Source organism: Hymenobacter sp. UYP22 (assembly GCF_040547285.1).
Taxonomy (GTDB): Bacteria; Bacteroidota; Bacteroidia; order Cytophagales; family Hymenobacteraceae; genus Hymenobacter.
This window is the reverse complement of the sequence record NZ_JBEPPK010000006.1, coordinates 1-230,686: the sequence shown is the minus strand read 5'-3', so window position 1 is coordinate 230,686 and position 230,686 is coordinate 1. Positions and strand designations below refer to the sequence as shown.

Here is a 230,686-nt window from a genome sequence, read left to right as displayed (position 1 = left end):
AAACCAGTACCAAACGCGACGCTGAGTTGCTGCTGGTGGGTAAGGCCATCGACCAAAAAGACGAGCCTACCATTGTGTTCGGGGATATGAACGACGTGGCCTGGTCGCACACGTCGGAGCTGTTTCGGCGCATCAGCGGCCTGCTGGATCCGCGCGTGGGCCGGGGCCTGCTGCCCACCTTCCACGCCGATTATTCCCTGCTACGTTGGCCCCTTGACCACGTATTTGTGTCGCCGCACTTCAAGGTAGATGACATGGAGCGGCTGCCCTACGTGGGCTCCGACCATTTTCCCATCTACATCAAGCTTAGCTACGAGCCTCACGATAAGGAGGAGCAGGAGGAAAACTGCGAGGAAGCTGATGCCGGTGACCACGAGGAAGCCGTTGAGAAAATCCAGGAAGGATTTGAGGAAGAAGACGAAGAAGAAACCGACGAAGCAGCCAACCCCGGCGAGAAAAAGGAGCTGACTACGTAAAAACCGGCTCAATCTGCTCTAAACCCGATGCTGCCAAACCGCTTGCCCGTTACCCAGGCAAGCGGTTTGGCAGCATCGGTTTGTACGGGCCGTGGGCCGCGAGCTGGGAAGGAGCTGGCGCCGGCCAAAAAACTACGCACCGCGGGCGGAAAACCCGCCGCTTATGTCCTACTTGCGGTAGTGCCCGGCGTAAACCGCGCCCCTTATCCTGTGTTAGTGGCCCGCTTTGGGTTCGTGACGATGACGTTAGCAGAATTTATCGAGGAAATATGGACGGCGGGCACCTGCACCGTGAGCCCTGCGCCCATGCCGGTTGAGGAGGAAAACGAGTTGGCGGCCCTGGCCTGGCTGCAGCGCTGCTACGCGGAAGATATCCGGCATCAACCGGCGCCCATGCCCGCCTTTGAGGCGGCGGCCGCCCTTTGGGCCGCGCGCTTCCTTTACCGCGCTGTGCAGCTAACGGTGCTGCGCGAATTGGATGATACGGCCGTGCGCGTGTGGCTCCAGGAGTTTCCCGGCCTGGGCACCCCGGAAGCCCAGTATTCCGCCGATTTGCTGCTGCGCCACCTGCCCGATTTGCTGCGGCTCTGCCAGGGTCTGGCTCCGGCCGATGCCCTGGTACTCCATCTGCAGGCAACGCTCGTGCGCTGGCCGCTGTCGGCGGTAGGGGCGAAGCTGCCCGACCTGCCCGACCCCGCCCCCGTGCTCGGCCACCCTGGCCTGCGCCTACTGTACGCCGACCGGCTACTGGCCATCCGCGACCTGCCGCTGGCCCGCCACCCCGCCGCCCGGGAGCTGCTGCGCGAAGTGCTGGGCCAATTTGCCCCCGACCTCTGGCCCGAATTTCATGCTTTACTCAATGAGCCAGTAGAATCAGTAACACGAACTTTGTAGTTCGCGCCCCCGAATGGCTCTCGACAAACAGGCTTCAACATAATTACCTACCCAGACGGCGCGGGGGCGCGAACTACAAAGTTTGCGTTACTGAGCAGCCGCCCTTTCCGAGCCTATCCTGCTCTCCCTTATATGATGAATACAACGCTGACTGAAGAATGGCGGCTGGTTGACAAGCTCAACGACGTGAGTCGTCACCTCAAAAGTACTTTTGTAGGTAAGGAAGACATTGTGGACCTGCTGTGCATTTGTCTGGTAGGCCGCGAGAACCTATTTATGCTGGGGCCTCCCGGTACGGCCAAAAGCGCCCTGGTGCGCGGGTTGGCCCGGCTCATTCACGGCCGCACTTTCGAGTACCTGCTCACCCGCTTCACCGAGCCCAATGAGTTGTTTGGCCCCTTCGATATCCGCCGCCTGCGCGAGGGCGACCTGGTGACCAACACCGAAGGCATGCTCCCCGAGGCTAATTTCATTTTTCTGGATGAGCTGCTGAACGCCAACAGCGCAATTCTCAATAGTCTGCTGATGGTGCTCAACGAGCGGGTATTCCGCCGGGGCCGCGAAACCCGGGCCCTACCCGCCCTGATGGTGGTGGGGGCCAGCAACCACTTACCCGAGGACGAAGCTTTGCAGGCCCTGTTCGACCGGTTTCTGGTGCGGGTGCACTGCGACTACGTGGCCCCTGACCAACTCAGCGACGTGCTGGAAGCCGGCTGGGCCCTGGAGCAGCGGCCCGCGGCTACCGCCGAAGCGCCTACCATCACGGCCGAGGAAATCCTGCACCTGCAGCGGGCCATTCCGCTGGTGGACCTACGGGCCGTGCGCCCGGCTTACGTGGAGCTGATTGGCCAGCTGCGCAATGCCGGCGTGCCCGTGTCGGACCGCCGGGCCGTGAAGCTGCAGCGGCTGCTGGCCGCTAGTGCGTTGCTGTGCCAGCGCACCGTGGCTACGCCCTCCGATATGTGGGTGCTGCGCTACATCTGGGACACTGATGAGCAACGGGAGCTAATTGCCGGTATGGTGGAGCCCGTGGTGGCCGCCGACGAGGAGCCCCGCCGCCACCCCCGGGCCGCCGGTACCGCCCTGCCTGATGCCGACACGCTGTTCCGCGAAGCTACCGAGCTAACTGCCCGCTGGGACGACCCCGCCACCACCCTCGCCGACCGCGCCCAGCTCAAAGACCAGCTCCGCCACCTGCACGGCCGCTGCCAGTGGCTCGGCAATGAGGTGCAGCGGGCCTACGTGCAGCAACCCCTGGACGCCCTCTGGCAGAAAGTGCTGCAGGCATGAGCCCCGAGCTGATTCTGGTGCTGCCCGCTGCCCGCCACGCCGCCCTGGCTACTGTGCGCGACCAGCCTGGCCTGCGATGCGCCCTCGCCCCCGATGGGCGGCTATGGCTGCGCGGGTTGCCCGCCGCTCCGCCGCTGCCGGTGCAGCAGCTGCCCGCCGAGGCCCGCTACCACCTGGGCCCGGCCGGTCAGCTGTTTCCGGTGGGCCGCGCCACGCCCACCAGCCAGCTGCCACTCGACCTGGCGTGGCAGCCCGTGCGCACGTTCGCGCCTCTTACGCTGCCGGTGGCTGCGCTGCCGGGCCAGTTGCCCGCGCCCACCCCGGCAGCGTTGGTGTCCCTGCCTGATTCGCGGCCCGGGGCGGCTATCCTTACCACTCTGGCCGCCTGGCAGCAATACGCCGAAACTGCCCCCGCTATCCGGCTGCAGCCGCTACAGTTTGCGGTGGCTGGCCCCCGGCGGGTGCTGGTGCTAGGCACGCCGCTACCGCCCGTGCCGGGGCTGGAGCTGTGGCAGCACGGCCGCCTGCTGCTGCCCGCCGGCCTAGGCTTTGCAAGCGAACTGGTAACCGCGCTGGTGGTCAGTCGCCTCAGCCCGGATGCCGACTACCTGCTGTTTAACTCTGATGGCGGCTGGGAGCGGGTACCCGAAGCCAACCTGGTGCCTGCTACCCGCAGCGCCGTGCGCCTGACAACTGCTGCTCTGCATGGCTGAATCCGAAACCCTTGATGTTGTGCAGCTGGCAGTGCGCTATTTCAGCACGCCCCAGGGCTACTTCTGGCGCTGGGCCGAGCGGCAGGAGGTGGTGGAATGGGCGGATGGCGCTACCATTGGCTACCGCGCTGAGCTGGCGGAAGTGCTGGAGGAGCTGGCCGCCGCGCACCTGCCTACGCTGGGCAGCGTGCTGCTGGTAGTAGCCGCCTGCAACCCCGGGTGGGAGTCGTCAGGTGGGCCGGGTATATTGAGTGGCTTGGTGCAAAGCTTAACCGCCAGCCCGGAAAATCAGGACCAGGCGGGTGAAATGCAGCACCACCTGCGCCACGTGCTGCAACTGCTTACGATGGTGAGTCAGCTACCCGCCGAGCTGCGCACTGGTTCTCGCAAGCACTATCTGTTGCGGGAGCTGTTTCGTACCGAAGTGCCGGGTTTGTGGCCTGCTACCATGCCGGCCGCCGTGCGCGAGTGGGCCAGCGGCCGGCTTGATGCGGCTATTGCCGCCCGGCAGGTACCCCTGAGCCTGGGCCGCTACAAAGCCGATTTGCTGTACCTGGCCCAGGCCGCCCGCCGCTTTCCCGAGGCCGCTCAGTTGGAACTCCGCCTGCGCACTGGCCTCAACCAACCGCCGGCTCCGCTCCAGCTGCCGGCCACTGTGCCGGAGCCGGCGGCGGAGTCCCTGGATTTGCTGGATGAGTTGGCCGAGGATGCGCGCACGGCGGGCGTGGCCCGGCTGGCCCGGCGGCTGAGCATGGCGCTGCGGATTCCGCGCCACGCTCACGGCCCCGGCGACCAGCCATTGGGCGGGGTGGCCGACGTCACCAACCGCGGCAGCTTCGACCGGCTGCTGCTCAGCGAACTGGCCCACGACGACCTTACGCTCACGGCCCGGCTGGTAAACAACGAGGCCCTGTACCTGCGCCGCGAACAGCCACCCCACCCGGAGCCCCGGCCCCGCGTCATCCTGCTCGATAGTACCCTGCCCATGTGGGGGGTGCCCCGGGTGTTTGCTCTGGCCGCCGCGCTGGCCTGGGCCCGGCATACTCCGCCCGGGCAGCGCCCGGCCCCCGCTTCGGCCTACACGCTGGGTGGGGAAGCTGCCGCGCCGGTTGAGCTGAATACGGCTGCCGGGGTGGTAGCGGCGCTGGAATGCCTGGACGTGGCCCTGCACTGCGCGCCCGCGCTGGCCGCGGCCGTAGCCGCTGCACCGGCTGCTGATCTGCTGCTCGTCACCGAAGCCAACCAGTTGCACGAGCCGGCGCTGCTACGGGAATTGGCCGCCGCGCCGCCGCGCTTTCTGCTCACAGTAGCGCGCAGTGGGGAGATGCAGCTGTTCGAGTTCCGCCAGGGTCACCGCCATCTGCTCAGCACCACCCGCTTTGATTTGGAGGAGCTGCTGTTTGCCCCACTGCCAATGCGGCCCGGCAAGCCGCGGCCGCCGCGTACGCCGGGGGCTGGCTGGTGGCCGGCGTTCATGGAGCTGCAGCCCGCTCCGCTGCGGCTGCCGGCTCCCGCCGTGCGGCCCCGGCCTGCCAACTCGGTGCTGGTGCCCAACCTGGGGGCGTTGGTGATTACCGATACGCATCGGGCGCTGTACTGGCCCCGTAAAGACCGGGGGGCGGTAGAGCTGCTCACCGGCGTGGAAGTGGGAGAATACCGCTTCGGGTCGGATGGGCGCACGGCCTTCTTCCTGCTGGTGAGTCGGCCCAGTGAGCAGCGGCTGTGGTTTTACCGTCTGCCGGTGCATGGTCAGGCGGCCGGGCAGGTAGTGGTGGATTTATCGGCGGAAGTGCGCGGGCTCACGATGACGCCCTACATCACCTGGCGCGACCAAACGGTGGCGTTGTGGGTAAATGGCCGCTTTGTAGTGATGGACTGCCTTACGGGGACTATTACTGAGCGCACTCCGGCCGCCCCGCCCGTTAACGACGGGCAGCCCAACTTCCACCAGGGCGGCTCCATCAAAAAGCACATCAACAATGGCTACAACACGCTCCAGCGCATCGCGCGGCTTGGGATTACGGCGCAGGGTGGGCTGGCTATTGAAGGCTATCTGCTGAAAATTACTGCGGACGGCCACTTGGTGCTGCACCAGCGCGTCAGCAACTGGAAGTCGGCGGAAACCGGGTATGCCACCAGCACCGACGAGGATATTCAGCCCCACCCCGACAACCCGCTGGTAACGCTGCGCCGCTTCCGGTGGGCCGATGGGAGCGAGGCGCTGGTCGACTCGCGCGGGCTGTTGCACCTGCGCAGCGCCGACCCCGCCGTGCCCGAGCTGACGCTGGTGCTGGCCCTCGGCAAGCCCCTGGCCGCCTGGGCCGCCGATGGCAGCGTGAGCGGTGCGCCCTACTTCAGCAACCGCACCGGCACCGAACCCTACGCCGACCCCGTTGCTCCCCGGCTACTTCCACCGGAAGCGTTTGATGCGCAATACCTGCAGCCATTTATTGAGCATATTCGCCGCCAGGAATGAAGGTGATTTTCATCAAAACGAAGTAGAAGCGCATTGTTTTGAGCTTTCCTGGCAGATAACCCGCTCCGCGCATTACAAAAGAACCTCAGTTACACTGAGACGCAACATCTGGCGTCTTCCCATCTTGCTAATCCACTTCACCTTCTATGGCTATGCAACTCTCTCTTCGGCCGGCGGCCGGGCCCCTGCGGCCGGCGTGCGCGGCGTTTCTGCGGGGGGCCGATGCCGGGGCCTGGCTGCGGGAACTGGGCCGCTGGCTGATAGCCCCCGCTGATGTAGTCTGCTACGTGGTGCCCGAATCGGTGCGGAGCCGGCAGCCGGCGGGGTTGCTGGTGGTGCGCCGGGCCGGGGAGGTGCCCGCCGACTGCCTTGAGCCCTATGGCATAGTGGCCGGCCGCCTGTTGGTGCCCGTGAATGCCGAGCTGTGGCCTGCCACTACGCCCGAGGAGCTGGCGGCCACGCTGCTTTGGCCCCGGCAGCTGCTGCACCCCAGCATTGGGTTGGTAGGGTTCAGTGGGGAAGATGAAATTAGCCTGGAGGCCTTGTTGACCTTGCCGACGCCCCACGCTACGGCCTGGAACCTGGCCCGGCCCGGCTCCCCGCCGCCGCCCCGGCTGCGGGCCGTGCGCGTAACCCAGCCGCCCGCCAACGAGCTGCTCAGCCACCTGCGCGACACCATCGGCAGCCAGCCTCTCTCCAATATTCCGAAGCCCGACGAGGCTACTACGCCCACCCAACGCCTGCTCGACAGCCTGGGCCGGGGTGCGCTGAAAGTAGGGCTGAGTCTCACGAAAGGTCTGGCTGGGGCCCTTGGTGGGGTGGGGGCCGGGTTGGGCGCCGGGTTGGGCGCAGCACTTGGCGCGTTTGGTGGTATCGGCAGCGGTAGTAGCGGAGGCGCCCCAGGCAGCCCGGCCGGCCCTGGCCCTCTGGAGCAGCTACAGAACTGGCTGCAGCACAACCTCGACGGTCTAGAGCAGAAACGCCAGAACGAAGTGGAGCGGCTGCTGCGCATGTTCGGGGAAGATATGGAGCTGGCCCTGCAGTACGCCATTCCGCTGGGCGGCCCCTACCTCAACCGGGGCGTGGCCCCACCGTCCGCTTACCTGGGCCCGCGCAGCACCCGCTTCAACCTGAGCCAACTGGGCGGTGGCACCCGCGTGGACAGTTGGGATGTGGGCAACTACGAGCAGCAGCTGCGTCAGCAGTACCGCCAGGCCGCCGAACAGGCCCGCCAGGCCGGCCGCCACGAGCAGGCCGCCTACATCTATGCCCACCTGCTGGCCGACTACCACCAAGCCGCCAAAGTCCTGGAGCAGGGCCAGTATTACCGCGAAGCCGCCGCCCTCTACCGTGACCATCTGGGCAACCTGCCAGGGGCCGCCGAGTGCCTGGAACGGGGTGGACTGCTGCTGGAAGCTGCCGAGCTGCGCGCTCAGCTGCTGCACCACGAAAAAGCCGGCGACCTGTACCAGCAGCTCCAGCAGCCCGAAACGGCAGCGGTGCACTACGAGCGGGCCGCCGCCACCTTCCTGGAGGCCCACAACCACCCCGAAGCCGCCCGCCTGCTGCACCGCAAGCTGGATAGCCCCACCCGGGCTCAGGACGCGCTGCTGACCGGCTGGCTGCAGAATCGCCAGGCTGAAACCTGCCTGCAGCACTACCTAGCCGTAGCCGCCACTCGCCCGGAGGTGGATTTGAGCACCGAAATTCGGATGCTATATCGGCAGCACACCCGGCCGGCGCAGCACGGGGCGTTTCTGCAGGTGCTGGTGAGCGTGCAGCAAACTGCGCCCGAGGTGCAGCCAGTGGCCCGCGAACTGGCCTACCACATCATCAGCACCGAAGCCCAGGCCGGCCAGCCCAAGCACCTGTCCCTGCTGCACCACTTTCAACCCACCGACCGCCTGCTTGCCACCGATGCCAGTCGCTACCTCACCACGGCCCGTACCCGCCCCGTCGCCGCGCCAACTACCGCGCCGCCCGCGTCGGAGCATCAGCTGGATGCCCGCATCAGTTGGTACCAGGCGGTGGCTCACCGCAACCAGTTTCTGGCCCTGGGCCTGCTTGATAACCGCCTGCACCTGGCCCGCAGCAACTGGTACGGCCACGTGGAGTACTTCAGCTGGCCCGATGAGTTATCCGATGATGTGCGCCCACGTATGTTTCTAGATGCCTTCCACTCCACCAACGTGGTGCTGCACGGCCACGACGGACTGGCAACCCAGTATTTGGCTAAAAGCAAGCATTTCGATGAGGCTTTGCTGGTTGTGTGTCCCCGGCTGCCAGCTGATCCTATCGGTATCGGTCTGCTTCCAAATGAAGAATTGGTAGTGCTGAGGCAGGACGGGGAAGGAATTCAGGCACAGTATTTCTCCATTCACGGGGTACCTGGCAAGGAGTGGGTGTGCAAAGAATCACAAGGAATATCACTGGATTTGAACCGTTACGAAGTTGCTCCCGTGTTCCACCGTGAGGACAGTTACTACAGCTATTGGGATGACAACGTATTCCGAGTTGGAAAAGAAACCATTGTCGTTCTGGAGGTATTGCCCAACCCCGTAGAGCAACTGCTATGCGGACCTACCACTGAACTGTTCGTACGAGCAGGCGATGAAATAACGGTATTTGAAAATTGGAATGACGAATCTAGTTCGAGTAAAATGTCAGACGTCAGTGATGTTCATGAGATGAGTCTGGTCGGAGCTGGTCGACTGGCCTTGGCTTCGACAGTTCATGCTATTGTGTATACTCACGACGATAATGAGGAGCAACTATTTCATTCCTACCAAACCGAAACGCCCATCGTCGCCATCTTATCTACCAACAACCGCCGCCAGTTTGCGCTGCTGGAAGCCAACGGCCGCCTCACCCGCTGTGCTATTCCCGCAGAATAGCCGGCCGCGCCAGACTGCTACAGCTCCTCGTACAGCCATGCCATCTGGCGGCGACTGACGGCGGCCGGCAATAGCTGCATCAGGGCATTGCGCAACTTTGCTAGAACTGGATTTTCGAGTTGGCCAACGCGGCCTAGTTGCCAGGAGGTGCGCACGATACGGGCGGTTCGGGCGCGCCGCTGCTGCTCAAACGCGCGGAACGCCGCCGCTATATCCGTGGGAGCAGCACGTAGGCAGTGGGCCAGTACGGCGGCATCCTCTACGGCCATGCCCGCGCCCTGGCCCATGTTGGGCGTGGTGGCGTGGGCTGCGTCACCCAGGAGCAGTACCCTGCCCTGCGCAAAGTGGGCCAATGGAGGCAAATCCTGAATATCGTTCCAGAGCAGCTGGTGGTCTTCCGTGAGGGCCAGCAGCTGCGGTACCGGCTGCGCAAACGCCTGAAACTCGCGCTGCAAATCGGCGGGTAAGTAGGCCTGAAACTGCGGGTTGCGAGGCTGCGGGCTGTTCAGGCAGGCAAACCAATATACCTGTCCGTTACCCACGGGTACGTAGCCAAACCGCCGCCCGGCATCTCCCCACACCTCCGCCGATTCGCCCGCGGGCAAGTTCAACTGCCGGGCATCCACAATGGCCCGCCAGCAAGTATAGCCAGCGTAGCGCGGCTCCGATTTCGGCCAAAGCTGCTTGCGCACTCGGGAGTGAATACCATCGGCCCCAATCAGTGCATCGGCGGAGGCGGTGCTGCCATCGGCAAAATGAGCTGTTACGGTTGTTCCCTCGGTAGTTAGCCGTTCGAAAGAGGTGCCGGTTTGGACTGTGCTGGCCGGCAGGTGTTGTAACAAAACCTGCTGCAGCCTGGCCCGGTGAATTCCCAGGTTATCAAACCCAACTGCCCGAGTAAGCGGGGTAGTATCGGCGCGCTGCAGCACGCGGCCGCGCTGGTCGAGCAGGTTGAGGAGCCTCACCGGCGTACCGTGGGCGTGAACCGCTGCATGCAAGCCCAACTCATTCAGGGCACGCATAGCATTGGCTCCCAGCACCAGCCCAGCGCCCACTTCCCGTATTTGCGGGGCAGCCTCGAACACCTGCACGGTGTGGCTTTGCTGCAACAGGGCATGCGCCGTAGTCAGCCCACCAATACCCGCCCCAATTATCAGAAAATGCGCCATGCATTGCGTGATTATGCCTCCCCGAGTTGCCTGGCGCACAAATGCGTCGCAAGCTACAATAGACCGGCGGTTGAAATTAGATAAAACATTGTTCAGCTGTCGGATTCAAAGGTTTCTTAGTAACTACGTAGCCTTTTTGTCACCCACAGCTCCCGAAGCTGACCCATACTTTTTTGCTCCTTCTATGGCGTTTTCCTCGCACCGTACACGCCTATACTTTGAAAACCCGGTTGGCCGCCTGCTGGAAGTGGAAGCCCCCACTAATTGTGCGGTGGTCCAGTACAAACCGGGCAAGCGCAATTTCGAAGAACTGCAGGCATTTCTCACGCACACCCGCCACTTACTGGTTTCCCGCAACTGGTACAAAATCCTGAACGACCAGCGTGAAATGACGGCTTTCACCGAGCAGGAACACGTCTGGATTGCCGAAAACTGGCTCGACGTCCGGCCTGATGGTGTCCCGCTGTATCACGTGGCCGTGGTCCTCTCGCACGACGTATTCGCGCGCTTGTCCATGACCCTGATTATGAACGAAACGCGCGAGTCGGGGCTGGTGTATCGGCTGTTTGAGGATGAAGCCATGGCCCGGGCGTGGCTGCTGCAACTAGATTAACTCTCGAGGTCGGAACCAGCAGCAACTTTATCTAGGCTGTTTGGACAGTAAGGGAGCCTACATAACGCCACGTCATGCAGAGCCGGAGGCGAAGCATCTCGCGTGCTGAGGTTGTGCTAGTAACTTCGACTTCAGCATGCGAGATGCTCCGCCTCCGGCTCTGCCTGACGTTCCGCTTGGTAGTAAGAAGCGTTACTGTTCACGCAGCCTAATGCAAAAAGGCCCGCAGCAACTTGCTACGGGCCTTTTTGTGGCTGTACTGCATCTGCGTTATCCGCAAAATCAGCACCATCTGTGATTTACTTGCCTACTTCTTCGTAGTCCACGTCGGTCACGTTGTCGTGGCCGGCACCTTGCTGGCCGTTGCCGCCGGGCTGGCCGGCACCGCCGAAGGGGTTGCCACCCTCCGCGCCGGGCTGACCCTCGGGGCCGCTCTGGGCGTACATTTCCTGCGAGGCAGCCTGCCAAGCAGCGTTGATGGCGGCCATAGCCGTATCAATCTGGCCGAGGTCTTTGCTCTCGTGGGCTTTCTTGAGGTCAGCCAGGGCAGTTTCTACGGCCGTTTTGTTGCCGCCGCTCAGCTTTTCGCCGTACTCCTGCAGCTGCTTCTCGGTCTGGAAGATCATCGAGTCGGCGGCGTTCAGCTTCGAGATGCGCTCCACTTCAGCTTTATCGGCTTCGGCGTTGGCAGCAGCCTCCTGGCGCATGCGCTCAATATCAGCATCCGACAGGCCCGAGGAAGCTTCAATACGGATTTTCTGCTCCTTGCCGGTGCCTTTGTCCTTGGCCGTTACGTGCAGGATACCGTTGGCATCAATATCGAAGATTACTTCAATCTGCGGCACGCCGCGAGGTGCGGGCGGAATCGAATCGAGATGGAACTTACCGATGGTGCGGTTCTGCGCAGCCATCGGACGCTCACCCTGCAATACGTGGATTTCCACGCTGGGCTGGTTGTCCGAAGCCGTCGAGAAGGTTTCCGATTTCTTGGTCGGGATGGTGGTGTTGGCTTCGATAAGCTTGGTCATAACGCCGCCCATCGTCTCGATGCCGAGGCTCAGGGGGGTTACGTCGAGCAGCAGCACGTCCTTCACCTCACCGGTCAGTACACCGCCCTGGATGGCAGCGCCCACGGCTACTACTTCGTCGGGGTTAACACCTTTGGAAGGCTTCTTGCCGAAGAACTTCTCTACCTCTTCCTGGATGCGCGGAATACGGGTCGAGCCACCTACCAGAATCACGTCGTTGATGTCCGAAGTGCTCAGGCCAGCGTCTTGCAAGGCTTTTTTCACCGGCTCCATCGAGCGACGGATCAGCGAATCGGCCAGCTGCTCGAACTTAGCACGGCTCAGCTTCACCACCAAGTGCTTGGGGCCCGAAGCCGTAGCCGTCACATACGGCAGGTTAATTTCAGTTTCCGTCGACGAGGACAGCTCCACTTTGGCTTTCTCAGCGGCTTCTTTCAGGCGCTGCAGGGCCATGGCGTCCTTGCGCAGGTCGAGGCCTTCATTCTCGCTGGCGAAAGTCTCGGCCAAGAAGTTGATGATAACCTGGTCGAAGTCGTCGCCGCCGAGGTGGGTGTCACCGTTGGTGCTCAGTACTTCGAATACGCCGTTGTCCAGCTCCAGAATCGAAATATCGAACGTACCACCGCCGAGGTCATACACGGCTACTTTGTGGTTCGAGTGGTCTTTGTCGAGGCCGTAGGCCAAAGCAGCGGCGGTAGGCTCGTTGATAATGCGCTTCACATCGAGGCCGGCAATGGCGCCAGCTTCTTTGGTAGCCTGACGCTGGGCGTCGTTGAAGTAGGCAGGAACCGTAATAACGGCTTCGGTTACGGGCTGGCCGAGGTAGTCTTCGGCCGTCTGCTTCATCTTCTGCAGCACCATAGCCGAAATTTCCTGGGGCGTGTACTGCCGGTCGCCAATTTTCACGCCGACCGTGTTGTTGGAGCCGCTACCCAGGGCGTAGGCTACGTTCTTGGCTTCTTCGTTCACTTCCGAGAAGTTACGGCCCATGAAACGCTTGATGCTCTGGATGGTGTTATGCGGGTTGGTAATGGCCTGACGCTTAGCCGGGTCACCTACCTTACGCTCACCTTTACCGTTGTCGAGGAACGCAACAATCGACGGAGTCGTGCGGCGGCCTTCGCTGTTCGGAATTACCACCGGCTCGTTGCCTTCCATTACGGCCACGCAGGAGTTGGTGGTGCCGAGGTCAATACCAATTATTTTTCCCATGTTCAGGAGTATCGTTAGGGTGTTGAGGTGTCAGATAGAAAGAGCGCCGAAGCACTCACGCCGGGATAGTTACAAGACGCGTACCAGCCCGAAAAACGGCCTCTGTTCGTGACAGATTGTCATTTTGGGCAAAGCTGGGCCGTTCTTTCCGGACGGACTGACTTCTACGGAAAAATTACCGTTGAGATTTCCTGACAGGCGGGCAGGAGCACATTGTACTACTCTCTAGTTATCTTACATGACTAGTATAGACTAGGTCGGTGCTGAACTGGTGTTCCTCAATTGTTACTTCGATTAAATCACCTATTCCCGCAACAGCAACTACTGATTCCAAGGACGTAGCTTCCAGCAAGCTAAACGGCTCGAATCCTCTCTCATCTCCTACACTGTAGGAGCTTGTACTTTCTGGATTAGGGAAATCAATAATGCGAAGCTGACTTTCCGTGACAAGCATAGCATGAGCTAGCCGCCAGATTAGACCTTCGTAACCCTTGAGCGGAATGTAAACCTTGTATTCAAGGGTATCATCTTTCTGTTCTGGTAAAAGAGTATCCAGGAAATAAGATAGTATTTCAGACAAATTCATAGGCCCACCAGATGCCATAAATTTATAATCCTCAATATGCCAAGTTACCCAATTGGTCGGTGAACGTTCTTCTACAGGAATATTAGGGAGCACAGCTTTTTCAAGACAAGTATCCTGTAAATCAATTATCACATACCAACCCGGATTGTCCAGAGTAGCAATGGAAACCCCATGGTCATGCTCCCAATCACCGTCACAGTTGATTGTGTACCAGCATTGAATTCGTTGTAGTATGTCCATAGGCGAATTAACGAGCATAGTTATCAATGAACCCCGCCACCGTGTGCTCCCAAAGCGCCTTATGCTTCCACCAGTACGGCTCGTGGCCGGAGCCGGCAAAATCCAGCCGCTGCTTGGGGCCCTGCAATGCCGCAAAAATGGCATCGGTTTCCGGACGGGTCACGCGCGCGTCGGCGGTGCCCCAGAGTAGCAGGGTAGGGGTAGTGACGCGGGCGGCGTAAGCGGTGGCGTCAAGGTCAAAGGCCCAGAAATTATTTTCCACCCCGCCCCAGAATACCAGCAGGTTGGCCATTGGGAAAGACGGGACGTGCATGGAGCGGAAGCGGCTCTGGGCGGTTTCGAGCATAGAGCCGTAAGGACACTCCAGTACGTTGGCGGTGGGTCGCACGCCCAGTTCGGCTTCGGCCCGCAGTGTGGCCACAGCCCCCATGGAGTTGGCGTAGATGAACACCGGGCCGGGCCGCTGTTGGAGCCAGCGCACCACCGTAGCCACGTCGGTGGCTTCGTGGTGGCCCACGGTGCACACGGTGCCCTCGGAGCCGCCGTTGCCCGCAAAATCGATGAGCAGCACGTTGTAGCCGAGGCGGCGGAAATGGGTGGCTTCGGTCAGGAGCTTGCCTTTGGAGCTGGTGTAGCCGTGGAATAGCGCCACCGTGCCGCGCGGGCGGGCTACCGGGCCGTACCAGCATTCCAGGCGCCCATTGGGACTGCGCAGGTACAGCGTGGCGTACGGGAAATCGGGCCGCTGCTGGTTGACGGGCTTGGGGTTTTTGATGCCAGTAAGCAGCACCCCCAGCTTTTGCAGCGGCGTCAGCTGCTCGGGGTTATTGGTGTGCGCTCCGGCCTCCGTGGTGAAGTGCGTGAAGCGCCAGGCGTGGAACGCGGCTACCACGTTCAGGCCCGCAAACAGCACGGCCGCCAGCACTAATGTGCGGCGGCCGTAGCGTAAGAGTTGTTGGCTACGCATTAGCCGCGCCCAGGGCGTTTGCCACCAGTCGGGCCGGGCTTGCGGCCGGGGCTGCTGGGGCGCCCACCCGGAGCCGCCGGACCCCGCCCGGTAGGCTTAGCACCGGGCTTACGGCCGGGGCCATTGGTGGCCGATGGTTTTCCGCTGCTTTTGCCACCCGTTGGTTTGGGCGTGAAAGAAGCCGAACCTGCTACCCGGCCCGCGCCCCGGCTGCCGGCTGCGCGTTTGCCGCCTTCAGCGGTGGGTTTGGCGGTGTTGCCACTGCGGTTGAAGCCGCCCGTGGGAGCCGGCTTGGCGCTGGCTGGCCGGATGCCGCCGGGCCAGTACTCGGAGCCTTTATTGGGCGTGCGGAAGGTGCCGGCGGCGGCCGTCTGAGCGGCCATATCCTCGGTAAGGGCTTGGACTTCCTTTTCTGTCAATTCGCGCCACTGGCCGGGTTGGAGGTCGGCCACTTTGAGGTCGGCCAGCTGCACGCGCACCAAGCGCAGGGTGGGGAAGCCCACGGCGGCCGTCATCTTGCGCACCTGCCGGTTCATGCCCTGCGAAATCCGGATTTGTACCCAGCTGGTGGGAATAGCAGCCCGGAACCGCACCGGCTTGCTCCGCTCCCATAGCTCAGGGGCTTCGGGCAGCAGTTCGGCCTCGGCGGGGGTGGTGAAGCCGGTTTTCAGGTCTACGCCGCGCCGCAGGGTTTCCAGGGCCTCCTCGGTGGGCACGCCTTCCACCTGCACCCAATAGGTTTTTGGCACCTTGAAGCGGGGCTCGGAGAGGCGGTGCTGGAGCTGCTTATCATCGGTGAGCAGCACCAGGCCTTCGGAGTCGTAATCGAGGCGGCCGACGGGGTAGATATTGGGTACGGATACGAAGTCCTTGAGCGTTTGCCGGCCGTTTTCGTCGGTAAACTGAGTCAGGACTTCGTAGGGCTTGTTGAGCAGAATGTAGCGCATGCGGGGTGTGGGCCTTCCGGCTCACCATCAAATGTAGGCGGCAAAGGTACGGCTACTTCCCGGCCAACCGCTTGCGCCGGAGGCTTTCGGCTACTAAGCTGCGCACGGTGCCGTTGGGCCGGGCCACAAACTCCCCGCTGTCCTGCACCATGATGCCGTTGCGCATCTGGTCCCGGTAGCTGTGGTACACCAGCGTGCCAATGCGTACCGAATCGGCCGGCGTAGGGGCGGGCGGAGCCGGCAGGTTGTTGATGCGGGCCATATCGGCCAGGTACAGCAGCGAATCCCGCTTGGTGTAGGGCCGGAACCGGAATTTCTCGCCGAAGTAGTTACTGGGTTCGGAGGCGCGGGTGCGCACGAAATCCTGCACAGCCAGCTTGGCCTTGTCCTCAGTGGTTTTGGAGCAGCTGGCGAGCAGAGCCGCGGCCGGCAGCAGAAGTAAGCAGAAGCGGTTCATATGCATAGTCAGTGAAATCAAACGAGTATATCCCTCAGGCCGCTACACCCCGCCGGAATATTTGCGAGTGGCCCACTCCACCGTCAGCAGGCCCAGCAGCAGGAAAAACAGCCATTTCAGGTTAATCAGGTCCTGCAAATCCTCCTGCTCGTACAGCACCGGCTTGTAGTTGGCCTTGCGGATATCCTGGGCCAGCTGCTGCAGCTGCTGCGGAAAATACAGCCGCTGCCCGCTGCGCCGGGCCACCTGGGCCAGCAGGTTGTGGTCGGCTTTGGATTGCGTGGCTTCCAACTGCTGGGCCTGCACCAGCACCTCGCCCCGGACCTGCTGGGGCTGACCGCCCAGCGTGGCGCGGGCGGTGTAGCGGTACAGCCCGGCCGGCAGCGGCCCCAGGTGCAGCGGGGCCCCGTCTTCGGTATTGGCAAACGTGAAGGTGCGGTTTTTCTGCTGCTCGTCGGTGAGGGTAAGGGTGATTTGCTGATTATAGATTCGCTCGAAAATGGCGTTGTAGGTTTCCGCCCCAAAAGTCACGTCATCCTGGGTATCGAAGGCATCCTGGGTGGGGTACACGTCGAGGCGCTTCTTGTTGGCGTTCTGGGTGAGTAGCTGCAACGTGCGTAGCACCAGCCGGTCGTAGGCCTCGGGCCGGTCGTCGTGCTCCACGGCTTCCTGCAGCCGCCACTGCCAGCTGCCCTCCGTGAGCAAGGTGGCCTGGCGCTGGGCCGGCGTGCCCCCGAAAACCAGCAGCGGCTTCTGGGTTTTCACCCGGCCCACCTGTTGCCACAGGGCCACCTCGGTACCCCCGCCCACGCGCACATCCCCAAAGGGTACCGCCGCCGGTGGATAAGCCGCAAACCGCCGCAGGGCATCTTCCTCGAAGGAAAACCGCGCGAAGCTGGCATTCGGTACGGGCGTGACGTCGTCGGTCTGGCTGCCTCGGGGCGTGACGGTGAGGCCGGTGCCCAGGGCATTGTAGGCCCCGAAGTTGGTTTGGGAGCCCAGCACGTATAGGGCCGGTACCCGGCGGGCTTTCACCTGGGCCAGCACCTCCGCGCCCACGCCGCTTTGCGCCGGCAGCTGGTGCAGAATGGCCACGTCGAAATCCTGGTTTTTAAGGGGGGTGATGCCGGGCAGGTAGGTAGTCAGGTCGAAGTTGTCGTTCTGCTGAATGGCGGCGCGCAGGGCCTTGAGGTCAGGGTGGGGGGCGGCCCCGGCCAGCAGCACCCGCAGCTTGCCCTTCACCACATCGAGGTAGGCAAATTTCTGGTTGTTGAGGCGAGTGAACTCGCCGGGCAGCTGACTAACGACTACCTCGTAGCGCCGCTTGCCGGGGGCCGGGGCCATGAGTAGGAAGGTGGTTTTCACGCGGCGCTGCCCGGCGGGGAGGCGTACCTGCCGGGTTTGCAGCACCCGGCCGTTTTCGCGCACCTGCACCGTGGCCGTGCTGCCCGCGTACCCATCGTAGCCGATTTCGGCCTCAATGGGGAACTGGTTGCCGCTGAAGGCCACGCGGTTGTAGGTAAGTGCCGGCAGGCTCAGGTCCTTCTTTGGGATGGTGTCGCCCACGCCCACGGCGTAAATTGGGAACGGGTAGTCGGCGAACTGCGGGGCGCGGCCCTGGTTGACCAGCCCATCCGAAAGCAGCACCACGCCCGCCAGATTGCGGCCCTCATAGCCCTCAGCAATACCGCTGAGCAGCCCATCCACATCCGTAGCCGCCACCTGAAACCGCACCGAATCGGGACGGGCCGGTGGGGTAGGACTCAGCGTGCGGGTTTCCACGTTGAAGCCCTGCCCGCGCAGCTCCTGGGCCAGCTGCTGCAAGCCCTGCGTGGCCTGGCGCAGCACCGCCGGGGGCGTAAACAGGCCCACCGACTGGGAGTTATCCAGCGCCAGCACCAGCGTGGGCTCCTGCCGGGTGGTGGTGGTGGATTTCAGGAAGGGGGAAAGCAGCAGGAAGCACAGGAAGCTCACCACCGCGAAGCGTACGGCCGCCAGCGCGTAGTTCACGCTTCGGCTCCACGGAGCTTTGGCCGAGTACAGCAGAGCCGCGTAGCCCAGCCCTGCCAGCAGGCACAGCGCAATAAACCAGGGAGAAGCAGATAACAGCAAAAGCCGACAGAAATCAGGTTAGAATCTAAGAACCCCGGATAGTCCCGCAGAGTTGCGCCCCGCCCCGGGGCCGGGTAGCGAAGGTAGCAGGTTGCGGCAGGAGATGGTAAAACGAAACCCACCGCCGCTTACCTTAGGGCAGAATCAAGCCCACGATATGCTGCAGAAGATAGTTCCCGTTTTGTTTGTACTGGCATGCGCGGCGTTTGTGCTGTTGCCGAAGCTGCTTCCGCCGCCAAGTCATCAAGCGAAGGATACAGTAAGTTCGGAATTACGCATTAGCAACCTAGGCTTCGATACCCTAACCTTATATGCTCATTACTCAGAATGTGGCGAATGGGGAGGACACCGCGAAATAATTCATATTTATATGAGCAAAAAAGCCCGACGTGAATCTCCCGACTTCTCGCGGTGGAAAGGGCCATTAGCTGCAACATGGCTCCTGGACACTATCGGTTGCTCTTACCGGCCTGATAGAAAATATATCGAGCAGGCAACGGTCCAGCTCACAGCCGCACAAGAGGCCGACGTTTTACGCTACGTGCAAGAACTTACTATCCGCAGTTTTAAGTATGTACCACCATCTCATGGAGGAAATGCTTTTTCCCTACAACACAATGACACACACATTCGACTTTGTCCAGCTGATGATTGGAGCAGGTTTAGGCAGCTACGGAACCAACTCTTCATGCCTGCTAAATGACAGGTGTTTTTACTACTGCCCTGTCAACTAATTGACCAGTATTAAGCTATCATTTTCGCACACAGCCGCGCAATTTCCAGCTCCTCGTTGGTGGGCACCACCAGTACCCGTACCCGGCTGCCGGCTGCCGATAAGTCGCGGATGCCGGGGGCGCGGCGGGCGTTTTGCGCTTCATCCAGCGCAATGCCCAGGAAATCCAGGTTGGCGCACACCAGCTGGCGCACCAGCGCGTCGTTTTCGCCCACGCCGCCCGTGAACACCACGGCTTCGGCCCCGTTGAGGACGGCCAGGAAGCTGCCGAGGTACTTCTTGATGCGGTAGGCGTAGAGGTCGTAGGCGAGGCGGGCGCGCGGGTCGCCTTCGTTGAGTTGGCGCGTGATGTCGCGCATGTCGTTGTGGCCGGTGAGGCCGAGCATGCCGCTTTCCTTGTTGAGCAGGTTCTTCACGTCGTCGAGCGAGTAGCCCAGCTGCTCTACCAGGTGGAAAATGACGGCCTGGTCGGTGTCGCCGGCGCGGGTGCCCATCACCAGGCCGTTCATGGGGCCGAAGCCCATGCTGGTATCCACGGCGCGGCCGGCTACGGTGGCGGTCATGCTGCAGCCGTTGCCCAGGTGCACCGTGATAACGCGGGCGTCGGGCTGGCCCAGGTAGCGCAGGGTTTCGCGGCTCACAAACTGGTGGCTGGTGCCGTGGAAACCGTAAGCGCGCAGTCCGTGCTCGGTGTACAGCTCCTCGGGCAAGGCAAAGCGGTAGGCGTGGGGTGGCAGCGTGCTGTGAAACGCCGTGTCGAACACCGCCACTTGCCGGGCCTGCGGAAATAGCTGCTCGGCCACCTCCATGCCCAGCAGGTTGGCCGGGTTGTGCAGCGGAGCCAGCGGAAACAGCTCCCGGATGCGGGCCTTCACCTCCGGCGTCACCAGCGTCGGCTCCCGAAACTCCTCGCCGCCGTGCACGGCCCGGTGGCCCACCAACTGCACATCGGCAGGGTTTTGCAGCACGCCGGTTTCGGGGTCAGTGAGCAGGCGCATGGCTGCCTCTAGGCCGGTGCGGTGGTCGGGGATGGGCAGGGTGTGGCGCTCGGTGTGCTCTTGGCCGTCGGGTTGCAGGGTGGTGTGCGTGAGCTGGCCATCAGGCAGGCCGATGCGCTCCACCAGCCCGCGGGCCAGCGGCTGCTCCTGCGGCCAGCGAAACAGTTGGTACTTCAGCGAGCTGCTGCCGGAGTTGATGACGAAGATGTGCATGGGGAATGACAAGGAGAAATCGGAGCTGATTGGGAGTGCGGCAGAACACCGGGTCGTCATGCTGAGCTTGCCGAAGCATCTCTACCGGCTTCCTCCTACATTTAATCTTCTAAATCAATAATGATGTCAACCTACCTATATCCTGCAGAGCTAAAAGCGCGTGTCCATCTAGGAAAGGAAATTGAGCAATGGCTGTCCTACGTGCAAGAAACTGAGTACAGCTATATAAGGTGGTTATCCATCAGCAAAGATGGAAATCAGTTCACCGTTACCTACTTCGAATCCGTGGATGAAGGTGACGAAGATTTCTATGACGTTTACGAGTTTTCTGCACTGGACTCGGATGAGTTTCCTGATGGAGCACTCAATGAGTTCAATTCAGTGGAAGATGCTGTTGCATTTGCGGTTGAAACCTATGGAGCGTCAGCTGATAAGTTTTTGGCAAGTGGAATGATCCAGGACGAATACTCCAAGCATCGGCGTCAGAACTCTTTGTAAATCCAACGAAGCGGTAGAGATGCTTCGGCAAGCTCAGTATGACGTGCTATAGTAAGATGCGGGGACGCGAACTACAAAGTTCGCGCTACTGTGCCGCCGACTCCTTCTTAGCCGGCAGCATCTTCTTCACCAGCCGTACTACCTGGTCAACCAGGAAACCCAGTCCTATGCCGCCAATGGCGCAGGCCAGCACGCCGGCCAGCCAAGCCAAAGCTGGTACGCCGGCCAGGGAAGCTTTGAGCTGCTCCAGCAGGTGGTGCAGAAACGGGATGCCGTGCGCCACAATCTCGAAGCCTACCCACAGCATGGCGGCGGTGCCCACGTAGCTCAGGATGCTGAGAAACTTCGGCATGAACTTCACGAGGCCGCGGCCGAAGCTTTTGGTGGCGGCGCTGTTGTCGCCCTCGGCCAGATGCAGGCCGATGTCGTCGGCCTTCACAATCAGCCCCACGAAGCCGTACACCGCCACCGTGATGAACACCGCCACGGCCAGCATCACGATAATCTGGTTCACGATGGGCTGGTCGGTTACCTGGCTGTAGGCAATGGCCATGATTTCGGCCGACAGAATGATGTCGGTGCGGACGGCGCCGGCCACGCGCTGCTTTTCCAGCTCCTCGGGCGTAATGGTTTCCAACTGCTCGGTTTCCGCATGGGCCTCGGGGTGCTTGCTGAACATGGAATGCACCTTCTCGTAGCCCTCGTAGCACAGGTAAGCCCCGCCCAGCATCAGGATGGGCGTAATGGCCCAGGGCGCGAAGTAGCCCAGCACCAGCGCCGCCGGCGTCAGAATCAGCAGCTTATTGAACAGCGACTTTTTGGCAATCTGGTAGATGATGGACAGCTCCCGGCTGGGGTCGAGGCCGACCACGTACTTGGGCGTCACGGCCGTGTCGTCAATCACGATGCCCGACACTTTGCCGGTGGTTTTGGCCACCTGCGCCGGCACATCGTCCAGGCTGGCGGCACTGACTTTCACTAAAGCCGAAATATCATCTAGTAAGGCAAAAAGTCCGGAGGCCATGTAGGTTGATTGGGTGAAAAAAGCAGAGTTGTAAGCGTGCAGCCGGCCCGCGTGCCCGGGTTATCGGGCGGCAGGCCGCTGCAAAGGTATCCGGAGCAGCTGTACGTTGACTGCCGGCCCAGCGCCGAAGTTCAGCGGGCCAGCTGGTACTTAACGACTGCGGGGGTACGCCATGCTAGTACGGTTTACCCGCAAAAAGGACGTGTGGCGCAGGTAGTTGGTGGCTGGTACCGATATTCGCATTATTCAGGGCTTACTCAGCCACAGTAGTAAGAGGCTTGTTAAAATAAAATGTTAGTATGGAAAGAATACTTGCAGAATTATCAGATGGGATTCTAAGCACAAACCAAGTTTCTAGTATTCTGGATAACCCGAAAGAATTTCCCACTGCCTTGATTGAGGAACTGTCGATTGAAACTGCTTTAAAATACTGGAAGGGGAAAATTAGCTATGAGGCAGCTGATTGTATTATGAACAACCTTTACTCATTTTGGGTAAATGATGATTATTTCGTTAAGACGTATCCCTTCACAGCTGTGGCGTGGGAATGTTTCGAAGCTTTTGATGCTGGCGAATATCATAGAGCCAATGACGACAAGAGTATTAGCCCTGACATAAAATATACAAGGCCGCTTATTGAAGAATTATTAAAAAGCAGAATGCTGATAGGATAAGCAGTTTACAATGTGTGCTTTACGTCATTCTGATATGCAGATTTGAAGCTGTGTACCCTAATTAAATATCGGCCATTATGCAACTTGATAAATATCAGCTTAAATCGGAAGAAGAGTTAACTCGCTTTGAATTTATTAGTGAAGGGCCGAACGGGGCCATCCGCAAACTCATTGAATTTCAGCGCACCACCGCTCCCGATGTGTACAACCTCGCTTTTGGCGACAAGCATCCCGAAACTGGGGCTATTGATGATCTTGCTGTTTCCGACAACAGCGACACCAGCAAGATTCTGGCAACCGTAGTAGCGGCAGTTTATGCGTTTCTTGAACGTAACCCAACTGCTTTTGTGTATGCTCAGGGAAGCACGATGAACCGGACGCGGCTTTACCGGATGGGCATCAACCGCCACTACGACCAGATGCAGCGCGACTTTTACCTGTACGGTCGTATCGGTGAGGACTTCCTGGACTTTGAGCCGCAGGTAACGTATGAGGGTTTTCTGGCACAGCGCAAACTTTCCTAACTTGTACCTTATGAAAACGACGCAACCGCTAAACCTGAAAAAGTGGAATTTCATCACCATTGACCCCACGCTCAACGCATATCGGGACCAGGTGATGTTTCCTCAAAAGCTGGAGCAGGCCAACCAGGTATTGAAAACGGCCAAATTGCCGCCGAACAAAAACCGCCCTTAACCTGGCCCTGGCGAAGTTAGGCTGAAAAGCAGTTGTCAATGTAGCCATAGCGCAGGCATATGGTCGGCGCAATACGGTTTCCCGTCTGTCTCAAGCCCTGAAACCGTCACTCAAAAAACCAAAAGGTCCCGCTGCTTCGCCTGAAGCAACGGGGCCTTTCTGCGGCTGCCGAAACTAGCCCTGTGCCTGAATGGCCGTCAGCAGTACCGTGTTGTAAATGTCGTCGACGGTGCAGCCGCGGCTCAGGTCGTTGACGGGCTTGTTCAGGCCCTGCAGCATCGGGCCGATGGCCAGGGCCCCGGTTTCGCGCTGCACGGCTTTGTAGGTGTTGTTGCCGGTGTTCAGGTCGGGGAAGATGAGCACGCTGGCCTGGCCGGCTACCGGCGAGCCGGGCAGCTTCTGCTGGCCCACGGCGGGGTCTACGGCGGCATCGTACTGGATGGGGCCTTCCACCAGCAAATTGGGGCGGAGCTGGCGCACAAGCTGGGTGGCCTGGCGCACCTTGTCCACGTCGGCGCCCTCGCCGGAGGTGCCGGAGGAGTAGGACAGCATGGCCACCCGCGGCTCGATGCCGAAGCGCCGGGAGCTGTCGGCCGAGGAAATGGCAATTTCGGCCAACTGCTCGGCGGTTGGGTTGGGGTTCACGGCGCAGTCGCCAAACACCGCCACCCGATCCGGCAGGCACATAAAGAACACCGACGACACCACCGACACGCCCGGCCGCGTCTTGATGAACTGCAGCGCCGGCCGAATGGTGTGCTGCGTGGTGTGCACCGCCCCCGACACCATGCCGTCGGCGAGGCCCTTGTACACTAGCATCGAGCCGAAATACGATACGTCGGTCATCAGGTCGCGGGCCATTTCCAGGGTCACGCCTTTGCTGCGGCGCAGCTCAAACAGCGTTTCGGCGAAGTCCTGAAACAGCGCGGAGCGGGCCGGGTCGAGCAGCTGCACGCGCTGCGGGTCCAGGGGGCGGCCGAGGCGCTTAGCGGCGGCCAGAATCTGGGTTGGGTCGCCGAGGATGGTGAGGCTCACCACGTCCTGCTCCAGCAGGCGGGCCGCCGCGCGCAGCACCCGGTCGTCGTTGCCCTCGGGCAGCACAATGTGCTTGCGTTGGCTGCGCGCCCACTGCAGCAGCTGGTACTGGAACATGTGCGGCGTGAGGCCGCGCGGCGCAAACGTGCTGAGCTGCTCCAACAGGCGCGGCGCATCGAGGTGGCGCTCAAACGTCTGGATAGCCAGCCGTATTTTCTTGGTTTGCTGCGGTCCGATGCGCGCCTGAATGTTGCCGATGCGGGTGGTGGTCTGGAACGTGCCCGACTCCACCAGCAGCATGGGCACGGCCACGGGCAGGCCCTCAATCAGGCGCAGCACCGAGTCCTCGGGCCGGTAGCCGCTGGTGAGCACCAGCCCCGCCACCCGCGGGTAGCTGGCCGACATATTGGCCTGAAGGGCGCTCAGAATAAGGTCGGCCCGGTCGCCGGGCGTGATGATGAGCACGTTTTCCTCCAGGCGCAGCAAAAAGTTAGGCACCTGCATCGAGCCGTTGATGAAGTGGTCGACGGGGTTGGCCAACTGGTCGGCCCCGAATAGCAGCTCCCCGCCCAACTGGTCGTGGATTTCCTGCATGGTGGGGCTGCGCAAAGCCGGGCTTTCCGGAATAAGGGCCAGCTGGGTTTCGGGCGGAAGCTGGTCGCGGAGCAGGGTGCGCACCTCGTCCAGCTGCGCCGGAGCCACGCGGTTGAGCACCAAGGCCAGCACCTGCACCTCACTTTCCAGCGCGTCGCGCCGGATGGAAAGCGCCGCGTTGACGAGCTGCTCCACCGTTTTGCCCAGCCCCGAAATCAGCAGTACCACCGGCACGCTCAGGTTGCGGGCCACCTGCCAGTTGAGGTCCAACTCCAAAGCCAGGCTGCTGCCCACAAAATCGGTGCCTTCCACCACCACAAAATCGTGGGCGGCTTCCAGCTGCTTGAAGCGGTGGATGATGGTATCGAGCAGCTCCCCGGCGCGGCCGCCCTCCACCATGCGCAGGGCTTCCTGGCCGGTGTAAGCGTAGGTTTCGGGGTAGGCGAGGGGCATCTGGAAGTGATGCAATACGGTCTGGATGTGGTAGTCGGGCTGGCCGTCGGCGAGGGGCGTGATGATGGGCTTGAAGTAGCCCACCCGCTGCGCCTGCCCCAGCAGCAGATGCACCAGCCCCAGCGTCACAACGGATTTGCCGCTGTACGGCTCAGCAGTGGCAATGAAAACGGCTTTGCTCATGGAGTAGTCAGAGGTAGTCAGAAGCGCTTACGGATGCGGCGCAAAGTAAGGCGGGATTGTCCCGGTCCGGCGGCTCTTTCAGCCGTCGGGCCGGTTACCGCGTGCACGAAGTGCCGGAACGACTGAGGTAAACAACATCTGCTTGCGACGACCGGTCCGACGGCTGAAAGAGCCGCCGGACCGGTGGGGCCGTATCACCGCTGCAGCACCTTCACCAGCTCCGGACTATCAAACATGGCGACGGGGGAAATGACCGGCTCGTTTAGCGGAAGGCGGTTGCCGTACCGCTCCCGCAGCTTCTGCTGCACGGCGGGGTGGGAGAGGTCGAAGTCGCGCAGCTGTTGGAGCTTTCCGATTTCGCGGCCGGTGGCCTGCTGGTAGGTTTTCCAGAGTAGTTCGGAGCAGTACAGCCGTTCGTTGCTCCAGCCGAAATACAGGTCGTAGGGGCGGCCCTGGTACTGCAGGCCGGTGCGCCGAAGGCGGCGCAGGGTGGCGGGCGTGAGTATCTGGTCGGCGTCGCGCAGGCACTTCACTACAAAGTGGCTGCCCCGGCCGCGACCAATCCACTGTTCCAGCGGGGTGAGGCGCACCGGCTGCACGGCCTCCAGCACCTGCCACTCGCCGCCCTGCCGCAGCAGCATGCCGCAGTGGCTGTACTGGGAGTGGGTAGCTAGCTGAATTGCCTGGCTCTGGGCCGAGCGGGAGGTATGAAAAATCAAATCCCCCTCACGTAGCTGCAGCGAAATGGACAAAATCGTCAGCTCGCCCCGGTGCCGCCGCTGAAACCGACTAAACCGATGCTGCAGGTGCGTGGCGGCCATAGCGGCTACAATCAACAGCAGGGCCAGCGCAATAGATAAGGGACGGCGCATGTGCTTTCAATTATGAGCTGCCGGGGCAAGTGTATCTGCTCTTACCGCCTGTTGGGTTGTTTGCTCCTGATTAAAGAGCTGAATTCTTGCAAGTACGGTTTCCCGCTGCGCATAAGGTCTGTATAGTTACAGCCCAATCCAGAGTAACGTGGATAAAAGAAAAACCAGAATTGCGGTCAGAGACAAAAAGTAGAGAGCCCTCTTCATATTGTACTACTCCAAAAGCATCATGCTGGGCCTGTCGAAGCATCTCTACCGTGCAGCTATTATTCGGTAGAGATGCTTCGACAAGCTCAGCATGACGTTCAATGAAGTATGTTATTAGCCTTAGGTCAGCATGCCGCCATCTACCTGCAGTACCTGGCCGGTGATGTACGACGAATCGTCGGAGGCCAGGAAGGCGGTGGCTTTGGCAATGTCCTCGGGCTTGCCGCCGCGCTTCAGCGGAATGGCCTTGCGCCACTCATCCACCTGCTTAGGGTCGAGGGCGTCGGTCATTTCCGTTTCGATAAAGCCGGGGGCAATGGCGTTGCAGCGGATGTTGCGGGAGCCCAGCTCCAGCGCCACCGATTTGGTGAAGCCGATAATACCCGATTTGGAGGCCGCGTAGTTGGCCTGGCCGGCATTGCCTTTGATGCCGACTACCGAGGTCATGTTGATGATGCTGCCGGCTTTGGCGCGCATCATGGGCTTGGTGGCCGCCTTGGTGAGGTTGAACACCGACTTCAGGTTCACGGCAATAACCTGGTCCCACTGCTGTTCGCTCATGCGCATGAGCAGGCCGTCCTGCGTAATGCCGGCGTTGTTCACCAGAATATCCAGCTTACTGAATTCAGCCACTACGTCGTCCACCAGCTTCTCGGCTTCGGCGTAGATGGAGGCGTCGGAGCGGAAACCTTTCACCTTGGAGCCGTGGGCTGCCAGCTCCAGTTCCAGCTGCTGGCCTTTCTCCACGCTGGAAAGGTAGGTGAAAGCCACCTGAGCGCCCTGTTGGGCGAAATACACCGCAATGGCGCGGCCAATTCCTTTGGAAGCACCCGTAATCAGGGCCACTTTTCCGTCGAGCAGTTGAGTCATGAGGGCGAAGATAGGGGATAGAAGCTGTTAGCTATCTGCTGGTAGCGATTCGCTTTTTCAGTTCACCGAATACTACCCGCTTTGCCGTAGCTTGCGGCCCTATTCTCTTCCATAAGCTAGCAGCCAACAGCCACTAGCTAGTAGCTCAAAATGACCGATATCTGCATTCTGGGGGCGGGGCCAGGCGGGGCCACGGCAGCTCTGCACCTCGCCAACGCCGGCCACCATTGCCTGCTGCTCGACAAGGCCACCTTCCCCCGCGACAAAGTGTGCGGCGACGCGCTCAGTGGTAAAGTCATCAGTGAGCTGCGCCGGATAGGCGAGGAGCTGCCGGCCCGTTTCGCGGCCGAGCCTATGCAGCTGCCCAGCTGGGGCATTGATTTCTACGCCCCCAACGGCCGCCGCCTGGCCGTACCGTTCAAGCCCCGCTACAACCCCGCCCTCGACCAGTCTGCCGGCCACATCAGCAAGCGCATCCACTTCGATAACTTCCTCATCGAAGAAGTGCGCCGCCGCCCCGAAATCGACTTCCGCGAAAACACCGACGTAGCCCGCCACGAGCACCTGCCCGATGGCACCTGGCGCCTACTGGCGGCCGATGGTCAGGAAATTGCCACCTGCCGGCTGCTGTTGGTAGCCAACGGGGCGCAGTCGCACTTTGCCCGCGTGGTGGGCGGCCACGAGCTGGAGCCCGAGCACCATTGCGCCGGCCTGCGCGCTTACTATCGGGGCGTGCAGGGCCTGCACCCGGATAACTTTATCGAGCTGCACTTCATCAAGGACTTTCTGCCCGGCTACCTCTGGGTATTCCCGCTGCCCAACGGCGAGGCTAACGTGGGCGTGGGCATGCTTACCGAGGCCGTATCCAAGAAGAAAGTGAAGCTGCGGGAGCGGCTGGAAGAAATGCTGCACACCCACCCGGCCCTGAAAGACCGATTTGCCACCGCCGAGCGGCTGGGCCCGGTGCGGGGCTTCGGGCTGCCGCTGGGGTCCAAGCGCCGCCCGCTCTCGGGCCCTAGCTACCTGCTGCTCGGCGACGCCGGTTCCCTCATCGACCCGTTCAGCGGGGAAGGCATCAGCCACGGTATGGTATCGGGCCGCCACGCTGCCGACTGGGCCGCCCGGGCCCTGGCCGCGCAGGATTTCTCCCCGGCCTTCCTGAAAGGCTACGATGCGGCCGTGTACAACCGCCTCTGGCAGGAGCTACGCCTGAGCCGGGCCATGCAGCGGCTGTTGAACTACCCCTGGCTGTTTAACTTCATTGCCAATCGCGCCGCCAACAACCCCACCCTGGCCGAAACCATCAGCAACATGTTCCTCGACCTGGACCTGCGCGAGCGGCTCCGCCAGCCCAGCTTTTACATGAAACTGTTGTTGGGCAAGTAGTCGAACGTCATTGCGAGGCGGAGCCGAAGCAATCCTGCCTTTTCGCGGCGTAAAACGCAGAAAAGCAGCAAGCCCCTGACATCCGCGGAGGCGTCAGGGGCTTTTGAGTAGAGGAAGAGTTGGTGCTGCGGAAAAGGAAAGATTGCTTCGCTCCGCTCGCAATGACGGGCATACATTCGGGTGCTTCGTCCTCGCAATGGCCGTTACTTCCCGGCGTAGCGGCGCAGGCTCTTTTCGGCTTCCGGGTTGAGCTGGGTAGCTTTTTCCAAGTCGGCTTTAGCCTCCGCGGGCTTGTTGATGGAGGCGTAGCTAATGCCCCGGTACTCATAGGCGTCAGCATAGTTCGGATCGATGCTGATGGCTTTGGCGAAGTCCGGTACGGCCCCTTTGAAATTGAACAGCTGCATTTTGGCCGCCCCCCGCCCGAAGTAGGCCTCCTTATCAGTAGGATTGTATTTCACCGCTTTGCTGAAATCCACAATGGCGGCGCTGTACTCTTTCATTTTCAGGCGGTTCAGGCCCCGGTTATAGTAGGCCTCAGCACTGGCTGGCTTCAGGCGCAGGGCCGAGTTATAATCGGGCATGGCATCCTTGTAGTCCTTGAGGTGGCTTTTGGCCTTAGCCCGAGCCAGCAGAGCGTCAAAATCCCGGGGCTTTACTTTGAGCTTTTGATCTGCTATCCGGATATCTTCCCGGTAATCAGCGTTGGTTTTGCGGGCGGCTGGCTCTACAGGCAACGGTACGGCTGGGGACGCCGAAGCCGTGGCAGTGGCCAAGGTAGGCCGTGACGCCGAGTCGGCGCGCTGGGCCAGGGCAGTTTCCCGGGCGGCATTGCGGGCTGAGGAAGTGGGGCGTTCCACATCGGCGGTAGTGCCTCGGGCACAAGCCCCCGCCAGGAAAAGGGTAGAACCAGCCAGCAGGGAAAGTAGGGGTAATTTCATGAGTATGAAGAGGAAATCCAGTCGAAAACAGGTAGTTGGCTGGCAGCCAATGGCCCTTGTACGCGCCGGTACCGGCAAAGGCTGAGCTAGGGCACAAAATTTTGTCGTGGTTGGTTGCCCTCTGTTCCGGAGTGCAGCGCGGCGGAGTAGCGCGGCCTGCCTATCTTTGCCCGGCCCTTGCCCCGGCCCAGCCGCTGCGGGTGGTTCTTCTTTCCTCACCTTCAATTGAACACAATATGGCATTGCAATACGACCTGGTCGTTATCGGCAGCGGCCCCGGCGGGTACGTAGCCGCTATCCGGGCTTCGCAGCTGGGCTTGAAAGTAGGCGTGGTGGAGCGCGAGTCGCTCGGCGGAATTTGCCTGAACTGGGGCTGTATTCCTACCAAAGCCCTGCTCAAGAGCGCCCAGGTATTTGAATACCTCAACCACGCCAAAGACTACGGTCTGTCGGCCGAGGGCGTTGGGTACGATTTCGGCGCGGTAATTCAGCGCAGCCGGGGCGTGGCCGATGGCATGAGCAAGGGCATCAACTTCCTGTTCAAAAAGAATAAGATTGATGTGGTTTCCGGCACCGGCAAGGTGCTGGCCGCCGGCAAAGTAGAAGTAACCAAAGCTGACGGCGGCAAGGAAACCGTGGAAGCCAAGAGCATCATTCTGGCTACCGGCGCCCGTTCCCGCGAGCTGCCCGCTCTGCCCATCGACGGCAAGAAAATTATCGGCTACCGCCAGGCCATGGTGCTGCCCGAGCTACCCAAACGGCTGGTAGTAGTGGGTTCCGGCGCCATCGGTGTGGAGTTTGCCTACTTCTACCGCACCATGGGCTCCGAGGTAACGGTGGTGGAATACCTGCCCCGCATCGTGCCCGTGGAGGACGAAGAAATAAGCCGCCAGATGGAGAAATCTTTCAAGAAAATCGGCGTAAACGTGCTGACGTCGGCCGAAGTAACCAAGGTGGATACCAGCGGTGAAGGCTGCAACGTAACCATCAAAACCGCTAAAGGGGAGCAGCAGATTGCCTGCGACGTGGTGCTGTCCGCCGCCGGCGTAGTAACCAACCTCGAAAACATCGGCATCGAGGAGCTGGGTATTAAGGTGGAGAAAGGCCGCGTACTCGTGGACGACTTCTACCAGACCAACGTGCCCGGCGTGTACGCCATTGGCGACATCGTGCCTGGTCCGGCGCTGGCGCACGTAGCTTCCGCTGAGGGTATTATCTGCGTAGAGAAAATTGCCGGCCACCACCCCGAGCCGCTCAACTACCAGAACATTCCCGGTTGCACCTACGCTTCGCCGGAAATTGCCTCGGTAGGCCTCACCGAAGAAGAAGCCAAAAAGCAGGGCTACGATATTCTGGTAGGCAAATTCCCCTTCTCGGCTTCCGGCAAAGCCTCGGCCGGCGGTGTGAAGGACGGCTTCGTGAAGGTTATTTTCGACAAGAAATACGGCGAGTGGCTGGGGGCCCACATGATTGGCTCCAACGTAACCGAAATGATTGCCGAAGTGGTAGTAGCCCGCAAGCTCGAAACCACCGGCCACGAAATCATTAAGGCCGTACACCCGCACCCCACCATGAGCGAGGCTGTAATGGAGGCCGCCGCCGCTGCCTACGGTGAGGTAATTCACCTATAGCTTCACAGTAAACTCTGCATAGCAAAAGCCCCAGCCGATACATCGGTTGGGGCTTTTACTATATTTATGCATCTACTCACGTATCCTCTTTCAGCTATGTTCAAACTCCCTTCCTTTACGGCTCTCTTCCTTTGTGGCATCGTTGGGCTCGTTGCCTACATGGGAGCTACTATTTGGACCCTTGAGCATCTTTATGGTAATACCGGCAAGACGCTAGTTAATATTATGACTTTCGTGCGGCTGCTCGGACTATTCATTACGGTAATAACCCCGCTGCTGATGTTGCTAAAGTTTTTTCGGCGTCTGGACAAACAAGCCTAACGCAGTAATGATATAAAATGCGTACCGCCCCGTTCTGTTACTACAAAACGGGGCGGTGATGCGTTATGCCATATTTCTGGGGGCAGAGCTACACTTGCTGCGCATACTTCTGCTTGATGAAGTCCAGCATACCTTGGCTGTGCGTATCATCAGTTTTGGTAGCTTCCTGTTTCCAGAGGGCTTCTACCAGTAGCAATAGTAGCTCCGTTTCTTTGTCAGGATCAGCGTACCCCAGCTTTTTAAAGGCTTCGCGCAACAGGGCCGGCACAGGTTTCATAAACCGCTCATGCTGCTGCCGGGCCATTTCCGAGTCAGCCAACCGGTACTGCAGCTTCCAAAAGTGCGGTTCGGCCTGCACTAGTTTAAAGGGCAACTCGATTACGCTGTAGATAAACGCCAGCGGATTTGGCTCGGCCAGACCGCCCCGGTTATCCTCAATAATGCGCTTGTAGCCGTTTCGGATTACAAACTCCAGTAGTTGATCTTTGGAGCCGAAGTGTTTGAAAATCAGTGCTTCAGATACTCCGGCGGCTTTGGCAATCAGCTGGGTAGAAGTATTTTCGAAGCCCTTGTCCCCAAAGAGCTGCAATGCTACGTCGGCAATGTGCTGTTTGCGGTTTGTCATATAACGGTTGGTTTAGCGCGGCGAAGGGAGGCAAAAGCAAGAGGCACCATAGTACCAGCGAAGCCGCAAGTTCGGGCTCTATCCGCTAAAAACGCATTTTTTTTCAGAAAAGCAGCATGTTTTCCGCAAGACCCTGGCAAGCAGTCAAACAGAAGCCGGCCGACTCGGGAGTTCCGAATCGGCCGGCTACGTGGTTTCCGAAGACCTGCTGGCGAAAAAGCCGGGGGCAAAATCGCGCGATTTTCGAAAGGGCCGGCTGAGGGTGGGAGTTCAGCCGGATAAATAGAACGTGGGAATTGTTGGTCGGTAACTAGTGGGAGTCGTTACCGTCAGTGGGACAATATTACACAATGATTTTGAAACCAGTAAGTATTGGCTTACTTTTTTATGTGAGTAATCACTCACCAAAACCAAATAATAAATTATTTATTTGATTATCAGTGTTTTGAATACAATGTACATAATTTTGTCATTGTCATGGTAACTGCGTGTAGGCAGGACTAGGAGAGTTGAAGGTGCACTTTGGTAGCGTCTGTGCACAGAGTGCTATAATGCCGGAAACAAGTTGAGTGGCTCTTTCAGTTGGCGCAAACAGCGACGCTATTAGTGGGCACTAATGAGTGGGCTTGCTTGCCGGAACCGCACCACTTTCGCTCTGATTTCCTCTACTCCCACGTTGTGGATGCTGCCCAGATGAGTAGTTTGAAATTCTTTGTGGGGCACGTAACTCCTGTCTTCCACGGCCAGGCCTACCTGCTTGTAAGCTGTGCGGAAAGGGGTGCCCGTCTGGATGAGCTGGTTGATATTTTCTACCGTGAACACGGCATCGTACTTGGGCTGGTTGAGCAAATCCGGCTTGATGCGCAGTTGCGGCAGGGCAAACAGCACGATGTCGAGGATGTCGAGAAACTGCATCATGGGCTCGAACAGAATTTCCTTAAGAATCTGGAAGTCACGGTGGTAGCCGCTGGGTAGGTTACTGGTGGTCAGCATCAGCGTGTTAGGCAGGGCCTGTAACGCATTACACCGCGCCCTGATCAGCTCAAATACGTCGGGGTTTTTCTTGTGGGGCATGATGCTGGAGCCGGTGGTAAACTCCTTGGGTAACTCCACAAAGGCCAAATCCTGGGAGTTATAGAGCACAAGGTCATAGGCCATTTTGGCCAGAGTGGCGGCCATACCGGCTAAAGCGAAAGCCACAGTTTTCTCGGTTTTACCGCGCAGCATTTGTGCCCCTACACTACTTACCGCCAAGTTGCCAAAACCCATTTCCTGGGTAGTCCGCAGCCGGTCGATGGGAAAGGAGCTACCGAAGCCGGCGCCGGAGCCCAAGGGGTTCTGGTCGGCTACGGTATGGGCCGCCTCAAACAGGGCCAAATCCAGCAGCAGGTGCTCGGCGTAGGCTGAAAACCACAAGCCGAAGGAGCTGGGCATGGCGGCTTGGAAGTGGGTGTAGCCAGGCATCAAGTCGGTTTTGTGCGCTTCGGCTTTTTGCAGCAACACCTCTACCAACTCCAGGGTGCGGGCGGCGGTGCGCTGAGTGTAGTCTTTGAGAAAGAGCTGAATGGCCGTGAGTACTTGGTCGTTGCGGGAGCGGGCCGTGTGAATTTTCTTGCCCGCGTCGCCGTAGTACTCAGTCAGGTAGGCTTCGATTTTGGAATGTACGTCCTCAAAATCCTCGTCGATGGTGAAGGTGCCAGCTTCCACTTGCGCCGCCAACTCCGCCAGGCCTTGCTGCAACTGCTGGTTTTCCTCCACGGAAATCAGGCCCGCGCCGGCTAGCATATTGGCTTGGGCCTTGGATGCCTGCACGTCAAACTGCGCCAGGTACATATCCAGCTCCCGGTCCCGGCCCACCGTGAACCGTTCAATTTTCTCATCGACGGCAATGCCTTTATCCCAGATTTTCATGTTCAGTTGTTGCTAGAAAGCTAGTTCCCCTCCTTGGAAAGGAGGGGCTAGGGGTGGATGATGGTGACAGAACGAGTGCTAAAGCTAATTCATAGATTTCCAGAGCTGTTCAACGATTGTTAACCACCCCTAGCCCCTCCTTTCCAAGGAGGGGAACTAGCTTATTTATAGCTCTAGCCCGTCCAATAGCTCGATGTAGCCCCGCACGCCGGCCCGGATTTCGCTGAGCAGGATGTACTCGTCGGGGGTGTGGGAGCGGGCCGAGTCGCCGGGGCCGATTTTCACTGTCGTGAAGGGCATCATGCTTTGGTCGGAGAGGGTAACGGAGCCGAAGGTACGGCGGCCCAGCGCCACCCCACGCTGGACCAGCGGGTGCGTGAGGGCAATACGGGAGGAGTTGAGATGGGTGGAGCGGGGTGCCACATCGGACTGCACGTGTTGGCGTACCAGTTCCACTACTTCCTGGTTGGAGTACAGCTCGTTAGTGCGCACATCCACCACGAACGTGCACTGGTCGGGTACCACGTTGTGCTGGGAGCCGGCCTGAATTTGGGTAACCGTCATTTTCACCGGCCCCAGCAACTCCGAAACTAACGGAAAGCGGAAGTTTTCTATCCACCGGATATCGGCTACGGCTTTGTACAAGGCATTTTCGCCTTCCTCCCGGGCAGCGTGGCCGGTGCGGCCATGGGCTACGCAATCCAGCACCACCAAGCCCTTTTCAGCCACGGCCAAGTCCATCTGCGTCGGCTCGCCTACAATGCCTAAGTCTATTTTCGGCAGCAGTGGGAGTAGCCGCCGGATACCGTTCACGCCGGATACTTCCTCCTCGGCCGTAATAGCGCAGATGAGATTAAAGGGCGGAGCAGTTTTCTGGTTCTCAAAACACAGAAACGTGGCCAGCAGACTCACCGCCGAGGCCCCCGCGTCGTTGCTGCCCAGGCCGGCCAGTCGGTCGCCTTCCACCACAGCTCCAAACGGGTCGTAGATCCAGGTGCTGCCGGGCTTCACGGTGTCATGGTGGGAGTTAAGCAGGATGGTCGGTTTGCTGGGGTTGAAATGCTTCGACACGGCCCACACGTTGTTGGCGTCGCGCTGCACAGCTGCGCCTTGCTGCGTCAGAAACTCCACTAACAAGTCCGCCGTGCGGTCTTCCTCCCGCGAGAAGGACGGCGTGCGGATTAGCTCCCGCAGCAAAGCAATGGCCTCCTCTGCCAACTGTTCGATTAGCTCCGGCATAGAATGGTTTTTACCAGCTCGTTAATGCGCAGCGCGTTTTCAATTACCACCCGCTCCACGCCGGCATCCAGCGCGGTAAAGGCGTTATCCAACTTGGGAATCATGCCGGCGGCAATGATGCCCTCGGCCTTCAGCTGCTGATATTCAGTGGCGGTAATCTGCGGAATTACCGAGCTGTCGTCGTGTACATTGCGCAGCACCCCGTTTTTCTCGAAGCAGAAGTGCAGCTCCACCGCGTAGTGCGGGGCTAAAGCGCGGGCTAGGGTACTAGCAATAGTGTCGGCGTTGGTGTTGAGCAACTGGCCGTGGCCATCATGCGTGATGGCGCAGAACACGGGTGTAAGGCCGCTTTCCAGTAGTTGAGACAGCAGCTGGGTATTGACTGCATCGGCGGGCAAGTCGCCTACGAAGCCGTAGTCGATATCCTTCACCGGTCGTTTTACGGCCCGAATGACGTTGCCATCGGCCCCGGAAAGCCCCAGGGCATTTATGCCGGTGGCCTGCAACAGGCTCACTACCTGTTTATTGGTTTTGCCGGCGTAGAACATTGTCACAATATCCAGGGTAGCTGCATCGGTAATGCGCCGGCCCTGCACCATCTTTGGTTCAATGCCCAAATCTGTAAGCATCTGGCTGGCGCCTTTGCCCCCACCGTGCACCAGCAGCTTGCGGCCCGGCACCTGGGCCAGGGCCGTCAGGAACTGCCGTAGCTGGGTGTCATCATCGATAATACCACCACCAATCTTAAAAATTTTCAGGCCTTCGCGCATACAATCACAGGGGGAGAAAAATGGCCGTAGCAATTCAGCAATGGCCAAATTGAGCACTTGCACTACCGGGGCTTCTACGGGATGCTGCCAACGGCGGAAGTTTTTTTTGCACTTGAGGCCACAAAGTTTCCAAAAAAAAACATCTAGTTTTGCAACGATTTAGCGGTTTAAACGATTTAAACCGTGAAAACACTCCCTCGCCCTTCTGCGGCACCCGTCATGATTCAACTCTCTTCTATTGCACTTCTGCGACGACCTAGACTGGTCGTGCGAATCATGCCAGCTTAACCGCTGGCTGCAATAGTACGTCCGGGTTCTGCCTCTACCGCGAACCGACGCCGGGTCCTCCTACCGGAGCCCACCCCAAGAGAATCTTCACGAATCAACAGACCCTAGTCCGAGTGTAATTTCCAGTGCGACTTCTTCCGGCCCCTGCCGGAACGCCCCACTTCCCAGCCCAACGGGCCCACCTGCCTTCCGGGTTTTGCTGCTTCCGGCCCCACCGCCGCAGCGCACTGCAGCCCCGTCTGCTCCCTTTCTTTTCGTCTTTCCGAGTCTGTAGCCGTATAACAACGGCCACTAACCGAGTCCTGACCATGATTTTACGAGTCGCCAATGCTGCCGATGCGCAGTATGTGGAAACCCTCTGTCAATGGTATGCCGAATCCGCCAAAACGCGCGGGGTGGGCATTGCCAAGCGTGATCCTAACTATCTGGTAAAGAAGATGGAAAAGGGTGACTCTATCATTGCCTTCATCGACGACCAGCTGGCCGGTTTCTGCTACATCGAAACTTTCGAGGATGCCAAGTTTGTGGTGAACTCGGGCTTGATTGTGAATACCGAGCTGCGCAAGGAAGGCCTGGGCCGTGCCATCAAGCACCGGGTGTTTGAGTTGTCACGCACCAAGTACCCGGCCGCCAAAATCTTCGGTATCACCACCTCCGCGGCCGTGATGAAGATCAACAACGAGCTGGGCTACCGCCCCGTGACGTTTCCGGAGCTAACGCAGTCGGACGACTTCTGGAAGGGCTGTTCCAGCTGCAAGAACTACGGCATCCTGATGGAAAATCAGCGCAAAATGTGCCTCTGCACCGGTATGGTGTACGACAACCTGAACGACAAATTCAGCCAGCAAACCATCGAAATACTGAGTCAGGAGCAGTAATATGATGGGTTGCGCTCCGGCGCGCTCTATCTGACTTGCTTCACTTCTCGCTTTCTTCACCTTTCATTTTCTCATGTCTCAGAAAAAGGTAGTTCTCGCCTACAGCGGCGGTTTGGATACGTCCTATTGCGTTGTGTATCTGACGAAAGAGCTGGGCCTGGAAGTCCATACGGTTATCGTTAACTCGGGCGGTTTCTCACAGCAGGAGTTGGCCGAAATCGAAAAGCGCGCCTATGAAATGGGCTCCAAGCGCCATGAGGTAATCGACGTGACTGAGCGGTTTTACCAGGACTGTCTGCGCTACCTGCTGGCGGGAAATATTCTGAAAAACGATACTTACCCGCTGAGCGTGAGTGCGGAGCGCATGTTCCAAAGCCTGGCCCTGGCCGAATATGCCCGCGAAAACAAGGCCGACTACATTGCCCACGGCAGCACCGGTGCCGGCAACGACCAAGTGCGCTTCGACGTGGCTTTCTCGGTGATTTCGCCCAACACGGAAATCATTACGCCCATCCGTGACCTGGGCCTCTCGCGCCAGCAGGAAATTGAGTATCTGCAGGCCAACGGGGTGGAAATGAGCTGGGAAAAGGCCAAATACTCCATCAACAAAGGCATCTGGGGAACCAGCGTGGGCGGCGTTGAAACCCTGACCTCACGTCAGGGTTTGCCGGAATCGGCCTGGCCCACGCAGCTCAGCAAAACCGAGCCCCAGGAAATTAGCATCACCTTTGAGGAAGGCGAGCCGGTAGCCCTGAACGGCGAAACCATGAACCCGGTGGATCTGATTGTGGCCCTGAACGAGCTGGCCGGCCAGTATGCCATCGGCCGCGACACTCACGTGGGCGATACGATTCTGGGCATCAAGGGACGGGTAGGTTTCGAAGCACCCGCGCCGCTGATCCTCATCAAAGGCCACCACTTGCTGGAAAAGCACGTGCTGAGCCGCTGGCAGCTGCTACACAAAGACTACATCGCCAACTGGTACGGCACGCTACTGCACGAGGCCCAGTACCTCGACCCGGTGATGCGCGACATGGAGGCTTTCCTGGAGTCGTCGCAGGCACGGGTATCGGGCACGGTGTACGTGAGTTTGAAGCCCTACCAGTTTGAGTTGCTGGGCATTGAGTCGGACTTTGATATGATGCAGTCGAAGGTGGCCACCTATGGGGAGGAAAACAACGCCTGGGACTCGCGCGACGCGAAAGGCTTCATCAAAATCTTCAGCAACCAGCTGCGGATTCACTCTTCTTTCAATGAATAACCAGGAGCCGTTTAACGAGGGTGGTCCGCAAGGGTCGTTCAACGAGAGTGGTTCTACGACTTTAAGTCGTAGGACCACTTCGGACACGCCCGCTGGGCTGAAAATTAAGGCGGGTATCGTCGGGGGGGGCGGCTACACGGCGGGGGAACTGCTGCGGATTCTGCTGCACCACGAGTTCGTGGAACTGGGCGGCATCGTAAGTTCCTCCAACGCCGGCAACCCCATCTACCAGGTCCACGACGACTTGGTAGGTGAAACCGACCTGGTGTTTGTCTCGGAGCTGGCCGGTGATGAAGACGTAGTTTTCCTGTGCCTGGGCCACGGCAATTCCAAGGCCTGGCTGACGAAGCACGAACTGCCCGAAACCACCCACGTCATCGACCTCAGCAACGACTTCCGCCTGGAAGCCGATGCCGAGTTTGAAGGTCGGGAGTTTGTGTACGGGCTGCCGGAGCTGAACCGGAGCCGCATCCAGCAGGCCCAGAGCATTGCTAACCCTGGCTGCTTCGCCACGGCCATTCAACTGGCGCTGCTGCCGCTGGCCCAAGCCGGCAAGCTCATGGACGACGTGCACGTGTCGGCCATTACGGGCAGCACGGGCGCGGGGCAGAGCCTGTCGGAAACGGTGCATTTCTCCTGGCGCACCAATAACGTGTCTATCTACAAGCCGTTCACGCACCAGCACCTGGGCGAAATAGGGGAGAGCCTGACGCAACTACAGCCGCAGCTGAAAAGCGCCATGCACTTCATCCCGTACCGTGGTAACTTCAGCCGGGGCATCTTCGCCAGCGTCTACACGCCATCGGACCTGACCCAGGACGAAGCCCGCGCGCTGTACCAGCAGTTCTACCAGGATGCGCCGTTCACCACGGTGTCGGATAAGGAAGTGCACCTGAAACAGGTAGTCAACACCAACAAGTGCCTGCTGCACGTGCAGAAACTCGGCAAGCAGCTGCTCATTACCTCCGTTATCGACAATTTGGTGAAAGGCGCTTCCGGCCAAGCCGTGCAGAACATGAACCTCATCTTCGGCCTGCCCGAAACGACGGGGCTGGGGTTGAAGGCCGGGCTGTTTTAACTGATGCCAATGGTGCGGGTGCCCCAGGGCTGAAGCCCTGGGCTACGTAGCGTCCGGCCGCTTTTCCTACTTCGTTTTTTCGCTGACTAGCCCAGGGTTTCAACCCTGGGAACACTGGAATTACCGCAACAACTATGGAGCTTTTCAACGTGTATCCGCTCGTCAACATCACGCCTGTGAAGGCGCTGGGGGCGAAACTTTGGGACGACAAGGGCCAGGAATATCTGGATTTTTACGGTGGGCACGCCGTTATCAGCATCGGCCACAGCCACCCGCACTACGTGCAGCGCCTTACTGAACAGCTTGGCAACATTGGCTTCTACTCCAACTCGGTGCAGATTCCGATTCAGCGGGAGCTGGCCGAAAAGCTGGGGCGGGTGTCGGGCTACGAGGATTACACGCTGTTTCTGTGCAACTCCGGGGCTGAGGCCAACGAGAATGCGCTGAAGCTGGCTTCCTTCCACACCGGCAAAAAGCGCGTGGTAGCTTTCAAAGGTGCTTTCCACGGCCGCACCAGTGGCGCGGTAGCCGCCACCGATAACCCCAAAATTGTAGCGCCCTTCAACGCCGACCACGCCATTTCCTTCGTGGAGTATGACTTGGCCGCAGTAGAGCAAGTGCTGCAGGGCGGCGACGTGTGCGCGGCCATCATCGAGCCCATCCAGGGTGTGGGTGGTATCATCATGCCTTCCGATGAGTTCCTGCAGGCTCTGGCCGCGTTGTGTAAGCAGTACGGTACGCTGCTGATTGCTGACGAGGTGCAAAGCGGCTACGGTCGCAGCGGCAAGTTCTTCGCCCACCAGCACGCCGGCATCCGGCCCGATGTTATTTCGGTGGCTAAAGGCATGGGCAACGGCTTTCCCATCGGTGGCATCCTGATTGCGCCCGAGTTGAAAGCTTCCTACGGCCTGCTGGGCACAACTTTCGGGGGTAACCACTTGGCCTGCGCCGCCGCGCTGGCCGTGCTGGAAGTCATCGAAAACGAGAACCTGCTGGCTCACGCTACCGAAATGGGCGACTACCTGCGCACGGAGCTGGAAGCCCACGCTGGGGCCGAGGAAATCCGGGGCCGGGGCCTGATGGTAGGCATCAAGTACGACTTCCCCATCAAGGACCTGCGCGACCAGCTGCTCTCAGAGCACCATATCTTTGTGGGCAACGCTTCCGACCCCACGGTGCTGCGCCTGCTGCCCCCGCTCAACATCACCAAGGCCGAAGTTGACCGGTTTTTGCAGGCGCTGTACGCATTAATTCCGGCCGAAGTGAAAAAGTAAACGACCTGTGGCCTAACTTGCAGCCCCAATGAGTAGCACCCTGAAGCTCCCGAGCCACGCTCCCCTTCTGATAAGCTGCCCGCTGCCATTGGTGACTCCTGCGCAGCAACCGGCCGGTTCTTTCCCCGAAAGAACAGCCTCCCCCTTTTCCTTCCAGCAGTTGTGCCCGCCCGACTTCCCGATGCCCGACATCTGGAAGTGGCAGGGCGCGGAACCGATTGATTTACCATCCCTCGTTTCCGTTTGGCTCAAGTCCTCATTCGGCTGGAATAGACCTCAACTAGTTGGTTCTGTTCCAGCCGAAATTGTATCCGGGCGGTTACAGCCCCACCCCCGGCCCTCTCTCCTTGATGCGGAGAATCCTCTGGGAGAGGGGTGCGTTCTGACAAACAACGACCTCGTTACTATCGTCTGGCTCCCCCTCTCCCCACGGAGAGGGGGCCGGGGGTGAGGCGCACCGCAGAAAATCAATAACAGAGTAAACCCTTTTTTCGCATAGCAGAGTGGAAAACGCTAAATCGGTAAAACTCGTCCTCGAAGACGGTACTGAAATTCAGGGCCAGTCCTTCGGCGCCTTCACCTCCGCCGCGGGCGAGGTGGTATTCAGCACGGCTATGACCGGCTACCCCGAAAACCTCACCGACCCGTCCTTCGCCGGCCAAATTCTGGTGCTGACCTACCCTATGGTGGGCAACTACGGCGTACCCGGCGAGGAACTGTACGAGTCGATTTCGAAGATTTTCGAATCGGATAAGATTCACATTGCCGGTCTAGTGGTGAACTACTACTCCGAGGAGCACAGCCACTGGAATGCCGCCAAGAGCCTGGGCGACTGGCTGGCGGAGTACAACATCCCCGGCATCTTCGGGGTGGATACCCGCATGCTCACCAAAAAGCTGCGCGAAAAGGGCGCCATGCTCGGCAAAATCGTGGCCGAGGAGGACGTGCCCCTGCACGACCCCAACCTGGAAAACCTGGTGGCCCAGGTGAGCCCCCAGGGCGTGCAGCACTACGGCACGGGCCAGCACAAAATCGTGCTGGTGGACTGCGGCACCAAAACCAACATCATCCGCTGCTTCTTGGAGCGCGACGTGGAGTTGATCCGCGTGCCCTGGGACTACGACTTCACCCAGCTCGACTACGACGGCCTGTTCTTGAGCAACGGTCCCGGCGACCCCAAGATGTGCACCGCCACCATTGGCCATTTGCAAACCGCGCTGGGTCAGGACAAGCCCATCTTCGGCATCTGCCTGGGCTCCCAGCTGATGGGCCTGGCCGCGGGCGGCGACACGTTTAAGCTGAAATACGGCCACCGCAGCCACAACCAGCCCGTGAAGCTCACCGGCACCCAGCGCAGCTACATCACCAGCCAAAACCACGGCTTCGCGGTAGATACCGATACACTGCCGGCCGACTGGACGATGCTGTTCGAAAACCTCAACGACGGTACCTGCGAAGGTATCAAGCACAAGACCAAGCCGTTCTTCTCCACCCAGTTTCACCCCGAAGCCGCCGGTGGCCCCCAGGATACGGAGTTCCTATTTGACCAGTTCCTAGACGAGGTAGAGAAGTACAAGAGTAATGCTGGGAAAAAATAGAACGTCATGCTGAGCGGAGCGCAGCGAAGTCGAAGCATCTCTACTGCTTCGTTGAAAAAGTAATGAATTCTAAACCAAGCTTTTCAAATGCGCCATATTGATTTACCTGAACGCTGGAAGAATAAGGTTCAGGCTTATTTGACTGCGAAAGGCGAAACCAAATACAAGACATTAAGTGCCTCCGATTTCTCGGCATATAGCACTGTCAAAATCACATTTGAGGACGAATCAAAAGTTGAGTTCAAGTATGCTTTCGTTATTAAAGCTCCTGAATTTGATGAAGTAGGCGTATTCACAGAGCATTGCGGCTATCATCTTTTCCCACTTTATGAAGGATTGGAATTGGTTGTGGAAGAAGAGGATTAAGAAGGCTTCGTTTGATTTTCTAAAATCACCAGCATGTACGTCTATATCCTGACAAACCCCACCCAAACCGTCCTCTATATCGGCGTGACGAACGACCTCCCGCGCCGCCTGTACGAGCACAGCAGCGGGCGGGGCGATGCCGGGAAGTTCACCGGTCGGTATCAGGCGGACTTGCTGGTGTACTTTGAAATCTGCCCTGATGCTACGCAGTCCATAGCGCGGGAAAAGCAGCTGAAAGGCTGGACCCGAGCGAAGAAAGACGTGCTGATTGCCGCGTTCAATCCAACTTGGCAAGCCATTGATTTAGAAACATGGGCCGGCTGACCCCAACGAAGTGGTAGAGATGCTTCGGCAAGCTCAGCATGACGTACTGCCCCACATAACCCCATCATCTAACTTCGCCCCCTCAAACGCACTGTTCACATGCCAGAAAAACGTAGCGGCATTCCAACTTGGGGTTACTTGCTTGCAGGGCTGCTGGTCTTTGCCTTGTATTATGGCAGCAAGCGGTTGTCGGGTGAGGAGGTGATGCGGTTTGCGCTTGGGAAGAAGTCGGAGATAATGCTCTCGGCCATGGGACGCAGTAAGGTGTCGCCCCGGATTATGCGCCGTACCGGCAAAATCGTTTCCCGCAAGTTTGATGTGGGCGACCCAGGCCCTAAGGAAGACTCCATCACGTTTCGCCTCGTCCTGAAGGGAGAAAAAGCAACGGCTACCATCCGGACCAGGATGATGAAGCAACCTTCGGGCGAGTGGCAGATGGTGAAGAGTGATACCGCCTTTTCTGAATAGCATGGTGAGCACTGGGTCAGAAAAACGTAGAGGCTTCCCAACCTGGGCCTACCTGCTGGTTGGGGCGCTGGCTTGTGCGGCCTTCTATTTCGTGAAGAACATGGGGCAGCAAACGATTTTGAAAGCTATGCTGGGAGAGCCGGCTACGCTGCTGAACAAATCCATGCAGTCGGCCCGGGTGTCTTCCCGAATAACGGACCGCACGGGCCCGATAACCGCCAAAAACTTCAAAGTGGAGAACCTGAGCGCCACGAAAGACACCTTGCTTTTTCGCTTCCTGCTGGACGGGGAGCGGGCGGATGCTACCGTGCGGCTCTGGATGTCGAACCGGCCTTCCGGCAACTGGAAAATCGTGAAAAGCGACACCACCTTCTCCCAATAAGCCCCACCCCGAACTCCACCACCGGCCCTAATTGGCCTTGCACGACTGCCTTCGAACATAACCGCCTCCGCGGCCTGTTACCCTAACCCCTAGAATGGAAAAACCACAGAAAGTTCTCATCCTCGGTTCCGGCGCGCTAAAAATTGGCGAAGCCGGTGAGTTCGATTACTCCGGCTCCCAGGCCCTCAAGGCGCTGAAAGAGGAAGGCATCCGCACCATCCTCATCAACCCCAACATTGCCACCGTGCAAACGTCGGACAACATTGCTGACGACGTGTACTTCCTGCCCGTGACGCCCTTCTTCGTGGAGGAAGTCATCAAGAAGGAACAGCCCGATGGAATTCTGGTGGCCTTTGGTGGCCAGACGGCCCTGAACTGCGCCGTGGCTCTGTACCGCGCCGGCGTGTTCGAGAAGTATAACGTGCAGGTGCTGGGCACGCCTGTGCAGAGCATCATCGACACCGAGGACCGGGACATTTTCAAGGAGAAGCTCGACCAGATTGGCGTACTCTCGGCCCGCAGTGTGGCCGTAACTACTATGGAAGATGCGCTGGCGGCGGCCGAGAAAATCGGTTTTCCCATCATCGTGCGGGCGGCGTTTGCGCTGGGCGGCCTCGGTAGCGGCTTCGCCAACAACATGGACGAGCTGCGGACCCTAGCCCAGAAATCCTTTACTACGTCCGACCAGATTCTGGTGGAAGAGTCGTTGAAGGGTTGGAAGGAAGTGGAGTACGAAGTGGTACGGGATGCCTATGATAACTGCATCACGGTCTGCAACATGGAGAACTTCGACCCCATCGGTATTCACACCGGGGAGAGTATCGTGGTAGCCCCTTCGCAGACCTTGAGCAACCGGGAGTACCACAAGCTGCGCAGCATCGGCATCAAAACCATCCGCCACCTCGGCATCGTGGGCGAGTGCAACATTCAGTACGCCCTCGACCCCGTATCGGAGGATTACCGCGTAATTGAGGTGAATGCCCGTTTGTCGCGCTCCTCGGCGCTGGCTTCCAAGGCCACGGGCTACCCGCTGGCGTTTGTGGCCGCCAAGCTGAGCCTGGGCTACTCCCTGGCTGAGCTGAAAAATAGCGTGACCCAGACCACTTCGGCCTTCTTTGAGCCGGCCCTGGACTACGTGGTGGTGAAGCTGCCGCGCTGGGACTTGGGCAAGTTTGAGGGCGTGAACCGGCAGATTGGCTCCGCTATGAAAAGCGTGGGCGAGGTTATGGCCATCGGTAAATCCTTCGAGGAAGCCATCCAGAAAGGTTTGCGCATGCTGGACACCGGCAAGCGTGGTTTCGTGGCCAACAAGCCCGAGCAGGTAGACAATGCGACTATCGATAAGCTGCTGAGCGAGCCAAATGAGGAGCGCATCTTCGCCATCAACCTGGCGTTTGAGGCCGGCTATACGCTCAACCAAGTGCACGATCTGACCAAGATTGACCACTGGTTCCTGCAGCGCCTGTATACCATTTTTGAGCTGAGCAACCAGCTGGCCGCCAAGCGTGGCAGTGGGCTGAATGCCCTGGAAACTGACCTGCTGCGCGAGGCCAAAAAATCAGGATTCTCGGACCAGCAAATTGCGGTGAAGATGCTGGGCGAGGGCGACGTGAAAGCCGACGAGCTGTTGGTGCGGGCCCGCCGCAAGGCCCTGGGTGTGTTGCCCGTCATCAAGCAGATTGACACTTTGGCGGCCGAATTTCCGGCCAAAACCAACTACCTCTACAGTACCTACCACGGTACCGAAAACGACCTGCAGCCGGAAACCGACAAGTCCATTGCCGTGCTGGGCTCGGGCGTGTACCGCATTGGTAGCTCCGTGGAGTTTGACTGGTGCGGCGTAAACGCCGTGCAGACGGCCGCCGAAGAGGGGTACAAAACCATCATCATCAACTACAACCCCGAAACCGTATCCACCGACTACGACGTGTCGGACCGGTTGTACTTCGAGGAGCTGAGCTTTGAGCGGGTGATGGACATCCTGGAATTCGAGCAGCCGGAGGGCGTAATTCTGAGCACCGGCGGCCAGATTCCCAACAACCTGGCTACCCGTTTGGCCGACGCCAAAGCCCCCATTCTGGGCACCGCCCCAGCCCGCATTGATGAGGCCGAGAACCGCCACAAGTTCAGCAGCATCATGGACGAGCTGGGCATTGCCCAGCCCCGCTGGAAGGAGTTGACTTCTCTGGAAGCCATGTTTGAGTTTGTGGGCGAAGTTGGCTACCCCGTGCTGATCCGGCCGAGCTACGTGCTGTCGGGCGCGGCGATGAACGTGGTTTCCAACGCGTTTGAGATGGAAGCTTTCCTGCGCGCCGCTTCGGAGGTAAGCGCTGAGTACCCAGTGGTAGTTTCGGAGTTTGTGCAGGATGCCAAGGAAATTGAGCTGGACGCAGTAGCCGATAAGGGCGAAATTGTGAGCTACGCCATTTCCGAGCACGTGGAGTTTGCCGGCGTGCACTCCGGCGACGCCACCATGTACTACCCGCCCCAGAAGGTGTACGTGCGCACCATCCGCCGGCTGAAAACCATTGCCGAGAAGATTGCCAAGCGGTACGAAATCAGCGGGCCGTTTAATATCCAGTTCCTGGAGAAGAGCGGGGAAATTCGGGTAATTGAGTGCAACATCCGCGCCTCGCGCAGCTACCCCTTCGTGTCGAAAGTATCGGGCAATAACCTGATCAAGAAGGCCACGCAGGTACTACTGGGTAAGAAAGTGGCGCGCGACGAGAGTGAGCGGGTATACGACCTGCCCTTCGTGGGCGTAAAGGCCCCGCAGTTCTCCTTCACCCGCCTGCCCGGCGCCGACCCGGTGCTGCGCGTAGACATGGTGAGCACCGGCGAGGTGGGCTGCCTGGGCGACACCGCCGAGGAAGCCCTGCTGAAGTCGATGCTGAGCGTGGGCTACAAGATTCCGCAGAAATCGGTGCTGATTTCTGGCGGGCCTATCAAGTCGAAGGTGGCCCTGCTGGCGGCCACCGAGATGCTCGTGAAGAAGGGGTACACCATCTACGCCACTCAGGGTACGCACCGGTTCTTCGCCGAAAACAACATCCCCAGCTCCCTGCTCTTCTGGCCCGATGACCACGTGGAGCCCAACGTGCTGACTTACCTCAAGGAGAAAAAGATAGACCTGGTCATCAATATCCCCAAGAACCTCTCGAAGGGCGAGCTGGACAACGACTACAAAATCCGCCGCACCGCCATCGACTTCGGTATCCCGCTGCTCACCAACGCCCGCTTAGCAAAAGCCTTTATCCAAGCCTTTTGCAAGCTGGAAATGAAGGACCTGAAGATCAAGAGCTGGAACGAGTATAAGGCGATGTAATCGTTAGAATGAGGAACCCAGACCGTCACGTTGGGACAGACTCAGCGTGACGGTCTTTTTACTTTCTTATGCATATGGAGTGGATAGTTAAAATGACCAAAGCCGCGCAAGGCCATAGCTATGTGCTTAAGACCTCAGAGCTACAGCAGATCCTAGCTGATGCAGGTATACATTGTGCCATTCAACTTACTTACCATTCGTCTCATCAACCTCAGAGTGTGACTCTATTGGACTGTCGTTATTGGTTATCCAATGCCAGAGTTCCTTACGAGCGTTTTTACATCTCTACTACTAGCGTTGCTTTTGAGAAGAGAAAGTTGGCAAGCGAACTGTTGGAAATCCAGGTGTTTCCTGCACTAGTTAAATGGATGCAGGAGATAGTAAAGCAACCTGAAAATTCAACATTCATTCGCCATGATATGGCATTCAGAGCTTCGTTAGTTCACGACCAGTTGTCAATCACACTTCTATGAAGCACTTGCTCGAAGTCCCTAATAGACCTGTTACTTCAGGTATCTCACGCACCTTTCTCAAATGAAAAATTTCACCTCCTTCGCCGATGCGGGCGACTATAAAGCTCTGTTGCAGCAGGCCCTGGAAATCAAAGCCAATCCGTACGGCTACCAGCACGTCGGGCGCAACAAAACTGTTGGGCTCATCTTCTTCAACCCCAGCCTGCGTACCCGGCTCAGCTCGGTGAAGGCGGCCTACAACCTGGGCGCGCAAGCATGGGTGCTCAATGCCGGCGCTGATTCCTGGACGCTGGAAATGGCCGATGGTGCGGTGATGAACGGCGGTACCCAGGAGCACATCAAAGAGGCTATTGCCGTGATGAGCCAGTACTGTGACGTGCTGGGCGTGCGGACTTTCCCCACACTCAAGGACCGCGAGGCCGATTACAGCGAGGAGGTCTTCAACAAGATTCTGAAGTACGCCACCGTGCCGGTTATCAGCCTGGAAAGCGCCACGCTGCACCCGCTGCAGTCGTTTGCTGACTTGATTACGGTGGCCGAGCACAAGAAAAAGGAGCGCGTGAAAGTGGTGCTGACCTGGGCCCCGCACGTGCGGGCCCTGCCCCAGTGCGTACCCAATTCCTTCGCCGATTGGTTTTCGGAAGTGGACTGGGTGGATTTCGTCATTACGCACCCTGAAGGTTACGAGCTGGACTCCAAGTTCACGAAAGGCGCCCGCATTGAGTACGACCAGAAAAAGGCCCTGGAAGGTGCCGACTTCGTGCAGGCCAAGAACTGGAGCAGCTACCAGGACTACGGCCAGGTCATCAGCAACGACCCCGCGTGGATGCTCACGCCCGAGCACATGGCCGGCACTAATGGCGCCAAATTCCTGCACTGCCTGCCCGTGCGCCGCAACGTGGAAGTATCGGATGCCATTCTGGATTCGCCGAACTCCTTAGTGATTCAGGAGGCCGGTAACCGGGTGTTTTCTATGCAAACGGTGCTGCACGAGTTGTTGAAATAATAAGCTGGTAAGTAGTTGGTTGTGTTTGGTATATGCTTGGCAGTCAGCGGGGTTATATAGTGGAGGTACAACCCGATGGCAAAAGCTGCGTTAAAGGCTCTACAAAAGACAGCCGTGCGGTTGACTTTAAGTAGTATCATTCACCCAAATCACCTGCTATGAAAAAGCTACTTGCCATTGCCGCCTTGTTGGTAACCGGAGTTTCGGCCGCTAATGCCCAAACTACCACTACGCAGTCGACTACCACCACGCAGCCCGCGCAAACTACCACTACCACGGTGCCTATGCAGAACCAGACGGTACCTGCTCAAGGCACCATCAACCAAACGGTTACTACGCCTGCTACCACTACTACCACGGTAGAAACGCAGTCGACTACCACCGATACGTATCGTCCGGCCAAACCCACCTCGGATGTGAAAGCCAAGGACAAGCGCAAGAAGTCCAAGATGAAAGCTGACAACTAGTAGCTGCTCAGCTCTGTTGCAACTGCCCCCGGTAACACGTTTGCCGGGGGCAGTTTGCGTTTGGCAGTACCGCTTTGCCAGGTCACAACAGAAATGCCAACTGCTTGCCCAAGGTATCTTCCGGAGTTTCGAGCGAGGATAGGGACACACCCAGCAGCCGTACTCCCTTGGGTAGGGGAAGCAGAGCCGTCAGCAGCGCGTGGGCTACCTGCTGCATCGTCTCCAGGTTTGGCAACAGGCCCAATAGCGTGCGGCTGCGGGTAATCTGCTGAAAGTCGGTGTATTTAACTTTGAGCGTGACGGTACGCCCCCGCAGGCCGGTGCGCTGGCAATGGCCCCACACCGCTGCCAGGCACGGCTGCAGGCCAGTAACAAGCTGCTCGTGGGTAAGCAAATCCTGCTCGAAGGTAGTTTCGGAGCCGATGGACTTGCGCAGGCGGTCGGGCACCACGGGGCGGTTATCCTGGGCACGGGCGATGTGGTAGTAGTGGGAGCCGGCCTTACCGAAGTGCTGACGCAGGAAGGCCTCGGTCTGCTGCCGTAAATCCAGGCCGGTGAAGATGCCCAAGCCGTTGAGGCGGGCGGCCGTAGCGGGGCCGATGCCGTGAAACTGCCCCACGGCCAGGCCCGCCACAAACGCCAGACCCTGGCTGGGTCGGATGACGAACTGTCCGTTGGGCTTGCGGTAATCGGAGGCCAGCTTGGCCAGAAACTTATTGTAGCTGATGCCCGCCGAGGCCGTCAACTGGGTTTTTTGCAGAATCTCGGCCCGGATGGCTTCCGCAATGCGCGTGGCCGAACCCAGGCCCCGTAAGTTTTCGGTTACGTCAAGGTAGGCTTCATCCAGGGAGAGGGGCTCGATGAGGGGTGTATACTCGAGGAAAATGCCGCGAATCTGCCGCGACACTTCCTTGTATACCTCAAAGCGGGGTTTCACGAAAACCAGGCCCGGGCACTTGCGCACCGCCACTGCCGACGACATGGCCGAACGGACGCCGAACTGTCGGGCCTCGTAGGAGGCCGCCGCTACCACGCCCCGTTGCCGGGCCCCACCCACGGCCACGGGTTTCCCGCGCAGCACCGGATTATCGCGCTGCTCCACGGAAGCGTAGAACGCATCCATATCGAGGTGAATGATTTTGCGGGTTTCGGCGAAGTCCACGGAGGGGTGGGGGATGAGGCCCCAAATTTCGGCAGGAAGCGGCGGAAAACCGTGTTTTCAGATCGGAAAACAACGTAGTCCGAGTACCTGCCCTGCGCCGGCTTAACCCTGGGCTGCTTCCAAAGGCTCCGCCGCGGGTGTAGGCCGGGGCTTCCGGCTTACTAAGAACACGCCGGCAAAAATCAGCAGGGCTTGCAGGCCTCGGGTGAGCGTGAGAGTATCCTTACCCAAGGCCACGGCAATGCCCACGGCCAAGGCGGGTTGCAAGTAAATGTAGGCGCCCAGCAGGGCGGGGGAGGCGTATTTCAGGGCCCAGTTATTGAGTAGGTAGGCTAGAATGGTCAGGCAGATAACCATGTAGGCAATGGCCGCCCAGATACCGGGCGGGAAGCTGCCGTAATCGGGCTGCTGTACCTGCTGCCAGCCGGCCGGCACCGCCAGGAAAGCCCCCACCAGAAAAATGCGGGCCAGCACCGTAAATGGGTGATACTTGCGCATCAGGGGCATCACCAGCACCAGGTAGCAGCCGAAGGCCGTGGCATTGAGCAGGATAAACACGTTGCCCAGCAGCCCATCCTGTCCGCCAGCCGCCACCGGCCCCCGGCTCAAAATAATACTGGCCGCCCCCACGCTGGCCAGCCCGATGCCCGCCAGGCGGGGCAGCGTGAGCCGCTCGCCCAGCAGCACCACCGAGGCCACTACCGTGACTACTGGCGCAATAGTCTGGATGAGGGAGGCGTTGATGGGGGAGGTGAGGTTGAGGCCCGCAAAGAACAGCAGCTGATTGAGCCCGATGCCCAGAATCCCACAGGCTACGGCCCGAAGCTGGTCGGCGCGGCCAGTAATGCGGTCCTGCGGAGCTACCAGGCGGCTTAGCACACCAAAAAATACGGTGGCGCCCACCACGCGCAGTAGCACTAACCCGAACGGCCCCATGTAGCGCGGCATCACATCCTTGGAAATGCTGTAGTTGGCGGCGTAAATAAGGGCCACGATAAACAGGGCGCTGTGCACCTTCACGGAATTCTTCATTGCCTGCGAAGGTAGTAGGGCGAACTTTGTGGTTCGCGCGGCTCCGTCGTCCGTACTACCACTTTTGCGCCGCCGCGCTCTGTTTTTCCGCCTACGCAAACCACCCGCTTCGCGCTACTACCGCCTTCTATGTCCACCGGTTCCCTGTTCGATTCCGACCCTACGCCCACTCCGCCGCCCTACGCCCCCCGCCCCGGGGCACCACTGGCGGAGCGCATGCGCCCCCAAACATTAACCGACTATGCCGGCCAGCAGCACCTCATCGGGCCCGAGGGCGTGCTGCGCCGCTACCTCAACGCGGGCCGCCTGCCCAGCCTGATTTTGTGGGGGCCGCCCGGCGTGGGCAAAACTACGTTGGCCAACCTGCTGGCTCAGGAGCTGGGCAAGCCCTTCGCCTCGCTCAGCGCCGTGAATGCGGGCGTGAAAGACGTGCGCGAGGTAATTGAGCGGGCCAAAAAGCAGCGGGGTACCGTGCTCTTTATTGATGAAATTCACCGCTTCAGTAAAAGCCAGCAGGATGCGCTACTGGGGGCCGTGGAGCAGGGCATCGTCACGCTCATTGGGGCTACCACCGAAAATCCCTCGTTCGAAGTAATTCCGGCCGTGCTGAGCCGGGCGCAGGTGTACGTGCTGGAGGCGCTGAGCAAGGAGGTGCTCACCAGCCTCGTAGACAAAGCCCTGGCCGAGGATGAGATTCTCAAGCAGAAAAAAGTGCGGGTGCAGGAGTACGGTGCCTTGCTGACCATTTCGGGCGGGGATGCGCGCAAGCTGCTGAACTTGCTGGATATTGTGGTGGAAGCCAGCCGCCCCGACGCCAAAACCGGCGAAATCATCATCACCGATGAAGCTGTGCAGCAGCTGGCCCAGCAACACCTGGCCCGCTACGACAAGGGCGGCGAAATGCACTACGACGTCATTTCGGCCTTTATCAAGAGCATCCGCGGCTCCGACCCTAACGCGGCCCTCTACTACCTGGCCGTCATGCTGGAAGGTGGCGAAGACGTGAAATTCATTGCCCGCCGCCTGCTCATTCTGGCCTCCGAGGATGTGGGCCTGGCCAATCCCAACGCCCTCATTCTGGCGCAAAGCTGCTTTCAGGCCGTTACGGTCATCGGCCTGCCGGAGTCCGATATTATCCTGGGCCAGACGGTGGTGTACCTGGCCACTTCGCCCAAGAGCAACGCCAGCTACAAGGCCATTCGGGAGGCGCGGGCGCTGGTGCGGCAGCAGGGCGTGCAGCCGGTACCCATTCCGCTGCGCAACGCCCCCACCAAGCTGATGGCCGAGTTGGGCTACGGCAGCCAGTATCAGTACTCCCACGACTACCCCGGCAATTTTGCCTACCAGGAGTTTCTGCCCGAGGCCCTCAGCGGTACCGTGTTCTACCACCCCGGCCACAACCCCGCCGAGGCCAAAGCCCAGGAGCGCCTGCGCCAGCTCTGGGGCGAGAAGTACGGCTACTAATACACACATCGGCCCCGCCTGTATTAGCAGACGGGGCCGATGTGCTTCACGTTCTTTGGCAGCTGCTACTTGCTGAGGGTGTATTCCCAGTGAAAGGTCAGGGTATTGATAATATCTCCTTGGTAAGTGCCCGAGATGCTCATGAGTTTGGCGTTAACCGCATCGTCAGGACCACCCTCAAAGTAAGAATGGTTGCCAAAGAGCCCGCCTTCCACTAATTGGCCGTAATTGGTTTCCAGCATCAGGCTTTCCACCACATCCCACTCGTAGCCGCGCACGTTGGTGATGTACTCGCCGGCCTGTAAGTTGATGCTGTTCTGCCGCCCACCCATTACGCCATATAAGGCAGTGGTGCCACTGCCGGCAAAAGTCAGGTTCAGGCCGCACAAGTAAGGATGGCTGGCGTTTGAGCAGATAGTGATTTTGATCAGATTATCTGCGCTTACATGGAAGGGAGTGCCGCCCGGGCGCCCCCCGAAAGTGCCCACGGCCACCTGAATTCTGTGGTCAGTAGGTTTCGTGGTTTTAGTGTAGTCCAGATACGGCCACAGATAGGATGGGGCCAGTATAGTATCCAGCTCGGCCCCGAACTTAGCCCGTACCTGGGCTTCGCGGGCTTGCTTGGCGTAGGTAATGTTGGCGTGGCTGTTCGGGTCGCCGGTGGTTGGCTTGCGGTTGCTGTATTCTGTTTTGCTCCGGTCCATACGCCAGCCATCAAACTGGTCCACCACCCAGTCTTCCCGGTGAAACTCGGTCAGACTATACCTGTCGAAATCGTAATCCTTGGTATATTCTTTGGCGCCCTGCTGGATGTGACCCAGGCGCCAGGCCATAGCCCGTTCGCGGGCCCGCTCTACGCCAGCGCTATAGTCGCGGATGGCTTCCTGCAGGAACCCCAGTTCTTCTCGTTGGCCATTCTGCTGCTCGGCCAGCGGCTTATTGGGGTGCAACTGTGCGTAGCCCTGTACCATTTCGGCCCGCAACACCATAACCAGCGTCCCCCAGGTAGGCAGCATCGACAATACCGTGACGCCTTCGTAGTCGCGAAGAAAATCGTCTTCGTCGCCCGTTGCTTCCGAAATGGCCGCAATCAGCTTGCTTACCTTGTCATCGGGCTGGGTGGTATTCATAAACTCTTTCGTCTTCTTGCGCAGCCCGTTCAGGTGTCCGTGCAGCCGCTTCAGGTTGTCCGCCTGCAACAGGGCTTTCACCCGCTGCTCCACGTACTGGGTCATCTGGTTCCAGAAGTCCTGGTCGTGGCCATCGGGCCACACAACGCCCAAAGCTGCCTTGGCCCCACCCCCCACTGTAGGAATTAATCCGGTGAGTCCTAGCAGCACATCACGCATCATGTCGCTGTACTTCCGAAAGGTGAGCGACTGGTCGGACATATACTCGAGTGAAGCGGGTACTATCCGGAACAACTGATGGTCGCGGTTGGAGGCAGGGGCCAGCTTGCCCAGTTTCAGGGTTTCTTGCCCGTGGCCGGCGCCGGGTACTTCCAGTACCAGCCCCCCGGCGTGCACCGGCCGCAGGTAGTAGTAGCCGTTGCCGGCGTGCAGAAAGCGGAAGCGCTGGTTGGTGGTGTCCTGGTTTAGCCACTGAATCAGGGCTGCACCTTCGCCACTGGTGGGGCCGCCGGCAGTGGCCCAGTACAGGCCGCTGTAGGGCAGGTACACGAGATATTCACCGGTACCATTTTTTTTCAGCTGAAACTGCTGGGCCGGATTATTCACGTAAGCTTCTTGCTGCTGAATGGTGTTGCCTTTTTCCTTACGATGGTGCGTAGGCGCCAAAGGCAGGGTGCTGTGCTTGGGAATGATAATAAAAGAACGATCGGTAGGGACGGTGAGCGGCATACAGCTGATGGATAAGTGAAACGTGCCGCATGTTAGGTAAATAGTATAAGAAAAAAGCACTACGGACCAGGTTTGAGAGGTGGCGCAAGCTCGGCTATATATTCTGCCCACTCCACAATTTCACCCTTGCTACCTCCCGTTCCCGCTCCAAAGGGGGGCGTTGGTTGAATACCCGGTGCAGAGGGCGGAAAGGGGGTACTTTTGTTTCAGATACTTAATCTGCTACTTCCATGAGACAATTTTTTAAGTACGTGCTGGCCACCTTCACCGGCCTCGTGCTATTTTCCTTGCTAGGTGTAGTGCTGCTGGTGGGCTTCATTGTAGCTGCTGCTTCTTCCGATAAAGAAGTAACCGTGGCCCGTAACTCGGTGCTGGAATTGACGCTGGACAAGCCCATCGGGGAGCGGGAATTCAATAACCCGTTCTCGGGCTTCACGGGCGGGCAGAGCAGTTCCATCGGCCTCGATGAGCTGAAAGCCGCCATTCGTCGGGCCAAGAAGGACGACGATATCAAGGGCATCTTCCTGAACCTGGAGCTGGTGCAGGGCGGTATGGCCTCGCTGGAAGAAGTGCGCCAAGAACTGGTTGACTTCAAAAAAGGCGGCAAGTTCATTGTCAGCTACACCGATGCCCAGTCGGAAAAAAGCTACTACCTGGCTTCCGTGGCCGATAAGCTCTACCTCAACCCCCAGGGTACGCTGGAGTTCAACGGCCTCTCCTCGGAGACGATGTACTACAAGAACCTGTTCGATAAGCTTGGCGTGCAGGCTCAGATTTTCCGCGTGGGCTCATTCAAGAGTGCCGTGGAGCCCTACTTCCGTACCAGCATGTCGGACTCGGCCCGCCTGCAGACGGCTTCTTTCCTGAACTCGCTCAACGGCTCCATGCTGAGCGAGGTAGCCGCCGCCCGCAAAATAACGCCGGCCCGCCTCAAGGTCATTTCTGACTCCATGCTGGTGCACAACGCCGACGACGCCAAGCGCCTCGGGCTGGTAACCGACCTGGGCTACTATGACCAAGCCACCGACTATATGAAGGGCAAGCTGGGCGTGGAAAAGGACGACAAGCTGAGCCTGATTGACTTGTCGGACTACAAGAAGTCGGCCGATGAGGACGAGGGCAGCACCAGCGGCAGCCGTATTGCCGTGGTATACGCCGAGGGCGACATTGTAACCGGCAAGGGCGGCAACGAGAGCATCGGCAGCACCCGCTTCGCCGAGTCCATCCGCAAAGCCCGCCTCGACAAGAACGTGAAGGCCGTGGTGCTGCGCATCAACTCGCCCGGCGGCTCGTCCCTGGCCTCCGATATCATTTATCGGGAGGTGATGCTGACCAAGAAAGTGAAGCCCGTTATTGCCAGCATGTCGGACGTGGCGGCTTCGGGCGGCTACTTTATTGCCATGGGCTGCGACACCATTGTGGCCCACCCGACCACCATCACGGGCAGCATTGGCGTGTTTGGTGTACTGCCCAACATCGAGCCCTTCCTGCGCGCCAAAATAGGGGTGACGACGGACCGCGTAACTACCGGCAAATTCTCCGACTTCCCCACCATCACGCGGGCCCTCACGCCGTTTGAGCAGCAGCAGTTCCAGGAAGAAATCAACCGCATTTACGCCGACTTCACCAGCAAAGCCGCCCAGGGCCGCAAAATGCCCGTGGAGCGCCTGCGCCGCCTGGCCTCGGGCCGGGTATGGTCGGGCACTGAAGCCAAAGCCCGCGGGCTGGTAGATGTGCTGGGCTCCATGGATGATGCCCTGCGCATTGCCGCCCGCCGCGCCAATCTCAAAGAAGGCGACTACCGCATTCAGAAGCTGCCCCGCCAGAAAAGCTTTGCGGAAAACCTGTTCAGCTCGTTCTCAGAGGAGGCCAAGCTGCGCATGGTGAAGGACGAAATGGGCCCTATGTACCCCATGTACCAGCAGTACAAGAAGCTCTCGGAAATGAAGGGCGCTCAAATGCGCATGCCATTCGAGGTGCAGGTGCAATAAACAGCTGATTAGCAAGAGGCTGTCATTCTGAGTAGCGCGCAGGACCTTACCACAGTTGAACAAGTCGTAACTACGGCCGTTGTTTAGTTGGGGTAAGGTCCTGTGCGCTGCTCAGGATGACAGCTTTTTTGACCTTGCCGCTTTAAAAAACCACCACTCGACAACTGACACTACTCAATGAAAGAACTTCAGGAAGCCGCCACCTACCTTCGCCGTAGCTTACAGGGGTTTACTCCGCAGGCGGGCATTATTTTGGGCACTGGGTTGGGTGCGCTGGCCAGGGAAGTACAGGTGCAGCACCGCTTCAGCTACTCTGATATTCCGCACTTTCCGGTGTCTACGGTGGAAAGTCACGCCGGCGAGCTGCTGGCCGGTACGCTGGCCGGTAAGCGGGTGCTGGTAATGCGCGGCCGGTTCCACTACTACGAAGGCTACACTATGGAGCAGGTAGTGTTTCCGGTGCGGGTGATGAAGCTTCTGGGTATTCAGCACCTGTTTGTGAGCAACGCCAGCGGCGGCCTCAACCCCGACTACAACTACTCCGACTTGATGCTGCTGGACGACCACATCAACCTGCAGCCTACCAACCCGCTTATCGGCCGAAACCTGGACGAGCTGGGCCCGCGCTTCCCCGATATGATGGAGCCCTACAGCCCCCGGCTGTTGCAACTAGCCCAGGAAGCGGCCCAGGAGCTCAACCTTGGCCAGTACCTGCGCCAGGGCGTGTATGCCTCCTTACCCGGCCCCATGCTGGAAACGCCCGCCGAGTACCGCTACCTGCGCACCATTGGGGCCGATGCCGTGGGTATGAGCACCGTGCCGGAGGTTATTGCCGCCGTGCACATGGCCCTGCCGGTGCTGGCCGTGTCCGTCATTACCGATTTATGCGCCCCCGGCAAACTCAAGAAAGTTGACATTGCCGACATCCTGCGCACGGCGGCCGTAGCCGAACCCCGCCTCACAGCGCTGTTGCAGCGGGTGCTGGAAAAGCTGTAAACTGGTTTGCAGAAACGCATACAAAAAGGCTCACTACCACCTAGTAGTGAGCCTTTTTGTATGCACGGTTATCTAGAATCATCTACGGGTGGAGCCCAAACCGAATGCGCCCGGTTGTATTGTTCTTCCGACCTAGTGATAAACCACACCTTTCCGCACTTGTGCCTCTTGTGAGGGTTGCTAGCTGCTAAGTGCTATTGTATGATGATGCGCCGCCGCTGATAGTTGAGTACGGTAAATACGCCAATGCCACCTTCTACGGTGCTTTTGATGGCGGCAGGCTGCCCAAATGGGTTGCCATTTGCACTGCGTGCATCCTGCACCGACTGCAGAAACCGGTAGTAAGGCTGGTCGAGGTGGTACAGGCTTACAAAGATGGTGTCGTCCGCGGCAAAGTCGTAGCTGGTACCCAAGGTGAACTCCTGCCCGTTATTGAGGCGGTCATCGGGGGTATAGTCGACTTCGGGGGAGGTAGCCAGCCGGCCCTTGTGTATCTGCAGGCGGTAGTAGTCGGTGGTGGCAGCGGGGTCGCGGAAACGGGTGAGCACGTAAGCCTTGCGGAACTCGCCCTGCTTATCGTTGAACTTCCACTCCACCGTATCAATGGGCACGGTAGCGGGCATGGTGGCTTGGCCGGTTACCCGCCGGCCTTTCGAGTCGCTCACTTCCAGCTCAAACGTTTGGCCGGGCTGGGCCGTGAGGCGGCGCGTGCCGGTGTGGGTGTATGCCTTGCCAGTGCGGCGGTCGGCCCCCGGAGCAAATAGCAATTCCTGGCGCTGGCCGCCTGGCAACACCACAAATGCCTTCACATCGGTGGGCACCTGTAGCTCAGGCGCTGCCAAGTAGGGGCCCGACTCCGAGACAGTTATGCGCGGAACCTGGCCGTTTTCCAGGTAGGCTTCCACTACCAACTGCGGCGGGTAGGCGGGCAGCTCCACATCAATGTCTTTCTGCAGCCCGCATCCACCAAGCAAGCCCGCCAGTAACCAAGAGCCAATGAGCAGCCCACAGCGCCATTTTATGGCCGAAAGCCGGGAAATAAGAGAAGTACGCATTAGCTCAAGCTTAGAATTTGAAGTTATACGTAACCGACGGAATTACTGGGAACAGGGACACCTGCCGGGCCCGGTAGTTCAGCACTTCGTCCGTTTCCTCATTCTTCACTTGGTCGAAATACACGAAGTAGGGGTTACGGCGGTTATAGGCGTTATAGATGCTAAACGTAAGGTCCGACTCCGGAATCCACCGGTTTGGGCGCAGTTTCCAGACCACCCCAATATCCAGGCGGTTGTAGGGCGCCAGCCGGAAAGTGTTGCGCTGGGGGTAAATAGGCACGGCGGATACTTTCTCCCCGTACATATCCTGGAAGGCAAAGCGGCCCAACGGCAGCGTGGTGGCCTGCCCCGAGGTAAATACGAAGGAACCCGTTAGCTGCACCCGCTCCGAGAGGTTATGAATAACCACGGCCGTCAGGTTATGGCGTCGGTCGTAGGTGGGGTAGAAGGTGTTGCCGTTGTTGATGCCGGTGGTGCCGCGCTGGGGCGGAAACCGCCGCTTGGTCCAGGCCAGGGTGTAGCCAATCCAGCCGGTGGTGCGGCCCTGCTTTTTCTCCAGGTAGATTTCGTTGCCGTAGGCCCAGCCCTTGCCAAACAGAAACTCGTTGTCCAGGTCGGGATTCACGAATAGCTGAGCCCCATCCTTGAAGTCGATCTGCCGTTGCGCCCACTTGTAGTACACCTCGTTGGTGATGAGGTAGCGCCCGTCACCCAGCAGCCAGCTAATGCCGGCCGCTACCTGCTGGCTCCGCTGCGGCTGCACCGATTTGCGCGAAGGATACCAGATATCCGTGGGCAGTGAGGCACCCGAGTTGGTAACCAAATGCACGTACTGGTACATGAGGGCGTAACTGCTTTTTAACGACACGTTGGGGGTGAGGGAGTAGCGTGCCGCCGCCCGGGGCTCCAGGCCGCCGTACTGGTCGGAGCCCGACTGAAAGCCCGACAGGCGCAAACCGTACTCCAACTGCCATTTCTCGGAGGGCTTGTAGGTGTCGGAGGCGTACAGGGCTGCTTCTGCGCCGGGGTAAGTGGTACTGGAGCCCAGGGCCAGGCGGCCATCAGTGGAGCCGGCCTGCAGGCTGCCGGTACCAAAACGGTGCGTGGTGGCCGTTACCCCAAACTTCAGCGCGTGCCGGTCGTTGGGCAAGTAGTCCAAATCGGAGCGGAGCGTAAAGTCCCGGATGTTGGACGACAGGTTGAAGGCAAACTGATCCAGCTGGTTGCTGATCTGGTACTCGTAGCGCGTCACGGAAGCGGTGGTGTTCAGAAACAGGCGCGGCCTGAACACGTGGTTCCAGCGCAGCGCCCCGATGGCATTGCCCCAGTTGAAGCTGAAATCGAAACCGTTTTGGGAGTTGAAACCAAATACGTCGTTGCCCAGATAGCCCGATAAAAACAGCTCGTCTTTGTCGCCTAGCTTGTAATTGGCCTTGGCGTTGAGGTCGTAGAAATAGTAATCCGGGATGGGGTTGTAGTCGTCCTGGCCCTCGTTGAGCTTATTAATCTGGCGCGTAAACACATCAAAGTACGTGCGCCGCCCCGATACCAGAAAAGCACCTTTGCCCTTTTTGATGGGGCCTTCCACCGTTAGGCGCGAAGAAATCAGGCCAATGCCCCCGCTAACGCCCAACTTCTCGGGGTTGCCGGGCCGCAGCTTCACATCCACCACCGAGGAAAGCCGACCCCCGTACTGTGCCGGAAAACCACCTTTGTAGAGGTCCACCGACTGCACCGCATCGGGGTTGAACACCGAAAACAGCCCAAACAAATGGCTGGGATTATACACCAGAGCATCGTCCACCAGCACCAGATTCTGGTCGGCGGAGCCGCCGCGCACAAACAAGCCCGAGGTACCCTCGCCGCCGTTCTGTACGCCCGGCTTCAGCTGCAGGGTTTTCAGAATATCTACTTCCCCAAACAGGGCCGGTAGCAGCTTGGCTTCCTTGGCCGTGAGGCGGTCTACGCTCATTTGCGTAGTCTGCAGCTTCTGCTCCAGGGAGCCCCGGCCTTCCACTACCACCTCGCCCAGCTCATTGCCAGCACTGGTTAGCTGAAACGCTTGGCGTTGGTTGCGCGTCAGGTTGAGGGTGAGGGTCTGGGCATTGTAACCGATAAAGGACACCACTACCTGATGGCGGCCCTCGGGCAGCGTAAGCAAGTAAGCTCCCTGCTCGTCGGCGGTAGTACCTACGCTGAGGGCGGGCACTGCCACGGTAGCCCCAGGCAACGCCTCGGAGGTGCCCGTTGCCCGAATGGTACCACTGAGCGTGTATTGCACCTGGGCCCAGCTATAGCTGGGGCATGCTACCGACGCCACGCAAAAAACAACAAGCAAAAACCAGAACCTCATTCGACCCTCTCTATCCATGAGCCCGAAAGTACGGACGCCCAGCGTAAACGACTGAAAGAGCCGGGGAAGATAAGGGAGGTTGCATGGCGGCCAGCTCAACCAAGGCCTAGCGCAACACTCCTTGCAGCACCTGGCTGATTTGGGCCGCCGGCACTACCCCTGCCTGCCGCCATACGGGTTGTCCCTGGTGGAACAGGATCAGGGTAGGAATACTTTGAACTCGGAACTGCTGGGCTACAGCCTGGTTCTTATCCACGTCAATCTTGATGACTTTGAGCTTGCCCTGGTGCTGGTTGGCCACTTGCTCCAGAATTGGAGCCATGGTTTTGCAAGGGCCGCACCAATCGGCGTAAAAATCAACCAATACCGGCATGCCGGGGCTGCTGATCAACTCGGAAAACGACTTTTTAGGCATTGTAGCGCAGGCTGATAGTCCGGCAGTACCATTCTACCGGGTGATGGGTATACGGGTAGGCAGACAGATGGGTGCGGCCACCAGAACCGTTTAAACGCAGAAAAGCCCAGTGCTGCAACACTGGGCTCTCGTGAGCGGGTGAGTGTGGGTGAAAGAGGAGGGTTATTTTTTCCCCACCAAGGTAACATCATTTGCGACTTCAGAAAAGCCAAAGCGGCCTCCCACTACTTTTTTTCCGCCCACCTGGCACTCCCAGGTGTAGCGGCCCGGAGTGGCTTTGCCAGACTCGCCGCGTTCCGTTTTGAAGTATTCAGCCTCCGAGGCCTCTGAAGGGAAGATTACGTCAATGCCGTTCTGGCCTTTGGCGACCTGCTTAACCAGCGTGTATTCCTTGCCGGTATCCTGGTGAATCACCACAAATTTTGCGGTGTAGCCACCCAACTGGCCAAACTTATCCATTACCCCAATTTTTACATAGGCATCAGTGGATACCAGCCAGGTTTGGGCCTGGGCCTGCTTGGGCGAAAACACTACCAGGGCCAGCACTAAGCCAGCAGCTTGTAGCAAGCGGCGCAGAGAAAGAACAGGAGTAGAAACGCGCATAGAAAAACAGTAAGAATGTGAAAAATGCAGGATGAGAGAAACGCCCGTGAGAGTTGTTGTATTTTCTGTTTCATTGCAATTCACAGGTGCATACAGCTGAGGCGCAACCAAATATAAATGTTATCCGGTAACTACAATAAAATTTTGTTGTGGTTTTATGAATTTTCATCGTTGGGTGCAAAACCACAACTCCGCAGTGTGTCGTACATGATGGGCTGTAGCCATGCGTAAGAAACGAGCAGCGCCGTCCGATACTCCCTCGCCCAGTCCGGTTGTGGGGCAGTGCGGCTTATGCGAGCGGCAGGTGCAACAAACTTCCCGCCACCACCTGGTGCCCCGCGAGGAGGGCGGCCGCTACGGGCCCGTGGTGGAGCTGTGCCAACCCTGCCACAGTACCGTGCATTTGCTGCTGGATAATAAAGAACTGGCCCGCCACTACAATACCATAGAGCGCCTACGCGAAGCAGAGGAGCTGCAGAAATACCTGCACTGGGTGCGCCGCAGCCGGGTGGAGCGCATCAGCAACCGCCGGGCCCGGCGCTGAGCCGCCAAGGGTGCCCGGGCTGCTACCTTTGGCCACCCGTATCCGAATCATCCTCCCGTGAAAAAATTTGTGCCTTTCCAGCGGCTGCGTCGGCAGCCCACCATTGTAGTTGACAGCACCGGCCTGGGGGCCAGCCTCACGCTGGCGCACTGGCGCGGGGCCGCCACGCCCGATCTGCTGCGCGACGATACCAGCGCCGGCTCGGTGCTGCGGGGCCTGCACCAGCCTGCCACTTCGGGGATGGAGGCCGAAGCCGTAACGGCCAATCATTTTGATATTGACGGATTTGTGGGCGTGTGGGCGCTGCTGAACCCGGAACTGGCCCTGCGCCATGAACACCTGCTGCGCCTGGTGGCTACGCTCGGTGATTTTCGGGAGGTAGATTGGCAGGACCCGTTGGCCAACCACGCCCTGCAACTGGTGTGCTGGCTGAATGCCGAGGAAAAAGCCCGCTTCTATGAGCCCTTTGGAGCTCCTGCCCGGCGCCGGCGGGAGGATGAAGCCTCGGCCGAGAAGTTCGCCTGGTTTCTGCCCCGGTTTGCGCCGGTGCTGGCTGATCCGGAACTAGGGCGGGCTGCCTGGGAGCCGGAATACACGCGTGTGCAACAGGGGGTGGCCGTTATGCAGAGTACAGCCACCACCGTGCGGCGCTACCCGGAAATCGGGCTAACGGTAATACGCACGCCGGAGCCGCTGCCGTACTATGCGCTGTTCGGGGCCACGGCGGGTACTGATATGGTGCTGAGCCTGTATGATGAGCAGCGCTACGAGTTTGAGTACAAGTACACCACCTGGATTGACCTGGAAAGTCGCCCCACGCTGCCGCGCCTGCCGCTGGATGCGCTAACGGCCCGCCTGAACGCATTAGAAACTACCGCCCGCCGCTGGACTTTTGATGGCATTACGGATACCGGCCCGCTGCTGCGCCTGAGCGGCAAAAGTCTCACGAAAGTGCAGCGCTACGCCGACCCCGACCAGCGGCCCATCTATGCTTCATCTATCATACCGGAGCAGCTGGAAGCGGAAGTAGTGGCGTTTTTCCGGGCTGGTTACGCCGGTATTGAGCCGAAACGATATTGGAGCTGGGCTGAAATTCGAGAGGCAGGTCGAGTAGGAGAGGTTTAGAAACTAATGAACTGTCATTCCGAGCGAAGCGAGGAATCTGGGTTACCTGCTGTAAGATCAACCCAGATTCCTCGCTTCGCTCGGAATGACAGTTCTTTTTCAAACGACTAATTATACTTCTTGCCCGAACCCGAGTACCTGCAATGAGCTGACGCCTCCGGCACCCTTTTGCACGCTGATTTGAGTGCTGATGCGTTCTTTCAAACCTTCGACATGGGAGATGATGCCGATGGTTTTGCCCGTGCCCTGTAGTAGCTCCAGAGCCGAGAGGGCCACGTCCAGCGTGTCGGGGTCGAGGGTGCCGAAGCCCTCATCAATAAACAGCGTGTCAATCTGGGTGCGGCGACCGGCCAGCTCCGAGAGGCCCAGGGCCAGCGCCAGGCTCACCAGAAAACTTTCCCCGCCAGATAGCGAATTCATCGTGCGCACGGCCCCAGCCTGGTATTCATCCTGAATCAGCAGATCCAGGTGCTGCTCGGCGTTGCGCAGGATGCGGTACCGGTCGGTGAAGCGGTGCAGGTGGCGGTTGGCCAAATCCGTGAGGCGGGCCAGGGTGAGGCCCTGGGCAAACTCGCTGAACTTCTTACCATCGGCCGAGCCGATGACCTCGGCCAGCTGCCGCCAGCGGCGGGCTTCCTGCTGCTGTTTTTCCAGCTGAGTGACCAGCGCGGCATGGCGCTGCTGCCCGGCCTGGTGGGCGTTCAGGCGCTGCTGCCGCTGCCCCACCTGCTGGTGCAAAGCCGCGAGCTGTTCTCCGGCCGCCGTAAGGTAGTGGCTCACGGCTTCCAGGGGCTCAGGGGTGAGGCGGCGGTTTTCCTCAGCAGCCAACTGCTGGTCGGTTTCTTCGGCGGTTTGGGTGGCCAGATGTATGGCCTGTTCGTGGCGCTGCAGCTGGGATTGTACGGTAATGGCTTCTGCGTGCGGCAATAACAGGGCTGGTAGGGTAGTGGGGTCGGCGCTGAGGCCAGCTGCCGTGAGGGCCTGAGCTAGCGAAGTACGTCGGTCTTGCAACTCCTGTTGCTGCTGGGTGAGGGCCTGTTCGCGCTGCTGCAGCTTATCGGTGGCCACCGACAAAGCCGTGCGGTGCTGCTGCACTTGCTGGTCGAGGCGCTGGCGGTGCTGGTCGGCATGGAGTAGGGCGGTTTCCAGTTGCTGCCGGGCCAGGGCCACGTTGGGTTCAGCCAACAGCTCCTGGCGCTGCTGCTGCTGCCCCTGAATGGCAGTGTGCTGATCCACCAAGCCTTGCTTACGAGTTTTCAGCCAGGCATGTAGCTCCTGCTGGTCGGCTTCCGCTTTGGCCGCCTCCACGCTCACGCCCCCCAGCTCCAGCTGGGCGGTGTTGAGTTGGCGGGTCTTCTGATCATATTCCGTGATGCGCTGACGGGCCAATTCCATCAGGGCCTGTCCGTTCTCGTTGCCGAACGGCAGACCGAAGTACTGTGCTTGGCTTTGAATGGTGGCCCGCACGGGCAGCACCTGGTCTTCGGCATCGGCCAGCTCCCGGGCCAGCTTGGTGGCTTCCTCCGTGTAAGCGAGTTGCTGCTGAGCGGCGGCTTCGTGCCGGGTCTGGGCCTGCTGTACGCGCTGGTTGGCGGCGGTGAGTTGGTCCCGCAGCTCCCGTAGCGTGTACACCAACTGCTTCACCTCCTCGGCGGCGCTTTTCTCGGCAGTTTCGGGTAGTAGGTGAATAGTGGCAGTGGGGACAGCAGTGGGCTCCGGGCCCGTCTGCTCCAGCATGGTCACGTAGGTATTAAGCCGGTTGAACCGCGTGCCCAGGGCCCGAACTTGTTGGCTGAGTGCCTCTTCCCGCTGCAAGTCACGCTGAAACGAGTCTTCGCTCACGCCCAGCACGCCGGCCACGTAGGGGTGCTCAGTGGCACCGCAGACGGGGCAGGGCTTGCCGGCTTCCAGCAACTGGCGGGTGTCGGTGTGCGATAATATCAACTGCTGCATCTGCAGGCTGCGCCGCAGGTCATCCCAGTGCTGCTGCTCCCGCTCCTGCTCCTGGTGCAGGCTGTTTACGTGGTAGCGCAGGCGCTGCAGCCATTCATTGCGGGTCAGGCTGGCTTCCTCAAAGCGGGCAGTGTGCGCCTGAAGCTGCTGCCGCGCCGCCGCCGCCGCCTGCTGCTGGGTAGCGGCTTCGGTGGCGGCTTGCTGCTGGCGCTGCCGGGCTTCGTGCAGGCGTTGGCCCAGCTGGCCCAGGGTTGTTTTGAGACTAGCCCATTGCTGCAGATTAGCTGAAAGCTCGGGCAAATCGGTGGCCAGCTCGCCTACCACGGCGTTGAGTAGCAGCCACTTTTCCGCTTCCTTCACTTGCTCCCGTAAGGTGCCCGCCCGTTGGCCCGCTTGCTCAGCCGTTGCTTTCAGGCGCTTGCACTGCTCGTTTTTCTCTTCGTATTCGGCTTTGCCCTGCGTGAGTTGGCGCTGGCCCTCAGCCATCAGCAAATCCAGCTGCTCCGCCTCACGCAATTTAGGGTCCTGCACCTTGTAAGTAGCGCTGGCAGCTTGGTAGGCCTGTACCGCGGCCGTGTGGGCAGCTTCGGCGGCGGCGGCGGTTTGCTGCAGCTGCGGCAGCTGCGTCCGGAGCGTAGCAGTTTCCTGTTGCAGCTGGGTTAGCTGCCGCTCGGTTTGCAGCAGCAGGGCGTGGTCGGTGGCGAAGGGGGCGGCTTGCTGATGCAGAACTAGGCGCTGGCGCAGCGGGGCCAGGGTTTCGGCCTGCGTGGCTAGTTCCTGCTGACGCAGGCGGGTGGTGCGCAGCTTCTCGCGCAGCTCCTGCTGGCGCAGGTGCCACTGCCGGGCCTCGCGCCACTGCTCCTGGGTGGCGGTGGCTTGGGTAAGCTGCGCGTTGAGGTCCTGCAACTCGGCTTCCAGGTGCGCCACTTCCTCCGGCGACAACAACGTAACGCCCTCCAGGCCCTGGCGCAACTGGTCTACTAGCTGGGTTTCCTGCTTGGCCCGCTCAAAGGCCGCCCTCGAAATATCGGAGTACTTGCGGGTATCGGTAATCTTTTCCAGCAGCTGAGCCCGCTCCCCGGCCGGTGCTTTCAGAAAGCGGGTGAAGTCGCCCTGGGCCAGCAGCACGCTGCGCAGAAACTGCTTGTACTCCAGCCCGCTCAGCTCAGCAATGCGCGGCGGTACCTTCGACTTGTAGGTTTCCAGAAACGGCCAGGTTTCGGTGCCATCCTCGGCCGTTTTTCGCTCACTCAGCTCCATTCTGGGGTCCTGGAGCTTACCGCCGGGCTGCTTGCGGGCCCGGTACTGGCCCCACTTGCTACGGTACTGCTGCCCATTCACCTCAAACTCCACTTCGGCCCAACTCTCCCCGGTGCCGTGGCTCATCACGTGCTCGGGGCCGCTGCTTTCGTGGCGGGGCACCTGCCCGTAGAGGGCCAGCGTAATGGCGTCCAGAATGGTGGTTTTGCCCGCGCCGGTGGGGCCGGTTATGGCAAACAGGCCGGCGTCGGAGAGGGGGCTCAGGCTGAAATCAACCGCATGCTCCCCGTGCAGGGAATTGAGGTTGAGGAAACGGACGCGAAGAATTTTCATGCGGACACCAGGGCACCAAAGCGGAAACAAAACGGCCCGGACCCTGAAAAGTCAGGCGCGGGGCATCTACAAAGTTAACCACCCCCTGCCGCAATTCCGTGGAAACAGCTGCCGGGACTGGTAGCAAGGGTAGGGGAAGTTTCCGTTCTTGCGCCCTGCTGAAGCTGGCTTACCGGCTCCTTGCAGTATTCCTGTTACAAACTCAATTCCTGCAAAGGTTTTTTGCTAATCTCCTAGCTATATGCCATTGTATTTACGCGCAAAATTTCTATTGCTAGTCGGGTTACTGCTGCCCGTGGCCGCTTCGGCACAAACCCCGGAACATGCAGTAGTGCCTGGTACAAAAATCAGCCTAATTCCGCCCACTGGTTTCACGGCGGCCCGTAGCTTTAGTGGCTTTGAGCAGCCCGATGCCGCCGCTTCCATCATGATTTCCGATATACCGGGGCCGGTGCAGCAAATGAAGGCAGGGATGACGCCGGCCGCGCTGGCCACCCGGGGTATGAAGCTACTGCGCACGGAGCCGGTAACGCTCAACGGCACACCGGCTACTGTCCTGCACGTTACCCAGTCAGCCAACGGCTTACTGTATTGTAAGCAGATGCTCATGTTCGGGGATGCCACCCATACTGTACTGGTGGTGGGTACCTACCCCGATGGCGGCAAAACGGTAGAGGCCAACATCCGGCGAGCCCTACTAACAACGCATTATAACTCGCGCCTGTCTGACGATACTCCGGCGGCTGAATTTGGAGTAGACGTGGCCGGCACCGGATTACGGTTCGCCAAAAACCTGGCCGGCAGCCTACTCTACACTACTGATGGACAGGTAACACCCAAGGGACCCGATAAAGCCGTTGTAATAGTAGCTGGTTCCCTGAACTCGGTTGAGGTGGGCCCAAGTGAGCAAAAGGCGTTTAGCATCCAGCATCTGCAGCAGTTGCCCGAGGGCAAGCACAACCGGGTTCGGACTATCTCGCCCGTTACCGTTGACGGCCTGAGTGGATACGAAATAGTAGCCGATGGACAAAACGACAAACAGGTGCCGGAACTGGTGTATCAACTCACGCTGTTCGATGGCCCGACAAAAAAATACTATGCAGTGGTAGGCCTGGCGGAAACCCAGTTCGATACGCGTCTGGCCAGCTTCAAAGCCATTGCGCGGACATTTAAGCGCAAGGAAAAGTGAGTAGCTTCAGCCGCTTTGCAGGTAGGTTGCTCGGAGTGACTTTGCTAAGCTAGAGCCGTGCATACCGTTACTGTAAAAAACGGCCGCCGCGGCCGTACCACTCTTGTCTACTCACTGGTATTTACTGTAATAAGTTGCCACACCAGCTACCGGCTCACCAGCTCAAATACTTCCCCGTCGGTTAGCTCGTAGCGAATCAGGCCGTCCTGCTTGTCCCAAAAAAATGCCTGCAACTGCCCGCCGCCGTAGATGGTGGCGTTCTGGCCCTGGCGGAAAACGTAGGCCGCCGGGTAGGTTTTGCCGGTGGTGCTGAGGGTACAGGCCTGTTGCTGCAGCTTGGACGTAATCTGACCCTCCTTGGAAGCAGTCCGGCACTCCAGGCCGGCCACGCTAAACGACACATCGGCGGGACGCTTGGGGGTATTCTTGCGCAGGTTCACCACGAAGTCCCGGTTCTTTTCATTGTACACAGTGCTGGGCCGCAGCACAATTTGGGAGAAGATGGGCTGGTAGCGGCCCGATTCCATCCAGTTACAATCGGTGTTGGTGTGCCACTCCTGAGGCTTCAGTACCGTGGCCGTGGCCGTGTGGCCCCGGTTGCTGTGGAAGGTAAGCTGCTGCCCTTCGGTATAAGAGCCCAGCCAGGCGCGTTCCTCGGATAGCAACGCTATGGGCTGGCAGGTGATGCAGCCTGTAAGCAGCAGGGCAAGAGATGAGAGCAGCTTTTTCATGCACAGTAGGAGCTCGCCACAAAAAGGGTAGCTTGGGCATACGTAATTCACCCTATGATGAGGCATTACTTGTTGGAGACCCAGCTAGCGGCTTCCATTGCTGCTTGCACAACCATATTATGAAGCGAGATTCAAATACCCTTGACAAGCTAATTACAACAAACCGACTTGTTCCATTGATGAGCAACGCCAAATGGGTGAAACTGCTGCATCTACTTGTTGAAAACGCTACGCTTATAAGTGAGTGCCGGGTAAAGCTAATCTGGGAACAGGGAGCCGCAGAACGAAGGCTAGTATTTGATGAGAACACCAGCTACAGGTTCGATTATTACGATACAGCAATGGAAGCTATGGTAACAGGCACTCCACGGGGCTGGTATGATTACAAGGAGATAGAATGGCTGGATTTTCCTGGTATCACAAATACTGGAGAGATGATACAGGATGTAGAAGCTATACAAAGGCAAATTAAGAGTACAGGAAAGTTTCGGCTTGCAATAGAGGAAGGCAATCTGCGCCTGTACGCGTATCAGCGCCCTTGATCAGGTAGCGTTATGCTTACCTTCCCGCCTTCATTATTACTGCCGACACCTATGAAAGTCATGCCGCTAGCCGCGCTGCTCTTGCTTCTCACTGAGGCCTGCGCGCCGACGCGTCCCGCTCCCTCAGCCCAGCCGCCGGTGTCGCCGGAGCTGTACCGTACCATTGCCCGGCAGGACAGCCTGATGTTCGTGGCCTTCAACCAGCACGATGTGGCCACGCTGCAAACCTTCTTCGCCGAAGACCTGGAGTTTTACCATGACAAAGGCGGTCTGGCCAACTTCCAGCAAACTATGCAGGGCTTCCGAAATCTGTTCGATCAGAACAAAACCACCGGCCTCCACCGCCAGCTCGTGCCCGGTACCCTGGAGGTGTACCCCATCCACAACTACGGGGCCGTGGAAACCTACCAGCACCGCTTCTGCCACGTGGAAAACGGCCGCGACGACTGCGGCACCTTCAAGAATATGATGGTGTGGCGCTTAAAAGACGGGCAGTGGCAAGTGACGCGGGTGGTGAGCTACGGGCATTGACGAATCATCTTTAACTCTATTTTACGTTACTGCAGAAAATGAGGCGTAAACCTATGGTGTCTGGTAAAGAGTGACGTTATGGCTAAATCGGAAGTATGTATAGTTGATAAAGAAGGCAAAGAACTTCTTAGATTTTGCTATATCGATGGCCAGACTAAACGTGAGTATCTGCTGTATATCAAGCAACAAATAATTGCGGTGGTATTGGCTTTAGCAACAGATTATTCAACCTTTTCGCACGATGAAATTTTCGATTGCTTAGAATGCGTTGCGGAGAATGAATATCTGTTTTATATAGAGGTATTTGAATACCTTGATAGTCAAATAAAATTCTTTGATCAAAAAGAATGGACTACGCTAATATGCTTGGTACAAAGATTTATCAACTTATTAGCGCCAGGTTGGTGGCAAGAAATCAGGAGTAAGCATCAGTCGGATTGGTATGAATTACAACAAGATGCTACTCAGCTACTGAGTAGTTTCGGTATCGACTATCAGAATCCTATTGAGTATACTGAGCAGCACATGCAGTTCGATGTAATGCGCATTACTTGCTGAGTATAGCTTCCTACCTTACCAGCTTCAACGCTACCTCCTGAAGCTGATGCCCCGCCTTTCCATCCTTGCCGCGCTGCTCCTAGCAGCCGTTCCCACCCTTGCCCAGAAAGCCAAACCCACCGAAAACCTGGTGCAGTACGCCAAGCCGCTGGTAGGTACTGCCCGGATGGGGCACACCTACCCGGGGGCCACGGTGCCCTTCGGCATGGTGCAACTCTCGCCCGATACCGACACCATCGGCTACGAACTGAACGGCAAGTACAACCCCCGTGTGTACGAGTACTGCGCCGGCTATCAGTACGCCGACAAAACCATTGTCGGTTTCTCGCACACTCACTTCAGCGGTACCGGCCACTCCGATTTGGGCGACTTTCTGGTGATGCCCACCACCGGCCCGCTCCAGCTCAACCCCGGCACCGCCGACCAGCCCGAGCGGGGCTTCCGCTCCCGATTCTCGCACCAGAACGAGGTGGCCGAGCCCGCCTACTACCGCGTCAAGCTCGACGACCACAACATTCTGGCCGAGCTGACGGCTTCCAACCGGGTGGGCATGCACCAGTACACGTTTCCGCAGTCGGAGCAGGCGCACATTATCCTCGACCTTACGGCCGGCATCTACAACTACCCCGATAAGAACGTCTGGACGTTTGTGCGGGTGGAAAACGACACGCTCGTGACCGGCTACCGCCAGACCAACGGCTGGGCCCGCACCCGCACCGAGTATTTCGCCATGAGCTTCTCGAAGCCATTCGTGAGCTACGGCAGCCGCAACCTCTCCAAAAAGCAGGTGTACCGGGGCTTCTGGGGCCGCTTCGACCAGAGCCAGAACTTCCCCGAGCTGGCCGGCGAGCAGCTGCGGCTGTTCTTCGATTTCAAGACCACGGCGGGGGAGAAGGTGAAGGTGAAAATGGCCTTGTCGGGGGTGAGCACCGAGGGGGCGCTGCGCAACATGCGGGCCGAGGTGCCGGGCTGGGATTTCGAGGCGGTGAAGCGGGCGGGGCAGGCGCAGTGGCAGCAGGAGCTAAGCAAAGTGGTGGTAGAGTCGCCGAAGCGGGTGGACAAGGAGAACTTCTACACGGCCATGTACCACGCCGCCCTCAGCCCCACCACCTACATGGACGTGGATGGGCAGTACCGCGGCCTCGACCAGAACATCCACCGGGCGGAGGGCTTCACCAACTACACCACCTTCTCGCTCTGGGACACCTATCGGGCCCTGCACCCGCTCTACAATCTGCTGCAACCTCGGCGCAACGCCGATATGGTGCAGAGCATGTTGGCCCACTATGACCAAAGCACCCTGCACATGCTGCCCATCTGGAGCCACTACGCCAACGAAAACTGGTGCATGATTGGCTACCACTCGGTGCCCGTGGTAGTGGATGCTGTGCTGAAAGGCGTGGTGCCCGCCGACCAGGCCCAGCGCGCCCTCGATGCCTGTGTAACCACCGCTCACCAGCAGCGCTACGACGGCATCAACTACTACGAGCAGCTAGGCTACGTGCCCGAAGACAAAAGCGGCTCGTCGGTATCCAAAACCCTGGAATACGCTTACGACGACTGGTGCATTGCGCAACTGGCCAAGAAGCTAGGCAAAACGAACATCGAAGCGGAGTTCAGCAAGCGGGCCCAAAACTGGCAGAACGTGTACGACCAGCGCATCAGCTTCATGCGCCCCCGCCTCGCCGACGGCAGCTTCCGCCCACGTTTCGATGTGCTCAGCACCCACGACCAGGGCTTTATCGAGGGCAACGCCTGGAACTACAGCCTTTACGTGCCCCAGGACCCGGCTGCGCTTATCACCAAAATGGGCGGCGAGAAGAAGTTTCTGCCCCACCTGGATTCGCTGTTCACCATGCACCTGCCGGATAAATTCTTCGCCGAAACCGAGGACATCACCCGCGACGGTATCATCGGCAACTACGTGCACGGCAACGAGCCCGCCCACCACGTGGCCTACCTCTACAACTGGACCAGCCAGCCCTATAAAACCCAGGCCCGCGTCCGCATGATCCTGCCCAAAATGTACCGCCCCACCCCCGAGGGCCTCGGCGGCAACGACGACTGCGGGCAGATGTCGGCCTGGTACATCTTCTCGGCGCTGGGCTTCTACCCCGTGGCCCCCGGCTCCCCGGAGTATGCCCTCGGCAGCCCCGCTGTACACGGCGCCACCCTCAACCTGGAAAATGGCAACACCTTCCGTATCACCGTCAAAAACCAGAGCGACAAAAACGTCTACGTGAAGGAAGCCCGTCTTAATGGTCAGAAACTCACCCGCCCGTTCCTGCAGTACGCCGATGTGGTGAAGGGCGGGGAACTAGTATTTACGATGGCTGGGAAGCCGTGAGGCTAAAAATTGAAAAGGATAAATTTTATAAAAGTTTATTTATAATATCGGAAGCATGCCATATTATATAGCTCTTTTTCTGGCTTTATTTAAAACTCATACAATTAAACTTGACTTCAAGCCTACTGGTCAGATAGTAATGCTGCATTATAAAAATTCGGTAATTTATACCGATACTACTGCACTTATGTCTATGTATCATGAGCATGATAATGATACCACTTATGCGTTGCATGTAGCACAGCTGATAAGGCGAAGAGTGCGTCAGTCAAATAATGATACTGTATCATTTTCAGGAAGTTTTGTGCCTTTCGATAGTGATGATGCTGGAAATGAGGATTGGGCTATTGGTTGGGTGGTAAATCATTTGGTTGAACAGAATAGGGTGATAGTGTTCGATAAGCGAGGTCTTCCGGTAAAGAGCATAAAAGCGAAAGTAATAGGCCGTAAAAGTTGGAATAAGAAGTTAATAAAAATTTCATATGTTGATAAAGCGACTAAAGAAGAGTTATTCAGTGAAGGAATTTATTTAGAAAGATGGGAGCCTATATGGCGTTAATAATTTAAACCCAAATCACTTGTTAATAGAAGTATGGCCCAGCCACAAAACGAAACCCGAACCAAGCATCTACCATCACGCCCGAAGTGACAGGCATGGGCGTCTTCTTTTCTCCGACAATCCACAGAAAACGCGGGAGTGATATGCCAACAATCTGGGGCTGGAAGTCAACGACTGGGGTGCCACGTTTGAGTCGCGTAGTGTGGACAGGCCGGAGGAGGTGAACTCGCTGCAATGGAGCCCGTTCCAGACCGGCAGCGACTATTTCGCGCCGTCCACCAAAGGCTTCATGCTAAACTATCGGGTGCAGAACCTCGAAGGGCTGGTGGAGCAGCTGAAAGCCAACGGCGTGACGGTGCTGGACGATATTGCCAGCCACGACTACGGCAAGTTTGTGCACATTCTGGATGCCGATGGTAACAAGGTAGAGCTGTGGGAGCCTGGAAACTAGAAGTCCTGACGCAGCTTCCGAGCACGTACACGAGCATAAAATGCCCGCCCTACGCCGGAATGGGCGCGGGGCGGGCAGCTTAGTACTCCAACGAATTACTATTCGTTGCCGGTGAAGTTGGGGGTGCTGACGCCTCTGTTCTTGTTGCGGTTGTAGAGGTAGGCCGCGCCAGCGGCCAGCAGGGCACCACCCAATAGCTTGTTATTGAATCCGCCCGAACGTGGGGCAGAGCCATAGTTGTCGTAGGAAGAACCGGCTGCTTTACGGCCGCCAAACAGGCCCGAAAGGAGGCCGCCTACAGTGCCGCTGGGGCGGCCAGAACCAAATATGCTCATGATTGACAGTGTAAATGGTGGAGCTAGTATAACGCAAGTGCTGCGCGTGAGGTTGTCAGCGCGCGGGCTGATACCTTTAGGGGCGTACTCTCACAATTCTGTCCTATGAAAACCTACTTCGGACTGGCACTGCTGACTCTTACCTCCACTGCCTGCGCCCAAACAACCGCCGTCAAAGTTGAAATTCGGCAAACCCAGGGTCGCTACGAGTTGCTACGGGCCAGCAAGCCTTACTTTATAAAAGGGGCTGGTGGCGGCCAGTTCCCGGAGCGCATCCGGGCCTACGGCGGTAATTCCATCCGCACGTGGAGTACCAGCGGCTTGGATAAAGTGCTGGCCGATGCCCGCAAAAATGGCCTCACAGTTATGGTAGGCCTCGACGTGGCCCGGGAGCGGCACGGCTTCAACTACGACGACCCCCAAGCCGTGGCCACGCAGCTGGCCAAAATCCGGGCCGAAGTGCTGCGCTACAAGGACGACCCCGCCGTGCTGTTTTGGGGCATCGGCAATGAGCTAAACCTGGAGTACACCAACCCCAAGGTGTGGAACGCCGTGCAGCAGATTGCCCAGATGATTCATGAGGTAGACCCCAACCACCCTACCAGCACCGTGCTGGCCGGCTGCAACCCCCAGGAGGTAGCCTACATTAAGGAGCGGTGCCCGGCCGTTGATATCCTCAGCATCAACACCTACGCCGGGCTGGCGGCCATACCGCAGCAGGTGCGCGCCGCCGGGTGGGCCGGGCCTTACGTGGTAGCGGAGTGGGGCCCCACGGGCCATTGGGAAAGCCCCGTTACGCCCTGGAAAGCCTCCGTGGAGGAAACCAGCAGCCAGAAAGCCGCCGTGTACCAAAGCCGCTACGAAGCCTCCGTGCAGAAGGACACCATCCAGTGCCTGGGCACTTACGTGTTTTTGTGGGGGCAGAAACAGGAGCGTACCCCCACTTGGTACGGCATCTTTACCGAGGATGGGAAGGAGTCGGAAGTGGTGGATGTGATGCAGTACCTGTGGAGCGGTAAATGGCCCAGCAACCGAGCCCCCCACCTTACCAGTTTCCTGCTCAACGGTAAAAAGGCCACTGACGAAATATACGTGCAGCCTGGGCAGCGCTACCCCGTTACGGCCGTCGTTACCGACCCCGAAAAGGACCGCCTGACCTACCGCTACGAGCTGTTGCCCGAAAGCACCGACCTGAAATCGGGGGGGGACCGGGAAAGCCGCCCCGCGCCCATTAGCGGCATGGTGCCCGCCGGGGCCAAAGCGCAAACCACTCTTACCGCGCCCACCAAAGAAGGTGCATATCGCCTGTTCGTGTACACCTACGATGGGCGGGATAACGTGGCTACGGCCAACATTCCGTTTTACGTGCGGGCCAAATAAACCCTATGGCCGGCGTAGTAGGCCGCTGGTATTGCTACCGACCGGGGTTGCTGCCGTGGCTGCTGCCGGGGCTTGGGCAAGGTTGCAAAAGCGCCAGCGGGCTGCTGCGCCGGGTAGTATTGGCAGAAACGCGGTGAACCAGCGTAGCTTACATGCGCTCCAACAGCTCATCAAAGGTGCGCAGTAACTCGGCCCGGCTGGCTTCGGGCTCAGCATCCAGCCGCTGCTCAAATACCTCCCGCTCCGTGAAGTCGTGGAGGCTGCGGGTGAGGAGCGTTTCCTCAGTTTCGTCGGTATCGGCCAGGGCCCGGAGCTTTACCAGCCGAAAATGGCGGCGGGCCAGTACTTCTAGCTGGCGGCGGTCCAGTTCCTCAATAATTTTCAGCAGGGCCTCGGCTACTTCCAGCTGGGTAAGCTCGGAGTGCACCTGCACATCGGCCCAGGCGGGTAGGGGGTAGCCGGTGTTATCATAGGCCAGGAGACCTTGGCTTACCTCCTCCAGGGTGCCATGAAAGCGGACTAACCGCCGCGCCCCCGGCACGGGCAGGCTGTGGAGCTCGGTAAGCCGGCCCGCCTGGAATTCCAGCAGCAGTACTTCCTTGGAATGGTCAATTTCTGAAAACGACAACGGAATGGGGGAGCCGCTGTAGCGAATATGCTCCCGTCCGCCCACGCGTTGGGGGCGGTGCAAATGGCCCAGGGCTACGTAGTCGAATACGGCAGGAAAGTGGTCGGCGGTAACCTGGCCGAGGTTGCCCACGTGAATGGTGCGTTCCGAATCGGAGGGGGAAGCCCCGGCAGCGTACAGGTGACCGGTAGCTAGTACGGGCAGGCCCAGATCCTTGAGCTGCCACACGGTTTCTACCTCGGCCACGCGGGCGTAATGGTCGGCAATGCCCTGCTTGATGCGGGCTTCCCGCTGCTCAGCGGTTTCGCCGGGCACCGAGAGGCGCACGTCCCGGTCGCGCAGGAAGGGCACCGCGCACACCACCAGGCCGGGTTTGCCCTGGGCATCATCCAGCACCAGCACCTGCTCCTCGAAACACTCCGGCACGCAGCCCACCACGTGCACCCGCAGGTGGCGCAGCAGGCGGGCGGGGGCGTTAAGGGTGGCCGGTGAGTCGTGGTTGCCGCCCACAATCACCACGTCGCGGCAGTTGGTTTGGCGCAGGCTCAGCAGAAAGCTGTAGTATAGCTCCAAAGCCTGGTTGGAAGGGGAGCCGGTATCGAATACGTCGCCGGCCACTACCAGCACCTCTACCTGCTGCTCGCGCACAGTTTGTACCAGCCACTCCAGAAAATGACGGTGTTCCTCGGTACGCTCGTGGCCCTGAATAAAGCGCTGGCCCAAGTGCCAGTCGGCGGTGTGTAGTACGCGCATGACTACGAAGATACTACTGGGCCGGGGCAAACCGGAAATCAAAAACCTGACGACGCTTGGTTACGAGCCGAGCGGGGCCAGAGCTTTTGTGCGTCTGAAATTAGTTCTGCCAGATGGTGCGCTTGTACTCAGCTTTACTGAATGACTCACCGTTGATGGTGGTGTTACCCACAAAGCCACCCAGGAAGCCCAGCCGCTGACAGTTTTCACTAATGACTTCCGCGCTGCCGTCGGCAATGCAGTTGCCCATATCCAGCACATACACCGTCTGGTTCTGAAAACGGTACTCCTTCACGCTGGCCCCAATGGTGTGGTCATCCGTTTTGCAGGATGCGGCACCCCGGGCAAACTCCTCGGTTTGCGTCCGGACGCAGGCGGGAGTGTTTTTCGCAATGTCAAACTCGTCGCAGGCCGATAGGAGGCTGCCGGTCAATCCGAATAGCAGAAAGTAAGAAGCTCGTTTCATAGACTAAAAATAATGAGGGAGAGAAATGCAAAAGACCAGAACCGCTGGCGGCCCTGGTCTTGGTAGGAGCAAGCACAACGCCAAAACGTTGCACGGCAAGCGGGAAGATTACGCGTGGGCCGACTGGGGCTGAAAAGTAGAAATGGCCTCACCCAAATCATAAATTGGTAGGCCGGCCGGCAGGGCCGCCTCCACAATGCTGGCTCCGGCTGCCGAGCGGTAACCACCCGCACAGTGAACCAGCACAGGTTTATCGGCCGGAATTTCGTGGGCCCGCTCGCGCAGTTCGGGCAGCGGAATCACCAGGGCATTATCAAAAATAGGCTGCCGGGCCTCCGCGTAGTTGCGGATATCTACAATGGTGAAATCCTGGGGTTGGCGGCGTACGTGCTCCACATCCACATCGGGCGAGGAGGCAGGCAGGTCGCGGGGCGTGAGCAGGGCTCCTTTAATGTTGCCTTCGTACCCAATTTTAGCCGTTTTGCGAATCACCGTGTCCAAGGCAATCTGGGAATCGGCCAGCAAGTAGAATGGTTCCCCGGGGCCTACTACCGAGCCCAGCCAGGTTTCGAACTTGCCGCCATCCATCAGGTTGATGGCGCCGGGCAGGTGGCCCGCCCGAAACTGCGCCGCCGGGCGGGTGTCAATAATTACTGCGCCGGTAGCCAACAGGGCATCGGGCTGCAGGCGGGGTACGGCCCGCACGCTGTCCTCGAAAGGCAGAGCGCCCTGCTTGTTCAGCACCACATCATGCCCGAAATATTTCGGCATGAAAGGCTGGTCCTCGAGTAAAACGCGCACAAACTCATCCTCCGACATAGGCTGGAGGGCATAGTTGGTTTTTACCTCCTTGCCAATGGTGCTGTCGAGGTCGGGGGAGGTGGTTTTGCCGCAGAGGGAGCCGGGCCCGTGGGCCGGGTACACCTTGGTAGTAGCGGGCAGCGTCATCAGCTTCTGGCGGGTGCTCTGGTAGAGCTGGGCAGCCAGGGCTTCGCGGCTGTGGCCGCCTACAATATCGGCCTCGCGTAGGTCGGGGCGGCCCACGTCACCCACAAATAGGGTATCGCCGGTGAATACGGCCCGGGTTTGGCCTAGCTCATCCAACAGCAGAATGCTGATTGAATCGGGGGAGTGGCCGGGTGTGTTGAGGGCGTGCAGCTCCACGGTGCCCAGGCTGATGCGCTGCCCCTCATCGAAGGGCTGGTGGGGGTAGCTGGCCTTTACCAGCTTACTCACATAAATGGTGGCACCGGTTTCCTGGGCAATTTCCAGGTGGCTGCTCACGAAGTCGGCGTGGGGATGGGTTTCGATGACGGCCAGAATCTGAGCGTCGTGCTCATCGGCGAAATCATAGTACTGCTGCGGGTCGCGGGCCGGGTCGATGATGGCCACTTGGCGGCCGCTGCGGATGGCGTAGCTCGCGTGGGCCAGGCCTTTGTCGTAAAACTGCTGAATTTGTACCGAGCCGGTACTACTGGGCAGAGGACTCATGGGGTGTTGGATGTGGTGGATGCCTCCCGGCAACAGCTAACCGAAGCGCGGGCGCATAGTTTCAAATATAGGTAACAACCGCCTTCCGCAAGCCCGACAGCCCCGGAAAACCTTCCGGCTCCCTCCAAAACCCCGGCAGATAATACGGCTCACTTGCCTGGCACCGGGCTAGTTTTCGGCGCATCGTTTGGCGGGCGCTGCGCCATATGGCCCTGGCGCACACTTGCCCGGTAGAGCTAGGCAGTCGTTTGTGCGGTGGTGTTTTCAGCCAATGGGGTAGCGGGGGCCAGCGGTACAAGCATCTTTTTCACCGGGGCAGAGTCTGTGGGTGAATGTTGAGCAAGCCAGGGAGAAATTTGCCCGGCTGTTTAATTGCGGGTGAAAACCAGCGGCTTGCTCACTTACTTCTCACGGCAGTCAGCCAAAACGCCTATATTCGGGCCACGTAGCTGCTTGCAGGCAGCTTTTGTTGCAGATTTTATAATTCCCGTCTCACCTTTTTCTCTTTTCTCTCATCAACCTGTATGGCAAATATTTTCGCCAAAAAACCGCTGGCCCAGCTGCTGGGCGAGGCCAACTCCTCGGGAGAAGGCTCGCTGAAGCGCACGTTGGGAGCAGCTAACCTCGTAGCGCTGGGCGTTGGGGCCATTATTGGGGCCGGCCTGTTTGTGCGCACGGCTGCCGCCGCCGCCCAGGCCTCGGGCCCCGGCGTGACGCTGGCCTTTATTGTGGCCGCCATTGGCTGCGCCTTCGCCGGCCTGTGCTACGCCGAGTTTGCCGCCATGATTCCTATTGCCGGCTCAGCCTACACTTACGCCTACACCACCATGGGCGAGTTTGTGGCCTGGACCATCGGCTGGGCCCTGATTATGGAATATGCCCTGGGGGCCGCCACCGTAAGCATTGCCTGGAGCGAGTACCTGAACAAGCTCCTGGAGGTGTTTGGGATGAGTATACCCTACGAGTGGTGCCACTCCCCCCTAGAAAGTGCCACCATCAATGGTGTACTGCACACGGGCTACCTCAACCTACCCGCCCTGCTGGTTATCATCCTGCTGAGCCTGCTGCTCATCAAAGGTACCCAGGAGTCGGCCACCTTCAACTCCATTATTGTGGTAGTAAAAGTGGCCATTGTGCTGATTTTCATTGCCGTAGGCTGGCAGTTTATTAACCCGGCCAACCACACGCCCTACCTCATCCCGGAGGATGCCGTGGTGAAAGACTCGGCTGGCAAAATTCTGCGCACTTACGAGGGCTGGAATAAGCACGGCATGGGCGGCATTCTGGGCGGTGCGGCCATTGTGTTCTTCGCCTTTATTGGGTTTGATGCCGTGAGCACCGCCGCGCAGGAGGCCAAAAACCCCAAGCGCGACATGCCCATCGGTATTCTCGGCTCTTTGGCCGTGTGTACGGTTCTCTACATCCTGTTCGGGCACGTGCTGACGGGCGTGGCTAACTGGAAAGATTTTGCTGATCCAGCCAAAGGCGGTGAGGCTTCGGTGGTGTACGCCATTGGCCTGATGAAGGGCTATGGCTGGCTGAGCACGGCCGTGACGGTAGCCATTCTGGCCGGCTTCTCCTCGGTAATTCTGGTGATGCTGATGGGCCAGAGCCGCGTGTTCTTCTCCATGGCCAAAGACGGCCTGATGCCCAAGGCTTTCTCCGATTTGCACCCTAAATTCCGCACGCCTTACAAATCGAACCTGGCCCTGCTGGTGTTCGTGGGTGCGTTTGCCGCCTTCGTACCCGGCTCCCTGGCCGGCGACCTGACCTCTTTCGGAACTCTGCTGGCTTTCGTGCTCGTATCGGCCGGTGTGTGGATTATGCGTAAGTCGGACCCCGCGCAACCCCGCCCGTTCCGTTCGCCGCTGTCCTCGCCCTCGTTCCCACTGGTGCCCATCCTGGGTATGGTAGTGTGCCTGGGGATGATTGCCGCCCTCGATTCGTTCACCCTGCAGGTGGCGTTGGTTTGGATGCTGCTGGGCTTTATTGTGTACTTCATTTATGGCAAGCGCAACTCCAAGCTGCAGCAAGGCATTGTGGTAGTGCCTACCGAAATGGAAGAGCAAGCCTTCATCGAGCCCGACTCCAAGAACGCCTAATACAACCTACTCCCTGTAAGTAAAAAGCCCCGTCAGTAAATCTGACGGGGCTTTCTCTTTGTGTACAGGTGGGCTGGTTGTGCAACTTCCGGAAACCTTTTAGCTTAGAGGTACAACCATTCCGGCAGCCAATGCTTCGACTTCTACTAGCGTTTCTGTGCTGGAGCATGGTGCACCGGAGTTGGGCCAACCAGCCAAGCGCCCGGGCTGATAGCCTGGAGCAACTACTAGCGGCCTCGCATTCTGATACCAACCGGGTCAACCTGCTTGTGCAATTAGCCTGGGCACGCACGGATGCTGATCCGCTCAAAGGGGTAGAGGTCGGACAGCGGGGGCTGCGGCTGGCGCGCCGCCTTGAGTTCCGCTCCGGGGAGTGCCGCGCGCTCTTGATGCTGGGCTGGGCGTTTATGCGCACTGGCAACTACGCTACCGCCGTTCAGACGCAGGTAACCGCCCGGCGACTGGCCGCGGCCATCGGCTATACCGGCGGCCTGATTCACTCCGATAATGCCATTGGGTATGCCCACCTGGAGCAGGGCAGCGCTTTGCTGGCGCTGCGCTACTTTCGCCGGGCCGCCGCCAACGCCCGGCAGCACCACGATGTAGCGTTGCTGACGCCCATTCTTGGCAATATTGGACGAGCTTACTTGGAGCTGAACCGCCCCGATTCGGCCTGGTACTACACTTGGCAGGGCTATCAACTGGACTTGCAACAAGCCGATGTACACAGTGAAATCGGGGATTTATCTATCCTGGGTGACATTGCTGCCCGGCAGGGCAAGAGCAATCAGGCCCGCTACTACTATGGTCAGGCTATTCGGCGGGCGGCCGGTATGCCCGTTTCGTATGCGCTCAGCCGCGCCTACCTGGGGCTGGCCCGCCTGGCTCGTAACTCGCAGCCCCGGCAAGCTCTGCGCTATGCCCGGCGGGCTATAGCCGTTGGGGAAGCCGGGAGTTACGCCAAAGGAGTATTCGAGGCGAGTGATTACCTGGCTGATTTGTATGCTGATGAAGGGAATACCGCCGAAGCCTACCGCCACCTGCGCGCCGCCGCTGCCCTCCGCGACAGTTTGTTTAGCCAGTATCATGTAGGGCAAGTGCAGGCCCTCACCTTCAGCGAGGAGCTGCACCAGCAGCAGCTAGCTGAGCAAGGAGCCCAGGCTACCGCCCGCCGCTGGCAAATTGGGCTGGCTGTGGCTCTGTTGGGGGCTATTGCGGCCGCCCTGGTCGGATACCTGCTCATCAGCCGTCGTCATTTGCGGCGCGAAGTAGAGTTTGTGCAGGACCGCCAACGCATGGAGCGGCTACATTCCCGCGCTATTTTGGATGCTGAGCAGAATGAGCGCCGCCGCATCGGGGCCGACCTGCACGACAGCGTGGGCCAACTGCTGAGTGCCACCAAGATAACGCTTGGGGCGCTGCACCGGCGGTTGCACCTCCCCGATACCAGTCAGCAGGAGCTCTTCAGCAGCTCCTTACACATGCTGGACGAAGCTGTGCGGGAGGTTAGAAGCATTTCGCACAACCTGGTGCCCACCACCTTTACTCAGCACGGGCTTGTGCCGGCTCTGCGCATTCTGCTAGACCGTTTGGCGCTGGGGCCAAACTCCCTGCGCGTTACCCTGGACGTCTGCGCGCTGGACGGTCCTCGGCTGGATTCAACCCAGGAGAATATCGTGTTCCGCATTCTGCAGGAGCTGATTCATAACGTAACCAAGCATGCCCAGGCCACAGAACTCACGGTACGCTTCAGCTGTCAGCCTGAGCAGTTAGAAATCAACATCATCGACAATGGCGTTGGCTTTGATGCTGCCAACCAGGTGGTGGCGCCCGGAATTGGACTGCGCAACGTGGAAAGCCGGGTAGCTTACCTACACGGCCAGTTAGCCATTGAGTCGCGGGTTGGAATAGGGACTACCACAACCCTGAAAATACCGTTACAGTTGGGCTTAACGCCGGTTTCCGTGTAGTTTTGTCCTCGCTAACTAGAGCCGCGTTGTGTAGGTGGGTGGGGTATATCCTGATTTTTCTATTCATTGTGTAGAAGGTACGGGCAATACCATACATTGCGGCTTACTCAGCAGTCGGGCGCTGTTGCTGCACCGCTCCTTATCCTCTTTTCCCCACCGAATGGCAAGTACACTATCTACGCAAGTTATTCCGGTGCTGCTGGTCGATGATCATCCGGTGATAGTGGAAGGCATCAAGAGCATGCTCCGCCCGGAAACCGACCTACAGGTGGTCATTCAGGCGCACAGCGGTACCGAGGCCCTGCGGCTTTTGGCCAGCCACCCCGAGGTAAAGGTGGCAGTGCTGGACTTGAATATGCCCGAGATGAGCGGGGTGGAGCTGGCCCGCGCCATTCGCACTACCTGGCCTTCCGTGCGGGTTCTGATCCTGAGTATGTTCCATGACCATGCCACGGTGGCTGAGGTGCTGGAGGCCGGTGGCTCCGGTTACGTGCTCAAAACAGCCAGCCGGGCCGAGCTAAGTGAGGCCATCAGGCAGGTGGCGGCCGGGCAAAACTATTTCAGTCAGGATGTGGCGCACACCCTGCTGCAAAACCTGCAAATTCCAGCCAGCCTGCAGGCCGGCAAAGCGGTGGAGCTGACGGGGCGGGAGCAGGAAATACTGCGGCTGATTGCCCGGGAGTTTTCCAACCAGGCCATTGCCGAGACTCTCTTCATCAGTGAGCGGACCGTGGAAACGCACCGGCGTAACCTATTCACCAAAACCAATTCCAAGTCGGTAGTGGGCCTGATTCAGTACGCCATGCGCAATAAGCTAATCGACTAAAAGGTGCGGCAAGCTCCGCCGTGTAATGCCGCCGCATACTGGGCTACGGTGGAGCTGTAGTAGTGCAGTCAACCCAGAATCGTGCTAAGGGAGAAGTTGAGCCTGTTGGGGACGTAGGGTCGGGGGTGATAAGAGTAAGCTGACACGCGCCGGAGGTAACTCGCTGATTAACTATAATTTACTTCAAATACTGCCCCGTAAGTGCCCCCAGGGCGGTTACGGGGCTTGCGTATGCCTATCCGTACTGGTACGGAGGTAAAAATCAGGGCTGCTACTGATTTACTTGTATGGGTGAAAAAATATACCTTAGCATCGTTCAATCAAATGATAATATCTTTATATTGTATCAGTTGATTCGCCCACTAATTCCTCTTCAGCTCAACAGTTTCTCTCTTCTCTTCTGACTTCGCAGCTCATGTCTAAACGTCTAACGCCTAACGCACAGCAGACCATGCCGTCAAAAATCCTCTCCTTTATCTGCCACGTACCCGGTATGGCTCCCGGGGCTTATCCTGCTGTGCCTACCGCCGCCAGCACCCACCGCGCGCCTGAGCGCAAAACCGAAACTAAAAGCGGTGGTCATTTCACGGCCATTTATGAAAACGACCGGTTTGTGCGGTTCAAGTACATCAACAACAATTAGCCAACTCTCGCACCCGGGTTTTTGCTTGGAACCGGCTGGCGGCTAGTCCTTCGCAAATCCATAGTGGCAAGCATGGTACAGCAAACAGGCGCTGTTTTTCCTCTGGGAAAGGCAGCGCCTGTTTGCTGCCGGAACCCGCCGGCCCGGCATTTCGGCTAACTTGCGGGCCGGTCCATCCGTTTTGCGTGCATGATTGATTTGCAGGTTCGTATCCCGGCGCTTTGGCTAGCGCTTTGTTTTGTATTGATTACCGTATCAGGGCAGGCCCAAACCGCCTTCGTGCCCGACGAAGCAGCCTGGTACGGCGTTGTGGCGCGCAGTAGCGGCCGTTCCCTGGATGTTACCAATGCCTCCGCCGAAGCCGGGGCAGCCACTGTGCAATGGGAATTCACGCACGCCAATAGCCAGCAGTGGCGCTTTGTGCCGGCGGCTAAAGGCAGTGACTTCTACCGCATTGAGGCCCGCCACAGCGGTAAGTGCCTCACCCTGGAGAAGCCCGACGACAACGCACCCCTGGTGCAGCGCCCCTGGACGGGCAGCTTTTATCAGCAGTGGAAACTGGTGCCCTCGGGTCCGGCAGGCAGTTTTCTGCTTATCAGCCGGGGCAACGATAAGTGCGCCAGCCTGGCCGCCGCCGATAAATTTAACGGTACGCCCATTGTGGGGCAGCGCGCCCAAAACCGCTCCACCCAGCAATGGAAGCTGTTTAAGCTGCACCTGAACGTAGACCCCACCCAGCCCGGCTTTGGGGCCCCCGAGCCCCTGCTGAGCCTGAACACAACCACCGGCAACGAGCTGCAGCCCGTGCTGGCCCCCGATGGCAACACGCTCTACTTTGCGCGCACCCGCTACCAGGGCAATAAGGAAGGCATTACCGAATCGGGTGATATTTGGATGAGCACTTCGGTTAACAACGGCCGTACCTGGGCCCCCGCCACCCGCCTTGATGCCCTGAATACTACCCAAAACAATGGCGTAATGGCCGTGGTGCAGGAGGGCCGCACCCTGCTGGTGCGTGGCGACTACCAGCGCGACGGCCTGTTTCGGGATGAGGGCGTGAGCCGCGTAGACCGCAATGCCACCGGCAAGAACGTAAAGCCCCAGGCCCTGGAAATAGCCAACTATTATTCGGCGGGGCCCGCTACTTCCTTTTACATGACCCCCGATCAGCAGATTCTGCTGCTGAGCCTGGAGCGCGGCGACTCCCAGGGAGCTAACGATTTATACGTGAGTCGGCCTACTGCCGACGGCCTCTGGACGGAACCCTTTAATCTGGGTAGTGTGGTGAACTCGCCGGGCTTTGAGTTTGCCCCCTGGCTGGCGGCCGATGGCAAAACGCTCTACTTCAGCTCCTACGGCCACGCAGGCTACGGCAGCGCCGATATTTTTGTGACTACCCGCCTCGACGACTCCTGGACCCGCTGGACGGAACCGCGCAACATAGGCGCGCCCCTGAATGGTCCCGGCTTTGATGCTTACCTAAGTCTCACCGCCGATGGTAAGCAAGCCTACTACTGCTCCTCCAGCACCGCCAATGGCCCCGCCGACCTGTTTCGGACGGCTGCCGGGGTAGTGCCCGTAATTGATACGGCTGCAACGGCTCCGGTAGCTCCAGTAACCCCGGCATCCCCCGCTGTGGTAGCCCGTGCCTTGTTCACTGGCCGCACGCTGGATGCAAAAACCCGCAAGCCACTGGCTACTGAGGTAAAAGCGGTGCGCCTGGACCCCAACATCATCTTCAACGCCACGGCCCGGACTGATGCCGCTGCCGGTAGCTTCCAGCTCACGCTGCCGCCCGGCCGCTACCGGGTGCAAGCGGCCCGCGCCGGCTACCTCACGGCCACCGATACCATCAGCGTCATGGGTTCCCGCAACCTGGAGCTGGCCCTGGTGCCGGCCGCCGTGGGCTCCAGCCTGGAGCTACCCACCCTGATCTTCGCGCAGGGCAAATTTACGCTGCTGCCAGCTTCCTATACCGAGCTGAACCGCCTGGCCCGTACCCTGCAGGATAATCCCACGGTCAACATTCGCTTGGAAGGCCACACCGACAACCAGGGCCGCGCCGAATTGAACGTAAAGCTTTCAGAGGAGCGGGTAGCAGAAGTGAAACGCTACCTGGTAACGCGGGGCGTGGCTGAAAACCGCATCAGTACCGTTGGGTACGGCGGCAGCCGCCCCCGGGCCTCCAATGAGCGGGAGGAAACTCGCAAACTCAACCGCCGGGTGGAATTCACCATTGTGAAGTAGCTCATTGCCGCTGTAACCGTGCCCTTAACGCCCCATTAGCAACTGCCAGTGGGGCGTTGGGGTAACTTTAAGCAAGTAGCCGCAGTACTTATAGTACTACCAAGTTAACGCAGCATGCAGGCTCTTATTCGTCGGGAAATTGTGCTGCCGAACTTGCCGTCGGCATCGGGAGTAGAAATAGTGGGGGAGGTAGCCTACGTAATCGGGGATGATGCACCGTTTCTGTACCAATTGAATGCCGCTACCCTGGCTGCCGGGGCTCGCACCACCTTGTTCGAAACGGCCCACTTCAGCACCGGGCGCATTCCCAAAGACGTCAAGCAGGACCTGGAGTGCCTGACCGCCCTGACGGTGCCGGGTGGCGAAACCGGGCTGCTGGTGCTGGGCTCCGGGGCTACCGCCGCCCGGGAGCAAGGGTTTTGGGTGCCCCTGCAGCCCGAAGGTATGGCCGGAACAGTGTATCCATTGAGCTTAAGTGGCTTATATACTGCGTTGCGTCAGCAATTACCCAACGGTATTACCCTCAACCTGGAGGCGGCGGCGGCTACCCCCACGGAGCTGCTACTATTTCAGCGGACGGTGGGGGTGGGGACTGGTAATTTGCTGTTTCGGCTGCCGCTCGGCGCTACCTGGGCCTACCTGCAACACCAGACTACGCAGCTGCCCACCGTAACCCGGCAATTGTTTGAGCTGCCCGTAGTGGAAGGCAAGCCCGCCGGCTTTTCGGGCGCTGTCTGTCAGAATGGTCGGCTGCTGGTAACGGCCTCGGTGGAGGACACGATAGATGCGGTGCAGGATGGGGCCGTGCTGGGCTCGTTTGTGGGGGAGCTAGCCCTACTGCCCCCTGGCAAGCGCCGGGTGCTGCCCTTGGAGCTAGCTCCGCTCCGCTGGCCCGACGGCCGGGCCTTCCGCAGTAAGGTAGAGGGCGTGGCCGTATACCGGGAAATGGGCCCCAGACAGCTGGAACTACTGCTGGTAACCGATGATGACGCCGGGGGCTCCACGGCCGTGGTAGTGGAGTTAAGCCTCTAACTATTACGGGTGAACTATCTGGCCCAAAGTGGGAATTAAATGGGTATGAAGGCTGTTTTTCAGGCACTTCCTCATCGGAATGCACCTCGATAATTCAGCCTTATATGATTCTGTTCAACACTCGTTTTCTGTACCCGGTAAGCGCCGTGAAGCTGCAGGAGCACCACGGAATTTTGCCCGCCGAGTTTTTACCCACCATTGAGTTGCTGCGCCCCTTCCTAGAGAAAGAAAAGGCCTACGACGAGGTATGCACCACCACCACTACATCAGTGCGCGGGCGTCAGGTAACCGTTTTCTACCGCAAGTCATACTCTCCGGAGCAGGGGTTTGTGGTAGAAATCCTGGATGCGCAGCTGGCCCAGCCGATGGTGCACGCCGCGTAGTAGTGCAGCGAGAAGGTAGCGCACAGATTCCGCGCCGGGCAGTAGAGCCGGGCGCGGAATTTTTGTTGGCTGCTCATTCGTCAGGAGTTGCGTTTCCAGATAAATCCACCCAGCATGTAGTGCATGGCCTGCAACTGAGCCAGCAGCGCTACCAGTAAGCCAATCAATCTGGTATTTACAGGGCTTCGGAACGTGCCAGCACAGCAGCCGGTACAGGGTGTAGCGGTAGGCACGTGCCAGGCATAGCCAACGAAGCTAGGAGTTGCCCCCAGCATAATAATGCTAGGGCCGGGGCTTAGCAACCGGGGGGGCATAATCAACCGGCATAAATTCTCCCATCTTCTCAAACCCCCAATAGCCTTCTGTAAGTAGGCCCAGCGGGTTCACTGGCTGCCCGTTCACCTGCAGCTCCACCCGCGGCTGCTGTTGCAGATGCAGCACCGATACCTGCGTGCTTAAGCCGGCCGGCAGCGTGTTGCCCGGCGCAGAGGTACGGGCAGTGTACTCTATATAGGCCGGGTCGGCGGGTTCCCGGTCGAAGGTAACTTGCAGCAAATCAGCAAACCGCAGGGCAACACGGCCAGTGGGCAACATCTCCCGGAACTGCGTGGTCGGTAAGGGCTGGGTAAATAGGTAGGTGAATTGAGCCGGCACTTTGACCAGGCGGGCAAGCGAGTCGTCGAACTGCTGGGGGTTAAGCGGGCGAAGCGTAGCGGCCCGGGCCCGCAGCAAGGTCAGTAAACTGTCGGCCTGGGAGCGGGCGGGGTTGGGTACCCGCCGCAGCCGCTGCACCTTGAATCCCTGAGTCTCTACCTCATCGGCCTGCACACTGCGCAGGAAGTGCGTAAGGGAGCCAATGTACGCCTGCTGCCGGTTGGCCTCCCAACGGCGCTGCTCCTTCTTGGAGCGCGCCTTCATGGGCTCAAACACCGGGGAGCCATAAAACGACATCCATTGCTCCCGAAAATTCAAGTGGAAATCGAGGCCGTAGTACTTAACGCGGTAGCCCAAAGCCCGGTTTTCCACCGTTAGGTAGTCGCTACAAGTGGCCGTCAGCTCGTTACTGTCCAAGTCATAATCAACGCGCACGGCATCGGGGTTGCGGATGCGGCATTGCCGGGAAAACGAGGTGCTGCCCAGGAAGGTGCTGGCAAATTTCTGGTAGTCGTTGGGGTTATTTGGGTGGGGGCGCACTACCACCTCACCCAGCGCGTTGGCCGAGGCTGGTAGCCGAAATACTAGCTCCTGGGGCTGGGTACCTACCGTTACTACCTGCCGCCGCAACTGGTAGCCCAAATAAGAAGCTACCACCTCATACGTGCCCGCCGGCACCCGTGCAAACGCAAACCGGCCCGCGTCATCGGTGGTAGCGCCCAAGGTAGTATTAGCCAGGAACACCGTGCCGAAGGGCAAGGGCTGCCGTGTCAAGGAGTCCAGTACCACCCCGCTCAGGCGCGCTTGGCCCCAGGCTGGTCCCGCCAGCAGCCCTAATAATCCTACCAGAAAGCGCAACCGTATCAGCATAGAGCCAGAAAAAAGACGAAAAACCTGAGTAAGGGGTTTCGCAGAAGCAGTGGGTGGATAAGCAATCATCCGGTTTCTGCCCGCTGCAGCCAACTAATTTCAGAAGCAAGCAGAGCGTAGGAAAACCAAATACCGATAAGTACGATGTATTCGTAATACTACGAAATATTCGTAAAAAGACAATGATGAATCCTTTGACTAGGTTAGTCCAAGAGCCAGGATCAGTTGCTTTGGTTACGTTATATCCCTGACGATAGGCGCGCATCACTTCCAGTATAGTCCTCAGGCCTTAGTAGAACCCTTTCTCGGAAACAGATGTGCCACTTAGGCTCGTGGAGTGTAGAACAGCCTACCTTGCCAGGGTGTAACGGACCGCCGATACGGCTCTCGGCTAGCCTGAGTGCCAGCGCCCACGCAGGAAAATGCCATGTAGTAGGGGCACTGGTCAACCTCGACAGCCCTGCCACAGTACAACAGCGCATCTACTCCCACACGGCCACCTTTTCCAGGTGGAGCTTACCTTCGTGCCGCTTGTGCACACCACCCACCACCGAGTTTCCTTCCGTATGACTAACTCCCGACTTGAGCACGATTTCCTGGGCGAGCGTGAAATTCCCGCCGACGCATACTATGGTATCCAGACGCTGCGGGCCCTGGAAAATTTCACCATCACGGGTATTCCGCTGCGGGTTGAGCCGCTGTTTGTGCAGGCCCTGGCCTACGTAAAGAAAGCCGCGGCCCTGGCCAACCGTGACCTGGGCGTTCTGAAGCCGGAAATTGCCGATGCTATTGCCCAGGCCTGCGACCGGGTAGCAGCCGGCGAGTTCGATGGGCAATTCCTCACCGATATGATTCAGGGCGGGGCAGGCACTTCCGTGAACATGAATGCCAACGAGGTAATTGCCAATGTCGCCCTGGAAATAATGGGCCATCAGAAAGGCGAATATCAGTTCTGTCACCCCAATAACCACGTCAACTGTTCCCAAAGTACCAATGATGCCTATCCCACGGCATTCCGGATTGCCCTCAGCAATAAGCTGGTGGGCTACAGTGGCGTGCTGGGTGAGTTGGCTGATGCCTTTGCAGCTAAGGGCAACGAGTTCCGGAACGTGCTGAAAATGGGCCGTACGCAGCTCCAGGATGCCGTACCCATGAGCATGGGCGACGAATTTCGGGCCTTTGCTACCAACCTGCGCGAGGAACTGCTGCGGATTGAGGATAGCCGCCGCCTGATCAGTGAAATCAACATGGGGGCTACTGCCATTGGTACGGGGGTAAACGCCCCCCATGGCTACGCCGACCTAGTAACCCGCTACCTGCGCGACATCACCGGCCTGGACCTGAGTCTGGCCGGCGACCTGATTGAGGCCACCTACGATACCGGGGCCTACGTGCAGCTTTCCGGGGTGCTAAAGCGCACGGCCGTGAAGCTCAGCAAAATCTGCAATGATTTACGCCTGCTTTCGTCGGGGCCGCGCACGGGCTTGTTCGAGATTAACCTGCCGCCCCTGCAGCCCGGTTCCAGCATAATGCCCGGCAAGGTAAACCCGGTAGTGCCCGAAGTAGTCAATCAAACGGCTTTCTACGTTATTGGAGCCGACCTCACCGTGACCATGGCCGCCGAGGGTGGGCAGCTGCAGCTGAACGTGATGGAGCCGGTTATCAGCTTTGCCCTATTCACAAGCATTAGCTACATGACCAATGCCTGCCGGACCCTGCGCGAGAAGTGCGTGGTGGGCATCACCGCCAACAAGGAGCACGCGGAGAATATGGTGCGCAACAGCATTGGTATCGTCACCCAGCTCAACCCGGTGCTTGGTTACGAGTTATCCGCCGAAATTGCCAAGGAAGCCTTGAAAACGGGCAAATCCGTGTATGACATTGCCGTTTCTGAACGGCACCTCCTCACGCAAGCGAAGTGGGACGAAATTTTCACCTTCGAAAATCTGATCCGTCCGGACTTTATTCAGTAACGAACGGAGCTACAATAAAAAGGCTCCTACTCAGTTGAGTAGGAGCCTTTTTATTGTACCCAGAGCCGGGGTCGAACCGGCACATCTTTCGATATCGGTGTTTGAGACCGACGCGTCTACCGATTCCGCCATCTGGGCAAGTCAACCGTTTCTGTCGGTAGATCAGGAACGGGTGGCAAACTTAGCCAGAGATTCGCGAATGCGCAACAGGTAGCGCTTTTTTAGGTAATAAGTTCGCACTTGGGTTAGGGCCTGGGGGCGGGCTTCATGGGGTAACCCATCGTACCCGGCCAGTACGGGCTCAATGCCGGATTCGAGTGTGTTACTCAGTAGGTTAACCTCCTCGCTGAGGCGTTCAACTGCCGCAGCATCAGGCTCAAATTCCAGCTCCATAAGCTGCTCATTGAGCTCCATAACTTCCATTAAAAAATCTGGAGGCAATTCTTGTTTTCCCTCCTCTAGCAGGCCATGCTGGCCCAAAATATAAGCCATGCGCTGGTCGGCGTCAGACAAAACCCGGTAGGCATTGGTGTTGAGCGTGGCCAAATGAAGTATTTCCTGCTGCTTCTCTGGCGTGGCGGTAGCATGAAAATCGGGGTGGTACTCCCGGCTCATGGCGTAGTACTGGCGTTTCAGGGCCGCCACATCAGGGCGAAACGATTCTGGCAAACCGTAAAACTCGAAGTAATTAGAGGTAGGCATACAGGAGTGGTGAACAGAACCCAGCGCACCGCTTTGAACTCTAGAGTGCGGGGCCTGAGTGAGGTGGTAGAGTAGCGGGCTGTACGGAAAAAGCCAATGGGGGGCCAGCAAACAAGGCCTTTGTAGCGGGCCATACCTGCCCAAACAAGGCCGATTTTCGGTACGCATTCAGTTGATCTTCCGAGTCCCAATGGCTATGGGTGCAATACACAGTAGGCTCATGAATATCCTGCCAAAGCTCCAGGAACCGACAGCCCGGCATGTTACGAATCTGGTCTTCCGACTGCTGGAAAAGCGCCAGGAACTCAGGTACCCGTTCCGGGTGAAACGTCATGCGCACGATACGAATCAGCATAAAGAAGAACAAAAATCAGGACTGACAGAGTGACATCAATTAGTTAACATAATAAATATATAAACAAGCAATCTGCGTGTATACCATATTCAATGAGGTTTTGCCCTGTAGTTGTCGAGTTAATCTCAGCCCACGAATCGGATGTCAACCTGGGAGTCGAAGTGGAGGCCTAGGAGCTCGGAGGCATTGCCTTGGTTGATGCCGATGCAGAGCCGGTCTTGGCTGTTGAAAATGCACACGGCTTCCCCAGGCGCGGCCGCCTGAAAGTGCGGCACAATTTCGCGCACGGTTTCGCGGGCGAAGTGGATGGTGCAGGGCCGGTCACGGCCTACTACCTCCACGGCGGTGCGGCTAATATCGGTAATGAGGTTGCCGTAGTGGTCGACGTGCACCACGTGGCCGGTGATGCGGTTGTCTTGCAGACGCATCTGCCGGTTAAGCAGCTGATAGGTTTCAGTGGTAGCAGGGCCCAGGTCGGAGAGGGAGCCACCTTGGGCCAAGTGCACCGCGGCCGGGGCTAGTAAGTCGCGGGTAGGGGAGGCAGTAGCCGTTTGCCCCGAGCCCAGCACCACCAACTCGTCGGGCGTGCCGTCACAGAGCAGAGGCAGCAGGCCATTGTCGGCGGATACGAAGAAGTGCTCCTGGAAACGGGCCGCGTGCCAGGCTGCTTTCGGGGAGCCAAGGTCATTCACCCCAACTAAATGAACGGTGCCGGCCGGAAAATCCTGGTACACAGCTCCGAGTACGTGCACGGCGTGCGCAATATTGAAGGGCTCGATGCCGTGGGTGATATCCAGCACCGGCACGTGGGGGGCAAGCTGCAGAATCCGGGCCTTCACGGCTGCCACGTAATGGTCGCGGTAGCCAAAATCGGACAGAAACGTAATCAGGCCCATGACCGGAAATTGGGAGTTATTCGTACTATTGCTAAGCCCTCCTGGGGGCGGCAAAAGTAGACCTTTTGCCGCGAAACGGCAGCAGAAACGAACTGCTGATTTTTATTGTTACTGTTTTTATAGCGCCACGTCGGGTCTGGCCCGGGCGCTTGTACTTTCCTTCCGCACTTAAATTCCCTCAGTTTGGTCGAAAAAATCATCACTCTGGAAAACGTGTCCTTGGTTGAGTTTCTGGGACCCGATAACCAAAATATCCGGCAGCTGGCAGCTGCGTTTCCGGGTAGCAAAATTATTTCCCGCGGCAACGAAATCAAGATTCAGGGCCAAACGGCCGTCATTAGCCGCATCAACGATATCCTGTCGGCACTGCTGGAGCACTACCACCAGTACGGGCAGATTACCGACAAAACAGTGAGCCAGTTCCTGTCATCGGCCGACGAAGACCTAGATGAGGCCCGCATGGCGGCCTCGCCGGACGTAATTCTGTTCGGGGCCAAGGGCGGTGTTATCAAAGCCAAAACGGCTAATCAGCAGAGGCTGGTAGATACCGTGCTCAAGCACGACCTGGTATTCGCGCTGGGGCCGGCCGGTACGGGCAAAACCTACATTTCGGTGGCGCTAGCCGTGCGGGCTCTCAAGAATAAGGAGGTCAAGAAAATCATCATTTCGCGGCCCGTGGTGGAGGCGGGGGAAAGCCTCGGCTTTCTGCCCGGTGATATGAAGGAGAAAGTAGACCCCTACCTGCGCCCGATTTACGACGCGCTGGAGGACATGCTGCCGCCCGAAAAATTCAAGTTCTACCTCGAAAACAAGACCATTGAAATTGCGCCGCTGGCCTACATGCGGGGCCGTACGCTCAACAATGCCTTTGTGCTCCTGGATGAAGCCCAGAACACCACGCCTTCGCAGCTGAAGATGTTTCTGACCCGCATGGGCCCGAATGCCAAGGTGATGGTGAACGGGGACCGGAGCCAGATTGACCTTCCTACGAAGCAGAAGTCGGGGCTGATTCAGGCCTTGGATATTCTGCAGGGCGTAAGTGGTATTGGGTTCGTGGAAATGACGGCCGAGGATGTGGTGCGCCACCGCTTGGTGAAGCAGATTGTGCAGGCCTACGACAAGTTTGATGTGCAGCAGCAGAAGGACCAGGCCAACCGCCCCGTGCGCGAGTACCGCCCCAGCTACCAGCGTCGCCAGGATGAAATTGCCCACCACGACCCCGGTAAGCACCCCGATGCCCGCCGCGAGGATGATGGCACGCAGCAGCTGCCTGTGAACCAGGAGCAATAGACTAGCGAGGTAGCTAGAGCCGCGCCCATGACACACTGGCTCTGGTTGTATGTAGAAATTAAAAAAAACGGCTGCCGGTAGGCAGCCGTTTTTGCGTTGCAGGGTTGCTGCCGGTGTGGTATGTCTGCGCTGCTGTATTTTCGCCCTTGCCTTTTTTGCCGATTCAAGCATTGCCCCCACACGCCACTTACGCCCACCCATGACGACTGCGCACCGCATTACAACTGAACAGGACCTACTCGCGGCCTTGGCCATTCGCCGGACGGTGTTTGTGCTGGGGCAAAATGTGCCCGCTGAGCTGGAAAATGACCATCATGACCAAACTGACGCTACGCATTATCTGGCCGTAACTGGGGAGGGCATGCCCTGCGGGGCCGCCCGCTGGCGCACCACCGAAAACGGCGTGAAGCTGGAGCGCTTTGCCGTGTTGGCTGCCTACCGCAACCAGCAGGTGGGAGCCGCCTTGCTGACGGCTGTGCTGCGGGATGTGGAGGCGGCCCACTCCACAGCTGTGGTGTACCTCAATGCCCAGGTAGCCGCCGTGCGCTTTTATGAGCGCCACGGCTTTGTGAAAAGTGGAGAGGCATTCTGGGAAGCCGGCATTGAGCACTACAAGATGGTGTGGCAGCGGCCCAGCTAATCTGCCACACCACCCGGCTATAAATAAGGCCTGCGCCTGCTTCTGACCAGTAAGAAGCAGGCGCAGGCCTTTGTGATTCAGGACATTTTCTCCATTTTACCCGCCTGATTGCTGACGAGCTTATGGGTGTGCAACTATTAGGTATTTTGGACTAGGAGTATGGAGATAAAATGGGCTTCGGCGGCGGCTGTTCGGCTGGTGCTGCCACTGATGCTGGGTATTCTGCTCTACCTGTACGCCGGGGAAATGCTCCCCGATTTGCGTTGGTTGGTAGCGGGGCTGGCAGGTGTATTTCTGGTGATGCAGCTGTGGGCGGCTCGGCAGCTCACGCCGGGCGCTACCGATGCGGCGGGCCTGCTGGCTGTATTGACGCTGGGCGTAGCCGGCGCCGCACTCACCCAGCAGGCCACTGAGAGCCGCAATGCCCACCATTTGTACCGGTTTGGCAGCCGTGTGGAGTACTACCGCGCCGTGGTAGATGACTACACGGTGGTACGGCCGGCCACCTACGCTACCACCGTGCGCGTGTCGGCGGTGCGGGTGGCGGGGCGTTGGCGGCCGGCGCTGGGCGGTATCCGGGTGTCTGTTCCGCGCGAGGAAGGGCTGGCGGCCCCGCAGTACGGCGACGTATGGATAGTGCGGGGTGCTCCCGCTCCCAGCAAAGCGCCCCTGAACCCCGGCGAGTTTGACTACCGCCGCTACCTGCAGTATCATCAGGTCTATCATCAGCAGTTCATTCACCCCGACCAATTCCTGCGAGTAGCTACCAGTCCGCCGAGTTTGCTGCGGGCGGCGGCCATGCGGGCGGCGCGGGTGCTGGATGGTGTATTCCGGCAGTACGTGCACGCCAAGCGGGAATATGCCCTGGCCTCGGCGCTGGTGTTAGGCATCAAAGATGAAGTAGACCAGGAAACCAAGCAGGCCTACGCCAACACGGGTACCACGCACATCATGGCCGTATCGGGGTTGCAGGTGGGGCTGCTGTTTGGGGCCGTGACGTGGCTGCTGGGGCGGCTGCCCGGCCGGCGCGGGCCCTGGTTTCGGTTGGTAACGGCTTTGCTGGGCCTGGCCGTAATCTGGAGCTACGCCTTCCTGACGGGGCTGTCGGCTTCGGTGCTGCGGGCCGCTGTGATGTTCTCGTTCATTATTGTGGGGCGCGCTACCAGCCGGCAAACATCCATGTATAACCTGCTGGCAGTGGCCGCGTTCTGCCTGCTTTGCTACGACCCGTATCTGCTCTGCGACGTGGGTTTTCAGCTTTCCTTTTTAGCTGTCCTGAGCATTGTATACCTGCAGCCTCGCATCTTAAGCTGGCTAAACCCTACGGCATACTTTTTAAGTAAGCAGCGACCCTGGCAGCCCAAGGTCGTGCAGAAAAGCTGGGGGTGGCTGGGGCGCTTTCTGCATTACGTGTGGTCAGCCACGGCGCTTTCTTTGGCGGCTCAGGTAGCCACGTTTCCGCTGGGGCTGTACTATTTTCATCAGTTCCCGCTCAGTTTTCTGGCTTCCAACTTAATAGCCGTACCTATTTCCAGCATGGCCGTGTACGTGGGCCTGGGGCTGCTGACGCTGAAAGGCTTAGTAACGCTGGTAGGCCTGGCCCTGCCGGGCGTGGCGCGGGTGCTGGATTATGGCCCCCAGTGTGTGGCCTACGTGTTTGAATGGATGATTTGGTTGTTTAACCAGTACATCTTCTGGGTTGGCCGCGTAATGCCGGGGGCACTGATTTCCGGCATTCACGTTACCACGCTGCAGGTCTGGCTGATTGGAGCTGTACTGCTGCTGTTGCTGGTGTTCTTCGCCCGCAAGCGGCTAACCTGGCTGGCGTTAGCTTGCACGCTGGTGGGGGTATTTGCCGGGAGCCGGGTGTGGGCAGCCTACCAACTGGCTCCAACCAGGGAGCTAGTCATCTATAGTATTCCGCGCCGCTCGGTAGTGGGTTTCTGGCAGGGTGCAGCTGCCGAAATTGTAACGGTAGACTCTTTGCCGCTCACCGAAACCGAGCGAACCTACCGCATTGTGCCCGGCAGCATCCGGCGGGACGCGCGGCGGGTAAGCTACCGGCCCGGCTGGCAAGCCTGCCCGGTGCCAGCCGTGGTGGCCGAACCCGGCCTGACGCTGGCCGCTTGGCAGAACCGGAAGCTGGCTTTTGTGAGTGGGCCGCTGAGCGGAGCCACTGCACCGGTACCAGGCCTTACGGCAGTAGTGCTGCGCCGCAACGCCCGCGTACAGCCCCGGCAACTGGCTGCCGTGTTTGGTACCGCTGCGCCCGTAGTCTTCGATTCTTCCTGCAAAAGCTGGTACGTACTGCGCCAGGATTCTTTGTTGCGCTCCGCCGGCTTCCGAACCCACGATGTGACGTTGCAAGGGGCATTCGTTGTGTCCTGGGGGCGGTAGGGAAGGCCGTTCCCGGAATTAGCCGAAACCGAAGCCCCCCTTTCACTAGTATATCCTACAACTAGCAGCGTAGCATCAATTTTGCTACGTTTGGCTTTCGCGCGTTCTATCTGTATCAGCACACATCCATGCTTCGGTGATAAGCGCCGGGTGTCCGCTGGTTTTCATCCACCGTACTGCAACTCCCTGATTATGGAAGACATGCCCACTCAGGAACTGGAAGACCTGCGTTTCATTCGTTATGAAGCCCAGGACTCTATCGGCTATATCACCCTCAACCGTCCCGATAAGCGTAATGCCCTGAGCGCTGAAATGGTCACGGAATTAAAGCAGGCTTTTGAATTCGCCGAAGACGACGAAGCCTGCAAAGTAATTGTGCTGCGGGCCGAGGGCGCGGTGTTTTGCGCCGGAGCCGACCTCGGCTATATTCAGGAGCTGCAAAGTTTTGGCTACACCGATAACTTAGCTGACTCCACCCATCTCATGCAGCTCTTTCACCAGATTTATACCCTGAAAAAGGTAGTAATCGGGGAGGTGCAGGGCCACGCCCTGGCCGGAGGCTGCGGCTTGGCTACCATCTGCGACTTTGCTTTTGCGGTGCCCGAAGCGAAATTCGGCTATACTGAGGTGAAAATCGGGTTTCTGCCGGCTATTGTGAGCGTATTTTTGCTGCGTAAAATAGGAGAGGCCCGCACCAAACAGCTGCTGCTCACCGGCGACGCCATTTCGGCCCAGGCCGCCCTGGATTTTGGCTTGGTGAATTTCCTGGTGCCCCGCTCGGAGTTGGCCGCCAACGTGTACGCCTTTGCCCGCCGCCTGTGCGTCGAGAATTCGGGGCAAAGCATGGAAACTACCAAGGAAATGCTGGCCCGCATTCCGGAAATGCCTCTGGAGGACAGTCTGCGCTATGCCGCCCGCATGAATGCCGAGGCCAGGGGCTCTGATGACTGCCGCCGCGGTATCACGGCCTTTCTTAACAAGGAAAAGATAACCTGGGAAAATTAACGTTGCGGCAGTAGCGCGGCGCTTGCGGCTGCTACTCGCGGCAGGGCGGAGAGTTCAGGGGCTAGCAATACTGCTCCCGAATTCCACGCTCTGCCGCGAGTAGCAGCCGTTTTGCTGTTCACCTTTCCACGGGAGCGAGTTGCAGGCATGGAGTGAATTATCGTACCTTTCTCCCTTACGCACGTTTTTTAAACTTCTCACTTTCGCGCTGGTTTGCCTCTTATGACGACACTGGCAGCCGTAGCCGTAACCACGGCTACTTTTCTGGGAATGGAGTTTGTAGCCTGGTTCATGCACCGGTTTGTGCTGCATGGGCCCCTGTGGTTTCTGCACCGCTCCCACCACGTGCGTCACCCGCACGCGTTTGAGCGCAACGACTTCTTTTTCCTGTTTTACGGGTCTCTGTCTATGCTGCTGATCATGTACGGCTCGGCGGCAAAGGACTTCCGGTTTTGGATGGGAGTGGGCATTGCCAGTTACGGTACCCTGTACTTTTTTGTGCACGATGTGCTGATTCATGGCCGGCTGCGGTTCTGGCGCAAGTCGCGCAATGCGTATTTGCGGGCCCTGAACATGGCCCACAAAATTCATCACAAAACCACTGGCCGCGACGGCAGCGAGGAGTTTGGCTTGCTGTGGGTGTCGCCGAAGTATTACCAACTGGCGCTGCGGCGGCCGGCTCCTACGCGGGTACTGCGAGGCAAGAGCACGCAGCTAGATTATCAGCAGGATAAGCAGGGTTAGCATTGTGGGACACTTTTCTATCAGCGACCTAGAGCAGCTTTCGGGCATCAAGGCGCATACTATTCGGGTATGGGAGCAGCGCTACGGTATTCTGCGGCCCGTGCGCACGGCTACCAACATCCGTACCTACTGCGACGACGACCTGCGCCGCCTGCTGAACGTGGCCACGTTGTGCGGGCGGGGCTACCGCATTTCGCAGGTAGCTAAGCTTTCGGAGCAGGAGCTGTGCAGCGCCGTTATATCCTGCGACGATGCGGCCCACGCCGACCGTTACTGCCACCAGGTAAATGGCTTGCTGGCGGCCATGCTGGAAATGAACGAGTGCCACCTCACTGCCATCATGAACCAAGTGGTAGAGCACTATGGCTTCGAGCAGGCCGTGTTGCGCGTGGTGTATCCATTTCTGCAGCGCATAGGAGTGATGTGGCAGGCTGGCACCGTGAATCCGGCCCAGGAGCACTTGGTAACGCACCTGATCCGGCAGAAACTCATGGCCGCCACCGATGCGCTGCCGCCCGTGCAGCCCGCCACTGCCCGCCGCTGGGTACTGTTCCTGCCGGAGCGTGAGATGCACGAGCTGGCCCTATTGTTCATGAACTACGTGCTCCGCAGCCGGGGCCACCACGTCCTGTACCTGGGCCAAAACCTGCCAATAGCAGAAATAGAAAAGGTGTGTAGTGCGTATCAACCATATGCAGCAGTAACTGTACTGACGGCCGTACCGGAGCGCCACGAGGTGCCGGCGTACGTGCAACAGGTCAGTCAGTTATGTCCTGATGTCCGGTTGTTTTTGTATGGCCCGCTGGCCCAGTTAGAGTTTGAGCTGCCGCCCAATACCTCCCGGCTGGCGCTCATCACCGACTTTATCCAGCTGGCCACTAGTCTGCCAACTGCGGAGGCCTGCGTGGCTCAACCCCAGTTAACAATAGCATAACCCGCTGGCACTCAACTTCGCGCAGCCCCGGCCGTACTACCAGCAGGTAGGCGGCCGGGGCTGTGTGCGTATGGTGGCTTTGCTAACGGGCTTGATATCAATTAGCTACAGGGTCGCTCGGGCTGGCCACGTGCGAAATACGGGCATTAAAGAAAATAAATGTGTGTAGGTACGTACAACTCTAAAATACCCAAGTATATTTGTTTAACTTTTTGCCATGAAAAGCTAAACAGCATGACCTCTCTGGAATTCACCGACCAAGTACAGAAGATTTCTTACTCCCTGAAGCCCGTGGCAATGAACCTGACGCGCGACGCAGACGATGCCAAGGACCTGGTACAGGAAACCTTGCTCAAAGCCATGCTGAACAAAGACAAGTTCAAGGCGGGCACCAATTTGAAGGCGTGGTTGTACACCATCATGCGCAACACCTTCATCAACAATTACAACAAAATCACCAAGCGCAATAGCAATATTGACAGCACGGAGTACTTCCAGTACTTCAATACCAACGAAAACTACATTACGCACAACGGAGCTACCTCTGATTTCGTAGTAACAGATATCAACGAAGCCATTGCCGGTCTGTCGGCCGATTACCGGACTCCGTTTATGATGTACTACATCGGGTACAAGTACCTGGAAATTGCTGAGAAGCTGCAAATTCCGATTGGAACCGTGAAGAACCGTATTCATATCGCCCGCAAAGAGCTCAAGCTGGCGCTGAAGACATACGCCCCCGGCGTGTAGGGAATAGGGAGAGAGTACAGACCCGCCCCGGGCGTATCGCGGGCCGCAGACGATGTTCACCATCCCAGGTGACGTGGTTTGCGGCCCGTCTGTTTGTGCTGCCGGCAAGGCTGGGCCGCTCAGGAAGCTAAACAATTGGATGTGCCTGCCGGATTGTAGCTTGCACCCCACCTCATTTGACCTTTACCACTTGGCTGCTGCTTCCTCTAAACACGTTTTGGTTATTGGGTCCGGTTTTGCCGGCCTGTCGGCCGCTACCTCCTTGGCCCAGAAAGGCTACCGAGTTACCATTCTGGAGAAAAATGAAGGCCCCGGCGGCCGGGCCCGCGTGTTCCGGGAGCAGGGCTTCACCTTTGATATGGGCCCCAGCTGGTACTGGATGCCCGATATTTTTGAGCAGTATTTCGCCCGCTTCGGTAAAAAAGTATCGGACTACTACGAATTGGTGCGGCTGGATCCTTCCTACCAGGTAATTTTCAAAGGCCCGGAGGCGGTAGATATTCCGGCGGCCATGAGCGAGTTGCGCCAGCTGTTTGAGCGGTACGAGCCCGGCAGCGGGGCCCGGCTGGATGAGTTTCTGCGGCAGGCGGCCTACAAATACGAGGTAGGCATTGGCAAATTTGTGCACATGCCCGGCCGCTCTCTGCTGGAGTTTATGGACCCGCGCCTGGCCCTGGACGCCGTGCGCCTGGATCTATTGCAGAGCATGCACAAGCACGTGCGCAAGTTTTTCAGGGACCCGCGCCTGCTGGAGCTGGTGGAGTTTCCGATTTTGTTCCTCGGAGCTACCTCCGAAAATACCCCGGCCCTGTATTCCCTCATGAACTACGCCGACCTGGCGCTGGGCACCTGGTACCCCCTGGGCGGTATGCACAAGATTGTGGAAGGCATGGTGCGCCTGGCCGAGGAGCGGGGCGTGACGCTGGAATACAACCAGGAGGTGCGGCAGATTGTGGTGGAAAACGGCCGCGCCACCGGCGTGCAAACTGCCCAGGGCTTCCGCGCCGCCGATGTGGTAGTAGCCGGCGCCGACTATCACCACGCCGAGCAGCACCTGCTGGCCCCCGAGTGGCGTACCTATGACGAGAAGTACTGGGATTCGCGCACCATGGCGCCATCGTCGTTGCTGTTTTACTTGGGCGTGAACAAGCGACTGCCCAACTTGCGCCACCATAACCTGTTCTTCGACGAGGATTTCAGCCTGCACGCCCAGGAAATCTACGAGAACCCCAAGTGGCCCAGCCGCCCGCTGTTCTACGTTTCGGCCCCTAGCCAAACTGACCCCAGCGTAGCTCCGGAAGGCTGCGAGAACATCTTTCTGCTTATTCCGGTGGCCCCCAACCTGCCCGACCCCGAGGCCACCCGGGAGCATTACTACAACCTGCTGATGGACCGGCTGGAAAAGCACTGCGGCACCAGCATCCGCGAGGCGGTGGTGTACAAGCGTAGCTACGCCCACCAGGATTTTATGCAGGACTACCACAGCTACAAAGGCAATGCCTACGGGCTGGCCAACACCCTGCGCCAAACCGCCATCCTGAAACCATCACTCAAAAGTAAAAAGGTGCGGAATCTGTACTTTACGGGTCAGCTTACCGTGCCGGGGCCCGGCGTACCCCCCTCGCTTATTTCGGGCCAGGTAGTTGCGGCCGAAGTAGAGAAGGAGAATTAGTAACTCAGCATAATGGACCACGTTGCCCTATTTACCGATACCAGCCGGGCCTGTGCCAAGCTGATAACCAAGCGCTACAGTACGTCTTTCACGCTGGGCATCCGTACGCTGGATCAGCGTTTTCACTTGCCGGTGTATTCCGTGTATGGGTTTGTGCGCTGGGCCGACGAAATTGTGGATACCTTTCACGACCATGACAAAGCAGCCTTGTTTGCTGATTTCAAACGCCAGACCCACGAGGCCCTAGAAATAGGCCTGAGCCTGAACCCCGTGCTGCACGCGTTCCAAGACGTGGTGCGCCGCTACGGCATCGACCGGGAATTTATTGACGCTTTCCTGTTCAGCATGGAAATGGACCTGGATGACCGGAGTTACAACCAGTCGTTGTACGAGCAGTATATCTACGGCTCGGCTGAGGTGGTGGGGCTGATGTGCCTGCGTATTTTCTGTGAGGGCGACACGGCCTTGTTCGACCATCTGCGGGAACCAGCCCGGCGGCTGGGCTCGGCCTTTCAGAAGGTGAACTTCCTGCGCGACGTGCGCTCCGATTTCGAGGAGCGGGGCCGGGTATATTTTCCGGGTGTGCAGTACGAGCGGTTTACCGACGAGGTGAAGCGCAGCATTGAGGCCGATATCCGGGCTGATTTTGAGGCGGGCTACGCCGGTATTGTGCAGCTACCTAAGGCGGCCCGGTTGGGAGTATACCTTGCCTACGTGTACTACCTCAAGCTTTTTCATAAAATCCGGCAGCTGCCGGCAGCTACCATTTTGGGGGAGCGGGTGCGAGTACCCAACAACACCAAGCTGCTGCTGCTGCTGGGGTCTTACTTCCGCTACCGGCTGGCGCGGGTGTAGCTGGTATCAGCCACTGGCAAGTAAATTGCCGTAGGGGGAAGAAATCAGGCGTGCTAGCAAATAGCCACGTTACTTTGTGCTCTTCTACCAACCCCGTTGCGCGTGAAGCTGACCCAATTCCTATTTCTTTTTCTGTTCCTGACGTTTACCACCCTCGTGTCAACCGAAGCTAATCCCTACGCCGTGCACCAGTTGCGCCGCCACTACCAGCAGGCCGCCGCTAGTAAAGAGGCCGGCGAGAAATTTCATAAGCTCATGGCTTCCTACGATAAGCAGGACGCCGTGGTACTGGCCTACAAAGCCGCTGCCGAGGCCATTCGGGCCCGTGATGCTTCTATGTTCAACAAGCTCACTTACGTGCAGCAAGCTGGCAAGCTGTTCGACCAGGCCATGAAACTGGACGGCAATAACGCGGAAATCCGGTTTTTGCGGCTGAGCGTAGAAAGCAACCTGCCGTCCTTTTTAGGGATGAGCCCGCACGTGGAGGAAGACCGGCAGTTCTTGGTGAGCACCTTGCTGCGGCACCCCAAATCCGGCCTCGACGCGGAATCCTTCGGGTTAGTGCGCAATTTCATGGTAGAACGAGGCCATGTATCGGAGGAAGAGGCACAAAAGCTGGCTGCCCTCTGATTTTTACCAACTCTACGCGTAATAGGCCCCGTTTTCCAGCTGGAAAAGCGGGGCCTTGGTATATCCTGGCCGGGTAGTTGTTCGTTGTAGGGCCGGGCCATTTGTGTGCTGATTGGTAGTTTGGCCCGCTGTCATACTTGTTGTTCTATGAAGAAAATACTGCTCCTGACCGCCGCCCTTGTCAGCTCACTTGCCGCCGCCGCGCAACAAACGCAGTTGAAAGGCAAAGTGCTGGATGAGCAAGGGCAGCCCGTACCCTACGCCAACGTGGGCGTACCGGGCGCCGAGCCTGGCACTGCTACCAACGAGGCCGGGGAGTTCAGCCTGCGCGTAACCAAATTGCCGCAAAGGCTGGCAGTGGTAAGCCTAGGCTATGCCCCTACAGTGCTAAGCGTGACTTCCGGGGCACCAGTTACGGTTACGCTTAAAGCTAGCACCGTGGCCCTGCCCGAGGTGAAAGTGCGCAACCCTGACCAACTGGCTGCTGAACTAGTCAAGAGAGCTTACGCCAAACTGGCCCGGCATCAGCGCGAGGAAGAGTTTGGGCAGGCCTTCTACCGCCAGAAGCAGCGCCACAATGGCCGCTACACCGAGTTTCTGGATGCTTTCTACGATGTTCGGTTTGATGGGCAGGGCATTAATGGCTGGCAGCTGCAGCAGGCCCGCTACGGTTCCGCCGCTGAAGACACGGGCGTGGACATGAGCAATTTTTCTGCCGCTCTACGGCTGATTCCCGTGTTCGACCCCAAGCCCAACCGGCGTACCGTGTCGGTGCCGTTGAGCCCGGGTAGCACCGAGTTTTTTACGTTTCAGCTGCGGGAGGTGCTGGAAAACAAAGGCCAGGAAACCGCCGTTATTGAGTTCAGCAAACGTCCCGGTGTAGACCGGTTTGTGCCGGAAGGAACCTTGTACATTGATTTCCACACCGCGGCGTTGCGCCGCGTGGATGCCCAAATTCCCATCGAAAACCTGATGGCCATGCAGCTGCGGCAAGGCACTACGCTGGATGGGCAAACCATGCAGCTAACCGTTGATTTCGCTCCGCACCGTGATTCTCTGAGCCGTTTGCAGTCCATCAGGGCCGAGCAGCAAGTAGTGTTGCGCTACCGGGGGAAGACTGATACTACGACCATCAATGGTAACCTGTTTTTCTACCGCTACACTGCCCAACCAGCCGGGAAAGGATACAAAACCACCGGAGTTGGGTACAACGACCTAAAACAGGCCAGCAAAAAGCCCTATGATCCAGCTTTTTGGCGGAAGCAGGAAGTGCTGCGGGCATCTCCTGCGGAGGAGCGGGTTATCCGGGATTTGGAACAGCGGAAGGCATTCGGCGCGTTCTAGAAGAGGTGGGAATCAAACTACGGTTGGGTTTTGCGGTTTGTGTTCTATCTTCCACCCAATGAGCGCAACATTATGCGGTCCTCCGCTGTTAGCCCGTTAGCTATGCCGCACCACCTGAGCGTCCGTATCGACCCTAATTCCGGCTTTTGCTTCGGCGTTATCTATGCCATTCAAATGGCCGAAGACCTGCTGGATGAGCAGGGGTATTTGTATTGCCTCGGCGACATTGTGCATAATGACGAGGAGGTAGAGCGCCTGCAGCGGCGAGGACTGCGCATCATTGATTATGACCAGTTGGCCAAGCTACGGGAAGAGGCCGTCCTGATTCGGGCGCACGGGGAGCCACCCAGCACCTACCAGATGGCGCTGGAAAACAACCTCACCCTGATAGATGCCTCGTGCCCGGTGGTGTTGAAACTGCAGAACCGGATTAAGAGCAGCTTCGACCGGAGCGAGAAAATATTCATCTACGGCAAACACGGGCACGCTGAAGTGCGCGGGTTGCTGGGCCAGACCAGCGGGCAGGCCGTGGTGTTCGAGAACCTGGAAGAGCTGCTACAACACGAGCTACCCCAAAACATCACCCTCTACAGCCAAACGACCAAAAGCACCGATTCCTTTTACCGGGTAAAGGAAAACCTGGAGGAGCGGGGTTACCAGGTAAATGCTAACGACACCATCTGCCGGCAGGTAAGTAACCGTGACAAGGACCTGCGGCGTTTCGCGGCGCAGTTTGATCAGGTCGTATTCGTGTCGGGCACGAAAAGCTCCAACGGCAAGGTACTGTACCAGGTTTGCCGGGATACAAACCCCGCCACGCACTTCATTTCCAAAGCCGAAGAGTTGTGTCCGTCGTGGTTTCAGCCGGGGCAGTCGGTAGGTATTTGCGGGGCCACTAGCACGCCCATGTGGCAAATGGAGCAAGTGCGTGACATGCTGCTTGCCTTTTAGCCCAATTTCGAGTCATATGTCAGTTGCTGTTCCTGCCACTGCTACTGCTAGCCAGCCCACTCGGGTGCAGCCCAGGCCGCTGGGGTGGCGCGGGGTGGTAGCCGCTGGCCTTATTATAGCTACTTGGGCCGGACTGTTGATATTTCTGCTGGCATATTATCAGCCCAACTGGCGGAGTCCCTGGCCGTATTTGCTGGCCTTGGTGCAGACTCATTTATACACAGGTCTGTTCATCACCGCCCACGATGCCATGCACGGGGTGGTGAGCTCCCACAAGCGCCTTAATAATCTCATCGGTACGCTTACGGCCGGGTTGTTTGCGTTCAATTGGTTTCCCCGGATGCTACCCAAACACCACGCGCACCACCGCCACGTGGCCACCGAAGACGACCCCGACTTTCATGATGGTCAGCACGCTGACTTTTTATTCTGGTTTGCGCGCTTCGCCTGGAACTACGTAACCGTTGTGCAGGTAATGCTAATGGCTTTGACCTACAACGTGCTCAAGTACTTCTTTCCGGCGGCCAATGTCATTGCATTCTGGATGGTGCCGGCCGTGCTGGCTACTCTGCAGCTGTTCTATTTCGGTACCTACCTGCCGCACCGGGGTGAGCACGCCCCCGAGAACCCGCACAAGTCGCGGAGCCAGTTGCGCCACCACATTTGGGCATTCATTAGCTGCTACTTTTTTGGGTACCACTACGAGCACCACGACCAGCCCTACCTGCCGTGGTGGCGGCTGTGGCGGGCCAAGGAAGCTGCCTGAGCAAGAAAAAATCGGAGCCTAGGTTTTGGGCCCTAACGGCCGCCAATCTAGTGCTGGCGCCGAATAAGGGAACGGTTCACAATGCGCTCCGTTACCCGTTCCCGGTACGTTTGGCCCAGGGGCAGGGCATGGCCGCTCACTTTCACTTCCAGGTTGCTTACTGAATCGATGCGGGCCGCATTGACCAGATAGGAGCGGTGGGTGCGCACAAACATACCGGACGGCAGCTGCTCCTCCAGGTTTTTCAGATTCACCAGCGTAAGGTGGGTGCGGCCGTCGGAGGTATTGATTTTGGTGAAGTCCTTCAGCGCCTCAATGTAGAGCACCTCCCGGTAGTGCAGGCGCACAAACTGCGCGTCAGTCCTGATAAAAAAGGAGCCCCAACCCGTGAGCGTATCATTCTGAGCATCGGTGGCGGAAGTACTCACCCGCAAAATACCGGCTACTTTATTTACGGCCTTCAGGAAGCGGTCCAGGGAAATGGGCTTTAGCAGGAAGTCGATAACATCCAGGTTAAACCCTTCCATAGCGTACTGCGGATAGGCCGTCATCAGGATTACCAGCGGAGGCTGGTGTAAAGACCGAACCAAGTCAATGCCGCTCAGATGGGGCATGGTAACATCCGAAAAAAGCACTTGTACCGGGTTTTCCAGTAAGTAGCGGTGCGCACTAAGCGGATCAGTAAAAGCGGCCTTAACATCCAGAATGTCCGTCATGGCCACATACGCCTGCAGCAGGTCCAACACGAGCGGATCATCATCGAGAAGCAGGCACGAAATCTTCATGTAGAAGCACTAATTGGGTAGGTGTGTGGTGAATATAGGTATATAAAATTGAATCGTCTTATTTATTATTGAAAGAAAACAATTTTTGACGGGTCAGAATAGGACTCTGGTCTACTTTTGAGCTTACTTGCTATACTTTACTGCTGATAATCAAAGCGTTCATGGTAGCTTCTGCCGTAGATACCCTGTCTGTGCTTGCGGCAGTTTCTTGTTGTGGGCTACTGTTCCGATGTCTGCTCAACCTTACGCACCTATTTATTTATGACACCTGCTGCCCCTACCATCAGTGCCCCTCCGGGCGCTACCCCTGTCATTCTGGGCGTTTCGCTTACCATTTCCACGCATGAAGGCCTTCGGCGCTCCTTGCGTTCCGCGTTCGGGCTAAGCACCCGGGCCATCAACCTGCGCATAGACCCCGGAATGGACTTGATTTTTCTCTGCGAAACAACGTTGCCAAGCTCGTTGCCCTGCCTGGCCTCGCTCACGCATCCGGGCGTAACGGCCGTTACGCTACGGGCCGCTACCCTGGACTGGACCCCTGATCCGGAGCACGGTATCGGGCGGGGCACGCCCACGCTGGGGGCACTGGAAAGTGGCAGCTGCTTTTTAACAGCCAATAGCCGCAAAATCCCCATAGCTACATTTTGTCAACGCAACATTCAGCCAACCCACATTGAGATGGAGTTACTGGGCCAGCCTAACCTACTGGAGTTTCTACGCTCTGAATGGTTTACGCTGGAAATATCGGGCACCAACCGCCGCCGCCTAAATCGTCCGCTGGCTTTTGCGGCCAACCTGCAATTTGAGGTGCGGATGCTGGGTAGTATGGCTGCTTAATTCAATTCCTAACAAAAAAGCCTCCCAACCAGTGGGAGGCTTTTTTGTGGCGTTAGTGCGTGCTGTTGGTCTTTTTGCAGCAGTCGGGTAGCCGGTCGTAGGCGCGGGCTTCGGCCGTTTGGTCGCCGGCATCGTAGCCGGTTTTCTGCACGGCGGTGCGCAGGGCGGCCGGGGTGGTTTTATCGGGGCGGTAGGTTACCGTGAGGATTTTGCTGGGTACATCCAAGGTAGCGGCCTGCACGCCTTTTTCGTAGGCCAACGACTTTTCGAGGCGGGCTTTGCACATGTCGCACACGGCGGATGTTTTTAGCTGCAGCGTTTCGGCACCATTGCTTTTAGCCTTCGGAGTTGTTTGCTGGGCAAAAGAGACGGACGAAAACAGGAGCGTGCAGGCGAGCAGGAAGGACGGGAAAAGTTTCATGTTGAGCAGGAGGTTTATCTGGTAATGAAAATGCGGGCAAAATGATTGCACCCCAGGCAGTTATTGCAGCGTAAACCGCAGGCCGGCGTACGTCATGCGGCCGTATACCGGGCCCCAGATCATGGCCGCGTCAAAATTCGGGCCGAAAGGTGCATAGGCACCTTCAATGGGGTTGGGCTGTCGGTAGTTAGTCAGGTTCTCGACGCCGGCATACACCTCAAACCGCTTAAAGGCGCGGGTGAGCTGAGTGTTAAGCAAGGCATAGCGCGGGGCATACATCAGGCTGGATTCGGCACCGTGCTGGTGGCCGCTGCCGGGGGCGTGGGCCAGCGGGCGGCGGCCAAAGCCCTGCACCGTAACGTCGGCCCGCCACTTATCGAAAGCCGTAGCGTAGCCCAGATTCAGAAACAGTCGGTGCCGGGGCGTGAGTACCCGGGGCAGCAACTCGCCGACGTAAGTGGTCTGCACATCCAGGTACTTATAGGCCGCTTTGGCCTGCAGGCCCTTCACCGGCTCCACCTGCACCTCCGTTTGGAAGCTGCGGGAAAAGCTGCGGCCCCCGGCTTCCAGGTTACCAATAAGCAGGTAAGAGGCTACCGAGTAGGGGTCGGCCACCACTTGGTTCTGGAATTCGGTGTGGTAGTAGTCGGTGATGAAGGTGCCGGGCCGCCCGAAGGCGTTGAAATATTGCGTGAACGAGCCACCCACGTTCCAGGCCGTTTCGGGCCGCAGGTTGGGGCTGATAACGAAGTCGCGGGAGCTGACCAACATACCCGCATTTTCAGCAATGGGGTTGGCCGTGCGCTGGCCCCGGCCGGCGGCCAGGCGCAGCACCGTGTTCTTGGCCGGGTCGTACTTCACGTTGAGGCGGGGCGTCAGGAACCAGCCGTAGAGGTTGTGGTAATCTAAGCGCAGGCCGGTTACTACCGTCAGGTTGCGGGCGTTCTGGTAGGTGTACTCGGCAAAAGCACCGGGCACTTGCTCCAAACGGTTGCGGTGCTCCCGGGCGTAGCGCTCCGCCGGGGTTTCGGTGGCATAGGTGAAGCCCGTACGGAATACTTCCCGAAAATCATCGTGCAGGAAGCTCAAGCCGGCCCGGTAGGTGTGGGCCGTAGTCCCGATAATGCTCTGGAACAGCAGCGTAGCCAGGCCGGTGGTCTGAGTGCCGTCGTAGGTGCGCAGACCGTAGCGGGAAGTGAAGTCGTGGCTGGTGCCGCTCAGGAGCAGGCCCAGGCTCTGGTAGGGCCGGCCGGGCCAGGTGTAGCTGGTTTTGGCGTAGCCCGTGTACCGGTCGGTTTCCTGGCTGGTGCCGTAGAACGGGCCCGGTTGGGCCTGGCCTTCCCGGTAGCCCAGCTGCCCGCCCTGACGGGTTTCGCGCAGAGCACCCACACCCACTTCCACTACCACACCCTTACCCGACAGATACTTCCACTTATTGAAGAGGTTGAACTGCGTAGCCAGTGGCAAATCCAGAAATGAGTCGTTGTTGCGGTCGACGCGGCGGCCCAGGTGGTCGGTGTGCAGCAGCAGGGCGGTGCTCACCTTTTTACTCACACGGGTGGCTAGGTTCAGGTTCACATCGAATTTACCCAGGTCGTTGCCATAGGCGTTGAACAGCAGCCGGTCGGTTTTGTCGGGTTCTTTCAGGCGCACGTTCACCTGGCCGGCAATGCTTTCGTAGCCGTTCACCACCGAGCCCATGCCCTTGATAATATCGATGCTCTCAATCCAGGGCCCCGCCAGGTAGCCCAGCCGGTAGGGCGTAGAGAGGCCCCGCAAGGCTGGCAGGTTGTCGATGGTGAGCAGAGAGTAGGCCCCATCCAGCCCCAGCAGCTGAATCTGCTTGGCGCCCGATACGGCATCGGTAGTCGAAACTTCTACTGAGGCGTTGGTCTCAAAGCTCTCGGCCAGGTTGCAGCAGGCCGATTTAGTCAGGTCGCGGCTGGTAATTACCTGGGTGTTAGTAGGCGTGAGGCCGGAGTAGGAAGGGGCGCGGCCTTCCACTTTCACCTCGCCCAGCTCTTGGGAGCGGCGCAGACTCACGCGCAGATAGGTGCTGCCCGCCTGCACAGTATCGGCCTGGTAACCCAGAAAATTGATGATCAGGCGGGTGTCGGGGCTGGCGGGGCGCACTAGGGAGAAAGAGCCCTGTGCGTCGGTGGTGGCCACCTCAGTGGGCGTACTCAGCCAGCGCACTACCGCGCCAGGTACCGGCGTATTGGTGGTGCCGTCCAGTACCTGCCCGCGCACGGGAGCCACCGAGGCATCGGGCGTTTGGGCCGTGCCTGGAAGGGCGCTGCCCAGCACTAGGCCCGCGGCGGCAGCCAGCCGACCGGGTCTTGAAAGAAAATTCATGATGATTAGGTAGTCAGCGTTTCTGATGGCCGATGCCTCACCGGCACAGCCCTTTGTACTCTCCCAGTAAGGGGAAACTCAGAAAACGCTAGACTACCAGTACGCCCACAAACGTGAGCAACTGCCGCCCGGCCCGGGATGGGGGGGAGGAGTCGGCGGCGTGCCAGCCCTGGGAGCCAGCTATGCAGATAAAAGCCGGTGTCGCCGCCCACATAGCCGGGGCGGGCCACTCCGGTATAACCGCCGGTACGGGTACTTTCAGCCAGGCCAACTCCGCCGAAGGAGCGTCTAGCTTGTGAAAATGGGCCCCGAACTCGCAGCAGGATGCGGCCACTTTCGTCGGGCCCGACTGCTCCAGGTCGTGCTGCTTGGCCTGCACCGGCGGGCAGCCGTGGCGCGCCGGGCTGAATACTACCGCCGCTGAGCGGTGGCCGCTTTGCCGACAGGTATGCTGCTGCACCGTGAGCCCCACCGAGGAGGTGAGAACTAGCAGAGCCAGCCAGCAACTGAAGAGCCTATGTAGCAAAGGGCGTTTCATATTCACCGGCAAAGATACAAGCTAAGCCGTGGACTTTCGGTGGCTAAATTTGGGGCCGCAGTGTACGAAATTACGGACCTTTGCCTGGTCGTTTGGGGCGTGTAGCCTCCTGAATACAGTACATTAAAAGTGGCTGCCATCTTGGCACTGCAAGCTACTGGTATGGGGTATTGATAGATAAAAAGTGCTTTTGGAGTAAATGAGGCTGGTTTTGATGGGTGGTAGAAAATGGTAAATAGTGGTGGGCTTTTCGGATGGGTTGCGTACTTTTGCTATATCCCGTTTCTATGCCTGCTCACTTCCCTCACCATGACCCAGCTGCTCTCCGGCGAATACGAGTGCAAGCTCGACCCCAAAGGTCGGCTGGTGCTGCCGGCCAAGGTGAAGGGCAACCTGCCGGAGGCCTCGGGTAACCAGTTGGTGTTGGTGCGCGGGTTTGAGCCCTGCCTGGTGCTATACCCCCGGGCTGCCTGGCGCGTGATTCACGAGAAGGTGATGGCCCTGGATGAGTTCAATGAGGAGTACCGGCAGTTTCAGCGCAATTTCTTCCGGGGCATGACGGAGGTGGAGCTGGACAGTATTGGCCGGTTTATGCTGCCGGGCACCATGCGCCGCTACGCTGGCCTCGAGAAGGAAGCCATTATTGTGGGCCTAGGTAACCGCTGCGAAATCTGGGACCCCACGCGCTACGACGATTTCCTGATCAAGGACCAGCAGAGCTTCTCCAAACTGGCCCAGAAATTCCTGACTCTTGACCCCACCGCCGCCAACCCGCTGGCGGCTTAACCTATTGCCTTGGACCACTACCAGAACGATACCGACTACCACCGCCCGGTGATGCTGCAACAGTGCCTGGAGGCGCTGGATTTGCAGCCCGGCGGCCGCTACGTGGACGTTACGTTCGGGGGCGGTGGGCACTCGGCCCGGATTCTGGAGCGCCTCGGCCCGGCCGGGCACCTGTACAGCTTCGACCAGGATGCGGATGCCGAGCAGGAAGCCGCTAAGCTGGCCAGCCCGGAGTTCACCTTCATCCGCAGCAACTTCCGCCACCTGCACCAGGAGCTGCAGCGCGCCGGGGCTTTGCCCGTGGACGGCCTGTTGGCCGATCTGGGCGTGTCCTCGCACCAGTTTGATACGCCGGAGCGGGGCTTCAGCACCCGTTTCGAAGGGCCCCTGGATATGCGCATGAACCCCGAGGGCGGGGAAACCTCGGCGGCCGACATTATCAACGACTACTCCGAAGCGGAGCTGCACCGCATTTTCGGCATGTACGGTGAGGTAACCAACGCCCGCACGCTGGCGGCCACGGTGGCCGCCGCCCGCCGGGGCCAGAGCCTCACCACCATCGGAGCCCTGAAAAAGGCCATTGCCCCCGTCATGCCCCGGGGTAAGGAAAATAAGTACCTGGCCCAAGTGTTTCAGGCCCTGCGCATTGAGGCCAACGACGAAATGGCCGCCCTGCGCGAAATGCTGGAGCAAACCGCTCAGGTGCTGCGCCCCGGCGGCCGGCTGGTGGTTATGAGCTACCACTCCCTAGAAGACCGGCTGGTGAAGAACTTTTTGGCCAAAGGCAAATTCTACGGCGAAGTGGAGAAGGATTTGTTTGGGCGCACCAACCTGCCCTTCGAGGTGCTCACCCGCAAGCCCGTGGAAGCCTCCCCCGAGGAAACGGCCCTCAATAGCCGCGCCCGCTCGGCTAAGCTGCGCATTGCCGTGAAAAAGTAGAAAGGCAGCAAACACTAACCCCGTAACATGGCCACCAATACCGTCCGTCCTGCTGAACAGCCCCGCGCCAACCGGCCCCGCGTGCTGGCTCCTGAGCCGGTGGTAGTGGCCGAGCCCCAGCCCGCGCCCGCACCGGCCCCGCGGGCCCCCAAGCCTCCGCGCCCGCCGCGCCCGGCCGTTGAAAAAAGTAGCTCCTGGAGCGTATTTACGCTGTTGGAGCGCGTTACGCGGGTAGATGGTCTGTTCCGGGAAGGGCTGCCGGTGCGCTACCTGCCCAAGTTGTTGTTCATCATGTTTCTGACCCTGGTGTACATCGGCAACACGCACTACGCCACCCGCATGAACCGTAGCATCCAGAAGCTGAAGGTAGAATCGGAGGATTTGCGCGCCGACTATACCACCCTGAAATCAGACTACATGGAGGCCAGCAAGCAGAGCGAGGTGGCCCGCAAAGTGGCCCCTTACGGGCTAGTCGAAAGCTCCTCGCCGCCCTTCCGCATTGCCGTGCCCGCCGGCCACCTCGATGAGGCTGAGCTGGACATGCTGCCCGTGCTCACCGCCGACTCGGTGGCGGCCCTGGTGGCCCGGGCCAAAGCCGACTCCCTGCGTCGCGTAGCCGGCCCCGCCGTGGGCGACACCGTGGAAATCGGGGCCCCGCCCGTGCCCATCGGCACCGATGCCGTGGGTGAGCCTACTACTGAATCATCTTCTTCCAATCGTTCCGCTACAACCCGCCGCAATGAAAGGAAACGTTAAAAAGAGCATTGTCACCCGCGTTCGGCTGGCTTTTTTGGGCGTGTGCCTGTTTTCCTGCGCCGTGGTGTGGCGTATCACGCACGTGCAGTTCACCGAAGGGGCCAAGTGGAGCGCCCTGGAGCAGGAGCGCCGCATTGTGTACCAGCCGGTATTTGCCACCCGCGGCAACATCTACTCCGATAACGAGAGCATCATGGCGACTTCCCTGCCCTTTTACCGGGTGGCCTGGGACCCCAGCGTGGTGAGTGATGAGCTGTTTAATCAGAAAGATGACTCCCTGGCGCTGATGCTGTCCCGCTTTTTCGGGGACCGGACGCCGCTGGACTACCTCTCCCGCCTCAACAAAGCCAAGCGTAACAAATCCCGCTACTTGCGCCTGAACTCCCGGCAAATCAACTTCCAAGAGAAGAAGGAGTTGGCGAAGTGGCCCATTTTCCGGGAAGGTAAAAACCGGGGCGGGGTGATATTTGAGAAGGTGGATAAGCGTTTCCGTCCCTTCGGCGGGCTGGCCCAGCGCACCATCGGCTTCATCAACGAAGACAAAAACGGGGCGGGCCTGGAGTTTACCTTCAACAAGCACCTAGCCGGCAAGGATGGGGAAGCTTTGTTCGAGCGTCTGCCGGGCGGTAACAAGCCCATTTACGATGGCACGGAGGTAAAGCCCCAGCCCGGCTACGACGTGAAAACCACCCTCGACATCAACCTCCAGGACGTGGCCGAAAATGCCCTGTACAAGTCCCTGGTGGAGAATAACGCTCAGTACGGCACCGTGATTCTGATGGAGGTGAAAACCGGCGAAATCAAGGCCGTGGCCAACCTGGGCAAGGTGGCCGAGGGCGTGTACCGCGAGGACTACAACTACGCCATTGCCGACCAGGGCCGCACCGAGCCGGGCTCTACCTTCAAGCTGGCCTCCATGATGGCCGCTTTCGAGGAAAACCCCGATCTGCAGCTCACCGATACTATCAATACCGGCAACACCGGCTCCAAGAAGATTGGCGGGGCCGTGAAAACTGACTCGCACCCCTACGGCCGCATTACGCTCCAGCAGGTATTTGAGAAATCCTCCAACATTGGCGTGGCCATGTTGGCCGACCGGGTATTCAACAAGAACCCCGACAAGTATACCGACTACCTCAAGAAATTCGGGCTGGATAAGCCCTTGGGCTTCCAGATGGCCGGGGAGGCGCGGCCCTACATCAAAGACCCCAAAGACCGGAGTTGGAGCCGTACCTCGCTGACTACCATGAGCATCGGCTACGAGCTGAAGCTGGCTCCGCTGCAGACGCTGGCCTTTTACAACGCCGTGGCCAACGACGGCGTGAAGGTGCAGCCCATCATCGTGCGCGAAATCAAGCAGGCCGATAAGGTACTGGAGAAGTACGAAGGGCAGGTGCTGAACCCCAAAATCTGCTCCGAGGAAACCCTGCAGAAGGTGCGCGCCATGATGGAAGGCGTGGTGGAGCACGGCACGGCCCGCGGCATCCGCACCACCGACTACCTGATTGCCGGTAAGACCGGCACCGCCTGGAAGTTCAAGAACGGTGCCTATACCAAGGTGTACTCCACCAGCTTCTGCGGCTACTTCCCGGCCGATAATCCCAAGTACAGCTGCATTGTGGTGGTGGATTCGCCCAAGAACGGCCGCATTTACGGGGCTGACGTGGCTGCGCCGGTATTCCGGGAACTGGCCGACAAAGCCATGGCCCGCGACGTAGCCTCGCAGCGCCCTCTGCTGGCCCGGGCTCCGGTGCGCAAGTCGCGGGTGCCGAACGTGCAGGCCGGCATGCAGGATGAGCTGACCATGATGTTCAGCAAGCTGGGCGTAACCCACAACGCCCCGGCCGGCGGCGAGGACTGGGTTCGTACCGCTAACCCGGATACCGAAAAGGCCAGCCTGACCCTGAAAGCCATGCCCGTGCGCCCCGGTCGGGTGCCCAACGTGCAGGGCCTGACGCTGCGCGACGCCCTATTTCTGCTGGAAAACCGGCGGCTGCGGGTGCGTTCTGTGGGCAGTGGGCGCGTGAAGGCGCAGTCGGTGGCAGCCGGCTCGGTGGCCCGGCCCGGCACCACGGTGGTGTTGCAGCTGGAACCCATCGGGGGGCGCCTGACCGCGCCGGTATTGCTGCCCGTTATGGCGCCGGAACCACTGGAAAACCGCACGCCCCGGTCAAACACTGCGTCTCGGCCGGTTACCTCAACCACCAAGCCGAAACCAGTGTCATCTGCCAAGCCCGCGGCCTCGAAAAGGGCAACGGCCGCTGCCAAAGTGCAAAGCAGGCCTAAAGCCTAAGCCGTGCCACCCGCTTCTTTCCCAAAACACTGCGCCGCTGCGCTTTACTCCGCTACACTCTGCCTTGAATACGCTGCCTACCTCCCTTTCTTCCCTGCTGAAACCCGTAACGGTGCTGGCCCAGCCCGGCCCCGCCGAGGTGACCATTACCAGCCTCACCCTGGATTCGCGGCAGGCGGGCCCTGGCACCGTGTTCTTCGCGCTGCGTGGTACCGCCACTGATGGGCACCAGTTCATTGCCAAAGCGGTGGAGCAGGGCGTGGCCGCGGTGGTGTGTGAGGAGCTGCCGGCCGCGCTGAATCCGGAAGTTGCCTACGTGCAGGTGCCCGATTCGGCGGAGGCTATGGCCCGGATGGCGGCGGAGTTCTACGGCCACCCCTCGCGTAAGCTGCAGCTGGTGGGCATTACGGGCACCAACGGCAAAACTACCTCCGCCACCATCCTGCACAAGCTGTTCCGGGAGCTGGGCTACCATTGCGGGCTGCTGAGCACGGTGCAGAACCAGATTGACGAGGAAGTTATTCCCAGCACCCACACCACGCCCGACGCCATCCGGCTGAATGAGCTGCTGGCGCGCATGCTCAAAGCCGGCTGCACCCACGTGTTCATGGAAGTAAGCAGCCACGCCGTGGTGCAGCACCGCATTACGGGCCTGCACTTCGCGGGCGGCATCTTCACCAACCTCACCCACGACCACCTCGACTACCACGGCACATTCGACGCCTACCTGAAGGCCAAAAAGGGCTTTTTCGATATGCTGCCGAAGTCGGCTTTTGCCCTCACCAACGCCGACGACAAGCGTGGCCCGGTGATGCTGCAAAACGTGACGGGCCGCCGCGAAACGTATTCTATGCGCGGTAATGGTAATTTCCGGGGCAAGCTCATCGAAAACGCCGTGCACGGTTTGCACCTGGAGGTGGACGGCCGGGAGGTGCAGTTTCGGTTGATTGGGGTATTCAATGCCTACAATCTGCTGGCCATTTATGGGGCAGCGGTGCTACTGGGCGAGGAGCCCACGGAGGTGCTCACCGTACTTTCGGGCCTGACCTCGGCCCCGGGCCGGTTTGAGCCGATTGTGTCGCTAAAAAGCCGCGTTACGGGCATTGTGGACTATGCCCACACTCCCGACGCGCTGGAAAACGTGCTCCAGACCATTGCCGATATCCGCCAGCCCAGTCAGCAGGTAATTACCGTGGTGGGCTGCGGCGGCAACCGGGACGGGGCCAAACGGCCCATCATGGCCCGCCTGGCGGCCGAGCTTTCCGACCGCGCCGTGCTGACCTCCGATAACCCTCGTTTCGAGGACCCCAACGATATTCTGGCCCAGATGCAGGCCGGCGTGCCCGCTGAGGCCCAGGGCAAAGTGCTCACCATTGCCGACCGGCGCGAGGCCATCAAAACGGCCGTGGCCCTGGCTGGCCCCAATGATATTGTGCTGGTAGCCGGCAAAGGCCACGAAACTTACCAGGAAATCAAAGGCATCAAAACCGACTTCGACGACAAGCAGGTGCTGGCTACCATGTTCGACCTGCTGGGAAAGTAGTTTTTCGTTGTTTGTTTTCAGGACTGTCATTCTGAGCAGAGCGAAGGATCTTATCACCGAATACAGTTTGTCGTGACAACGTCTAACGCGGGCGCGACTAAGGTTCTCCGCCCCACTCAGGATGACGAAGACCAACGAACAGGCAGCCAAAAACAACAACCAAACCCAAAAAACCGAATCTTTGCAGCTTGGAATTTCTTCGCCTGCCAACTGCTGACCCCCGCGCTCATGCTGTATTACCTCTTTAACTACCTCTACAAAACGTACCACCTGCCGGGTACGGGCGTGTTCCAGTACAGCTCGTTTCGGGCAGCACTGTCGGTAGTTACTTCCCTCATCATCGCGCAGTACTTTGGCGCTCCGCTGATTCGGCTGCTGCAGCGCCAGCAGATTGGGGAATCGATTCGGGATTTGGGTTTGCAAGGGCAGATGGAGAAGAAGGGCACGCCGACCATGGGCGGACTCATTATCCTGCTGGCCATTCTGGTGCCAGTACTGCTGTTTGCCAAGCTCGACAACATCTATATTGTGCTAATGCTGCTGAGCACCGTGTGGCTGGGCCTCATTGGCTTCGTGGATGACTATATTAAGGTAGTAAAGAAGGATAAGGAGGGCCTGGCCGGGCGCTTCAAAATTCTGGGCCAGGTGGGCCTGGGCCTCACGGTGGGCTGGGTGCTGTTCTTCAGTAACGACGTAACCGTGCGCCAGTACGCGCTGCCCAACGGCTCGTTCTCGGCCGTGGATGCCAGCTCGGTGTACCAGGATGTGAAGCTGATGATTACCACCGTGCCCTTCCTCAAAAACAACGAGCTGAACTACGGTGACCTGTTTGCCACGGCCGGCGACTTCTTCAACGAGTACTACGCCTTCTTCTACATTCCTATCGTCATCGTCATCATTACGGCCGTTAGCAACGGGGCTAATATTACGGATGGCCTCGACGGGCTGGCGGCCGGCACTTCGGCCATTATTGGTATCACGCTGGCCATTTTTGCCTTCGTAAGCGGCAACGCGTTGCTGGCTGACTACCTGGATATTATGTTCATTCCGAACTCCGGGGAGCTGGTTATTTTCTGCGCTGCCTTCGTGGGGGCCTGCGTGGGCTTTCTGTGGTACAACTCGTATCCGGCCCAGGTATTCATGGGCGACACCGGCTCGTTGGCCATCGGGGGTATCATTGCGGTGCTGGCCCTGATTGTGCGCAAGGAGCTGCTGATTCCGGTGCTGTGCGGGGTGTTCCTGATTGAGAACCTCTCGGTGATGCTGCAGGTGAGCTACTTCAAATATACCCGCCGCAAGTACGGGGAAGGCCGCCGTCTGCTGCGCATGTCGCCCCTGCACCACCACTATCAGAAGCTAGGCTACCACGAATCCAAAATCGTGTCGCGCTTCTGGATTGTGGGCATCATGCTGGCGGTATTGACTTTGGTTACTCTCAAATTGCGCTAATGACAGTTCCCGCAGAGGACGCAGAACTGTTCCAGAACGACTCTGCGCCCTCTGCGAAAAACACTGTGTCCTCTGCGGGAACCTGACCAAGAACGAATTATGCACTACGTCATTTTAGGAGCCGGTGAGAGTGGGGTAGGGGCGGCGCTGCTGGCGCAGGCCAAGGGCCACACCGTTTTCGTTTCCGATAAAAGCCCCATCCAGTCCGCGTACAAGCAAAAGCTAGAAGCCGCCGGTATTCCCTTCGAGGAAAACCAGCACACCGACGCTGAAATTCTGCGGGCCGATGAAGTGGTGAAAAGCCCCGGCATTCCGGAGAAGGCCCCCGTAATTCAGGCCCTGCGCGAGAAAGGTACGCCTATCATTTCCGAAATTGAGCTGGCCGGCCGCTACACCCAGGCCAAGTGCATCTGCATTACCGGCACCAACGGCAAAACCACCACCACGCTGCTCACCTACCACCTGCTGAAGGAGGCGGGCCTGAACGTGGGCCTGGCCGGCAACGTGGGCTACTCCCTGGCCGAGCAGGTTATTGAAGACCAACACGACTACTACGTGGTGGAGCTGAGCTCCTTCCAGCTCGATGATACCTACGACTTCCAGCCCTGGATTTCGGTGCTGCTCAACATCACCCCCGACCACCTCGACCGGTACAACTACTCGCTGGAGGAGTACGCTCAGGCCAAGCTGCGCATCATGCGCAACCAGGACAGCACCTGCCACTTCATCTACAACGCTGACGACGAGAATATTCAGCGCTACTTCAAGGCGGCATTGCGGCCCGTGCAGCAGTTGCCGTTCAGCCTGCACCACCGTCCCGACTACCATTTGGGAGCCTACTATATAGATGAGGAGCGGGTGTGCGTGGATCTGCAGCCGGGCTTCTACAGCAAGACGGAGGAAATAAACACGGCTGCCTCGCCGCTTATCGGGCAGCACAACCGCCAGAACATGCTGGCCGCCGTGCTCTGCGCCCGTCTGGCCGGCATCGAGAAGCCACAGATTGAAGCCAGTCTGGTCTCCTTCCACAACGCTGACCACCGACTGCAGCCCGTAGGCGAAGTCAACGGCGCCCGCTTCATCAACGACAGCAAGGCCACCAACGTGGAAGCCGCCTGGTTTGCCCTCGACGGTATCCGCCGGCCCATCATCTGGATTGCGGGCGGCACCGACAAGGGCAACGACTACTCCACGCTCATTCCGCTGGCCGAAAATCGGGTAAAGGCGCTGGTGTGCCTGGGTGTGGATAACGAGAAGCTCAAAGCTAGCTTTGGAGGGATAGTGCCGCACTTGGAGGAAACCCGCAGCATGACCGACGCCGTGCAGCGCGCCGCCGCCCTGGCTGCCCCCGGCGACGTAGTGCTCCTCTCGCCCGCCTGTGCTTCCTTCGATTTATTCCGAAATTACGAGGACCGGGGCCGGCAGTTCGCCCAAGCCGTGGCCCAACTCGCCGACGACCAGACCAACGAAGAAGCCAACGAATAAGCTGCAGTAAAAGAACGTCATGCTGAGCCTGCCGAAGCATCTCTACCGTGACGCAGCGGTAGTAGCCCAACGAAGCGGTAGAGATGCTTCGGCAGGCTCAGCATGACGTTCTAAAAGCTAACTCACTTCAACTCACTCATTCACCACTTCACTGCCCATGGAACCCATCACCAACTGGCTGCGCCAAAACCTGAAGGGTGACCCTATTCTATGGGGCATCGTGTTGCTGTTCTCGTTCATCTCCATTGCGGTGGTGTACTCGGCCACGGGTACGCTGGCGTACAAGAAGATGGGCGGCAACACCGAGTACTTCCTCATCAAGCACACCGGCCTGATTTTCGTGGGCCTGTTCTTCATGTGGCTGGCGCACCGTATCGACTACCGCTACTACTCGCGTCTTTCGCTCTACGCCCTCCTGATTTCGGTGCCGCTGCTCATCTTCACCTTCGTGATGGGCGGGGAAGTGAACGGAGCCTCGCGCTGGCTCACCATTCCGGTTATCAACCAGACGGTGCAGCCTTCCGACTTGGCCAAACTGGCTTTGATTTCGCACCTGGCCAGTATGCTCAGCCGCCGTCAGCAGCACGTAGAGGACTTCAAAACCACCCTGCTGCCCGTAATGCTGTGGGTAGGCGTGATTTGCGGGCTGATTATCCTGTCGAATGCCTCCACGGCCCTGCTGCTGTTTGCTACCTGCTTGCTGCTCATGTTCATAGGCCGGGTACCGTTCAAGCAGATGGCTGTAATGGTGGCTATTGGGGTGGTCGTGGGCGGCGTGGGCCTGAGCGCGGGCCAGCGGTACAAAACAGTGCTGTCCCGAATTGAAAGCTTCACCGACAAAAGCAAGCCTGTACCCTTCCAGCTGGAGCACGCCTACATTGCCGAGGCTACCGGCGGCATCTTCGGCAAGGGCCCCGGCAAGAGCACGGAGCGCAACATCATGCCCCACCCGTACTCCGACTTCATCTACGCCATTATCATTGAGGAATACGGCTTGGTGGGTGGCGTTGTCGTACTGTTCCTCTATCTCGCCTTTTTATATCGAGGATTAAAAACGGTGATGAACAGTTACGGTGCCTTCGGGGGGCTGCTTTCAGCGGGGTTGAGCTTTAGTCTGGTATTGCAGGCTATGGTGAATATGGGCGTGGCCGTGGGCCTGGGCCCGATTACCGGCCTGCCGCTGCCCCTACTGAGCATGGGCGGCACCTCCCTCATCTTCACCGGCATCAGCATCGGCATCATTCTGGCTGTGAGCCGCGGCGAGCGGGAAATCCGCCCCATGGTAGGCGAACCCGCCGATACCGCCCGCATTCCGCGCGTAACGCAGTACGCCTAACTGGTTTTTAGTTTTTGGTTTCTGGTCTCTTTCCGGGGCGGGGTCGCCAAAAACCAAAAACCACCAGCCAAAAACCAAACTCTATGAAACTCATCATCAGCGGCGGCGGTACCGGGGGGCATATTTTCCCGGCGGTGGCCATTGCCAACGAAGTGCGCCGCCGCCACCCCGAGGCCGAAATACTGTTTGTCGGGGCCAATGGCCGCATGGAAATGACCCGCGTGCCCGAGGCCGGCTACGACATTGTGGGCCTGGATATTGCCGGCCTGCAGCGCAGCCTCACGCCCAAAAATCTGCTGTTCCCCATTAAGGTGATGCGCGCCGTGCGCAAGGCCGGCAAAATCATTGAGAAGTTCCGGCCCGATGCGGTGGTGGGAGTAGGGGGCTATGCCTCGGCTCCGGTGCTCATGGCGGCCACCTCCCGTGGTATTCCGGCTCTTATTCAGGAGCAGAATTCCTACGCCGGCCTCGTGAATAAGCTAATGGCCCGGCGCGTGCAGCGTATCTGCGTGGCCTACGAGGGCATGGAACAGTTCTTCCCCGCCGACCGGCTGGTGCTCACCGGCAACCCCGTGCGAACCGAAATTGCCGATGGTCAGCGGGCCGAAGCCTTGGCGTTCTTTGGGCTGGATGCCAGCCGGCCGGTGCTGCTGGTCATTGGTGGCAGTCTGGGGGCTCGCACGCTTAACCAGGCCACGGCCGCCGCCCTACCTCGCCTGCGTGAGGCTGGCGTACAACTGCTTTGGCAAACCGGCAAAGTGTACTATTCCGAAGCCGAAAAGCAGGCCGCTCCCTTCGCCACCGATAACCTCAAGGCCCTGGAGTTCGTGCGCCGCATGGACCTGGCCTACGCCGCCGCCGACGTGGTGATTTCGCGGGCCGGGGCATTGTCGGTGTCGGAACTGTGCCTCACCGGCAAGCCCAGCATCCTGGTACCTTCGCCCAACGTGGCCGAAGACCACCAGACCAAAAACGCCCTGGCCCTCACCCAAAAGGATGCCGCCCTGCTCGTGCGCGACGCGGAGGCTGGCTCCCGGCTGTATAATGAGGCCCTGACCCTGCTCCAAAACCCAGCCCGACAACAACAGCTGGCTGCCAATATTCGGCAGCTGGCCTATCCGCAGGCCACCGCTACCATTGTGGATGAATTGTTGCGGCTGGTTCCTAACCGTGCATAGCTTCCGAGGCCACTTTCTATATTCCCAGTTCCTAACTCCTGGCCCCTTGAAAAAATACGTCTTCTTCCTCGGTATCGGTGGTATCGGCATGTCGGCCCTGGCGCGGTGGTTCCGGGCCAACGGCTACGAGGTGAGCGGCTACGATAAAACGGCCACCCCCCTCACGGAAAAGCTCACGGCCGAAGGCATTACCATTCACTACGAGGACGCCGTGGACAACATTCCGCTGGTCGTGCGCCAAAACCGGGAGCAGACGCTGGTAGTCCTGACGCCTGCCATTCCCAGAGACCATCGGGAATGGGCCTGGCTGCGGGAGCAGGGCTACGACATCCAGAAGCGCAGCCAGGTACTGGGCCTGCTCACTCAGGGCCATCCCACTATTGCGGTGGCCGGCACCCACGGCAAAACCACTACCAGCAGCATGGTGGCCCACCTGCTGCACCACGCCAGCGTGCCCTGCGCCGCCTTCCTGGGCGGCATCAGCGTGAACCTGGGCTCCAACCTGTTGCTGCCTGCGGAAATTCAGCACGAAGAAGTAAGAAGCATAAATTCTTCCGCAGCCATTGAAGGCTTGGCCACTGCCCCCGAAAAACCAACAGCCAACAACGAAAAACAGGCAACCAATATCCCGGTGGTGGTGGAGGCCGATGAGTATGACCGGAGCTTCCTGACCCTGTTTCCCACCGTGGCCATCGTCACCAGCACCGACGCCGACCACCTCGATATTTACGGCCACAAAGAGGCGCTGGTGGAGTCGTTTCGACAGTTTGTGGGTCAGATTCAGCCCGGCGGCACGCTCATCATCAACCACACCGCCGACCCCAGCGTGGCGGCGGCGGCCCCGGCGGGCGTGCGCGTCATCCGTTACGGCCTCTCACCCGAGGAAGGCCCCGAGTTGTACGCCACCGATATTACCGCCCAGGGCCACCGGTTCCACTTCACCCTCCACGGCCCCCAGGGCATTACCGATGGGCTGGTGCTGACTGTGCCCGGCTACCACAATGTGGAGAACATGCTGGCCGCCGCCTGCGTGGCCCAACTCTACGGCCTCAGCCCCGAACAGCTGCGCACTGCCGTAGCTGCCTATCAGGGCGTCAAGCGGCGCTTTGAGTTCATTCTGACGGCTGGCACTGCCGCCGCGCCTAAGGTATACGTGGATGATTACGCCCATCATCCACGCGAAATTGAGGCCTTTCTTCGTTCCCTACGGGCCCTGTATCCGGGCCGCCGGCTCCGCGTCATCTTCCAGCCCCACCTGTTCAGCCGCACCCGCGACTTTGCCCCGGGATTCGCTGAGAGCCTGAGTATTGCCGACGAAGTGGTGCTGCTGGATATCTACCCGGCCCGGGAGCTACCCATGCCCGGCGTCACCTCCGAATTGATTTTGTCCCAAATAACTGCCTCGGTAAAATCTTTGCAGACGAAAGAAGAAATTTTGCAAAATGCCGAAACCAATCTGAATTTTGACGTATTAGCCACCGTTGGGGCCGGCGACATTGATCAACTTGTTCCTCGTTTAAAGAATATTTTGGAAATTCGCTGGAATGGAGCTGAAGCGTAAAGCCAATAACCTGCTGTTTGCCCTGGGCTGCCTGCTGACGCTGGTGGGCCTGGGCGCATTTGCGGCCTTCCGGCAAGCCAACCGGCCGGTAGCCGGCGTGATTGTGTCCATCAGCAACGAGTTTAACAACTTCTTTATCAGTGAGCGGGAGGTTACCAGCTTGCTCACCCGCCAAGGCGAGGACCGGCTGGAAGGAGCTTCGCCGGCCGACGTAGACCTAAAAGATTTGGAGGCGCGCCTGAAGGCGCACAGCTTTGTGAAAGATGCCCAGGTGTACCGCGACTTGGCCGGTAACCTCCACGCTGATGTGCGCCAGAACCGGCCCATTGCCCGGTTGGTCCACACAGATTCGCGGCAGGATAGTTATCTGGATGCCGATGGACACCGTTTGCCGCTTTCTCCCTTGTTCACGGCGCGGGTAGTGCCGGTTAGCCGGCTTGGTGGTCAGCCCTTGTCGGCGGGCTTCTTTCAAGATAGCGCCGGTACCCGTTACCTGGAGTTTCTGCGCTACGTTGATGAGAAGCCTTTCTGGCGGGCTCAGGTGGCGGAAGTATTTGTAGGCCCCAACGGCAAGATTTCATTTACCCAGCAAGTCGGCGACCAACGGGTAGAATTTGGCTTTCCTGAGAATATTTCAGAAAAATTTGCGAAACTGATGGTATTTTACCGTCAAATTCCCCCTGTTCTCGGCTGGGATACCTATCACCGGGTAAATGTCGAGTTTAAAGATCAGATCATCTGCGAATAAAATTATCCGGCTAAAACGCTACCTTATAGCGAATTAGGCGGTTTTCTCCTGCAACCCTCTCGCCCTTCCTCCCATGCAACACGATAAGATTGTAGTCGGCCTTGATATTGGCACCACCAAAATTTGCGCCTTGGTTGGGCGTAAAAATGAGTTTGGGAAGCTCGAAATTCTGGGCATGGGTAAAGCCGTGTCGGAAGGGGTGGTGCGTGGTATCGTGTCGAACATCGACAAGACAGTGGATGCCATTAAGAAGGCTATCCGGCAGGCGGAGGAACAATCGGGTATCAATATTGGCGTCGTGAACGTGGGTATTGCGGGCCAGCATATCAAGAGCCTGCAGCACAATGGCAGCATCACCCGCGCGTCCGTCGACAATGAAATTACCCAGGCCGATGTGGAACGCCTGACCAGCGACATGTACCGCTTGGTCACGCCACCTGGCTCCCAGATTATCCACGTAATGCCGCAGGATTACAAGGTGGATTACGAAGAGGGCATCCTGGACCCCGTTGGCATGTCGGGCGTCCGTTTGGAGGGTAATTTCCACATCATCACGGCCCAAAGCACGGCCATCAACAACATCTATAAGTGCGTAACCAAGGCCGGGCTGGAAATCGACAACCTGATCCTGGAGCCGCTGTCTTCCAGCATGTCCGTACTGTCGGATGAGGAGAAGGAAGCGGGGGTTGCCCTGATTGACATTGGCGGTGGTACTACTGACTTGGCCGTGTTCAAAGATGGCATCATCCGGCACGCGGCAGTCCTGCCCTTCGGCGGCAATATCATCACCTCCGACATCAAGCAAGGCTGCTTAGTAATGCAGAATCAGGCTGAGCAACTGAAGGTGAAATTCGGCAAAGCCATTGCGGAAGAGGCTTCCGAATATGAAATTGTAAGCATTCCGGGCCTGCGCGACCGGGCTCCCAAGGAAATCAGCCTGAAGAACTTGGCCTACATCATTGAGGCCCGCATGGAGGAAATCATTGAGTTGGTATACGCCGAAATTCAGCGCCTGGGCTTCCAGGACAAGCTGGCTGCCGGTATTGTACTGACGGGTGGTGGCTCCCAATTGCAGAACCTGGTTCAGTTAGCTGAGTACGTAACCGGCATGGATACCCGTATCGGCTACCCGAATGAGCACTTGGGCAAGAGCAAGATAGAGGCCGTGAAGTCGCCGATGTACGCCACAACGGTAGGGCTGGTACTGGCAGGCTACCGTTCTGTTGAGGACCGCACGGCCCAGCGCGGCTATGAGGAGCCTGAGCCCAACCACTACCGGGCAGCTCCGGAACCCCGCCCAGTGGTACCTCCTGCACCTCAGCCCATTGCCGCGCAGCCTCAACAGGCCGCAGCTAAACCTGAGCAGGAAGCACCCAAGAAAACGTCGGGTGCCGGCGACTTTTTTCAGAAAATCATCAGCCGCACAAAAGGCTTGCTGATCGATGACTTCGACGACAAGCAATACTAACTGTCAATTGAGAATTGTGAATTAAAAATTAAAAATGGGCACTGATTTTGGTCGTGCGGAAAGCGAATTGCGCTCAATTTTTGATTCATAGTTTTTGATTTTTAATTGACTCAACCCATGAATTTCACTTTCGATATACCAGCGCAGTCTAAATCCATCATCAAGGTGATTGGAGTGGGCGGTGGTGGGTCCAATGCCGTGAACCACATGTTCAGCCAAGGCATCAAGGACGTAGAGTTTGTCATCTGTAATACCGATAAGCAAGCCCTGGCCTCCTCCACGGTGCCAAACCGCCTGCAAATCGGGGCCGACCTGACGGAAGGCCTTGGCGCGGGCGCTAACCCTGAGCGGGGCAAGCAAGCGGCAATCGAGAGCCGGGAGCAAATCCGGGAATTGCTGAGCAACGGCACCAAAATGGTGTTCATTACGGCGGGTATGGGCGGTGGTACCGGTACTGGTGCGGCTCCCGTTATTGCCAAGGTGGCCAAGGAGCTCGGTATTCTCACGGTAGGTATCGTGACGGCTCCGTTCATGTTTGAAGGCAAGAAGAAGCGCCAGCAAGCGGAACAGGGTATCAAGGAGCTCAGCGACAACTGCGACACGGTACTGGTGATTCTCAACGACCGGCTCCGTGAGATTTTCGGTAACCTGCCCATCCGATCGGCTTTTGCCAAGGCTGATAATGTGCTGAGTACAGCCGCTAAATCCATTGCCGAGATTATCACGGTAACGGCCGATGTGAACGTGGACTTTGAAGACGTGAAAACCGTCATGAAGGACTCCGGTGCGGCCGTAATGGGCAGCAGCATTACCGAAGGCGAGAACCGGGCGCAGCGTGCTGCCGAGGAAGCACTGGCCTCGCCGCTGCTGAACAACACGGATATCCAGGGTGCGCAGCGTATTCTGCTGAGCATTATGTCGGGCGACCAGGCCGAGCTGGAAATGGATGAACTCACCGAAATTACGGAGTACATCCAGGACAAAGCCGGCCAAAACGCGGAGGTGATTTTTGGCCACGGAGTAGACCCGACCCTGGGTCAGAGCATTCGGGTAACGGTAATTGCTACCGGTTTCGCCCGCGACGCGCACAACATTACCAATGTGGTGGCCCGCGAGCAGGACGCAGTGAGCACGCAGCCCGACCCCCAGATCAATATTTTTGACAAGGACCGGCAGGAGGCCGCCCCGGCTGTCCCGACGTTTAGCGCCCCCGCGCCTGTAGCGGAGCCCCAGCCCGTAACGCGCTACGACCTGGAAACATCGGCCCCAGCGCCAGTAAGCTATGAGTCGCCGGTAGTGGCCGCGCCTTCTATGCCTGCTCCGGAGCCTATGCTGTCGCAGCAGCCCAGCCAGCCCGCAACTACGCACCACACTTTGCCCCGGCCTTCTCTGGATGCGCGGGCAGAGGAGCGTCGGCAGCGTCTGCAGGCCCTGAGCAACGGGTTATCTAACGACGCCATCAAGGACCAGCTGGATACGCCTGCTTATTTGCGGCGCCAGGTAAAGCTGGAAAATGTGGTGCCTTCCTCGGAGCAGAATATCAGCCGGTTCAACTTGTCAGACGACAACGAATTGCTGGGCGACAACCGTTTCTTGCACGATAACGTGGATTAGCGCCAGCCGATTCGAGCTTCACCAGCAAAAAGCCCCCACAGATTTCTGTGGGGGCTTTTTGCTGCTTTTCAGCCTACCTAAGGTGTTATTGGGGACGTTGTCGAGTCGGTGAGAACAGTGTCGACGGGCATTCGGTCAGGCATGCCTGCCTCATTATCGGGGCTGAGGGGACGGTGCCCACTACTGCGGGGGCCAAGGGTGCAACTCAACAGCGCACTGCTCATAAGGGCAGATATCAGCAGAAGTTTCATAGGACAAGAGGGGAGAGGCGGAGAGAAGAGAGCATCCGATAGTGGGATTCATCCCAAATCGTTTACAAGAGTACTAGTGCATCATCGGATGCATAACTGCAGCCCGGGTATGGAACATGGTAATACCCAGTGTAGGAAGCAGCCGGCAAAAGAAACGGAGGCAAAACGCTCAGCTGATAAAACAAGAGAATCACCAAACCTGCCACTTAAGTAAGGTTACTGGCGAAATGGGTCAGAGAAGCGCTTATCCGTGAGGAAGGTAGAATCAGTGAGAGTTTTGAGGAAGGCGACAAGCTGCGTTTTCTCCTGAGCAGTAAGGTCGAGCTTGGTGCCGTTGGGCGTATTAGAGAGCAGCACGTTGGGGTCCACTCCAGGGCTATTGGCCTGCACGTGCTCATTGTAATGGTCGAGGACCTGCTCCAGGGTTTGAAACCGACCATCGTGCATGTACGGGGCTGTTTGGGCAATATTACGCAAACTGGGCGCTTTGAAACGGCCCCGGTCGGCGGGGGCATTGGTTACACCACTCCGGCCGGGGTCAGAGAAGCTGACATCTAGGCCATTATTAAAAAAATCGGGGGAGGTAAACAGGCCATTTTCACTGATGTGGCAATGGTGACAGGTGCCGCCCCGAATGAACAAACCGCTTACCTCTCCGGGGTGGTTATTGAACAACGCTGCCCCCGCCCGTTCGGTAGCCGTTAAGGTGCCTTCGCGACGTAAGTACTTATCATAGCGGGAGTTGGCTGAAATTAGGGTGCGCTCAAACTGAGCCAGTGCTTTCAGTACGCTGGCCTCCGTAATGGTACTGCTGCCAAAAGCCTGCTGAAACAGAGGAGGATACAGATCAGTTTGTTGCAGCTTGCGTACCCCCGCCGCGAGGGGCTGGTGCATTTCCAGTGGGTTTTCGATTGGCAGCCGGGCCTGGGTTTCCAGGCTAGTTGCGGCCCCATCCCAGTTCAGGCTCTTCTCCCAAAGCAAATTCACCAACGACATGGTATTACGCTGGTGAGCCTGCCCCTGCGCTCCAATGGCCCGTACCTGCGCATCAGTAAACGCCTTGCTTTGCTGGTGGCAGCTGGCGCACGACTGGGTGCCGTTGCCAGATAATCGGACTTCGTAGAAGAGCTTGCGCCCCAGTTCCACTCCTTCCACCGTCAGCGGATTATCAGTGGGTAAGGATACGTTCTGGGGCAGGCCAGCTGGTAGCACCAGGGGGTAAGGGGTGGCGGCGTACGGGGTTTCATCTACTATGCCCTTTTTTTCACAGCTGCCCAGCAAACCCGCCAGGAGAACGGGCAAAATGACAACCGTACGGAACCGAAGTAAGGGAAGCGGCATAGTGCGTGGTAAAAGGGGGCTGCCTGAAGATAGGTATTTCAGCTGAACGCCCCCCAGCTGGTTGCGGGTTCCGGCTGGGGTAGTTTAGCCGGACTGCAGCCCGTACTTTTGCCCAGTCCGACTTAGTTATTCCGCCTATGAACCTTCGAGTGCGCCTGCTGCTGGCGGAATACCGGTTGTTACTGCTCTACGTGGGTCGCTGGCTGGGTTTATCGGCCCTGGTAGCGTTATTGGCTGGCACGGCCTCGGCAGCCTTTTTGGTGGCGTTGGAGTGGGTAACGGACTGGCGAGAAGCGCACGACTGGATGGTGGCTCTGCTGCCGCTGGGCGGGCTCTTGGTAGGAAGCTTGTACTACTACCTGGGGCAAAGCGTAGAGGCGGGCAACAACCTGATTCTTGATGAGATACACCAGCCCCGGACCCCTCTGCCGCTCCGGATGGTGCCGTTGGTGTTGCTTGGTACGCTGCTTACGCATTTGTTTGGGGGCTCAGCGGGCCGGGAAGGTACAGCCGTGCAAATGGGCGGCTCCCTGGCCGACCAGCTAACCCGTTGGCTGCGCGTTAGGCCCCAGGAGCGGCCTATACTGCTGGTTGCCGGTATCAGTGCCGGTTTTGCTTCGGTGTTCGGAACCCCGCTGGCTGGGGCCGTTTTTGGGCTGGAAGTGCTGCTGCTTGGCCGCCTGCGCTACACTGCTCTGGTACCCGCGTTGCTGGCTGCCGCCGGGGCCGACTGGGTGACCCGGGCCTGGGGAGTTGGCCATACGGCTTACCCCGTAGTGGCTGTGCCGGAGTTATCCGGGCTGAATTTGCTGCTGGCTGTAGGGGCCGGCGTGGCGTTTGGGCTGGTGAGCAGGCTATTTGGCAGCGTTACGCATGGTATTGGGGACGCCTTTAAAACCCGCGTTTCGTGGCCACCTCTGCGCCCGGTGCTGGGTGGCGCGGTGGTAGCGTTGCTGGTATGGGCGCTGGGCACTACTGCGTACATTGGGCTGGGGCTGCCTACTATCGTGGCGGCTTTTCAAGAGCCCGTACCGCCTTACGCCTTTGTCCTCAAACTACTCCTGACGGCCCTCACCTTGGGCGCGGGCTTTAAAGGAGGCGAGGTAACACCTCTGTTTTTTATTGGGGCCACGTTAGGTAACGCCCTTGGCCTGGTGCTGCCGCTTCCGCTCCCTTTGCTGACCGGTATGGGGTTTGTGGCGGTATTTGCCGGGGCTGCCAATACGCCTTTGGCCTGCACCCTCATGGCTATGGAGCTGTTTGGGAGTTCATGCGGGCTGTACGCTGGCTTGGCCTGCGTGAGCAGCTACTTATTCTCAGGGCACCGGGGCATTTATGGGGCTCAAGTGATAGGGGAGCCCAAGCACCGCCGCTGGCTAAGGCAGCAGGGTAAACGCCTCCGGGATATATAAGTAAGCGGAAACACATCATGCTTCAATAAGCTTAGGATAACGTGTTTCCGCTCACTGGTTTTATCACCGAATCAGATACTTGCTCTGCTTGAAACTGTAGCCCACTGACACCACCATGCGGCCCGCGCTGGCGGGGTGGTCGGTGGTGGCCGTGTACACGGGCAGTTGGAAGCTGGTATTCAGGGAGAAATTTCGGTAGTATATGTCTAAGCCTGGGCCCAGCATGGCATTGTTCATGGCGTGCTCCCCAGTGAGGCGGCCCTCAAACGTTTCGCCCGCTGTTTTCTCGTAGAAAAATTGCGCTGAGGGATAGAATTGCCACTTGTTGCCCTCGCCCAATGCTACCCGGTAGAACAGATTGGCAAAAGTGGTAGTGCTAGGAGCCAGTCCTTCATCGAGGGCATTGCGGGTGGCACGGCGGTAACTGCTGTTTACACTCAGGCCCACGTTCCGGAAGCTGCCGATATAGTTGGCGTACACGAACCCATCGGTAGTGCCTGTGCCGGGCTGGTTAAGAGTGGGGTAGCGGCGGCCCAGGGCAGTACGCCGCCGGTACTCACCGGTGGGTAGCTTGGCCCCGCCGCCTACTATCAGGCGACTCTGCACCCCGGCAGTTTCAATGTTGCGGATGAGGTGGTAGCCCGCAAATATCGTGGCATCCCCAATGCCTGCCAGGTTGAGCGTTGCACCATTGGCGCGAGCCGAGTTCATGACATAGGGCAGAAACGCATTCAACTCCAGGCGCTTGCTAAGGAAGTACTTCCCGCGCAACTCCACTACCCGGTAGATTTCGTAGTCGTTTGGGTCACCGTTGTGGGCGTGCCGAAAGTCAGCCGTAGTGTGGTTGAGGTGACGAGGCACGAAGGGACGGGCGGCGGCCGGGAAAAACTGCGGCTTCTGCCCGTAGCTCTGGTACCCGTTAAATACCCGGTAGCGGTGCATCAGGGCAAATCCGCTTTGGTTGTCGTAGGGCGTAATTCCCATGAAGCACCCGCAAATGTCGCAGGCGTGGCCCAGTGCTGCCCCCAACAGGAGGGGCAGCACCAGAAGTAGTACTTTCTTTCTCATACAGGAAAAAGGAAATGCCGGCAAGTCAGCGGCTTTCGGCCAGGCGCTTGTCGTGCAGAAATTCGGTGTCGGTGAGGGTTTGCAGGAAGGCCAGCAAATCCGTTTTTTCATCCTCAGTAAGCGAAATGCCCGGCCCACTGCCACTGCGGCGCAGCTGCACGTCCAGCGTCCCCGATTCTACCATTCCCGAGGCATAGTGGTCCAGCACCTCCCGCAGGGTCCTGAACCGGCCATCGTGCATGTAGGGTGGGGTGAGGGCCACGTTGCGCAGGCTGGGCACCTTAAAACGGCCCACATCCTGGGGGCGGCCGGTGATGTGCGCCCGCCCCGAGTCGGCCCAGAAGCTCCGGTCGAGTCCGTTGTTGCGGTAGGTTTCATCCGTAAATAGCTCCCCAGCGTGGCAGGAGCCGCACTTCTGGCGCATAATGGCTAGCCCTCGTACTTCGGCCCCGGTCAGCTCCCCACCTTTTTCCTGGCGTGCGTAGTGGTCGTAGCGGGAGTTGCTGCTGGTGAGGGAGGCGGTAAACTGCGCCAGCGCCTTTAGTAGTTGCTGGGAGGTGATGGGGCGGCTGCCGTACACTTGCTCGAAGCGCTGCTGATAGCTAGCATCAGCATTGAGCTTGCGCAGCACGTTTTCCAGCGTCTCGTCCATCTCCACGGGGTTAGTAATAGGAGCTAAAGGCATAGTTTCTATGTGCCTGGCCCCACCATCCCACATAAATTCTGCTCGCCACCGCAGGTTTTGCAAGGCCGGAGCATTGCGGGTACCCAGCAGGTTATCCACTCCGTGGCTGAGGCGGTGCTCTTGGTGAGCAAAGGCTACCTGCTGCTGGTGGCAACTGCCGCAGGAAACGTCGCCGGTGCGTGACAACAGCGGGTCATAGAACAGGGTGCGGCCCAGCGTAAAGGCTTCGCGGGTGGGCGGGTTCAGGCTAGCCGGATATGCTGGGGCCGGGAAATTGGTGGGCACTTCAGTACCAGGTACCTCCCAGGCGGGGGCCACATCGGTATTGGTAGTACAAGCCCCAAGCCCGGCCAACCCCCACAGGGCCAGCCAGGCAAGCTTAGAGCGCAGCATGCCAGCTAGTTGGCGTGAATATGCTCCACGCGGAACATGCCCACCGCCTGGTTGTCGGCCACCAGCACGGAGCTGCTGCCGCCCATGGTGTTGGAGAGGGTGGTGAAGTTGATGGTGTTGGGGCCCGTAAACATCCTCAGCACATCGGCCGCCAGGTGCACGGTCGGGTTCCGGTCTTTGCGCACCTGAATAACAGCGCCGTTAAGGGAAGGTGATACCGTGCGGATAGTGTTGTTCGGCTTCTTAAAGCCGCCAATGTGGAAGATAAGCTGGCGGTTGCCGCCGGCCTGGGGCGAGCTGCCTTCCATCTTGGTATAGATGTAACCCGAGTTCCAGGTCCAGAACATGCCATTGGCCGGGTCCAGAGCCCCCATCTGCGCACCCGAAACGTTGCGGACACTATCTACGCCCAGCACAAAACTGAGGGCAGTGTAGTCGCCGGCGGGCACGTTGTTCAGGGTAAAGGCTTTGCTGGCGGCGTCCGTTTCCTTTACCAAATGGTAGCTCTCCGGCTCAGCATACTCAGTGCCATCGGCCTTCTTCAGCTTAACATTGGAGATATAATAGTTGAACGTGGAAACTGTGAACTGCTGGCCCAGAGGTGTGAAATATGTGCCGGTATTCAGGGCTAAGGGAGCCGTGCCCACCACATTGTCTACTTCAATATCCAGAGTGCCAGCGGCCGGCACCGTTAGGTCGGCATCATCCTTACAGGCAGAAAGAGTAGTGGCCAGTGAAGCAACAAGCAGAAAAATAAATGAGCGAAATGTCATCAGGAAAGTCAGCAAAACGAAAAAATGGAAACAGCTGCCAACCAAGCCCCAATGAGGCTAGTGGTAGCAGCCCAGCGCAAGCGGCCGGGTAACCCAGATGTTCGTTAAGCTGCGGGAGGATGAAAAATGCTGTGCTCCGGCGAAAATGCGTAGCGCACGGCCACGGCTGGGGCAAACCGCCCGGGAGCCGCAAAGCCCATAGCCTGCGGTTGGAGGGCAAACTGCGCAGCAGGTGGCAGCACCTCGTATTTCACCTTGGCCAGGCCCCCAGGCGCTTTGCTCTCGGCATCCGAGGCTTTGCGGAGCTGTTTGCGCAGGTGGCACTTGCCGTTGCACTGCAGGCGGGGCTTGTCCTTATTCACGCAAAAAAGCTGCGTGATTTCCGCCTTACGGGCCTGGTAATCCAGTACCAGCAGCTCCCGACTAAACGTCTGGAACAAGAGCAGGATACACAGGAAGAGGGCGAAAAAGCGCGTCATGCCACCAAAACCAACAGGAGCCCGCAAGATAGGCACCACAGGCCAAACGGAGCCCTTTTACCGCAGAAATACGGCCATCAGAAGTGGAGAAGCTGGTCGGCCTGCTCTTGTAGCAGCTGCTGATACAAGGGTTCCATTAGGGTGCCATCCTCGGCCAGGTATTTATCAATGAGGGGCAAACGCACGCGTTGGGGCAGCACGGCCGTACCCAGGTACATCAGCACGTCGGTGAGGTGGTTGAGGGCTAATACTCCGCCTTGCGTACCCGTGCTCAGCCCCACCAAAGCAGCCTTCTTGCCCCGAATACCGCCCGGATAGGGCAGGCCATCAATGAAGGATTTGAGTACCCCCGGAAACGAACAGTTATATTCTGGCACCACAAATACTAGCTTGTCAGCTTGGGCCGCCATCTGTACGAGCTGGTTGAATTCTTCATTCTGGCCCGTGTTGTGATAAAGAGCCGTTGAGGTGAAATCTGCTGGTAAGACCCGTAAATCCAGGATTTGAGCTTCCACGCCGCGTTCTGCCAGCAAGTTCAGGTAGTAATCAGATAGGCGCCGGGCCCGGGAGTTGGGCCGGTTGGTACCCGCAATGATGGTTATCATTCAATGAAGCGTAAAGGTGGCCGGCAGTTCTCTGTATTTACTAATACGAGAGCTAAACCGGAAGCAAGATTACCGAAAAGCAAGAAGGCGAAACGGATTTCCGTTTCGCCTTCTTAGGAATTCTACAGCTATAACCCAGAAACCTACGCCAGGTTATTAGAAGTGGCTTTAGCCGCCAAAAATTCGTGGTTCAGGATGGCAATGTTTTCCAGGGAAATACCTACCGGGCACTCGGCCGCGCAGCTGCCAATGTTGGTGCAAGCGCCAAAACCTTCCTTATCCATTTGAGCTACCATGTTTTCTACGCGGGTTTTGCGCTCCACGTGGCCTTGGGGTAGCAGAGCCAACTGGCTAACCTTGGCCGACACGAACAGCATGGCCGAGGCGTTTTTGCAGGAGGCCACGCAGGCTCCGCAGCCAATGCAGGTCGCCGCTTCAAACGCTCGGTCTGCAATTTCCTTCGGCACCGGAATTTCGTTGGCATCGGGCGTACCGCCGGTGTTCACCGAAATGTAGCCCCCCGCCTGAATAATACGGTCAAAGGCCGAGCGGTCCACGCTCAAATCCTTATTTACCGGGAAAGCTGCCGCGCGCCAAGGTTCAATGGTGATGGTGTCACCATCGGAGAACTTGCGCATGTGCAACTGGCAGGTAGTGGTGCCGGCCTCGGGGCCGTGGGCGCGGCCATTGATAAACAGGTTGCAGGAACCACAAATGCCTTCGCGGCAGTCGTGGTCGAAGGCAACCGGCTCATCACCTTTGCGCAGCAGGTCTTCGTTAAGTACATCCAGCATTTCCAGAAACGACATATCCGGGGAAATGTCGCGCACCTGGTAATCAACGATGCCGCCTTGAGTATTACGATTTTTCTGCCGCCATACTTTCAGCGTCAGGTTCATCGGTTTGGCATTGGGGTTACTTCCAGCCATTGTATTTCAAGAGTATTGAGTAGTGAGTGTTGGGTAGCGAGAGGGGTGAGGTAGTGAGTAGGAGGTGTCTCGCTACTCACTACCTATTACTCACTACTACTTATAGCTGCGCTGCGTGAGCTTCACGTTTTCGAACTTCAGCTCTTCCTTGTTCAGGATTTCCGGCTGGTTTTCGCCCACGTACTGCCAGGCAGCCACGTACGCGTAGTTGTCGTCGTCGCGCTTGGCTTCGCCCTCTTCGGTGGCGTATTCCTCGCGGAAGTGACCACCGCAGCTTTCGTTGCGGTTGTAGGCGTCGTCCACCATCAGTTCACCCAGCTCCAGGAAGTCGGCTACGCGGCCGGCTTTCTCCAGAGCCTGGTTCATTTCGGCTTCCGTGCCTACCAGCTTCAGGTCGCTCCAGAACTCCTTACGCAGCTTCTGAATCTCGGCCTTGGCAAACTCCAGGCCTTTGGCCGTGCGCGCCATACCGCAGTATTCCCACATGATGTGGCCCAGAGCCTTGTGGAAATCATCGGGGGTGCGCGTACCGTTGATGCTCATCAGCTTCTGGATACGAGCCCGCACCTCGGCTTCAGCTTCTTTGAAAGCCGGGTGCTCAGTGGTAACGGGCTTGGGCGGCGTCTGGGCCAGGTAATCCCCAATGGTGTAGGGAATCACGAAGTAGCCGTCGGCCAGGCCCTGCATCAGGGCCGAAGCACCGAGGCGGTTAGCGCCGTGGTCGGAGAAGTTACACTCACCGGTAGCGTACAAGCCAGGGATGGTGGTTTGCAGGTTGTAGTCTACCCACAGGCCGCCCATGGTATAGTGCACGGCCGGGTAAATGCGCATGGGCTGCTCGTAGGGGTTTTCGCCGGTGATTTTGGCGTACATATCGAACAGGTTGCCGTACTTCTGGGCTACGGCTTCGGCGCCAGTGCGCTTAATGATTTCCGCGAAGTCGAGGTATACGGCCAGGCCTGAGGAGCCTACGCCGCGACCTTCGTCGCACATCTGCTTGGCGTTACGCGAGGCTACGTCGCGGGGCACCAGGTTACCGAAAGCGGGGTATTTGCGCTCCAGGAAGTAGTCACGCTCCTCTTCAGGAATGTCCTGCACCCGGATCTGACCGGCGCGCAGGCGCTCAGCCATTTCTTTGGAAGCTGGTACCCATACGCGGCCGTCGTTCCGCAGCGACTCCGACATCAGTGTCAGCTTCGACTGGTAATCACCGGAAACCGGAATACAGGTGGGGTGAATCTGGGTGAAGCAAGGGTTGGCGAAGTACGCGCCCTTTTTGTGGGCCCGCCAGGGTGCGGTTACGTTGCAGTACTTGGCGTTGGTGCTCAGGTAGAACACGTTGCCATAGCCGCCGGTAGCCAGCACTACTGCATGGGCCGAGTGCTGCTCTATCTCACCGTTAATTAGGTTACGGGTGATAATACCGCGGGCCTGACCATCCACTACTACCACATCCAGCATTTCGGAGCGGGTGTAGAGCTTCACTTTGCCGTAGGCCACCTGGCGCGACAGGGCTGAGTAAGCACCCAACAACAGCTGCTGGCCGGTCTGGCCCCGGGCGTAGAACGTGCGGCTAACCTGCGCACCCCCGAAAGAGCGGTTGGCCAGCAGCCCACCATACTCGCGGGCGAAGGGTACACCCTGGGCCACGCACTGGTCGATGATGCTTACGGATACCTGCGCCAGACGGTACACGTTGGCTTCACGGGCCCGGTAGTCACCACCCTTGATGGTATCATAGAACAAGCGGTGCACCGAGTCACCGTCGTTCTGGTAGTTTTTGGCGGCATTAATACCACCCTGAGCCGCAATGGAGTGCGCCCGGCGGGGAGAGTCGTGGTAGGTGAAGGCCTTCACGTTGTAGCCCAGCTCGGCCAGGGAAGCCGCTGCCGAAGCGCCGGCCAGGCCGGTGCCTACTACAATAATGTCGTATTTCCGCTTGTTGGCGGGGTTTACGAGCTTAACGTTGAATTTATGCGTGTCCCATTTTTCGGCCAGCGGGCCTTCGGGAATTTTGGAATCCGGAAACATAGGCTGTCGAGGTGAGAATTTATTTCGCGAAGAAGAAGTAGAGCGGCATGGCAGCAAAGGCAGCGCACACAATAATGGAGAAAGCATAGCCCACAAACTTGATGGCGGGCGTGTATTTCCGGTGCGTGAGGCCCAGCGTCTGGAAAGCGCTGCCGAAACCGTGGAGCAGGTGGTACAGCAAAGCAATCTGCGCTACCACGTACAAGGCCACGTAGAATGGGTTTTTGAAAGCGGCCAGCACCAGGGCGTAGGCATCTTCGTTGCCGTTGGCGTCGCGTGGTACATCGGTGAAGCGCAGAGAACCAAAGAAATTGTACAGGTGCACAATCAGGAAAAACAGCACGATGGAACCCAGCATGGCCATGCTGCGGGAGTGCCAGGAGCTGTTCTGCTCAATGTGGTCGGACACGTAGCCCTGACCGCCGCGGGCAGCACGGTTTTTGATAGCCAGGCTCAGGCCCTCGTAAATGTGAAAGCCGAAGCCTAACACCAGCCCAATCTCCAACGTGCGGATGATTGGGTTGTGGCCCATAAACTCGGAATAGGCATTGAAGGCAACACCATTATCATCCTTGAACAGCTGCAGATTACCTACCAGGTGCACTACCAGGAAGGAGCAGAGAAACAAGCCGGTAACGGCCATGATGATTTTGCGGCCGATGCTGCTGGAAAGGGTTTTTGAAATCCAACTCATAGAGAGCTACTAAAGGGGTTTTTGGGTAGGTCGGTATGACGGTCAAAGGTAGCCCCGAACCCAGTAGGAAACAATCTAGATAAGGGCTGCGCGTTAGGTGAATCTATCCGGCACCAACTCCGTTAGTACTTTGCGCCAGAGTATAACCGGGGCTCCTTTTTTTTGTTAGGTTCCTGCCGGCTTTTTGCTGACCTTCCTTTTCTTCTGTTCTCCCGCCTGTCAAGCCGCTGAGTGTATGAGTATTCTGTTACGTAATCGTTCTTGGCGGCTATGGCTGGCTGGGTTATTTATGCTGGTGACTTGGCTGGTTACAGGCCCGGCCGCATATGCCACTCACTTGCGGGCTGGTGATATCCAGGCCAAAACCGATACCACGGCCGCCCGCAATCCCCGCCGCATCTTTTTCAAGATGGTGCTCTACACCTCAGCGGAGCCCAGCTCGGCCGACGAGCCGAACGTCAACATCTACTTCGGGGATAATACCTGCGCTACGGGCAGCAACGCCATTCCGCGCTTTGGGAACCGACAGCGCATTTCGCCGGATACTTACCGGAACGTGTATTATTTTGAGCATACCTATAATTCTCCCGGTACTTATGAGGTGATATACCTGAACAACTTCCGGGTAAGTGGCGTGATTAATATGTTTAACTCTATTGGTACGCCTTTTAAAATATCAACCCGAGTTACCATTGATCCGTTTCTGCAGAATACCTCCCCGGTGCTGCAGGCGGCTCCTATTGACAGAGCAGCAGTGCGGCAGGTGTTTCTGCATAATCCAGCAGCTTTTGATGCCGACGGCGACTCTTTGGCCTATGAGTTACGGCCTAGCCAACAGGCTCCCACGCCCCCGGCCTGCACGGTGGTAGCAACCGATGTAGCCGGTTTCCGCTACCCCAATGACCCAGCCTTGGGCGGAAACCCGCGGCAGGTGGCGTACGTGGGCCCACCCGTAGGCGTACCAGATGATCCGGCTATTTTCGTGCAAAATCCTCGTACGGGGCAGATTACCTGGAATTCTCCTGCTTTGCAGGGCGTGTACAATATTGCCTTTGTAGTGAAGGAGTACCGCCGCATTCCGGGTGCCAAAGCGCGCCTGATAGGGGAGGTGGTGCGTGATATGCAGATTTTTGTGCAGGCTACTACCAATCAACGACCTACGATTGTGGTACCGGCGGATATCTGCGTGGTGGCCAATACACCCGTCCCGAATGGAGTAGTTACCGCCACCGACCCCGACAACAATCCCATCTTACTCGAGGCATTTGGTGGTATGCTGCCCCGGCCCGCCTCGTTCACCCAAACTAGCCAGGGGCCGCCTACTGCCCGGGGTGTATTCCAGTGGACGCCCACCTGCGCCGATATTCGCCAGGAACCTCACCAAGTGTTATTCAAGGCTACCGACGTGCCCGTGGCCGGACAGGTGCCCCTCATCGACCAGCGCGTGTGGAACATTACTGTGGTAGGGCCGGCTCCGCAGAACCTGCGGGCGGCGTTGCAGGGCAGTACTGCCCGGCTTGATTGGGACAGTTACAGCTGCCCAAACCCTGGAGCGCAGATGCTGATTTTCCGCCGCGAGAATTCTTATCCTTTTACGCCGGGGCCCTGTGAAACGGGTTTGCCCGCTGCTGCCGGCTACGTGCAGGTGGGCTCAGTAGGGGTAGGGTCCCGCACGTTCCTAGATGATAACAACGGGAAAGGTCTTGACCGGGGTAAAACCTATTGCTACCGGATTTATGTGCAATTCGCCTCACCGGGCCTGGGGGCCAGCATTGCTTCCAACGAGGCCTGCGTAACGCTGAGCGGCCGCTCCGCCCGCCTTACCAACGTGACCGTTGACCGTACCGACGCCGCCAACGGACAAATTACGGTGCGGTGGACGAAGCCGACCTCTACGGCTGGCTTTGGCCCTTCGCGGGGGTACCGGTTGTTCCGGGCTACGGGCCTGAACCCGGCGGCGGCAGCCTTCACCCAAGTGTACACCTCTACCAATCTGGAGGACACCACCTTCGTAAACGCTGGCTTGAATACCACTGCCAACACGTACACGTACCGCCTCGATTTCTACAATGTAGCGGTAGCTGGTGCAGCCGAAGCAGTTGAAGTGGCCGGCCCGGCCTCCAGCGTGCGGGTTACCGGTACCCCGAACCCCACAGCCAACAGCATTGCGCTGGCCTGGACGTACCAGGTGCCCTGGGACAATACGAAGCGGCCAACCACCATTTACCGCCGGGAAAATACTGCCGGAGCGTTCCGGCCCATTGCCAAAGTGACCGGAACGGCCACGGGCGGTACCTATGTAGACCAGGGCACGGTGGGCGGCCCGCTTGTGAAAGGCCGCACCTACTGCTACTATGTAAAAACCAACGGTACGTACGACGCCACGCGCCCAGATTCCCTGATTAACCTCAGCCAGGAGCAGTGCGTGAGTCTGCTTACCATTCCGTGCACGCCGGTACTCACCCTGAAACCCACTAACTGCGACAGTCTGGCCAGCCGCCTCTTCGATTTGCCGGTAACGCCCTTGGGTGGGCAGGTGTACAGCAACAGCCTGAGCTGGACGCTCAGCAGCCTGCCAACAGCTGACTGTAGCCGGGATATTGTCTCGTACATTATTTTCTACGCTGCCACTGATGCCGACCCGCTGCAGGAGCTTACTCGGGTGCCGGGTACGCAAACTACCTATCTGCACCAGGGCCTCACCTCGGCGCAGGGCTGCTACGCCGTGCAGGCCGTGGATGCAAATGGAGCCGTGAGTGCCCTTAGCAACAAGGAGTGTAAGGATAATTGCCTGCTATTCCTGCTACCCAACATCTTTACACCGAACGGTGACGGCAAAAACGACACGTTCCGGCCCAAGGTGTTCAGCCCGATTGAGCGCACGGCAGTGAAAATATTCAACCGCTGGGGCGTGAAAGTTTACGAAAGTGACAAAGACCCGCTGATTAACTGGACTGGCGGCGGCAGTGGCTCCGAGGGCAACTCCGCCGGCCGGGTGTCGGATGGCATGTACTTCTACCAGGCTGAGGTGGAGTTCAAAGATGCCAACCGTACCAAGCGCACATTCAAGGGCTGGGTGCAGATTAACCGCTAACAGCCGCCGAATCTTATGCGTATAGCTAGGGCCCGTTCACTGCTGAACGGGCCCTTTGTTTTTTCAATCCTTTCTATGAAACAGCTTCCTTTCTTTGCCAGCATGCTGGTGTTAGCCGCTTGTAACTCCGCCCAGTCGGTAAGTACCACGGAGCAAGCCCCAACCGGGCAAACACCCGCTGCTGCTATTTCGGGCACTGAAGTTAGAACTGAGCAACAGGCTGCGGCGGTGGCTACGCGCTATTTTCGCTCCTTGCCCGACTCGGCGGTGTACTTGGTGCCCACCCTGCGGGTGATGGATGCCGGCCCGCGCTGGCAGGTGCTGGTGAAGCGTTCCGATCGGGTAAATATCAAGCCCGATGGTAGCGCCATTGAAATTGATAAGCAGACCGGCGTCATCAGCACAGTGGCGGTGAAGTAGCCGGTTGCGTTGTGCATTTGTGCAGTTTTGTGCAGCTTGCACCCTTACTTGCACCACCCTGGCAGCTGATGAATCAGCCCAATTTCGGGCCTTCAGCTGCGTAATTCCCCCATGATGAAAGCAATTATTTTCCCCGGCCAAGGCAGCCAGTTCAGCGGCATGGGCCGCGACTTGTACGAGCAGCACCCAGAGGCCAAGCGGCTAATGGATCAGGCCGACGATATTCTGGGCTTTTCCCTGACCGATATCATGTTTTCGGGCTCGGAGGAAGACCTGCGCCGTACCGATGTAACCCAGCCGGCCATCTTCCTGCATTCCGTAGCCCTGGCCGCCGTGCTCCCCGATTTTCGTCCCGATATGGTGGCGGGCCACTCCCTGGGCGAGTTTTCGGCGTTGGTAGCAGCTAAAGTGCTGCGCTTCGAAGACGCTCTGCGGCTGGTAGCCCAGCGGGCACAGGCTATGCAGGCCGCTTGCCTGGAGCAGCCCGGCACCATGGCCGCCATTCTGGCCCTGGATGACGATACCACGGCCCGCATCTGTCAAGAAATTACGGATGGCGGCCATGTGGTAGTAGCCGCCAATTACAACTGTCCTGGCCAACTAGTAGTGTCTGGCTCCCAGCGCGGCATTGAACTGGCCTGCGAGCAGCTAAAGGCCGCCGGCGCCAAGCGTGCCCTGCCGCTGCCGGTGGGCGGTGCTTTCCACTCGCCCCTGATGAAGTCGGCAGAAACAGCACTGGCCGAGGCCATTGCCAAAACTACTTTCTCGGCCGGTATCTGCCCCGTGTACCAGAACGTGGATGCGGCCCCGCACACCAACCCCGACGAAATCCGGGAAAACCTGGTGCGCCAACTCACGGCCCCGGTTCGTTGGACGCAGAGCGTGCAGCGCATGGTGCAGGATGGCGCAACCGAGTTTGTTGAGTGCGGCCCCGGCAAAGTACTGCAAGGCTTGGTGAAGAAAATTGCCCCGGAAGTAGCCGTCAGCTCGGCGGCAGTGTAGGCCGCCAGTATATAAACAAGAAAGGCCCGCTAACTATTTGGCGGGCCTTTCTTGTTTGAGAGCTACGGGCAAAGTCTATCTTTCTCCATGACTGTTATTCTTCGCTCTGCTCAGGATGACAGCGTTTTCGGCTTTCCAAACCGCTCCGCTAGTGCATTGTCTGGTTGTAGGAGGCGACGGGTAATTTATCAGGGCAATTTTCCAAGAGTTCTATTACCCTTTGATGGAAAACTGGGTGTACTGCTGCCGCCGCAATTTCGGCTAGCGGTACTAGTGCAAACCGGCGCTCTGGTAGGCGGGGGTGCGGTATCTGGAGGTGGGGCGCGTCTACAATCAGGTTGTCGTACAGCAGAATATCCACGTCCAGGGTGCGGGCTCCCCAGTGTACGAGCCGCTGCCGCCCGGCCTGCTGCTCGGTGGCCTGACAGGCAGCTAATAGTTGTTCCGGCGAAAGAGAAGTTTCCAGCCGCACTGCCTGGTTCAGGAAGGCGGGCTGATCCTCTAGGCCCCAAGCGGCGGTTTCATACAAGCTTGATGTAGCTGCCACGACACCCGCCGTAGCCGCAAGATGCTGGATGGCCGATTGAAGAATGGCGGTCCGGTTGCCAAGGTTGGAACCGAGTAGAAGATAAGCAGTAGGCATAGCAGTTACAACACGCGCCGCAGGAACTCTGCCGTTGCCTCAGCGGCTTGTAGGGCCTCCGCGGGTAGCTTGGTGCTCGACCACGGATGCGCCCCGCCAAAATTGTGCGTTACGCTGGGCAGAACGAGTAACTCGGCGGTGGGCTGCCACTGCTTCAGCTGCTGGGCCCGCTGCATGGGTACAGTTTCGTCCTGGTCGCCGTGGATGATGAGCAAGGGGCGGCCGCGCAGCTTGCGTCGCAGGTTGTGGCGGATATCGAGGCGCAGACGGTTCTGGTGGTAGTCTTCCACAATCTGAAAGTACAGCGGCAGCTGCTGGTGGGTACGGCTGTTTTCTACGTGAAATACACCCTGTTGCTGCCACTGCTGCATCAGGGGCTCCGACCAGCCGGGGTTCACGTCACTGATGGCTGCCCAGGTTACTACGGCCTGCACGCGCGGGTCTTCGGCCGTTTTCAGCAGGACCAGCCCGCCGCCGCGGCTGTGCCCAATGAGGGCCAGCCGCGAGAAATCAACTTCCGCGGCCGGAATAGATTCGGCGGTGGGCAGGTAATCCAGCAAAGCGCCGATATCGTCCAGCTCCAGGCTGAAGTTGTTCTGGCCGAAAGCCTCCAGGTCTTCCAGGTCGCCGGTGCCGCCTACCACTAGGCCGTTGTGCGAGAGGTTCAGCTTCACAAACACAAATCCTTGGTAGGCAAACCAATCGGCCAGCACGTTGAAGTGGCCCCAGTCTTTAAAACCCTTGAAGCCGTGCACAAATACTACCACCGGCTTCGGGCGGCCATCGGCCACAAATCGGGCATCGGCCGCAAATGGGCGGCTGTGTCGGGTGCTGGAGAGTACGAAGTCGACGGAAGTAGGCTGGGTAGGCATGGGAGCGAAGGTAGGTCCTGGGCAAATTAAGCCGGTGAAACAGTTAATAGCGTGTAGCAACAGCGGTATTTTCCTTGTTAAGCAGAAAACAACCTCTCCATCCCCACTTTCAGCTCCGCACTATTTCAACGTTTACCCGTATCATTGCACGCCCCAAATTACCCGCATGACCGTTACGCTGGACCAGATACAGGCTCCCATTGCCGCCGAAATGGAGGAATTCGAACAGAAATTCCGCCAGTCCATGCAAACCCGTCAGCTGCTGCTGGATAAAATCATGGGCTACATTGTGAAGCGCAAGGGCAAGCAGATCCGGCCCATGTTTGTGTTCTTCACGGCTAAAATTAGCGGCGGCGACCCGCTGCCGGAAGCCACTTACCGTGGTGCCGCCCTCATTGAGCTGCTGCACACGGCCACCCTGGTGCACGATGATGTGGTGGACGAGAGCAACTACCGGCGGGGCTTTTTCAGCGTGAATGCCCTCTGGAAAAACAAAATTGCCGTGCTGGTAGGTGACTACCTGCTGAGCAAGGGCCTGCTCCTGAGCCTGGAAAACAACGATTACGAGCTGCTCAAAATTGTGAGCAACGCCGTGAAGGAACTGAGTGAGGGCGAACTGCTGCAGATTGAGAAAGCCCGCCGCCTCGATATAACCGAGGACGTGTATTTCGATATTATTCGCCAGAAAACGGCCTCCCTCATTGCGTCCTGCTGCGCCGTGGGGGCCGCCTCCACCGGGGCCGACGCCGCTACCATTGAGCGGGCCCGCCTGTTTGGGGAGAAAGTGGGTATGGCTTTCCAGATCAAGGACGACTTGTTCGACTTCGGCACCGATGAAATTGGCAAGCCCGTGGGCATTGATATCAAGGAAAAGAAAATGACGTTGCCTCTTATTCATGCGCTCAGCCAGGCCGATTGGCTGACCAAGCGCCGCGTCATCTTCAATGTGAAAAACAACGACGGCCGCAAAGACCGGGTGCAGGCCGTTATTGACTTTGTAAAGCAGTCGGGCGGGCTGGAATACGCTATTCGGGTGATGCAGCGGTACCGCGACGAAGCCCTGGCAATCCTGTACACCTTCCCCGCATCATCGTCCCGCACTTCGCTGGAGCAGCTCATCAACTACACTATTGAGCGGGAGAAATAACCCAGTGGGAGAAACTCAACAGCAACAAAACGCCCCTGCTGCACACGTGTGCAGCAGGGGCGTTTTGTAAGATGAAGCCAGTATTGCTGGCAGGTAGCTACCGGCATTTTGCAGGCCAGTTAAGCCTTCACCTGGTAAGCAATACTTTCCGGCTTCACTTCGGATACCTCAAAGTGTACGCCGTCGAAGTTGCTCTTGACGGTTATTTCGTGGGTCATGTCGCAGCCGGGACACTTTATTTCCTCGGTTTCGTATTGGCCGTCGTCTTCGGTGGAGTTGGCGAGGTGGTCGGCAGCGGGTACCCCAATCAAGTCGGTGAATACCTCGGTGTTACACTGGTTGCATTCGAATTTGAGGCCTACAGTGCGGCCTTGCAGTTCATCAACGGGGGCGGGGGTGCTTTTCTGTTGAATCCACATAAGAAAGCGGAAGTTTGGTTGTAGAAGGAGAAGAGTACGGCTGGCCACGCGGGCCTCTGGAAGGCTGTACGCGGAAAGGCGGCCATTAGGTTATTTCAACGAAGCGCATCTTCGCCTATTAACCGGTGTTGTACATTCCAGGGTCTTTTCCTATTCCAGAAATAGTTTACCTATGTCCGTATCTGATGTAGTTGATGCGCAGCCGGTCACGCTGCCGCAGGTGCCGCGCTGGCGCACCTTGCTGGGCTCCTTGGCCATGGCCCGGCAACCTATCCAAAACCTCGACCGGGTACTCGCCCAACACGGCGACACGGTGCGGCTGTACCTGGGCGGTCTGCGCCCCGCCGTCATTACCCGCAACCCGGCTCTTGCCCAGCACATCCTCCAGAAAAACCACCGCCGTTACCTCAAATCCGACCTAACGCACGGCCTGATCCGGTACTTGGGACGGGGCCTCCTCACCAACGAGGGGGCCGACTGGCTTCGGCAGCGCCGCCTGATTCAGCCCGGCTTTCACCGCCAGCGCCTCACGGCCCTTACCCGCCTGATGCAGGAGGTAGTGGAGCACAGAGTTGCTAAGCCGGGTACAGGCCGCACCTGGCCGCCGCCTGCGGGTAGATATCCACGAAGAAATGACCAAGGTGGCTTTCAATATCATTGCCCGGGCCACTTTCGGAACGAGTATGACCGAGCCGGAGCGCAACCGGCTGTCGGATATTCTGACGCGCATTCAGGCTTTTTACGTGCGTACGGTGCGGCAGCCGTACCTACGGCCCTGGTTTACGGCCACTGGTACCTTCGGCCGGCACGATGCCTTCAGCCGGGAGCTGCGGGAGCTGATTCGGGGCTATATCCGGCAGCGCCAAGCAGTTTCGCCCACTGCCGCCCCACCCGACGACCTGCTGCAAATGCTGCTGGATGCCCGTTACGAGGACAGTCAGGAGCCCATGAGTGAAAACCAGTTGCTCGATGAGGTAAATATTCTGCTGCTGGCGGGGCACGAAACCAGCGCTAACGCCCTGAGCTGGTTGTTCTACCTGCTGGCTGCTCATCCTGAAGTAGCCACCAAGGTGCGGCAGGAGCGGGCCACTGCCGGCCTGACCGGCCGGGCGCCAGAGTTCAGCGAGCTGCCGCAACTGCCCTACAGTCAGCAGGTAATTCAGGAAACCATGCGCCTGTATCCGCCTGCCTGGATTCTGGACCGCGTAGCGCTGGAAGACGACGAGTTTCAGGGCCTGCCCATTCCTAAAGGCACACTGTTCTCCATCTACCTGCATGGCCTGCACCGCCACCCGGGGCTGTGGCCGGAGCCGGATGCGTTTCGGCCCGAGCGGTTTGCGCCCGATGCTCAGCCACCCATTCCGGCCTATGCCTACCTGCCGTTTGGGGGCGGGCCTCGCCTCTGCGTAGGGAGTCACTTTGCCCTCACCGAAATTCAGCTGGTACTGCTGGAGGGTTTGCGCCGGTTCAATCTGGCGCCAGCATCTGCCGCCTTGCCGGGTACCGACCCGCTTATCACGCTGCGCCCCAAAGGCCCCCTGTGGCTGGATATAACCACGGCTTGATTGCGAATTGCCCACCCAGCTAGCCTTTTGAGCAGAGCGAGGGATTTGGCTTTATCTTCTGCAAGATTAACCCGGATTCCTCACTCGGCTTGGAAGGACACCTGTCGTATTTCGCTATACTTGCCCGCATGATGCCTCCCCTGACCCTACTGAACACCCCGGCCGTAACGGTGCCCGAACTGGAAACCCCCGATTTGCTACTGCGCGGCCCCCGCGTGTCCGATCTGCCGGAGTTTACGGCCCTGGCCAACGACCCGGCGTTCTACCGCTTTCTGGGCAACAAGCCCCAGAGCGAGGAGGACGTGTGGCGGCGGATGCTGGGCCAGCTGGGGCACTGGGCTTTGCTTGGCTACGGGGCCTGGGCCATTGAGGAAAAAGCCAGCGGCCGGTACTGTGGCTCCGTAGGTTTCTTCGACAACCAGCGCGACCTGACGCCCTCCCTCAAGGGCACGCTGGAAGCCGGCTGGACCATTGCCCCGCGTCTGCACGGCCGCGGTTACGCCAGCCAGGCCATCCAGGCGGCCTTGGCCTGGATAGAGCCCCGCTTCCCCCAGGCCCGCCTCACCTGCATCATCGACCCTGACAACGTGGCTTCCCTGAACGTAGCCCGCAAGTTCGGTTTCCACGAATTCGCCCGCACAACGTACCACAACGAGCCGATTGTACTGCTAGAGCGGACCACTGATTAGCACGGATTTCTCGCGGATTTCACGGATTTTGTGGACGATACTAAGTCGCCTCAATACGCCGAAAAACAGAAGAGACTTGCTGCCAAGCAAGTCTCTTCTGTTTATACAAACGGTAATCGTCCACAAAATCCGGGAAATCCGCGAGAAATCCGTGCTAATCAGTGGTCTTTATTCGGCCAGCAGCTGGTCGATGGTCTTGTTGAATTCGGCCACTTCCTGCTCGTAGTATTTGCCGGTACCGGGGCCGGAGTAGCCGGTGTGAATCTTGCGCACCTCGCCTTTCTTGTCCAGGAATATGGTAGTAGGGAAGGCCAGCACTTTCTGCACCTGCGGCAACGACTTGCTGGCAGCCTCCGACGAAGCCTCGCCGGCAATGGCAATATCGTAGCCCACGTTCATACGCTGCTTCATCTTCAGCAGCTTCTGCGCGGCTACCTTCTGGTCGGTGGTGCGCTCATAGCCCAGCCCGATGATTTCTACCCCGCGCTGCTTGTTCTTCTCGTACCAGGGGGCCAGGAAATTGGTTTCGTCCATGCAGTTGGGGCACCAGGAGCCCAGAATCTGCACCACTACCACTTTGCCCTTGTATTTGGGGTCGGAAGGGGAAATGCTGCCACCTTCGTAGATGCTCGGGAACTTGAAATCCAGCTTTTTCTGGCCGGGTTTCATGCCGGTGAGGGCGTTGGCGTCGGGCAGTTTGGCGTTGGGGTCGAGCACAGCGGTCCAAGTTTCGTGGCCTTTTTTGCCGCTGTAGAAGTGGCCGCTGATGTTGTTGATGTTTTCGGGCTTATCCAGCTTGCCATCAAATAAGAAGCCGTGGCTGCCATCGAAGGTCGAAAGCATGATGTGTTGTCCATCGGCCTTGGTTACTAGGTTACCAGCTAGGTACCGGTAGTCGCCGGTGGTGGTCAGAAAGGTACCCGTAAGGCGAGAAGGATTCACGGAATCCTGGGTGATGATGCCCACTGCAGGGGTAGTATCACCCTCTGCGCCCTTGAATACTGTCCGAAACGTAGCGCCCTTTTTCAGGTCGCCGAAAACGGGTGCTTTCTGGCTGGTACCCGTAAACAAAACAGTTTCAGAAGTGGCTTTCGTAGCCGCAAACGGTACGCGGTAGGGCTCCTTGCCGTCGTATTTCACCCAGGTGCCTTTCAGTTTATCGGTGCCGTCGGGGCGCACTACCAAGGCGGCATCGAATACACCCAGGCGGATGGTGGTGGAGTCGCCGGCGGTGCTGATTTCGTCGAGCTTCAGGCGCTCCTCGCCGTTGCGCAGCGTTACGGTGGGCTTGCCGCCGTCCTGGGCTACGTCAAACAGAAACGGAATTTCCTGACCCTGAGCCGAGAGGACGCCCCGCCAGGTGCCGGCTGAGAGGGCCGGGGCCGCGTTGGTACCGGCTGCCTCAGTGGCCGCCGAGTTTTCGGAAGTGGTGGAATTGGACTGACAGGCCACCGCGGCCAGCGCGAGTCCGGCCCCGGTTACGGCCTTGCGAAATGCAATGGCTACGGGCATGATGAAAAAGTTAAGTGAGTTCGGGGCTAAACTACGACCGGCCTCCGGTTGTTTACAACTCAGGGCCGTTGCGGCCGGCAGTATAGCACATGGAACGTCATTCCGAGCACAGCGAGAGATTTCGCGTGCTGACAGTGTAACAGTAATCTGATTGCCCTCTGGCGAGATTCCTCGCTGTGCTCGGAATGACGTTCTGCTTGCCCAAGCTGCAACAATTCCGCCATTATCTATTAGAATCATTCTAAATGAGGTGGTAAGGGCAGGGCAAAGGGCCTAAATGTTGGGTCGCGCAACGGCCGGTACCTATATTTGCGTACCTGTGTTATGCAGGTTCGTTCTCTCCACTTTTTCCATTTCGCATTATGGCGTTTGACTTAGAAATGATCAAGGCCGTGTACGATGGCATGGGCTCCCGCATTGAAGCCGCCCGTACCGCCGTTGGCCGCCCGCTTACCCTGACTGAAAAAATCCTGTACGCTCACCTGTACGGCGGCTCTGTTTCGCAGGCGTATGAGCGGGGCGTTTCCTACGTCGATTTCGCTCCGGACCGCGTAGCCATGCAGGATGCCACGGCCCAGATGGCGCTGTTGCAGTTCATGCAGGCCGGCAAAGCCAAAGTTGCCGTTCCCAGCACCGTACACTGCGACCACCTGATTCAGGCTGAGCGGGGTGCCGACCAGGATTTGGCCGTAGCTAACTCCGAGAACAAAGAGGTGTATGACTTCCTGGCCTCGGTTTCCAATAAATATGGCATCGGCTTCTGGAAGCCCGGTGCTGGTATCATTCACCAGGTGGTACTCGAGAACTACGCCTTCCCCGGCGGTATGATGATCGGTACCGACTCGCACACGCCCAACGCCGGCGGCCTCGGCATGATTGCCATTGGTGTAGGCGGGGCCGATGCCGTGGACGTAATGTCGGGCATGGCCTGGGAGTTGAAATTCCCGAAAGTAATTGGCGTGAAACTGACCGGCAAGCTGTCGGGCTGGGCTTCAGCTAAAGACGTTATCCTGAAGGTAGCGGGCATTCTGACCGTGAAAGGCGGTACCGGTGCTATTGTGGAATACTTCGGTGAAGGCGCTGAAAACCTGTCGGCTACCGGCAAAGGCACCATCTGCAACATGGGTGCTGAAATTGGAGCTACCACGTCGGTGTTCAGCTACGATGAGAAAATGGGCGACTATCTGCGTGGCACCGGCCGCGCCGAAATTGCCGATGCCGCCGCTGCCGTAGCCCAAAACCTGCGCGCCGACGACGAAGTGTACGCCAACCCGGCCAACTTCTACGACCAGCTCATCGAAATCAACGTGTCCGAGCTGGAGCCTTACGTGAACGGCCCGTTCACGCCGGATGCTGCCTGGCCGATTTCGGAGTTTGCCGCTGCCGTGAAAGAGCACAACTGGCCTGCTAAGCTGGAAGTTGGCCTGATCGGCTCCTGCACCAACTCTTCCTACGAAGACATCACCCGCGCCGCCAGCATTGCCAAGCAAGCTGCCGACAAGGGCCTGACCGTGCAGGCGGAGTACACTGTAACGCCCGGCTCGGAGCTGGTGCGCTACACCGTGGAGCGCGACGGTTTGCTGGACACCTTCGCTCAGATGGGCGGTGTAGTGCTGGCCAACGCCTGCGGTCCGTGCATCGGGCAGTGGGCCCGCCACATGGACGACATGAAGCGGCCCAACTCCATCATCACCTCGTTCAACCGCAACTTTGCCAAGCGCAACGACGGCAACCCGAATACCCACGCTTTCGTGGCCTCGCCCGAAATCGTGACGGCCTTCGCCATTGCCGGCGACCTGACCTTCAACCCCCTCACCGACACGCTGACCACCAAAAACGGCGAGCAGGTGAAATTTGACGAGCCCCAGGGTATCGAGCTTCCCCCGCGCGGCTTCGCTGTGGAAGATGCCGGTTTCCAGGCTCCTGCCGAAGATGGCTCGGGCGTACAGGTACTCGTAGATCAGGCTTCGGACCGTCTGCAGCTGCTAGAGCCCTTCAAGGCGTGGGAAGGCACCGACCTGAAAGGTCTGCGCCTGCTCATCAAAGCCCAGGGCAAGTGCACCACCGACCATATTTCCATGGCCGGCCCCTGGTTGAAATACCGCGGCCACCTGGACAACATCAGCAACAACATGCTCATCGGGGCTACCAACGCCTTTAATGGCGAGGCTAACTCGGTGAAGGATGAGCTGACCTCAGGCACTCCCTACGGCCCCGTGCCGCAGGTTGCCCGTAACTACAAAGCCCAGGGCATTGGCTCGGTGGTAGTAGGTGACGAAAACTATGGTGAAGGTTCCTCGCGGGAGCACGCCGCCATGGAGCCCCGCCACTTGGGCGTGCGCGCCGTGCTGGTGAAATCCTTCGCCCGTATCCACGAAACCAACCTGAAGAAGCAGGGTATGCTGGCCCTGACTTTCGCCAACAAGGCCGACTACGACCTGATTGAGGAGGACGACACCATCGACATCCTCGGCCTGACCACGTTTGCCCCCGGCCAGCCCCTGCAGGTGCGCCTGCACCACGCCGACGGCGACACGGACCTCATTACGGTAAACCACACCTACAATGAGGGTCAGATTGAGTGGTTCAAAGCCGGCTCGGCCCTGAACCTGATTCGCCTGAAAGAGTCGGGTGAAGCCCAACTGTCGCAGAAGTAATTCTGAGTAGTTGAAATGCAACGGCCGCTTTCCCGGATAGGGGAGGCGGCCGTTTTGCATTTTATGATGTTTATCGAGCTGTGAAATACTTACGTATTCAGAATAAAGAAAGGGAACAAAGCGCGAACAGCGGCTATATTTGTAAATATATCAGGACTAATAAAGGCTGTAAAAATTTGTAGTATGCAATTGAGAATTACAAAATTGGTTGTATTGTTCCTGCTGGGACTGTTGACTCTTTTTGCCTGTAAGAAGGATGGGGGACAACCTGCTAGCCCTACCAGTTACCCTGATAAAATAGTGTTAAGCGAAGTGAAGGCCGCCGGTGACTCCGTGAAATTACAGTGGACGCGGCTGGACAACAGCAATTTCGTGAACTACAGCGTAACGCGCAGAACCCTGGACGACACTTACGCAACAAGTATTCATCGGCAGTTTAATAACAGTGCTGTTGCATTCGTAGATAATACGGTACCCTACACGGCTACCGTTGACTATCAGGTGGTGGCACAACTTACAAATGGACAAACTGTCTATAGCAACATCGTCAGCTACCAGCGACCCAACATCAGGACGGTGGCCGTTGCGCCGTTTGATGTGCAGTTTCAGCCAACCGGGCGGCTACTGTATTTTTTTGAGCAAAGCGGCAAAATCCTGAAATACGATTTGGCCTCTGAACGGGTGCTAACCTCCCTAGCTACCGGAGCCACTATTGGCTACAGTGACTTTGCTACCTATGGCGGGCACGAAGAGTTGTACGTGCCGCGCAACGATGGTTGGGTGTTTATTTATGATGCAGCGACCCTCACCAAAATCGACCAGTTAAGCGTGGGCTCGGCCGCTTCCTGCGTGGTGGCCAACAATGGGCTGCTTTTCGTTTCCAACTCGGCTTGGACCAACCGGCCCCTGAAGGTATATAACCGCGCAACTAAGCAGCTAGTGGCTGAAACCGGGGATTTTGACCGCACCCGATTCAAGAGGATTCCAAACACCAACACGGAACTGCTGGAAATTACGCTGAACATAGGGCCTACCGACCAGAACTACTATAGCTTCGGGCCTACCGGTACATTTCAGGGATTTAGCAACGATACGTACCACGGAGACCATCCGTTGGATGCCACCATCTTCGAGTTCTTCCCTGGTGCTGACCGGTACATTACTTCAACGTACGGGGCCATTTACCGCCGCAATATGATCTACGAAACCACGTTGCCCCGCGGGAATAAAGAATTTACCACGTTCGGATTTGATGCAGGTGCTCAGCTGATTTATGCGGGTACCCGCACCCGCAGCGTGGAGGTGTACACTATGAATGGCTATAGTCACAGTCGCACCATTCCGACCAAGGCCTACCCGTACCGTCTTTTCAAAGACCCAAATGGCGGCTTCATCTGCGTCAGTTCGGTGGGCGCTCTGGGACCGTACGCGCCTGCCGCGGCCGGAATTACTATTGAGTACATTAAATAGGGTATTGTAGCTACTAAAAGAAACTAAGCCTCCTGAATGAAGCCCGGTTTACTTTGTAGCCATCAGCCGAATTACCGTCACCGAGTGGACACCGGCATCGGTCGGTGCTTCCGGGGCTCCTGCACCGGAAGTAGTATAAGCTGGCAAGGCCGGGAAGAAAAGGATGAGGGCAGATTGAGTGGTTTAGCGCCGGCTCAACTCTAAATCAGCTCAGCTTGCGCGGAGTTGGTCAGATGATTTATCGGCTGTTACATTTTGTTGTTCCTGCAACCAATTCAGTCGTCGGGGGCTTCAGCCAGTATACCATACACCAAGCTCATTACCGGCTATGAAATTGACCTTTACCCTCAGTGCCAGTTTGCTGCTGGCTGCATTACTACCCAGCTGTGCCACTCTTGAGTGCGACATGGAGCCATGCGTGGATACTACGCTACCTACAACCAGCCTAGAAAAAGAGTATGGTTGCGGCGATACGCGCCGGCAACTCAGCATCAGCTTAAACCAGACTTATACCATTATTCGTACTCAGGCCGATTTTGACCGGCTGGTAACCGGTAGCTGCCATCCTCAAATTGATTTTACCAAATATGATCTGGTAATTGGCAATAAGGGTTCAACCAGCGGCAGCTCCTCCATTGCCTACGCCTACCATCGGGAGTGTGAAACCGGCAAGTTGCACCTGCAGGTAACTTTTACAGCGGGCATGACCAATGATGCGCCTATTTTAACCTATCATGTATTGGTGCCGAAGCTAGCTGCCCAGGAAACCGTGCATGTGGACGTGGATATGAAAACGAAATAAGAACTCAGCGCTTTCAAGTATGCAACAGCCGCCTTCCAACTACGGGAGAGGCGGCAGTTTGGCGTAATAGACGACAAGTGAAACCGACTAGAGATTAGCTAAAAGAGTGTTTGCTGTTTTCCGCTAAGCCAGGAAATGTACCTTTGGCCTCCTTTTCAGCTTGGAGCTCTAGTACATGAAGCACCCTGTACTCCCCGTTCTAGTTCTGGCATCTGCCCTTCCGGCCGCAGCGCAAACTGCTCCGGCTGCCGCTGATACAGCCCGGGCCCTACCCGAAGTAACGGTAACCTACCGCGCCGGCAGCCGCACCCCGGTTACCTTTCTGAACCTGAGCGGGCGGGAGCTGAAAGCCCGCAGCGTGGGCCAGGAACCCTCGTTCCTGCTGACGCAAACGCCCGCCGTAACGGCCTACTCCGATGCCGGCAGCACCCAGGGCTACGCCTACTTCCGGCTGCGCGGCATCGACCAGACCCGCATCAACAGCACCCTAGACGGCGTGCCGCTGAATGAGCCCGAGGACCAGGGGGCGTACTTTTCCAATTACCCCGATTTGTTTAACTCCCTGAGCAGCGTGCAGCTGCAGCGGGGCGTGGGCACCAGCCAGAACGGCGTAGCTAGCTTCGGGGGGAGTTTGCAGCTGACTTCGGTGAACTTGCTGGATTCGGCCCGCACGACGCTGGGCGGCGGCTACGGCTCCTACAACAGCTACCGGCTGTACGGGGAGCACGCCAGCGGGCGGCGCGGGCACGGCGCTTTTTACGCCCGGGTTTCGCACCTGCATTCCGATGGGTACAAGATTCGCTCGGCCAACACGTCCAGCTCAGTATACCTGAGCGGAGGGTTGTTCTATGACAAAACTATCTGGAAGCTGAGCGTACTGGCTGGGCAGCAGCGCAACCAGCTGGCCTGGCTGGGCGTGCCCGATTCGGTGATTCAAGTGAACCGCCGGGCCAATGCCAACGGCCCCGAAAACGACCAGTTCCGGCAGGCTATGGTGCAGCTACAGAATCAGTGGCGGCTGTCGGGGCGCTCCGAAATCAGCACAAGCATCTACGGCTCGGGTTTGCAGGGGGGCTACGACTTCGACCTGAACGCGTTTCTGGGGCTGCCCTCCACTGCGGAGCTGTACCGCTATGATTTTCGCTCGGGCTGGCTGGGGGCGTTTAGTGCCTACACCCTACGGGGGCAGCGCCTCACCTGGACCAGCGGCCTGCACCTGAGTACCTACCAGCGGCGGCACCTGGGCAGTGAGCAGCAGGCCGGGGAACTGTACCGCAACACCGGTTACAAGCGGGAAGGCAGCGCGTTCAGCAAGTTGGAATACCGGCTGGGCCCACTCACACTGTTTGCCGATGTGCAGGGCCGGGTCGCCACGTTCCGCTACCGGGGCAGCGTCCCGCTGGAGCCCCAGCGTTGGCAGTTTCTCAACCCCAAAGCCGGCCTGAGCTACCAGCTCACCGAGCACTCCACGCTCTACTACAGCGTGGGCAGCACCGGCCGCGAGCCAACCCGCAACGACCTATTCGGGGGCAACGACGACCTGGCCGCCGATAGTACCGGCCAGGCCGTGCTCTTCAACTCCCGCCCCGAGTACGTAACCGACCACGAGGCCGGGGTGCGCTACGTGGCCCCGCGCCTGGAGCTAAGCCTGAACGCCTACTACTTAGACTTCCGGGACGAAATTGTGCTGAACGGCAAGCTGGGACCCAATGGGCTGGCCCTCACCAGCAACGTGGAGCAGAGCTACCGCACCGGGCTGGAAGGCACCGCGCACTGGCAGGCCACCCCGCAACTGCAGCTGGTGCACAATGCCGCCTTCAACTACAGCCGGATTCAGGAGCAAACCCAGGATTTTCGCCCTATCCTGACGCCCGCCGTACTGCTCAACCAGGAAGCAAACTACTCAGCCGGGCCCTGGCTGCTGGGCGTATCGGCGCGCTACCAAAGCCGCTCTTACCTGGATTTTGCCAATTCGGCCACCATTGCCGGTTACGGGCTTTTGAATGCGCGAGTGCGCTATGCCCGGCCGCGCTGGGAAGCCACGCTGTTCGGCAATAACCTTACCAACAGCCGCTACTTCAACAATGGTTACGTGGAGCCCGATGGGACCCGCAAGTACTTCGTGCAGGCTCCCACCAATGTGTATCTGGATGTGCGCCTGCATTTCTAACCCCGAGGAGCGGTGCAATCGGCTGGAAGTAGGGGGGAAGGCATAAGTGTGTTTACGTTATAGCTGTATGAGTCACGCGCTGGTTTTTGGGAAGTTTCTACCGTTTCATGCGGGGCACGCGGCCCTCATCGATTTTGCCCGCCGCCATAGTGCCCACCTCACTGTACTCGTATGCGCCAGCGACCAGGAAACTGTGCCGGGCAACGTGCGGGCCGGCTGGTTGCACGAAACGTATGCCGGCTACCCCGAAGTGGCAGTGCAAGTGCTGGAATACCGGGAGCAAGACCTGGCTAATACCTCTGAAACCTCCCTGCCCGTAGCTCACGCCTGGGCCGACCGGTTCCGGGACTTGCTGCCGACGGTAACACTGGTGGTTACCTCCGAGCCTTACGGGGCCTTGGTAGCAGCGCGTATGGGCATTGAGTACCTGGATTTTGACGTATTTCGGGCGCAGGTGCCAGTATCGGGCACCACTATCCGCAACGACGTGCGAGCGGGCTGGGCCCGGTTGCCGGCCGGTGTGCAGCGCTACTATCAGCGCACGGTAGCCATACTGGGAACCGAGTCAACCGGCAAAACCACCCTGGCTGAGCAACTGGCTAAACACTTTGGGGCCATGTGGGTGCCGGAAGCGGGCCGCGACTTAATTCCGGATTCTACTGCTTTCAAGCACGAGGAGTTGCGGGCGGTTGCCGTGGAGCATGGTCGGCGGATTGCCGAGGCCCGCGCTACCGCCGGCCCCCTGCTGCTGCTCGATACCGATGTGCACATCACGCAGTCGTACGCGCGGCTGCTGGGGCAGCAGTACCTGGAGCTGCCGCCTGAGATATACCAGCAGAACCGCGCCGACCTGTACCTCTATCTTGCGCCCGATGTGCCCTTGGTGCAGGATGGAACCCGCCTGCCCGAGCCGGAGCGCGCCCGCCTGGACAAGCTGCACCGCCAAACCCTGACCGACTTTGCCGTTGAGTACCACGAAATCAGCGGAAGTTGGGCGGAGCGTTGGGACCAGGCTGTTGCCCTGGTGCAGCAGCAGTTCCGGCTGCAGGTGCGGCTATAGCGTGGCCACTTGCTCCGGCTGGTTTTCCTGCGGCTTCTGTACCACATAGTAATACAGCAGAATGACCAGGCCGGTCAAGAACGGTACTAAGGCCAGGTGTTTGCCCGTGATATGGCCCCAAATCACCACCGTGTCAAACCCCGCAAACTCACTGAGCATCCAGTAGGAGTTGGCTGAAATCCAGAACACAATAGCCAGGTTGTGCGCTAGTTCGGCGGGCATGCGGCGGGTGCGCCAGGTGATGAGCAGGGCAATGGTCAGCGTCGGAAAAATCATGCAGATGCCCAGCGGCTTCCAGATCATGCACCAGCCAATATCCTTGAGTAGCCAGAACAGAATATGCAGGTTTTCCAGGCGCCGGTACGGGGCCGGAATGGTGTAGAGCTGGTCGTCGGGCTGGGGCATACGGGCAAGTGAAAAGCCAAAGATATAGGCTCAGGAAGGCGCTGCAACAACCGGAAGCGGCCGCTTATTCCAGCTTTTTCAGGAGGCTTGCGTATGAGGTCCCATCCGCTCCTTCGTAGGTTGACCCGCATGAAAATCCCGATTAAACAAGTTGTTAAAGGAGTAGCCTGGACCGGTGCCGTACTGGTAGGTGCAGTGGTGGTGTATTTAGCTGCTTCCGCTGCCCTTTCGGCCGTGCCAGTAGCCGCCACGAGCAAGGCGCCTGCCTCCGAGCAACCAGTTGAAGCCTACATCCTGTCCAATGGGGTGCACACTGATTTAGTGGTGCCAGTCCGCTCTGCCTACGCCGACTGGACGCAGCTGGTGCCTTATGCCGATACGCCCGCCGCCGATAGTACCATGCAGTTTGTGGGGTTTGGCTGGGGCGACAAAGGCTTCTACCTCGATACCCCTACCTGGGCCGAGCTCAAACCCAGTACTGCCGTGAAAGCCATGTTTTGGCTGGGTACCACGGCTATGCATACCACCTTTCATCACCGGCCGGTTGAGGGGCCCGACTGCGTGCGGCTGCAATTAAGTCCGGTGGAATATGCCCGGCTGGTCGCCTTCATTAAAGGCAGCTTCGACTTTGACGCCCAGGGCCGGCCCCAACATATCAAGGGGCACAGCTACGGTCAGCACGATGCCTTTTACGAGGCTAAACGCACCTACAACCTGTTTTATACCTGCAACACCTGGGCTAACAACGGTTTGAAGGCTGCCGGCCAGAAAGCAGCCCTGTGGACTCCCTTCGATTTTGGCATCTTTTGGCAATACCGCTAGCCCCACGCCATTTTTAAGCTGGTTTTAACACCGAAAAAAACAGTTCAACCGTACATTCGACACTATGACGACTTACGACGAAATCTTCGAGAACAACCGCCAGTGGGTGGAAGCCAAAACCGGTTCCAACGCTGATTTTCTGCGGCAACTGGCCTCCGACCAAAAGCCCGATTACCTCTACATCGGCTGCAGCGACTCCCGGGTAACTGCCGAAGACCTGATGGGCGTGGCCCCGGGAGAGGTATTCGTGCACCGCAACGTGGCCAACTTAGTTATCAGCATCGACCTCAATGCCTCCTCAGTAATTGAGTACGCCGTAGCGCACCTAGGCGTAAAGCACATTGTAGTCTGCGGGCACTATGGCTGCGGGGGCGTGAAAGCCGCCATGCAATCCAAGGATCTGGGGGTTATGAACCCGTGGCTACGCAACATTCGGGACGTATACCGCACGCACCAAGCCGAATTGGATGCCATTGAGGATGCAGATCTGCGCTACGACCGGCTGGTGGAGCTGAACGTGCAGGAGCAGTGCATAAATGTGATTAAGATGGCCGTAGTGCAGCAGAAGTATCTGCAGGGTGGCTTCCCAACGGTGCACGGCTGGGTGTTCGATCTGAAGACCGGCTTGCTCAAAGATCTGAAGCTGGATTTCGTGGAAATTCTGCACAACATCCAGGAAATTTATAACCTCGGCGACGAGCCAATCTTCAAGGCAAAAAACAGTCCGGCTGAGGAAATCAGTGATGCCAAAACGGAAGTGCAGCGCTAGAACCGCTGGCGTATTCCCCTTACAACAAAAGAAAACCGCCTGCTTTCGGGTAGCGAACCGAAGGCAGGCGGAGAAGGGACGAGAAGGATGGGGCGGGCTCTAATTGAGCCACACCTGAGCTACGGGCTCAAAGCGGGTTTTGGCAAACGCGCCGTACGGCTGCTCAGCGTAAAAACCCAACACATGTACCTGTAACTCGCCGGTGCGCGCATGCCGCCGCATCTGAATAGGGTACACCTGGCCGCTGGTAGGCCAATCACCAATGTGGTCAATAGGGCGTCGGGTGGCATCTATGCACCGGGCAAACTGCTGGAGCGGAAGAGGAACGGGAAGCTTCGTTTTTGACATATCCAAAGATACGCATATTGCTGCATATATACTAAAAAAATTAGTGTAAAATATAGTAAATTTAGAATGCTATAAATCTTGTTTTAGGGCGTTCTAAAAGAGTTTGATTTTACCTATAGGTAGTTCTGTGCCTGCTGCGTTTCTAGTGAATGCAGCTAATTTTGATTGAGCCGTCTGCCAATATTCTTGGACGAAAAATGCCTGGGCCTGCGTGCTGAATATATTCTTAGCTGATTATTGCTTTTCAACCCGGGCGCTATAGTGCTGGTTCTGGGTTTGCACCCGCACGATATACAGGCCCGCTGGGTGAGCCCGCAAATCAAGTTGGGCTTGTGGGGCTGTTACCAATCGGGAGCTTAGTAGCTGACCCACAACTGAAAATACTTCTACAGTAGCTGGCACCTGAGGCAAAATCAGCTGAGCGAAGCGGTTTGTCGGGTTTGGGTATACCGTCAGGCCTGCCGAACGAGCCGGCCGTACGGGTAGCACTTGTTGGTAACGGGTAGCAGCGGCGGCAGCGGTAGTTTCCAGCTGCGGAAGCGTGGGCGCTGCCAGCACCGCAAAAGCTACTATTGCCGAGTCGGTGGGGGCCAGGGGGGGCAAAACGGCCCCGGTTACCTGCGAGGCATCCGTTTCGGTGGTAAGTTGGGCTTGTTGGGTGCCGCTGCTCAGGGTCAGGAATTTCTCGGCGGAGCTAAAGCCATTGGCCAGGTACACGGGGCTACTTGCCGGTGCCTGATTATTGATGGCGTACGCGCTGGGCTGGCCACCGGCCAAATGTTGCACTCCGGTATACAGGCGCGTGGCCGCCGGATCGAAGAGGTACTGCAGCCGACGAGCGGCATCCCAGGCCACTACGTTGCGGCTGGCTTCGCCGGGTAAGTCCCAGTCCATGAACAAGCCCACGTGGAGTGGCTTGAGTGTATCGGTTGTGAGGTTGGTGAGCCGGTATTCCAGAATTACGTAGTTGTGATGCGGCGCGGCGGCCCAGGCGTAGGCGTGCTGCCGCACCCGCACGCCCACCGTACGGCCACGAGTAAGGCTGGGCAGCGAATCTTGGAACAGGCTGCTAGCTTCCTGATCGGCCCGTAACGGTTGGGCGTGAAGCTGGGCGCGGGTCAGCGTCCAGAAATCGGTATCGGCGCCGCGCCGCTCATTGCGCACATTATCGGACACGCGGGTAGCGGATGTGGCAATCAGCAAGCCGCCCTCAGCCAGCAGCGGCGGCCCCTGCCGGTAGCTGACGCCCTCCCCGGCATCAGAACCCAATCCATCGTAGCCGATATTGCCCCGGCTGGTAAGGGTAAGGGCTAGGTTGCCGGCATTCAGAACCACATAATCGGGGTTCAGCAGCACGGTTTCGTATTGGTCTTCCTGGTAGCCAGTGGCCGCATCCTGCAGGCGGTAGCGCAGCACTGCTTTTGTGTTGAGGGGTGTGCCAGCGGCTACGGCCAGGCGAAAAGGAGCAGTGGAGTTGGCGCGCTGCTCCAGGGTAACCAGGGCCCCTACGGCAAAGCTGCCCTGCCGTACCAGCACGTAAGGCGACAAGGAAGTGACTGTGACCGTGAGGTTGCTCAGGGGCTGTAACAGGTTTTGCACCTGCACCGTGAGGCGGAGCGTGTCGCCGGGGGCATAACTGCGGCGAGCGGGGCTGTAGGTGCGGCCTACAATGCGGGCGGAATGCTGATTGGCTTCCGTGACGGCGCGCAAGGCATTGAGGCGGCCTGAGCCAATGCGGCCAGCATACGCGGCGTTGCCCGGTAGCGCATCTATATTATCGGTGGTACGGCGCAGTTGGGCCGCTACCTGGGCCGCGTTGTAGCGGGGAAACCGGGTACGCACCAGCCCCGCTGCTCCCGCTACCAGTGGGGCTGCAAACGAGGAACCGCCCACGGCTATGTAGTCGGCGTCTGTGTTCCCGAAGGTGGTCAGAATTTGAGTGCCGGGAGCCGATAAATCAACGCGGCGGCTGAAGGTGGCATTAGTACTTCGCTCATCCGAGGGGGTAAGGGTAGCCACGGATACCACATGCTCGTAACTGGCCGGGTAAAAATCCAGGTCGGCGCCGGTGTTGCCGGCGGCGGCTATAATCACCGCGTCGTGGTTGATGGCCGCGTACTTGATAACATCCTGCTCGAAGCGGGAAAATCCCCCGGCAGCTCCCCAGGAGAGGTTGATAACTTGGCAGCCGTGGTCGGCGGCATACACAATGGCCTCGTAGCCGCCAAAGGAGCCGGTACGGGTGCTGGAATAGATTTTCAGGGGCAGAAACCGGCAGCGGTAGCCCACACCCGCAATACCCTTGGCATTGTTGGTGGCGGCCGCTGCGCAGCCCGCTACCAGTATGCCGTGCACGCTATTCGCTTCCCGTACGGGGTTGTTGTCGTTATCGGCAAAATCCCAGCCAGTGTAGTTGTCCACGTAGCCGTCCTGGTCGTTGTCGAGGCCATCGGGCAGGTCGCGGCGGTTGCGCTGTACCTGGGAGGCCAGGTCTTCGTGGGTGAGGCGGGTGCCACCGTCCACAATGGCAATGGTAATGGCCGTATCGCCCTGGGTAACGTCCCAGGCCCGGTAGGCTCGGATATTTTTGAGGTGATACTGGCCCCCGGCGCGGGTGGAGTCGGCTAAGGGGTCAGAGGTTTGAAGCAGTGGGGGATAGTAGTAGAGGGGCTCAGCGTATTCTACTACCCCGGTTTTCTGCAACTGGCGGCAAGCTTCCTCTACCGGGATATTCACTGGAATTTTGACCTCGTACACCAACGCTAGGTCAACGGCTCCGGGTAAATCGGTGGGAGGCGGGGTACTGTGCGGAAACTTGCGCTGCAGCGGCTCCGCCGCGAGGTGGCGTAAAGTGGCCTGCAATACGGGCAAGGCATTGGGTACAGTGGCCGCGTACGCAGGCGCGAGCTTGAACACCACCCGGCCGGCTTGCACCGTTTTCTGCGGAGCCTGCCCCCAACTGGCAAGCGGAATGCCCAAGACCAGCAAACACAGCGCAAAACCAGCTTGCCGCCAAAACAGAGTACCAGATAGACGCATACAATCGGGCTAAACCAAGTCAGGAATCCACGGAAAGCAACTGAGAATATTCGGCAGCTTCCTCCGGTAAAGATACTCAGCAGACCAGCACCTTAGGGGCGTTTTCTACCAAAAAGCCACCGGCCTATCCGGACAATCCGAATGAGCCGGTGGCTGCTGATAAGGAAGCCAAAATCACCTAGCGCGGCTTGGCGTATTTGTACTTTTTTGGAGCGTTTACAGTGCGGTATTTGTAGGGGTTCTTCGCGTTGGGGTCGATGTTCAGGCCCAGGCCAACGGTGTTGCGCTGCTTCTTGAAACGTGCTTTGTTGTTGTCGCGCTTGGTGCGGTCCATAGAAACGGAGCCGTAGCGGCTGGGGCGCTCCAGCATTTTATCTTCGCTGGAGCAGGAAGTGCCCGCCAGCAGCAGAACGCAGGCGGAGCAGAGTAGGAGAATTTTCATACCAGAGACGGTGGCGAGTGGAGGAAGGAGCTGCCAGGACAAGCGGCGGCTACACAAAGCTTTGTACTCCAATGAAACCCAAAAGGATACATCCTTTCTCAGAACCGTGCCTCGCTGGGAACCACGGCTATAAGCTCAGCATTTCCCGAAACCGTGCCGACTGTTGCCGCGACACTTCCACCTCGGGGCCACCACCGCGTAGCTTGATTTTGAGCGTATTACTAAACCAGGGCTCAATACTTTCCACCCATTTCAGGTTGATGATTTGCTGGCGGTTGGCCCGGAAAAACACGCGCGCGTCTAGGCGTTGCTCCAGGTGCTGCAACGTGCGCGGAATAAGGGGACGGTGCTGCTCGAAGTAAATTTGGGTGTAGCTGCCGTTGATTTCAAACAGCCGAATATCGGCCAGGCGCACAAACCAGCACTGTTCCCCGTCTTTCACAAACACCTGGTCCTGCTCGGTGAGCAGGGCAGGGACCGGCTCTTCCGGCTCCGGGCCGGTGGCTGGGGCCAGTGCAGAAACCGGAGCCATGAGCTTGGTACGGGCTTTGGCCAGGGCTGCCGCCAGCCGGTTTTCCTGAATGGGCTTAAGCAGGTAATCCAGGGCATTCACCTCGAAAGCCTGCAACGCATACTCATCGTAGGCGGTGGTGAAGATAACGTGCGGAGCTACATCCAGAGAGGCCAGCAACTCAAAACCCGTTTCGCCGGGCATATGAATATCCAGGAACAAAATATCGGGTTGCAGGTCCTGGAGCTGGGTGCGGGCTTCCCCGGCATGGCGGGCCTCACCCACCACCGTTACCTCCGGGAAAGCCCGCAGCAGGTGGCGCAGCTCCGTGCGGGCCAGGCGGGAATCGTCAACGAGCAGAGCATTCATACAGCGCAGCTATAAGCTAATGGAACGGAAAGTGGGTGCCGCACGCGGGTACTAGGGGAGTTGTGCAGCATCAGGAAGTGGGGTGGCCCGCTAGGGCTGTGGTGGGGGCCGGGGGAAGTTGGCGGGCCGGGAGCTGCAAGTGCGCTACCACAGTATCGGGGGCGTGAGCGTCGTTGGCGAGGTGCAGATGAGCCGCCGCTCCGAACAGTAGCTGCAGCCGCTCCCGGGCGTTGCGCACGCCCACACCCTGGTGGTTGGGGCCGGGCGCATAGCGGCCGGTGTTACGCACCGTAATGTGCAGGGTGCTGGAGTCATTGAGTTGGGCCGTGAGGTGAATGAAGCCCCCCGCCGGCCGGGGTGCCAGGCCGTGCTTAATGGCGTTTTCTACCAAGAGCTGTAGCGTCATGGGCGGAATAGAAACATCCAGGGCGGCCGGGTCTACATCCAGGGTATAACGGAGGCGCTCTTCCAGCTGCAAAGCCTCAAGTTGCAAGTAGTGCTCCACAATCTCCAGCTCCCGGCGTAAGGGCACCTGCTCCGCCGAGTTTAGCTGAATGGAGTAGCGCAGCAGGTCGGAGAGGTGGGTAATCATGTCGCGGGTGCGGGCAGGGTCCTCCATCACCAGGGCCCGGATGTTGTTGAGCCCGTTGAACATGAAGTGCGGGTTGATCTGGGCTTTGAGGGTGCGCATTTCGGCTTCGCGCACGGCAGCGGCCAGTTTCCAGGTGTTCACCTCCGCCTGCTGAGAGCGGCGCAGGTAGTGCCAGCCAAAGTAGAAGCCTACCCATAGCCAGAGCACAAAGTTGACGTTGAAGCTGTAGCCCAGAAACTGCTGCCAGCCGTACGGCTGCCCCGAAGGGGCCGGCCGAATCAGCCAGTAAATTACCAGCCAGATAATGACTTGGCTGAGCACGGCCAGTGCTAGATTAGTAGGTAGCAGCCGCAGCAGCAAGGGTAGGGGAGAGAGGTTCTGCCAGCTTCGGGCCCGCAAAAAGTACCGCAGCCCGTGAGAAATCAGGAAGAGGGTAACTACAATGGCAGCCGTTATCTTAAACGAATCAGCGGAAACTGTCCCGAAGGCCGCAAACACTACCAGGTTGAAAACTCCGTACAGCAGCCAGCCGGCTAGTTGGCAATACCAGTACAAGCGGCTGGGCGCCGGCACTCCCCCCACAATTTCCGCCTGCGCATGAGGGCGAAGCAACCCTTGGTTAGCTGGCGGTAGCAGTGGCATAGGCAAGGTGATGACGACGGTACGCTACCAGCAGCAGGCCCGCCAGCAGCAGCAAGGCGGTAGTAAGGAATGCCGGAATCAGATAGAGCTGCTCAGGGGCCAGGCGCATACCCAGCACCAGACTGCCCACGCTGATAATGCCCGCCGCCAGGGCATAAGGCGTAGTCCGGTATAGCCAAGCATACGGGAAAAAATGCGCCCCCGTAATGATGCCATACGTCATGATAAAGTGCTGAGGGTAGCGCATATACATGAATATCAGAAATGGGAAGTAAAACAGCTGGGCGAAATTAAGCACCAGGCCCAGCGGCTGCAGGGGGTTGTGCGGTAGCGTCCAGGTGGTGCGCAGCAGCTTGGAAAGCACCCAGGCCAGCGGCAGCGTAAGGGCCCCCAGAAAAAAGGTAGCAAAGCCTTTGGCGGGCACTGGCAGCGCGGTAAGCCAGATCAGGGTAATGGCTGCCCACACCACACTGGCCGCCAGAATAAAGTCAAGGCCGTTCTTTGCTTTGGTGGCCAGTTCCAGGCGAAGCAGATCAAACTGCTGGGTAATACTGGTACGCATGTAGGGTTGTGTAGGTGGGCAGGCACAATAGGCCCCCGGCCACTGCCGGGAGCCAAAGCAAAATACAGGCTATTTGGCAGCTACCGTATTCTGTTTCAGAAAAGCATCCGAAAGCTGGAAAAACCACTGCGTGTCATCATACATCAGGAAGTGCTTGCCGGCCTCCGACATTTCCACGCGGTGCTGGGGCAGCTTGGCGTATTGCTGCGTGAAGATGGCCCGGGTGCTTTCCTTGGTTGAGCCATAGGCCTTGTAGGCAGCCCAGGCTCCCAGCACCAGCACGGGCTGCTGAATCCGGGCTATATCCTGGCGTAAGTCGGTGGTGTACATATCATACATGGCCTGGGCCACGGTAGCGGGGTCCGACTGCAGAGCCCAGCGCGTTACCTGGGTAATGCGGGCGGTATCCGTTACCATTGATGCCGTCATCTGACGTTGCTGGGTGGCGTTGGCGCTGCCTTTGCTCATCTGCTGGCGCATGCCCTCAGCCATGGGCCGCACCTGCTCCACCGTGGCAGCCGGGTTCTGGATGGCCCCCATAAAGGGCAGTGAATCGACAATGACCAAGGGCCCCACGGCTTCGGGCTGGGTGCTGCTCATCCAGAGGGCCATAAACCCACCCAAGCTGTGCCCGATAACGATGGGCTTGCTGAGTCGTTGGGTTTTGATGTAGACCAGGAGTTGGTCCCGCACGTTTTGCAGCAGCTTATCGGTAGTAGCCGGGGCCTCCGTGCCCCCAAAGCCGGCCAGGCTGATGATGTGGCACTGGTACTGCTTTTGGTAGTGGGCCACGGTTTCATTCCACACGGTGCCGGGGCAGGTTAAGCCCGGAATCAGAAGGACCGGCCGGCCCTTGCCCACTACCTGCACCGTAAAGTTGGGGTGGGCAGCGGGGCTGTTGGTTGGGGTAGGGGTTAAAGCCTGCGCGGTAGTAGTGGCGGCCGTTGTACCGGGCAGCAGCATCGCAGCTGATAAGAGGAAGGCGGCACAAACGGCGCGGAGGGAAGTAGAGTAAGTCATAGCCGGGGAGGTGAGTGAGGGTTGATGAATGAATCAAACCTACTCCCTGCCCCAGGTTAATGAAACTACATTTCCGGGAACGGTAAAACCACCGGCTGAACGGCTCACCGGCAGCCCCGAACGGCAAGCACGCCGGCTAGGCGGTGTACTATGCTCGGGGAGTTAATAAGCGAAGAGAGCTGCCTATCAGGCGGCTCTCTTCGCTTATTAACTCCCCGAGCATAGTACACCGCCTAGCCGGCGTTGGCGCTAAATGATGTTGCGCAAATCCTGCCGGAGGGTCTCAATTCCGCGCCATATTTCATCTAGGGTGCCTCCCGCTTCCTGGGTAGTAGCCGGGGGCGTAGTGGCAGGCGGGTTGGCTGAAGAGGTGTGGTGCAATGCCTCTGCCAGGCGGGCCCGCTTAACTTCCAGCGCCTCGGCGTGCTGGTGGTAAGTGGCCTGGGAGCCAGCAGTGGTGGCGTTGGCGCGGTTATGCAGCGTTTTGATTTTGGTATCCAGTTCCGTGAGAGCCTGGTGCAGATTTTCGGCACTGAGGTTAGCCGGAACCCGCATGTGGTCGGGGGTGGGAGTGGTAGCCATACAAACAGAAGAGTAAAAACAACCCGTGAAAGACAAATACCCTGGCTCTGTGTACCGCCCGGAGCGGAAAAAGGATGCAGCCTATGTTACCAACAATTCAACAATGTAAGCATAACATTACGCTTACCTGTCGGGCTTACCTATCCGCTAGCTTTGGCGCATCTGCTAGATAACCAGCTCCTCCGCTATGCGCCAACTGTTACTCACGCTACTTGTCGCACTTCTGCCCCTGGCCTGTATCCAGGCACAGGCACACACCGTTTCCCTGGAGGATAGCACGCCCGCCAGCCTGGCCGGTACCAGCAGCCCAACTCCCGCCGCCCCGCCAGTATACCACACGGCCGACGAAATGCCCAGCTTTCCTGGGGGAGCGGAGGCGTTTCAAAAGTTTCTGCGCAAAGAGCTGCACTACCCCGATGCCGCCTTGCGTAGCGGAATTTCGGGCCGGGTATTCGTGCGGTTTATTATTACGGCGGAAGGCCGTATCCGCGACGCGGAAGTGGTAAAAGGCCTGGGCAGCGGCCTCGATGAAGAGGCCCTGCGCCTAGTGCGCATCATGCCTTGGTGGACGCCCGGCCGGGTAAGCGGGCAACCCGTCTGGATGTCGTACACCATGCCCATCATTTTCCGCGCCCTGGACTGAGTTGGGGCTGAGGTGAGTGTCGGTAGGTAACGGGTAAAAAACGTCATGCAGAGGCGCAGCCGAAGCATCTCGCGTGGTGCTGTCAAGGTCACTTTGGCAACGTCAGCGGGCGAGATTCCTCGCGTTGCTCGGAATGACGTACCCACCTGTTGCCTGTTTCTACCAGCTCATCGGTACGCCCAACTCCCGGGCTAATGGAGCCGCCGCCGAGGCGTAAAGGAGTGGCAGCAATTCATTGGCGGCCGGGTTGAACTCCACCCGGTAGTCTTCGTGGAGCTTTTCGATGGCCTTGAGCACTTCCTGGGTGCGTTTGGCCAAGTGCTGGAGCAGCGGCTGGGTGGGACCGTGCAGACGGCCGGTTGCCGCCGGCTGGTGCCGCAGCACGTTGGTGAGCAGGCGCAGCGTCAACTCAATTTCACCCAGGGTATCACCGGTGATTTTGGCGTGGTAGGCCAAGCGCTGCTGCAGTTGGCGGGTGATGTGCAGCAGGTCGTTGGGGGTTTGGTGGAAGCCGCGCACGGGGTCGTCTACCTGCTGGCGCAGGCGGTGGCGCCGCTCCTCCAGGGCATCGTCGCCTTCCAGCAGGCGGTAGGTGAGTTGTTCCACCAGTGTAGCATCCTGGGCCACCAGGCGGGCCAGCAACTGGTCTTTTTCTTTGGCAGGAAGGCTGAACAGGGCTTTGCGAAGGTCGGGAGAAAGGGCGGGCATGAGCAGAAATAGGGGAGGAAACCAGAGCGTATTAAGTAACGCAAAAAACGCCCGTTTGGCTCCCGCAGCTTTATTCTTGCTTCCGTACTCAGCCACTACTACGCCTGCCAAGCCGAACTAGCCGCTCCCATAGCCTTATTGTTGCTTCCGTACACGCTGCCGCAGCCACCAGAACAGCCGCTTCGGGGCTTGCACTACTCGCTGGGCCGGGGAGGGTTGTACCATCATAACGGAGCTGATTCCACCAGACCAACTCTGCTGGCGCATTTGCGGGGCTTCTACTTCCTTCCGAACCACTGGCAATTGCACCGCTCCACGTTGCATCGGGACGGCCAGGGTGCCGTGAAGGCTATGTTCTGCCAGCAACTCGTCAACCACGCGGTAGCCCGGCACCTGCACCACCAGCCGCAGCGAATCGGTAGCGGGTACCGTGAGCCGAGCGGTACCATCGGCTTCGGCCTGCATGCTGAGCAGCTGAGCCCCGGCCCGCCACAGCTGTACCTGCGCGAAACCCAGCCCTTGCCCGGTAGCCGGATCATACACCCGCAGCTGCAACGTAGCCGGCCGGCTACGGGCGGCCGGGGCTACGGCAGCCGGCGCGGGCGGTAGTGCACGGGCCAGCAAAGGAGAAGCGGCCAGCAGCGGCAGCCCCAGCGCCGCCAACCACCGCCGGGCGTTGCGCAACTGCGGCCAGTACGGCCAGTTCAGCCCTGCTACCGTTGCTTCGGCATGGCGGCGACTTTCAGCCAGAACCTGCGCCGGAATGCGGCCGCACACGCTTCCGCCGGGAGCCTGGCGGACGATGTGGAGGATATCGGCCGGGGCCATATCGGTGAAATCCAGTACTTCCTTGCGGCAGGCCTGGCAGAAGCGGCCCCGCTCGGTGGGCGTCATGAGTTGCCAGTCTTCGTGGCAGGGCTGAGGAATGGTGAGGTAGTAGGAAGAATTTGCCATCTGCTCGGTGTGGAATGGAAGTGGGTTGGGCATCTACTGGCTACTGATGCCACCTTCAACCCAATTCCATATGCCTCGTCTTCTATTTTTTGCCGGTAGCCTGCTGCTGTTTCTGCTGACTCTCACGCCCAGCCGCGCCCAGCCCGCCGCCCGCACGTACTACACCAGCACTGGCCGCCGCACCCTTGCTCCCGACTCGGCTGCTACCTATACCGTGGTGCGCCGCCAAGGCGCCGGCGGTACCATCACCACGTATCAACCCAACGGCTGCCGCATGCACCAGGAGCAGTACAGCCAGCTTCGGGCAGGGCAGCGGCACGGATTCAGCACCGAATGGAATGCCGCCACCGGCCGGCGCGTGGCCCGCTACCCCTACCAGCACGGAAAACTGCAAGGCATCGTGCAGGCATGGTATCCCAGTGGGCGGCCACACTGGCAACTAGCCTATCAAAATAGTCAGCGACACGGAGCACTGCGGGCCTGGTACCCCTCGGGTCGCCTCATGCGCCTGGAAACCTACCGGAACGGCCAGCCCACCACTAGCCGTTGCTACACCCGGGCCGGCCGGGATACCGCGTGGTTTGCCTTTGAGCGGCCCGCTCAATTTGTGGGCGGCGACCAGGCCTTGCGCACCTGGCTCACGCGCAACCTGCGCTACCCCGCCAGCGACCTGCGCAACCAGGTGGAGGGCATTGTGCGGGTGCGGTTTGTGCTAGATAAACAGGGGCGGGTACAGAAGCCGGAAGTCATTAAAGGAATCAGTAGTAGCACAGATACGGAAGTGTTGCGCCTGCTGAAAATTATGCCCGCCTGGCAACCGGCCGTGGTGGCGGGCCGGGCAGTGGCCGTGCCGTATGAGCTGCCGGTGGAGTTCCGGATTCTGTAGCGCAACTGTACGAAAACATGGTATAGTCGAGCTTTTCAATATTTTTACCGGTACCCACCTCAGGTTCCGGTTTGCGGGCCGGAGCCACCGTTTGCCCCAGTATGAAAATTCTGTTGATTGAGGACCACCCCGAGCTAGCCCGCAGTATTGCCGGGTACCTGGTGCAGGAGCACTACATCTGCGAGGTGGCCGCCACCTTCGATGAGGCCCGCGAGAAGCTCGTGCTGTTCACCTATGATGTGGTGCTACTGGATATTATGCTGCCCGACGGCAACGGCATCAACCTGCTCAAGCTGCTGCGGAAAGATGGGGTGGAAAGCAGCGTGATTATCATCTCGGCCCAGAATGCGCTGGATTTCAAACTCACCGGCCTCAGCGAAGGTGCCGACGACTACATCACCAAGCCCTTTCCGCTACCCGAGCTGCACGCCCGCATCAAGGCCATCATGCGCCGCCGCAGCCCCCAGAAAAACAACATCCTCACATTCCAGAATATCACGGCCGACCTCGACTCCCTGGAGTGCCGGGTGGGAGGGAAGCTGCTCAACCTCACACGCAAGGAAACCAACCTGCTGCTCTACTTCATCAACAACAAAGGCCGCATGCTGAGCCGCCAGGCCATTGCCGCCCACCTCTGGGGCGACTACACCGACAACCTCGACAGCGTGGACTTTGTGTACCAGCACGTGAAAAACCTACGCAAGAAAATTACCGACGTCGGCGGCCAGGACTACATCAGCACCGTCTACGGCCTCGGCTATAAGCTCAACGCCCCGGAATGAGGTGAGATGGTGAAGTGGTGAACTTGTGAGTTTGACGTTATGTCGGCGCAGTTAGCCTGAAGTCCATGTTGGTACTACCTAAAAAACAACGCCGCTAGAACGCCAGCCGCGCATTTCGCGCCTCCCGCGTCACTAGAACAATAATTCACCATTTCACAAGTTCACCTTTGCCCCATGAAGCTTAATTACCGCTATACCATTGCCTACGCGGTAATTACGCTGTTTGTGCTGGCCGTGGGGTTTACCATTGTGTACGGGGCCATGTCGCGCAGCGTCACGCAGACCACCATTGGCAAGCTGCGCCACCTCAACGCCACGGTGGGCCGCCAGCTGGCGAGCGGCCTCGATTATTCAACCCATCCGGCCCGGGCCCAGGTGCAGATTCAGCGCCTGACCCCCGCCGATACGGCCACCCACGACCAGCAGGTGCGGGTGCGCGAGGAGTGGGTGCCTGCCCTGCAGTCGACAGCCAGCGTAGTGCGGCTCACCACCTACCCGCGCATTAACGGGCAGCGCTACGGTATCACCAGCCAAGCTGTGGTGGTTATTCCCAGCGACGAATACCTGACCGGCATCATGCTAGTATTTGCCTGGACGTTCGTGTTCTTGCTGGCGCTGGTGGTTATTCTGAGTGAGGTAATTTCTTGGTACATTCTTAAGCCCTTCAATGCCTTGCTGCGGGGTATCGAGCGGTTTCAGCTCAGCCAGAAAACTACCATTAGCCTGCAGCCCAGCCGCACGCTGGAGTTCAACGTGCTCAACGAGTTCCTGATGAAGATGACCCGGCAGGCCCAGCGCGACTACCAGGGCCTGCAGGAGTTTTCGGAAAACGCCTCCCACGAGCTCCAAACGCCCATTGCCAGCATGAAGGCCCAGGTAGAGCTGCTCATGGACTCGGAGCTGACCCAGAAGCAGTTGCTCATGCTCACCGGCATCCACGACCAGCTGGAGCGCCTGGCTAAAATCAACCAGGCACTAACATTGCTAGCCAAGTTGGAGCACTACGAGGCGCACCCGGCCCCGCTTTCTGACCTGAGCCACTTGGTGCCTGCTACTGAGGCTACCTTCGCCGACCTGGCCGAAATGAAGGGCCTGCGTACCACCCAGCGCGTGGCGGCCGGCGTGCGCGTGCCCCTGGATGAAGCCCTGGCCCAGCTGCTGCTGAATAACCTGTTCAGCAACGCCATCCGCCACAACCTGCCGGGCGGCGAAATTGTGGTGACGCTCACGCCGGCGGCGCTGGAGTTGCGCAACACCGGCCTGCCGCCCTTGCTGCCGGTAGCCGAGCTGTTCGGGCGCTTCAAAAAGGGCAACGCCGCCCTCGATTCTATTGGGATTGGCCTGGCCATTGTGCAGCGCATCGGGGCGCTGTATCATCACCAGCTGGCCTACACATTTGCCGATGGGTGGCACTGCCTGCGGGTAGAATTTGCCCCGCCTACTGCGGCCGTTGAGGCGGGATAGTAAATTTCATACTCCCCATAAGGTTTCTATAAAATTCCTTCAAAATCGGGTTGTTCATTTGAATCAAGTCAGCCGGATACGCGGGCTGACCTAATTCTCCCACCCCCGATACTCCCCGCCATGGTCCTGCTCGCTCCACCCGTTGCCGCTGCTGCCCCCGAGCAGATTTCGCGGCGCCGGTTGCGGGCCATTTTCAGCGGCTCGGTAGGCAACCTAGTGGAGTGGTACGACTGGTACGTTTTCTCGGCGTTTTCCCTCTACTTCTCGGCCTCCTTCTTCCCCTCCGGCGACACCACGGCCCAACTGCTGCAAACGGCCGGCATCTTCGCCCTGGGCTTTTTGATGCGGCCCATCGGGGGCTGGATGTTCGGACGCATTGCCGATAAAGTGGGCCGCAAGCAGTCCATGACCCTGTCGGTGCTGCTGATGTCGTTGGGTTCCTTGCTGATTGCTCTCACGCCTACTTACCAAACCGTGGGCATCGTGGCGCCCATTCTGCTACTCACGGCCCGGCTGCTGCAAGGCCTAAGCGTGGGCGGGGAGTACGGCGTATCGGCCACGTACCTAAGCGAAATGGCTACTCGCCGCCGCCGGGGCTTTTACTCCAGCTTTCTGTATTTCACCCTCATTGGGGCCCAACTGCTGGCTTTAGGTATTCAATTGGTGCTGCTAAAGGTGTTGCTCACCGAGGCTGAGCTGCTGGCCTGGGGCTGGCGCATCCCGTTCGTAGTGGGGGCGTTGCTTTCGGTAGTAGCCCTGTATCTGCGCCACAACCTCGATGAGACGGCCCCCTTTGTGGCCCAGCAGCCGGAAGGGGAGGAGCGACGCGGCAGCCTGCAGTTGCTACGCCGCTACCCCCGCTCGGTGTTCAAGGTGATTGGCCTCACGGTGGGCGGCACGCTGGCTTTCTACACGCTGACTACCTACATGCAGAAGTTTCTGGTGAATACGGCCCACATGACCCGGAGTGCGGCCACCAACACCTGCTTTCTGGCATTACTAGGCTTTGCGGCCATGCAGCCCTTGTTTGGTGCGCTTGCTGACCGAATTGGCCGGCGGCCTTTGCTCATTGGGTTTGGGTTGCTGGGCGCGCTGGGCAGCGTACCCCTGCTCACGGCTCTGAGCCGTGTAACGCACCCTGCCCCGGCGCTGGGGCTGCTGCTGCTGGCCTCGTTGGTGGTTAGTGGCTACACCAGTATCAGCGCGGTGGTAAAGTCGGAGCTGTTTCCGGTGCAGGTACGGGCCCTGGGCATCGGCTTACCCCATGCCCTCACGGTGGCGGTATTCGGAGGCACGGCCGAATACATTGCCCTCTGGTGTAAGGGCATCGGCCACGAAGCCTACTTCTACTGGTACGTAGCCGGCTGCATAGCTATTTCCCTGCTGGTGAGCCTGCTGATGACGGAAACCCAGCACACCTCCTTTCACGACCTCGACGGCCCGCCCCAGGCCTGAATCCGGCCCCAATAGGCTAATGGAAAGCTTTTCTGCCTTTCCTACACGCTCAATTTTTGCTCTGCTTTCCGGCTCCCCAGGCCGGTGTGGAAGCCTGTTTTCTGCTCTTTCCCTAACCCCAAAATTCCCCCTACACATGACCTCTCCTTTACGCTTCTTCTCTACCCCCCTGCGGCGGCCCCTGCGCCCGGGACAGGCATTGTTTCTACTGCTGGCCCTGCCCGGCGCGGCGGCAGCTCATGGGCTGGCGCTGCCCACAACCACGGAACTAAGTAGCTCGGTGGCTGGCCCCATAAAAGGCCGTATTACCGGGCCTGATGGAGCCGGCATACCCGGTGCCACCGTGGTAGAAGTAGGAGCCACCAATGGCACCAGCACCGATGCCGACGGCAACTTCTCGCTCAACGTGAAACCCGGCGCCACGCTGGCAATTTCGGCCATTGGCTTTAAAGCGCAGCAGATAACGGTGGGTCAGCGCACAACCATTGATGTACGCCTGGAAACCAGCACTACCGATTTGGGCGACGTAACCGTTGTCGGTTCCCGCGGCCTGCCCCGCACTGACGTGGAGCGCCCCATGCCCGTGGACGTGCTCAACGCCAAGGACCTGCAGCTCACCGGCCAGACCGACCTGGGCCAGCAGGTGCAATTCAATTCGCCCTCGTTCAACTCGGCCAAAACCGGCGTGAACGGCGTGGCCAACTACGCCGACCCGGCCTCCCTGCGCGGCCTCTCGCCCGACCAGGTGCTGGTGCTGGTGGATGGCAAGCGCCGCCACCAGTTTTCGGCCCTGAACCTGAACGTGACGGTGGGCTCGGGTACGGTGGTAACCGATTTGAACTCCATTCCGGCCCTGGCTATTGAGCGGATTGAGGTGCTGCGCGACGGCGCGGCGGCCCAGTACGGCTCCGACGCCATTGCCGGCGTTATTAACCTGGGGCTGAACCGCAGCACCGGCGTGGCTACCGTCAAAACCCAGTTTGGTATTACCCAGGAAGGCGACGGGGCCCAGTACCTGGCCGGGGCCAACTACGGCCTGAAGCTGGGCAAGACGAACCCCGGGTACCTCAACCTGACGCTGCAGTACCAGCACCAGGGCCAGACCAACCGCTCCGACAACTACGTGGGCGGCATCTACACGGCTTTCCCGGCCCTGCCCGCCCAGCCCACCGCCGCCCAGATTGAGGCCGAAAACAACGCCCGTGCCCGAGCCGGGGTGTACCCAGCCGTGGGCCAGCCCCTGCGAGTGGGCGTGTACGGCAGCAACAAGGCCGACATCTACCAGGGCTTCTACAACCTGGGCCTGCCGGTGGGTGGCTCGGGCTGGACGGTGTACAGCTTCGGCGGGGCGTCGCGCAAGAATATTCTGGCCTATGGCTTCTTTCGCAATGCCCAGCCCAACAACGTGAACTACAGCCCCGTGCAGCCCAACGGCTACCTGCCCGAGCTGCCCGGCCGCTCCGACGACTACTCGGCCGTGGTGGGCTTAAGCCGCAAGGTGGCGGGGCAGTGGAACCTCGACTTCAGCACCGGCTACGGCTACAACTACCTCGACCTGAACGCCAACAACACGGCCAACCCCTCCATGGGTGCCGACTCACCAACAGACTTCTACGTGGGCCGCAGCGCCTTCGGGCAGAGTACCAGCGAGGTGAACGTGTCGCGCAATTACCTGGACCGGTTTGGGGTGAAATCCTTTAACGTGGCCTTCGGCGGACAATTCCGCGTCGACCGGTTCCAGCTGGAGCGGGGCAGCCCGGAGTCGTACTTCGTGGGGCCGTTTGCCCTGGCTGCTCCGGCCACGCCTACCTCGCCGGCCCGCACGGCCAAGGCTCCTGGCTCCAGTGGCCGTCCCGGCATTGCGCCCGAGGATGAAACCAACACCACCCGCCGCAACGTGGGTGTGTACGTGGACGTGGAAAGCGACATTACCGCCCGTTTGCTGCTGACTTCGGCCCTGCGCTACGAAAACTACTCCGACTTCGGCTCCAACCTCTCGGGCAAGCTCGCCAGCCGCTTCAAGGTGACGGAAAATATTTCCCTGCGCGGCTCCATCAATCGGGGCTTCCGGGCACCTTCGCTGCAGCAGATTTACAATAGCGTAACGACTTCCACCGTGCAGGCCGGGGCCATTGTGCAAACCAAGCAGCTGCGCAACAACGACCCGCGCCTGAAGCCCCTGGGCGTGGCCGACCCCAAGGCCGAAACCTCCTGGAACTACAGCGTAGGGGCAGCCGTGCAGGCCGGCAACAACCTGCTCTTCACCGTGGATGCCTACCAAATTGATATTAAGGACCGCATCATCAACAGTGAGCGACTCATCAAATCCGATATCAAGGCTCTGCAAACCTCGGACTTTGCCAACATCAGCGAGATTCGCTTCTTCACCAACGCCATCAACACCCGCACCCGCGGCGTGGACTTGGTGTCGACCTACAAAACTGAAATGGGGGAGAAGCAGCGCCTGACGGCCAGCCTGGCCCTGACGTTTAACGCCACCAACATCGTCTCGACAGCGGCCACCCCGGCTGCTCTGCAGGCCGGCACTGCCAAGCCGATTCTGCTGATTGACACGGTGAGCATCGGGCTGATTGAGCGGGCCCAGCCCCGGCAGAAAATTCTGCTCTCGGCTACCTACCAAGTGGGTAAGTTCAGCATCACGCCCCGGGCCACGTACTTCGGCTCCGTGGTAGCCTACGAGAAGCCGGCCAACCGCACCGTGACTACCAACGGTGTTACCACCGTCATCTACGTACCTCACATCAGCCAGAAGTTCGGCGGTAAAACCCTGTTCGACCTCTCGGCCGTGTACACTCCCAGCGAAAAGGTATCGATTACGCTGGGAGCCAACAACCTGACCAACGTGTACCCCGACCGGGTGGATTCCAGCCGCTTTGCCAGCTACTCCAACGGCGAAATTCCCTACTCCCGCAACGTGGCCCAGTTCGGCTTCAATGGGGCCTACTACTACACCAACGTGACGCTGACCTTCTAGGTCGGCGCCTGGGGCTGCCGGACGAGGCAGACTAGCAGACTTGGCTTTATAGCTGCAACGAGTTCAACCTGCTATCCGGCCAGTCTGGCGGCCCCTTCACGTTTGCGTTATCTACTTTGCCTGCATGACCAACCTGCTGCTGCTGCTTGTGTGCCTCTTGCTGGGTGCCTGGCTGCGCTGGCGGCAGGCCGTGCCAGCGGGTACGGCCGGGGTGCTTAATCAGCTGCTGGTGCTGGTGTTCATGCCCGCCCTCACGTTTCTGCACCTCGCCGACGCCCGCCTTGACCGGCATTTCCTGCTGCCCGTGCTGGCTCCCTGGCTGTTGTTTGGAATGAGTTGGCTGCTGTTCGGCACGCTGGGTCCGCGGCTGGGGCTGAGCCGGGGCACGGTGGGCGCGCTCATCATCACGGCGGGCATCAGCAGCACTTCTTTTGTGGGGTTTCCTATTTTCGAGCTGCTGTACGGGCCGGCGGGGTTGGAACTGGGTATTATGATGAGCCAGGCGGGCTCGTTTCTGATTGGCGTGACGCTGGGCGTGGCCGTGGCCGCGTGGTACGGCTCGGCGGAGCCCTCCTGGCGGAATATGGCCGGTACGGTGCTGCGCTTTCCGCCCTTCGTGGCGTTTGTGCTGGCGCTGGGAGCCAACGCTGCTGGCTACCGACACCCGGAACTGGTGCGCGGCGTGCTGGAAAAGCTTAGTGCCCCGTTTTCGGTGGTAGCCCTACTGTCGGTGGGGCTGCAACTCAACCTGCGTGTGCCCCGACCTTTACGCCGGGCCCTGGCGCTGGGGCTTACGTACAAGCTGCTGCTGGCACCGTTGCTCATCTTTGGTCTGTACCACAGCCTGGGCGCGCAACCCGGCCGGGTAGTAGATTTGTGCGTGCTGGGCGCGGCCATCGGGCCCATGAACACGGCCGCCGTGGTGGCGGACCGCTACGGTCTCAACCCGCCGCTGGCGGCGCAAATGGTGGGTCTGGGCATTCCGCTCTCGTTGCCCCTGCTAGCTTTGCTGGCCTGGTGGCTGGGGGCAGTCGGAGCTCACTAGCACTCTTTTCTTGACACTTTTTCCGGCCCCGGGGGGTACACTCAACTAGCCACACCCTGTTCTTGGCGCCGTTTGCCGCCGGGTTTCCCCGATTCTATCATGAAAAAAATTGTTTCTAACCTGACGTTCTGGGTGCTGACGGCCATTGTGGCCGGGGCCTTGCTGGGCCATTTTGCCCCGGCCACTGCCGTGCGCATGGATGTGCTGGGCAAAGGCTTCATCAGCGTCGTCAAGCTCTTTATCAACCCCATCATCTTTCTCACTATTGTGCTGGGCATCAGTAGCATGGGCGACCTGAAAAAGGTGGGACGGATTGGGGGCAAGGCGCTGCTCTACTTCGAAGTAGTCACCACATTGGCGCTGCTCATTGGCGTGGGCGTGGCCTACCTCATCCGGCCCGGCGACGGGGTGAGCACCGGCAAGCTCAACGGGCAGGCTATTGGCGAGTTTACTCAGCGGGCCGGGGAGTTCAGCTGGTTACACTTTCTGGCCGATAACTTCACGCTGCAGGTGTTGCTGGTATCCATTGTGCTGGGTATGGTGCTGAGCCGCTACGCCGGCCGCCAGCCCATCATCGACCGGCTGAGCTGGGCCTCGAAGTACGTGTTCCGGGGCCTGCACCTGGTGATGTTGTTTGCGCCCATCGGGGCATTTGGGGGTATGGCCTACACCATTGGCAAATATGGCATTGCCACGCTGCTGCCGCTGGCCAAGCTCATGGCTACGGTGTACATCACCTGCGGGCTGTTCGTGTTTCTGGTGCTGGGGGCCATTCTGCGCTACTGCCGGGTGAGTATCCTGGCGTTTCTGGGCTACATCAAGGAAGAGCTGCTGATTGTGCTGGGTACTTCGTCCTCGGAAGCGGGGCTGCCGGGGCTAATGGAAAAGCTGGAGCGCCTGGGCTGCGCCAAGCCCGTGGTAGGGCTGGTGGTGCCGGCCGGCTACTCCTTCAACCTCGATGGGACTACTATCTACCTCTCGCTGGCCACCATCTTCCTGGCGCAGGTATTCGGGGTAGAGCTAACCGGGGCCCAGATGCTGACCATCGTGGGCATTCTGATGGTGACCAGTAAGGGCGCGGCCGGGGTAACCGGTTCGGGCTTTGTGGTGCTGGCCAGTACGCTCACGGCCGTGAAAGTTATTCCGGTAGAAGGGCTGGCCCTACTGCTAGGTGTTGACCGGTTTATGAGTGAAGCTCGTTCCCTGACCAATTTCGTAGGCAACGGCGTGGCCACCATTTTCCTCTCCCACAACGAAGGTGCCCTCGACCATGCCCAGCTCACCCGCGTGCTCAGCGGCGAACAACCCGCCGAAGCCGAGGAGCCGTTGTCGGTTTCATTGCCGGCTGCCTCTGAGCACCTGTACCCGCACAAATGATACGGTTCCGGTCCGGCGGGCGCAGCCCGTCGGGCCGGTTGCCGGTAGCTGATGTTGTTCCGTCGTTGGGCGGGTGTCAGCATGCAACAACCGGCCCGACGGGCTACGCCCGCCGGACCGGAGCCTTTCCGCCAAATTGGCCATTGCAGTTTATCAAAAAGGCCCTGCTCCAACTGTTGGAGCAGGGCCTTTTTGATAAGCTGCTATTACTACCCGCGCTTCTTCGCCTTCTTACCCGGCGTGCCATAGGCCACGCGGTAAATCACGCCGTTATCATCGTCTGAAACCAGCAGGGAGCCATCCGGGGCCTCCACGATACTGCAGGGGCGGCCAAATTCCGACTTGTCGTTTTCTACCAGCCAGCCCGTGATGAAGTCCTCGAACTGCTGGGGCTGGCCCTGCTCGTTGAACTTTACCCGCACGATTTTGTAGCCCGAGGGCTGGGCCCGGTTCCAGGAGCCGTGCATGGTTACGAAGGCGCTCTGCCGGAACTGCTGGGGAAACTGCTGGCCCCGGTAGAACACCATGCCCAGCGGCGCGGAATGGGCTTTGTAGGTGAGCAACGGCCGCACCGTGCGGGCATCAAACTGCTCATACGTTTCCCCGGATTTGGGCTTGTTGGCGGGGTAGTGTTTGCCATCGGCAATGATGGAAGGCCAGCCGTAGTGCCCGCCGTCTTTGATCTGGTTGAACTCCTCCATCTGGTCCTCGTCGCCCAGCCAGTCGATACCATGGTCGAGGCCGTAGAGTTGCTTGGTGGTAGGGTGCCAGTCGAAGCCAATGGTGTTGCGCAGGCCCTGAGCGTACACGCGCCGGCCCGAGCCGTCGGGTTTCAGCTGGAGTAACGTGGCGCTTTCGGGGTTGTCCTCGTCGCAGGCGTTACAGGTGCTGCCCACCGAGAGGTAGAGCATCCCATCGGGCCCGAACTGCAGGGTGCGGTTGGCGTGCTGGCCGGCGTCGGGCAGGTCTTTGTACAGAATTTTCAGCTCGCCCAGGGTGCCATCGGCCTTCACATCGGCCACGTACACCTCCCGGATGGCAGCTATATACAGTTTCCCATCCTTGAGGGCCAGACCGTGCAAGTGGGGTTTCTGGGCTACCTGTTGCATGGTTTCTACCTTGCCGTCCTTGTTGGCGTCGCGGAGTAGCGTAATGGTACCTTTCACCCGGTTGCTCACGTAGGCGTCGCCGTTGGACGCTACGGCCAGCATGCGGGGCATATCCAGGCCCTCGGCGTACTTGCTGATGGTGAAGCCGGCGGGTACCTGCAGACTGGCCACCCGCTCAGGAGTGGCCGGCAGCTTGTTGGGCAGGTAAATGTTGCCCGTCATCTGGAAGGGCGTGGCGGCCGGGGGCACATTTTGGGCTGAGGCGGTAAAGCCGGCCAGCAAAGCGGCAGCTAGGGGTGTTGTCAGCTTCGGAAGCATAGCGCAGGTGAATGGTTGCGCTTGGCTTAACTGTGTTTCTCGGCCCGGGGTTGCAGGTTAACCTGCCGCCCGCCATTGCCGCCGCAGCTTCCAGCCGGACAGGGCAGTGAGCAGCAATAGTAATAACCAAGTGTTGCGCCAGATTGGGGAGAGGATAGCGGGCAATTCTACCCGTGGCACATCAGGTCTAGTTGGGACAGGGGGGAAGGAGGAAGTATTGCCGCAAATAAAGGGAGGTACGATGTTACTTGCACTGACGTAGATTGGCGACTCCAAAAATGACTCGTTTGAAGGTAAATAAAGCACATATGGCACCTTGCGAAAGTCGAGCCAGTATCTTCTAACGTGTAGGCGCTGAGCCATATCTAGTAGTGTGACAAATGAATTATAGGTGGTGAATTGACTCATGTACACACGCACATTACTTCGCTCACTTCCTGATTTCGCCAACGGCAAACACATGAATTCCACCATGCGCAGACTGAAGTAATCTGTCCATAAGCACCCCGACACTGTAACACTCTGCCAGGGGGCCATACGCTCTACCTGTTTGGCTGTGATAAATCCACCAAGGATTCCTTCTGGTATTTTTAGACTAGGCAAAGCTATTTCTAGAGCGGTCCGTCCGGGATGCTGTAGTTGCTTAGGTACCGCCACACCCCCCAGCCACAGCAGCCCGGCCAACGCCAGCAAACCCGGCGGAAACAGCAAGTGGCGACGGTGACGGCGGGGGAGGTAGAGGGCAGCGGGCATAGCGGTAAGGTTAGTAGCGGGAAGCAACCCGCAGGCGCGTTAGTTTCCGGGTGGATAGGGCGGTGATGAGCAGAAGTAGTAGCCAGGTGTTGCGCCAGTCAATGGCAGTTACATCCTTAAACCATTCTTCTGCTAGTTCACTGAATGATTTTACTGGCATTAAATATTGACTTGATGTGCCACATACAAATGAAGGATAATTGGGGTCGGGAGGAATATTACCTAGCAAGTTAAAGCTGAAAGGCTGCTTGCGCCAGTCTATCCAATACCGCTTGATGCCTAATCGGCTACACATGTCCCACAACTCGATAAATGTATTGTAGGAAGTAGATTCATTAAAATATACACGCAACGCCCGATGCTCTGCTTGTTCTTCAGCCAACGCAAGACTGGCGCTTTCAATTGTTTTCATGTCAAAGTATGCGGCCCACGGATTACTCGATAGGGTAATGATTTTCCAAGGGCCGAAGTCCTCCACCTGTTGAGGTGTGGGAAAGCCGCCAAATGAACTGGCTGGTACATGAATGGCTGGAAAGGCTACTTCCATCACATGTAAAGTAGGCGCTACTATCCGCGGCACCGCCACGCACCCCAGCCACAGCAGCCCCGCTAGCGCCAGCAAACCCGGCGGGAAAAACAGGGGCCGGTACCGGCGGTGGGGCAGGGGTAAGTACAGCATACGCTCAGGAGTAATAGAAGACGATACAGCAGGAAGATAAACGGTTTTGCCCTGAAAGTTAGCCAAGGCCTAACCCTAGCCGCTGATTACGGGTTAGTAAGTCCGAACCAGCGAGGCTCCGTGTCTCTCTACCTTCCCATCTCACCCCAATCACGAATGCCCTACCGCTACGCCGCGCCGCTGTTGCTGCTGCCCGTTACCACCCTTGCCCAAACCACTCCGCTGCCCGATACTACCCGCGCCGTAACCCTGCCCGAAGCCACCGTGACGGGCTACGGCCAGCAGCTGCCGCTGCGCCGTACCGCCGCTGCCGTAGGCACCCTCACAACCCGCGACTTTGAACGGTTTCCGCAGAACGCCCTCACTCAGGCCGTGAATACGCTGCCCGGCGTGCGACTGGAGGAGCGGGCCAGCGGCAGCTACCGCCTCAGCGTGCGGGGCAGCACGCTTCGCTCCCCATTCGGGGTGCGCAATACCAAAGTGTACTACCAAGGTATCCCGTTCACGGAGGCCAGTGGCAGCACCCCGCTCAACCTGCTCGACCCTGCATTGCTGGGTGGGCTGGAAGTGGTGAAAGGCCCCGCCGCCAGCGTGTACGGGGCTGGTACGGGCGGGGCCGTGCTACTGAGTGGCCGCCGGCCCACGCCCGGTACCAGCGCCGCCCAGGTGGGTTTCACGGCGGGCAGCTACGGGCTGCGGCGCTACGTGGCAAGTGTAGAAACCGGCTCGGCCACCGGCTACTTGCGCGCCACCTACGCCCGCCAAAGCCTTGATGGGTACCGCCAGCAAAGCGCCCTACGCCGCGACGTGCTGACCCTGGACGGGGAGTGGCAAGCCACCGAGCGGCAAACCGTGGGCCTGCACGCGCTGTACTCGGATATCAACTACCAGCTGCCCGGCGGCCTCACTCGGGCCCAGTTTGCGGCCGACCCGCGCCAGGCCCGCCCCGGCACCGCCACCGCACCCGGCACCGTACAGCAGCGCACCTACTACGCCTCCCGCACCGCTCTGCTGGGTGCCACCCACGAAGCTCGACTCACCGACCAGTTCAGCCTCCGCACCACGCTTTACCTGAGCGCCAGCCGTATCAATACACCTTATTTGGTTGATTTTGAGCGCAACACACTGCTGGGTGGGGGCGGGCGCACAGTGGCCAGCTACCGCACTGCCCTGGCCGGCCGTACCCTGCGCTTACAGGCTGGGGCCGAAGGGCAGACTGGTTTCGAAAGCTCCCGCAACTATCAGAACCGCGCCGGCCAGCCCGGCACGCTGCGCTACGACGACGAAATACGGACCCTTGCCGGTTTTGCCTTCGCGCAGGCCGATTACGAGCTGCCGGCCGGGCTGCTGCTTACGGCCGGGGCTAGCTATAACCGCCTCCGCTACCGCATCAGCCGCCTCTCCGATGCCGCTACCAAGCCCACCGGCTACAGGCTGGAACGTAACTTCCGCCCCGAGGTGTCGCCTAGGGTGGCGCTGCTGCGGGAATTTGGCCCCCAGCTGACGGTGTACGGCAGCGTGAGTACTGGTTTCTCGCCACCCACCGAAGAAGAAATTCGGCCTTCCGATGGCTCCATTAACCGAGCCTTGCAGGCGGAGCGCGGCACCAGCTACGAAGTAGGCGCCCGGGGCACCCTGCTCCAAGAACGGCTGCGCTATGACGTAGCCCTCTACGACCAGCGCCAGCGCCAGACCATTACCACTCGCACCAACGACCTGGGCACGCAACTGTTCGCCAACGCCGGCAACACCCGTCAGCGTGGCATAGAGGTGGCGCTGAGTGGAAACGTGTGGCGGCAGATGAAGCAAATGCCAGATGTGCCGGATATGGTGGTAACCGCCGGGCCGGGCCTGTGGTATTTCGTGAGCTACACCTACAACCACTACCGCTTCGGGGACTACGAGAGTGGGGGCCAGGATTTCAGCGGCAACCGCCTCACTGGTACCTCCCCCCATACCCTTACCGCCGGTCTCGATTTGGTGGCTCCGCTGGGCTTCTACCTGAGTCCTACCGTCAACCACCAGGCCCGCATTTTCGTGAATGATGCCAACACCGAAGCTGCCCCCGGCTACTGGACATTTGGCACGCGCGGGGGCTGGCGCCGTAGCTTCGGCAGCTTCAACGTGGATGTATTCGGCGGGGCCGAAAATCTCACGGACCGGCGCTACTCTCTGGGCAACGACCTCAATGCTTTTGGGGGCCGCTACTTCCAGCCCGCCCCGGCCCGTAACTGGTACGCCGGCCTGAGTTTGAAGAAAGTAAAAAGTGTGAAGTAAAAAGTCAAAGCCCGCCCTGTCATTGCGAGGAGCGCAAAGTAAGCCGTACTCTGCAGAGCGCAAAGCCCGGAAATGCACAAAGCCCCTGACGTCCGTGCTGGCGTCAGGGGCTTTTAAATAGGTCAAAGCCCGCCCTGTCATTGCTTCGTCATGCCTCCTCGCAATGAGAAGGCCAGACTTTGACTTTTTACTTCACACTTTTGACCTCAACTTCACACCTTCACCTTCTTGCCGGTGCGGGCAGCTTCATAAATAGCCATGATGAGGCGAATATCCTTTAAGCCTTCTTCGCCGGGCGTTTTAGGCGTTTTATTTTGCATCACGCATTCGGCCATGTGGTCTAGCTCGGCGGCAAATTGGTTGCCTTCCTTAATCTTGGGCTGTTGCTGACCATCCTTGTCGCCAATGGTCATTTTGTGCTCATAGTAGTCGGTGGCGGGGTCGAGGTCGAGCCAGGCTTTGTCGCCGAATACGCGGTAGCGCTTCACGCCTTCGATGCTGTAGGAACTGGTGCAGGTGGCCAGAATCCCGCTGGGGAAGCGCAGCGTGAAGTGAATCCGGTCCTCTACTTCCTTGAAGCGCGGGTCGGCTTTGTCGCTCATTTCGAGGGCGGTTACTTCCACGGGTTCCTCGCCGGTAAGGTAGCGGGTGGCATTGAGGGAATAGATGCCCAAGTCCATCAGGGAGCCGCCGCCGGCCAGCTTTTTCTGCACCCGCCAGGTATCGGCTTTGTCGCCGGTGGGGTCTACAATGCGGCCGTGGTCGGCGGTAATCTGCATCACCTTGCCTAACTCACCTTTGCGGATCCGGGCAATGGCATCGAGGTTGAAGGGCTCGTACTGGGCGCGGTAAGCCACCATCAGCTTCACATTGGCCTTCTTACAGGCGTCAATCATCTTTTGGCAGTCCTCAGGCGTGTTGGCCATGGGCTTTTCGGTGAGCACGTGCTTGCCGGCCTTGGCCGCCCGCACGGTGTATTCGGCGTGCATGCCCACTGGCAGCACGATGTACACCACATCAACCGCCGGGTTATCCTTGATGGAGTCAAAATTATCGTAGCTGTAAATGTTTTTAGCATCCACGCCATACTCGGCGGCCAGCTTTTTGGCCTTGTCCGGCGAACCGCTCACGAGAGCCGTAATGCGGGCGTGTTTACAGTCTTTGAAGGCGGGCATCATCTGTTCGGTGGCAAATTTGCCAAGGCCCACAATGGCGAAGCCCAGTTTTTTCTGATTGTCGTTTTGCATAGCGGAAGTAGGTTCGGAGAAGGGTAAGGCAGCGGCCGGACCGGCTACGGCTGCCAGCGCGGCGCCCAGGCCGGCCTGGCGCAAAAAACGCCGCCGCGAATCAGGTGAAGAGGTCGAATCCATGCAAAAGGTGTCATGCTGTGAACCTTGCTGAACGGCCGGAATGGGCCGGCTGTTACTAAATGCCCGATTCTTCTACCTTAGTCGCAGCAACGATGCTCCCACTTACTATGGCCGAAGCTGTTTCACTCACTCCACTATTGGCAGCACACTATTCGGCCGTGGCGGCCATCTACGCCGCCGGCATTACCACCGGCCAGGCTACTTTCGCCACTGAAATACCCACCTGGGAAAGTTGGGACGCGGCTCACCTGGCACACAGCCGCCTAGTGGCGTGCACAGCAGCCGGCGAAACAGCCGGCTGGGCCGCCCTCACGCCGGTTTCGGAGCGGTGCGTGTATAAGGGAGTGGCGGAGGTGAGCGTGTACGTAGGAGAGAAATTCCGGGGGCGCGGCGTAGGCTTAGCCCTGCTGCGGGAGTTGGTGCGGCAGTCAGAGCAACATGGCGTCTGGACGCTGCAGGCCGGTATTATCCGGGAAAATACCCCCAGCCTACGCCTGCACGAACAGGCCGGTTTTCGCCTCGTTGGCACCCGCGAAAAGCTGGGCCAGCTCCACGGCCAGTGGCGCGACGTCTGCCTGCTGGAGCGCCGTAGCACGGTGATTCAGTGAGATGGTGAAATAGTGAGTTTGGCGTTTTACTTGCGCCGTCTGCGCGGATTGAACGTCAAACTCACTATTTCACCTAGGCTGTATGGACAACAACGCTTTTTACTACCAACCGGAACGTCATGCGGAGCATCTCGCGTGCTGATACTAGATTAGTAACTCAACATCAGCGTGCGAGATGCTTCGCTGCGCTCTGCATGACGTTCTTTTGGTCTACTTACTGTCCACACCACCTAATCCAACGCGGGTAGCAGGAGCATGGGCAGGCGGCCGTGCAGCACAACCTGTGAGGTAACGCTGCGGTTAAACAACTGGCCCAGGAAGCTGCGGCGACGCGCCACCAGTACCAGCAAATCGGCGTGGGTTTCCTGCGCAGCCTGCAAAATGCCTTCCGGTACGCGGCGGTGTCGCACTCCGTGGCAATGAATTCGGGATTCTACTCCCGCAATCAGCCCACTGGCGGCTACCGCATCAAGGGCCACAGTGCAGGTGTCACTGTTTTCGGGTTCGGCCACGTGCGCCACGGTGAGCCGGGGCTTCAGATAGGCCAGTAGTTCCCGCATTCCTTCCGACTGCGTTTTGAGGCTAATGGGGCTGTTGTCGGCGGCAATAGTAACAGCGTGCGGTGGCACTGCTGCTGCCGCGCCCACAGGCACCACCAGCAGCGGGGTGCGGGTAGCGCGCAGCAGTTTCAGTGAAGTGCTGCTAACCAGTTCGTCGGGGGTAGTTTCGGTATCGGGTTTACCCAGTATTACCAGGCTGGGAGAGTGGCGGCTCACTGCCTCAGACACGGCCGTTTCCACTCCTTCCACGGCTGACTCCACCGTGACGGGCAAACTCGCTACCGAGGCTACCCGGCTTTGCAGGGCTGCGGCCACTTCTCCCTCGCTCATGTGTCGGATGCTGCCGTTAAAAGCATCAGGGTCCAGTAGGGTTTCGCGGCGGATGTGCAGTAGAATCAGCGGAGCCTGGAGCGGGGCCGCCAGGGCCGCCGCGTACTGCAGGGCTTGGTCAGCGGCGGGGGTAAAGTCGGTCAGCACGAGGAAAGGAGCAGCCATAGCGCAGAGCAGATTGGGAGTAGGGGTGGAGAAGGAATGCAGGGTAGAAGTATACGGGAAAAGCGCTACTATGCTGCATGCCGGCCCAAGAAAGCCCGCTACTTCCCCCTCAACTTTGGCCTTGCAACTCAACAGGTCGAACCGAATGGCTACACGTTACTGACTACCGGGTCCGTGCAAATTCCTGAGCGTAAATCTTGATCTGGCTGCGCGTTTCTCGAAAGGCCGTTATTACTTCTTGCTCTGACCCAGTGGCCTGAGCAGGGTCCGGGAAACTGTGGTGCAACTGCTGGGCGGTGGCTGCGCCGGGCAAAATAGGGCAGGTTTCACGGGCATGGTCGCACACCGTCAGCACGTAATCGAACGGGACGGCCGCGTACTCGGTGGCCAGGTTGGAGGTGTGCCAACTGATATCTACCCCATCTTCGGCCATAACCTGAACCGCCCGTGGGTTCAGGCCGTGCGTTTCCACCCCGGCCGAGTATACCCGCGCCGTGGGCAGAAACTGTTGGAGGTAGCCGTGCAGCATCTGGCTGCGGCAGGAGTTGCCGGTACACAAAACCAGAATGTTCATGTAATAATGAAAGTATGGGGAGTGTGTTAAGGAAAAAAAGTAAGCACTCAGGAAGCCGGATACCAGCGCCGCCGAAACCAGAAGGCCAGGTTTACCAGAGCAATCAGGGCGGGCACTTCGATGAGGGGGCCAATGACGCCCGCAAATGCCTGCCCCGAGCTAAGGCCAAACACCCCGATGGCTACGGCAATGGCCAGCTCGAAATTGTTGCCCGTGGCCGTGAAGGCAATGCTGGTATTCTCCGCGTAACTGGCGCCCAGCCACTTGCCCGCCGCAAAGCTGAGCACGAACATCACCCCGAAATAAATAGCCAGCGGCACGGCCACCCGCAACACATCCAGCGGCAGGCGCACAATAGTTTGCCCTTTCAGGCTGAACATAACCACAATAGTAAGCAGCAGGGCAACCAGGGTAACAGGGCCGATGGCCGGAATAAACACCGTATCGTACCAGGTTGCGCCTTTGAGACGCCGCAGAATGTAGCGGGAAAGGAACCCGGCGGCCAAGGGAATGCCCAAGTACACCAGCACGCTCTGAGCAATATCCCCGATGCCGATGGCTACGGCTGTGCCCGGCAGCCCAAAATAGGGCGGTAGCACAGTTATAAACAGCCACGCCAGCACCGGATAAAACAGCACCTGAAACAAGGCGTTGAGCGCCACCAACCCAGCCGCGTACTCCCGGCTGCCATCGGCTAGGTCGTTCCACACCAGCACCATGGCAATGCAGCGGGCAATACCAATCAAAATCAGACCCACCATGTATTCCGGTTTGTCGGGCAGGAGCCACACAGCCAACAAAAACATCAGCAGCGGCCCAATTATCCAGTTCAGCACCAACGACAGCCCCACGATGCGGACGTTGCGGAACACCTGCGGCAGCTGCGCATAGTTGACTTTCGCCAGGGGCGGGTACATCATCAGAATGAGGCCCAAGGCCAGCGGCACATTCACGGTGCCCACCGAAAAGTAGTTGACCGCCCCCTCCATGCCGGGCACCCAGTACCCCAGCGCCACGCCCAGCAGCATTGCCAGCAGTATCCAGATGGTCAGCCCCCGGTCAAGACTGGAGAGCTTCTTTTGGGCCCTGGTAGTTATAGGTGGTGCTGAGGATGAGTGGTTCGCAAAAGAAGTCATTAGACAAAAAGAGGCTACTCTATTCTGGAAGAACGCACGCCGGCAACTAGCAACAGCCTCCGCCCGGTGTGCAGGCCGAGCCAGCCGCCGTGCCCGTATCAACCAGCGTGAAAGCCATAGGCGCCATAGTGGGTACCGTTTCAGTTGCTACGGCCGGGGCAATACAGCACTGGCTGCTGTCAGCAGCTTGGTCGTACTCCTGCTGGTAGCGTGGGTCGTTGAATTCGGCATCCTCGTGGAAGTAGTACACTTCCCACTCCGTACCATCGGGGTCGGTTACCCAGAATTTATCCTGCTTGGCATAGCAGCAGCTGGTTCCCATTTCCTGGCGCTGTACCAGGCCCGCCCGTTGGGCGGCGGCCAGGCGGGCTTCCAACTGCATCAGCGTTTCTACCTGAAAACCTAAGTGACCAAAGTTGCTGTGTACCCGCTCCGGGTTTTGTACGAAGGAGATAATCAGAGACGGTTCATCCAACACGTACTTAGCGTAGCCCGGCTTAATTTTAGCGGCAGGCTGCCCGAAAAATGCCGTATAAAAGTTCACGGTAGCCGCCAGATCCGAAACGTACAGCGACACGTGCATGCGGGGAAAAGTGCTCATGACAGAAAAAGTAAAGTGGTGGAAAAGAGTCGGCTCAGCACCCGCAGGGGGCAGCGGGGCCGCAAGCAGTGGTGGTAGTAGCCTGCGCAAAAAAGGCCGCAAACATAGACTGAGCCTGCGCCCAGAGTTCCGTATTCAGGCAGTAGCACACCGTCAGGCCATCAATGTCGCCCCTGATGAGGTCCAGAGCCTTCAACTCCTGTAAATGCTGGGAAACGGTAGTGCGGGACAACGGTAACTCGGCCGCAATATCTCCGGATATGCAGGTGGTTTTGCTGGCCAATAGCTGAACAATAGCCACCCTGGCCGGATGCGCCAGGGCTTTGGCCAAACGGGACAACTGTTGCTGCTCCTCAGTAAATCCGGAAAGCTTGGCGTAGGTCATAGGTATAATGAAGTATGACGTAAACATACGGCATTATTGAATATGTAGCTATTAGTGCAACGGAATACTACACCAGACTACAATAAAACAGCCATTCTACGCATGTAGAATGGCTGTTTGAACTATGAATAGCAGCTAGGCCTAGCGGTTATTATCGTCGATGGGGTTGTTAAAACCCGGGTTCATCAATTCGTCCGTCATGCTGGAGTTGTCAGGGTCCGGGCCGGTAGTGGCGCTATCCGTGGGTATGCCAACTGTTTCTTGTTCCAGGCGGGCAGAGGTATCTAAGGTACCTTCCTCGTCGCGCTTGTAACCGTATAACTCTTCGCGGTGCTTGCGCTGCTCTTCGCTCAGGTTAGCGCCTGAGTTGGGGTTGAGGGCAGCGGCGGGGTCCTGGTTTTTATTATCAGTGGCCATAGTAGAGGTCAGAAAGAATAAGGGGAGAAAACAAAGGCCAGGAGCCGACTATTTACCCGAACCGGGAATCCCACGGCCTTCGTCCGGGCGCAGGGCACTGAACTCGTCGGGGTTGTCGTTGGTGCCCACATTGGGGTTTTTGGGGTGATTCTCGTCCTCTGCCGCGGGGGCAGTGGTCTGGTTGGCGGGCTCATTGGTGGCCCAGTTGCGGGTGCCACCAGCGTAGCGTGGGTCATCGGCGGCCCAGCCCTCGCGCTGCTCAGTGTACTCAGCATCTTCTACCTGACGCACTGCGGCGGGGTCAACGTTTTGGGGAGTGCTGCCGCGCTGCTCAGGAAAGGCTACCGGCGGGGCCACGCGGCCGCCTTGCGTTACACTGTGTTCATCTTCCGCTTGCTGGCGGGCTTCTGCGGACGAAACAGTGCCAAAATCACCGTATTGCGGGGTGCCATTAGGGTGGTTGGCGGGGGTGTTGTCGGGGTTGAGGTTATCGGGTGTGGTTTGCATACAGTAAGGAGGGGTAGGAGAGTAAGTAGAAGCTGAGCAGCCGGGAGAGTGGCCGCTTCTGGTGCTTCATACGTAAACTCCCGGCAAATGGCGAAAGCCCGTATTTCATCCGTCCCAGATTTCTTGCTCATCATGGCCGCACAGGTTGCTCATCATCCCAAAAACCAGGAGTTTACTATCGAGAAAGAAGGCCACTCTGCCGAGCTGGCCTACAGCCTGCCCGCGCCTCACCTCATCGATTTTAGCCATACCTATGTTGATAAGCCGCTACGGGGGCAGGGTGTGGCAGAAGAGCTGGCGCGGGCCGGGCTGGAGTATGCCCGCAGCCACAAGCTACAGGTAATAACCAGCTGCCCCTATATGGAGGAGTTTGTGGAGAACCACCCGGAGTATCATGACCTGCGGAGCGCCGATTCGGGTAGCTGAACAGTAAATGCGGCATCTGCCTGATTTTTAATAATATCTTAATTTTCTGCGTGGGCTAAACCGGTACCTTTCCAAAACTGATATCAACTACTATTCGGTTGGTACACTTTGGGTAGAGCTATGCTTACTTTCCACGTCCTTACCGATTTTTCGGCGGCAGCGGCCAACGCCTTGCACTACGCGGCCCTTCTGGCCCGCCATGTGGGGGGCACGGTACGGATATGGCACATACGCCCTGAACCTGGCTGCGGCGAGGCGCCTGTATTTAGTGTGCTGAGTCAGCAATGGTCAGTGGAGCGCCTGCAGGATTTGCTGGCAGATCAAGTAGAAAAGGTAAGCGCGTGGGTACCTTGCACAGCTACTCTACTTACTTCGGAGCCCACCCGGCACCTGTCGGCAGCAGTGGGTAAGGGCCTAGGCCAGATAGTGGTAGTCGGGAATTCTGACCCGGCTAAAAGCATGAAAAACGCCGAAACCAGCACGGCGCTGCACTTGGTGCGGCAGCTAGTGCAGCCGCTGCTGGTGGTGCCGGTTACGTATCGGGCCGACAAGGTACCGCGCCGAATTGTGCTGGATACTGACCGGCGCGCTGTGCGGCTGCCGGCGGCGGCGGCCACCATTCCTGGCCTGCTGGCTCAACTTACTACCTCGCATCAGCCACTCGCCCTCGGTCACCTGCCCGGCGACGTGGACACGTTATTGCACCACAGTATACCCTCGGTGGTAGGGCTGCACGTGTACACGTCCTCGGCCGCGCCGGAACTGGAAGATGTAGCCACCCGGATACAGCAAACGGGCCTGCTGGAAGGCGTGGCGCACACGGTTACCTCTACCCGCCACTCTTCCGTCGAGGAAGGTATCCGTCACGCGGCTACGCGCCACCAAGCCGATTTGCTGGCTTTCGTGACGCGGCAGCGCATGTACGCGGGGGCGCATTTTTTGCGCAGCGTGACGGCCGGCTTATTGGCGCACAGCCGCATTCCGGTGCTCACCACTCCAGAATATTAAATACACTATATATTATTCGGTATCCTAAGTGACTGAATCCGCTTCCGCACGCACAAACGGGACCGCACTGCAATGCGGGCCCGTTTACGTTGCTGCCACTTCAACCGGGAAAAGACGCACTGCTTGCTGGCCTGCGTGTGCCGCCGCTGCCTGCTGTAGTTTGCTGCTAGGCTTGGCCTGGCAGCAGCGCCCACACTAAGTCTGTGGACAGTAACTCCCAAAGACATTTTGATGCTACGAAGACCGTCCTGCTGAGCCTGCTGAAGCATCTCTATCGAACAACGATGCGGTAGAGATGCTTCGACGACGCTCCGCCTCGCTCAACACGACGGTCTTTCTGCTTACTGTCCACCCGCACTAGCAGACTCAAAGCGCAGCAGTTCAGCATGGTTGAGTGAGCAGTGGCAGGGAGATGATTAACCACGCGGAAATAGTTAGCTGCCCCCGCCTGTATCTTGAAAGTTGTAGTCCCAAAAAATGCCCCGGCTCCTGGGCAGGAGCCGGGGCATTCAGCGCCCAGTAGCGGTGGCGCTACTGCGGCGGGTAGCCGTGCAACTAGTGCTGTACTGCTACGCGGCTGCTGTAACGAATACCATCCACGGTAACCCGTACCGTGTACAGGCCATTGCTGAGCGTGTGCACGGGAACTGCAGCGGCCTCGGCAGCCGAAACGGTCTGGGTGCGATGCAATACTTCCTGGCCCAGGGCATTGTAGAGGCTAATGGCAGCTTCGTGGCGGCCCCGCAGCTCGGGGAGGCGCACTTGCACGCTGCCAGCAGCTGGGTTTGGGAACACCTCAATTCCGAAGTTCATAGCCGCCGCCTTGGTGGCCGCCGTGGTAATGCAGCCGCTGGTGTGGCTGCCCACGCGGTTGTACACATCGGTACCCACAAACTCCCACTCGCTGGTGGCAGCACTCCAGCGCTTCTGGCCGGCATTCACCGTGACTTTGCGCACTAGCGTAGCATTGGTAGTAGTGCCACCAGACACCTGCCAGCCACCGGTCGGCTGCTGGCCAATCACCCCAATAATGTCCAGCGTGTCGGTGCCATCCAGGAGCAGCAGCGCGTCGTCGCCATTGAAGAACCCTACGTTCGACTGCAAATCAGTCTGGGCGGCTACTACCGGTGAGGCTACGCCGGTGTTGGCAATTACGTACACGTCGCCGGGGGCAATAGTGCCGGTAAGGGCCTGAATGGTGGTGGGCGAGGTAGCGCCGTTGGCAAACAGGCGCAGCTCAATACCTGTCAGGCTAATGGGCGCCGGCGAGGGGTTGTAAATTTCCACCACCTTGGTGTTGCTGCTGTTGCCTTCCACGTATTCGGAGAAGAACAAATCGGTGCAGGGGGAGCCGGCCGGAGCCTGGTCATCGTTGGTGATGGTGAGGACGTGGGCCGAGGGCGTACCCAGCACCGCGCCGCCCGTGGTAGGAGCACCCAGCACCAGGCGCACAGTTTCGTTGGGCTCCGGTTGCGTATCACCCACTACCGTTACCGTAACGGGGAACGACTGGGAGGCTTGGCCAGCTGCAAAAGTGAGAGAAGTAGTGCTCAGGGTGTAGTCGGCGGGCGTGGTAGCAGTAGTGCCGCTGGTGCTCACCGTTACTGGAACGGTTACGGCCGCCGTAGGGGCGCTGCCGCTCAGCGTTACGTTTACGGTGTAGGTGCTAGTGCCCGTGTTGCTTTCCGTGATGCTGCCACTGGCCGAAGCAAACTTGATAGTGGGAGCCGCGCCGTCATCGTTGGTAATAGTCAGCTCCTGCGTGGCCGGGCCGCCCACCGCGCCGCCCGCAGAAGGGCTGCTCAGCGTGAGCACCACGGTTTCATCGGCCTCGGGCTGGGTGTCACCATTCACGGTTACCGTCACGGTCTGGGAGGTCTGACCGGCGGCAAACGTCAGCGTCTGGGGCGAGGTGAAGGCGAAATCCTGGCCACTGGTAGCCGTGGAGTTGGCCGCATCCAGGGCTACCTGGACGGTGAGGGCTGAGGTAGGGGCGGGCGTTACGTTAATGGTAGCCGTGTAGGTGCTGGTACCGGTATTGCCTTCCGTGATGCTGGCCGTAGCGGCCGAAAACGAGAAAGTAGGCAATACCTGGAAGCCCCAGGCCCGGGCTACCAAATCGGGGTAGGCAATGTAAGGGTTGAAGTTACCCTGGCTTTTAGCCGTGCGGCGGTTCCGCTCCTTTTCCCGCGCATCCACTGGGTCAGCCAGGTGCCACTGGTACAAGGTGTTCAGGTTGGCCGCCGCCGTAATTACGTCCTTGCCCGCATCAAAGGTCTGGCCCTGGTGCATGGTGTAGAAGTAGAAAATGGCGCGGGCCAGGTTGCCCTTGTGGTCTTCCCGGGGCTCAAACTGCGAGTTAGTATCCTCGCTGTACTCGTCAATGTTGCTGGTCGGGATGGTGCTCTGGCTGGAGGTGCCGCGCATCCACTTCTGGGTCTGGTTATCCGGAATTTCCGCAAACGGGTCCGAGCCACGGTCTGAGTTCCAGGTATCGTAGGTCGGGAACAGATGGTGAATATCGGAGCGCATGCGAACCACCTCATTAAACCACGACTGCGGCACAGTATGCTCGCAGTTGATGCGGTTTACCACGCCCGTGCTGGTGCTGCTGGAGTCCAGCCGTACCGTTTCGGTGTAGCCGGAGTACACGCACACCACGCGGCCATCCTGGTTATCGATGAAATTGTACATCTTGCCGCGGGCCTCGTTGTAGCTCAATACCACGCGCTTACCATCGTACCAGTTTTGCCGCAGCCAGTCTTTCAGGCTTTGGCCCTGCAAGCTGGTAGGTGGAGCAGCCGGCATGGTTTGGGCGGAAGCCGCCACCGAGCCCAAGCTCAGCGTGGCTCCCAGCATCCAGGAGAAAAAGTGTTTCATCTGCAAGGGGGAAGGTGCGTGTGTGAAGAAGAGGAAAACAAATGTCGGATTCTTTTGGGATACACAGACGCTCAGGGCGCTACCCGGCTGCCTGCGTATTAGAAAGGTAATATGAACCCCTTACACCGACGGAACTTGCGGCGGTAAGCTGCCCCCGCCACAAAAAAAGCCAGCCCGGAAGGCTGGCTTTTTTGTAACAGGTAATGCAGAAAGCTTAGCGGGTGGGCATCAGCACGGTATCTACCACGTGGGTTACCCCGTTCTTCGATACTACGTCGGCAATGGTCACGTTGGCCATACCGCCCTTCGCATCGTGCAGCATTACTGCGTTGCCGTTGCGGTGCACCATCAGGGTTTCGCCTTCCACGGTCGTCAGGGTCTGACCGTCGCGCAGGTCGGCGGCCATCAAACGGCCCGGTACCACGTGGTAAGTCAGGATGGTAGTGAGCTTCTGCTTGTTTTCGGGCATCACCAGGGTGTTAACCGTGCCGGCGGGCAGTTTCTCAAAAGCGGCATTGGTGGGCGCAAATACGGTGAACGGGCCCGCACCTTTCATCGTCTCAACCAGTCCGGCGGCTTTCACGGCAGCTACCAAGGTAGTATGGTCCGTGGAGTTCACGGCGTTATCCACAATATCCTTGTCCGGAGTCATCATGGCGCCCCCTACCATCACCCCGTTGCCGGTGCTCATGGTCATGCCCTTCATATCCTTGCCTTCACGCGGCTTGGTAGTGGCTTTAATTTTGGCTCCGTTGTCGGCTTTGCCTTTCACCTTGGTTTTGCCGTCATCGGCTACCTTGGTCTTAGTGCTCATCTCGCCGTCTTTGACCTTTGTTTTCTCGTCGTCCGACTTCATTTTGCCCTGGGCCACGGCCGAGCCGGTAGTGAGAGTAAACGCCAGGGCCAGGGTGGAGAGCAGGTAGTTTTTCATGATACAAGAGGATTGAGGGTGGAGTACCCTGTGAGAGAAATGTCCGCCTTGTACGCTGGCGCTTCCAGAAAGGATATAAGCTGAGCCGTACGCCACTCCCTTACACCGCTGAACCTAAAAAAATCCTTTGGTAGAAGTAGTAGGTCTGTTTTCAGGCGTTGCAGAATGTGGGGTAGTACCATCACCACTAAGGGTAGTACTGTTCTGTTTTATTGTCTGGGCCAGAAGGGAAAACTAGGAACTGTTAACAGTCGCGCAGCCAGAGTACGGTTGCTGCGAGGTGAATAAAAGCCAGAAAATGCGCATCGAGTTTGTCATAGCGCGTGGCCAGGCGGCGAAACTGCTTCAGGCGGCTGAAGAGCCGTTCCACAGGGTGCCGTTGGGCGTAGCGGAGCGGGTCATAGGCCCGGGGGTGCCGGCGCTTGCGCCGGGGCGGAATCACGGCTTGCGTACCGCGGCGGGCCAGTTCGGCCACCAGCGGGTCGGAATCGTAGCCGCGGTCGGCGATGAGCCAGGCCGGGGCCAACCCGGTGAGCAGCGCCAGGGCTTGGGGCGCATCGTGTCGCTGACCGGCCGTGAGCCGGCAGCGGCGCAAGCGTCCCCGGGCGTCGGCCGCCACGTGCAGCTTGGTGGTCAGTCCCCCACGGCTGCGGCCGAGGGCTTGCGGCCCGTTTTTTTGCGCGCCCCGCTGGCGTGCTGGTGCGCCCGCACGGTGGTGGAATCGACCAGCAGCGTGTGCAACGCCGCCTCGTCCTGCACGGCTTCGAACACCCGTTGCCACACGCCCGAGGCCGCCCAGCGCTGGAAACGCGTGTACGTGGTATGCCAGTTGCCCCGCTCGGCGGGCAGGGCCCGCCACCGCGCCCCATTGCGCGCCAGCCACAGCACGGCTTCCACGAACTGCCGGTTGTCCCGACCCCGCCCCCCGCTGGTGCCCGGCCGACCCGGCAACAACGGCGCCAACCGCGCCCACTGCGCGTCCGTCAACATCTGCTCCATGCCGCAAGATATCCACTGTTAACACTTCCTAAACAGTAAGGATTCTTGTAAACAGAGGGCGCTCCTGCTGCGCATGCTTGCCTTTTTAGCCCCAGATCTACCTCATGCCCCTGCACCACCTCATTTACCTGAGCACACCTACCATTGCGTTTACGCCACCCCAACTGCGCGAACTGCTCCGGGAATGCCGCGCCAACAATGCCAACCATGAGCTAACCGGGGTGTTGTTTTACGGCAAGCAGCATTTCATGCAGCTCATTGAAGGGGAGAAGCAAGAGGTACACGCCCTCTATCATCACCTTCAATTCGATACGCGCCACAACAACCTGATCAAGATTGCCGACAAACCCATTCAGGCCCGGGCGTTTGCCGATTGGTCGATGGCGTTTCAATGCTTGGATGCAGGCACGGCCGAAGCAGGAATGCAGGAGTTAGAGTCGGTAGTACTAAGCTTGCCCGCCCTGGCTGCCGCCGATGCTCTATTGCTGGAAACGGTGCGGCAGCGGCTGCTGGCCGAGTAGCGGACAATCCGCTTGCACTACTTTCGCGTACGTATCTGTTCTGCTTTTTTTCCATGTACTGCATGAAACACATTGTTTACCTGAGCCGGGCAGTACGCCCCCTTTCAGATCAGGAGCTGCAAGAACTGCTTACGCAGTGCCGCCACGACAACAAACGCCAAGGAATTACGGGTATCCTGTTCTATAGTCACGGTCATATTGCCCAGCTTTTCGAGGGTGAAGCGGAAGCCGCGGATGTTCTGTTCAACCGCATCGCCCAGGATGGCCGCCATTCTGATGTAACTAAACTGGTAGACCGGGTGATTACGGAGCGTAGCTTCCCGGGCTGGGCCATGGCATTTCATCCTCTAGAGCCCGCAGGCTTTGAGGCGCTGGAAGGTTTCCTGCTGCCTGACCGGATGCCCCCATTGCCCACCGGCCTGAGCATTGCCGATGCCACTCTGGTTGACCTGGTACGGTTGGCAGTACTCGGGCCCATTCCTGCCGCTGCTGATGGCTCACCCGAAACCGAAGAAACACGCTGATTCCAACCTACATACTCAGGCTATTACTGTCGAGCTTGCGCCAACGTTGAGCTTCCTGTTGTACCTTGTTTCCTCTCTGGCCGCTACTCCCACCGCGGCCAGTATTCCCGTGCATGCCTGATCCATCGTTCCATAACTTACTGCAGCGCTTACCAGCCGCCATTGCCGCGTTTACTGGCGAGGAACTCCGCTACGATTTCGCCAATGATTCCATGCGTGCCCTGCTTGAACAGGACAACTTGGAAGGGCGCCGGGCTAGCGAAACCTTGCAGATGTGGCCGCCTGAGTTGATCAGCGTCATGCAGCAGGTGTATAATACTGGGAAGCCGTACGTGGTTAAATCGTGCCCGCTACTGGCCGGCACGGATGACAACGGCCCAACCGCCGCGGCTTACTTTGATATTACCCTGGAGCCCGACCCGGCCGAGGATGGCTCCGTGCGGGGCCTGCTCTTGTTTGCCGTGGATGTGACGGAGCAGGAACGCACCCGGCAGCGCAGCCACGAGCTGGCCGTGGAAACGCGGCGGCTGGACGCTCGCCTGCGCGTACTTACAGAAACGGCCCCCCTGATTAGTTTCACCATGAGCCCCGAGGGGGAGTACGAATACGTAAGTCCGCAGTGGCACACCTTCACCGGGCAGCCCACTACCTGCGATATTACAGCCGTCTGGCCCCTGCTTGTTCACCCCGACGACCGGCTGCGGGTACTGCACCAGATGGACGTGGCCCGGGCTGCGGGCTCAGCCTGGAGCTATGAGTGTCGGCTGCGACGCTACGATGGGCAATACCGCTGGATGCTGAGCCGGGCCGTACCCGAAAACCACGCCTTTGGCAAACCCGCCTACTGGCACGGCGCCATGGTGGAGGTGCATGACCAGCGGGAGCTGGCCGAGGTGCTGCGCAAGGCGGAAGCGGAACTGCGTTTCCTGGCCGACAGCATCCCAGAGTTGATCTGGATAGCTTCGCAGACGGGGCTGGTGAACTACTACAACCAATTTATCAGCGAATATTCGGGCCTCACGGCTGACGAGTTGGGCCCCACTGGCTGGATCAACCTGCTCCATCCCGCCGAGCAAGCCGAAACGGCCCGACGCTGGGTGTTCTGCGTAAGTTCCGGCGAAGCCTTCGAAGGAGTTGTGCGTATGCGGCGGCACGACGGGGCCTACCGCTGGCACCTGATCCGGGCCCGGCGCCTAGATGATGGCCAGGGCCTGCGCTGGTTTGGAGCTTGTACCGATGTAGACGACCAAAACCGGCTGCGCCAAGTGCTGCAAACTCAGTACAACGAGCTAGCCCAGGCCAACCGGGACCTGGACACGTTTGTATATACCGCCTCCCACGACCTAAAGCAACCCGTTCTCAATTTGCGCGGCCTGTTCGATGAGCTGCGCCGGGCGGCCACATTCCATGATCCGGAAGAAGCCTTTATGCTGCAAATGCTGGACGAAGCCCTCTTACAGCTGGATACCACGTTGCAAGAGCTGGCCGCTACCGTGCGCGACCAACGGGGGCTGTCAGCTCCGACCGAAGAGCTGGATGTGCCACTAGTGCTGGAAGAAGTGCTTCTAGGGTTGCGGACGCAGGTACTGGAAAGTCAGGCTACCATAGATGTGGACGTGGACACAGGATTGCAGCTACACTACGGTCGAGCCAATCTACGGTCAGTGCTGCATAATTTAATCAGCAACGCACTCAAATTTGCCCACCCCGAGCGGCTACCGCACATCCGGATACAAAGTGCTATAACTGAGCAGGGCCAACCTGTACTGGTGGTGCAGGATAATGGTATGGGCATGGTGCTGCCTGAACAGCCTGCCCCGGTTTTTCAACCCTTTGCCCGTCAGCATGCGCATATCGGTGGAGCGGGCGTAGGTTTGTACCTGGTGCAGCGTATTATAGCCGGGCGAGGCGGGCGGCTGGAAGTGGCGAGTACTGTAGGGCAAGGAACGACCTTCACCATTCACTGGCACGACGGAGTGCCAGCCGCTGTAGCGGATGAGTAAACCTGCAGCCAACAAAAGGCAGAGTGTTGTTCCAATCCTTTGAAGCAGTGTATATCCCATATATTACCCCGAGAAGCCTTCAATAGCGTCAATGATCGGGCTGGCCATACATTTCCTTGCTACAGCAACGCTTGCACGCCCAATGAGAGGGGAGTGAGTCAAGCTGACAGGAGTGCTCCAACAACACAGGGAGAGCCAGCTGCCTACCTTAAAAAGGCCAATTAAGCGGAGGGAGAAAAAGAAAAAGCCCTTTAACGTATCGTTAAAGGGCTTTTTAGTGGTCGCGCTAGGAATCGAACCTAGATCAAGAGCTTCGGAGACTCCCATACTATCCGTTGTACTACGCGACCCGGTAAGGAGTGGCAAAACTAGGCAGAAAACCACCTGCTGCCAAACGTAATGAGCGTTTTTCTGCAAAATCCTGCACCCTATTTTAGTAACCTTCCGCGCATCAGTACAGTTAGCATACTCATCTGTTCTTTCATTGAATCTGTTTTTATGGCCAGCACCGAAAAGAAAACCTTGTATACCGCCGAAGCCACTGCCATTGGAGGCCGTAGCGGGCACGTTCGTTCTACCACCGGCATCATCGACCTGGATATGTCGGTGCCCGAAGGACTGGGCGGAAAAAAAGGAGCTACCAATCCTGAGGAGTTGTTTGCTGCAGGGTATTCTTCCTGCTTTCAGCAAGCATTATTGGTTATTGCCCAACGTGCCGGCGACCGGCTTGACCCCCAAACGGAAGTAAAATGCTCGGTAGCGCTTTTCCAGGAAGGTGAAGGCTATGGTTTGTCGGCCGTACTGGACGTAGACCTGAAAGCATTTGACCGGGATAAAACCATTGAGATGGTACGCCAAGCCCACAAAATTTGTCCGTACTCAGTAGGTACCCGCGGCAACATGGAAGTAGAGCTGCGTGTACAGGGCGAAGTAATTCCGGTGCAAGCCGAAGAAAACGCCGGAGTTGCTGAAAAAGGTGCCTAATACCTGATTGCTTCCCGCGTCACAACAACGGCCGGCTACTGGAGAGTAGCCGGCCGTTGCTCTTTGGTGGTTATGCCTCTCAGTTGCTGGCTAAGGGGATACAGCGCCGCCCGATTTTGCCGTCATTACCTCAGTTGTAGTGGGAGGGGCGTAGAATGTAGCGGCCGAGTTGGTGTAGCGAATGTTGTGGATGGCCTCAGTGCGCTGAAAAACCACTGGCTTATGTGCGTGCGTTGGCACTAGCATCAATCCCGTGCGGGCCGACTTCACTCCGTAGCGGTTATCCATCACCGTATCGAAGTAAAACAGGTATTGGTTAACCCACTTGTAATAATACTTGGCCTTGGAGTTGGTTGAAGTCAGTACCGTCAGATCTTCACGCTCAGCAGCCAGGGCCTGTTGCAGCTCCACGGCATTTAGCGGGGTACTGCCCAGCATAGGAATAATGTCGGCCTGTGCATCTACCATCACCCATTTCCCCACATCCGGTAGCCAGGCTTCCGCCAAGGCGTGGCCAGCTGCCGAGGCGCGCGTTTGTACGTCCGCTGCTTTCAGGTAGAGCGGGCGGGCCGGGATGCCAACCGCATTGAAGGCGGCGGCCAAAACTAAGCCATACTCCACGCACTGTACCTGCTGCCCTGCCTGTGCCGCTTTGAGAATAGCAAAGGGGTCCTGCGACTTAAACTGTTTGTGCCCATCGTGCTCCAGCCGGAAGTGCACCCACTGGCACAAAGCCCGGGCCCGGCCCAGGTCGGTGGTTTCCTGGGCAATTACTTCTTGTAACCCAAACATTTCCCGAAACCTGGTTAGGTACTCAGAGTTGGGCGAGCTGAACTGAAACGGGTACGCCACCGGGTCAGCGGCAGTCAGGTACGGTAGATTGGGGCTACTGAGCAACTCCGACGACGACTGCCCAAGGGCAGTAAGGCGGCACCCGAGGGCTAGCAGAAACAGCGTAAACGTCTTGGAATGCATAGGCTCAAGAAAATGAATTGCTCTTAACGCAGGCTATCCAGCTGAGGTTGAGGGCGGAGCAGCAAAAAGCCCGCCCGGTAAAACCGGGCGGGCTTGGTAAGTAAGCAGTATTCGGGCGGAAAGCCTACGAAATGCCTTGCTCCGCCAGTACTTCTTTTACTTTCTGAGCCGCATCTTTCAGCAGCACAGCCGAGTACACCTTCAGGCCGCTCTCGTCAATGATGCGGGCACCTTCTTCGGCGTTAGTGCCTTGCAGGCGCACAATGATGGGCACATTGATGGTACCGATGTTCTTGTAGGCTTCCACCACGCCATTAGCCACCCGGTCGCAACGCACAATGCCACCGAAGATGTTGATGAGAATGGCCTTCACATTCGGGTCCTTCAGGATGATGCGGAAGCCAGCTTCTACGGTCTGGGCGTTGGCTCCACCCCCTACGTCGAGGAAGTTGGCCGGCTCACCACCGCTCAGCTTAATGATGTCCATGGTAGCCATGGCCAGACCAGCGCCGTTCACCATGCAGCCCACGTTGCCGTCCAGCTTCACATAGTTCAGGTTTGAGGCCGAGGCTTCTACTTCCAGCGGGTCTTCCTCGTTGGTGTCGCGCAGCTCCACAAAGTCCTTGTGGCGGTACAGGGCGTTTTCGTCAAGGGTTACTTTTGCGTCTACGGCCAGAATCTTGTCGTCCGAGGTTTTCAGGACGGGGTTGATTTCAAACATGGCCGAGTCGGTTTCGTCGTAGGCCTTGTATAGGGCCTGCACAAACTTCACCATCTCCTTCTGCGCTGCGCCGCTCAGGCCCAGGTTGAAGGCAATTTTAGCGGCCTGGAAGGGGCGCAGGCCCACGCGGGGGTCTACATGCTCGCGGTGGATTTTCTCGGGGTGCGCCTCGGCTACCTCCTCAATGTCCATGCCGCCCTCGGTGGTGTAGATAATAACGTTCTTACCGGACGTACGGTCCAGCAGCACGCTCATGTAGAATTCCTTGGTTTCCGACTCGCCGGGGTAGTACACGTCCTGGGCTACCAGTACTTTGTGCACCTTACGGCCTTCAGCACCGGTTTGCTTAGTTACCAGCTGCATGCCAATGATCTGGCCGGCAATTTCTTTTACCTGCTCCAGGTTTTTGGCGAGTTTCACCCCGCCCCCTTTGCCACGGCCGCCGGCGTGGATCTGAGCCTTAATTACGTGCCAGCTGGTGCCAGTTTCTGCGGTCAGTTTTTTGGCAGCTTCCACGGCTTCCTCGGCCGTGTCGGCCACGATGCCTTCCTGCACACGCACGCCGTAGCGCTTCAGAATTTCTTTGCCCTGATACTCGTGAATGTTCATAGAGTCAGTTAAGAGGGGTTTCGGGGTGGTTAACTAGGCGCGAAAGTAGGCAGAAAAGAGTTGATAGTTGTTGCCCATTTGATTTTGCCAGCCGCAAGCCCCACACACGTTTGACTGGCCGCTGAACGGAAATGCACCGGGCCCGTACCCGCTACGCGCTACATTGCGTAGATTTGCTTCCGATCCTCCGGCTCCACTTTACTTTTAGTCCGTTTTGCTGCAAGCCATCAACGTCCGCAAAAAATACAACACGCTGGAAGTCCTCAAAGGCATTGACCTCACGATTGAAAAATCGGAAATTGTGTCTATCGTCGGGTCGTCGGGGGCTGGCAAGAGTACTCTGCTGCACATTTTGGGCACGCTGGACAACCCCGATTCGGGCGAAGTGCTGTTTGATGGGGAATCGGTCAGCTCCCTGGGGCGGTCTGACCTGGCCCGGTTTCGCAACCGCCACATCGGCTTCATCTTCCAGTTTCATAACCTACTGCCCGAGTTTACGGCCCTCGAAAACGTGTGCCTGCCGGCCTACTTGGCGGGCCGCTCCGAGAAGGAAACCCGCGTACGGGCCCGCGAATTGCTTGGGATGCTGAACCTGGAGCGCCGCGCCGACCACAAGCCCTCCGAAATGAGCGGGGGCGAGCAGCAGCGCACCGCCGTAGCCCGGGCGCTCATCAATTCCCCGGAAATCATTTTCGCCGACGAGCCCAGCGGCAACCTAGACTCCCAGAATGCTCAGGAATTGCACCAGATTTTCTTTCTGCTGCGCAAGGAGCTGGGCCAAACCTTCGTCATTGTAACGCACAACGACCAGTTGGCCGAAATGGCCGACCGCAAGATTACCATGAAGGACGGTAACATCTGGGAGGGCTAGAAGCCGCTTAACTGCGTAGGAACCAAATCGTAACCTGTTGGGTTTACTTGAGCACCTGGGCCTCGCGCTCAGGTGCTTTTTTGTGCTCCGGCCACGCGCCTGAACTGCTCCGGGCCGTGTATGGTAACCCGCTGCCCCGTTACCGGAACGAGGCAGCGGGTTTTCTGTTTTCGGGCAAATAAGCAGCTAGGTACTGGATAATATGAGATGGGAAGATGATCTGAAAAACTAAAAGATAGACTTGGCTAATTATTTTAGAAATAATGTTTACAAGTATCTGATAATCAGTGATAAAATTTGCTTAAAAAGTAGAGGGTTTTTGCACCTTTTCGGAGGGGTAGCCGTTATATTCACGTAAACAAATACGGTACTACAGGACACTAACGGAAAGACGCCATGAGCGAAGCAACCAAAATCACCAAAGAGCAGGTTCGTAAAACCAAAGTGGAGAGCTACGACATCTCGCGCTCCGATGAAACTTTGCAACTGGCGACGGACCTAGCCAAATTCATCAAGGACAATAAGCTCAGCACCACGGTGCAGGGCAAGGAGTTTGTGAACGTGGAAGGCTGGCAGTATGCCGGCTCCCGCCTGGGCATTGTGCCCATTGTGGACCATGTCATCAACGTTTCTAACGAGCAGGAAATTAAGTATCAGGCCAAGGTTACGCTGTTCGACATGCGTAGCGGCCACACGGTAGGGGCGGGCTTTGCTATTTGCTCCAATAAGGAGCAGGGCAAGAAGTTCTACCAGGAGTTTGCCATCATGAGCATGGCCCAGACCCGGGCCATTGGTAAAGCCTACCGTAACATTCTGGCCTGGATTATTCGGGCGGCTGGTTACGAGCCCACGCCGGCCGAGGAAATGGAGTACGGTGGCAACACGCCCGCCGCGCAGCCGGCTATGCAGGTAACCCCATCCACTGCTCCCGTAGCAGTGGCTGCCGAGGCGCCCGCGCCCATGAAGGCGGTAGCCGCTGAGCCGGTGGCTGCCGAGGCTCCTGCTTATGCGTCAGCCTCGCAGAAGGAGGAAATCATTCGCCTGCTGAACCACCCGCTTATCACGCGCCCCGAGAAGACCAAGATGTTGCTCAACATTAACCGTTTGGACGAAGAGCGAGCTACTCAGGCAATTGCCAAGCTGAAGAAGGCAATTGATGACCGGGAAAACGGTACGGCTGCCGCAGCTTAGTCCTTTTCGCAACGCTTATAAGAAAGCCCGCTGCCATTTGGTAGCGGGCTTTTTTTGTGGCTGATGGTTTGAGTATGGCCTATACAGCACCATTGCCAGTTCAGAAGCGGGTTCCGCGGATTCGGGTAGGGCTACTGACGTCTGGGTAACTTCTGGTTGCGAGCCAGCCACGCAGCCCGGACTTTAGCAGCACATCCTTTCCCCAGTCCGCTGCCATGTTTCATTCTCCCGTTGGCCTTGTTCATCTGCTTAGCGCCCTGTTGGCTATGGCCGCTGGCGCCGTTGTGCTGCTCAATCGTAAAGGCGGCCCCTTGCACAGGCGGGTGGGTTATTTGTATGTGGCGGCCATGTTGGTTGTTAACGCCACGGCTTTCTTTATCTACCGGGTTACGGGCCATTTTGGCGTATTCCACTGGTTTGCTCTCGTGAGCCTAGCGTCATTGGGCGGGGGCATGGTGCCGGTACTAGCCCGCCGGCGTATCCAGGGCTGGATTCACTGGCATTACTACTTCATGAGCTGGTCGGTGGTGGGGCTGTACGCGGCTTTCTGGGCCGAGACGTTTACCCGGCTGCTGCCCATGAGCCGGTTTTGGCCGGCGGTGGCAGTGGCTACGGCGGGCACTATGCTGCTGGGTACCGTGCTGATCCGGCGCAACGCGGCTCACCTGCTGCCTGCACGCCTGCCAAAAGCGGCCGGATAGTAGGAGGGAGGCGGACTCCGGCGTTACTTTTGCGGGCTATGCTGCCCGCCACCGACGATATTCTGCACGTACTGCGCCAAACCTGGGGGCACACGCAGTTTCGGCCTTTGCAGGAGGATATCATCCGCTCAGTGCTGGCCGGGCACGATACGTTGGCGCTGCTGCCCACGGGCGGGGGCAAGAGCATCTGCTTCCAGGTACCAGCCTTGGCCCGGCCGGGACTGTGCCTAGTGGTTTCGCCGCTCATTGCCCTGATGAAGGACCAGGTGGAAAACCTGCGCAAGCGGGGCCTCAAGGCCGAAGCCGTGTACGCCGGCATGAGTCACCAGGAAATCGACCAAACCCTGGACAACTGCGTGTATGGTCCGGTAAAATTCCTTTACGTAAGCCCCGAGCGCCTGCTCACGGATATGTTCCGGGCTCGGGTGGTGAAGATGAAGGTGAGCCTGCTGGCCATTGATGAAGCGCACTGCCTCTCGCAATGGGGCTACGACTTCCGCCCGCCCTACCTGCGCATTGCCGACCTGCGGGAGCTGCTGCCGGGGGTGCCCTGCATTGCCCTCACGGCCACGGCCACCGAGCAGGTACGGCTGGATATCGTGGAGAAGCTACAGTTCGGGCCCACCCACCACGTGTTTCAGCAGAGCTTTGCCCGGCCCAACCTCTCATATTCGGTGCTGGCTACCGAGGATAAGCTGAAGCGGCTGCAGGAAGTGGTGCGGGGAGTAGGGGCCGGCAAAACCAGCATTGTGTACGCCCGCACCCGCCGCCAGACCGAGGATACGGCCGCCTACCTGCAACAGCAGGGCGTGGCCGCCGCCGCCTACCACGCCGGCCTGCCCTCGGAGCAGCGCAGCCGCGTGCAGCAGGACTGGATGCAGAACCGCACGCGCTGCATAGTAGCCACCAACGCCTTCGGGATGGGCATTGATAAGCCCGACGTGCGCCTGGTAGTGCACCTGGACGCGCCTGATAACCTGGAGGCCTACTATCAGGAAGCCGGCCGGGCCGGGCGCGATGAGAAATATGCCTTTGCTGTGGTGCTGCAGGGCCCCAATGATGCCGATGAGCTGCGCCGCCGCACCCAGCAGAGCTTCCCGCCCCTGGATACTGTGCGGCGCGTGTACCAAGCTTTGGCCAACTTTTCGCGCACGGCGGCCGGTGGCGGAGAGTTGGTGGCCTTCGACTTCGACATTCAACAATTTGCCGAAACCTACCGGATTAGGGCCCTCGATGCCCACAACAGCCTGCGGATGCTGCAGCGGGAAGGGTTTGTGCAGCTGAATGAGGCCGTGCATAACCCCGCCCGCGTGCATATCCCCATCGACCACACCGACCTGTACCGGTTTCAGGTCGCCAACGCTCAGCACGATAAGCTGATCAAAAGCCTGCTACGGTTTCATGGGGGCGAGTTGTTTGCCGGCTTCCAGCGGATTTCCGAGAATAGCCTGGCTCAGCACCTGCGGCTAAGCGTAGTGGAGCTGCGCCGCACGCTGCTGTTCCTGCACCGCTCGGGCATCATCCACTACCAGCCCCGCCACGATTCGCCCCAGGCATTTTTTACTACACCCCGCTTTGACGCCGATAAGCTGCCGCTGGAGCAGAAACGCCTGCAGCAGCAGCGCGACTTGGCCGTGCACAAAACTGAGTCCGTAATCCGGTATGCGGCCGGGGGGCATTGCCGTCAGCAGTTGCTGCTGGAGTATTTCGGTGAGCTGGATGCCCCCGCTTGTAACGTCTGCGACTGGTGCCTGGCCCGCAAAAAAGCCCGTCAGCAAGCTACCCCGGCCCCCGAGCTACGGGAGCAGGTGCTGCAGCTGGTACGGGCCACATCCCAAACACCCCGGGAGGTGCTAGCGCACTTTGCCCCAGGCCAGGCGGTGTCGGTTACAGCGCTGCTGCGGGAGCTGGTAGAGCTGGGGCAGCTGCGCTACGCGGCCGACGGGCGACTGCAGGCATAGTCTCTCACCTTGTACCTTCGGGCCGTTATGGTATCTACTTCTCCTGATCTGACCACTCGCCCCATTGGCGTGTTTGATAGCGGCATTGGCGGCCTCACGGTGGCCCGGGCCGTAAACCGCGTGCTGCCCCACGAGCGGCTGGTGTATTTCGGCGACACGGCCCACTTGCCCTACGGTGATAAAAGCACGGCCGCCATTCAGGCCTACAGCGTCAAAATCTGCGACTTACTGCTCAAGCAGCAGTGCAAAATCATCCTGATTGCCTGCAACTCGGCCTCGGCAGCGGCTTACGAGCTAGTGCGGGAATACGTGGGCTCCAAGGCCAGAGTGCTCAATGTCATCGACCCCATTGTGGCCCACATTGGGCAGCAATTTGCGGGCCGTACCGTCGGGCTCATTGGTACCAAGCAAACCGTGAACAGTAACGTCTACCGCAAAAAAATCGACGATTTGGACGCGGGGGTCGAACTGCGCAGCTTAGCCACTCCGCTGCTGGCGCCCATGATTGAGGAAGGTTTCTTCGACAATACTATTGCTGGTAACGTCATCGAAACCTACCTGTCGAATTCGGTACTTGATAATGTTGAAGCTTTGGTGCTGGCCTGCACGCATTACCCCCTCATCAAGCAGCAGATTGCGGAATACTACCAGGGCCGTACTCAGGTGCTGGATGCTTCCGACGTAGTGGCCGCCCACGTCCACCAGTATTTACAGGCCCAGCAACTGGCGGCAGCACCAAGTAGCAATCCGCCAGTCCATCATTTTTACGTCTCCGATTTTACCCGCTCCTTCGAGGAAAGCACCCGCATTTTCTTCGGCCAGGAAGTGCATTTGGAGCATTATCCGCTCTGGGAGTAACAGCACTTCAACTTCCTTTCAATGGCAGGACAGCTTTGCAAAAGGCTGTCCTTGACTTTTTGGTACTGCGTGTCACTCGTAAGTGACAGGATGTTAATGCAATTCAACTACTAGGAGCGTATGCTGGTATCGACAATATTCTGTTTTATATAAAATATATTCAAAAATATGTCTTGATTTTCTTGGACTATTCTATCAAATAATTACATTTATGCCGTCAAACTGTTTGAGCTTATCACAAACGGTTTCTTGTCTCTTATTGATCAGCTCCACTGGCCGCATATTTTGTGGCTGCTTGCTCTCTATTGCCTTATGCGTCCATCCTCTAAGCGCAACACCAGTAAGAAAACACCGCTACCGTTAGTACTGTGGTGGCGGCCCTGGATGTGGGGGCTAAGCTGCCTGGTACTCTGCTTGCTTACCCATTCCGGTGCGCTGGCCCAGGCCGAGCGTAAACGGCCCGTGCGGGCTGATGCGCCTGCTAAAACCGCCACGCAGGCACCAACGCGAGAAGCCAAAGCCGGTGCCGAATCGGGCCGTAAGCTGGAGGAAAACTTACGAATGCTGTTCCGGCTGGACTCATTGCAGTCGGCTCGGCGCAAAGTCATTTCTGGTTTGGAAATCAGTGGCCTCGTGGTGGATCAATCCATTACAAAGCCTGGCCGTGATTTTTACGACCTGTTCTATAGCCAATGGGAAGCCCCCAGCGAGGTGCAGGAGTATACTATTACTATTGGGGAAAAACCCTTCCGGGCCACCAGCACCCTGCTCACTGTGCGAGTGAACGAGGCCGATTTATTAGAATTTCCGCTGCAGCCTAGCTATGATTTGGTGCAAGATGCCGTGCAGGAGGCCATTGGCTACGTGCAGGACTACTTGGTGCAGCAACAAGCCCTAACGCGGCAGCTGGAAAAAGAAGGCCGCACCCAATTAGAGCAGTTTTGATACCCCTCACCCGCCCGTTTCTATCTACCTCCCACCTTCTTCCTTGCTGTATGAAATACGTATTCTTACTCGCGTGTGTACTGCTACTACGAGTGGCCCCGGCCTGTGGCCAGGACCTGGTATATGAGCCGAAAAACCCAGCTTTTGGAGGCGGCAACACTTTTAATTACTCGTGGCTGCTGAGTGCTGCCCAGGCGCAGAACACCATTGATGACCCCGCCGCTGCGACGACGCAATCCATCTTCCAGCAGGACCCGCTCAAGCAGTTTGAACAAAGCCTGAACCAACAGATCCTCAGTCAGCTAGCCCAGAAGCTGGTGGGCAACAAGTTTGGAGCCAGTAACCAGGGCCTGCAGGAAGGTGCCTACACGGTGGGCAGCTACCAAATTGTGGTAACGCCCAATGGGGGAGGGTTCAGTATTCAGATTACGGACTCTAATACCGGTAATCAAACCACTATTTCCGTTCCGGCGCTGTAACCGATAACTCTCCACTGCTATGCGGTTTTTACTGTTTATCTGCCTGGCCGTAGTGCTGGCAGCGGGCGGCTGTGCGCCATACTTTCATCAGCCCTTTACCACGGAACGGGCCCGCTTGGGCGCCGAGGTGCGCGGCAATCAGGAACTGACCCAACTCCCGGAGCCACCTACCGACCGGGTAGTAGTAGCCGTGTATAAGTTTCGGGACCAAACCGGACAGTATAAGCCCACGCAAGGGGGCTCCAGCTTTTCAACGGCCATTACCCAAGGTGGTACCAGTATTTTGCTACGGGCGCTAGAAGAGTCGCGGTGGTTTAACCCCATTGAGCGGGAAAACTTGGGCAACCTGCTCAATGAGCGTAAAATAATTCGGTCGAGCCGGGCTGAATACCAGGAGCTTACGGGCCAGAAAGAACCCATGCTACCCTCTTTGCTGTTTGCGGGCGTCATTCTGGAAGGTGGTATTATCTCCTATGATGCCAACGTGATAACCGGCGGGGCCGGGCTACGCTATTTCGGGGCCGGAGCCTCGGGCCAGTACCGCCAAGACCGCGTAACGGTATACCTACGCGCCATTAGCACCAGCACCGGCGAAATTCTCAAAACGGTCTACACCTCCAAGACGATTCTTTCCCAGCAGGTAGACGCCAGCCTGTTCCGGTTCGTGAACTTCAAGCGCCTGCTCGAAACCGAAACGGGCTTTACCTACAATGAGCCCACGGAAATGGCCGTGAAAGAGGCCATTGAAAAATCGGTGCAGGCCTTGGTGTACGAGGGTATTCGGGATCAGCTGTGGGTGCCCCGTAACCCAGCCGATGCCAATGGCCCCGCGGTGGCAACCTACTTCCGTGAGAAAAGCGAGAATCGGGAGATTGATATTCTGGGCCGGACCCAGCACGACCGGCGCGGGCAAGTAGGCATTGGCCTTAGTGGAGCTACCACCCGCTACGTAGGTGACCTGAAACGTTCCCAAATCAGGGGTAATGCTGAGTTGGCCTTACGCTACCAGCGTAACCCGGCCTCAAACCTGAGTACCGCCTTTCACCTGGGCTATTTTGAGTTGGCCGCTGGCGACTACTACAAGCAAGCCTTCAGCTATGCAGAACTGGCCGCTTACTACCGGGTGTTTCCCCGTGACCGGTTCACGCCTTATCTGTGGGCCGGTGGTGGAGCCACTACCCGAAATCCGCGCAGTGGCGGCAATGCACTACTACCACACGTAGCCGCTGGCCTGGGCGGCGAGTTTCTCCTAACTGACCGGCTGGGAATTTCTGTTGGAACAGATGCGCGGTATTACTTTTCTGATAATCTGGATTTTGTGAGATTAGGTAAGTATAACGACTATTTCTGGACGGCCCGACTTGGGGCAACCATCTACCTGGGCACCCGTGGTACCCGCACAGGCTCGGGAAAGTAGGGGGTCAAGCTTACGGTTAAGAGCCCACAGCTGTATGGCCGAGCGTATTGAAATAGGCCTACCGATAAGCGTGTAGACTGTACGAGTGTTTTATATAATAATGCTGATAATAATTTTAACTATTTTTTTACATAGTGCTTGACTTTTACTTTTTCCAGTATATATTTGTACTGTTCCTCCGGAGGGAACCAGTAATCATTCCCCAGAGTACCCTTCCTTCTCTAACCCATTTTTCCATTTTCCATGAAAAAGTTATCTTTCCTCGTTGCATCAATGATGGTTGCTGGTGGTGCCTTTGCTCAGGGTAGCAACGTGCAATCTTCTACCCAGTCTGGTACTGCTAACCAAGTGTCTGTAAATCAGACGGGGTCGGGCAATACTGCCACCGGCACCCAGAGAGACGGGTACAACAAATTGTACCAAACTCAGTCGGGCTCAGGCAACGTAGCTACTGCTGATCAGCGCGATACTTACCAGGAGGCCTACCAGACCCAGAGCGGCTCCCTGAACGAAGCCAGCGTAAAGCAAGGAGACAATATTCCGCTTGATGGCAACAGCAAAGCCTATCAGACGCAGTCGGGCAGCCGCAACAAAGCCACTGCTACTCAGCTGAGCGGCTCTAACCTGTCCGTTCAGACTCAGGAGGGTACCCGCAACGAAGCCACTGTTTTCCAGAGCGGCAGCGAAGGCAACAAAGCCTACCAGACCCAGGTAGCTGCCCCTGGCTACCCCGGAAGCCCCGACCGGAATAAGGCCAGCATCTCGCAGGTAGGAGCCCGCAACACCGCCTCCCAACTGCAGCGTGGTATTGAGAATGAAGCAGTTATTACGCAAACCAGCGCCGATAACCTTGCCTCCCAAAACCAAGGAGCCAACACCACGGGTAGCTTGCGCGCTAAAGCCAGCATCACGCAATCAAGCGCCGGCAACGTAGCCTCGCAGAACCAGCGTCATGACTACCACACGGCTACCATTGAGCAGTCGGGCAGCGGCAATAACAAAGCTTACCAGGACCAGGATGCTCCCACTGACTTCTTGGCTCCCGGTAACGCAGCCTACATCAGCCAGAATGGTGGTGGCAGCCACATGGCTTCGCAAACTCAATTTGGATCGGGTAACCAGGCTACTACCCTGCAGGGCGGCGTCGGCAACATGAGCACCGTATCGCAGATGGGCAACAACAACATTAGCACTGTTTCGCAGAACCGCTAATACTAAGTGAATTTGGGAAACTGTTTTTAAGTAGCCCAGCATAATAATAGCATCTCGTAAGACTTTCCGGGTCTGCGGGATGCTATTGTTGTTAGAAAATAAATACAATTTAAAGTGTATTTATTAATAAAAATGATACATTTAGTGTACGTTTCACCCCCACTCTGAAACTGGTTCTCATGAAAACGAAATGGTTGATTTTTACATCCTTACTTCTGTGTTACGCCGCTACCGCCAGCCAAGCGCAAACCAGCGAAGAAGATAACCCGGTACCAAGCCTTGTCCTGTTACAGAATGCAGGAGCAGAGTTAAATGCTGCCGTAGCACCAGCATTACCACTAGCTAACAAAGTAATGTTAACGCAGGTGGGTAGTGGCAATCAGGCCACGCTGCTGCAAACGGGCACCAGCAACCTACTTATGGCGGCCCAAACAGGTAGCCAAAATGTACAGGCTGTAGTGCAGTCAGGCACGGGCAACACGGTCAACACCACCATTGTGGGTAATGGTACCAGCTCTACCATCAAGCAGAACGGGGCCTACAACTCAGTTGAGCAGGAGTTGCGCGTGGACAGCCGGCGGTATCTGGTGCAACAGATGGGCACCAACAACCAGCTAGTGCAGCGTGAAGCAGGAGCTACCGCACCTCCCGGCTACGAAATCAAGATGCAGGGTAACGGTATCCGGCTCTCTATCGAGCAAGGGTCTGTGTATAAGCCTTAACGTAAGCTTGGGCCGGCAAGGGTACTTGCTCATGTCGGCCCGAGTGTCGTGTATTTCAGCTACAAACTCCTTCAACACTGGCTTCCATGACTTTCTTCTCCGCATATGCTTGGGTAGCAGCGGGCATGTTGTTGCTAGGCACCCCTCATCCTAATCCCGCTGCTATGTGCCAAGCCAAACTGGTTAGTCAACTTCAAAATGGGGAACTCCAGATTACGGGCTATTGCCGAAACCAAACGGAGTCTCCGCTAGCGGCAAGCTACGAGCTGACGATGGAGCGGGAAGGCCGCTCCGGCAGCACGCACAACACGCAGGGTGGCCGCATCAATCTGGCACCAGCGCAGGAAATGGCTCTTTCGCAAACTACCATCAATTACCAGCCCACTGATGTGTGTAGCATCCGGTTAAAAGTGTTTGACGAGCAAGGACAGTTACTGGCCCAAGATTCCCTTATTCGTCGGCCGGATAGCCGCCCTTAATACTCACTCTCGCTTCGCTTCCTCTGGCTTAAAAATTCGCTTTTCCTATGTTCTCTTTGTTGCGCACTCAATTTCGTGCGGCTGTGTGGTGTATGATATGTGTATGTATGTGGGCCTGCGAGGACACTACTGTGGAGCCGGCTCAATATGGTAGTCTTACCGGTACCGTGCTTGATAGCCGGGACAATGCGCCGGTTGCTAACGCAGTAATTACCACCACCCCGGCTACATCATCCTTCACCACTGATGCGCAGGGAAAGTTTGAGCTGAGAGAAGTAGCAATTGGAAAATATACCCTCAACGTCAGAAAGGCTGATTTCAAGACGGAGGCCGTGAATGTGCAAGTAAATTTGAATGCCCCCACGGATGTACGGGTAGTGCTGGAAAGAGCTTCGGGTACTAACAGACGACCCAATGCGCCCTCCAACCCATTCCCGGCCGACCAAGCCTCCAATCAACCCATTGCTCTGACGTTACGCTGGCGGGTTACCGACCCTGATGGCAAAAGTGACTCCTTGCGCAATGACGTGGTACTCTACGAAAGTAACTCTCCTTCCCGGTTGCAGGTGCTTAATAATTCTCGGGATACAGCGGCAGCTGTTACCGGGCTGCGCTACAATACTACCTACTTCTGGCAGGTAACAGTGCGAGATAAGGCAGGGGAGGTAGTTAGGGGCGACATCTGGAGTTTCCGGACCCGTAGCCAGCCCGACAACCGGTTTCTGTTTGCGCGCACCGTTAATGGCAACACCGATATATACTCGTCTGACGAGGCCGGAACGAGCTTGTTGCAGCTCACCTCCTCACCGTTCATTGAAACTGCCCCCCAACTTAGCCCCAACCGTGACCGGGTGGCCTACACTTCCAATGCCACAGGGCAGTTCCAGATTTACACCATGAATCGGGATGGCTCTGACGTGCGTCAGGTAACATTGCTGCCCGTTGATGGCTACTTCAATATGGGAGTAGGTTACCGCTGGTCACCAGATGGGTCCCAACTCCTGTATAGTAGCTACAACAAGCTGTACAAGATTAACCGGGATGGTACTGGCCTTACGTTGCTGGCTACTGCTCCGGCCGACCGGCATTTCCGGGAGTGTGACTGGACGGCCGTTGGCAACCGGATAGTGGTGCAGACGGTAGGGGTGAGCATCTATGATTCGGAGTTATATTACCTGAACGCCGACGGTTCTGGGTTCACGCAGGCAGTTGGGAACTTACCTGGCCGGCTCGATTCACCCTCTTTCAGCGTCGATGGCCGTCGGTTACTTTACACCCGTGATTTGGACAACTTCAACGATGGTACCGGCCGCCAGCTGAATTCCCACCTGATAACCCAGAACCTGGATGGGAGCGGAGTAGTGGACGTTTCGGCGGGTACAGGTACAATCGGAACTACTTCCGGCAAACCAGTAGGCTTCAATGATGTGGTACCACGTTACGCTCCAGACGGTTCGAAAATCATCTTCGTGCAAGTAAACAACGTTCCGCAGTCGATACCAGATATACACACGGTTGACCTGGATGGTCGGAATCGAATCCGCCTGTTCCAGAACGCCACGCTGCCCGACTGGAAATAGACCATACAAGGAGTTGGAATACGAACTGCCCCCACCAATTGCTACTTGGTGGGGGCAGTTTTGTTGTAAACCCTAAACCCTAATGTATGAAAAGTACAGTTATAGGCGTTATGTGCCCCTAACTTTGAGCGATGGCACGCTGCAGCATAGGGAGTAACTCCAACTTATACTTCAACTGCAGAGAACTTATAACAGTCCAATACATGACTTTGGTATTTGTTGTACTTTTGTATTCGTAGTGTGCCTTTTCTGTAAATATAGAATATATACAATGTATTTATTTTATATGTAAGTAGAACATTTTTATAAATGAAGCCGCTTTTATGGACAGAGGTAGTAATTTTGGCACGTAATATGAACGAGTAAATACAAGCGGTAAACCAATATTTCCTGTAGGTAAAAATTGCTAACTCATCTTGAAAATATCCTTATCCATTTTGTGAGCTTTCCGTATAGATTCCCAAAAATCAACGGGTTACTACCTGTTTTCTTCTGTAAACCATCGTCAAACTTCATTTCGCAACTTCTTTCCTAACATATTGTATGAAAAAGACTTACTTGAGTTCAGTGCCCTTAGCTAGCCGAACTTGGCTCTGGGTATTGATGGTAATCACCTTCTTATTAGTGCCGTTTGCCTCGCGGGCCCAAACAGCCGTCTATTCGGAAGATATGTCCGATGCGGGGATTAGTACAGTTTCCCGTGAGACTATAACGAGCTACGCTACCAAGGGTGGTTTTACCTATGATCAGGCTGGTTCTGAAACGGGAGCCGCGTCTTATTCGGGCACTGCTCGTCTGGCTACTTCCGCTAGTTCTTCGGGCTACACGGGTGCCAGTGGTGGAGCAAGCATTTTCTTTGGTCCGGCCACTTCAGCCAGCGACCCAGGTACGCCTCCGTATGATTTTACCATTTCGGGCCTGAACACCAGCCAAGTTTCTAATCTAGGTGTTACGTTTGGTTTGTACACCCCCAATGGTGCAATTCCTAGCTCTGCGGATTTCACTGTGCAGTACACTACGAACGGTTCTACCTACACTACCGCTACGTACGCCCGCACTACCAGCAATACTTCAGCCACAGGGTATGCGTGGAATCTATATACGGTTTCGTTTGCTAGCCAGCCTGCTCCCAGCACTTCATTTGGGTTGCGCTTCACTCGTACTGGCACGGCTACCACGCAACTCTACCGCTTGGATGATGCCGTAATCAGAGGTACTGTTTCTACAACTCCTACTATTACCGCCAACCCGACCACTCTGGTATTCGGTACCAACACTGTCGTAGGATCTACCAGCGCTGAGCAAACGTTCGTAGCTAGTGGTCAGAGCTTGACGGCTCCTTTATTGCTGACTGCTTCTTCGGACTATTTGATCAGCACTACAACCGGTGGACCCTATGTGTCCTCGCTTTCGTTGACGCCGACCGCTGGTACCGTGCCTAACACTACAATTTATGTAGTATTTCAGCCTACGGTATCTGGCTCTAATAACGGTTCGGTTACGCTAACCAGCACCGGTGCAAATACGGTGGCAGTAAATACGTTTGGTACGGCTCAGCCTGCACCAGCTATTTTGAACACCAACCCTACCACGATTATCTTCCCCACTACCCAAGTAGGGCAGGCTTCTACTCCTTCTACTTTTACTGTAACAGGCAGCAACCTGACAAGCAGCAATGTAACAGTAACGGCCCCGTCCGGTTTCCAGGTACGCCTGCCAAATGGTGCCTACAGCTCGACCTTAACGCTGGCTGTTGCTAATGGTAGCGTCAACCAAACTATTGAAACCCGTTTTGTCCCTACAGTTGCGCAGGATTACGCTAGCGAGATTACCATTACTGCTGGCGCTACCTCAACGACAGTAGAAGTTAGCGGTACTGCTACCCCTGCTCCAACCGGTCCCTTTATCGTCGTAAACCCCAGTTCTTTGGATTTCGGTACGGTTTCGGCTACGGGTTCCGCCCAAACGCTAACCTTCTCAATTAACGCAGGTAACCTGACGGACCCACTGGTGCTTACGGGTTCTACCAACAATATCGTATTCCGGGATGCCTCCGCTGGTGGCAGCTTCACAAATGGCCCCTTGGTAATTGCTCCTTCAGGCGGCACGGTTTCTATCCGTAATATCGAAGTACAATTGACTGGTCCGATTGCCCGCGGTCCTTTTACGGGCAGCATTACAGCCTCCAGCACAGGTGCTACAAACCAAGTGGTTACCATTATAGCGAACAGCACGGGTAACAACTCGGTAATCAACGCTTCGGGTAACCTGAACCAGTTCTCTACGGTGCCTGGTGTTCCCTCTGCTGCCCAATCTTACACACTGTCCGGCTCGAACCTGCTGCAGGATATTACGGTTGCTGCTCCGCAGTATTTCCAGGTATCGACGGATCCCAATTTCGCTGGGGTTACGGGTACTGGTAATACCATCGTGGTAGCACGCAACTCGGGTTCAGATGTAACGGCCACTACTATTTATGTGCGCTTCATCCCTCCGTCCGCGCTGAATACTTCCTCACTGATCCTGAATTCCAGCAGCCCAGCAATTGCTCAGGGTATTCCAGTAGCTGGTACCAGTGAACCTAACATTCAAATTGCCAACGCTTTCCAGGAAGTGCGCAATGTGATGCTCAATACTAGGTCTGCTTCTCAGGCCCTGACTATCAATGCTGAGCGTGTACTACAGCCGGTAACCATTTCCAAGTTGCTGTCTACGAACCCGCTGAATCCTGAGAATACGCCCCAGTTCGAACTGTCTCTCGACAACGTGACGTTCACTAACTCGGTAGTTCTGACGCCCAGTTCCACGACGTACACGATTAATCAGCCGATTTACGTGCGCTACAGGCCTACTTATTTGGGCACGGCACAGTCTACGCTTCAATTCCAGAGCAACGACTTTGCAAACAAATCGGTACAATCGTTTGGTGCTAACGACTTGTTGTCGGGTCGCTCCATTGATACGGAGCCTACTCTGCGTAGCACTGCTACCGTTACACGAAGCGGTACTACTGCCACGGTAACCTTCAACCTGCCCGCTAACTATGCGCAGTTGGGTTACGGAGAAGGACGCCTGATTGTAGCTAGTACGAATCCAGAACTGCCAGCTGCTAACCAACCTATCGATGGAAATTCGTACCAGACGGGTAACCAGACGTATGGTCAAGGTCCGCAGATTGCTCCCGGTTTTTTCGCGGTGTACTCTGGTGCTAACCAGACAGTGGTAGTGGATGGGCTGGATCTGGCTACTACCTACTACTTCTACACCTTTGAGTATAATAACATTGATAATAACTTCAATGTGAGCGTAATCGGGGCTGAAAACTACCTGTCGCCACCAGTACCGAACACCATCCCTGGTATCATTGCTCCTTCGCCACTGCCGGTTACACTGGTATCCTTCTCGGCTAAGGTGAAAAACAACCAAGTTGCTTTGAACTGGGAAACTGCTGCTGAACTGAACAACAAGCACTTTGAAGTGCAGCGCAGTCGTGACGGTCGTTCGTTTGAAACTGTTTTGATCCGTGAGGGCAAGGGTACTACTTCTAGCCGCACCGTTTACAATGAGGTTGACAAGAAGCCGCTGAACGGTGTGTCTTACTACCGCCTCAAGCAGGTTGATTTGGATGGCAGCAGCAGCTTTAGCTCATTGGTAGCCGTAAGCTTCCTGAATTCGGGTGATGTGACCATGTACCCCAACCCGGTTGAAGATCAGCTGACCATCGAGCTGGGCGGCTCTGCGGAAGGTGTAACGGCCATCATTACTGATATGACCGGCCGCGTAATTAGCACGCAGAAACTAGGTGCCGACAGCAAGCTCAACATGAGCACCCTGCAAACCGGTACTTACCTGGTAACAGTAGGTGAGGGAACTGCGAAAGTGACCCGCCGCATCGTGAAGAAGTAAGCTGCTTACTTAGCCAAAAATGAAAAGTGCCTTCCGGTAATGGGAGGCACTTTTTTTGTGGCTGCTATTCTTGACTATTCCATAATAGGTACCCCTTATTTGGCTGCTTCTACCACGCCTGGACCTTATGGGACGGCCTCCGCGCATTTGCTGATTACTAATGCACGGAGCAGTTCAGGAAGCCACGCCCATACAGGTGAGCAATGTGCCTGCCAGCATATACCAAATATTAGTTACTACCGCTGCAGGACGTTTTGCGCACAAATTCATTAAGAAATAGAGTTGGATACCGTTATAGAGAAGCGGCTACCCGCGCCAGATAGCCATTCCTGTATGGAAGCAGGTTACAGTTGCTAGCAATAAGAAGGCCTCCCGTTAAGCTACGGGAGGCCTTTTTGGCAGTAATGTTTTAAGGTTATACCGAGAAACTCTCGCCACAACCACAAGTGCGGGACGCATTGGGGTTGTCAAAGTAAAACCCTTTACCGTTTAGGCCGTCCGAAAAATCGAGCTGAGTACCAGCCAGGTAGAGGAAGCTTTTCATATCTACCACCACCTTGACACCCTTGTCCTCAAATTCTTGATCCATGGGCTTTACTTCGTTGTCGAAGTCAAGCTTGTAGCTTAAGCCGGAACAACCACCACCAGCCACCGAGGCCCGCAAACGGTAAGTAGCGTCCAACTCTGCATCCTGCATGAGCTTTTCAACTTTCTCCTTGGCTTTATCAGAAACGGTAATCATGGGCGAAAAAGGCTAAATCGAGCCGCCGTTAGCGTTACCCGAGAGGAATGTCAGATATAGAACACCAAAGATACGGTGCTTGTTCAGAAACATTCTAAGAACTAGGGTTTAGCACCACACTAAATACCGTAATGGTGGTTAGGTCACGGCCGTAGTAGAGCTTATCCAGTGCTTCGTACACATTGTGCGCCCGGAAATAGGAGGTCTGCAACTCCTTGTCGCCGCGAGTGCGCCACTGAATGGTGTACGAGCTTTCCTCGTCACGAAAACGCTGTACGTAGGCCAGCATCTTGCGCAACGCCTCTAACTTGTTGTACCCCGTCTCATAACGGAACAAGAAGCTTTGGTGGTGGCGCGGATTTACCGTAATCAAATCCAGCCGCATTTGTCCATCCAGCTGCCGGAACTCGAATAGTAAGTTACCTGCCCCCAGACCCAGATAATCTTCTATCTGGCGCTGAATCCGGGCACTTTCGATGTGTATATCGGTAGGAGAGAGGTCCATGGTTTAGCAGGAGGTGGGCGCTAGCGGAAAAGAGTAAGCAGAAAGGAGCCAGAAGACAGAACAACCACCCACTGGGGAAGGTAGATTCTATCTCCTGGCTCCTGAACTTCTGCTACCAAACTAGTGGTGCGACTTAGCCATTTCCAGCTCGGGCAGGCCGTTTTTCACGCGGTAGTCGTTGATGGCCGACTTGATGGCATCTTCAGCCAGCACCGAGCAGTGAATTTTTACCGGCGGCAGGGCCAGCTCCTCCACAATTTCCATGTTGTCGATGGCCAGGGCCTCGTCCACCGTTTTGCCTTTCAGCCACTCCGTAGCCAGCGACGACGACGCAATAGCCGAGCCGCAGCCGAAGGTTTTGAATTTGGCGTCGGTAATGGTATTGGTGGTTTCGTCTACCTCAATTTGCAGGCGCATTACATCACCGCACTCAGGAGCGCCCACCAGGCCGGTACCTACGTTCTTTTTGCTTTTGTCCAGCGTGCCCACGTTGCGGGGGTTGCTGTAATGGTCGATTACTTTATCGGAGTAAGCCATGGCTTTTGATGAAATTAGATGTTAGGTTTTAGAACTCAGAACCTAGACTAAGGACCAATGCTAAGCTCTTGGCTCCCAGTTCTAAGCTCTAAAAATTAATGCTCAGCCCACTCAATAGAGTTGAGGTCGATGCCCTCTTTGAACATCTCCCACAAGGGCGACATTTCGCGCAGCTTCGTAACGGCTTCCTTTACGTGGTTGATGGCATAATCGATTTGCTCATCGGTAGTGAAGCGGCTCAGGCCGAAGCGCAAAGAGCTGTGGGCAAGGTCATCACTGAGGCCCAGGGCCTTCAGTACGTAGGAGGGTTCCAGGGAAGCCGAGGTACAAGCCGAGCCGGACGATACCGCCAGGTCCTTCACGCCCATCATCAGGCCTTCACCCTCTACATATTTAAAGCTGATGTTAGCTACGTGGGGCAGGCGGCGCTCCACCGAGCCGTTCACGTAGCTTTCTTCCAGCGTCAGTAACTCTTTTTCCAACCGGTCGCGCATGGCGCTCAGGCGGGCCGTGTCGGCGGCCATGTCCTGCTTGGCTAGCTCACAGGCTTTGCCCAGGCCCACAATGCCGGGCACGTTGAGCGTGCCGGAGCGCATGCCCCGCTCGTGGCCGCCACCGTCCATCTGGGCAGTTACTTTCACGCGGGGGTTCTTGCGGCGCACGTACAAAGCACCAACACCCTTGGGGCCGTACATCTTGTGAGCCGTGAAGGCCATCAGGTCAATGCCATCAGCAATGACGTCTACCGGAACCTTACCAACGGCCTGGGTACCGTCCGTCATGAACAGAGCGCCGTGCTTGTGGGCAATGGCGGCAATTTCCTTGATGGGCTGGATGGTGCCGGTTTCGTTGTTGCCGTACATGATGGTCACCAGAATGGTTTCCGGTGTCATGGCGGCTTCCAGTTCTTCCAGGCTGATGAGACCCTCGGCGTTAACGGGCAGGTAAGTTACGCGGCCACCCAGCTTCTCAATGTGCTTGCAGGTATCAAGCACGGCTTTGTGCTCGGTGGTGGCGGTGATGATGTGGTTGCCCTTCTGGGAGTACATCTCAAAAACGCCTTTGATACCGAGGTTATCGGATTCAGTAGCGCCCGAGGTGAAAATAATTTCCTTGGGGTCACAGTTGATCAGGCCGGCAATCTGCTCGCGGGCGTAGTCCACGGCTTCCTCGGCGGCCCAGCCGAAGGGGTGGTTACGCGAGGCAGCGTTGCCGAATACCTCGGTCAGGTACGGCATCATGGCCTCCAGAACACGCGGGTCGAGGGGCGTGGTGGCGTTGTTGTCGAGGTAAATAGGTAGCTTGAGCATGGCTCGGGGGTGTCTGGTTTCAGCGGAGAATCATTCGTAGGTAGAACACAAAAAACTGTCAACAGGTTTTCATTTCTTCCCACATTTGCAAGTGCAAAAGTAGAACAAAACCGACGAAGCCGCGCTATGCCGGTTTCGCCCTTCTCGACTAATCCATGCTCACCAACCTCGAACATCTGGGCCTCGCCGTTAAAGACCTGGAAGCGGCCACTTCCTTATATACTACGTTGCTGGGCCAGCAACCATATAAACGGGAGCATGTAGCCTCAGAAGCCGTGGATACGGTGTTTTTTCAGGTGGGGGGCTCCAAGATTGAGCTCCTGGCCGGCACCTCCCCCGACAGTGCCATTACGCGCTACCTGGAAAAAAAACCTGAGGGTATTCACCACGTTGCCTTTGAGGTGGACGACATCCGGGCGGAAATGGCGCGGCTGCGGGCCGAGGGCTTTCAGCTACTCAATGAAGAACCCAAGCGCGGCGCCGACAACAAGCTGGTGTGCTTCGTGCACCCGAAATCGGCCAATGGAGTGCTGGTGGAACTGTGCCAGAGCATCAGCTAGCATTGTCAGTTTGAGCGAAGCGAGGAACAGGGTAACGCATAAAAGGAATTACCATCACTCCACCTGAACTGACAGCCCTACTTCTGTAACACCGCCTGCACCACCGCATCGGGAGCTTCGCGCGGGATGTAGTGACCAACGCCGGGCAACACCTGCCGGGTATAGGAGCCGGTAAAATGTTGTTCTTTTTCCTCGGAAGAGGTGGCCAGACTGGCACCGTCCAACTCGCCGTGCAGCAGAATGGTGGGCACATTGATTTTCGGCTGAGGCTCTAACTGTTTTTCTAGGGCTTCGTAGCGCGGGTCGGGTGGGGCCGCGCCCCAGCGGAAACAGTAAGCGTGCAACACCACATCTACCCAATCGGGGTTGTCCCAGGCGGCGGCGGTACGCTCGAACGTGGCATCATCGAACTGCCAAGTGGGCGACCAGGTGTGCCAGATGTAGCGGCAAAAAGCGCGGCGGTTGTCTCTTAGAGCCTCGTGGCCGCGCTCTGAGTGGAAAAACCACTGGTACCAATACGCGTGAATCTGTTCCGGCGGAATTTTATTGCCGGGCTTGATGCCGGTTTCATAGCCCACTGACAACGTAACCATCCGTTCAATGCGCTCGGGCCAGAGGGCGGCCAGCAGGTAGGCAGCGCGGCCGCCCCAGTCGTGGCCTACCAGCACTACTTTCGCAATGCCCAGATGGTCGAGCAGGTCAATGGCGTCCTGGGCCAGAGCGGTTGTCTGACCGGAGCGTGGCGTGTCGGAACTAGTAAATACCGAGCCGCCGCAGCCCCGCATAGAGGGCGCAATAACCTGGTAGCCGGCCGCTACCAACTGGCCAGTAATATCGTCCCAGGTACGCAGGTCGTCGGGGAAGCCGTGGAGCAGGAGTATCACGGGCGCATCGGAGGGGCCGTGCTGCTCGTAGGCAATGCGCAATACTTCAGTTTCAATAGTGTGAGAAGCCATAAGCAGCGAAATCTATATTTGTAGGCTCCAGGTTAAACGGCTGGCTAGCTCCGCAGTTGCTGGAATAGAACACCTCATTTTTGAACTTCTCAGATACCTGTAGTCATGAAATTTTTCCGTCAGGAAGTAGATAGTGCCGTGGATGCGCTGCTGTTGCAGCAGGTGATTCTGTACCCTACCGATACAGTGTGGGGCCTGGGGTGTGATGCCGAAGTGACGCGCGCCGTGGAGCAGGTGTACAAGCTCAAAAACCGGCCCGCCGAAAAAGCCTGCATTGTGCTGGTGGCCGATGAGCAGATGTTTGCCCGCTACGCCGAAGTGGTTCCCTCGAATCTGACGGAGCTGCTGGCTGCCCAGAAGCGGCCCACTACCTATGTGGTGCCCGGCAGCCGACAACTGGCCCCCAACCTGCTGGCCCCCGATGGCACCATTGGCCTGCGCGTAGTACAGGAGGACGAGTTTTGCCGACTGGTAATCCGGCGGCTGGGCCACGGGCTGGTGTCTACTTCTGCTAACCTGAGCGGAGAGCCCACCCCGGCGATATTCAGCGAAATTAACCCAGCACTGGTGCGCCAGGCCGATTATGTTGTGAACTGGCGACAGGATGATGAAATCCGGGCCGCGCCCTCCCGCGTGGTGCGGGTGCTAGCCGATGGGCAGTTGGAGGTGCTGCGTGACTAGGCATCTGTATCCGGTGGCAGTGGGTTGCGGCCGGTCTCACTCGCGCAAAACGCAGCTAGTCCACTCAATACCAATCGTTCTGCTTGCAGCTGCGCACTGTTGTGCTTCTGCATTATTTACGATACTTCAACAAAAAAACGAGTTGGGTTGGGTTACTTTTTGGCAGTAGGAGGTATGAAGCCCTGAATTCGATTTCAACTCCAACCCTTTCGACTTTTTTGCCATGAAATTCTCTTTCAAATCCCTGCTCGTTCTGGCCGCTTTTGCTCCTTTCGCCCTGGCTTCGTGCTCGGAGAAAACGCAGGAAAACGCTGAGGCTACCGCGGAAAGCGCTGCCAACGATGCTGCTGCTAACACGGAAGCTGCTGGCGACGCCGTTGAAAATGCTACCGACAACGCTGCTGCCGAGGTAAAAGAAGAAACTACTCCTACTACCGGTGACACCGCCGTGGTACGTAACCAGCCCGCCGCTGGTGCAGTTGAAGAAACCCCCGTTAAGCAATAGGTTCGCCGAACGGCTAAGCCGTTTAAAGCTCCTCCGGCCCAGTGTCGGAGGAGCTTTTTTGTTGCTTTCACCTAGGGCCATAACCTGTGCGGTAGCGCGGCTCCTGCTACCTTTGCCCCATGCAACACCCCCAACTGCCCGACTTACCGCTGTTCCGTACCATTGCCGATGCTGCCGGCGAGCTGGGGTTTCCGGCCTATGTAATTGGCGGCTACGTGCGGGATTTGGCGCTGGAACGGGAAAGTAAGGACGTGGATGTGGTGTGCGTGGGCGACGGAATTGCGCTGGCTCAGGCCGTGGGCCGCAAGCTGCCCGGCCGACCCCGCGTAACTGTGTTCAAAAACTTCGGTACGGCCATGCTGCCCACGCCCGAAATAGAAGTGGAGTTTGTGGGCGCCCGCAAGGAAAGCTACCGGGCCGAAAGCCGCAAGCCCGAGGTGGAAGCCGGCACTTTGGAGGACGACTTGGCCCGCCGCGACTTCACCATCAACGCCTTGGGCCTGAGCCTAAACCCCGAAACCTATGGGCAGCTAGTGGACCGCTACGACGGTATGGGAGACCTGCAGCGCAAGATTATCCGCACGCCGCTGGACCCCGATATCACCTTTTCCGATGACCCGCTGCGCATGCTGCGTGCCATCCGGTTTGCCACCCAGCTGAATTTCGATATTGACCCCGATACGTTTGATGCGCTGGCCCGCAACAAAGAGCGCATCAAGATTATCTCCCAGGAGCGCATTACCACTGAGCTGAACAAAATTATCATGGCCCCGAAGCCTAGCTACGGCTTTAAGCTGCTGTTTAGCTGCGGGCTGCTGCCGCTCATCTTCCCGAAGATGGCCCAATTGCAGGGGGTGGAAAAAGTGGGCCAGCACGCGCACAAGGACAACTTCTACCACACCCTGCAAGTGCTGGATAACGTGGTGGCGGCCGGCGGCGACCTGTGGTTACGTTGGGCCGCCATTCTGCACGACATTGCCAAGCCCGCCACCAAGCGCTACGATAAGCGGGTAGGCTGGACCTTCCACGGCCACGAGGACAAGGGCGCGCGCTGGGTACCCGGCATCTTCACCGACCTGAAACTGCCCTTGGGGGAGGAAATGCGCCAAGTGCAGAAGTTGGTGCGCCTGCACCTGCGACCCATTGCCCTGGTCAAGGAAATTGTGACGGACTCGGCGGTGCGCCGCTTGTTGTTTGAGGCCGGCGACGACGTGGACCGCCTGATGCTGCTCTGCCGGGCCGATATTACCAGCAAAGACCACCAGCGCGTGGCCCGCTACCTGCGCAATTTTGACGTGGTGGAGCAGAAGCTGAAGGAAGTAGAGGAAAAAGACCACCTGCGCAACTTCAAGCCCGTCATCACCGGCGAAATCATTATGGAAACCTTCGGCCTCAAACCCAGCCGGGAGGTAGGGGAGCTGAAGGAAGCCTTACTGGAAGCCATTTTGGAAGGCAAAATCCGCAACGAATATGAGGAGGCCTTCCCGCTGCTGCTGGAGCTGGGCCAGCGCAAAGGGCTAGGTGTGGTGGAAGGATAAAGCAGGAAGTAAAAAAGAACGTCATTCCGAGCGGAGTCGAGGAATCTCGCGGGGGGGTGTTTGAGGAGGTTAAAATGGCTACGCACCCGAGAATTCACCA

General features: G+C 58.3%; 202 protein-coding genes, 2 tRNA genes and 2 pseudogenes (1 of these 206 cut by a window edge). 121 read left to right on the top strand and 85 right to left on the bottom strand.

Annotated elements, in window-relative coordinates; translation table 11 throughout:
- The 6 genes from ABIB60_RS12715 to ABIB60_RS12690 all read left to right on the top strand — a co-directional run.
- Positions 1–476, top strand: the end of a protein-coding gene (locus ABIB60_RS12715; RefSeq protein WP_354580338.1) for an endonuclease/exonuclease/phosphatase family protein. The gene continues 694 nt to the left of window position 1, outside the view; the window shows 476 of its 1,170 coding nt (coding positions 695–1,170); the start codon falls outside the window, past its left edge; it ends in the stop codon at positions 474–476.
- 216 nt (positions 477–692) lie between these two features.
- Positions 693–1,370 (top strand): conflict system bpX4 domain-containing protein, encoded by a 678-nt coding sequence (locus tag ABIB60_RS12710; RefSeq protein ID WP_354580336.1) that lies wholly within the window; start codon positions 693–695, stop codon positions 1,368–1,370.
- A gap of 132 nt (positions 1,371–1,502) precedes the next feature.
- Positions 1,503–2,660, top strand: coding sequence for an AAA family ATPase (locus ABIB60_RS12705; protein ID WP_354580334.1), 1,158 nt, complete (start codon positions 1,503–1,505; stop codon positions 2,658–2,660).
- A complete protein-coding gene (locus tag ABIB60_RS12700; RefSeq protein WP_354580332.1) occupies positions 2,657–3,373 on the top strand; it encodes a hypothetical protein in 717 nt (238 codons plus the stop codon). Before ABIB60_RS12705 ends, ABIB60_RS12700 begins: the two co-directional genes overlap by 4 nt.
- Complete coding sequence (locus tag ABIB60_RS12695; protein ID WP_354580331.1) at positions 3,366–5,849, top strand: hypothetical protein; 2,484 nt, start codon at positions 3,366–3,368, stop codon at positions 5,847–5,849. The genes ABIB60_RS12700 and ABIB60_RS12695 overlap by 8 nt, the downstream gene beginning before the upstream one ends.
- Before the next feature lie 152 nt (positions 5,850–6,001).
- Positions 6,002–8,743 (top strand): bpX3 domain-containing protein, encoded by a 2,742-nt coding sequence (locus ABIB60_RS12690; protein WP_354580329.1) that lies wholly within the window; start codon positions 6,002–6,004, stop codon positions 8,741–8,743.
- A 17-nt stretch (positions 8,744–8,760) separates the two neighbouring features.
- On the opposite strand, the gene ABIB60_RS12685 is transcribed toward ABIB60_RS12690, so the two are convergent.
- Entirely contained in the window at positions 8,761–9,912 is a 1,152-nt protein-coding gene (locus tag ABIB60_RS12685) for an FAD-dependent monooxygenase (protein ID WP_354580328.1), read from the bottom strand.
- Positions 9,913–10,096: 184 nt separating this feature from the next.
- Here ABIB60_RS12685 and ABIB60_RS12680 point away from each other — a divergent pair, with 184 nt between their 5' ends.
- A complete protein-coding gene (locus tag ABIB60_RS12680) occupies positions 10,097–10,525 on the top strand; it encodes a hypothetical protein (protein WP_354580326.1) in 429 nt (142 codons plus the stop codon).
- Between the two features lie 299 nt (positions 10,526–10,824).
- Here the strand turns inward: ABIB60_RS12680 and dnaK are convergent, their stop codons facing one another.
- The 7 genes from dnaK to ABIB60_RS12645 all read right to left on the bottom strand — a co-directional run bounded on the left by dnaK (position 10,825) and on the right by ABIB60_RS12645 (position 20,018).
- Positions 10,825–12,765 (bottom strand): molecular chaperone DnaK, encoded by a 1,941-nt coding sequence (gene dnaK / locus ABIB60_RS12675; RefSeq protein ID WP_354580324.1) that lies wholly within the window; start codon positions 12,763–12,765, stop codon positions 10,825–10,827.
- 229 nt (positions 12,766–12,994) lie between these two features.
- Positions 12,995–13,591 carry an immunity 53 family protein gene (locus ABIB60_RS12670; RefSeq protein ID WP_354580322.1) on the bottom strand — a complete coding sequence of 199 codons (597 nt, stop codon included), beginning with the start codon at positions 13,589–13,591 and terminating at the stop codon, positions 12,995–12,997.
- A gap of 7 nt (positions 13,592–13,598) precedes the next feature.
- Positions 13,599–14,558: an alpha/beta hydrolase gene (locus ABIB60_RS12665; protein WP_354580320.1), complete on the bottom strand. Its 960-nt coding sequence runs from the start codon at positions 14,556–14,558 to the stop codon at positions 13,599–13,601.
- Positions 14,558–15,505: a pseudouridine synthase gene (locus ABIB60_RS12660; RefSeq protein WP_354580318.1), complete on the bottom strand. Its 948-nt coding sequence runs from the start codon at positions 15,503–15,505 to the stop codon at positions 14,558–14,560. Before ABIB60_RS12660 ends, ABIB60_RS12665 begins: the two co-directional genes overlap by 1 nt.
- A gap of 52 nt (positions 15,506–15,557) precedes the next feature.
- Complete coding sequence (locus ABIB60_RS12655) at positions 15,558–15,962, bottom strand: hypothetical protein (RefSeq protein WP_354580316.1); 405 nt, start codon at positions 15,960–15,962, stop codon at positions 15,558–15,560.
- Positions 15,963–16,004: 42 nt separating this feature from the next.
- Positions 16,005–18,074, bottom strand: a complete 2,070-nt coding sequence (locus ABIB60_RS12650) for a vWA domain-containing protein (protein ID WP_354580315.1) — start codon at positions 18,072–18,074, stop codon at positions 16,005–16,007.
- Between the two features lie 744 nt (positions 18,075–18,818).
- Complete coding sequence (locus tag ABIB60_RS12645) at positions 18,819–20,018, bottom strand: acetate/propionate family kinase (protein ID WP_354580314.1); 1,200 nt, start codon at positions 20,016–20,018, stop codon at positions 18,819–18,821.
- A 120-nt stretch (positions 20,019–20,138) separates the two neighbouring features.
- Here ABIB60_RS12645 and ABIB60_RS12640 point away from each other — a divergent pair, with 120 nt between their 5' ends.
- Complete coding sequence (locus ABIB60_RS12640) at positions 20,139–20,516, top strand: hypothetical protein (RefSeq protein ID WP_354580312.1); 378 nt, start codon at positions 20,139–20,141, stop codon at positions 20,514–20,516.
- An 85-nt stretch (positions 20,517–20,601) separates the two neighbouring features.
- Here ABIB60_RS12640 and ABIB60_RS12635 read toward each other — a convergent pair whose 3' ends face one another.
- Positions 20,602–21,540 (bottom strand): DUF808 domain-containing protein, encoded by a 939-nt coding sequence (locus tag ABIB60_RS12635; RefSeq protein ID WP_354580310.1) that lies wholly within the window; start codon positions 21,538–21,540, stop codon positions 20,602–20,604.
- Positions 21,541–21,839: 299 nt separating this feature from the next.
- Between ABIB60_RS12635 and ABIB60_RS12630 the strand changes: the two genes are divergently transcribed.
- The 3 genes from ABIB60_RS12630 (at position 21,840) to ABIB60_RS12620 (ending at position 22,910) form a co-directional block, all read left to right on the top strand.
- Positions 21,840–22,214, top strand: coding sequence for a hypothetical protein (locus ABIB60_RS12630; RefSeq protein ID WP_354580308.1), 375 nt, complete (start codon positions 21,840–21,842; stop codon positions 22,212–22,214).
- Between the two features lie 77 nt (positions 22,215–22,291).
- The gene (locus tag ABIB60_RS12625) at positions 22,292–22,738 is read left to right on the top strand and encodes a DUF6934 family protein (RefSeq protein ID WP_354580306.1); all 447 of its coding nucleotides are present in this window, start codon (positions 22,292–22,294) and stop codon (positions 22,736–22,738) included.
- A gap of 10 nt (positions 22,739–22,748) precedes the next feature.
- Entirely contained in the window at positions 22,749–22,910 is a 162-nt protein-coding gene (locus ABIB60_RS12620) for a hypothetical protein (RefSeq protein WP_354580304.1), read from the top strand.
- 174 nt (positions 22,911–23,084) lie between these two features.
- Here ABIB60_RS12620 and pta read toward each other — a convergent pair whose 3' ends face one another.
- The 3 genes from pta to fabG form a co-directional block, all read right to left on the bottom strand.
- Positions 23,085–25,175 (bottom strand): phosphate acetyltransferase, encoded by a 2,091-nt coding sequence (pta, locus tag ABIB60_RS12615; RefSeq protein WP_354580302.1) that lies wholly within the window; start codon positions 25,173–25,175, stop codon positions 23,085–23,087.
- A 194-nt stretch (positions 25,176–25,369) separates the two neighbouring features.
- Positions 25,370–26,047 (bottom strand): YiiX family permuted papain-like enzyme, encoded by a 678-nt coding sequence (locus ABIB60_RS12610; protein WP_354580300.1) that lies wholly within the window; start codon positions 26,045–26,047, stop codon positions 25,370–25,372.
- 327 nt (positions 26,048–26,374) lie between these two features.
- A complete protein-coding gene (gene fabG, locus ABIB60_RS12605; RefSeq protein WP_354580299.1) occupies positions 26,375–27,124 on the bottom strand; it encodes a 3-oxoacyl-[acyl-carrier-protein] reductase in 750 nt (249 codons plus the stop codon).
- Positions 27,125–27,274: 150 nt separating this feature from the next.
- Between fabG and ABIB60_RS12600 the strand changes: the two genes are divergently transcribed.
- The gene (locus ABIB60_RS12600) at positions 27,275–28,510 is read left to right on the top strand and encodes a geranylgeranyl reductase family protein (RefSeq protein ID WP_354580298.1); all 1,236 of its coding nucleotides are present in this window, start codon (positions 27,275–27,277) and stop codon (positions 28,508–28,510) included.
- Between the two features lie 203 nt (positions 28,511–28,713).
- Here ABIB60_RS12600 and ABIB60_RS12595 read toward each other — a convergent pair whose 3' ends face one another.
- On the bottom strand, positions 28,714–29,451 hold the full coding sequence (locus ABIB60_RS12595; RefSeq protein ID WP_354580296.1) for a tetratricopeptide repeat protein: 738 nt from the start codon (positions 29,449–29,451) through the stop codon (positions 28,714–28,716).
- Positions 29,452–29,687: 236 nt separating this feature from the next.
- Here ABIB60_RS12595 and lpdA point away from each other — a divergent pair, with 236 nt between their 5' ends.
- Positions 29,688–31,082, top strand: a complete 1,395-nt coding sequence (gene lpdA, locus ABIB60_RS12590) for a dihydrolipoyl dehydrogenase (protein WP_354580295.1) — start codon at positions 29,688–29,690, stop codon at positions 31,080–31,082.
- 409 nt (positions 31,083–31,491) lie between these two features.
- On the opposite strand, the gene ABIB60_RS12585 is transcribed toward lpdA, so the two are convergent.
- The 4 genes from ABIB60_RS12585 to argB form a co-directional block, all read right to left on the bottom strand.
- A complete protein-coding gene (locus ABIB60_RS12585; protein ID WP_354580293.1) occupies positions 31,492–32,028 on the bottom strand; it encodes a TetR/AcrR family transcriptional regulator in 537 nt (178 codons plus the stop codon).
- 603 nt (positions 32,029–32,631) lie between these two features.
- A complete protein-coding gene (gene argH, locus ABIB60_RS12580; protein ID WP_354580292.1) occupies positions 32,632–33,939 on the bottom strand; it encodes an argininosuccinate lyase in 1,308 nt (435 codons plus the stop codon).
- A 165-nt stretch (positions 33,940–34,104) separates the two neighbouring features.
- Entirely contained in the window at positions 34,105–35,178 is a 1,074-nt protein-coding gene (locus ABIB60_RS12575) for a M20 family metallo-hydrolase (protein WP_354580290.1), read from the bottom strand.
- Complete coding sequence (gene argB, locus ABIB60_RS12570) at positions 35,166–35,948, bottom strand: acetylglutamate kinase (protein WP_354580289.1); 783 nt, start codon at positions 35,946–35,948, stop codon at positions 35,166–35,168. The genes ABIB60_RS12575 and argB overlap by 13 nt, the downstream gene beginning before the upstream one ends.
- 596 nt (positions 35,949–36,544) lie before the next feature.
- Between argB and ABIB60_RS12565 the strand changes: the two genes are divergently transcribed.
- The 12 genes from ABIB60_RS12565 (at position 36,545) to ABIB60_RS12510 (ending at position 49,136) form a co-directional block, all read left to right on the top strand.
- Complete coding sequence (locus ABIB60_RS12565; RefSeq protein ID WP_315998750.1) at positions 36,545–37,114, top strand: GNAT family N-acetyltransferase; 570 nt, start codon at positions 36,545–36,547, stop codon at positions 37,112–37,114.
- Between the two features lie 73 nt (positions 37,115–37,187).
- Entirely contained in the window at positions 37,188–38,375 is a 1,188-nt protein-coding gene (gene argG, locus ABIB60_RS12560; RefSeq protein ID WP_354580288.1) for an argininosuccinate synthase, read from the top strand.
- A gap of 97 nt (positions 38,376–38,472) precedes the next feature.
- Positions 38,473–39,453, top strand: coding sequence for an N-acetyl-gamma-glutamyl-phosphate reductase (gene argC, locus ABIB60_RS12555; protein ID WP_354580410.1), 981 nt, complete (start codon positions 38,473–38,475; stop codon positions 39,451–39,453).
- Between the two features lie 134 nt (positions 39,454–39,587).
- Entirely contained in the window at positions 39,588–40,727 is a 1,140-nt protein-coding gene (locus ABIB60_RS12550) for an aspartate aminotransferase family protein (RefSeq protein ID WP_354580286.1), read from the top strand.
- 503 nt (positions 40,728–41,230) lie between these two features.
- Entirely contained in the window at positions 41,231–42,325 is a 1,095-nt protein-coding gene (gene carA / locus ABIB60_RS12545) for a glutamine-hydrolyzing carbamoyl-phosphate synthase small subunit (protein ID WP_354580285.1), read from the top strand.
- Between the two features lie 87 nt (positions 42,326–42,412).
- On the top strand, positions 42,413–42,691 hold the full coding sequence (locus ABIB60_RS12540) for a hypothetical protein (RefSeq protein ID WP_354580283.1): 279 nt from the start codon (positions 42,413–42,415) through the stop codon (positions 42,689–42,691).
- A gap of 33 nt (positions 42,692–42,724) precedes the next feature.
- Positions 42,725–43,015, top strand: a complete 291-nt coding sequence (locus tag ABIB60_RS12535) for a GIY-YIG nuclease family protein (RefSeq protein ID WP_354580282.1) — start codon at positions 42,725–42,727, stop codon at positions 43,013–43,015.
- Between the two features lie 99 nt (positions 43,016–43,114).
- On the top strand, positions 43,115–43,483 hold the full coding sequence (locus ABIB60_RS12530) for a hypothetical protein (RefSeq protein ID WP_354580281.1): 369 nt from the start codon (positions 43,115–43,117) through the stop codon (positions 43,481–43,483).
- Between the two features lies 1 nt (position 43,484).
- The gene (locus ABIB60_RS12525; RefSeq protein WP_354580279.1) at positions 43,485–43,865 is read left to right on the top strand and encodes a hypothetical protein; all 381 of its coding nucleotides are present in this window, start codon (positions 43,485–43,487) and stop codon (positions 43,863–43,865) included.
- A 94-nt stretch (positions 43,866–43,959) separates the two neighbouring features.
- Positions 43,960–47,190, top strand: coding sequence for a carbamoyl-phosphate synthase (glutamine-hydrolyzing) large subunit (gene carB / locus ABIB60_RS12520; RefSeq protein ID WP_354580277.1), 3,231 nt, complete (start codon positions 43,960–43,962; stop codon positions 47,188–47,190).
- A gap of 534 nt (positions 47,191–47,724) precedes the next feature.
- Positions 47,725–48,669, top strand: a complete 945-nt coding sequence (locus ABIB60_RS12515; RefSeq protein ID WP_354580276.1) for an N-acetylornithine carbamoyltransferase — start codon at positions 47,725–47,727, stop codon at positions 48,667–48,669.
- A 158-nt stretch (positions 48,670–48,827) separates the two neighbouring features.
- A complete protein-coding gene (locus tag ABIB60_RS12510; RefSeq protein WP_354580274.1) occupies positions 48,828–49,136 on the top strand; it encodes a hypothetical protein in 309 nt (102 codons plus the stop codon).
- Positions 49,137–49,218: 82 nt separating this feature from the next.
- Here ABIB60_RS12510 and dinB read toward each other — a convergent pair whose 3' ends face one another.
- Together dinB and ABIB60_RS12500 are read right to left on the bottom strand one after the other, a co-directional pair.
- Positions 49,219–50,298, bottom strand: a complete 1,080-nt coding sequence (gene dinB / locus ABIB60_RS12505; RefSeq protein WP_354580273.1) for a DNA polymerase IV — start codon at positions 50,296–50,298, stop codon at positions 49,219–49,221.
- A gap of 102 nt (positions 50,299–50,400) precedes the next feature.
- Positions 50,401–51,330, bottom strand: coding sequence for a DMT family transporter (locus ABIB60_RS12500; RefSeq protein WP_354580271.1), 930 nt, complete (start codon positions 51,328–51,330; stop codon positions 50,401–50,403).
- A 216-nt stretch (positions 51,331–51,546) separates the two neighbouring features.
- Here ABIB60_RS12500 and ABIB60_RS12495 point away from each other — a divergent pair, with 216 nt between their 5' ends.
- Positions 51,547–52,794, top strand: a complete 1,248-nt coding sequence (locus tag ABIB60_RS12495; protein WP_354580409.1) for a replication-associated recombination protein A — start codon at positions 51,547–51,549, stop codon at positions 52,792–52,794.
- A gap of 65 nt (positions 52,795–52,859) precedes the next feature.
- Here ABIB60_RS12495 and ABIB60_RS12490 read toward each other — a convergent pair whose 3' ends face one another.
- Positions 52,860–54,653 (bottom strand): RICIN domain-containing protein, encoded by a 1,794-nt coding sequence (locus tag ABIB60_RS12490; RefSeq protein ID WP_354580270.1) that lies wholly within the window; start codon positions 54,651–54,653, stop codon positions 52,860–52,862.
- A 230-nt stretch (positions 54,654–54,883) separates the two neighbouring features.
- Between ABIB60_RS12490 and sppA the strand changes: the two genes are divergently transcribed.
- On the top strand, positions 54,884–56,644 hold the full coding sequence (gene sppA / locus ABIB60_RS12485; protein ID WP_354580268.1) for a signal peptide peptidase SppA: 1,761 nt from the start codon (positions 54,884–54,886) through the stop codon (positions 56,642–56,644).
- A gap of 177 nt (positions 56,645–56,821) precedes the next feature.
- The gene (locus tag ABIB60_RS12480; protein ID WP_354580266.1) at positions 56,822–57,640 is read left to right on the top strand and encodes a purine-nucleoside phosphorylase; all 819 of its coding nucleotides are present in this window, start codon (positions 56,822–56,824) and stop codon (positions 57,638–57,640) included.
- Positions 57,641–57,834: 194 nt separating this feature from the next.
- Here ABIB60_RS12480 and ABIB60_RS12475 read toward each other — a convergent pair whose 3' ends face one another.
- From ABIB60_RS12475 to ABIB60_RS12460, 4 genes are all read right to left on the bottom strand, one after another.
- A complete protein-coding gene (locus ABIB60_RS12475; RefSeq protein ID WP_354580264.1) occupies positions 57,835–58,695 on the bottom strand; it encodes a DUF4249 domain-containing protein in 861 nt (286 codons plus the stop codon).
- 10 nt (positions 58,696–58,705) lie between these two features.
- On the bottom strand, positions 58,706–60,976 hold the full coding sequence (locus ABIB60_RS12470) for a TonB-dependent receptor (RefSeq protein WP_354580263.1): 2,271 nt from the start codon (positions 60,974–60,976) through the stop codon (positions 58,706–58,708).
- A 178-nt stretch (positions 60,977–61,154) separates the two neighbouring features.
- On the bottom strand, positions 61,155–61,463 hold the full coding sequence (trxA, locus tag ABIB60_RS12465; protein ID WP_354580262.1) for a thioredoxin: 309 nt from the start codon (positions 61,461–61,463) through the stop codon (positions 61,155–61,157).
- 162 nt (positions 61,464–61,625) lie between these two features.
- Positions 61,626–62,066 carry a hypothetical protein gene (locus ABIB60_RS12460; protein ID WP_354580260.1) on the bottom strand — a complete coding sequence of 147 codons (441 nt, stop codon included), beginning with the start codon at positions 62,064–62,066 and terminating at the stop codon, positions 61,626–61,628.
- Between the two features lie 223 nt (positions 62,067–62,289).
- Between ABIB60_RS12460 and ABIB60_RS12455 the strand changes: the two genes are divergently transcribed.
- Both ABIB60_RS12455 and ABIB60_RS12450 read left to right on the top strand, forming a co-directional pair.
- Positions 62,290–62,610 carry an HNH endonuclease gene (locus ABIB60_RS12455; protein WP_354580258.1) on the top strand — a complete coding sequence of 107 codons (321 nt, stop codon included), beginning with the start codon at positions 62,290–62,292 and terminating at the stop codon, positions 62,608–62,610.
- 57 nt (positions 62,611–62,667) lie between these two features.
- Positions 62,668–63,735, top strand: a complete 1,068-nt coding sequence (locus ABIB60_RS12450) for a DUF6687 family protein (RefSeq protein WP_354580256.1) — start codon at positions 62,668–62,670, stop codon at positions 63,733–63,735.
- Between the two features lie 111 nt (positions 63,736–63,846).
- Here the strand turns inward: ABIB60_RS12450 and ABIB60_RS12445 are convergent, their stop codons facing one another.
- Positions 63,847–67,281, bottom strand: a complete 3,435-nt coding sequence (locus ABIB60_RS12445) for an AAA family ATPase (RefSeq protein ID WP_354580255.1) — start codon at positions 67,279–67,281, stop codon at positions 63,847–63,849.
- A 241-nt stretch (positions 67,282–67,522) separates the two neighbouring features.
- On the opposite strand from ABIB60_RS12445, the gene ABIB60_RS12440 reads away from it, so the two are divergent.
- The gene (locus ABIB60_RS12440) at positions 67,523–68,470 is read left to right on the top strand and encodes a hypothetical protein (RefSeq protein WP_354580253.1); all 948 of its coding nucleotides are present in this window, start codon (positions 67,523–67,525) and stop codon (positions 68,468–68,470) included.
- 146 nt (positions 68,471–68,616) lie between these two features.
- Here the strand turns inward: ABIB60_RS12440 and ABIB60_RS12435 are convergent, their stop codons facing one another.
- Positions 68,617–69,201: a hypothetical protein gene (locus tag ABIB60_RS12435; protein ID WP_354580251.1), complete on the bottom strand. Its 585-nt coding sequence runs from the start codon at positions 69,199–69,201 to the stop codon at positions 68,617–68,619.
- Between the two features lie 179 nt (positions 69,202–69,380).
- Between ABIB60_RS12435 and ABIB60_RS12430 the strand changes: the two genes are divergently transcribed.
- From ABIB60_RS12430 to ABIB60_RS12405, 6 genes are all read left to right on the top strand, one after another.
- On the top strand, positions 69,381–69,743 hold the full coding sequence (locus ABIB60_RS12430; RefSeq protein ID WP_354580250.1) for a hypothetical protein: 363 nt from the start codon (positions 69,381–69,383) through the stop codon (positions 69,741–69,743).
- Between the two features lie 51 nt (positions 69,744–69,794).
- Entirely contained in the window at positions 69,795–70,274 is a 480-nt protein-coding gene (locus ABIB60_RS12425) for a nuclear transport factor 2 family protein (RefSeq protein ID WP_354580248.1), read from the top strand.
- 78 nt (positions 70,275–70,352) lie between these two features.
- The gene (locus tag ABIB60_RS12420) at positions 70,353–70,832 is read left to right on the top strand and encodes a hypothetical protein (RefSeq protein WP_354580247.1); all 480 of its coding nucleotides are present in this window, start codon (positions 70,353–70,355) and stop codon (positions 70,830–70,832) included.
- 46 nt (positions 70,833–70,878) lie between these two features.
- Complete coding sequence (locus tag ABIB60_RS12415; protein WP_354580246.1) at positions 70,879–73,179, top strand: GH92 family glycosyl hydrolase; 2,301 nt, start codon at positions 70,879–70,881, stop codon at positions 73,177–73,179.
- A 55-nt stretch (positions 73,180–73,234) separates the two neighbouring features.
- Positions 73,235–73,738 carry a hypothetical protein gene (locus ABIB60_RS12410; RefSeq protein WP_354580244.1) on the top strand — a complete coding sequence of 168 codons (504 nt, stop codon included), beginning with the start codon at positions 73,235–73,237 and terminating at the stop codon, positions 73,736–73,738.
- 289 nt (positions 73,739–74,027) lie between these two features.
- Entirely contained in the window at positions 74,028–74,189 is a 162-nt protein-coding gene (locus ABIB60_RS12405; RefSeq protein ID WP_354580243.1) for a VOC family protein, read from the top strand.
- Positions 74,190–74,287: 98 nt separating this feature from the next.
- Here the strand turns inward: ABIB60_RS12405 and ABIB60_RS12400 are convergent, their stop codons facing one another.
- Positions 74,288–74,524 carry a hypothetical protein gene (locus tag ABIB60_RS12400; RefSeq protein WP_315998780.1) on the bottom strand — a complete coding sequence of 79 codons (237 nt, stop codon included), beginning with the start codon at positions 74,522–74,524 and terminating at the stop codon, positions 74,288–74,290.
- Positions 74,525–74,629: 105 nt separating this feature from the next.
- On the opposite strand from ABIB60_RS12400, the gene ABIB60_RS12395 reads away from it, so the two are divergent.
- On the top strand, positions 74,630–75,904 hold the full coding sequence (locus tag ABIB60_RS12395; RefSeq protein WP_354580241.1) for a glycoside hydrolase family 2 TIM barrel-domain containing protein: 1,275 nt from the start codon (positions 74,630–74,632) through the stop codon (positions 75,902–75,904).
- A 148-nt stretch (positions 75,905–76,052) separates the two neighbouring features.
- Here ABIB60_RS12395 and sbcD read toward each other — a convergent pair whose 3' ends face one another.
- From sbcD to ABIB60_RS12380, 3 genes are all read right to left on the bottom strand, one after another.
- Positions 76,053–77,285 carry an exonuclease subunit SbcD gene (gene sbcD, locus ABIB60_RS12390; protein WP_354580240.1) on the bottom strand — a complete coding sequence of 411 codons (1,233 nt, stop codon included), beginning with the start codon at positions 77,283–77,285 and terminating at the stop codon, positions 76,053–76,055.
- A gap of 100 nt (positions 77,286–77,385) precedes the next feature.
- Entirely contained in the window at positions 77,386–77,751 is a 366-nt protein-coding gene (locus tag ABIB60_RS12385; protein ID WP_354580239.1) for a DUF6970 domain-containing protein, read from the bottom strand.
- Positions 77,752–77,859: 108 nt separating this feature from the next.
- Positions 77,860–79,242, bottom strand: a complete 1,383-nt coding sequence (locus ABIB60_RS12380; RefSeq protein WP_354580238.1) for an MBL fold metallo-hydrolase — start codon at positions 79,240–79,242, stop codon at positions 77,860–77,862.
- A 524-nt stretch (positions 79,243–79,766) separates the two neighbouring features.
- On the opposite strand from ABIB60_RS12380, the gene ABIB60_RS12375 reads away from it, so the two are divergent.
- The 7 genes from ABIB60_RS12375 to ABIB60_RS12345 all read left to right on the top strand — a co-directional run bounded on the left by ABIB60_RS12375 (position 79,767) and on the right by ABIB60_RS12345 (position 88,445).
- Positions 79,767–81,344 (top strand): amino acid permease, encoded by a 1,578-nt coding sequence (locus ABIB60_RS12375; RefSeq protein ID WP_354580236.1) that lies wholly within the window; start codon positions 79,767–79,769, stop codon positions 81,342–81,344.
- Between the two features lie 131 nt (positions 81,345–81,475).
- Positions 81,476–83,314, top strand: coding sequence for a histidine kinase (locus ABIB60_RS12370; protein WP_354580235.1), 1,839 nt, complete (start codon positions 81,476–81,478; stop codon positions 83,312–83,314).
- A gap of 160 nt (positions 83,315–83,474) precedes the next feature.
- Positions 83,475–84,140 (top strand): response regulator, encoded by a 666-nt coding sequence (locus ABIB60_RS12365; protein ID WP_354580234.1) that lies wholly within the window; start codon positions 83,475–83,477, stop codon positions 84,138–84,140.
- A gap of 415 nt (positions 84,141–84,555) precedes the next feature.
- Positions 84,556–84,783 carry a hypothetical protein gene (locus tag ABIB60_RS12360; RefSeq protein ID WP_354580232.1) on the top strand — a complete coding sequence of 76 codons (228 nt, stop codon included), beginning with the start codon at positions 84,556–84,558 and terminating at the stop codon, positions 84,781–84,783.
- 243 nt (positions 84,784–85,026) lie between these two features.
- Entirely contained in the window at positions 85,027–87,030 is a 2,004-nt protein-coding gene (locus ABIB60_RS12355; RefSeq protein ID WP_354580230.1) for an RICIN domain-containing protein, read from the top strand.
- Between the two features lie 114 nt (positions 87,031–87,144).
- Entirely contained in the window at positions 87,145–88,062 is a 918-nt protein-coding gene (locus tag ABIB60_RS12350) for a DUF6929 family protein (RefSeq protein ID WP_354580229.1), read from the top strand.
- Positions 88,063–88,166: 104 nt separating this feature from the next.
- The gene (locus ABIB60_RS12345; RefSeq protein ID WP_354580227.1) at positions 88,167–88,445 is read left to right on the top strand and encodes a hypothetical protein; all 279 of its coding nucleotides are present in this window, start codon (positions 88,167–88,169) and stop codon (positions 88,443–88,445) included.
- Positions 88,446–88,727: 282 nt separating this feature from the next.
- Here the strand turns inward: ABIB60_RS12345 and ABIB60_RS12340 are convergent, their stop codons facing one another.
- Positions 88,728–89,969, bottom strand: a complete 1,242-nt coding sequence (locus ABIB60_RS12340) for a carboxypeptidase-like regulatory domain-containing protein (protein ID WP_354580225.1) — start codon at positions 89,967–89,969, stop codon at positions 88,728–88,730.
- Between the two features lie 566 nt (positions 89,970–90,535).
- Between ABIB60_RS12340 and aspA the strand changes: the two genes are divergently transcribed.
- Positions 90,536–91,942: an aspartate ammonia-lyase gene (aspA, locus tag ABIB60_RS12335; protein WP_354580224.1), complete on the top strand. Its 1,407-nt coding sequence runs from the start codon at positions 90,536–90,538 to the stop codon at positions 91,940–91,942.
- 56 nt (positions 91,943–91,998) lie between these two features.
- Here aspA and ABIB60_RS12330 read toward each other — a convergent pair.
- From ABIB60_RS12330 to ABIB60_RS12315, 4 genes are all read right to left on the bottom strand, one after another.
- A tRNA-Leu gene (locus tag ABIB60_RS12330) sits at positions 91,999–92,080 on the bottom strand.
- Positions 92,081–92,104: 24 nt separating this feature from the next.
- A complete protein-coding gene (locus ABIB60_RS12325; RefSeq protein WP_354580223.1) occupies positions 92,105–92,644 on the bottom strand; it encodes an iron-sulfur cluster co-chaperone HscB C-terminal domain-containing protein in 540 nt (179 codons plus the stop codon).
- 40 nt (positions 92,645–92,684) lie between these two features.
- Positions 92,685–92,999 (bottom strand): putative quinol monooxygenase, encoded by a 315-nt coding sequence (locus ABIB60_RS12320; protein WP_354580222.1) that lies wholly within the window; start codon positions 92,997–92,999, stop codon positions 92,685–92,687.
- 125 nt (positions 93,000–93,124) lie between these two features.
- A complete protein-coding gene (locus tag ABIB60_RS12315; protein ID WP_354580221.1) occupies positions 93,125–93,895 on the bottom strand; it encodes an SAM hydrolase/SAM-dependent halogenase family protein in 771 nt (256 codons plus the stop codon).
- A gap of 183 nt (positions 93,896–94,078) precedes the next feature.
- On the opposite strand from ABIB60_RS12315, the gene ABIB60_RS12310 reads away from it, so the two are divergent.
- The 13 genes from ABIB60_RS12310 to ABIB60_RS12250 all read left to right on the top strand — a co-directional run bounded on the left by ABIB60_RS12310 (position 94,079) and on the right by ABIB60_RS12250 (position 107,873).
- Complete coding sequence (locus ABIB60_RS12310) at positions 94,079–95,185, top strand: PhoH family protein (RefSeq protein WP_354580219.1); 1,107 nt, start codon at positions 94,079–94,081, stop codon at positions 95,183–95,185.
- A 199-nt stretch (positions 95,186–95,384) separates the two neighbouring features.
- Positions 95,385–95,825, top strand: coding sequence for a GNAT family N-acetyltransferase (locus tag ABIB60_RS12305; RefSeq protein WP_354580218.1), 441 nt, complete (start codon positions 95,385–95,387; stop codon positions 95,823–95,825).
- 159 nt (positions 95,826–95,984) lie between these two features.
- Positions 95,985–98,222, top strand: a complete 2,238-nt coding sequence (locus tag ABIB60_RS12300) for a ComEC/Rec2 family competence protein (RefSeq protein WP_354580216.1) — start codon at positions 95,985–95,987, stop codon at positions 98,220–98,222.
- A gap of 201 nt (positions 98,223–98,423) precedes the next feature.
- Positions 98,424–99,227: an enoyl-CoA hydratase/isomerase family protein gene (locus ABIB60_RS12295; protein WP_502915125.1), complete on the top strand. Its 804-nt coding sequence runs from the start codon at positions 98,424–98,426 to the stop codon at positions 99,225–99,227.
- Between the two features lie 222 nt (positions 99,228–99,449).
- Positions 99,450–99,971: a sterol desaturase family protein gene (locus ABIB60_RS12290; protein ID WP_354580215.1), complete on the top strand. Its 522-nt coding sequence runs from the start codon at positions 99,450–99,452 to the stop codon at positions 99,969–99,971.
- A gap of 4 nt (positions 99,972–99,975) precedes the next feature.
- Positions 99,976–100,905 (top strand): MerR family transcriptional regulator, encoded by a 930-nt coding sequence (locus ABIB60_RS12285; protein WP_354580214.1) that lies wholly within the window; start codon positions 99,976–99,978, stop codon positions 100,903–100,905.
- 234 nt (positions 100,906–101,139) lie between these two features.
- The gene (locus ABIB60_RS12280) at positions 101,140–101,655 is read left to right on the top strand and encodes a sigma-70 family RNA polymerase sigma factor (protein ID WP_354580213.1); all 516 of its coding nucleotides are present in this window, start codon (positions 101,140–101,142) and stop codon (positions 101,653–101,655) included.
- A gap of 190 nt (positions 101,656–101,845) precedes the next feature.
- Positions 101,846–103,327 carry a bifunctional phytoene desaturase/3,4-desaturase gene (gene crtID / locus ABIB60_RS12275; RefSeq protein ID WP_354580212.1) on the top strand — a complete coding sequence of 494 codons (1,482 nt, stop codon included), beginning with the start codon at positions 101,846–101,848 and terminating at the stop codon, positions 103,325–103,327.
- A gap of 12 nt (positions 103,328–103,339) precedes the next feature.
- Positions 103,340–104,182: a phytoene/squalene synthase family protein gene (locus ABIB60_RS12270; RefSeq protein WP_354580210.1), complete on the top strand. Its 843-nt coding sequence runs from the start codon at positions 103,340–103,342 to the stop codon at positions 104,180–104,182.
- Positions 104,183–104,284: 102 nt separating this feature from the next.
- Positions 104,285–104,812, top strand: a complete 528-nt coding sequence (locus tag ABIB60_RS12265) for a hypothetical protein (protein WP_354580209.1) — start codon at positions 104,285–104,287, stop codon at positions 104,810–104,812.
- A 147-nt stretch (positions 104,813–104,959) separates the two neighbouring features.
- Complete coding sequence (locus ABIB60_RS12260) at positions 104,960–106,156, top strand: carboxypeptidase-like regulatory domain-containing protein (protein WP_354580208.1); 1,197 nt, start codon at positions 104,960–104,962, stop codon at positions 106,154–106,156.
- Positions 106,157–106,258: 102 nt separating this feature from the next.
- Entirely contained in the window at positions 106,259–107,107 is an 849-nt protein-coding gene (locus ABIB60_RS12255; RefSeq protein ID WP_354580206.1) for a 4-hydroxy-3-methylbut-2-enyl diphosphate reductase, read from the top strand.
- Positions 107,108–107,123: 16 nt separating this feature from the next.
- The gene (locus ABIB60_RS12250) at positions 107,124–107,873 is read left to right on the top strand and encodes a fatty acid desaturase (protein ID WP_354580204.1); all 750 of its coding nucleotides are present in this window, start codon (positions 107,124–107,126) and stop codon (positions 107,871–107,873) included.
- Positions 107,874–107,920: 47 nt separating this feature from the next.
- Here ABIB60_RS12250 and ABIB60_RS12245 read toward each other — a convergent pair whose 3' ends face one another.
- On the bottom strand, positions 107,921–108,658 hold the full coding sequence (locus tag ABIB60_RS12245) for a LytR/AlgR family response regulator transcription factor (RefSeq protein WP_354580203.1): 738 nt from the start codon (positions 108,656–108,658) through the stop codon (positions 107,921–107,923).
- A gap of 261 nt (positions 108,659–108,919) precedes the next feature.
- Between ABIB60_RS12245 and ABIB60_RS12240 the strand changes: the two genes are divergently transcribed.
- Positions 108,920–109,495, top strand: coding sequence for a hypothetical protein (locus ABIB60_RS12240; RefSeq protein WP_354580201.1), 576 nt, complete (start codon positions 108,920–108,922; stop codon positions 109,493–109,495).
- Between the two features lie 52 nt (positions 109,496–109,547).
- Here the strand turns inward: ABIB60_RS12240 and ABIB60_RS12235 are convergent, their stop codons facing one another.
- From ABIB60_RS12235 to ABIB60_RS12225, 3 genes are all read right to left on the bottom strand, one after another.
- The gene (locus ABIB60_RS12235; protein WP_354580199.1) at positions 109,548–109,916 is read right to left on the bottom strand and encodes a heavy-metal-associated domain-containing protein; all 369 of its coding nucleotides are present in this window, start codon (positions 109,914–109,916) and stop codon (positions 109,548–109,550) included.
- A 60-nt stretch (positions 109,917–109,976) separates the two neighbouring features.
- A complete protein-coding gene (locus ABIB60_RS12230; RefSeq protein ID WP_354580198.1) occupies positions 109,977–112,271 on the bottom strand; it encodes a TonB-dependent receptor in 2,295 nt (764 codons plus the stop codon).
- An 88-nt stretch (positions 112,272–112,359) separates the two neighbouring features.
- On the bottom strand, positions 112,360–112,809 hold the full coding sequence (locus ABIB60_RS12225; protein ID WP_354580197.1) for an HYC_CC_PP family protein: 450 nt from the start codon (positions 112,807–112,809) through the stop codon (positions 112,360–112,362).
- Between the two features lie 309 nt (positions 112,810–113,118).
- On the opposite strand from ABIB60_RS12225, the gene mraZ reads away from it, so the two are divergent.
- The 13 genes from mraZ (at position 113,119) to ftsZ (ending at position 129,965) form a co-directional block, all read left to right on the top strand.
- The gene (mraZ, locus tag ABIB60_RS12220; RefSeq protein WP_354580196.1) at positions 113,119–113,595 is read left to right on the top strand and encodes a division/cell wall cluster transcriptional repressor MraZ; all 477 of its coding nucleotides are present in this window, start codon (positions 113,119–113,121) and stop codon (positions 113,593–113,595) included.
- 9 nt (positions 113,596–113,604) lie between these two features.
- Positions 113,605–114,534 carry a 16S rRNA (cytosine(1402)-N(4))-methyltransferase RsmH gene (rsmH, locus tag ABIB60_RS12215; RefSeq protein ID WP_354580195.1) on the top strand — a complete coding sequence of 310 codons (930 nt, stop codon included), beginning with the start codon at positions 113,605–113,607 and terminating at the stop codon, positions 114,532–114,534.
- A 27-nt stretch (positions 114,535–114,561) separates the two neighbouring features.
- Positions 114,562–115,290: an FtsL-like putative cell division protein gene (locus tag ABIB60_RS12210; protein ID WP_354580194.1), complete on the top strand. Its 729-nt coding sequence runs from the start codon at positions 114,562–114,564 to the stop codon at positions 115,288–115,290.
- Positions 115,274–117,583, top strand: a complete 2,310-nt coding sequence (locus ABIB60_RS12205) for a PASTA domain-containing penicillin-binding protein (protein ID WP_354580192.1) — start codon at positions 115,274–115,276, stop codon at positions 117,581–117,583. Before ABIB60_RS12210 ends, ABIB60_RS12205 begins: the two co-directional genes overlap by 17 nt.
- A gap of 73 nt (positions 117,584–117,656) precedes the next feature.
- Positions 117,657–119,126 carry a UDP-N-acetylmuramoyl-L-alanyl-D-glutamate--2,6-diaminopimelate ligase gene (locus ABIB60_RS12200; RefSeq protein ID WP_354580407.1) on the top strand — a complete coding sequence of 490 codons (1,470 nt, stop codon included), beginning with the start codon at positions 117,657–117,659 and terminating at the stop codon, positions 119,124–119,126.
- 228 nt (positions 119,127–119,354) lie between these two features.
- Entirely contained in the window at positions 119,355–120,575 is a 1,221-nt protein-coding gene (gene mraY, locus ABIB60_RS12195; protein ID WP_315998817.1) for a phospho-N-acetylmuramoyl-pentapeptide-transferase, read from the top strand.
- Positions 120,576–120,674: 99 nt separating this feature from the next.
- Complete coding sequence (gene murD, locus ABIB60_RS12190) at positions 120,675–122,060, top strand: UDP-N-acetylmuramoyl-L-alanine--D-glutamate ligase (protein ID WP_354580190.1); 1,386 nt, start codon at positions 120,675–120,677, stop codon at positions 122,058–122,060.
- Positions 122,061–122,217: 157 nt separating this feature from the next.
- Positions 122,218–123,396, top strand: coding sequence for an FtsW/RodA/SpoVE family cell cycle protein (locus ABIB60_RS12185; protein WP_354580189.1), 1,179 nt, complete (start codon positions 122,218–122,220; stop codon positions 123,394–123,396).
- A gap of 83 nt (positions 123,397–123,479) precedes the next feature.
- On the top strand, positions 123,480–124,574 hold the full coding sequence (gene murG / locus ABIB60_RS12180) for an undecaprenyldiphospho-muramoylpentapeptide beta-N-acetylglucosaminyltransferase (RefSeq protein ID WP_354580188.1): 1,095 nt from the start codon (positions 123,480–123,482) through the stop codon (positions 124,572–124,574).
- Positions 124,575–124,620: 46 nt separating this feature from the next.
- Positions 124,621–126,135: a UDP-N-acetylmuramate--L-alanine ligase gene (locus ABIB60_RS12175; protein WP_354580187.1), complete on the top strand. Its 1,515-nt coding sequence runs from the start codon at positions 124,621–124,623 to the stop codon at positions 126,133–126,135.
- Complete coding sequence (locus ABIB60_RS12170; RefSeq protein ID WP_354580185.1) at positions 126,119–126,883, top strand: cell division protein FtsQ/DivIB; 765 nt, start codon at positions 126,119–126,121, stop codon at positions 126,881–126,883. Before ABIB60_RS12175 ends, ABIB60_RS12170 begins: the two co-directional genes overlap by 17 nt.
- A gap of 73 nt (positions 126,884–126,956) precedes the next feature.
- Positions 126,957–128,351 (top strand): cell division protein FtsA, encoded by a 1,395-nt coding sequence (ftsA, locus tag ABIB60_RS12165; protein WP_354580183.1) that lies wholly within the window; start codon positions 126,957–126,959, stop codon positions 128,349–128,351.
- Between the two features lie 117 nt (positions 128,352–128,468).
- Positions 128,469–129,965, top strand: a complete 1,497-nt coding sequence (gene ftsZ / locus ABIB60_RS12160) for a cell division protein FtsZ (protein WP_354580181.1) — start codon at positions 128,469–128,471, stop codon at positions 129,963–129,965.
- A 467-nt stretch (positions 129,966–130,432) separates the two neighbouring features.
- Here ftsZ and ABIB60_RS12155 read toward each other — a convergent pair whose 3' ends face one another.
- Positions 130,433–131,557, bottom strand: a complete 1,125-nt coding sequence (locus ABIB60_RS12155; protein WP_354580180.1) for a cytochrome-c peroxidase — start codon at positions 131,555–131,557, stop codon at positions 130,433–130,435.
- Between the two features lie 137 nt (positions 131,558–131,694).
- On the opposite strand from ABIB60_RS12155, the gene ABIB60_RS12150 reads away from it, so the two are divergent.
- Positions 131,695–132,969 carry a chloride channel protein gene (locus ABIB60_RS12150; protein ID WP_354580178.1) on the top strand — a complete coding sequence of 425 codons (1,275 nt, stop codon included), beginning with the start codon at positions 131,695–131,697 and terminating at the stop codon, positions 132,967–132,969.
- A 63-nt stretch (positions 132,970–133,032) separates the two neighbouring features.
- On the opposite strand, the gene ABIB60_RS12145 is transcribed toward ABIB60_RS12150, so the two are convergent.
- From ABIB60_RS12145 to ABIB60_RS12110, 8 genes are all read right to left on the bottom strand, one after another.
- Positions 133,033–134,037, bottom strand: a complete 1,005-nt coding sequence (locus ABIB60_RS12145; protein ID WP_354580177.1) for a hypothetical protein — start codon at positions 134,035–134,037, stop codon at positions 133,033–133,035.
- Positions 134,038–134,062: 25 nt separating this feature from the next.
- Complete coding sequence (locus ABIB60_RS12140) at positions 134,063–135,115, bottom strand: cytochrome-c peroxidase (RefSeq protein WP_354580175.1); 1,053 nt, start codon at positions 135,113–135,115, stop codon at positions 134,063–134,065.
- A 5-nt stretch (positions 135,116–135,120) separates the two neighbouring features.
- Complete coding sequence (locus tag ABIB60_RS12135; protein WP_354580174.1) at positions 135,121–135,888, bottom strand: MbnP family protein; 768 nt, start codon at positions 135,886–135,888, stop codon at positions 135,121–135,123.
- A gap of 104 nt (positions 135,889–135,992) precedes the next feature.
- Positions 135,993–136,367 carry a hypothetical protein gene (locus tag ABIB60_RS12130; protein WP_354580172.1) on the bottom strand — a complete coding sequence of 125 codons (375 nt, stop codon included), beginning with the start codon at positions 136,365–136,367 and terminating at the stop codon, positions 135,993–135,995.
- Between the two features lie 77 nt (positions 136,368–136,444).
- Positions 136,445–136,972 (bottom strand): NADPH-dependent FMN reductase, encoded by a 528-nt coding sequence (locus ABIB60_RS12125; RefSeq protein WP_354580171.1) that lies wholly within the window; start codon positions 136,970–136,972, stop codon positions 136,445–136,447.
- 143 nt (positions 136,973–137,115) lie between these two features.
- Positions 137,116–137,871, bottom strand: coding sequence for a succinate dehydrogenase/fumarate reductase iron-sulfur subunit (locus tag ABIB60_RS12120; RefSeq protein WP_354580405.1), 756 nt, complete (start codon positions 137,869–137,871; stop codon positions 137,116–137,118).
- Between the two features lie 126 nt (positions 137,872–137,997).
- Positions 137,998–139,932, bottom strand: coding sequence for a fumarate reductase/succinate dehydrogenase flavoprotein subunit (locus ABIB60_RS12115; protein ID WP_354580170.1), 1,935 nt, complete (start codon positions 139,930–139,932; stop codon positions 137,998–138,000).
- Positions 139,933–139,951: 19 nt separating this feature from the next.
- On the bottom strand, positions 139,952–140,626 hold the full coding sequence (locus ABIB60_RS12110) for a succinate dehydrogenase cytochrome b subunit (protein WP_354580169.1): 675 nt from the start codon (positions 140,624–140,626) through the stop codon (positions 139,952–139,954).
- Between the two features lie 235 nt (positions 140,627–140,861).
- Here ABIB60_RS12110 and ABIB60_RS12105 point away from each other — a divergent pair, with 235 nt between their 5' ends.
- The 3 genes from ABIB60_RS12105 (at position 140,862) to fabD (ending at position 145,142) form a co-directional block, all read left to right on the top strand.
- The gene (locus ABIB60_RS12105; RefSeq protein WP_354580168.1) at positions 140,862–143,720 is read left to right on the top strand and encodes a T9SS type B sorting domain-containing protein; all 2,859 of its coding nucleotides are present in this window, start codon (positions 140,862–140,864) and stop codon (positions 143,718–143,720) included.
- Between the two features lie 75 nt (positions 143,721–143,795).
- Positions 143,796–144,140 (top strand): hypothetical protein, encoded by a 345-nt coding sequence (locus ABIB60_RS12100; RefSeq protein ID WP_354580167.1) that lies wholly within the window; start codon positions 143,796–143,798, stop codon positions 144,138–144,140.
- 114 nt (positions 144,141–144,254) lie between these two features.
- Positions 144,255–145,142 carry an ACP S-malonyltransferase gene (gene fabD, locus ABIB60_RS12095; RefSeq protein ID WP_354580404.1) on the top strand — a complete coding sequence of 296 codons (888 nt, stop codon included), beginning with the start codon at positions 144,255–144,257 and terminating at the stop codon, positions 145,140–145,142.
- Positions 145,143–145,290: 148 nt separating this feature from the next.
- Here the strand turns inward: fabD and folK are convergent, their stop codons facing one another.
- A complete protein-coding gene (gene folK / locus ABIB60_RS12090) occupies positions 145,291–145,785 on the bottom strand; it encodes a 2-amino-4-hydroxy-6-hydroxymethyldihydropteridine diphosphokinase (RefSeq protein WP_354580166.1) in 495 nt (164 codons plus the stop codon).
- A gap of 5 nt (positions 145,786–145,790) precedes the next feature.
- Entirely contained in the window at positions 145,791–146,657 is an 867-nt protein-coding gene (locus ABIB60_RS12085) for an alpha/beta hydrolase family protein (protein WP_354580165.1), read from the bottom strand.
- A gap of 166 nt (positions 146,658–146,823) precedes the next feature.
- Between ABIB60_RS12085 and ABIB60_RS12080 the strand changes: the two genes are divergently transcribed.
- A complete protein-coding gene (locus ABIB60_RS12080; RefSeq protein WP_354580164.1) occupies positions 146,824–147,804 on the top strand; it encodes a polyprenyl synthetase family protein in 981 nt (326 codons plus the stop codon).
- Between the two features lie 119 nt (positions 147,805–147,923).
- On the opposite strand, the gene ABIB60_RS12075 is transcribed toward ABIB60_RS12080, so the two are convergent.
- On the bottom strand, positions 147,924–148,223 hold the full coding sequence (locus tag ABIB60_RS12075; RefSeq protein WP_354580163.1) for a hypothetical protein: 300 nt from the start codon (positions 148,221–148,223) through the stop codon (positions 147,924–147,926).
- Between the two features lie 172 nt (positions 148,224–148,395).
- Between ABIB60_RS12075 and ABIB60_RS12070 the strand changes: the two are divergent.
- The 3 genes and pseudogenes from ABIB60_RS12070 to ABIB60_RS12060 form a co-directional block, all read left to right on the top strand.
- A pseudogene (locus ABIB60_RS12070) lies at positions 148,396–148,782 on the top strand (cytochrome P450); the annotation flags it as partial.
- Between the two features lie 13 nt (positions 148,783–148,795).
- A complete protein-coding gene (locus ABIB60_RS12065; RefSeq protein ID WP_354580162.1) occupies positions 148,796–149,788 on the top strand; it encodes a cytochrome P450 in 993 nt (330 codons plus the stop codon).
- 128 nt (positions 149,789–149,916) lie between these two features.
- Positions 149,917–150,477: a GNAT family N-acetyltransferase gene (locus ABIB60_RS12060; RefSeq protein WP_354580161.1), complete on the top strand. Its 561-nt coding sequence runs from the start codon at positions 149,917–149,919 to the stop codon at positions 150,475–150,477.
- A gap of 168 nt (positions 150,478–150,645) precedes the next feature.
- Here ABIB60_RS12060 and ABIB60_RS12055 read toward each other — a convergent pair whose 3' ends face one another.
- Positions 150,646–151,989, bottom strand: coding sequence for a TlpA disulfide reductase family protein (locus ABIB60_RS12055; protein ID WP_354580160.1), 1,344 nt, complete (start codon positions 151,987–151,989; stop codon positions 150,646–150,648).
- 362 nt (positions 151,990–152,351) lie between these two features.
- On the opposite strand from ABIB60_RS12055, the gene ABIB60_RS12050 reads away from it, so the two are divergent.
- The 5 genes from ABIB60_RS12050 to ABIB60_RS12030 all read left to right on the top strand — a co-directional run bounded on the left by ABIB60_RS12050 (position 152,352) and on the right by ABIB60_RS12030 (position 160,148).
- Positions 152,352–154,646 (top strand): aconitate hydratase, encoded by a 2,295-nt coding sequence (locus ABIB60_RS12050; RefSeq protein ID WP_354580159.1) that lies wholly within the window; start codon positions 152,352–152,354, stop codon positions 154,644–154,646.
- 300 nt (positions 154,647–154,946) lie between these two features.
- Positions 154,947–156,116 carry a YncE family protein gene (locus ABIB60_RS12045; RefSeq protein WP_354580158.1) on the top strand — a complete coding sequence of 390 codons (1,170 nt, stop codon included), beginning with the start codon at positions 154,947–154,949 and terminating at the stop codon, positions 156,114–156,116.
- A gap of 328 nt (positions 156,117–156,444) precedes the next feature.
- Positions 156,445–156,918 carry a hypothetical protein gene (locus ABIB60_RS12040; protein WP_354580157.1) on the top strand — a complete coding sequence of 158 codons (474 nt, stop codon included), beginning with the start codon at positions 156,445–156,447 and terminating at the stop codon, positions 156,916–156,918.
- A 175-nt stretch (positions 156,919–157,093) separates the two neighbouring features.
- The gene (locus tag ABIB60_RS12035; RefSeq protein WP_354580156.1) at positions 157,094–159,088 is read left to right on the top strand and encodes a TonB-dependent receptor; all 1,995 of its coding nucleotides are present in this window, start codon (positions 157,094–157,096) and stop codon (positions 159,086–159,088) included.
- A 67-nt stretch (positions 159,089–159,155) separates the two neighbouring features.
- Positions 159,156–160,148 carry an AAA family ATPase gene (locus ABIB60_RS12030; protein WP_354580154.1) on the top strand — a complete coding sequence of 331 codons (993 nt, stop codon included), beginning with the start codon at positions 159,156–159,158 and terminating at the stop codon, positions 160,146–160,148.
- On the opposite strand, the gene ABIB60_RS12025 is transcribed toward ABIB60_RS12030, so the two are convergent.
- Positions 160,143–160,553: a hypothetical protein gene (locus ABIB60_RS12025; protein WP_354580153.1), complete on the bottom strand. Its 411-nt coding sequence runs from the start codon at positions 160,551–160,553 to the stop codon at positions 160,143–160,145. The two genes, ABIB60_RS12030 and ABIB60_RS12025, sit on opposite strands and share 6 nt — an antisense overlap.
- Positions 160,554–160,682: 129 nt before the next feature.
- Here ABIB60_RS12025 and ABIB60_RS12020 point away from each other — a divergent pair, with 129 nt between their 5' ends.
- Both ABIB60_RS12020 and ABIB60_RS12015 read left to right on the top strand, forming a co-directional pair.
- Positions 160,683–161,375 carry a TIGR02117 family protein gene (locus ABIB60_RS12020; RefSeq protein ID WP_354580152.1) on the top strand — a complete coding sequence of 231 codons (693 nt, stop codon included), beginning with the start codon at positions 160,683–160,685 and terminating at the stop codon, positions 161,373–161,375.
- A 64-nt stretch (positions 161,376–161,439) separates the two neighbouring features.
- Positions 161,440–162,144 (top strand): carbonic anhydrase, encoded by a 705-nt coding sequence (locus tag ABIB60_RS12015; protein ID WP_354580151.1) that lies wholly within the window; start codon positions 161,440–161,442, stop codon positions 162,142–162,144.
- Positions 162,145–162,243: 99 nt separating this feature from the next.
- Here ABIB60_RS12015 and ABIB60_RS12010 read toward each other — a convergent pair whose 3' ends face one another.
- The 8 genes from ABIB60_RS12010 to ABIB60_RS11975 all read right to left on the bottom strand — a co-directional run bounded on the left by ABIB60_RS12010 (position 162,244) and on the right by ABIB60_RS11975 (position 170,251).
- Positions 162,244–162,492: a hypothetical protein gene (locus tag ABIB60_RS12010; protein WP_315998851.1), complete on the bottom strand. Its 249-nt coding sequence runs from the start codon at positions 162,490–162,492 to the stop codon at positions 162,244–162,246.
- Positions 162,493–162,726: 234 nt separating this feature from the next.
- The gene (locus ABIB60_RS12005; RefSeq protein ID WP_354580150.1) at positions 162,727–165,531 is read right to left on the bottom strand and encodes a S8 family serine peptidase; all 2,805 of its coding nucleotides are present in this window, start codon (positions 165,529–165,531) and stop codon (positions 162,727–162,729) included.
- Between the two features lie 178 nt (positions 165,532–165,709).
- Positions 165,710–165,973: a hypothetical protein gene (locus tag ABIB60_RS12000; RefSeq protein WP_354580149.1), complete on the bottom strand. Its 264-nt coding sequence runs from the start codon at positions 165,971–165,973 to the stop codon at positions 165,710–165,712.
- A 127-nt stretch (positions 165,974–166,100) separates the two neighbouring features.
- On the bottom strand, positions 166,101–166,853 hold the full coding sequence (locus ABIB60_RS11995) for a LytR/AlgR family response regulator transcription factor (RefSeq protein WP_354580148.1): 753 nt from the start codon (positions 166,851–166,853) through the stop codon (positions 166,101–166,103).
- A gap of 70 nt (positions 166,854–166,923) precedes the next feature.
- The gene (locus ABIB60_RS11990; RefSeq protein WP_354580146.1) at positions 166,924–168,087 is read right to left on the bottom strand and encodes a sensor histidine kinase; all 1,164 of its coding nucleotides are present in this window, start codon (positions 168,085–168,087) and stop codon (positions 166,924–166,926) included.
- Positions 168,065–168,649: a DUF7010 family protein gene (locus ABIB60_RS11985; RefSeq protein WP_354580144.1), complete on the bottom strand. Its 585-nt coding sequence runs from the start codon at positions 168,647–168,649 to the stop codon at positions 168,065–168,067. The genes ABIB60_RS11990 and ABIB60_RS11985 overlap by 23 nt, the downstream gene beginning before the upstream one ends.
- Positions 168,650–168,718: 69 nt before the next feature.
- Positions 168,719–169,669, bottom strand: a complete 951-nt coding sequence (locus tag ABIB60_RS11980) for an alpha/beta fold hydrolase (protein ID WP_354580143.1) — start codon at positions 169,667–169,669, stop codon at positions 168,719–168,721.
- A 249-nt stretch (positions 169,670–169,918) separates the two neighbouring features.
- Positions 169,919–170,251: a hypothetical protein gene (locus ABIB60_RS11975; protein WP_354580142.1), complete on the bottom strand. Its 333-nt coding sequence runs from the start codon at positions 170,249–170,251 to the stop codon at positions 169,919–169,921.
- A 187-nt stretch (positions 170,252–170,438) separates the two neighbouring features.
- Between ABIB60_RS11975 and ABIB60_RS11970 the strand changes: the two genes are divergently transcribed.
- Positions 170,439–170,894: an energy transducer TonB gene (locus ABIB60_RS11970; RefSeq protein WP_354580141.1), complete on the top strand. Its 456-nt coding sequence runs from the start codon at positions 170,439–170,441 to the stop codon at positions 170,892–170,894.
- A gap of 159 nt (positions 170,895–171,053) precedes the next feature.
- Here the strand turns inward: ABIB60_RS11970 and ABIB60_RS11965 are convergent, their stop codons facing one another.
- Both ABIB60_RS11965 and ABIB60_RS11960 read right to left on the bottom strand, forming a co-directional pair.
- On the bottom strand, positions 171,054–171,602 hold the full coding sequence (locus ABIB60_RS11965) for a hypothetical protein (protein ID WP_354580140.1): 549 nt from the start codon (positions 171,600–171,602) through the stop codon (positions 171,054–171,056).
- 135 nt (positions 171,603–171,737) lie between these two features.
- Entirely contained in the window at positions 171,738–172,556 is an 819-nt protein-coding gene (locus tag ABIB60_RS11960; RefSeq protein ID WP_354580139.1) for a hypothetical protein, read from the bottom strand.
- 70 nt (positions 172,557–172,626) lie between these two features.
- Here ABIB60_RS11960 and ABIB60_RS11955 point away from each other — a divergent pair, with 70 nt between their 5' ends.
- The 7 genes from ABIB60_RS11955 to ABIB60_RS11925 all read left to right on the top strand — a co-directional run bounded on the left by ABIB60_RS11955 (position 172,627) and on the right by ABIB60_RS11925 (position 182,560).
- Positions 172,627–173,442, top strand: coding sequence for a TonB family protein (locus tag ABIB60_RS11955; RefSeq protein WP_354580137.1), 816 nt, complete (start codon positions 172,627–172,629; stop codon positions 173,440–173,442).
- 101 nt (positions 173,443–173,543) lie between these two features.
- Positions 173,544–174,224, top strand: coding sequence for a response regulator transcription factor (locus ABIB60_RS11950; RefSeq protein WP_354580136.1), 681 nt, complete (start codon positions 173,544–173,546; stop codon positions 174,222–174,224).
- Between the two features lie 174 nt (positions 174,225–174,398).
- On the top strand, positions 174,399–175,688 hold the full coding sequence (locus ABIB60_RS11945; protein ID WP_354580135.1) for a sensor histidine kinase: 1,290 nt from the start codon (positions 174,399–174,401) through the stop codon (positions 175,686–175,688).
- Positions 175,689–175,808: 120 nt separating this feature from the next.
- Positions 175,809–177,143 (top strand): MFS transporter, encoded by a 1,335-nt coding sequence (locus ABIB60_RS11940; protein WP_354580134.1) that lies wholly within the window; start codon positions 175,809–175,811, stop codon positions 177,141–177,143.
- 136 nt (positions 177,144–177,279) lie between these two features.
- Positions 177,280–180,138 (top strand): TonB-dependent receptor, encoded by a 2,859-nt coding sequence (locus ABIB60_RS11935; protein WP_354580133.1) that lies wholly within the window; start codon positions 177,280–177,282, stop codon positions 180,136–180,138.
- Positions 180,139–180,262: 124 nt separating this feature from the next.
- The gene (locus ABIB60_RS11930; protein ID WP_354580132.1) at positions 180,263–181,183 is read left to right on the top strand and encodes an AEC family transporter; all 921 of its coding nucleotides are present in this window, start codon (positions 180,263–180,265) and stop codon (positions 181,181–181,183) included.
- Between the two features lie 99 nt (positions 181,184–181,282).
- Positions 181,283–182,560: a cation:dicarboxylate symporter family transporter gene (locus ABIB60_RS11925; protein WP_354580131.1), complete on the top strand. Its 1,278-nt coding sequence runs from the start codon at positions 181,283–181,285 to the stop codon at positions 182,558–182,560.
- Positions 182,561–182,769: 209 nt separating this feature from the next.
- On the opposite strand, the gene ABIB60_RS11920 is transcribed toward ABIB60_RS11925, so the two are convergent.
- Genes ABIB60_RS11920 through ABIB60_RS11910 form a run of 3 tightly spaced genes read right to left on the bottom strand, consistent with a single transcriptional unit; the run spans position 182,770 to position 185,419 of the window.
- On the bottom strand, positions 182,770–183,987 hold the full coding sequence (locus ABIB60_RS11920; protein WP_354580129.1) for a PQQ-dependent sugar dehydrogenase: 1,218 nt from the start codon (positions 183,985–183,987) through the stop codon (positions 182,770–182,772).
- A 57-nt stretch (positions 183,988–184,044) separates the two neighbouring features.
- Positions 184,045–184,740, bottom strand: coding sequence for a hypothetical protein (locus ABIB60_RS11915; RefSeq protein WP_354580128.1), 696 nt, complete (start codon positions 184,738–184,740; stop codon positions 184,045–184,047).
- 10 nt (positions 184,741–184,750) lie between these two features.
- Positions 184,751–185,419, bottom strand: coding sequence for a hypothetical protein (locus tag ABIB60_RS11910; protein WP_354580126.1), 669 nt, complete (start codon positions 185,417–185,419; stop codon positions 184,751–184,753).
- 156 nt (positions 185,420–185,575) lie between these two features.
- On the opposite strand from ABIB60_RS11910, the gene ABIB60_RS11905 reads away from it, so the two are divergent.
- Positions 185,576–187,696, top strand: coding sequence for a TonB-dependent receptor family protein (locus ABIB60_RS11905; protein ID WP_354580125.1), 2,121 nt, complete (start codon positions 185,576–185,578; stop codon positions 187,694–187,696).
- Positions 187,697–187,908: 212 nt separating this feature from the next.
- Here the strand turns inward: ABIB60_RS11905 and ABIB60_RS11900 are convergent, their stop codons facing one another.
- Positions 187,909–189,066 carry a Gfo/Idh/MocA family protein gene (locus ABIB60_RS11900; RefSeq protein WP_354580123.1) on the bottom strand — a complete coding sequence of 386 codons (1,158 nt, stop codon included), beginning with the start codon at positions 189,064–189,066 and terminating at the stop codon, positions 187,909–187,911.
- Between the two features lie 107 nt (positions 189,067–189,173).
- Between ABIB60_RS11900 and ABIB60_RS11895 the strand changes: the two genes are divergently transcribed.
- Entirely contained in the window at positions 189,174–189,674 is a 501-nt protein-coding gene (locus ABIB60_RS11895) for a GNAT family N-acetyltransferase (protein ID WP_354580121.1), read from the top strand.
- Between the two features lie 230 nt (positions 189,675–189,904).
- Here the strand turns inward: ABIB60_RS11895 and ABIB60_RS11890 are convergent, their stop codons facing one another.
- From ABIB60_RS11890 to ABIB60_RS11860, 7 genes are all read right to left on the bottom strand, one after another.
- A complete protein-coding gene (locus ABIB60_RS11890) occupies positions 189,905–190,729 on the bottom strand; it encodes a universal stress protein (RefSeq protein ID WP_354580120.1) in 825 nt (274 codons plus the stop codon).
- A gap of 163 nt (positions 190,730–190,892) precedes the next feature.
- A complete protein-coding gene (locus ABIB60_RS11885; RefSeq protein ID WP_354580118.1) occupies positions 190,893–191,303 on the bottom strand; it encodes an arsenate reductase ArsC in 411 nt (136 codons plus the stop codon).
- Between the two features lie 47 nt (positions 191,304–191,350).
- Complete coding sequence (gene arsB / locus ABIB60_RS11880) at positions 191,351–192,439, bottom strand: ACR3 family arsenite efflux transporter (RefSeq protein ID WP_354580117.1); 1,089 nt, start codon at positions 192,437–192,439, stop codon at positions 191,351–191,353.
- A 46-nt stretch (positions 192,440–192,485) separates the two neighbouring features.
- Complete coding sequence (locus ABIB60_RS11875) at positions 192,486–193,040, bottom strand: ArsI/CadI family heavy metal resistance metalloenzyme (RefSeq protein WP_354580115.1); 555 nt, start codon at positions 193,038–193,040, stop codon at positions 192,486–192,488.
- A gap of 34 nt (positions 193,041–193,074) precedes the next feature.
- Positions 193,075–193,425 (bottom strand): ArsR/SmtB family transcription factor, encoded by a 351-nt coding sequence (locus ABIB60_RS11870; RefSeq protein WP_354580114.1) that lies wholly within the window; start codon positions 193,423–193,425, stop codon positions 193,075–193,077.
- A 141-nt stretch (positions 193,426–193,566) separates the two neighbouring features.
- Positions 193,567–193,842, bottom strand: a complete 276-nt coding sequence (locus ABIB60_RS11865) for a hypothetical protein (protein WP_354580112.1) — start codon at positions 193,840–193,842, stop codon at positions 193,567–193,569.
- 48 nt (positions 193,843–193,890) lie between these two features.
- Positions 193,891–194,349, bottom strand: a complete 459-nt coding sequence (locus ABIB60_RS11860; protein WP_315998881.1) for a hypothetical protein — start codon at positions 194,347–194,349, stop codon at positions 193,891–193,893.
- Positions 194,350–194,481: 132 nt separating this feature from the next.
- Here ABIB60_RS11860 and ABIB60_RS11855 point away from each other — a divergent pair, with 132 nt between their 5' ends.
- Complete coding sequence (locus tag ABIB60_RS11855; protein ID WP_354580111.1) at positions 194,482–194,775, top strand: GNAT family N-acetyltransferase; 294 nt, start codon at positions 194,482–194,484, stop codon at positions 194,773–194,775.
- A 120-nt stretch (positions 194,776–194,895) separates the two neighbouring features.
- A complete protein-coding gene (locus ABIB60_RS11850; protein ID WP_354580109.1) occupies positions 194,896–195,783 on the top strand; it encodes a universal stress protein in 888 nt (295 codons plus the stop codon).
- A 555-nt stretch (positions 195,784–196,338) separates the two neighbouring features.
- Here ABIB60_RS11850 and ABIB60_RS11845 read toward each other — a convergent pair.
- The 3 genes and pseudogenes from ABIB60_RS11845 to ABIB60_RS11835 form a co-directional block, all read right to left on the bottom strand.
- Positions 196,339–198,663: an endonuclease gene (locus ABIB60_RS11845; protein WP_354580107.1), complete on the bottom strand. Its 2,325-nt coding sequence runs from the start codon at positions 198,661–198,663 to the stop codon at positions 196,339–196,341.
- 214 nt (positions 198,664–198,877) lie between these two features.
- Positions 198,878–199,369 (bottom strand): fasciclin domain-containing protein, encoded by a 492-nt coding sequence (locus tag ABIB60_RS11840; RefSeq protein WP_315998918.1) that lies wholly within the window; start codon positions 199,367–199,369, stop codon positions 198,878–198,880.
- 469 nt (positions 199,370–199,838) lie between these two features.
- Positions 199,839–200,584, bottom strand: a pseudogene (locus tag ABIB60_RS11835) (IS5 family transposase).
- 113 nt (positions 200,585–200,697) lie between these two features.
- On the opposite strand from ABIB60_RS11835, the gene ABIB60_RS11830 reads away from it, so the two are divergent.
- From ABIB60_RS11830 to ABIB60_RS11820, 3 genes are all read left to right on the top strand, one after another.
- Positions 200,698–201,114 carry a BLUF domain-containing protein gene (locus tag ABIB60_RS11830; RefSeq protein ID WP_354580105.1) on the top strand — a complete coding sequence of 139 codons (417 nt, stop codon included), beginning with the start codon at positions 200,698–200,700 and terminating at the stop codon, positions 201,112–201,114.
- 62 nt (positions 201,115–201,176) lie between these two features.
- Entirely contained in the window at positions 201,177–201,638 is a 462-nt protein-coding gene (locus ABIB60_RS11825; protein WP_354580103.1) for a BLUF domain-containing protein, read from the top strand.
- A 113-nt stretch (positions 201,639–201,751) separates the two neighbouring features.
- Entirely contained in the window at positions 201,752–203,641 is a 1,890-nt protein-coding gene (locus ABIB60_RS11820; protein ID WP_354580101.1) for a PAS domain-containing sensor histidine kinase, read from the top strand.
- Between the two features lie 278 nt (positions 203,642–203,919).
- On the opposite strand, the gene ABIB60_RS11815 is transcribed toward ABIB60_RS11820, so the two are convergent.
- Positions 203,920–203,991, bottom strand: a tRNA-Arg gene (locus tag ABIB60_RS11815).
- 148 nt (positions 203,992–204,139) lie between these two features.
- On the opposite strand from ABIB60_RS11815, the gene ABIB60_RS11810 reads away from it, so the two are divergent.
- Positions 204,140–204,625: an organic hydroperoxide resistance protein gene (locus tag ABIB60_RS11810; protein ID WP_354580099.1), complete on the top strand. Its 486-nt coding sequence runs from the start codon at positions 204,140–204,142 to the stop codon at positions 204,623–204,625.
- A gap of 90 nt (positions 204,626–204,715) precedes the next feature.
- Here the strand turns inward: ABIB60_RS11810 and ABIB60_RS11805 are convergent, their stop codons facing one another.
- Together ABIB60_RS11805 and sucC are read right to left on the bottom strand one after the other, a co-directional pair.
- A complete protein-coding gene (locus ABIB60_RS11805) occupies positions 204,716–205,600 on the bottom strand; it encodes a transglutaminase-like domain-containing protein (RefSeq protein WP_354580097.1) in 885 nt (294 codons plus the stop codon).
- 124 nt (positions 205,601–205,724) lie between these two features.
- Positions 205,725–206,930: an ADP-forming succinate--CoA ligase subunit beta gene (gene sucC / locus ABIB60_RS11800; RefSeq protein WP_315998889.1), complete on the bottom strand. Its 1,206-nt coding sequence runs from the start codon at positions 206,928–206,930 to the stop codon at positions 205,725–205,727.
- A gap of 214 nt (positions 206,931–207,144) precedes the next feature.
- Here sucC and ABIB60_RS11795 point away from each other — a divergent pair, with 214 nt between their 5' ends.
- The 13 genes from ABIB60_RS11795 (at position 207,145) to ABIB60_RS11735 (ending at position 223,252) form a co-directional block, all read left to right on the top strand.
- Positions 207,145–207,801, top strand: coding sequence for an ABC transporter ATP-binding protein (locus ABIB60_RS11795; protein WP_110979954.1), 657 nt, complete (start codon positions 207,145–207,147; stop codon positions 207,799–207,801).
- A 396-nt stretch (positions 207,802–208,197) separates the two neighbouring features.
- Positions 208,198–208,992, top strand: a complete 795-nt coding sequence (locus tag ABIB60_RS11790) for a hypothetical protein (protein WP_354580094.1) — start codon at positions 208,198–208,200, stop codon at positions 208,990–208,992.
- A gap of 215 nt (positions 208,993–209,207) precedes the next feature.
- Complete coding sequence (locus ABIB60_RS11785) at positions 209,208–209,693, top strand: DUF2306 domain-containing protein (RefSeq protein ID WP_354580092.1); 486 nt, start codon at positions 209,208–209,210, stop codon at positions 209,691–209,693.
- Positions 209,694–209,731: 38 nt separating this feature from the next.
- Positions 209,732–211,654 carry a RecQ family ATP-dependent DNA helicase gene (locus ABIB60_RS11780; RefSeq protein ID WP_354580091.1) on the top strand — a complete coding sequence of 641 codons (1,923 nt, stop codon included), beginning with the start codon at positions 209,732–209,734 and terminating at the stop codon, positions 211,652–211,654.
- Positions 211,655–211,681: 27 nt separating this feature from the next.
- Positions 211,682–212,512 carry a glutamate racemase gene (gene murI / locus ABIB60_RS11775; protein ID WP_354580089.1) on the top strand — a complete coding sequence of 277 codons (831 nt, stop codon included), beginning with the start codon at positions 211,682–211,684 and terminating at the stop codon, positions 212,510–212,512.
- A 312-nt stretch (positions 212,513–212,824) separates the two neighbouring features.
- The gene (locus ABIB60_RS11770; RefSeq protein ID WP_354580088.1) at positions 212,825–213,457 is read left to right on the top strand and encodes a CsgE family curli-type amyloid fiber assembly protein; all 633 of its coding nucleotides are present in this window, start codon (positions 212,825–212,827) and stop codon (positions 213,455–213,457) included.
- 50 nt (positions 213,458–213,507) lie between these two features.
- Positions 213,508–213,936 (top strand): curli production assembly/transport component CsgF, encoded by a 429-nt coding sequence (locus tag ABIB60_RS11765; RefSeq protein ID WP_354580086.1) that lies wholly within the window; start codon positions 213,508–213,510, stop codon positions 213,934–213,936.
- 19 nt (positions 213,937–213,955) lie between these two features.
- Entirely contained in the window at positions 213,956–215,353 is a 1,398-nt protein-coding gene (locus ABIB60_RS11760; RefSeq protein WP_354580085.1) for a CsgG/HfaB family protein, read from the top strand.
- Between the two features lie 243 nt (positions 215,354–215,596).
- A complete protein-coding gene (locus ABIB60_RS11755) occupies positions 215,597–216,565 on the top strand; it encodes a hypothetical protein (RefSeq protein ID WP_354580083.1) in 969 nt (322 codons plus the stop codon).
- 353 nt (positions 216,566–216,918) lie between these two features.
- Positions 216,919–217,287, top strand: coding sequence for a hypothetical protein (locus ABIB60_RS11750; protein ID WP_354580082.1), 369 nt, complete (start codon positions 216,919–216,921; stop codon positions 217,285–217,287).
- Between the two features lie 164 nt (positions 217,288–217,451).
- Positions 217,452–217,766 carry a curli-like amyloid fiber formation chaperone CsgH gene (gene csgH / locus ABIB60_RS11745; RefSeq protein ID WP_354580080.1) on the top strand — a complete coding sequence of 105 codons (315 nt, stop codon included), beginning with the start codon at positions 217,452–217,454 and terminating at the stop codon, positions 217,764–217,766.
- 47 nt (positions 217,767–217,813) lie between these two features.
- Positions 217,814–219,346, top strand: coding sequence for a carboxypeptidase regulatory-like domain-containing protein (locus tag ABIB60_RS11740; protein ID WP_354580078.1), 1,533 nt, complete (start codon positions 217,814–217,816; stop codon positions 219,344–219,346).
- A gap of 543 nt (positions 219,347–219,889) precedes the next feature.
- The gene (locus ABIB60_RS11735; RefSeq protein WP_354580077.1) at positions 219,890–223,252 is read left to right on the top strand and encodes a T9SS type A sorting domain-containing protein; all 3,363 of its coding nucleotides are present in this window, start codon (positions 219,890–219,892) and stop codon (positions 223,250–223,252) included.
- Between the two features lie 415 nt (positions 223,253–223,667).
- Here ABIB60_RS11735 and ABIB60_RS11730 read toward each other — a convergent pair whose 3' ends face one another.
- The 4 genes from ABIB60_RS11730 to ABIB60_RS11715 form a co-directional block, all read right to left on the bottom strand.
- Entirely contained in the window at positions 223,668–223,994 is a 327-nt protein-coding gene (locus ABIB60_RS11730; protein ID WP_125429177.1) for a HesB/IscA family protein, read from the bottom strand.
- 94 nt (positions 223,995–224,088) lie between these two features.
- Positions 224,089–224,499, bottom strand: a complete 411-nt coding sequence (locus ABIB60_RS11725; RefSeq protein ID WP_354580076.1) for a hypothetical protein — start codon at positions 224,497–224,499, stop codon at positions 224,089–224,091.
- A 120-nt stretch (positions 224,500–224,619) separates the two neighbouring features.
- Positions 224,620–225,036 (bottom strand): Fe-S cluster assembly scaffold IscU, encoded by a 417-nt coding sequence (gene iscU / locus ABIB60_RS11720; protein ID WP_044001465.1) that lies wholly within the window; start codon positions 225,034–225,036, stop codon positions 224,620–224,622.
- Positions 225,037–225,131: 95 nt separating this feature from the next.
- Positions 225,132–226,346 carry an IscS subfamily cysteine desulfurase gene (locus ABIB60_RS11715; RefSeq protein ID WP_354580074.1) on the bottom strand — a complete coding sequence of 405 codons (1,215 nt, stop codon included), beginning with the start codon at positions 226,344–226,346 and terminating at the stop codon, positions 225,132–225,134.
- 155 nt (positions 226,347–226,501) lie between these two features.
- Between ABIB60_RS11715 and mce the strand changes: the two genes are divergently transcribed.
- Positions 226,502–226,906 carry a methylmalonyl-CoA epimerase gene (gene mce / locus ABIB60_RS11710; protein WP_354580072.1) on the top strand — a complete coding sequence of 135 codons (405 nt, stop codon included), beginning with the start codon at positions 226,502–226,504 and terminating at the stop codon, positions 226,904–226,906.
- A gap of 77 nt (positions 226,907–226,983) precedes the next feature.
- On the opposite strand, the gene ABIB60_RS11705 is transcribed toward mce, so the two are convergent.
- Positions 226,984–227,862: an alpha/beta fold hydrolase gene (locus tag ABIB60_RS11705; protein ID WP_354580071.1), complete on the bottom strand. Its 879-nt coding sequence runs from the start codon at positions 227,860–227,862 to the stop codon at positions 226,984–226,986.
- Positions 227,863–227,967: 105 nt separating this feature from the next.
- Between ABIB60_RS11705 and ABIB60_RS11700 the strand changes: the two genes are divergently transcribed.
- The 3 genes from ABIB60_RS11700 (at position 227,968) to ABIB60_RS11690 (ending at position 230,586) form a co-directional block, all read left to right on the top strand.
- Entirely contained in the window at positions 227,968–228,543 is a 576-nt protein-coding gene (locus ABIB60_RS11700; RefSeq protein ID WP_354580070.1) for an L-threonylcarbamoyladenylate synthase, read from the top strand.
- A 223-nt stretch (positions 228,544–228,766) separates the two neighbouring features.
- On the top strand, positions 228,767–229,048 hold the full coding sequence (locus tag ABIB60_RS11695; protein WP_354580068.1) for a hypothetical protein: 282 nt from the start codon (positions 228,767–228,769) through the stop codon (positions 229,046–229,048).
- Positions 229,049–229,167: 119 nt separating this feature from the next.
- Entirely contained in the window at positions 229,168–230,586 is a 1,419-nt protein-coding gene (locus tag ABIB60_RS11690) for a CCA tRNA nucleotidyltransferase (RefSeq protein ID WP_354580066.1), read from the top strand.
- Positions 230,587–230,686 lie beyond the last annotated feature (100 nt).

Coding starts and splice junctions, on each gene's coding strand:
- ABIB60_RS12705 (WP_354580334.1), top strand. CDS start 1,503: ATGATGAATACAACGCTGACTGAAGAATGGCGGCTGGTTGACAAGCTC.
- ABIB60_RS12700 (WP_354580332.1), top strand. CDS start 2,657: ATGAGCCCCGAGCTGATTCTGGTGCTGCCCGCTGCCCGCCACGCCGCC.
- ABIB60_RS12695 (WP_354580331.1), top strand. CDS start 3,366: ATGGCTGAATCCGAAACCCTTGATGTTGTGCAGCTGGCAGTGCGCTAT.
- ABIB60_RS12690 (WP_354580329.1), top strand. CDS start 6,002: ATGCAACTCTCTCTTCGGCCGGCGGCCGGGCCCCTGCGGCCGGCGTGC.
- ABIB60_RS12685 (WP_354580328.1), bottom strand. CDS start 9,912: ATGGCGCATTTTCTGATAATTGGGGCGGGTATTGGTGGGCTGACTACG.
- ABIB60_RS12680 (WP_354580326.1), top strand. CDS start 10,097: ATGGCGTTTTCCTCGCACCGTACACGCCTATACTTTGAAAACCCGGTT.
- dnaK (WP_354580324.1), bottom strand. CDS start 12,765: ATGGGAAAAATAATTGGTATTGACCTCGGCACCACCAACTCCTGCGTG.
- ABIB60_RS12670 (WP_354580322.1), bottom strand. CDS start 13,591: ATGGACATACTACAACGAATTCAATGCTGGTACACAATCAACTGTGAC.
- ABIB60_RS12665 (WP_354580320.1), bottom strand. CDS start 14,558: ATGCGTAGCCAACAACTCTTACGCTACGGCCGCCGCACATTAGTGCTG.
- ABIB60_RS12660 (WP_354580318.1), bottom strand. CDS start 15,505: ATGCGCTACATTCTGCTCAACAAGCCCTACGAAGTCCTGACTCAGTTT.
- ABIB60_RS12655 (WP_354580316.1), bottom strand. CDS start 15,962: ATGAACCGCTTCTGCTTACTTCTGCTGCCGGCCGCGGCTCTGCTCGCC.
- ABIB60_RS12645 (WP_354580314.1), bottom strand. CDS start 20,018: ATGCACATCTTCGTCATCAACTCCGGCAGCAGCTCGCTGAAGTACCAA.
- ABIB60_RS12640 (WP_354580312.1), top strand. CDS start 20,139: ATGATGTCAACCTACCTATATCCTGCAGAGCTAAAAGCGCGTGTCCAT.
- ABIB60_RS12635 (WP_354580310.1), bottom strand. CDS start 21,540: ATGGCCTCCGGACTTTTTGCCTTACTAGATGATATTTCGGCTTTAGTG.
- ABIB60_RS12630 (WP_354580308.1), top strand. CDS start 21,840: ATGGAAAGAATACTTGCAGAATTATCAGATGGGATTCTAAGCACAAAC.
- ABIB60_RS12625 (WP_354580306.1), top strand. CDS start 22,292: ATGCAACTTGATAAATATCAGCTTAAATCGGAAGAAGAGTTAACTCGC.
- ABIB60_RS12620 (WP_354580304.1), top strand. CDS start 22,749: ATGAAAACGACGCAACCGCTAAACCTGAAAAAGTGGAATTTCATCACC.
- pta (WP_354580302.1), bottom strand. CDS start 25,175: ATGAGCAAAGCCGTTTTCATTGCCACTGCTGAGCCGTACAGCGGCAAA.
- ABIB60_RS12610 (WP_354580300.1), bottom strand. CDS start 26,047: ATGCGCCGTCCCTTATCTATTGCGCTGGCCCTGCTGTTGATTGTAGCC.
- fabG (WP_354580299.1), bottom strand. CDS start 27,124: ATGACTCAACTGCTCGACGGAAAAGTGGCCCTGATTACGGGTGCTTCC.
- ABIB60_RS12600 (WP_354580298.1), top strand. CDS start 27,275: ATGACCGATATCTGCATTCTGGGGGCGGGGCCAGGCGGGGCCACGGCA.
- ABIB60_RS12595 (WP_354580296.1), bottom strand. CDS start 29,451: ATGAAATTACCCCTACTTTCCCTGCTGGCTGGTTCTACCCTTTTCCTG.
- lpdA (WP_354580295.1), top strand. CDS start 29,688: ATGGCATTGCAATACGACCTGGTCGTTATCGGCAGCGGCCCCGGCGGG.
- ABIB60_RS12585 (WP_354580293.1), bottom strand. CDS start 32,028: ATGACAAACCGCAAACAGCACATTGCCGACGTAGCATTGCAGCTCTTT.
- argH (WP_354580292.1), bottom strand. CDS start 33,939: ATGAAAATCTGGGATAAAGGCATTGCCGTCGATGAGAAAATTGAACGG.
- ABIB60_RS12575 (WP_354580290.1), bottom strand. CDS start 35,178: ATGCCGGAGCTAATCGAACAGTTGGCAGAGGAGGCCATTGCTTTGCTG.
- argB (WP_354580289.1), bottom strand. CDS start 35,948: ATGCGCGAAGGCCTGAAAATTTTTAAGATTGGTGGTGGTATTATCGAT.
- ABIB60_RS12565 (WP_315998750.1), top strand. CDS start 36,545: ATGATTTTACGAGTCGCCAATGCTGCCGATGCGCAGTATGTGGAAACC.
- argG (WP_354580288.1), top strand. CDS start 37,188: ATGTCTCAGAAAAAGGTAGTTCTCGCCTACAGCGGCGGTTTGGATACG.
- ABIB60_RS12550 (WP_354580286.1), top strand. CDS start 39,588: ATGGAGCTTTTCAACGTGTATCCGCTCGTCAACATCACGCCTGTGAAG.
- ABIB60_RS12540 (WP_354580283.1), top strand. CDS start 42,413: ATGCGCCATATTGATTTACCTGAACGCTGGAAGAATAAGGTTCAGGCT.
- ABIB60_RS12535 (WP_354580282.1), top strand. CDS start 42,725: ATGTACGTCTATATCCTGACAAACCCCACCCAAACCGTCCTCTATATC.
- ABIB60_RS12530 (WP_354580281.1), top strand. CDS start 43,115: ATGCCAGAAAAACGTAGCGGCATTCCAACTTGGGGTTACTTGCTTGCA.
- ABIB60_RS12525 (WP_354580279.1), top strand. CDS start 43,485: ATGGTGAGCACTGGGTCAGAAAAACGTAGAGGCTTCCCAACCTGGGCC.
- carB (WP_354580277.1), top strand. CDS start 43,960: ATGGAAAAACCACAGAAAGTTCTCATCCTCGGTTCCGGCGCGCTAAAA.
- ABIB60_RS12515 (WP_354580276.1), top strand. CDS start 47,725: ATGAAAAATTTCACCTCCTTCGCCGATGCGGGCGACTATAAAGCTCTG.
- ABIB60_RS12510 (WP_354580274.1), top strand. CDS start 48,828: ATGAAAAAGCTACTTGCCATTGCCGCCTTGTTGGTAACCGGAGTTTCG.
- ABIB60_RS12500 (WP_354580271.1), bottom strand. CDS start 51,330: ATGAAGAATTCCGTGAAGGTGCACAGCGCCCTGTTTATCGTGGCCCTT.
- ABIB60_RS12495 (WP_354580409.1), top strand. CDS start 51,547: ATGCGCCCCCAAACATTAACCGACTATGCCGGCCAGCAGCACCTCATC.
- ABIB60_RS12490 (WP_354580270.1), bottom strand. CDS start 54,653: ATGCCGCTCACCGTCCCTACCGATCGTTCTTTTATTATCATTCCCAAG.
- sppA (WP_354580268.1), top strand. CDS start 54,884: ATGAGACAATTTTTTAAGTACGTGCTGGCCACCTTCACCGGCCTCGTG.
- ABIB60_RS12480 (WP_354580266.1), top strand. CDS start 56,822: ATGAAAGAACTTCAGGAAGCCGCCACCTACCTTCGCCGTAGCTTACAG.
- ABIB60_RS12475 (WP_354580264.1), bottom strand. CDS start 58,695: ATGCGTACTTCTCTTATTTCCCGGCTTTCGGCCATAAAATGGCGCTGT.
- trxA (WP_354580262.1), bottom strand. CDS start 61,463: ATGCCTAAAAAGTCGTTTTCCGAGTTGATCAGCAGCCCCGGCATGCCG.
- ABIB60_RS12460 (WP_354580260.1), bottom strand. CDS start 62,066: ATGCGCGTTTCTACTCCTGTTCTTTCTCTGCGCCGCTTGCTACAAGCT.
- ABIB60_RS12455 (WP_354580258.1), top strand. CDS start 62,290: ATGCGTAAGAAACGAGCAGCGCCGTCCGATACTCCCTCGCCCAGTCCG.
- ABIB60_RS12445 (WP_354580255.1), bottom strand. CDS start 67,281: ATGAAAATTCTTCGCGTCCGTTTCCTCAACCTCAATTCCCTGCACGGG.
- ABIB60_RS12440 (WP_354580253.1), top strand. CDS start 67,523: ATGCCATTGTATTTACGCGCAAAATTTCTATTGCTAGTCGGGTTACTG.
- ABIB60_RS12435 (WP_354580251.1), bottom strand. CDS start 69,201: ATGAAAAAGCTGCTCTCATCTCTTGCCCTGCTGCTTACAGGCTGCATC.
- ABIB60_RS12430 (WP_354580250.1), top strand. CDS start 69,381: ATGAGCAACGCCAAATGGGTGAAACTGCTGCATCTACTTGTTGAAAAC.
- ABIB60_RS12425 (WP_354580248.1), top strand. CDS start 69,795: ATGAAAGTCATGCCGCTAGCCGCGCTGCTCTTGCTTCTCACTGAGGCC.
- ABIB60_RS12420 (WP_354580247.1), top strand. CDS start 70,353: ATGGCTAAATCGGAAGTATGTATAGTTGATAAAGAAGGCAAAGAACTT.
- ABIB60_RS12415 (WP_354580246.1), top strand. CDS start 70,879: ATGCCCCGCCTTTCCATCCTTGCCGCGCTGCTCCTAGCAGCCGTTCCC.
- ABIB60_RS12410 (WP_354580244.1), top strand. CDS start 73,235: ATGCCATATTATATAGCTCTTTTTCTGGCTTTATTTAAAACTCATACA.
- ABIB60_RS12405 (WP_354580243.1), top strand. CDS start 74,028: ATGCTAAACTATCGGGTGCAGAACCTCGAAGGGCTGGTGGAGCAGCTG.
- ABIB60_RS12400 (WP_315998780.1), bottom strand. CDS start 74,524: ATGAGCATATTTGGTTCTGGCCGCCCCAGCGGCACTGTAGGCGGCCTC.
- ABIB60_RS12395 (WP_354580241.1), top strand. CDS start 74,630: ATGAAAACCTACTTCGGACTGGCACTGCTGACTCTTACCTCCACTGCC.
- sbcD (WP_354580240.1), bottom strand. CDS start 77,285: ATGCGCGTACTACACACCGCCGACTGGCACTTGGGCCAGCGCTTTATT.
- ABIB60_RS12385 (WP_354580239.1), bottom strand. CDS start 77,751: ATGAAACGAGCTTCTTACTTTCTGCTATTCGGATTGACCGGCAGCCTC.
- ABIB60_RS12380 (WP_354580238.1), bottom strand. CDS start 79,242: ATGAGTCCTCTGCCCAGTAGTACCGGCTCGGTACAAATTCAGCAGTTT.
- ABIB60_RS12375 (WP_354580236.1), top strand. CDS start 79,767: ATGGCAAATATTTTCGCCAAAAAACCGCTGGCCCAGCTGCTGGGCGAG.
- ABIB60_RS12370 (WP_354580235.1), top strand. CDS start 81,476: ATGCTTCGACTTCTACTAGCGTTTCTGTGCTGGAGCATGGTGCACCGG.
- ABIB60_RS12365 (WP_354580234.1), top strand. CDS start 83,475: ATGGCAAGTACACTATCTACGCAAGTTATTCCGGTGCTGCTGGTCGAT.
- ABIB60_RS12360 (WP_354580232.1), top strand. CDS start 84,556: ATGTCTAAACGTCTAACGCCTAACGCACAGCAGACCATGCCGTCAAAA.
- ABIB60_RS12350 (WP_354580229.1), top strand. CDS start 87,145: ATGCAGGCTCTTATTCGTCGGGAAATTGTGCTGCCGAACTTGCCGTCG.
- ABIB60_RS12345 (WP_354580227.1), top strand. CDS start 88,167: ATGATTCTGTTCAACACTCGTTTTCTGTACCCGGTAAGCGCCGTGAAG.
- ABIB60_RS12340 (WP_354580225.1), bottom strand. CDS start 89,969: ATGCTGATACGGTTGCGCTTTCTGGTAGGATTATTAGGGCTGCTGGCG.
- aspA (WP_354580224.1), top strand. CDS start 90,536: ATGACTAACTCCCGACTTGAGCACGATTTCCTGGGCGAGCGTGAAATT.
- ABIB60_RS12325 (WP_354580223.1), bottom strand. CDS start 92,644: ATGCCTACCTCTAATTACTTCGAGTTTTACGGTTTGCCAGAATCGTTT.
- ABIB60_RS12320 (WP_354580222.1), bottom strand. CDS start 92,999: ATGCTGATTCGTATCGTGCGCATGACGTTTCACCCGGAACGGGTACCT.
- ABIB60_RS12315 (WP_354580221.1), bottom strand. CDS start 93,895: ATGGGCCTGATTACGTTTCTGTCCGATTTTGGCTACCGCGACCATTAC.
- ABIB60_RS12305 (WP_354580218.1), top strand. CDS start 95,385: ATGACGACTGCGCACCGCATTACAACTGAACAGGACCTACTCGCGGCC.
- ABIB60_RS12300 (WP_354580216.1), top strand. CDS start 95,985: ATGGAGATAAAATGGGCTTCGGCGGCGGCTGTTCGGCTGGTGCTGCCA.
- ABIB60_RS12295 (WP_502915125.1), top strand. CDS start 98,424: ATGCCCACTCAGGAACTGGAAGACCTGCGTTTCATTCGTTATGAAGCC.
- ABIB60_RS12290 (WP_354580215.1), top strand. CDS start 99,450: ATGACGACACTGGCAGCCGTAGCCGTAACCACGGCTACTTTTCTGGGA.
- ABIB60_RS12280 (WP_354580213.1), top strand. CDS start 101,140: ATGACCTCTCTGGAATTCACCGACCAAGTACAGAAGATTTCTTACTCC.
- ABIB60_RS12270 (WP_354580210.1), top strand. CDS start 103,340: ATGGACCACGTTGCCCTATTTACCGATACCAGCCGGGCCTGTGCCAAG.
- ABIB60_RS12260 (WP_354580208.1), top strand. CDS start 104,960: ATGAAGAAAATACTGCTCCTGACCGCCGCCCTTGTCAGCTCACTTGCC.
- ABIB60_RS12255 (WP_354580206.1), top strand. CDS start 106,259: ATGCCGCACCACCTGAGCGTCCGTATCGACCCTAATTCCGGCTTTTGC.
- ABIB60_RS12250 (WP_354580204.1), top strand. CDS start 107,124: ATGTCAGTTGCTGTTCCTGCCACTGCTACTGCTAGCCAGCCCACTCGG.
- ABIB60_RS12245 (WP_354580203.1), bottom strand. CDS start 108,658: ATGAAGATTTCGTGCCTGCTTCTCGATGATGATCCGCTCGTGTTGGAC.
- ABIB60_RS12240 (WP_354580201.1), top strand. CDS start 108,920: ATGACACCTGCTGCCCCTACCATCAGTGCCCCTCCGGGCGCTACCCCT.
- ABIB60_RS12235 (WP_354580199.1), bottom strand. CDS start 109,916: ATGAAACTTTTCCCGTCCTTCCTGCTCGCCTGCACGCTCCTGTTTTCG.
- ABIB60_RS12230 (WP_354580198.1), bottom strand. CDS start 112,271: ATGAATTTTCTTTCAAGACCCGGTCGGCTGGCTGCCGCCGCGGGCCTA.
- ABIB60_RS12225 (WP_354580197.1), bottom strand. CDS start 112,809: ATGAAACGCCCTTTGCTACATAGGCTCTTCAGTTGCTGGCTGGCTCTG.
- mraZ (WP_354580196.1), top strand. CDS start 113,119: ATGACCCAGCTGCTCTCCGGCGAATACGAGTGCAAGCTCGACCCCAAA.
- ABIB60_RS12210 (WP_354580194.1), top strand. CDS start 114,562: ATGGCCACCAATACCGTCCGTCCTGCTGAACAGCCCCGCGCCAACCGG.
- ABIB60_RS12205 (WP_354580192.1), top strand. CDS start 115,274: ATGAAAGGAAACGTTAAAAAGAGCATTGTCACCCGCGTTCGGCTGGCT.
- mraY (WP_315998817.1), top strand. CDS start 119,355: ATGCTGTATTACCTCTTTAACTACCTCTACAAAACGTACCACCTGCCG.
- murD (WP_354580190.1), top strand. CDS start 120,675: ATGCACTACGTCATTTTAGGAGCCGGTGAGAGTGGGGTAGGGGCGGCG.
- ABIB60_RS12185 (WP_354580189.1), top strand. CDS start 122,218: ATGGAACCCATCACCAACTGGCTGCGCCAAAACCTGAAGGGTGACCCT.
- murG (WP_354580188.1), top strand. CDS start 123,480: ATGAAACTCATCATCAGCGGCGGCGGTACCGGGGGGCATATTTTCCCG.
- ABIB60_RS12170 (WP_354580185.1), top strand. CDS start 126,119: ATGGAGCTGAAGCGTAAAGCCAATAACCTGCTGTTTGCCCTGGGCTGC.
- ftsA (WP_354580183.1), top strand. CDS start 126,957: ATGCAACACGATAAGATTGTAGTCGGCCTTGATATTGGCACCACCAAA.
- ftsZ (WP_354580181.1), top strand. CDS start 128,469: ATGAATTTCACTTTCGATATACCAGCGCAGTCTAAATCCATCATCAAG.
- ABIB60_RS12155 (WP_354580180.1), bottom strand. CDS start 131,557: ATGCCGCTTCCCTTACTTCGGTTCCGTACGGTTGTCATTTTGCCCGTT.
- ABIB60_RS12150 (WP_354580178.1), top strand. CDS start 131,695: ATGAACCTTCGAGTGCGCCTGCTGCTGGCGGAATACCGGTTGTTACTG.
- ABIB60_RS12145 (WP_354580177.1), bottom strand. CDS start 134,037: ATGAGAAAGAAAGTACTACTTCTGGTGCTGCCCCTCCTGTTGGGGGCA.
- ABIB60_RS12140 (WP_354580175.1), bottom strand. CDS start 135,115: ATGCTGCGCTCTAAGCTTGCCTGGCTGGCCCTGTGGGGGTTGGCCGGG.
- ABIB60_RS12135 (WP_354580174.1), bottom strand. CDS start 135,888: ATGACATTTCGCTCATTTATTTTTCTGCTTGTTGCTTCACTGGCCACT.
- ABIB60_RS12130 (WP_354580172.1), bottom strand. CDS start 136,367: ATGACGCGCTTTTTCGCCCTCTTCCTGTGTATCCTGCTCTTGTTCCAG.
- ABIB60_RS12125 (WP_354580171.1), bottom strand. CDS start 136,972: ATGATAACCATCATTGCGGGTACCAACCGGCCCAACTCCCGGGCCCGG.
- ABIB60_RS12120 (WP_354580405.1), bottom strand. CDS start 137,871: ATGAACCTGACGCTGAAAGTATGGCGGCAGAAAAATCGTAATACTCAA.
- ABIB60_RS12115 (WP_354580170.1), bottom strand. CDS start 139,932: ATGTTTCCGGATTCCAAAATTCCCGAAGGCCCGCTGGCCGAAAAATGG.
- ABIB60_RS12110 (WP_354580169.1), bottom strand. CDS start 140,626: ATGAGTTGGATTTCAAAAACCCTTTCCAGCAGCATCGGCCGCAAAATC.
- ABIB60_RS12105 (WP_354580168.1), top strand. CDS start 140,862: ATGAGTATTCTGTTACGTAATCGTTCTTGGCGGCTATGGCTGGCTGGG.
- ABIB60_RS12100 (WP_354580167.1), top strand. CDS start 143,796: ATGAAACAGCTTCCTTTCTTTGCCAGCATGCTGGTGTTAGCCGCTTGT.
- fabD (WP_354580404.1), top strand. CDS start 144,255: ATGAAAGCAATTATTTTCCCCGGCCAAGGCAGCCAGTTCAGCGGCATG.
- folK (WP_354580166.1), bottom strand. CDS start 145,785: ATGCCTACTGCTTATCTTCTACTCGGTTCCAACCTTGGCAACCGGACC.
- ABIB60_RS12085 (WP_354580165.1), bottom strand. CDS start 146,657: ATGCCTACCCAGCCTACTTCCGTCGACTTCGTACTCTCCAGCACCCGA.
- ABIB60_RS12080 (WP_354580164.1), top strand. CDS start 146,824: ATGACCGTTACGCTGGACCAGATACAGGCTCCCATTGCCGCCGAAATG.
- ABIB60_RS12075 (WP_354580163.1), bottom strand. CDS start 148,223: ATGTGGATTCAACAGAAAAGCACCCCCGCCCCCGTTGATGAACTGCAA.
- ABIB60_RS12060 (WP_354580161.1), top strand. CDS start 149,917: ATGATGCCTCCCCTGACCCTACTGAACACCCCGGCCGTAACGGTGCCC.
- ABIB60_RS12055 (WP_354580160.1), bottom strand. CDS start 151,989: ATGCCCGTAGCCATTGCATTTCGCAAGGCCGTAACCGGGGCCGGACTC.
- ABIB60_RS12050 (WP_354580159.1), top strand. CDS start 152,352: ATGGCGTTTGACTTAGAAATGATCAAGGCCGTGTACGATGGCATGGGC.
- ABIB60_RS12040 (WP_354580157.1), top strand. CDS start 156,445: ATGAAATTGACCTTTACCCTCAGTGCCAGTTTGCTGCTGGCTGCATTA.
- ABIB60_RS12035 (WP_354580156.1), top strand. CDS start 157,094: ATGAAGCACCCTGTACTCCCCGTTCTAGTTCTGGCATCTGCCCTTCCG.
- ABIB60_RS12030 (WP_354580154.1), top strand. CDS start 159,156: ATGAGTCACGCGCTGGTTTTTGGGAAGTTTCTACCGTTTCATGCGGGG.
- ABIB60_RS12025 (WP_354580153.1), bottom strand. CDS start 160,553: ATGCCCCAGCCCGACGACCAGCTCTACACCATTCCGGCCCCGTACCGG.
- ABIB60_RS12020 (WP_354580152.1), top strand. CDS start 160,683: ATGAAAATCCCGATTAAACAAGTTGTTAAAGGAGTAGCCTGGACCGGT.
- ABIB60_RS12015 (WP_354580151.1), top strand. CDS start 161,440: ATGACGACTTACGACGAAATCTTCGAGAACAACCGCCAGTGGGTGGAA.
- ABIB60_RS12010 (WP_315998851.1), bottom strand. CDS start 162,492: ATGTCAAAAACGAAGCTTCCCGTTCCTCTTCCGCTCCAGCAGTTTGCC.
- ABIB60_RS12005 (WP_354580150.1), bottom strand. CDS start 165,531: ATGCGTCTATCTGGTACTCTGTTTTGGCGGCAAGCTGGTTTTGCGCTG.
- ABIB60_RS12000 (WP_354580149.1), bottom strand. CDS start 165,973: ATGAAAATTCTCCTACTCTGCTCCGCCTGCGTTCTGCTGCTGGCGGGC.
- ABIB60_RS11995 (WP_354580148.1), bottom strand. CDS start 166,853: ATGAATGCTCTGCTCGTTGACGATTCCCGCCTGGCCCGCACGGAGCTG.
- ABIB60_RS11990 (WP_354580146.1), bottom strand. CDS start 168,087: ATGCCACTGCTACCGCCAGCTAACCAAGGGTTGCTTCGCCCTCATGCG.
- ABIB60_RS11985 (WP_354580144.1), bottom strand. CDS start 168,649: ATGCGTACCAGTATTACCCAGCAGTTTGATCTGCTTCGCCTGGAACTG.
- ABIB60_RS11980 (WP_354580143.1), bottom strand. CDS start 169,669: ATGACTTACTCTACTTCCCTCCGCGCCGTTTGTGCCGCCTTCCTCTTA.
- ABIB60_RS11975 (WP_354580142.1), bottom strand. CDS start 170,251: ATGGCTACCACTCCCACCCCCGACCACATGCGGGTTCCGGCTAACCTC.
- ABIB60_RS11970 (WP_354580141.1), top strand. CDS start 170,439: ATGCGCCAACTGTTACTCACGCTACTTGTCGCACTTCTGCCCCTGGCC.
- ABIB60_RS11965 (WP_354580140.1), bottom strand. CDS start 171,602: ATGCCCGCCCTTTCTCCCGACCTTCGCAAAGCCCTGTTCAGCCTTCCT.
- ABIB60_RS11960 (WP_354580139.1), bottom strand. CDS start 172,556: ATGGCAAATTCTTCCTACTACCTCACCATTCCTCAGCCCTGCCACGAA.
- ABIB60_RS11955 (WP_354580137.1), top strand. CDS start 172,627: ATGCCTCGTCTTCTATTTTTTGCCGGTAGCCTGCTGCTGTTTCTGCTG.
- ABIB60_RS11950 (WP_354580136.1), top strand. CDS start 173,544: ATGAAAATTCTGTTGATTGAGGACCACCCCGAGCTAGCCCGCAGTATT.
- ABIB60_RS11945 (WP_354580135.1), top strand. CDS start 174,399: ATGAAGCTTAATTACCGCTATACCATTGCCTACGCGGTAATTACGCTG.
- ABIB60_RS11940 (WP_354580134.1), top strand. CDS start 175,809: ATGGTCCTGCTCGCTCCACCCGTTGCCGCTGCTGCCCCCGAGCAGATT.
- ABIB60_RS11935 (WP_354580133.1), top strand. CDS start 177,280: ATGACCTCTCCTTTACGCTTCTTCTCTACCCCCCTGCGGCGGCCCCTG.
- ABIB60_RS11930 (WP_354580132.1), top strand. CDS start 180,263: ATGACCAACCTGCTGCTGCTGCTTGTGTGCCTCTTGCTGGGTGCCTGG.
- ABIB60_RS11925 (WP_354580131.1), top strand. CDS start 181,283: ATGAAAAAAATTGTTTCTAACCTGACGTTCTGGGTGCTGACGGCCATT.
- ABIB60_RS11920 (WP_354580129.1), bottom strand. CDS start 183,987: ATGCTTCCGAAGCTGACAACACCCCTAGCTGCCGCTTTGCTGGCCGGC.
- ABIB60_RS11915 (WP_354580128.1), bottom strand. CDS start 184,740: ATGCCCGCTGCCCTCTACCTCCCCCGCCGTCACCGTCGCCACTTGCTG.
- ABIB60_RS11910 (WP_354580126.1), bottom strand. CDS start 185,419: ATGCTGTACTTACCCCTGCCCCACCGCCGGTACCGGCCCCTGTTTTTC.
- ABIB60_RS11905 (WP_354580125.1), top strand. CDS start 185,576: ATGCCCTACCGCTACGCCGCGCCGCTGTTGCTGCTGCCCGTTACCACC.
- ABIB60_RS11900 (WP_354580123.1), bottom strand. CDS start 189,066: ATGGATTCGACCTCTTCACCTGATTCGCGGCGGCGTTTTTTGCGCCAG.
- ABIB60_RS11895 (WP_354580121.1), top strand. CDS start 189,174: ATGGCCGAAGCTGTTTCACTCACTCCACTATTGGCAGCACACTATTCG.
- ABIB60_RS11890 (WP_354580120.1), bottom strand. CDS start 190,729: ATGGCTGCTCCTTTCCTCGTGCTGACCGACTTTACCCCCGCCGCTGAC.
- ABIB60_RS11885 (WP_354580118.1), bottom strand. CDS start 191,303: ATGAACATTCTGGTTTTGTGTACCGGCAACTCCTGCCGCAGCCAGATG.
- arsB (WP_354580117.1), bottom strand. CDS start 192,439: ATGACTTCTTTTGCGAACCACTCATCCTCAGCACCACCTATAACTACC.
- ABIB60_RS11875 (WP_354580115.1), bottom strand. CDS start 193,040: ATGAGCACTTTTCCCCGCATGCACGTGTCGCTGTACGTTTCGGATCTG.
- ABIB60_RS11870 (WP_354580114.1), bottom strand. CDS start 193,425: ATGACCTACGCCAAGCTTTCCGGATTTACTGAGGAGCAGCAACAGTTG.
- ABIB60_RS11865 (WP_354580112.1), bottom strand. CDS start 193,842: ATGGCCACTGATAATAAAAACCAGGACCCCGCCGCTGCCCTCAACCCC.
- ABIB60_RS11860 (WP_315998881.1), bottom strand. CDS start 194,349: ATGCAAACCACACCCGATAACCTCAACCCCGACAACACCCCCGCCAAC.
- ABIB60_RS11855 (WP_354580111.1), top strand. CDS start 194,482: ATGGCCGCACAGGTTGCTCATCATCCCAAAAACCAGGAGTTTACTATC.
- ABIB60_RS11850 (WP_354580109.1), top strand. CDS start 194,896: ATGCTTACTTTCCACGTCCTTACCGATTTTTCGGCGGCAGCGGCCAAC.
- ABIB60_RS11845 (WP_354580107.1), bottom strand. CDS start 198,663: ATGAAACACTTTTTCTCCTGGATGCTGGGAGCCACGCTGAGCTTGGGC.
- ABIB60_RS11840 (WP_315998918.1), bottom strand. CDS start 199,369: ATGAAGGGCATGACCATGAGCACCGGCAACGGGGTGATGGTAGGGGGC.
- ABIB60_RS11830 (WP_354580105.1), top strand. CDS start 200,698: ATGCCCCTGCACCACCTCATTTACCTGAGCACACCTACCATTGCGTTT.
- ABIB60_RS11825 (WP_354580103.1), top strand. CDS start 201,177: ATGAAACACATTGTTTACCTGAGCCGGGCAGTACGCCCCCTTTCAGAT.
- ABIB60_RS11820 (WP_354580101.1), top strand. CDS start 201,752: ATGCCTGATCCATCGTTCCATAACTTACTGCAGCGCTTACCAGCCGCC.
- ABIB60_RS11810 (WP_354580099.1), top strand. CDS start 204,140: ATGGCCAGCACCGAAAAGAAAACCTTGTATACCGCCGAAGCCACTGCC.
- ABIB60_RS11805 (WP_354580097.1), bottom strand. CDS start 205,600: ATGCATTCCAAGACGTTTACGCTGTTTCTGCTAGCCCTCGGGTGCCGC.
- sucC (WP_315998889.1), bottom strand. CDS start 206,930: ATGAACATTCACGAGTATCAGGGCAAAGAAATTCTGAAGCGCTACGGC.
- ABIB60_RS11790 (WP_354580094.1), top strand. CDS start 208,198: ATGAGCGAAGCAACCAAAATCACCAAAGAGCAGGTTCGTAAAACCAAA.
- ABIB60_RS11785 (WP_354580092.1), top strand. CDS start 209,208: ATGTTTCATTCTCCCGTTGGCCTTGTTCATCTGCTTAGCGCCCTGTTG.
- ABIB60_RS11780 (WP_354580091.1), top strand. CDS start 209,732: ATGCTGCCCGCCACCGACGATATTCTGCACGTACTGCGCCAAACCTGG.
- murI (WP_354580089.1), top strand. CDS start 211,682: ATGGTATCTACTTCTCCTGATCTGACCACTCGCCCCATTGGCGTGTTT.
- ABIB60_RS11770 (WP_354580088.1), top strand. CDS start 212,825: ATGCGTCCATCCTCTAAGCGCAACACCAGTAAGAAAACACCGCTACCG.
- ABIB60_RS11765 (WP_354580086.1), top strand. CDS start 213,508: ATGAAATACGTATTCTTACTCGCGTGTGTACTGCTACTACGAGTGGCC.
- ABIB60_RS11760 (WP_354580085.1), top strand. CDS start 213,956: ATGCGGTTTTTACTGTTTATCTGCCTGGCCGTAGTGCTGGCAGCGGGC.
- ABIB60_RS11755 (WP_354580083.1), top strand. CDS start 215,597: ATGAAAAAGTTATCTTTCCTCGTTGCATCAATGATGGTTGCTGGTGGT.
- ABIB60_RS11750 (WP_354580082.1), top strand. CDS start 216,919: ATGTTAACGCAGGTGGGTAGTGGCAATCAGGCCACGCTGCTGCAAACG.
- csgH (WP_354580080.1), top strand. CDS start 217,452: ATGTGCCAAGCCAAACTGGTTAGTCAACTTCAAAATGGGGAACTCCAG.
- ABIB60_RS11740 (WP_354580078.1), top strand. CDS start 217,814: ATGTTCTCTTTGTTGCGCACTCAATTTCGTGCGGCTGTGTGGTGTATG.
- ABIB60_RS11735 (WP_354580077.1), top strand. CDS start 219,890: ATGAAAAAGACTTACTTGAGTTCAGTGCCCTTAGCTAGCCGAACTTGG.
- ABIB60_RS11730 (WP_125429177.1), bottom strand. CDS start 223,994: ATGATTACCGTTTCTGATAAAGCCAAGGAGAAAGTTGAAAAGCTCATG.
- ABIB60_RS11725 (WP_354580076.1), bottom strand. CDS start 224,499: ATGGACCTCTCTCCTACCGATATACACATCGAAAGTGCCCGGATTCAG.
- iscU (WP_044001465.1), bottom strand. CDS start 225,036: ATGGCTTACTCCGATAAAGTAATCGACCATTACAGCAACCCCCGCAAC.
- ABIB60_RS11715 (WP_354580074.1), bottom strand. CDS start 226,346: ATGCTCAAGCTACCTATTTACCTCGACAACAACGCCACCACGCCCCTC.
- mce (WP_354580072.1), top strand. CDS start 226,502: ATGCTCACCAACCTCGAACATCTGGGCCTCGCCGTTAAAGACCTGGAA.
- ABIB60_RS11705 (WP_354580071.1), bottom strand. CDS start 227,862: ATGGCTTCTCACACTATTGAAACTGAAGTATTGCGCATTGCCTACGAG.
- ABIB60_RS11700 (WP_354580070.1), top strand. CDS start 227,968: ATGAAATTTTTCCGTCAGGAAGTAGATAGTGCCGTGGATGCGCTGCTG.
- ABIB60_RS11695 (WP_354580068.1), top strand. CDS start 228,767: ATGAAATTCTCTTTCAAATCCCTGCTCGTTCTGGCCGCTTTTGCTCCT.
- ABIB60_RS11690 (WP_354580066.1), top strand. CDS start 229,168: ATGCAACACCCCCAACTGCCCGACTTACCGCTGTTCCGTACCATTGCC.